Genomic DNA, 230,686 nt, shown 5'->3' on the forward strand with positions numbered 1-230,686 from the left:
GGGCAGGGCCGACAGACCGTCGAACAAGGCCTTGAAATACAGCATGGTGCCGCCCACCAGCAGCGGGCGCGCGCCACGGGCCTGGATGTGCGGGACCAGCGCCATCGTGTCGCGCACGAACTGGGCGGCGGAATAGCTGTCGGTCGGCGGCAGGATGTTGATCAGGTGGTGCGGCACCTCCGCCAGTTCAGCGGCGCTGGGCTTGGCCGTGCCGATGTCCATGCCCTGGTACACCAGCGCGGAATCGACACTGATGATCTCCACCGGTTGCCGACGGGCCAGCGCCAGGGCGGCGGCCGTCTTGCCGCAGCCCGTGGGCCCGGCCAGACACAGGGGCCGCAGGCTCAAAAGCGCTCCCACGGTGCCAGGTAACGCCATTGGCCGGCCGGCAGTTGGCCCAGCGGAATGCGGCCGATGCGCACACGCTTGAGCGCCAGCACCTTCAGGCCCACCATCTCGCACATCCGGCGGATCTGGCGCTTGCGGCCCTCCCGCAGCACAAAGCGCAGCTGGTCCTCATTGGCCCAGCTCACCTTGGCGGGTTTCAGCTCCACGCCGTCCAGCTCCAGGCCGTGATTGAGCAGGGCCAGGCCGCGCGGGTCCAGCTGATGCTGGGCCGGTACGTCGCTCGGGCCCTGTTCCATCGCCACGCGCACCAGGTATTCCTTCTCGACGGTGGAGTCTTCACCGATCAAGTGGCGCGCAATGCGGCCGTCCTGGGTGAGCACCAGCAGGCCGGTGGAGTCGATGTCCAGGCGGCCGGCTGGGGCCAGATTGCGCCCGTGGCCCGGCGCCCAATGGATGCTGGCCGGATCGTCCGACCAATGGGTGTCCGCCTTCACCAGCACCGAGGCGGGTTCATAACCGTCCTCGGCCTGGCCGGAGACATAACCGATGGGCTTGTGCAGCAGGATGGTCACCCGTTGCGACTGCTGTTCACGTGCGGCCGGGTCGATCTCGATCTTCACGTCCGGGCCGACCCGCTGGCCGAGTTCGGCCATCTTGCCGTCCACCGTCACCCAGCCGGCATCGATCCATTCGTCCGCTTCGCGGCGGGAAGCCAGGCCCAGTTCGCTCATGCGCTTGGACAGGCGTTCGCCTTCGGACGGATCAGCCAGACGCTGGGGCGCGGGCTGGCGGGGGCGGGCCTCGTGATCGCCGTCGGCCTCCGCGCCATACCGGTGGCCAGCGGGACGGTCGGCGATGGCGCGCGGGCCATGGGGGCGGTCATCACGCGACGGTTCGCCATAACGGCCGCTGCCGGCTGGGGCCGGGCGTTCGTAGCGGCCATCACGGGCGGGGCCTTGGCCTTCCTGGCGGCTGTAGCGGTCATCGGGACGGCCCGGGCCGCCGTAGCTGGCACGTCCGTCGCCACGCGGGCCACCGCGATAGCCGGTGTCAGGGCCACGGTCCTGGCCTCGGCCCTGGTAGCCCTCCCGGTCGCCACCGGGGCCGCGCCCCTGGTAGCCGCCCTGGTAGCCACCCCCTTGGTAGCCACCCTGATGGCCACCGGAATAGCGGCCCTGATTTCCACTCGGGTTTCCGCCCTGATAGCGGCCTTCATTCCCGCCCTGGTAGCCGGCTTGATTCCCGCGTGGGTAGCCGCCTTGATGGCCACCCTGGTAGCCGCCCTGATCTCTTCCCTGGTCTCTGCCCTGATAGCGTCCCTGCGAACGGTCACCACCATATGGTGGCCGATCGCCACGCGGGCCCTGCCGATCCTGCGATCCGCCCGCAAAGCGGTCCTCGCGCCCATAGCGATCTTCGCGATGGGCACGGCTTTCCTGCGTGTAGCGGCTGCCGTGGTCGTCGCGCTGGTTGTGCAGGCCGCCGAAACCCGGACCCCGAGACGGTGCGCCCTGGCCGGGACCGCGGGGGCCGCGGTCCTGCTCCGGACGCCCACCCCGCGGCCCAGCCTGGCGAGGGTCGCCGCGGCGATCCGCGCCGGGACGTCCGCCACGATCTCCACCCCGTCCGCCGCGGTCATCTCCACGCCCCGGGCCCCGCTGATCAAAGCGCTGGTCGGGTCGTCCGCCTGGCCGGCGCTCGTCCTGCGACTCCTCGGAGCGCCGCTGTTCATAAGCCGCCTGGCGTTCCGCCCGGTCGGCCTGGGCCTGGGCGAGGGTCGGGCGGGGCTTGCCCACACCGCCGCCGCCGCGCACGGGGGCACGGCGGGGGCCGGTGCCGGACGGCTTGTCGCTGGCCGGTTTGTTCTTGTTGAGTTTGATCGTGGCCATGTCGGTACTACGTCAGGAGAAAAGGGGAAAAGGTGTTGCCAGCCCAGGCGCCAAAGCGCACGGGTTCAGCGACCCCGCAAAAACAGTCCGTCCAGATCACGCACGGTGAGCTGGCGCCAGGTGGGGCGACCATGGTTGCACTGATCGGCGCGCTCCGTGCGCTCCATGTCGCGCAAGAGGGCATTCATTTCATCGAGATTGAGCTGGCGGTTCGCCCGCACCGCGCCGTGGCAGGCCATGGTCGCAAGGATCTCATGCTGAGCCCGTTCAATCGCATGGCTGGCATCGAACTGTGCCAACTCTGCCAGCACTCCGCGCGCCAGTTCCACCACATCACCGCCCGCCAGCAGGGCCGGGCGCTCCCGCACCGCCAGCACTTTGGCGGAGAGGGGAGCAATGTCCAGCCCGAGGCGCTGCAAGGTGTCGGCCTGCGCTTCCGCCGTGGCGATTTCCTGTGGGGTGGCGGAGAAGGTGACCGGTATCAGCAAGGGCTGGGCCTCGATGCGGGTCTCGCCAAGGGCCGCCTTGAGCCGTTCATAAACCACCCGCTCATGGGCGGCATGCATGTCCACGATCACCAGACCCTGGGCATTTTCGGCCAGGATGTAGATGCCCTGGATCTGCGCAATGGCCCGGCCAAGCGGCCATTCGCCGGCTTGGGTGGAGGGCAGCGGAGACGCGGGCACACCACTGGCGACGCCAGCGCCCAGGCCACCAGCGGGCGACACGGGCAGGCCGGGCCTGGACGTTGAATACAAGGCTTCGGCTTGTTCCAGTGCCAGTGCGGTCTGGGCGCGCGTGGGGATGGGGGCGCGCCAGGCGTTGCCGACGCCTGCCCCCCACGATTTGCCCGATCCGTGTGCTGCTGAATCCCCCAGGCCGCCCGAAGCCCCGACTGCCCCGGGGGCGGCACCGCTGCCGCCGTCGGCGAGATCATGGGTGCCGTCATGGGCCCCGCCCTCGGTCGCCGGCGCCATGGGCCGCTCCCAGGCGGCCGTACCGCTCCAGGTGGTGGGCACCGTCGGCCCACGAGCGGGGGCGTTGTCGCCCAGTGACGCGTCCGCTGCCGCATCGGTGGTCCGGCTCAGCGCCAGCGCGGCCACCACGGCGCGCCGCACCTGCTGGTGGATTTCCCGGCCATCCCGGAACCGGACTTCGATCTTGGTCGGGTGCACATTCACATCCACCAGCTCCGGGCTGATGTCGATGAACAGCACATAGCTGGGTTGACGCTGGCCATGCAGCACATCGTCAAAAGCGGAACGGATGGCGTGCGCAATCAGCTTGTCCCGCACATAGCGGCCGTTCACATACACATATTGCATGTCCGCCCGGCTGCGGGCGGCCTCGGGCAGGCCGACGCGGCCATGGATGCGCAGGGGCCCGACTTCCGCCCCCACATCGCGGCTCTGGCTGACGAAATCGTCATTGAGCACTTCCGAGACCCGCTGGGCCAGCGACGACGCGCGCCACTGGTCCACCAGCTTGCCCTCATGCCAGACGGTGAACCCCACGTCCGGCCGGGCCAGCGCATGGCGGCGCAGGGCTTCCAGGCAGTGGCCCAGCTCGGTGCCTTCGGATTTCAGGAACTTGCGTCGCGCCGGGGTGTTGAAAAACAGCTCCCGCACCTCGACGCTGGTCCCCCGCGCCCGAGCCGCCGGGCTGAGTTCGCCGCTGCGGGCATCCAGCCGCCAGGCATGCGGCGCGCCATCAAACCGGGACACCAGCGACAGCTCGGCCACCGACGACACGGCCGCCAGCGCCTCCCCACGGAAGCCCATGGTGGCGACCGACTCCAGCTCTTCCAGATTGCGGATCTTGCTGGTGGCATGACGCTTGATGGCCAGCGGCAGCTCCATGTCAGGGATGCCGCAGCCGTCGTCCTCCACCACCAGGCTGCGGATGCCGCCGGCCAGCAGCTTGAGCTGAATCTGGCTGGCACCCGCGTCCAGCGCGTTGTCCACCAGCTCGCGCACGACCGACGCCGGACGCTCCACCACCTCGCCAGCGGCAATCTGGCTGATGAGTTCATCCGGGAGTTCGCAAATCGAGCGTCGCGAGGGGGCAGCAGGTGCGCCGCCGGGCGGCACGGTCGCCGGTGGGGCGAGAGAGGCATCCATAGGGGGGGCATTGTAGAAGAGGGACCCGAACCCGGGGGCAGGCCCAACCGCCACATGGGGGAAGCCCGGCACCGCCATAATGCGCCGCCATGGATGTCCTGCATTTCCTCATCGATTTCGTCCTCCACGTGGACGCGCATCTGGCCGAATTTGTCACCCAGTACGGGGCATGGGTCTATGCGCTGTTGTTCCTGATCGTCTTTGTGGAGACCGGTGTGGTGGTGATGCCCTTTCTGCCGGGGGATTCACTGCTGTTTGTGGTGGGTGCCCTGTGCGGGGCGGGTGTGATGAACCTGCCGCTGGCCATGGGGGTGCTGCTGGTGGCCGCCATCCTGGGGGACCAGTGCAACTACACCATCGGGCGGACCCTGGGGCCCAAGGTCTTCCAGTGGGAGCAGTCCCGCTTCTTCAACAAGCGGGCCTTTGATGCGGCCCATGAGTTCTACGAACGCCATGGCGGCATCACCATCGTGCTGGCCCGCTTCATGCCGTTCATCCGCACCTTTGCCCCCTTTGTGGCCGGCGTGGCGGCCATGAGCCGGGCCCGGTTCACGGCCTACAACGTCGGCGGCGCCGTGCTGTGGGTGGTGGGGCTGACGCTGGCGGGATTTCTCTTCGGCAACATCCCGTTTGTGCAGACGCATCTGAGCAAGATCATCTGGGCCATGATCCTGGTGCCGGGTCTGATCGCGCTGTATGGGGGCTGGAAGGCCTCGCGCAAGCCGGCGCAGGCGTGATGGCGGCGGATCGGCCGGACCTGGCCTGACCGGGACTGACCGCCACTGCCTGCGGGACTACCGGACAGCCGGACAGCCGGACAGCCAGACTGCGGCCAACCGCGCCTGACCGCCCCTCCTTGCGAAGATCTGCACTGCAGCAGTCTTCGGGAAATCCCCAGGCCCAGGCGTGCGAGAACCCGGGGGGTGAGCTTCGGCACGGCCGGTCCGGCCCGCTATTCTGCGGCGCTGGTTTCAACCGTCCTTCACCTGGACCCGAGCCCCCATGCAACTGAGTTCCTTGAGCCAGGCGGTCGCCCTGGCGCTGAGCCTTGCCGCCGGCATCGCTGTCACGCCCACCCTGGCGCAGTCTGCGGTGTCGTCATCGGCCCGCGCATCCGCTTCCAACGCTGGTGCCGCCAGCCTGCTGCTGCGTCAGCCCGCCGTGTCGGCCCGGCAACTCGCGTTTGTCTACGGCGGCGCGCTGTGGGTGGCCAGCCGGGACGGCAGCCAGCCTCGCCAGTTGGCGGCCCGGGTGTCGTCGGAGTTCGCTCCGCATTTCTCGCCAGACGGGCAGTGGATCGCCTACTCCGCCACCTATGACGGCAACACCGATGTGTATGTGGTGGCTGCGGCTGGCGGCCAGCCGCGCCGCTTGACCTGGCATGGCAGCACCGACCAGGTGACCGGTTGGAGCGCGGACGGCAAGCGGGTGCTGTTTGCCTCACCCCGCCAGGTGCTCAACAACCGCAGCAACCAGTTGTATGAAGTCCCGCTGGAGGGCGGTTTCGAGCAGCAGGTGATGAAGGCCGTGGCGTATGAGGGCAGCTGGAGCCCGGATGGCCGGCTGCTCGCCTATCGCCCCTATCGCCAGGCCAACAACGGCACCAGCGGGTGGCGCCAAAGCCGCGGGGGCACCACGCCGCCGATCTGGATCCTCGACCCCAAGGGCAAGACCTGGGAAGAGATTCCCCACGTCAATGCCACCGATTCCAACCCGGTCTGGATGGGCGACGAGATCGTTTTTATCTCGGACCGCAATGACGGTGCGGCCAACCTCTTCGCGTATCACACCAAGACCAAGGCGCTGCGCCAGCTCACCCACGAAACCGTGTGGGATGTGAAAACGGCCGATGGCCGTGATGGGCGCATCGTCTATGAAGTGGGCGGTCGTCTCAAGGAGATCAGCCTTTCGGGCGGCGAACCGGTGACGCTCGACATCCGCCTGAGCGAACCCAGTGCCCAGGCGCGGGTGCAGTGGAAGGATGCGGCCCGCACCATCACCAGCGTGGCCCTGTCGGCCACCGGCAAGCGGGTGCTGGTGAGTGCGCGCGGCGAGGTCTTCACCGTGCCGGTGAAGGACGGGGTGGTGCGTAACCTCACCCAGACCTCGGGCGTGCGTGAGAAGGACGCTTTGTGGAGCCCGGACGGCCAGCAGGTGGCCTACATCTCGGACGAACCCGGTATGCGCCATCAGGTCGTGCTGCGAGATCAACTGGGGGACCAGGCCAACGGCAAGGCCCCGCGCAAGATCCTGCTGCCAGAGACCGGGTACTACCGCCTGCTGGATTGGTCGCCGGACGGGGCCCGTCTGGTGGTGCAGGACAACCACCTCAATCTCTATCAATTGCCGCTGTCCGGCGCGCAGTCCGGCCAGCTCCAGAAGATCGACACCAGCCTGCGTCGTCAGAGCTTCGATGTGGGCTTCTCACCGGATGGCCGCTGGCTGGCCTACACCGTGACCGGGCGCAATCATTTCAGCCAGATCCGCATCCACGACTTCCAGACCGGCCAGCAGCACACGCTGACCGATGGGTTGAGCCATGCGGAACTGCCGGTGTTCTCCAGCAAGGGCGATGTGCTGTATTTCGCCGCCTCGGTGAACTCGGGTCCGGCCCAGGTGGGCCTGGACATGTCCACGCAGGAACGTTCACTGCGCATGGGGCTGTTTGCGGCCGTGCTGCGCGCCGATGGCAAATCGCCGCTGCTGCCCAAGGCGGGGGATGAAGAGGCCAAGGGGCGCGTGGGGGAGGGCGACGACCAGGACAAGGACAAGTCCGTCGACCCCAAGGCCGACCCCAAGGCCGACGACAAGAAGGCTGCGGACAAGAAGGACGCTGACAAGAAGGACAGCAAGGCCAAGCCCGTCCGCATCGACTTTGCCGGCCTGCAGGACCGCATCATCGGCCTGCCGGTGGCGCAGGCCCGTTACGACCATCTGGGCGTTGCGGCGGATGGCGCGCTGTTCTTCATCGAGCGTGACCAGCCGGGCACCAGCATCGAGCCCCCCGGCGCCGAGGGCAAGGAGCGGGGCGAGCTGTTCCGGTTTGACTTCGAAGAAAAGAAGGTCAAGGCCGTCAAGCACGGGCTGCGGGACTACTCGCTGAGCGCCGATGGCAAGAAGATCCTGTTCGACCTGGGTGGGGGCCGCCTGGAGGTGGCGGACGCCCGCGACAAGATCGATGCCAAACCGGTGGACGTGTCCGGCCTGCGTGTGCGCATCGACCCGCGTGCGGAATGGCGCCAGATCTTCGACGAGACCTGGTGGATGGAGAAGGAATTCTTCTACGACCCGAAGCTGCATGGCCTGGACTGGAAGGGCGTTTATCAGCGTTATCTGCCGCTGCTGGCCCATGTGCAGCGCCGTGAAGACCTGAACGACCTGATGGTGGACATGATCGGTGAGCTGCAGGTGGCCCACAACCGGGTGGGCGGCGGTGATGTGCTGACCGAACCCAAGGTGGCCGTCGGCCTGCTGGGGGCGGACTTCAGCTTTGAAGGCGGCCACTACCGCATCAGCAGGATCTTCCAGGGCGACCGCTGGAATCCGTTCCTGAAGGCGCCGCTGGCGGCCCCGGGCCTGAATGTGAAGGAAGGCGACTACCTGCTGGCGGTGAATGGCCGCCCGGTGGATGGTGAGCACAACCTCTTCCAGCAACTCGAAAACACCGTGGGCAAGCCGGTGCAACTGACCATTGCCAGCGATGCCAAGGGCCAGGGCGCACGGCAGGTGCAGGTGGAGCCGATTGCCAGCGAAGTGGCCTTGCGCCAGTGGGCCTGGGTGGATCACAACCGCCGCGAGGTGGACCGTCTCAGCGGCGGCAAGCTGGCCTATGTGTACATGCCGGACACGGCGACCCAGGGCTTTCAGCACTTCAACCGCATGTTCTTCGCTCAGGTGGACAAGCAGGGGCTGGTGATGGATGACCGCCGCAACGGAGGCGGCCAGGCGGCCAACTACGTGACGGAAGTGCTGGGCCGTGCCTATCTGGGCAGCTGGAAGGACCGGGACGGCCTGGTCTATGACACCCCGGGGGGTGCCATTTACGGGCCCAAGGCCATGCTGATCGACCAGGACGCCGGCTCCGGTGGGGATTTCATGCCCTATGCCTTCCGCCGCACGGGGCTGGGTCCGCTGATTGGCAAGCGCACCTGGGGCGGTCTGATCGGCATTGCAGCCAATCCGCCGCTGATCGATGGCGGCAATCTGGTGGTGCCGTTCTTCCGCTTCTTCACGCCGGAAGGGGAGTGGCGCATCGAAAACGAAGGTGTTGCACCGGACATCGATGTGAACCTCGACCCGGTGGCGGTGAATGAGGGTCGCGATGTGCAGCTGGAAGCCGCCGTGGCCAATGTGATGGAGCGGCTCAAGAGCTGGAAGCCGATTCAGCGCACCGAGCCGCCCGCCATGCCGACGAAGCTGGGCGGCTGATTCGATGGATGCCGGGCCGCCGCCCCGTGGGGCGGCGCCTCTGGACGGGTCCTTCGGGGCCCGTCTGCGTTTCAGGCTCTTGGGGATGTCACCGGAATGCCTGGGGGTTCTTGTGAACTTTGCCGCGCCTGGGGACTGTCAAATTTCCCGACAACTGACGATGGAAGTTCGTGATCAACTTCACAAACGAGCGCAAGGGACTGTCGAAGCTTTTTACAGTGACACGGCATCCCTACGGTTAGGGATAAACAAATCAACAACTTAGTGCGGTGGCACACATTTCGCTACTTGGAAAGGGTTTTGATACCTTTGAAAAGACTCTCCCCATGCTGAATCGTTTGATTGCCCGCCTTGCGCTGGTCACCGCCGGGCTGATGGCTGCCGCACTGCCCGCTGCCGCTGCGACTGTGACGTTTGAGGATCTGGGCACCCGGGTTTCGTACGTGAACCCTGTTGCCGATCGCTATGCCAGCCAAGGTCTGGTGTTCAGCTCCAACACCACCTACTGGACCTACGACCACCTGGATACCGGGAGTGGCGCCGGCAACTATTCGCTGGGGTCCTACAACTGGGACAACATCACCGGCTACTTCACCACGGCGGTGAACAGCCTGTCCCTGTGGGTGGGCGACGAAGGCGGCGACATGGACTTCGCGACGCTGAATGTGTATGACAGCGCCAACCGTCTGTTGACGTCGGTGTCTGGCAGCGGCGCAAGCTGGTTCCAACTGAGCGTGAACACGTCTTCCAACATTGCCCGCTTTGAGATCGTGGAGCGCAACCGCGTCGCGATCGACAACCTGACTTTCTCCGCCAACAACGTGCCTGAACCGGGCACCCTGGCGCTGGCCGGCCTGGCCATGGTGGGCGTGGCGCTGGTGCGTCGCCGCCGCACGCAAGCTTGAGATCTGACCACCGACCCGGTGGTTGCAAAAAAGCCGGTGCATGCACCGGCTTTTTCATTTGCGGTCTATCGCGACAGATGCCTGTCTCGTGAGGAGCATGAGACCTGACGCTGAAAGGCGCCATGCTGCGCCCTCAGAGCGACCGATGCCTCGCCGCCAGCGGCGGATTCTTCGCAAAGTACCGGGCGATGCCGGTCGCCAGGGCCTTCACCAGATCGTCCTGATAGTCCGGATTCCGCAGCTTCGACTCTTCTTCCGGGTTGGAGATAAACGCCGTCTCCACCAGGATGGACGGCACATCCGGCGCCTTCAGCACCGCAAATCCGGCCTGTTCCACGCTGCCCTTGTGCAGCTTGCCCACTTTGCCAATCTGCCCCAGCACTTCGCCGCCAAGCTTCAGGCTGTCCTTGATCTGAGCCGTGGTGCTCATGTCCAGCATCGTTTGCAGCACCACCGCGTCTTTCACACCCTTGGTGTTGACGCCGCCCACGATGTCCGCCGCGTTTTCCTTGTTGGCCATCCAACGCGCCGCCGTGGAACTGGCCCCGCTGGTCGACAACGCAAATACCGACGCCCCGCGCGCCTGGGGCGTGATGAAGGCATCCGCATGGATGGACACAAACAAATCGGCCTGCACCCGCCGTGCCTTGCGCACCCGCTCACCGAGCGGCACAAAGAAGTCGGCGTCCCGCGTCATCATCACGCGGATCTTCGGATTGCTGTTGAGCCGGTCACGCAGTTTCAGGCCAATGGCCAGCACCACATCCTTTTCCTTCAAGCCGCTGGGTCCGATGGCGCCCGGGTCTTCCCCGCCGTGGCCCGGGTCGATCGCAATCACGATCAGCCGGTCCAGCTTGGCCTGACTCATCTCCGGCGCCACTTCCTTCAGCGGCGGGGCCGCAGGGGGCGCGGGCGTCGGCACGGTGCCGGCCGGTCGTGAGGCCGGCCGGGCGGGGGCAGGGGCCCTGGCGAACGCCCGTTCCGCTTCAGAGGCCGAGGGCTGCGGGCGGCCGATCTTGTCGATCAACTCCCCCAGCGCATCCTGCACCGACTGGGCCGCCGCCTGTTCCGCCGCTTCCTTCTCGCGGACCAGATCCAGCAGCGGGTCCCGCTCCTGCACCGGGTAGAGGTCCAGGACCAGACGGTTTTTGTAGGCGGCCACCGGCTCGATGGTGAAGACCTGCGGCGCAATCGGCTGCTTCAGGTCAAACACGATGCGCACCACGCGCGGCTGGTTCTGCCCCACTCGCACCGCAGCGATGAACGGATCATCCGGCCGCACCTTGCCCAGCAGCTCGCGCAGGTCCGGGCTCAGTTCCAGGCCGTCGATATCAATCACCAGCCGGTCCGGATGGGCGGCCAGAAAACTCTTGGCGGCCAGTGCCCGATCCGATTCCAGCGTCACCCGGGTGTAGTCATCCGCGGGCCAGACGCGCACCGCGAGGATGGACGCCGCACTGCCGCCACCCGAGCCTGCAGCCGCTCGGGCCGAGGGCAGCGCCGCCGGCCAGACCGGCACACTGAGCACAAGGGCACCCATCTGGCGAAGGGCGCGGCGACGCGGGGCTGAGGTCCGGAGGTCTCCAGTCATGCTTGATCGAGTTGTCGGGTCAGTTCGGCCAGCAGGTCCACGCCGCGGGGCGTGTGGGCGTGGGCGAGGACCTGGCGGCTGTCGTCATCCGCCACGTCCAGGGTGAGGTGAAGGTCGGGGGGCGGCAGCATGCCGGCCGCTTTCTGCGGCCATTCGCTGAGCTTCAGCCCCGGGGCTGCAAAGACGTCGCGGAACCCGGCGTCTTCCCATTCGCGCGGGTCATTGAACCGGTAGAAGTCGAAATGATGCGCGGGCAGACCCTGGAGGCCGGGCGGTCGATAGTCCTCCACCACCGCATAGCTGGGGCTCTTGATGCGGCCCTCCACCCCCAGCGCCCGCAGCAGATGCCGCACCAGGCTGGTCTTGCCGGCGCCCAGGCCGCCTTCGAGTTCGATGCTGACGTCCGTCAGTTGCGGACACCGGGCCAACGCCTGCGCAAATGCCTCGCAGGCGGCCTCATCAGGCCAACGGTATTGGCGGGTTTCTAAAATGCTCAAAACCTATGGAATCCTTGCTGAACGTTCCCGACCGAACGCCCCATCCGCTTGATGCGTTGACGGGTGACATCCGCGCCTGGGCGCTTGAGCTCGGATTCTCACAGATTGGTGTGGCTCACGTCGATCTCACCGACGCCGAGGCCGGACTGCAGGCATGGTTGGATGCCGGCTTCCATGGCGACATGCATTACATGGCCGCCCACGGCATGAAGCGGGCCCGGCCCGCCGAGCTGGTGCCTGGCACGCTGTGTGTGCTGACCGCCCGCATGGACTATCTGCCGGCCAGCCTGCAGCCCGACTGGCAGCAGCGTGAATACCACGCCCTGGCCGACCCCGCGCGGGCGCAGGTCTCGCTCTACGCCCGGGGCCGGGACTATCACAAGGTGCTGCGCCAGCGTCTGCAGCAACTTGCGGACCGCATCCAGGCCGCCGTGGGGCCGCTGGGCCACCGTGTCTTCACCGATTCGGCGCCGGTGCTGGAGGTGGAACTGGCCAGCCGATCCGGCATCGGCTGGCGCGGCAAACACACGCTGACCCTGCACCGGGACGTCGGCTCCATGTTTTTCCTGGGGGAGATCTACCTGGATCTGGCCCTGCCGCCCAGCGAGCCGGTCACGGCCCACTGTGGCCAGTGCCGGGCCTGCCTGGACGCATGCCCCACCGGCGCCATCGTCGCGCCCTACCGTCTGGATGCCCGGCGCTGCATCAGCTACCTGACCATCGAGCAGGACGGCCCCATTCCGGAAGCCTTGCGGCCCGCCATGGGCAACCGCATCTACGGCTGCGACGACTGCCAGCTGGCCTGTCCCTGGAACAAGTTTGCCCGGCGCCAGGCGCTGCCGGACTTCGACTGGCGCGAGCCCCTGGGCCATGCCACGCTCTTGCAGTTGTGGGCCTGGGACGAAGCCACCTTCCTCAAACGCACCGAGGGTTCCGCCATCCGCCGCATCGGCCATGCCCGCTGGCGCCGCAATCTGGCGGTGGCCATGGGCAATGCGCTGCGCCAACCGCTGGATGCCGCACTGCGTGCGTCGCTCCGGCAAGCCTTGTGCGAGGTACAACCGGCAGCTTCACCGTTGCTTGCGCAACACATTGAATGGGCGCTTGGTCAAGATTGCGACCATACGTAATTCCGCTAGCGTTTCATGGCAGCGGCACTCCTTAAGCTCCGGTATCGCATTTCTTCCCCCGACGAGGAGACCATGAACCGTCGCAAGTTGTTCCAACACGGGCTGCTCCTGGGCGGCCTGAGCCTGTGCAGTACGCTGGCCCTGGCCCAGACCTATCCCACCAAGCCGGTCAAGCTGGTGGTTCCGTTCGCCCCTGGTGGCACCACCGACATCATCGCCCGCGTGGTGGCGCAACACATCAATGGTCCGCTGGGGCAGACCATGATCGTGGAGAACAAGGCGGGTGGTGGCGGCATCATCGGTGCCAACGAAACCGCCAAGGCTGCGGCAGATGGTTATTCGCTGGGCGTGGCCACGGTGTCCACCACCGCCGCCAACCCGGCCATCAACCCGAAGGTGCCCTACAACCCGCTGGTGGACTTCACACCCGTCATCAACATTGCGGCCACGCCCAATGTGATCGCGGTGCATCCGTCCTTCCCGGCCAAGGACTACAAGGGCTTCCTGGCCGAGCTCAAGAAGAACCCCGGCAAGTACAGCTATTCCAGCTCCGGGACCGGCGGCATCGGCCATCTGCAGATGGAGCTCTACAAGAGCCTGGCCGGTGTGTTTGTGACCCACATCCCGTATCGCGGTGCCGGCCCGGCCTTGAACGACACGGTGGCCGGCCAGGTGCCGATGATCTTTGACAACCTGCCGTCGGCGCTGCCCTTCATCAAGGATGGCCGCCTGATCGCGATTGCCGTGGCCGCCCCGCAGCGCCTGGCGGTGCTGCCGAATGTGCCCACCTTCAAGGAAGTGGGGCTGGAGCCGGTGAACCGCATGGCGTTCTATGGAATCTATGGCCCGAAGAACCTGCCCAAGGAGGTGGTGGCCAAGATCAATGAGGCGGTCCGCAAGACGGTGGAGAACCCTGAAGTGAAGAAGCGGATCGAAGAGACCGGCTCCATCATCGCGGTCAACACCCCGGAGCAGTTCTCGGCGCAGATCAAGGCGGAATACGACGTCTACAAGAAGGTCGTGGAGACACAGAAGCTGAAGCTGGATTGATGACCCTGGCGCTTCGGAAATAAAAAGGGCGCCGCTCCCAGATGGGGCGGCGCCCTTTGACTTGATGCCGGCACGATTGCGGCCGGATTACGGCACGATTACGGCCCGATTGCGCGGGCCGACTGTGTCAGAGCCTGTGTCAGAGCCTGTGTCAGCGCCCTGATGAGTGCCGGTGAAGGGGCCTCAGAACGGACGGGCGGACAGGCCGCCGATCAGGTTGCCCAGCAGGCCGGAGGCCAAGCCACCGCCAATGCCTTGCTGGCCGCCTTGAGAGGCGCCGCCCAACAGTTGCTGAACAGCGCCGCCGGCCACTTGGCCGACTGCACCTTGGGCGAGGCCACCGATAAGAGCTGGAATCATGAAAGTTCTCCTGGAATGAAATGAATGCCGACAGGGGTGTCGCAGTTCCAGCCGGCATGTCGCCTGATTGCCCCCCCGGAGGCCAGCGGTGATCCGCTGGCGCGGCAGGACTGACCTGTGCTTCCCGAACGCAGGGCGCGCGAAACACTGCGCCGACAGGGAGCACAGGCCGGCTTGGCCGGAACTGCGGCATGCCGACACGGAAACTCCGCGACATGCATCCCCCTAGTGGCCCCTGGCATCGGTTCGGCCTGCCCACTTTTTTGCAGCGATGCCGAGATTCCCCCCCTCATCAAGGTCAGTGTCCTCGCGGGACGCTGGGGATGGCGCCAGATTTCAGATCATGAAACGAATCAGCCGGTATGTAAAAAGCCGCTGTGCTGCACCGCCGCAAAATTTCTCATCATGGAGAAGCGGCTTTCACGATACGGTTTTATAGATTTAAGTTATTGATTTTTAAGGGAATAATTTTGAGTCTTATATAAGACATATCACTCCACGAAGCTCCCGTCGCCGCCTAATCTTGAGTCCAGGCCATCCCCGATTTTTGCTTTTCTCAACTTGGACAGGAGCTTCCCATGACCACTCTGACCCGCGACCAGCAAATTGCCGCCCTCGAAAAAGACTGGGCCGAAAACGCCCGATGGAAGGGCATCCAGCGGGGTTACACCGCTGCGGACGTGGTGCGGCTGCGTGGCTCGCTGCCCATCGAACACACGCTGGCCAAGCGGGGCGCGGAGAAGCTGTGGGGGCTGGTGAATACCGAACCCTTCATCAATGCGCTGGGCGCGTTGACCGGCAACCAGGCCATGCAGCAGGTGAAGGCCGGCCTGAAGGCTATTTATCTGTCGGGCTGGCAGGTGGCGGGTGACGCCAACAGCAATGGCGAGATGTACCCCGACCAGTCGCTCTATTCGGTGGACTCGGTGCCCAAGGTGGTTCGCCGCATCAACAGCACCTTCAAGCGCGCGGATGAAATCCAGTGGAGCGAAGGCAAGAACGACGTCGACTTCTTTGCGCCCATCGTCGCGGATGCCGAAGCGGGCTTTGGTGGCGTGCTGAATGCCTTCGAGCTGATGAAGGCCATGATCGAAGCGGGTGCGGCCGGTGTTCACTTTGAAGACCAGCTGGCAGCGGCCAAGAAGTGCGGCCACATGGGCGGCAAGGTGCTGGTGCCCACCCGCGAAGCGGTGTCCAAGCTGGTGGCGGCCCGGCTGGCGGCGGACACCATGGGCGTGCCCACCGTGCTGCTGGCCCGCACCGATGCGGAAGCCGGTGACCTGGTCACCACCGATGTGGACGACAACGACAAGCCGTTCTGCACCGGCGAGCGCACGGTGGAAGGCTTCTTCCGCACCCGCAACGGCCTGGAGCAGGCCATCAGCCGCGGTCTGGCCTATGCCCCGTATGCCGACATGATCTGGTGCGAAACCGGCAAGCCGGACCTGGCCTTCGCCAAGGCCTTTGCCGAAGCCATCCATGCCAAGTTCCCCGGCAAGCTGCTGGCCTACAACTGCTCCCCCAGCTTCAACTGGAAGAAGAACCTGGACGACGCCACCATTGCCAAGTTCCAGCGCGAACTCGGCGCCATGGGCTACAAGTTCCAGTTCATCACGCTGGCCGGCTTCCACAGCCTGAACTATTCGATGTTCAACCTGGCTTATGGCTACGCTCGCAACAACATGAGCGCCTTCGTGGAACTGCAGGAAGCGGAATTCGCCGCCGCCGAGAAGGGCTTCACCGCCGTGAAGCACCAGCGTGAAGTGGGGACCGGATATTTCGATGCCGTCACCACCACCATCGAAGCACAGGCGTCCACCGCCGCGCTGAAGGGCTCCACCGAAGACGAACAGTTCTTCGACGCCAAGCACGGCTAAGGACGGCAGAGAGAGAACCCCAGACCACTCTGAGGCCTCGCGAGCGGGGCTCAGACGTCGCTGATGGGTGGGGAACGGGTTCTCAGGCACGCGTTTTGCCCCGGATGTGGGCTACCGGACAGAGCGCTGTCCGGCGGCGACGTTTATTCCGGAGTTTTGACGAATGACCGACGTTTCGCCCACGGCCCTGCGGGTGCTCGTCATTGATGACGACCCTGAAGGCGCCCGCACCCTCAGCGAGCTGTTCCGCTGTTATGGATGCGCCACGGCCGTGGCCTATAGCGGCCGGGTGGGGCTGCGGCTGGCGAAACTGTTCAAGCCGGAACTGGTGTTTGTCGACTTCGACATGCCGGACATGAATGGGCTGGAGGTGGTGTCCGAAGCGAAGGTGATTGATGCCGAAGCCGGGCGACGGGCCACCTATGTCTGCCTGACCGGCGGCGGGCCGGAGATCACGCAGGACAAGGCGGATGCCGCAGGGTTCAGCCGCCTGCTCTACAAACCGCTGCGGGTGACCGATCTGCTGGCGGTGCTGTTGACGGCGCGGCCTGGCAATTTCGCGGCCGGGACCGATGTGCCGGCCATTCGCCCGGCCCGCCATCCTTATCCGGACCGGACCCCGCGCCATTGATCACCCGTCGCCTCACATCGATGCCTCCAGCATGCGGCGGTAGTCACTGCTATTGGCCTCGCGTGGGTTGGTCTTGTGGCAGTGGTCGCGTTCGGCGCGCGCGATGAGGGCGTCGTACAAGTCCTTGCTCACGCCCATTTCAGACAGGGTGGTGGGCAGGCCCAGACGGGCCGTCAGCGCCTTGACGGCTGCGGCCAGTTCGTCGGCGGAGGTCCCTTCGGTCAGCCCCATCGCATGAGCCATGCGGGCGATCTTGTCGCCTTGGCGCATGCTGGTGTGCTCACTGTTGAAACGGATCACCGCCGGCAGGAACACCGCATTCAGCGTGCCGTGGTGCAGGGTGGGCATCAGGCCGCCCAGCGCATGGCTCAGGGAATGCACGCAGCCCAGGCCTTTCTGGAAGGCGAGGGCGCCCAGCGTGCTGGCGGCCATCAGGTCCAGGCGAGCCGCCATGTCGTCCCCATGACGGGTGGCCTGTTCCACCTGGCGCCACCCGCGGCGCAGACCTTCCAGTGCCATGCCGTCCGCCGCTGGATTGAAGGCCGCCGACATGAAGGTCTCCATGCAATGCGCCATCGCGTCCATGCCGGTGGCGGCGGTCAGCGCCGGGGGGAGCCGGCGGGTGAGCTCCGGGTCACAAATGGCGGACTTGGGCAACAGCTCCCAGTTGTGAAAGCCCAGCTTGCGACCGTCCTGCACGATGATGATGGCGCCACGCGCCACTTCCGAACCGGTGCCCGCCGTGGTGGGCATTGCAATCAGCGGTGCGGCCCGGTGGGTGATCTGGTCGGCACCACCTTCGATGGTGGCGTATCGGGTCAAGGGGCCTTCATGGGTGGCGGCAATGGCCACGCCCTTGGCCAGGTCGATGCTGGAGCCGCCGCCGACGGCAATCAGCCCGTCGCAGTGCTGTTCCCGGAAGAGGGCGGCCGCTTCCAGCACAGCGGCTTCGGTCGGATTGGGCGGTGTACGGTCAAACACAACGGGCGGGGCCAGCGACCAGTGCGCCAGCACCTGGTCCAGCACACCGGCCGCCCGAACGCCCGCATCGGTGACCACCAGCGGGCGCTGGAGGCCCACCCGCGCGCATTCGGACATCAGCAGGCGGCGGGCGCCAGCTTCCATGTGGATGTGAGTCAGGTATTGAATCAACGCCATCAGGGGTCTCCGGGGGCCAAGGGGGCACAGGCGCGCGTTGGGGGACAATGCGGCACCACTCGCTAGTCCCCTTCTCACTGCCAAAGCAGGCTTGCAGCGTAAGCCCTGGAGTTCCCGTTGAGTAGCACCTTGTTGACACCGCGCATGGCCGCGGTGCTGGAGCGCATCCACCGCGCCAACCGTCCGGCCTTCCACAGCCTCACGCCCAAGCAGGCCCGCATCGCTTACCTGATGGGGGCCGAGATCCTGGACCTTCCTCGGGCCAACCTGCCCCGTATCGAGAACCTGCGCATTCCCGGCCCGGCGGGCGTACTGTCGGCCCGGCTGTATGCCGCCACCGAGCGTGCCGCCGGCGAGCTGCCGGTGCTGCTGTACTTCCATGGGGGTGGTTTTGTGATCGGCAGCCTGGAAACCCACGACAGCCTGTGCCGCCAGCTGGCACTGCGCAGTGGTGCGGCGGTGCTGGCGCTGGACTATCGGCTGGCCCCGGAACATCCGTTCCCGGCAGCGGTGGATGACTGCTGGGCGGCGCTGCGCTGGCTGATGCAGGCGGCACCCTCGCTGGGCCTGGACCCCGCCCGCATCGCCGTGGGCGGTGACAGTGCCGGTGGCACGCTGGCGGCGGTGACGGCGCTGCATGCGCGCGACATCCAGGCCGAGCTGGGCCATGCGCTGGCCTTGCAACTGCTGATCACGCCGGGGGCCACCGCCCATGCGGACACGGATTCCCACCGCCGGTTCGCCCAGGGGCACCTGCTGGAGGCCGACACCATTGCCTGGTTCTTCAATCAATACCTGCCTGAATCTCGGCGGGACGACTGGCGCTTTGCGCCGCTGAATGCGGACGACCATGAAGGGGTGGCCCCAGCCTGTTTCATCCTGGCGGAAGCCGACCCGCTGATCGATGAAGGCGTGGCGTACGCCGATCTGTTGCGTGCCTGCGGCAACGAGGTGCAGCTGGAGCTGTATCGTGGCGTGACGCATGATTTCATCAAAATGGGCCGCAGCATTCCGGAAGCCGAGCAGGCCATGGATGCCTGCGCTCTGGCACTTCAACGCGCCTTCCACCTGGAAAAGGCTTCCACGACATGAACCACGCACCGTCCGTCCCTGCCGTGCCCACCCGCGGGCGCTTCCGTTTCATGGAGCGGCTGCGAGTGCGGTGGTCGGAAATCGACGCCCAGCAGATTGTTTTCAACGGGCACTACCTGACCTATTTCGACACGGCGGTGGGCGGCTACTGGCGGGCGCTGGCGCTGCCGTACGCGCAGACGATGCAGACCCTGGGGGGCGATTTGTTCGTGCGCAAGTCCACCGTGGAATATCTGCAGGCGGCGCATTACGACGAGCTGCTGGATGTGGGTGTGCGCACTGAGCGGGTGGGCACCACCTCACTGACGGTGGCCTGCGCAGTCTTCCGGGGTGACGAATGCCTGGTGCATGGCGAGCTGGTGTATGTATTTGCCGATGCCAGCAGCCGCGAGCCGCAAGCGGTGCCACCGCCGTTGCGGGACCTGCTGCTGAGCTTTGAACGCCATGAGCTGATGACCGTGGCCAAGGTGGGCCACTGGGCTGACCTGGGCGCGGATGCACATCGCATCCGTCAGGCGGTCTTTGTGGAAGAGCAGCGGATTCCGGCCGAGATGGAGTGGGATGCGGCGGATGAGGGCTGCACGCATGCGGTGGCCTACAACCGGCTGGGCCGGCCGCTGGCCACCGGGCGCCTGCTGGAGCATGTGCCGGGTGTGGCCAAGATCGGCCGCATGGCGGTGCTGTCGCCGATGCGCGGCAGCCGGGTGGGCCGTCAGGTGCTGGATGCGTTGATGCAGGCGGGCCGCGAGCGGGGCTACCGCGAAGTGTTGCTGCATGCGCAACTCAGCGCCGAAGGGTTCTATACCCGCGCCGGTTTTCAGCGCCGGGGGCCGGTCTTTGAGGAGGCGGGCATCCAGCACGTGGAGATGGTGCGGGCGCTGTAGGCGCCGCCGACCGCTTGGTCTCGCGAATCACCCAGCGCGATTGCCATCTTCGCGAGTGCGGTGGTCGGCTTCGAGTGCCCTGAAGCGCCCTGGGCTCACGCCTCGCTCCCGCTTGAAGGCGTTGCTGAACGCGGTGTCCGATGCATAACCGACCCGCTCGGCGATGGCCATCAGGCTGGCGTCACCGGTGCGCAGCGCGTCAGCGGCCAACGTCATGCGCCAGCGTGTCAGGTAGTCGAGCGGCGGTAGGCCCACCCGCTCGCGGAACCGTGTGCTGAAGGCCGTGCGCGACATGCCGATGGCCCGCGCGAGATCGTCCACCGTCCAGCGCCGTCCCACATCCCCGTGCATCATGGAGAGTGCCCGGCCTATGGAGGCATCTGCCATTGCCCCCAGCCACCCCGGTGGTTGATGCGCCGAGGCGAGATGCGCGCGCAGGATTTGCACCAGCACCAGGTTGGCCAGGCTGGCGGCGGCAACGTTGGCGCCAGGCGCCGAGGCAACTGTTTCCATTGCCACCAGAGGCAGCAGGGCCGCAAGCGGCGCGTTGAAGGCGCCGCCCGCAGGAATGTGTACCACTGGCGGCAGGAGCCGCAGCAGTGCCTGCGCACCAACATCATCATGGAAGGTGAATCGGCCTGCAGCGACAACGTTGAGTTCGCCAACGTCGCCATAACGCACGATGCCGTCTGTGCCCATGTGGCTTGAAAACACGGCCACGCCGTCCTCCGGCGCAAGGTCCGGATCGCTCGCCACGCAGTAGGGGCGCCCGTCCGTCAGCAGGTAGAAATCGCCCGCCGCCAGCCGGACGGGTGTGCCGCCCTCGACCCAGAGCCAACGAGAGCCCTGCAACACCCCCCCGAACTTCATATGCCGATAGGACGGGAACCGAAGCGCCCAGTGCCCCCGCCCCTCCATGCGAGCCGACAGCACGCTCTGGACCCGCAGAAGCGCCAGCACATCGGACAAGGGATCCATGTTTGAACGATTGATGATGAATTGCGTTGTTTTGATCATAGATCAAATGCGACTGGCGTTTCAGAATGCGATCCGCATGGCGTCTTCGCCATTTTTTAAAGAGCAACATGAACCCTCAGATGCGCTACTCCCAACTCGGTCGGACCGGGCTTTTTGTGTCGCGGTTCTGCCTCGGCGGAATGACTTTCGGAGGCGCCGATACGCCTGCGGGGGCGGCGATTGGACGCCTGTCACAGGAGGAGACCCAGACCATCGTCAGCCAGGCGCTGGATGCCGGCATCAACTTCATTGACACGGCCGACGTCTACGGTGGTGGCGGCTCCGAGACGGTGTTGGGCGAGGCATTGAAGCTGCGGCGAAACGAGGTGGTGCTCGCGACCAAGCTGCACGCACGTGTCGGCCCGGGGCCCAATGACGTCGGGCAATCGCGGCTGCACATCATGACGGCCCTGGAGCAGAGCTTGAGGCGCCTGCAGACCGATCGCATCGACCTCTACCAGATCCACGGCTTTGATCCGATCACGCCGATGGAGGAGGTGTTGCGTGCGCTTGATGACGCGGTGCGCAGCGGCAAGGTGCGCTACGTCGGTTGCTCCAATCTGGCGGCCTGGCAACTGATGAAGGCGATCGGTGTGGCCGAACGAGACCGCCTGACGCGGTTCGCCTCCCTCCAGGCGTATTACTCCTTGGCGGGGCGGGACATCGAACACGAACTGGTGCCCGCCGTCACCGACGCACAGGTCGGCCTGCTGTGCTGGAGCCCGCTGGCGGGCGGACTGCTGTCCGGCAAGTTCGATCGCCAGGGCAGCAGCGACACAACCGCGCGCCGCGCGTTGATCGCCTTTCCACCGGTGGACGAAACCCGGGTGTACGACATCATCGATGCGCTGAAGGTCGTGGCCCTTCGGCACAGCACCACGCCCGCACAGGTCGCGTTGGCTTGGCTGCTTGCGCGTCCGGCGGTGACCAGCGTCATCATCGGCATCAAGCGGCCCGAGCAGTTGGCGGACAACCTGGGTGCGTTAGATCTGGTGTTGGCGGAGGAGGACCACGCCCTGCTGGACGAGGTCAGCCGACCCACCGCCGCCTACCCGGGCTGGATCCAGACCTATAACGCCAGGAGCCGTTACCCGGCTGGACATCCATTCCAAGGGTCGAGTTGGAGCCTCGGCGAACGGCCGCTGTAGGCCTTGACGGGTGTCCTTGCGCTACCACGCAGCAATGAAGCTCAACGGGTGTCGAGCTTGCCACTCAGGCTGAGCGGCGACGTCAATTGCCCGGTGCGGCCGAGCCAGACCTGCGCGGGCCCCATGAGCCAGTCACGCGCTTGAGGTGCCTGCTTGAGCTGCCAGTCCAGAAAGGCCAGGCTGGTTTTCTGGGCGGCGATGAAGGCCAGCTGATCTTCCTGCAGCCGGTGCCAGTCCGGCTGGTCCGGTACCGGCTGCAACATCCGGCTGCCCGGGTTCATGCCGCCACCGGGGCCCCCGCCCATACCGCCACCCATGCCACCGCCTCGGCGACCACGACTGCCGCCATCTCCACCTCCGCCACCGCCCGCACCACTGCCGGCATCGCGGGAACCATCGGCATTCCTGCCGTTGCGGCCCTGGGCACCCGGGGCGGTGTCGTTGCCGGCCAAAGTGGCGTGCGTGATGCCCGGCAGCGACAACAGCCAGGCGTTGTCCTTTGGCATGGATTCAAAGGGCAGGGTGCGCCAGCGCGGCTGTTCCACCAGCCCGAGAACGTCGGTGTCCTGCGGGCCGGTGAGGCCCAGCACCGGCAACAGCACGGCGGCATATCGGTCCGCAGCGCGGGCATCCATCACCTGCGGGCTGATCACCACCACAGCCTTCAGTTGTACGCTGGAGGCTGTCCAGCGGGTGCCATCACCAAGCGATTCCCCCGCCAAGGCCATGGCCGCCTGTGCGCCCAGTTCATAACCCGCCACGGCGGTCCGCGTCCAGTCCAGGGCACTCCACGGGAGTTCACCGCTGCGGCCCCGGCGTTGCGCTTCCGCCAGCACCGCGTCCAGAGTGGCTAGGCGCTGGCGCAGTGGCGGCTGGGCATAGTGCTGCTGACCCAGACGTTTGAATTCCGCCGCCCGGGCGAGATCCGAAGCCCATGCCTGTGCATCCGTTTCCAGCGGCTGCAGCGACACGACGGCATAACCCGCCGAGGCCCAGGTCTGGCGCCACTTCCGCCCCGCGATGTCGGATTCGCCGAGACCCGGCAGGTAGACCACCACCGGCCGGGGCGTGCCAGATGCGGCGGCGGTGCCCAGGGTCAGGGTGACCCGGAACACATCATTCTTGAGCCGCCAGGACTGGGTGATCTCGCTCACGGGCTCGCTGCCCGGGCCATTAGCCGTGCCATTAAGCGATCCGCTTCCCGACCCGCCGACCGGTGAATAGCCCTGCGCCGCAAAGCTCTGCTGCTGCCGCTGCTCGTCCAATCGCGCCTTGGGGGGCCCTCCGCACCCAGCCAGCAGAACACAAGCCCCCACGATGGCGGCCATGGAGGTGGCCATGGAACGCGCCCTTTCCAGCGGCGAGGGCAACGACGGCAACGAGGGCAACGAGGGCAACGAGGGCAGTGATGTGACCAAGGGGAGCGGCATGACAAGCTGAGGCATAGGAAGCAAGGGAGCGCGCGGCACAGGCCGCGACGCTACCCAGTGTCTGTGAACCGGAGGTGTCTGCCTTGTCAATGCCCCGCTGCTGGCACGGGGTTGCCCGCCTCATGCTCCAGCGGCGCATTGAACCGCTGCAGCACATGACGGCTCATGCCCCGGGCCAGTTCTTCTTCCCCATAGAACACGGTGCCCAGCTGTTCCTTGCGCAACAGCGCCGATTCCTCTTCGCCATGGGTACGCAGTACGATTTCGATACCGGGATTGAGCTGCCTCGCAATGTTCGCCATCTGCCGTGCCTTCATCGAATCCGGCAGGGCCACCACCAGCATGGCGGCCTTGGCGATATGGGCCTGGATCAGCACCATCGGGTCGCTCGCATCCCCGCTCACCGCTGCGCGGCCCTGCCTGCGCAAGGCCTCCACGGTCTCCCGGTTCTGCTCGGCCACCACGATGGGGATGTGACGCTCATCCAGCGCCTGCGCAATGCGCCGGCCCACGCGGCCATACCCCACCAGCACCACCTGGCCTTCCAGGAACTCCCGCTCGGTGGACATTGGCAGTTCGGCATAGGGGTCGTCCCGCTGCTCCAGCTTGCGGGCAAAGGCCGAGCGGGCCAATACCCAGCGCTGCACCGGCCCGACCATGGCAAACATCAGCGGGTTCAGGGCGATGGAAATCATGGCGCCCGCCAGCACCAGGTTCATGCCTTCCTTGGGCAGCAGGCCCAGTTGCAGACCCAGGCCCGCCAGGATGAAGCTGAACTCTCCGATCTGCGCCAGGCTGGCCGACACCGTCATGGCGGTGTTGAGCGGATAGCGGAACACCAGCACCAGCGCCGTGGCGGCCAGCGCCTTGCCCACCATGATGACCGCGACGGTGGCCAGCACCTGCCAGGGTTGGTTCACCACCGTCATCGGGTCCACCAGCATGCCCACCGACACAAAGAACAGCACCGAGAACGAATCCCGCAGCGGCAACGATTCTTCGGCGGCCCGATGGCTGTACTCCGACTCCCGCATCACCATGCCGGCGAAGAAAGCGCCCAGCGCAAAGGACACGTGGAACAGTTCGGACGCCCCATAAGCGATGCCGATGGCCACGGCAATCACCATCAGCGTGAACAGCTCCCGCGAGCCGGTGCGCGCCACCTGCCACAGCATCCAGGGCAGCACCCGGCGGCCCACCACCAGCATCAGCACCACAAAGGCGGTGATGTAGGCCAGCGTCTCGGCCAGGGTCTGCCACAGGGGCGTCTGGCCGGCCGTCTCCGTGGCTACCGTGCCGCCGAGCATTGGCGCCAACGGCGGCAGCAGCACCAGGATCAGCACCGTGGCCAGGTCTTCCACCACCAGCCAGCCGATCGCAATGCGGCCGTTGACCGAATCCATGGCGCCTCGGGCTTCCAGCGCCTTGAGCAGCACCACCGTGCTGGCGCAGGAGAGCGCCAGGCCAAACACCAGAGCCCCGCCGAAGCTCCAGCCCCAGCTCATGGCCAGGCCCATGCCCAGCAGGGTCGCGACCGTCATCTGCACCACCGCGCCGGGCAGTGCAATGCGTTTGACGGCCATCAGGTCCTTGAGCGAGAAGTGCAGCCCGACGCCGAACATCAGCAGCATCACGCCGATTTCAGACAGCTGGGAGGCGATGCCGATGTCCGCCACATAGCCGGGCGTGGCCGGGCCGATGGCCACACCGGCCAGCAAATACCCCACCAGGGCCGGCAGGCGCAGACGTTCTGCAATGAAGCCGAGGATGAGCGCCAGGCCGAAGCCGGCTGCCAGGGTGCTGATCAGGGAGACGTTGTGTTCCATCAGGTGCCGCCCACCGGTCCGGCGAGGGCGGCAAAGACCTCGCGGTGGCGGGGCCCCTGGGCGAAGGGGCCCAGGGCGGCGGCAAGCTTGGCTTCCACGCCCACGGCATCCGCCAGCGGGGGCGCATAGATTTCCATCCAGGTCTGGAAGACCGGGTCATGGTCGCGGCGCTTCAGCAGCCGCACCGGCTGGCCGTCGCGAGCGGCCTCGAAGGCGGCCAGGGCGGCGGCTGCCTGGTCCAGATGAACGCGGTAATACACATACAGCTCGGGGCTCCGGGCGTCTTGCGCGCCGGGAGGGCCGTGGTAGGTGACCGCGCTCATTGAGGTTCTCCGACGATGTAGGGAAGGGGTTGATGCGTCAGCAGCGGACCTTCGGCGCTGCCCAGATGCAGGCTGCCGCTCTCCAGCGCGGCCAGCTTGACCTCGGCCAGCAGTACCTCCCGCCCGTCGGAGCGGCCGGTGGCCGCGACCAGCCCGGCAGGTTGCCCCGGATCTTCGCTATGAAAGATCTCCTGGGCGAGTTGCGGCTGTGCGCCTTCCGCCACCAGGAAGGGATGGGTGCGGCGCTTGATGGTGCCGCGGTACTGGCTGCGGGCCACCACTTCCTGGCCGGGATAGCAGCCCTTCTGGAAATTCACGCCCCCGATCAGCTCCAGATTCACCATCTGGGGCACGAACTGCTCCACCGTGGCGCCACGCACCCAGGCCAGACCGGCGCGCACATCCAGGCCGTGCCAGTCGGCCAGGTCCACCTCGGGCAGGGCGGGGGCGGGGGCGCTGGCCGGCTGCAGCAGCAGGAAGCGCGGGCCGATGCCATCATCCGGCAGCCGGGTGACCTGGGCATCGGTGCCGTCGGCCGTCGCCAAACGCCCGACCTGCCAGGTCTGGGCCGGCGCTGCAGCCCCCAGCCAGGTGGCAGCCACGTCGCCGGACAGCCCCCAGGCGGCCCAGTCGCCGCTGGCATCGGTCAGTTTGCATTTCGCACGCAAGACAAACATCGACAACCGTTTCAGCGTGGCCGGCAGCACGTCGGCGGGCAGGGCCATCAGCACGGTCTGGTCGTCCGGCTTGACCGCCAGCAGCGTGGCCAGCAATCGGCCCTTGGCGGAACAGTAACCCGCCAGGCGGGCCTGCTGAAGCGTCTGCAGGGCCAGGTCCTGGGTCAGCTGCGAGTGCAGGAACTTGGCCGCTTCTTCGCCCTGGGCGCGCATCACGCCGAAATCGGTCAGGCGGACGGCGCCCCTCACCGGGGGGGCGGACACGGGGGGGATGGGGTGCGAATTCTGGGTCATGGGACCCATTATCATCAGCCCCGCATTTCATAGAGGGTGTCCGGTCTTGGCGCGCGCAGGAAACAAGTCAAAACAACGGGGAGCACGGCCCGCCCGCAGCTCCGGCGGGCGGGGCCTGGGCGGCTGGCTGGCACGGCTGGTGCTAGCTGCACTGCTGCTGGTGGGCGGTGCTGCCGGGCTGGCCGTCTGGTGGCTGCAGCAGCCGCTGGCGCTGGCCAAACCCAGTGTGGAACTCTCCATCGAGCCGGGCACACCGCCCCTGCAGGTGGCCCAGGCCTGGGTGGGCGCGGGTGTGCAAAGTGATGCCCGACTGCTGTATGAATGGTTCCGCTGGTCCGGCCAGGCCCGCAAGATCCGGGCAGGCAGTTATGAGGTCCATGAGGGCATCACGCCCCGGGAACTGCTGGACAAGATGGTTCGCGGGGACCAGACGCTGGAGCAACTGCGCATCATCGAAGGCTGGAATCTGCGCCAGTTGCGGGCCGCCCTGGCCGCCGCGCCGGCCCTCAAGCAAACCACCGCCACCCTGAGCGAGACCGAGCTGATGGCCGCCATCGGCGCGCCGGGTGTGCGGGCTGAAGGGCGGTTCTTCCCGGACACCTATGCCTACAGCCGCGGCGTGAGCGACATCACCGTGCTCAAGCGTGCTTACGCGCTGATGAGCAAGCGGCTGGAATCCGCCTGGGCCGGCCGCAGTGACGGCCTGCCCTTGCGCAGCCCGGAAGAGGCCCTGGTGCTGGCCTCCATCGTGGAGAAAGAAACCGGTGCCGCCTCCGACCGCGGTCTGGTGGCGGCGGTGTTCATCAACCGGCTGAAGGTGGGCATGCCGCTGCAGACCGACCCGACCGTCATCTACGGGCTGGGGGAGGGCTTTGACGGCAACCTGCGCAAGATCCATCTGCAGACCGATTCCCCCTACAACAGCTACCTGCGCGGCGGCCTGCCGCCGACCCCGATCTCGATGCCGGGCCTGGCCTCGCTGCAGGCGGCGCTGCATCCAACGCCCTCCAAGGCGCTGTACTTCGTGGCGCGGGGCGACGGCACCAGCCAGTTCAGCGACGACCTCGCCGCGCATAATCGCGCGGTCAACAAATACCAGCGCGGCCACTGAGCCTCGCGTCATGGAACCAGAGCGGAAAACACAGCGGTGACCGGCAGATTCATCACCTTCGAAGGCATTGACGGGGCCGGCAAGTCCACCCACATCGAGCGGGTGGCCCAACACCTGCGTGCGCAGGGCGCCAGCCTGGTCCAGACGCGCGAGCCCGGGGGCACGGCGCTGGCCGAATCGCTGCGGGCGCTGTTCCTGCATCAGGACATGGACGGCCTGACCGAAGCGCTGCTGGTGTTTGCCGCGCGGCGGGACCACCTCCAGCGGGTCATCGCCCCGGCCCTGGCCCTCGGCCAGACGGTGCTGTGCGACCGTTTCACCGATGCCAGCTTCGCCTACCAGGGCGGTGGGCGCGGCATGGACTGGCAGGTGCTCAACACCCTGGCCGGCTGGGTGCAGCAGGGGCGCGAACCGGACCTGACCTTCTGGTTTGATGTGGACCCGGCCGTGGCCGCCGAACGGCGTGCCCAGGCCCGCGAGGCCGACCGGCTGGAGCAACTGGACCTGGACTTCTTCACCCGTGTGCGCGCTGCTTATGCCCGCCGCGCCAAGGAGGCGCCGGCCCGGTTTGTCCGGATCGATGCCAGCCTGAGCATTGAAGGCGTGGGCCGGCAGGTGCTGCTGGCGCTGGAAGATCGGGGATGGTGAGCCCTGTGAGCGAAGACACTGGTGACATCGCGGCCCTGGCCCGGGACGGGCAACTGCCGCTGCCCTGGCTGGCGGCACCTCTGCAACAGGCCCTGACCCAGGGCCGCAGCCATGCGCTGCTGCTGCAGGGGCCGGCGGGGGTGGGGCAATTCGACCTGGCCTTGCTGCTGGCCCAGGCCTGGCTGTGCGAGAGCCGCGCAGCGCCGGACCAGCCCGGTTGCGGCCGATGCGCCAGTTGCCATCTGCTGCGGTCCCGCTCGCACCCGGACTTCCAGGTGCTGTTGCCCGAGGCGCTGCGCGAACCGCTGGGCTTTGGCGCCCAGGATGCCGAAGGCAGTGACACCAAGGCCAGCAAGACCAAACCCAGCCGGGAAATCAAGATCGAGGCGGTGCGCCAGGTGCTGTCTTTTTCCCAGGTCAGCGCGGCGCGGGGCAAGGCCAAGGTGGTGGTGGTGTATCCGGCCGAGGCTCTGAACACGGTGGCCGCCAATGCGCTGCTCAAGACGCTGGAAGAGCCACAAGGCCTGCTGCGTTTTGTGCTGGCCAGTGCCGCACCGCAGCAATTGCTCCCCACCATCCGCAGCCGATGCCAGCCCTTGCAGATGGCGCTGCCGGCGCGGGACGCTGCCGTCACCTGGCTGACTGGCCAGGGCGTGGCCTCGCCCGAGGTGCTGCTGGACGCCACCGGTGGCCGGCCACAGGAGGCATTGCTCTGGAGCGAAGAAGGGATTGCCGCCAAGACCTGGCTGGAACTGCCCCGGCGGATTGCCAAGGGCGAAGCCCAGGCGCTGACCGATTGGCCGGTGCCCCGTGCGATTGCGGCCATGCAGCGCCTGGTCCACGACCTGATGCGGATAGCCCACGGTGCCCCGCCCAGCTTCTTCCCGCGGGACGCGTTGCCCAAGTTGCCGGCGGTCCGTACGGCGCTGGACCACTGGGCCCGCACCCTCCAGCAAGCGGCCCGCCATGCCGAACATCCGCTCAACGCCGGGCTCCTGATGGAATCCCTGGTGGCCCAGGGGCAGCAGGCCATGCGGCCGGCGCGCTGAAGGGGCGCGGCAGCTGCGCCTGCGGGGGCGCATCTGTGACCCTTTGTGGCCGTTGTTGCCTTCTGATGCCAATTGCTTGGCGCGCCGCGCAAGCTTCGGGTGGGGAGAAGCCCCGCAGAGCGCTGGACACCGCTAGACTCCCGCCATGAGCGAACTCACCCTCAAGCCCATGAGCGCAGCCACGCCTTCCCCCACGGCTGCCGGTGCCTCCGGCGCCCCCGCTGCCGCCCCGCGGCCCAGCGTGATTCAGCTTGTGTTCAAGGAAAAGGGTGCCCTGTATGCCGCCTACATCCCGATTTTCTCGGAAGGGGGCGTGTTTGTGCCCACCACCCGGGACTACAAGCTGGGCGACGACATCTATCTGCTGATGAGCCTGCCGGAAGATCCGCAGCGTTATCCGGTGGCCGGCAAGGTGGCCTGGATCACCCCCGCCAATGCGCCGGGCGGCCGGACGCAGGGGGTGGGTGTGCGTTTTCCCGGGGATGAAAAAACCCGGGTGATTCGGCTGAAAATCGAGGAAGTGCTGGGGACGGCCATTTCTTCGGCCAAACCGACACAAACCATCTGAGCCTACTCTTGCGGACCACCAGCCGCTGCCCATGAACCGTTGAATCTGCAAGGTTCGACGCCATGGGGCACCGCCTGGACCCCGACCTGCGCGCGGCCCGACCGCGCGCCTTGTTTTCAGCAATGTTCATCGATTCCCACTGCCACCTGAATTTCCCCGAACTCAAGGCCCAGTTGCCGCAGCTGCTGCAGGCCATGGCCCAGGCGCGGGTGGTTCAGGCGGTGTGCATCAGTACCACCATGGACGAATTTGCCGAGGTGAAGGCCCTGGCGGACGCCCATGACGAACTGTTTGCCACCGTCGGTGTGCATCCAGACACCGAAGACATGCGGGAGCCCACCCTGGAGCAACTGGTGGCGGAGGCGGCCCATCCCAAGGTGGTGGCCATCGGTGAGACGGGCTTGGACTATTACCGCCTGAATGGCCGCAGCGTGGAAGACATGCAATGGCAGCGCGAGCGCTTCCGCACCCACATCCGCGCCGCCCGGCAGACGGGCAAGCCGCTGGTCATTCACACCCGCGCCAGCGCGGAAGACACCCTTCGGCTGATGCGGGAGGAGGGCGCCAGCCAGCCTGGTGGGGTGCTGCACTGCTTCACCGAGTCCATGGAAGTGGCCCGGGCCGCCCTGGACCTGGATTTCCACATTTCCTTCTCCGGCATCGTGACCTTCAAGAATGCCGCCGATCTGCGCGACGTGGCCCGCATGGTGCCGCTGGACCGCATGCTGATCGAGACGGACAGCCCCTACCTGGCGCCCGTGCCCTACCGGGGCAAGACCAACCAGCCGGCCTATGTGCCGCATGTGGCGGCGCTGATTGCCGAGCTGCGCGGGCTCTCGGTGGAGGAGCTGGCTGGCCACTGCACCACCAACACCCGGCGCCTGTTCCGGATGCCCCAGGCTGCGTGATTTACAGTCGGTCCCGAATCGGACAACGGACTGTGAAGGGGCAGATATGGCGGCGAAGGTACAAACCCGGAGGGTGCTGGCCACCCTGACAGCCCTGGCGAGTCTGACGGCGCTGGGCAGCACGGTTGCCGTGGCGCAGACCGGCGGCGCACGGGCACCCGCTGGCAGCCCGTCGTCGCCGTCAGCCCCGTCATCAACCTCGCCATCACCCGATAAGCCCGCAGCCTCCCCGCTGCATGAAGCCGCACGTTTTGACCATGCCGGCGCGGTGATGAAGCTGTTGCTGGCCGGCGCCGACCCCAACGCACGGGATGCGCAGCGCAACACGCCCCTGCATGTGGCCATTCGCGAGGAGTCGGAGAACGCCTTCAACGGGCTGCTGAAGTCACCCGCCACCGATGTGAACGCCATCAATCAGGCCGGTGAAACCCCGCTGATGCTGGCGGCCATCAAGGGCCGGCTGCCCTGGGTGAAGACCCTGGTGGAGCGCGGCGCCCATGTGAACGAGGCCGGCTGGTCACCGCTGCACTATGCGGCCTCCGGCCCCAATGAGGCGGTGGTCCGCTGGCTGCTGGAGCAGGGCGCGGCGCTGAATGCCCGCTCACCCAACGGCACCACACCGCTGATGATGGCCGCTGGTTATGGAGGCCTGAGCAGCGTGGAAGTGCTGCTGGCCGCCAATGCCGATGTGCGTTTGAAGAACGATGTCGGCCTGACGGCGGCGGATTTTGCGCGTCGTGCGGGGCAGGATGATCTGGCGAAGAAGCTCGACGAGAGGATCGCCAAGGGCGTGCGCGCGGCGGGGCACCCGGTCGAGCCCTCCCAATCCAAGTAAAGACCGTGATCTTTGTCGCGAGTGCTGTCCCGCAAGGCACTGCCAAAAATGCAAGTGATGGATGTCGTGCCAGCGCAAGCCGCGAAACATAGCGATGCCCGTCGCCATCGCGAGGGTTCGCAACGCAGCATGGGCGCGAAAGACGCGGTTTCATTGCAGGAGCTTGTGGGACAGCACACTAGGAGTTTGTCTGACAGCGGTTATGGTGCGGGGCCGACTATGTCGGAACGAGCCGGGCTCCTACAGTTCACCTCACGCTGAACTGTTTCCACGGAGCCGCACCATGCACACCGCCTTCCAGGATTTCGCCGCCAACCCCTTTGCCATGTTGCTCGATCCGGAGCGCGTGGCTCAGCAGGTGGCCCGTTCCGAACGTTTGCAGCGCCTGCGCAGCCAGGTGTACCGTCCGCTGGACAAGCCGCTGATTGCCCACCGGGGCGGGGCCGACGTGGCCAGTTTCGACGAAGACATCGACGGCGCCGAATTGAGCGATGCCGACCTGCTGCCGCTGGACGGAGCGGACACGGACGAAGGTCTGGCGGCCTGAGCGGCCGCTCGGGTCGTGTGGAGGCTGGCTGCCGCTCGCGTGTGCTGTCGGCCATGAAGGGCGCCGAGGAGGGGCTTGATGCGTTCTGGCTGCGTTCGCTTGTGCTGTCGGCGCTGTCGGTTTTGTCTGACCTCCGCTTCCGATCGCCGACTACACCGGACGCCCGGCACCACGAATAGCATGGAATCAACGATCCCCTTCATGCCAACGCATTGAATCGATTTGGGAGAACTTCATGCCAGCCTCGAACTTCCCCGCAGTGTTCCTGGCCGTGCTGCTGCCGACCGGCGTGGCGGGCGCCGAATCGGCATCGCCCCAGGCGCTGTCCTCTTCGTTGCTGGATGACCGCGTGGAATTGACCGGCCACAGCCTGGCCGACCGGGTGCAGGGCCTGTCGGTTCGACGGGTGAGCGTCACCCAAAGTGCTGCCGAACCGCTGGCCACGGCGCGCTGGTCCAGCGCCACCGGCAGCTGGTATGGGCGTGCTGAGACCGCCCGACAGACGATGGTGTGGGGCCAGCCGTTTGCCAGCAATGGTCTTCGGGTCGGGCTGGGTGTGGAGCAGCGTGGGCCAGCCATTGGCGGTGGCCTGTATCAAAACCCTTATCGCGGCCGGCGCGCTGGCGCCGCTGGCGACTCCGGTGTGCTGCTGGGTGTGGCCATGCCCATGACGGCACGGTCACATGTGTTTGTTCAAACGCCGCTGGTGGAAGGCGAGCCTGCTGCCTATGAGGACCTCAGCCTCAACGGGCGGGAGTCTCAGGGCCGACAAGTGCGGGTGGGCCTGGTGTTCAGCAGCCGCAAGGCGTATGCCGACCTGCGCAAAGGGCTTCGCATGGAGCTGAGCGGGCAGTCGTCCCTGGCGGTCAGGCCGCGCGGCGGCGGCAAGGTGGCGCTGACCTTTCAAAAGATCTTTTGAAACGGCCGTGCGGAAGACAACAAAAAACCGGGCCGGTGCCCGGTTTTTTTGGGTCTGCAACTGAAGCTCGGACAGTCGAAGGATCGACTGCAGCTCGGCTGCAGCTCAACTGGCGCTCGACTGCAGCTCAACTGCAGCTCAACTTCGCCAGATTGGTCCCAGCACCCGCCACCGAGGGCAGCTTTGCCTTCACGCAGCTCGGCGCATCGGGTGTGTAGCTGTAGGGGAGAGTCACCGGGAAAGTGGCCGTGGTGGTCCAGGTGGTGGCATTCACCCAGGGGCTGCTGCTTCCATCCGTCCAGCTGATGCCGTAGGTGCTGAAATCCGCCGGCTGGGTGATGTTGTTGTTGCGCAGTTCCCAGTAGCCGACGGCGGAGCTGTCCCGCGACGTGACCGGGTTCTTGGCATTCTCGAAGTAGTTGGATTCGATCAGCGAATAGCCACCCATACGGACGTTGATGCCGGACGCCGTGATCCCGCTGTAGAGGTTGTTGTAGAGATGGGTGTAGCCACCCCGTTGCAGCGGTAGGCGTGAGCCGACATTGGCGTAGTAGTTGTGATGGAAGGTGACATAGCGGTCACCCAGATCGGTATCACTGCTGCCCATCAGCCCGACCTTGTGATGGTCATGCAGATAGTTGTAGCTGTAGGTGATGTGATGGGCGCCCGCCTTGTTGTCCACCAGGCCGTCGAACTCCAGATCCCCAGCGCCCGAGCACTCCACCAGCGAGCTGAACAGCGTGTTGTGGTCCACCCAGATGTAGCCCGGGTATTTGCCGCTCTGGCCTTCGATGCCGATGGCGTCGATCGACCCTGGCAGCAGGCCGATGGTCATGTTGCGGATGATGATGTTGGTCGACGCGGCCTTGATGGCCAGCCCGAAATTCGCTGCCGAGCCGTTGGCACCCTGGAGGGTGATGTCGCTCTTGTTCTTGATCTCGACGATGTCCCCGGCGGCCTTCTTCCACTGCGTGCAGGGATCGGGGATGGTTGAGAAATCAAAGCTGCCGGTGTAGGTGATGACCAGGCCGCCACTGCCACTGTAGGCATCGATGGCGGCCTGGATTTGCGCGGCGGTACTGGCAGACACCGCCGTTGTGGAGCCGCCGCCGGTCACGGTGCCGGCGAAGCCACCGCTGGTGGTGTCGGTGGTGGTGGGTGTGGAGGGCGCAGGAGCCGGGGAGGCTGCGGGGGTGGGGGCCGGCGAAGGAGCCGGGGTCGGGGACGGTGTAGGGGCCGGCGTCGCGGCAGGTGAGGGTGCCGGTGACGGGGAAGGCGACGGTGTGGTGGTGGTGGTGGTGGTGCCTGAACTGTCTGAGGCCGCCGGTGCGGGGGTGGGGGCGCTCACCGGGGTGCTGGTGCCGGTGCCTGTTGTGCTGACGTCGGTGCTGCTGCTACCACCGCCACCGCAGCCGACGGTGAGCATGGAGGCTGCCAGCGCGGCAGCAAAGTAGCGGAGCTGAGCCAGTTCCACTGGGCCGAGTTCTGAACGTTTCATGGGTATCCGTGTTCGCGTCAAAGCGCAGCCGTCGCCCGCTTGATGGCGGATTCAACGGCTGCTTCCATGCCTTTGCAGACACGTCACAGACCTCACGTGCATGCCGATGCCAAGGCGCCCTCGTCTCTTGGGTGGATCGCCGTTGTGTGGGTGTAGGTACGGTGTCCACGCTCTGTCGTGGCCGATGCATTCACCGGCCGGCGCATGCTAGGAGATGTTCGCTTTACGTAGCCGTAACGTGCGGTAAAGAGTGTGAGGGCTGATGTGAGAACGGGATGTGCCCCCGCTTTTTAGGCCGAGCGAGCGATCGGGCCCAAGAAAAAAGCGCTCCGAGGAGCGCTTGTCATGCAGATGGCTGCACCGGGGGACCGGGACTGTTGTTCGGGTTGTTGTCCGGCCCGCCGGCTCTGCCTGCAGGCGTCCGCTGAAGCTTCAGCATTCGCCCCCCACGGGGGTGTTCACAACGGGGTGAATCAACGCTGGTTGTAGCGAGCCTTGGCGGAGTTCACGCAGACGTCCTTCGCATCACCCGCCAGGGGGCTGCACTTTTCGGAAGCCAGCTTGTAGTCCGCCTTGACACGCGCCTCTTCGGCATCGTCCACGGCCTCGGCGACCTTCTTGTTCATCTTGGTGTCCGCCTTGGCCTTTTCATAGGTGGTCTTGGCTTCACGGTTGCAGACGTCCTTGGCATCGCCGGAACGGTCATCGCATCGTTCCTTGGCCACTTCGTAGCGGGCTTCGTAACGCGCGTCCATCAGCTTGGCTTCATCTTTGCCGTTGCCGGAGTAGTTGTATTCCAGCTGGGCGAGCGCTACCTTCTCGCGGCCCTTGGCTTCTTCGACACAGATGTCCTTGGCATTGCCGGACATCCTGTCGCAGGCTTCCTTGTCTGCCTTGTAGGTCATCTTGATGTCGTCTTTGGCGCCATCGTAGACCGACTTGGAGAAATTGGCGGCCTGGGCCATGCCACAGCACAGGGCGGCGGCGGCAAACAGGGCAGTGAAGGTGGGCTTGTTCATGGTGGTCCTATCCGTGTTGTTGTGAAGCTTTTTGCCGTCGAGTCGGCACCACTGCGTGAGGCCGTGCTCGAAGGTGCAAGGTCATTTGCGCAGCAGACTCATCACGAAGGTCGCGACGGCCATGATCACGAAGACAAAGAAAAGGATCTTCGCAATGCTGGCCGCACCGGCGGCGATACCGCCAAAACCGAACAGTGCAGCAATCAGGGCAATGACGAAGAAGACGACGGCGTAGTGCAGCATCTGGGTTCTCCTGGTGCGGCTCCGTGCCGCAATGGAATTGACTGTAGTGACCCGCCGGTTCGACCCGCGCAGGCCCGGGCCGCGATGTGGCGTAGGAGAGCCAACGCGGGCTTGTAGGAGCAGACCTACCGCCCCGCGCCCTCCGGCGATCCAGCACCTGCACAGACGAAAAAAAGCGCCTTGCGGCGCTTTTGGGGGAGCAGGGAAGGACTCAGGCCCTCGGGCCGGCCTTAGTCTTCATGGCCATGACCATGCTGCACGCCTGCGGCCTCGGCGTCCACCGGCGCTGCCGCATCCTTGCCGTCGAAGAAGAACGGCTTGCGTGCTTTCTGGCGCGGCCAGACTTCATTCATGGTCGGGATGTCGTACAGACGGCCACCCAGCATCACCTTGCTGATGCGGTCGCTCTGACGGATGTCCTTGAGGATGTCGCCCTCCAGCACCACCAGGTCGGCCAGCTTGCCGGCCTCCAGGGAGCCGATGTCCTTCTCCAGGCCGAGGTAGCGGGCCGGATTGAGCGTGGCGCTGCGCAGCGCCTCCAGCGGCGACATGCCACCCAGGCCCAGCATCCACAGTTCCCAGTGAGCGCCCAGCCCTTCACGCTGACCGTGGGCACCAATGTTCACCGGCACGCCGGCGCGTTGCAGTTCGGTCGCGGTCTTGGCCACCTGGATGACGTTGAAGTCTTCCTCCGGCGCGGTTTCGCGACGGACGCTGCGCGGCTCCAGCACGCTCTTGGGCACGAACTTGCTCAGGATGGGATGGCGCCAGACATCGGTGCGTGCATACCAGTAATGCTCACCGTCGAGGCCGCCGTAGGCCACGTTCAGCGTCGGGGTGTAGCCCACCTGGGTCTGCGGCCACAACTGCTTGACGTCTTCATAGACCTTGGGCACGGGGAGCGCATGTTCAATGCCGGTGTGGCCGTCCACCACCATGCTCATGTTCATCTGATAGAGGCTGCCGCCTTCCGGCACCACCATCATGTGGGTCTCACGGGCGGCTTCCAGCACCTGCTGACGCTGGTCGCGACGAGGCTGGTTGTAGCTCTTCACACTGAAGGCGCCCGCTGCCTGCAAGCGCTTCAGATGCGTGGTGGCGTCGTCCAGGCTGTTGATGACGGCGGAGAAGTCCGCCTTGGCCCCGTACAGCACCGTGCCCGTGGAGAAGATGCGCGGTCCCACCACACGGCCGGTGCGTTGCATCTCCGCCTGGGTGAAGATGTCGCTGGTGCGGTTGGAGGGGTCATGCAGCGTCGTCAGGCCGAAGGCCAGCGACGCATAGTTCACCCAGCTCTGCTGGGGGATGATCTCGGTCTCCGCCATCGCGCCGTGCCAGTGAACATCGATCAGGCCGGGGATGATGGTCTTGCCTCGGGCCTCCAGGGTCTGTGTGCCCGCCGGAATGCTCACCTCGGCGCGGCTGCCGATGGCCTTGATGCGGTCGTTTTCCACCAGCACTACGCCGTCTTCAATCACCTGATCGGGCTGGCTGGCCTTCATGGTGATCAGGCGCGCACCCACGATGGCAAAGCGGCCCTGCGGCTTGTCGGCCACCAGGGTCGGGCCGATCTTGCGGCCGTGCTCCTCGGCCTTGAAGCCGGGGCGTGTGGCATCCGCCAGCGAGACGGTGAACAGCTCATTGCCCAGCGCGTAATGCAGCGAGCGGCTGTCGGCCGACCATTGCAGATCGTCCGCCGCATTCACGTCCAGCTTGGTCACCGGCATGGCATCGGCCTTGGGGCCGACCGTCAGCGGCTTGCCGCTGGGGGCCAGTGGGGTGACATAGGTGTGGAAGCGTTCGTTGAAGCCCAGATACTGGCCATCCGGCGACACGGTGAAGGTGGTGGCGAATTCGCTTTTGGTCACCACGGTTTCTTCATGCTCGTCCAGCTTCAGGCGCACCAGTTGATGCAGGGCATCCACCTCGCCGGTCTGCTGGGTGCGGGTGACGTAGAGGGTGTTGCTGTCCGCGCCGAACTGCGGCAGTTCACCGTCCTTGGTGACGCGGCGGGGGTGGCCCTTACCGTCGGCACTGGCGACGTACACGCCAGGCTCCATGCCGTTCCACGGGGATGTGAGGTAGCCGCCGCGGGCCTTGCGGTAGGCCACCGTCTTGCCGTCTGGCGAGAAGACCGGATAGAGATATTTGCCCGGTTCAGGTGTGAGCACCGTCTCGCGGCCGGAGGCCAGGTCCAGCTTGCGGACACGCGCCTGCTCGCCATCGTTCCAGCTCACGTAGACGAGTTCGCGGCCGTCGCGCGAGAAGCTGGGGAAGTATTCAAAGCGCTCCGTCTGCTGCGTCAGGCGACGGGCTTCTCCCACCGGTTCGCCATTGCGCAGTTCGTTCTGGTAGAGATAACCGGCGGCGGAATAAACCACCCGCTTGCCGTCCGGAGCGACGCGCACCCAACGCAGCATGCGGGAATCAAAGCGGTCCGGTGCCACCGCCTGGGCGAACCGGACGGCCGGGCGAATCTCGCGTTCATCCTTCACATGGAAGGGAATCTCCGCCGCCGTTGAGGTGAAGGGGTCAATGCGCCAGAGCTTGCCCTGGGCCCAGGCCACCACCTGCTTGCTGTCCGGGGTCCATGCAATGCCCGGATAAACGCCGTGCACCGACCAGGCTTCCTGGAGGTCCCGCTCCAGGCCGGTCCAGGTGGGCACTTCGCGGCCGGTTTTCAGGTCCTTGAGGAAGAGGGTGGTCTGGCTGCCAGCGTCCGTGCGCAGGCGCCGGATGAAGGCGAGATAACGGCCGTCCGGTGACGGGGTGGGGCGGATGGCGCCACCCGGGCCGGTGACAAAGGCCTCATTGCTGCCGTCCGTCAGGTTCTGGCGATAGATGCGGAAGATCTCGCCATTGCTGTCCTTGTTGTATTCGAAGGAGCGGCCGGGGGTGCTGTCCTGGGAGTAGTAGAAGAACTTGCCATCAGGCGAGATGGCGGGTTCGCCGAGGTCCTTCTGCCAGTTCGGTTTTTCATTGAGCTGCTGGCCTTTGCCGCCGCTTAATGAATACATCCAGATTTCGCCGCTGCCCAGCGAGCGGGTGCCGGTGAAATGTTTGCGAGCCAGCAGATATTTGCCGCTGGGATGCCACACCGGGTTGTTGAGCAGTCGGAAGTCCTCGGTGGTGATCGCGCGGGCCTGGGTGCCGTCGGTGTTCATCACCCAGATGTTGTCGCCACCGCCCGCATCGGAAACGAAGGCGATCTGCTTGCCATCCGGCGAGAAGCGCGGCTGCATCTCCCAGGCCATGGAGTGCGTCAGGGGCTTGGCCTCGCCGCCGCCGATGGGCATCAGGTAGAGGTCGCCCAGCAGGTCGAAGACGACCTGCTGGCCATCGGGACTGACGTCGACCGACATCCAGGTGCCGCTGCGCACATCCAGTTGGGCGGTCCGCTTCTCTCCCGGGGGCGCGTTCACATTCCACTTGGCGGGCGCCGAGGCCGCGCTCGCCGGGGCGGCTGCGGAAGGCGCCGCGGCGGGCGCGTCGGCGGCCAGGGCCGGAGCCGCGTTCAGCGCGATGCTCAGAGCAGCGGCGCATAAAGCAATCACGCCCGCGGAGGCGGGCGTGAGGGGGAAGAAAGGGGCGGGCTTGATCAGCGTCATGGTCAGGCGAGGCGTGGCACCACCTCGGGCTATGAATAACCCTCAGGATACCCAGCAGGTCTGCAAAGGACATGCTGGTTTCCTCGCCCATGACGAATGGCAGTTTGTATAGCGCCCAGGCTTCGTCAGGACCGCGCCATGGCCGCCCCCTTGTTGACGGAAGTGCCCCGGAACACCGCCAAGCGCTGCGCATAGGGGTCCAGCGCATCCTCCGGCTGCTTCAGTTCGAAGCCGGTGACAGTGGCAAAGCGCTCCGGGGAGACCAGGCCTTGGGTGGACAGTTCATCCACCAGTGCGAGCAGCGCTGCACGATGCAGGGTGATGAGATCCGTCGCCCGGTCGTGTTCTGCCTGCAGCATCGCCTCGATGGCGGCATTGCTGGGTTCGACGTCGGTGCACAGGTGGTCGTCACTGTTGGAGGTGACGTCGCATCGGCCGATGCGTGCGCCCATGCCTTGGTGACGGAGCATGCGCGCCGCCGTTTCCGTGGCCTTGCGCAGATCACTCTCAGCACCGCTGGAAGCAAGCTCTGGGCCAAACACCAGATGCTCCGCCGCCCGGCCCGCCAGGCTGGTGCAGATGGAATCCCGCAGATTGCGCTGTGACCAGACCTTGCGGCCGGTGTAGAGGTTGTAGCCGCCCTCAAAGCTGGCCACATGGATCTTCATCTCCTGAGGCGCCCGGCCAAAGAGCAGCGCATGCACCAGCCCGTGCCCCGCCTCATGGACCGCCAGCAATGCGCGGAAGTCGGCATTGGTGCGTTGACGCAGACGATTGATCTCGAAGGGCTCGGAGATGACGTGTGACTGCCCACGCCAATGGGCCAGTAGACGTCGACCATCTGCGGTCAGCCCAACGCCATCTCCAGCGTCCGCCCCTTGCTCCATGGCCCAGAGTGCCGCCTTGGCCAGGCCCGCCCCCAAAATGGCATGAATCGACGAAAACAGCGGCCGGGTCCCTTGCGCCGGGAATACCCCGTTGGCGTAGATCTGCTGATGCACGGTCCGGTCGATCGAGAAGCGCAGCCCGCAACGCGTCTGTGCATCATCAGCATACTGGGTGCAATGCCGCTCAATCAGCCGCTCATAGGCGCGACGGGGGAGCGACGGGTAGATCACATGCTCATTGCCGAGCCGTGCCACCTGCTCCGGTTTGAAACGTTGGTTGAGCGCCTTCTTGATGTCGATGACGCTCAGTTGGCCGGTGAGGGCGTGGAAGATGTCGGCATCGCTGTCGCAGTCGTCCACACTGGTGGCCAGGTCGACAAAGGCTTCGTCCAGATTGCCGCAGACAAACACCAACAGCCGGCTGTAATCGGTTTCCCATCGATGCTGGCCACGCTCGCGAAACGCCCGGAGTCGCTGCTGGATCTCGTCGGGCGACCAGGCCATGATCTCCATCAGCGGGGCGTCCAGCTTCAGATTGCGTTGCAGTTCCCGGGCTTCCCAAGGGCGCAGCTTGAGCCGGAGTTTGACGTCCTCCGGCTCCTCGCGTTCCGCCTGAAACGCCGACTCTGCCAGTGACGATTCGATGTCCGTCAGCAAGGACAGTGAAGGGGGCAGACGACCATCCGACAACAGCGCCCAGACGTCCGGGTAGCGCTCCACCCGCACTTCATTGCGCTTGGTGTCGATGGTCCGAAAACGCTGGAATTCATCCAGCACCAGAATGCCAGGCTCCACCTCGCGCACGCCCGATTCGGCCAGGATGCCGGAGATGCTCTGCGCGCTGCGCCATCCGGCGCCGTTGGAGAAGCCGTCCATCTGGACTTCCACAAAGCGATCGTAAAAGCCCAGCAGTTGCGCCAGGCGTCGCACCAGCTGGGTCTTGCCGGTCCCCGTCAGACCCCAAAGGCAGACGATCACCGGTCGCGTGACGAGGGCTGGCAGCACATACCACGCCCGCACCGAATCAATGACCCGGTCAATGATGGCGTCTATGCCAAACAGTTCAGTTTTCAGCTGAATGGCGACCTGTTGAAGGTGCTGATGTCGTTGCGTCAGGGTCTGACGCCATTCCTGGGAATTACTCATTCCAATCCTCTCTTCGCAGCAGCGCCTGGAGCGCGACGCGATCTGCGCGGCGCTGGGCGCCGCGGCTTTGGATGTGTTGACCGGCACCACGCATGCCACGCTGGCCCATGGCGCGCGCCACGGGGTCTCGTGTTGCCGGGCTCGCTTCGAGCACCAGGCTCATGGGTTGTTTCATGCGGCGCAGGGCCTTGACCCGCCCCTCCTGGAGGGCGCGGGAGCGGAGTTGTGAACTCATTTGATGTCCGAAAAGCAATTGCCCCGGCTTCGTGGGCGCTCTGGCTCCATACCGTCTCCGCCGAACCGGCCTGTCAAGAGGCGTGCGGCAAGGCGCCACTCACTGCCGGCGCACAGGCGCAGAGCGTGAATGAGCCCTGCAGCCATGCGCCTTCAAGGGGCACTGCAGCAGGAGACGAGTGGGTCAGAGGTGCCGAGATCGGCGAGGCAATGCATGCCGCGCGGTCTGAGGCCGTATCTGGAACAGACACGGTTCAGCCGGGGCTGGAGAACCGTGTTCAGTCGATCGTCGTGATGATGAACAGGGAGGACATAGCGGGAATCTCCGTCATGCGGGCGCTGTCGTGGGCGCCTTCAGCAATGGGGGCGAATGATGCGTGCAGTGCGCCTGGCTTGCAAGCATGGCAATGAAGACGTTGCGCCGAGCCAACGGGCCCCGCTGTCCTCCCGGACAGGGGGCCTGTGCAGCGATTCACATCGACGGATCAGGCAATTGATGACGCCGATTGAGGACGTCGATTGATGGCGCCGATTGATGGCGCCGATTCATGGCGCCGACGAATCACGCCGCAGCGCGTGTGGTCACTTGGCGCGCGCCGTCACAATGGCATCCGCCACGTTCTTCGGCGCTTCGGCGTAGTGCTTGAACTCCATCGTGTAGGTGGCGCGGCCTTGAGTGGCGGAACGCAGCGTGGTGGAGTAGCCGAACATCTCGGACAGGGGTACTTCCGCCTTGATGATCTTGCCGCCGCCAATCATGTCGTCCATGCCCTGCACCATGCCTCGGCGGGACGACAGATCGCCCATCACCGTGCCGGCGTAGTCCTCGGGCGTTTCCACTTCCACCGCCATCATCGGCTCCAGAATCACCGGATTGGCGCGGCGGCAGGCTTCCTTGAAGCCGATCGACGCCGCCATCTTGAAGGCGTTTTCGTTGGAGTCCACGTCATGGTAGGAGCCGAAGGTCAAGGTCACCTTCACATCCACCACCGGGTAGCCCGCCAGCACGCCGTTCGGCAGCGTATCGACCACGCCCTTTTCCACGGCGGGGATGTATTCACGGGGGACCACCCCGCCCTTGATGGCATCCACAAACTCGAAGCCCTTGCCGGGCTCCTGCGGTTCCACCGTCAGCACCACGTGCCCATACTGGCCCTTGCCGCCAGACTGCCGCACGAACTTGCCTTCCACGTCCTGCACGGCCTTGCGGATGGTCTCGCGGTAGGCCACTTGCGGCTTGCCGACATTGGCCTCCACGCTGAACTCGCGCTTCATGCGGTCCACGATGATCTCCAGGTGCAGCTCGCCCATGCCGGAGATGATGGTCTGGCCCGACTCTTCATCGGTGCGCACGCGGAAGGAAGGATCCTCCGCCGCCAGACGCCCCAGCGCCAGGCCCATCTTTTCCTGGTCGGCCTTGCTCTTGGGTTCCACCGCCTGCGAAATCACGGGCTCCGGGAAGACCATCTTTTCCAGCGTGATGATGGCTTCAGGGTCACACAGCGTCTCGCCGGTGGTGACGTCCTTCAGGCCCACACAGGCGGCAATGTCGCCGGCCAGAATTTCCTTGATTTCTTCCCGCTGGTTGGCATGCATCTGCAGGATGCGGCCAATGCGTTCCTTCTTGCCACGCGTCGGGTTGTAGACCGAATCGCCGGACTTCAGAATGCCCGAATACACCCGCACGAAGGTGAGCTGCCCCACATAGGGGTCGGTCATCAGCTTGAAGGCGAGGGCGCTGAACTTCTCGTTGTCGTCGGCCTTGCGGCTGACGGGGTTCTCATCGTCATCGGTGCCGGTGACCGGAGGAATGTCCACCGGGGACGGCATGAAGTCGATCACCGCATCCAGCATGCGCTGCACGCCCTTGTTCTTGAAGGCGGTGCCGCACAGCATCGGCTGGATTTCGCCGGCAATGGTGCGCTGGCGGATGGCCCGTTTAATCTCGTCCTCGGTCAACTCGCCGGATTCGAGATATTTGTTCATGATGTTTTCGTCGGCTTCCGCCGCCGCTTCCACCATCTTCTCGCGCCACTCTTCCGCCTGGGCACGCAGCTCGGCGGGGATGTCCTCATAGCTGAATTTCATGCCCTGCGAGGCTTCATCCCACAGGATGGCCTTCATCTTGAGCAGGTCGATCACACCCTTGAACTGGTCTTCCGCCCCGATGGGCAGCACGATGGGCACCGGGTTGGCGCGCAAGCGGTCCACCATCATCTGGCGGACGCGGAAGAAGTCCGCACCAACGCGGTCCATCTTGTTCACAAAGGCCAGACGCGGCACCTTGTACTTGTTGGCCTGGCGCCAGACGGTCTCGGACTGCGGCTGCACGCCGCCCACCGAGTCGTACACCATCACGGCACCATCCAGCACGCGCATGGAGCGTTCCACCTCGATGGTGAAGTCCACGTGCCCCGGGGTGTCGATGATGTTGATGCGGTGCTCGGGCAGGGACAGGTCCATGCCCTTCCAGAAGCAGGTGGTGGCCGCCGACGTGATGGTGATGCCGCGTTCCTGCTCCTGTTCCATCCAGTCCATGGTGGCGGCGCCGTCATGCACCTCGCCGATCTTGTGATTGACCCCGGTGTAGAAGAGGATGCGCTCGGTGGTGGTGGTCTTGCCGGCATCGATGTGGGCCGAAATACCGATATTGCGATAGCGCTCGATAGGGGTCTTGCGAGACATGGCGGACTCCAGGAGGTGAATAAGAGCAAAGCCTGATGAATGTACCCAGAACGTGAAGGCTGTGCCACCGGGCGCCGCAATCTCCCGGGTGAGGCGGGGGTGCCTCTTGAGGGGGGATCGCTGGCGTGGGCCGATCAGGCTGGGGCGGAGCCTGCGCCCGAGTCAGAGCCAGAGGCAGAGGCAGAACCCGGAGCAGAGCCAGAGGCTGCGGACGCAGGAAGCAAATGGGCTTTCAGGACGGCATGGCTGCGCTCATCGGCCAGGGCGGCTGCTCCGGCGTCGAAATGCTTCCCCCCGCGCCTGGCAAAGCCGTGGCGGGTGTTCGGATACTGGTGGAGTTCCAGCCCAAAGACGGGCCGCAGCGCCTGGGACATGGCCACCAGGGTGGACGGGGGAATGAAATCGTCCTGCGCGGCGAGGTGGATCAGCAGCGGGCAGGCAACGGTGTGGACCTCGTCGAGGTGGCGCTCGATGCCCACGCCGTAGTAGACAACGGCGGCGTCCGAGCGGCAGCAGGCCGCCACCCGGTAGCTGAGCAGGCCGCCGAGGCAATAGCCGACACACCCCACCTTGCGCGTCTGGCCGTCCAGCTGTCGCAGCCAGTCCATGACGTGCTGCAGATCGTTCACCCCCAGGTCCACATCAAACGACCGGCCCAGCGCCAGTGCTTCTTCGCGTTCGGTGTTGTCATGCTCGGAAAACAGCGCCCGGGGGCGCTGACGCCAGTACATGTCCGGGCACAGGGCGTGGAAGCCCTGGGCTGCCAGCCGGTCGCAGACCTGCTGCATGTCGGCATTCACGCCCAGCATCTCGTGCAGCACAACAACACCCGGCGCAGTGGCATCGCGGGCGCGTGCCAGGTAGGCGTCGATGACACCCGGCCGTCCATCCGGTTGGGGCAGGGTCTGGTTGAAGCGCCGGGGCGGGTGAAGGGGAGGGAAGGTGCTGCTCATCGGTGATCGACCGAGGCGCGGCCCCGGTCACAGTGCGTGGTGATCGGTCCCATCGCCCTCAATGTCTGAAACGGCCTGCGGGACAGCACACTAAGGCCGCTGCTGCCAATCCGTCCAGGCGACGTAAAGGAATCCGCCGACCAGCCCCCAGTGCTCGAAGAAGCTGTTCATCAGCATGAATCGCTCCTGCCCGGTGGCGTCCCAGTAGCGGTTGGCCATGAAGGTGGCGGCTGCGGTGAACGCCGCCAGTGCCAGCGCACCCAGCCACCGCAACCGCCCGCTGAGGATGAGCGCCGAGGCGCCCAGCTCCAGCGCGATCACCAGACCGGCGAACAACGGTGCCGGCGCCAGCCCGAAGTGCTGCATCTCGCCGATGGCGCCGCCGAAGTCAAACAGCTTCACCAGGCCGCCTTGCAGGTAGGCGGCGCAGAGCAGCAGCAAGGCGACCCAGCGCACCGGCCCGACGGCTGGGGCGCCGTTCAAGCCAGTGCTCGACTCGGCGTTCAACCCGGCACTCGACCCGGCGCTTGACCCGGCGCTCATACGGCCCAGCAGGCGCAGCCGAGGGCGCCCCAGAAGCTCTTCAGATCCGACACCGGGGCATTGCTGGCCCAGGCGCGCGCATGGTCGTGCTGGTGAACGGCGCAGTGGGTGGCGCAGTCGCAGCTGATCGTGCGCTGGATGGCGGCTTGAAGCGGACGGCCCTCCTTGTCGCCCCAACCGGCATACCCTCCGAAGCGGCTGACGGGTGACCAGTCTGGCAGCGGCAGGGGCGGCGAGGTTTCATCGTCCCCGCTGAACTCGCCGGCGCCCCAGACCACCTTGCCGCCGACGACGGTCAGCAAGGCGCTTGTGTCGGCGATGTCGCTTTCGGCGCAGGCAAAGAAGTCCCGATCGGGCACCACCAGATCGGCCAGCATGCCTTCCTGGATACGGCCCTTCTTGCCTTCCTCATTGCTGAACCACGTGACGTTTTCGGTCCACATCCGCAGGGCCTGTTCACGGTCCAGGCAATTGCGCTGCGGCGTGAGCTGCAGGCCGCCGACGGTCTTGCCGGTGATCAGCCAGGACAGCGACACCCACGGGTTGTAGGAGGCCACGCGGGTGGCATCGGTGCCGGCGGAGACCTTCAGGCCCTTGTCCAGCATCTTGCGCACGGGCGGGGTGGCTTCAGCAGCGCCCGCGCCGTAGCGTTCCACGAAGTACTCGCCCTGATAGGCCATCCGATGCTGCACGGCCACACCGCCGCCCAGGGCGGCAATGCGGTCCATGGAGGCTTCGGAAATGGTCTCGGCATGGTCGAAGAACCAGTTCAGGCCTTCCAGCGGAATGTCCTGGTTGACCTTCTCAAACACATCCAGCGCCCGGCTGATGGTTTCGTCGTAGGTGGCGTGCATGCGCCAGGGCCAGCGGTTCTCTGCCAGGATGCGCACCACTTCCTCCAGGTCGCCTTCCATCTGGGGCGGCATGTCCGGGCGCTCCACGCGGAAGTCCTCGAAGTCCGCGGCGGAGAACACCAGCATTTCGCCGGCGCCGTTATGGCGGAAGTAGTCGTCGCCCTGCTTGTATTGGGATTCCCGGGTCCAGCGCAGGAAGTCGTCCTTTTCCTGCTTGGGCTTCTGGGTGAAGAGGTTGTAGGCCAGACGGATGGTCAACAGCTGGTCTTTGGCCAGTTGCTCGATCACCTCGTAGTCGTCGGGATAATTCTGGAAACCGCCGCCTGCATCGATGGCGCCGGTGATGCCCAGTCGGTTCAGTTCCCGCATGAACAGGCGGGTGCTATTGATCTGATAGTTCAGCGGCAGCTTCGGGCCCTTTGCCAGTGTGGCGTAGAGGATGGCGGCATTGGGCTTGGCCAACAACAGGCCGGTGGGGTTGCCTTGGCTGTCGCGAGCGATCTGGCCGCCGGGTGGTTCGGGCGTGTCCTTGGTGTAGCCCACGGCGCGCAGTGCGGCGGCGTTCAACAGGGCGCGGTCATACAGATGCAGGATGAACACTGGCGTATCTGGCGCCACGGCATTGAGTTCATCCAGCGTTGGCAGCCGCTTTTCTGCGAATTGGTGCTCGGTGAACCCGCCCACCACGCGGACCCATTGCGGGGTGGGTGTCACATCGACCTGGCGCTTCAGCATGGCCATCGCGTCGGCGAGAGAGCGCACGCCGTCCCAGCGCAACTCCATATTGAAGTTGAGGCCGCCGCGGATGATGTGCAGGTGGTTATCGATCAGGCCGGGCAGCACACGTTTGCCGCGCACATCGATCACCTTGGTGCGAGGCCCGGCGAAGGCCATCACCTCCTGCTCATGGCCGACCTTGAGGAAGCTGCCGTCCTTGATGGCCACGGCCTGGGCGGTGGGTTGTGCGCGATTGAGCGTGGTGAACAGACCGCGATGCAGGATCAGGTCAGCATGGACGGTAGAAGTTTCAGCCATGACGGGTCTCCGAATGGACATCGGCCGCTGTGGCGGCCGTGGCGGAAGAATGGGTGTTGGTGCGACGGGGGAAGGCGGCCACCTCGGCGCACTTAGGCAATTGGCCAAACATATGGGGCTTCACCTGATGGTGCAGCCATGACACCTCGGTCGACGCTTCGCGGTGGACCAGCTTCTTCACCAGTGGTGGCACCTGCTCACCGATCAAGATGCCGAGCAACCCGACCAGTGCGATCACCGGCGGCGCTGGCGAGCGCACATTAAACAGAGCGTAGATCACGCCCACCAGCAGGCCTACGGCCAGCGACACAAGATAGGGTTTCATTCATCACCTCAACCACGACCACAACCTCAACCCAACGCACCCCTGCGGCTCCCTGCCCAAGGGTGCGACCGGCTCCGCCTTCCGCCTGTCCCGCCTGGTCTGCGCTCCATCCGTTCAGTGCAGCACCAGCGCCCCATTGACGCCGCGAAGCAGCGCACTAGCGCCCCAACATTCCCCGGGCCCCCGGCCCCGGGGCCTTCAAGCGGAGCGCGTGGATCCGGCTCCGCCGGTCCACCGCGCTCGCCCCCCTGGGGGGGCCGACGAAGTCGGTAGGGGGGGGGCTATTCAGCCCTCATGGGCATTGAACATCGACTTCGCGTAAGTGATGCCCAGGCCATAGGCGCCGCCGAACTTCTTGGCGATGCCGGTGGTCAGGTCGTAGGTTTCTGCACGGGCCCAGTCACGCTGCAGTTCCAGCATGTACTGCAGGGCCGTCATCGGACGGGCACCGGCCTGCACCATGCGTTCCACGGCGCGCTCATGCGCTTCGGTGGACACGTCGCCGCAAGCGTCGGTGATGATGTAGACCTCAAACCCCTGCTCGAGCGCGGAGATGGCCGGGCCAACGATGCACACCGACGTCCACAGGCCGGCCAGCACGATGCGCTCGCGACCGATGGCGTTCACCACCTTGATCACGTTGGCGTCTTCCCAGGTGTTCATCGACGTGCGGTCGATCAGTTCCTGGCCGGGGAAGGCGGACGTGATCTCTTCGTACATCGGGCCGGAGAAGCTCTTCTCGGCCACGGTGGTCAGGATGGTCGGCACCTTGAAGCCGGCAGCCGCGTTGGAGATCAGCGCGGCGTTGTTGCGCAGCTCGATGGCATCGATCGACTTGGTGGCGAAGGACATCTGCGACTGGAAGTCGATCAGGATCAGGGTGTGGTCCTTGGGGGAGACGAGTCCGGCGCCGGGGGTGGGGGTGGCGGTGATGGCCATGGTGGGAGTCCTTTCGTGAATCAGTCAACAAGCGGCCAAACCTGATGTTCGACCTCGGGCTGAAGTCTGCGTTGCACTTGCGGCGGCGTGATCTCCAAGATGGGAGGGGGAGACCCCTTCTCGATCGTCGCAATCCGGGCCGCCTTCCCCATATGGGGAGGGGGGTGGTATGTCTGGTGCTAAACAAGGCTTCACAAGTCATCACTCGCCGCCGGGGCGTGAAGCCACGACTATCAAGGTCATGCGATTTGTGAAGGAGCTGACACCATGTTGAATTGGCCGACCCAACGTATCCAGGTCAGCGTGGCCTATGCCGACCCGCTGGTGGCCATCGGGCTGAGTACGGTGCTGTCTCAGCAGGTGGACATTGATGTGGTGGCGGCGGATGGGCGCGCGGCTCCCGGGCCGCACATCGTGGTGGCGGACTATGAGCGCGGGCTCAATCTGGTCGCCAGCCGCTCCACCGGACGTGAGCGCCATGCACCGGCACCCAAGGTGCTGGTGGTCACGGCCAATGACCGAGAACAGGAAGTCCGCTCCGCGCTGGAAGCCGGTGTGGAAGGTTATCTCGAGCTGGGCTGCAATGTGCAGGACCTGGTGTCTGGCGTGCGCCAACTCGCTCGCGGGTCCCGGTATCTGAGCGCCATGGCGGCGCAGCGGATTGCCGCAAGCATGGCCCGGTCCACCTTGACCGAACGCGAACAGCAGGTGCTGGGCCTGGTGGCGCGCGGCAAGAGCAACAAGGGGGTGGCCCTGGCGCTGGACATCTCCGCTGGCACGGTCAAGGCGCACATGAAGGCGATTCTGAGCAAGCTGGATGCCGAAACACGCACCGAAGCCGCCAGCATCGCGATGGAGCGCGGGTTGATCGGGGCAGCGATGCTGGTGTCCTGATCGGAGAATTCGAAAGCCGGGATCGTTAAAGCTGCCAATGTGGGCGTTTATCGCCCATATTCTGGCGCTTGCAGGGCCTTTGACGGGCGCCGGGTGCCGGTCCGAGGCCCCTCCCGCGTGTTTCCATTGGTAAGTGCCGCGCGGAGTGACTTTCGTCCGTTGTGGTGGCGGGCGCGGATCCGTAGCCTGCTGGGTGTCGACCTGACCCCTGGTGCCATGGCTTCCCCTTTCCGCCTGAAAACGTCCCTGCCCGAAGACACATTGCGGGTGCATGCCTGCGTCTCACGGGAATCCCTGAGTGATCTGGGTGACACCACCCTGACCGTCCTGAGCGAACGCAAGGATATTCAGGCGAGCGAGCTGTTGGGGCAGTTGGCCACCTTGACGGTGACGCTGAGTGATGCCGACCCGCGCCATGTGAGCGGTTATGTCACCCGCTTCGCCCGCAACGGTTTCGAGGGCAAGCACTGCGTCTATCAAATGACGCTCAAGCCCTGGCCCTGGTTGATGACGCGCACCTCGGACTGCCGCATCTTCCAGGAAATGACGGTGCCGGACATCGTCAAGATGGTGTTTGACGACCACCCGATGGCGCGCTTCGAGCTCAAGCTGATGCGCCCCTACCGGACCTGGAATTACTGTGTCCAGTACCGGGAGACGGATTTCAATTTTGTCGCCCGTCTGCTGGAGCACGAGGGCATTTACTGGTACATCCAGCACGACGAGACCGGACACAAGCTGGTGCTGTGCGATTCCGCGAGTGCGCACGACGCGGTGCCCAGCTGCGCCAGCCTTCCGTTTTACGGCAGTGGGGGGCAGGTGCCGCCCCAGCTGGAGCATGTGGCGCACTGGTCCAACGTCCAGTGTGTGCAGCCCGGCAAGGTGGTGATCACCGACTACGACTTCCAGCGCCCGTCCACTTCGTTGCAGACCAGCCAGAGCCGCAAGCGCAATTACGACTTGTCGGACGGGGAAATCTTCGACTACCCGGGCGGCTACATCCAGAACGGCGATGGCGCGCAGTATGTGGAAGACCGGCTGGACGAACTGCAGAGCGCTTACGACGTCTACGAAGGCATGACCAATGCGCAGGGCGTGCATACCGGCCACCTGCTGTCGCTCAGCCGCCACCCGAGTGACGACCAGAATGCGCAGTATCTGGTGACCGGCACCACGCTGCACCTGCGCCAGGCCGTCAGCGAAGCCGGCTCCGGCTCGACCGAACTCAGCTGCAACTTCCACTGCATTCCGGCTGCGCAGCAATTCCGCCCTTTGCGTCGCACGCCCAAGCCGATGGTGTCCGGGCCACAGACGGCCATCGTCACCGGGCCGGCCGGCGAAGAAATCCACACCGACAAATTTGGCCGGGTGAAAGTGCAGTTCCACTGGGACCGGCGTGGCCAACGCAATGAACAAAGCTCTTGCTGGGTCAGCGTGGCGCATCCGTGGGCGGGCGCCAACTTTGGCGGGGTGCATATCCCGCGCATTGGCCAGGAGGTGATTGTCGGGTTCCTGGAAGGCGACCCGGACGCTCCCATCATCATCGGAAGAACCTACAACGGCGAAAACCTGCCCCCGTGGGATCTGCCCGCCAATGCCACCCAGAGCGGCTTCCTGACGCGTTCGACCAAAGGCGGCAGTTACGGCAATGCCAACGCCATCCGGTTCGAGGACAAGAAGGGCGAGGAGCAGGTCTGGATCCACGCCGAGAAGAATCAGGACATCGAGGTCGAGAACGACGAGACGCATTGGGTCGGACGCGACCGGACCAAGACGATTGACCGCCACGAAACGACGCTGGTGAAGGGCAACCGCACCGAGACGGTCAACCTGGATGAAACGATCACCGTCCATCAGAATCGCACCGAGCGTGTGGACCTGGACGAGAAGATCTCCATCGGGATGAACCGCACCGAGGATGTGGGCGTTAATGAGACCGTGTCCATTGGCGCGAATCAGAAGATCGACATCGGCGGCATGAAGACCGAGACGATCACGATGGCGTCGATGCAGAACGTCGGTCTGGGGCGGATGGACAACGTCGGCCTGGGCTACAACCTCAATGTCGGTGGCCTCATGGCGACGGTGGTCGGCCTCAACCAGATCACCACCGTAGGTAATGCCATCAGCATCACGGCGGGTGACCGTCTGAGCATCACGGTGGGAGCCAGCAGCCTGCTCATGACCAAGGATGGGCGGATCGAGATCAGCGGCAAGGAAGTGATCATCCGCGGCGACAAGAAAGTGGAAGTGCACGGTGATGATGTCGACACCAACCCGGTCGGTTGAAGACCTGCGCGGTGCCGACCTGCCGCGACTCGTCCTGCGGGACCTGACGGGGCGGACGCATCTGCACTTCGACGCCATGGACCCGGCGCTGCGCCTGATCCACACCGTGGTGCTGAAAGACCGGTATCGACTCGGTGAGCCGGATGAAGCGGGGGTGTCGCCGCTGCTGCTCGATGAGACGCCCGCGCCGCTGAATGATGAAGACTTGCCGCATGACGGCAACCCTGCCTGCACCATCCGGGAGGAGAGTGACCTCGCACCCTTCAAACCGATGTGCGATGTGTTGGTCGTGGGATCTGCTTTCGCCCCGGAGGACACACCGGTGCCGTCTTTTGTGGCGCGCCTGCGGGTGTTTGAGCCGAGAGTGACGAGCGAGGCAACTGGCGCCGATCCGGCCCCTGCGCGCGATGCGTGGAGCCCGTTGGTCGACAAGCATCTGCGCATCCACGGACCTCGCTGGTGGGTGCGCCGCGATGCGCAGGCTCAGGCGCGTGGGGGGCGCTCCTCCGGACCGGATGACTGGATGCTCAGCCCCTCCGAACCGATCGAGCGCTGCGGACTGCGTTATGAATACGGCTTTGGCGGGCAATGCCGCATCGATGTGGGCAGTGCCATGGCGGCAGAGGTGCCGACACGTTACTACCTGCGCCCGGATCAACTGGCGCAGCACCCGGACGGTGCCGCGCCGCCCCCGAACCGACCGCTCGCGCACGAGGCGAGCCGCTTCAATCCGGCGGGGCAGGGGTTCACGCGCGAGTGGTTTTTGAAAGCCAGCAAGGCCGACCGCCTGCCAGCGCATCAGATCGAACCTGCGCTGCAGCCCATTTCGGTGGACGACTTCTGGCATGTGGCAGCCGGACGAGACGCGCTGGAGACGGCGGGCTTTGGCCCGGTGGAGCGTGGATGGGCCCCGCGGGTGGAGTGGATTGGCCGCGAAAAGCCGGATCCCGCGCATGTGGCCGCAGGACTGGCCCTGAATCCTGATTTTGATTTCCGCTACTGGAACTGCGCGCCTGCGGATCAGCAGTGTCGGCTCCTTCGTGGCGGGGAGCGACTGGTGCTGGACAACCTCTGGCCTCGCCACCACCCAGCGGCACGGCGGGTGGCGGGCGGGCATCGCATGACGATGTTCGATCTTCCAGCACGCGGACTGGTGCTGATGGGCATCGACGGCGATGGCGACGTGCGCTGCTTCGATCCGGTCATCGACACGGTGTTGATCGATACGGACAACGGCCACGTCGATCTCTGCTGGCGATGGAGCATCAGCGCCCGCTATGGCCTGGAAGAAGCACGCTTGATGGAGGCCAGGACTCCCGGGCAACGCGCCAGACTGGCGGAGTTGCGGACCGTTTTGGCCCAACCCCTGGAGTAGGTGATGGCAGGCGTCACGCCCGACCTCGACCTGCCGCCCGACCTCATCAAACGCCGATAGCAGCCCGCCGTCGGTTCCTGATCGCTGCTGATTGCCCCCTGAACGTTCCCATGGCCCGCGAAACCGTCACCCGATCCAAACGCTTCTTCTGCGTCAGCCTTCAGCCTGATGTCTGCCTCACTCCTGTGGGCAGCAGCGTGGTGCCGATCCCTTATCCGATCAAGGGTGAATTCAAGGAGGCATCGGCGGCTTCCCCCAATGTCAAACACCAGAGTGACCCGGCGGTCCTGCATGGCCAGACCTTCATCCCGAAGGTGACCGGCGATGCCCGTGGGGTGAAGGGCGGCGTCAAAAGCGGGACGTACGAAGACAAGGCGGAGCCGAAGGACAAGAGCAGCACATCCACCAGCAATGCCAAGGCCTGGGTGCGTGAGGCGGATCTCGTCTGGATGAATGCGCGCAACACGGTGGGGCGCATCTACGAGCGTGGTACGGCTGCGGCCAAACGTCGGCTCAAGGGGGCGGCCCAGGCCTATCGCGAGAGTGGCGCTTCCGAGGCGTTGCACGAGTTCGGCGACGAAGCCATGGAGACCGGGGGCAAGGTCGCTGCGGCCGGCACGGCGACAGCGGTGGTTGGCGGGGGCGTTGCGCTGACGGGCGTGGGAGCACCCGTTGGAGGCGCCATTGCCTCGGCGGGTGGCGCTGTGACTGCGGTGGGTGGCGGTGTGACGGCCGTAGGCGCGGCAACCGGGACAGCCACCGATGTGCTGGATGCCACGGCGGACTGGGTGCTGGACGACAAGGCGCCCAGCCTGGGCGCGCTCGCAGAGCAGGCGGCGGAGCGTGGAGCCAACTGGGCCCTGACACGCCTGCCCGGTGGTGGCCGACTGCTGGCGCGGCTGTTCCCGAAGAAGCATCCGCCAGCCAAGCAGCCCGATCCGAAATCCCAGGGCGGCAAGCACGAAGAAGACAAAGCCGACGGTGGCAAGACTCAGAAGCCCGCGCAAGACAAGCAACAGCCCAAGGAATGCTGTCCGCAAAGTCAGGGGCCCGGCAAGGCGGCGACTCGTAGCCGGCGGCCCATTCACTTCGGCACCGGCGACGAACTGTTGTCCGAGCTGGACGCGGACGTTGATGGATTGATCCCGCTGACCTGGCTGCGGACCTATCGATCCAGCCATGCGGCCTATGACCGGGGTTTGCTGGGCGCGCGTTGGACATCGCCCTACCTGGTGCGCCTGAGTGTGGGTGAGCGGGGTATGGCCTATCACGACGGGACCGGCCGCACGGTGCATTTACCGCCGCTGGCGGCGGGCGGCACGGTGGATGATGCGTTCGAAGCGTTCACCCTCACACGTGTGGGGCCGTGGCGCTTTGAACTGCGCTGGCGTGACGGCAGCGTGGATGTGTTCGAACGTCCCCGTTGCGATGCCCTGGCGCTGGATGTGCTGCCCCTGGGGCTGGATGGATTGAAATTGCGACAGCGGCGGTTGCTGGACGAGCCCGCGCCGCGCATGGAATGGGTGCAGTGCTGCTATCTTGTGGAGCAACGGCGTCCGGATGGCTTGGCGGTGCAATTGGAGTGGCTGCCCGGCTGGGATGCCCGGATGCTGCCGGAACGGTTGGATGACGATTTTCCCGTGCTCCGCATCACCGCGCCTGGGGAAGTTGTGCTGGAGGCGCATGCCGCAGCGACAGGGCCACTGACGGATGCTCAGCGCGCGTGCCACGGTGCGTTGAAGATTGGCCGACTGGTGCGGCGGCTACCGGTGGCCGAAGAGGCCGCTGACGAGGTGGCGGTGACCGATGCGGCGGCGACCGGCTTGGCGGCTAAAGCGAACGATGCGACGCAGCCCCGATGGGCGTGGCAGGTGCTCAGTCGTTATGCCTATGGTCTTGAACATCTCGGAGAGAACCCGCGCGACAGCGCTCTCTCTTCCGCGCCAGATTTGCTCGGGCGCAAGGACGCCATGGGCCATCTCTGGCGCTATTACTACGACACCCACCTGTTGACCCGGTATGTCGACCCCACCGGCGGCGCCTGGGTGGTGCGTTGGCAGGGCGCGGATGTGCTGTTTCAGGGACCGGTCAACACCAACGTGGGCATGCCTGATGGGTCGCAGGAGGTGGTGCCCCAGCACCGAGGCAGTTGGACGGCCCTGACCAGCCATTGGGCAAGAGCCATTTATGCGGCGGCAGAAGACGGCACGGAGCCTGTGTATGTCGACTATGTGGATGCCGATACGACGCAGGTGCGCCAGGCTGACAACAGCATCTGGACCTATCGATTCAACGCCAACAACCTCTGCGTGGACGTGCGCGTGCAAGACGCTGCCGATGCGCCTGCGCGCCGCCTGGGCACACGCCGCTGGAGCACCGCTGGCGACCTGTTGGAAGAGACGGACGCCAACGGTCACACCACTCGTTTCACCTATGACGAGCAAGGCAGCCTGATCAGCACGACCGATGCGTTGGGCGGACGCACGGTGGTTCAATACAACGAGCAGAACCTGCCGGTGCGGACCATCGATGCGATGGGGTATGTGCAGGAGCGCGAGTTCGATGCGCAAGGTCGTTTGGTCACCCAGACCGATGCGCTGGGGCGCGTCAACCGCATGGTCTACAACGCGGTGGGGCAGTTGGTGCAGCGTGTGGATGCTGCGGGGCGCGTCAAGCGGTATGAGTACGACAGCCAAAGCCGTCTGGTGGCACACATCGACTGCTCGGGCTACGAAACGCGTTTCGCCTGGGACCTCCGGGGACGATTGATTTCGCAGACCGACGCAATGGGACAGTCTGTCTATTACGGCTGGGACGAACTGGACCGGCTGGTCTTCATCCGCCGCCCTGGGGCAGGAGAAGAGCGCTTTGTCTACGACGCCTTGGGGCGTCTGTTGACTCAAACGGATGGGGTAGGTCGCCAGACACGTTATGCATATCAGATGCAGGGTCTCCCGGTGGAACGTGTCGACGCAGCGGGTCAGCGCTTGCAGTATCGCTATGACCGGGCGCTGCGGCTGGTGGCCCTGATCAACAGCAAGGGTGAATCATTCCAGCTGGCTTATGACGCCCGGGGGCGACTGGTCCAGGAAATCGGCTTTGACGGACTGGTCAGTCGCTACGACTACGACGCGGCGGGCGAACTGATCGCCAGCCACCGTGGAGCCATCCGCACGGACTACGTTCGCGATGCATTGGGTCGACTGCTGACGCGTGTGACACCTGATGGTCAGGAACGATTCGCCTGGGATCCGCTGAGTCGCATCATTGCCGTGGAGAACGCGGCGGCGCAGTCCCGTCTGGAATGGGACGCGGCGGGGCAACTGGTTGAGGAGCGCCAGCGGATCGAGTTGGCACCGGAGCATGCGCAGCTGGATGCTGCCGGCCAGTGGCCCGACACTGCCGCGAGAGGTGCAATGGCCGTGTCATTCCTCTTGCGGCATGACTACGACGCCCTGGGGCAGCGCATCGCCACACGGCTGCCAAATGGACGTGTGGTGCAGACGCAGCGCTATGGTGCGGGGCACTGGCATGGCATTTTGTGGCAGGGCCAATCGCTGGCTGACGTTGAGAGAGACGTCTTGCACCGGGAGACGCGCCGAAGCCTCGGCGGACTTCGGCGCGGGGGGCTGCGGCGTGAAGTTCGTTATGACGGCGCTTCCCGCTGGTCGCGCAGTGCGTTTGGATTCGCCGAGACGGCGCCGGGCGCGCTTCGCCAACGCGATTATGGTTATGCCAGGGCCGGGGAGGTCGAGCGCATCTCGGACTCGGTGCTGGGCGAGCTTCACTTCACGCGGGACGACATTGGGCAGTTGCTCACCGCAAGCCAGCCGGGTTTGGTGGAGACATTCGCCTTTGATCCTGCCGGCAATCTGACGCCGTTGCCTGGCATCACGCAGGCATTGGGCTGGCACTACGAACACGACGTGGACGGCAATGCAGTCCGAAAACATTGGGTTCAGGACAGTGCTGCGAACGAACCTGCGGTAAGCGCTGCGGGCGACGAACTTCGGTTGCACTACGACGCGCATCAGCGGCTGATCTTGGCCGAACGGATGACGCCACACGGTGTGGTCACCAGCCGCTATGCGTATGACGCGATCGGGCGGCGTGTGCTGAAGCGGGTGCAGGGCGCAGGCGACGAACAGGTCACGGCCTTTGTCTGGAATGGCGACTTGATGGTGCAGGAGGTCGATGCACAGGGCACCGTCAGTTATGTGCATGAGCCCGACAGCTTCACACCGCTGGCCCGCGTGCGCAGCCAGGAATCGATCACGTCATTTGCAACGGCATCGGTCGCGTTTGCGCCTGTGCTTGCCTGGGACCGCCCGGACGCGCCCGATGCGCAGCCGGATGCGCATGTGCGCCTGTATCGGCGGCTTGCGCGATGGCGTCAGGATTGCCTGGATGAACGTACGGCGCAGGCCCGATGGGATGGCATCAGTTGCGCGAACGATGAGGTTCTGTACTACGAGTGCGACCACCTTGGCACGCCGCTGGCGCTGATGGATGCGGTCGGCCGGGTGCGCTGGCGTGCGCGCTACAGGGCATGGGGTCGTCTGGCGCGTTTGGACGTGGATGAAGTTGCCCAACCCTGGCGCTTCCAGGGGCAATATGAGGATGGGGAAACCGGGCTCTACTACAACCGGCACCGTTATTACGATCCTGATGCCGGTCGGTATCTGACGCAGGACCCGATCGGACTGCTCGGAGGATTCAATTCCTATCAGTACGCGCCAGATCCGACCGGCTGGGTGGATCCGCTAGGGCTGACGAAGGGCAAGGGCGGCTGTGATCCGTGCTGTGGGAAGGACCCGTCTGCGGAGGCGCGCGCTTGGCAGGGGGTGAGTCCGAAGAATCCGAACAATATCTACACCGGCGTTGATACCTACGAGAATGTTGTGCTCAAGAAGGGCACGATTCTGTATTCCTTGCACCCGGGTGGTGCGCCTGGATTTGCCGTGCAGAACCACACTCTGTTGAAGGCCAAAGGCAATGTGTCGGATTATTATGATCTGGTGCAGGTGAGCCAAGATCCTGGTAAAGATGCTGCCGGCAATCCACGCACTTTGCGCCAGGGCGTCCGCGCCTACAGGGTGAACGAAGATATTTGCGTTGCCCGTGGCAAGGCATTGGCCAATCCACAGTTTGGCCCTGGCGGTGGCACTCAGTATTACGTCTCTCCAACCGATGTTGGTCGGCTCTCTCCCGGAAAAATCAGACCCATCTAGAGGAAACAGATGAGCGGAAAAAATTCATGGAAACGTGCCAAGGGGACTGGCGGCATGCAGTACGACTACTCCGGCGCGCTGGCATTGTCCGCCGGTGATGCTGCTGCTGCCGCTGGGGACATGGCGCAACAGATTCGAGACCGAGTGTCGCAGGTCGCTTCCGCTGATGACTGGGTTGCGATGGTGTTGCGCCTACCTGATGCGTTAAGACATGTGCTGTTGGATCAGTTGGATCGCGGCAACCTGCTGACGGGAATTGGCCAATCAGGGTGGCCGGCTCCGGAGTCGATCGTGGCTAACTTTCGAGATCGTTTCGGTGTGGAGGTCCAAAAGCTACCTCCAGGGGTCACCCTGCAGGTCATTAATGATCCGCATCAATGGCGGGAAAATATCAGCCAGATCGTAGATGGCCAGGAACATATGTTGATGACGTGAGTCTCAAAATGATGCAAGTCTTTTTCTCCATGTTGACTCTCGAGCGCATCAGTGTGTTCCCACTCCAGGCTTTAAATCGCAAGGTCATTCAGTCCGAAAAAGGCGAGATTTGATGAGATGAATCTAGAAATTGACGTGCTAGATGGCCGAATTTTGGAGGATGGAAAGTTGGTGTGGAAAATCGGCGAACCTGTACCCGTCCCCACGAGTCTCCGGTCTGTTCTCTTTCTGGATTTGGCCGCGCGGCTCGTCATCGCTGAGGGAGAAGGCCCTGGAGGCGTAGCTACAGTGATTTTCGATGAGGAGGAGTTCCCGGACTCCATCCTGACCAGCCGCATGGTGAAGCGCTTTGTGAAAAAGACAGGAATCTTGCCCATCATGGATGGTTTGGCCTTCGCAGAGGCGATATTTCCATGGGGCGCAATTTCATTCAGGGTGGACCCCAGGCAAGGTGATATGTACATCCGAATCAGTGGCCCGAACGCAGGGAGGCGATCTCCATAGCGCTCCCCCTTAACCGGGAGAGGCATCAGCAACTTGTGAGCGTTGCACGACGGTCTCGCCGTGGCTGGGCGCCGTCGCATGTTCAGAGGTGGCCGAGATGGCTTTCCAGACCTTCCGTGTTCAACTCGATCGATGAGAGTGGTGAAACAGTGAACCTGGAAATTGATGTGTTGACCGGCCGCGTGTTGGTGGATGGCAAGGTCGCCTGGACGGCGGGTGAACCTGCCCCTGTGCCGCAGTCTGGTCGCTCGGTGCGCTATCTCGATCTGACCGCCCGATTGGTGATCGGGGAGGCGGAAGGCAAAGGTGTCGTGACCGCTGTGCTTTTCGATGAGGAGGAGTTCCCCGACTCCATCCTGACCAGCCGCATGGTGAATCGTTTTGCGAAGAAGACGGGGGTTCTGCCGGACATGGAGAACAGGCCTGTGGCAGTGGCCCGATTTCCCTGGGGGTTGATTGAGTTCGCCGTCGATCCCAAGCAGGGAGACTTGTCCATCATGGTTCAGGGCGCGAGCGTTTAGGTATGACGCCCATGGGGAGAGCGAAGAATCCTTGGCGGTGCTCGAAGACCTCGACGGGACTCTCTTGTACCTATCAAGGCGGAAACGCCTTGGCCCCGAGCGAAGTCGCTCTAGCGGCTGCGGAAATGGCGCGACAGATTCGTGACCGTCAATCGAACCCGGCCTCATGTGATGACTGGATCGGACTGGTTCTGACTCTGCCGTCTGCATTGCGCGATGTCTTGCTCCATCAATTGGATCGAGGCAACTTGATGACCCACATCGGTCAATCGGGATGGCCGTCGCCCGATTCAATCGTTGCCAACTTCCGGGACCGGTTTGGCGTGGATGACCAGGCGCTCCCACCGGAGGTAGCATTGCAGGTGGTTAACGATCCGCGCCAATGGCTTGAGAACATCAGCCAGATCGTGGATGGGCAGGAACATATGTTGATGGCGTGAGTCTCAAACGACGCCGGTCATGTTCTTGATGTTGGCTCGGGTCCGCATCATTGTCGTCGTACTCAGGCTCTTAATCGCTTTGTCCCAGGCGGCAAACACGTCTCGCTGGCCGCCGACCCCAAGTGCCATTTCCAGAATGTAATGACCGACGACTCTCGAATTGCTTGGACTGCTCGAATCGAGTTGAAATGCAGAAAATGAATCAGATGCATCAGATTCATTGAACACACGAGTTGTTGAGCCAGTTTAATCAGTCACCAGCGTGAATTGTGAGCGTAGTGGATGAGTGAGAAGGCGCATGACTCAGTGTGCTGGTTGGCATGCTCGGGCAGTCCTGTCAGGCATTACAGATGTGCCGTCGGGGCTGGATTCATAGAATGACGTGGCGCCTATGAAAAACGGAGGGGACAACTTGGCCATTCTCGTTGAAACTGCGAGCGGCCGCAGGCTCGTCTTGCTGCCCCAGCACGTATTCGGGCGGGACTGCCGCGCCTCTACCTTGATCAATGATCCTGGCACCTCTCGTCTGCATGCGTCGATTCGTTGGACCGGAAGCACATGGGCGGTGATTGACCACAGCCGCAATGGCACCACGTTGGACGGGCATCGCATTCCGTACAACACTGCAGTCGAGTTGAGGGCCGGCCAGACACTGGTATTCGGAATCCAGGGAGCGGCGGAATGGCAGGTACAGGATCTTGAGCGCCCAGGGCCGATGCTCTTGAGTCTCGAAGGTCAAGAGGGCATTTCTCTGCCTCACTCCACGCTGCTGCTGGAGAACGGCATGGCCTCGATGTCCATCGTCAGCGAGCTCAATGGAATCTGGATTTTCACTTCGGAAGATGGCAGCCGAACGCTGCAGGATGGCGACGAGATTGTGATCAGCGGGCGGCGCTGGTGTTTTTATTCGGGCGCCGGTCAGATCACGGAGAAGGTTTCGTCGTCTGCATCGCCGCTTTGTGTGGCTCATTTCGAGGTCAGCCAGGACGAGGAACATGTGACGCTGCGGCTGAGGCATGGCGATCACGACTTGGACCTGGGGGAACGCACGCATCACTACGTGCTGCTCACACTCGCGCGCCTACGGGCCGATGATGCAAAGCGAGGCTTGGCGCCGTCAGAGCAGGGCTGGGTCTATCAGGATCGGCTCGCCAAGATGCTGGGGCTGGGCTCTGCGCATTTGAACATTCAGATCTTTCGACTGCGCAAGCAACTCGCCCAGGCGCTGGGCCAGGAAGTTGTACCTCCGGCATTGATTCAACGCCGGCGCGGTGAGTTGAGGATAGGAAACGTCACCGCAGAAATCAGATCCAGTCTCTCAAGGCCCCTCACCACTTCTTCAATCTCGCCACGACATCCATCGCTGGTTTGACCAGCTCCGGCAGCGCCGCCCGCAATTCATTCGCCGGGCCGATCTTGTCGAAGTGGCGCGACACCTTGCCCGGCAGAAAGCGAGAGACGCTGGCGTAGAGGTGGCGGTCGCCATGGCGAGCCTGCTGCGTGACGTAAAAGCGCTGCGGTGCCATGACCGCCAGATGATGCTGTGCCCGCGTCATGGCCACATACAGCAGGCGCCGTTCTTCTTCAATCTGCGCCTGAGCCCCCGTGCTCAGGTCGGATGGAATACAGCCATCCACGCAGTTCAGCACATACACCGCGCTCCACTCCTGCCCCTTGGCGGAATGGATGGTGGAGAGGATCAGATAGTCCTCATCCTTGAGCGGCACGCCGGATTCATCACTGCTTGCCTCGGGCGGGTCCAGGGTCAATTCGGTGAGGAAGCTCTCCCGGCTGCTGTAGCCCTGCGCAATGCGCGCCAACTGCTCCAGATCTGCCAGCCGAATGGCGGCGTCTTCATGCAGCCGGTGCAGATGCGGCGTCAGCCAATCAATGGCCCGCTCCAGATCCAGCGGCCATTCCGATTGCTCTCTCAGCCTGAGCATCAACTCGCATAGCGCAGCCCAATCGGCCGCAGCGCCCCGCGGCGGATCGAAGCCTCTCAAGGCCGTGGTCATGTCGGCCGCTCCGTCCAGCGCATCCACCAGCCGCCTCGCGCTGGCCGGACCAAAGCCCGCCAGCAACTGCGACACCCGGAAGCAGGCCAGCCGGTGATAGGGGTTCTGTGCCCAGCGAAGCACGCTCAAGGCGTCCTTCACATGGGTGCTTTCCAAAAATTTCAACCCACCGAACTTCACGAAAGGGATGTTCCGGCGAATCAGCTCCAGCTCCAGTTGCGCGCTGTGTGTCGCGGTGCGGAACAACACGGCCTGTCGCTTCAGTTTGAGCCCTTGCTCGCGGCGCTCCAGCACCCGGTCGGCCACCCAGCGCGCCTGGCGTGCCTCGTCATCCACCGTCACCAATTGCGGCCGTTCACTGGACGCTTTGTCCGACCACAACTGCTTGGCATACCGCTCCTTGGCCTGCGCAATCACGGCATTGGATGCTTCCAGAATGGGCTGGGTGGAGCGGTAGTTGCGCTCCAGGGTGATCACCCGTGCCGGGGGATCGAACCGGGTGGGGAACTCCAGGATGTTGCGCACTTCCGCCGCCCGGAATGAATAGATGGCCTGCGCATCGTCGCCCACCACCGTCAGCCGTCGGCCGTCGGGTTTGAGCCGATGCAGGATCGTGGCCTGCAGGCGGTTGGTGTCCTGGTATTCATCCACCAGCACATGGTCAAAGCGTTCGCCGATCTCCCGCGCCAGCGTGGGCTCCGACATGACTTCTGCCCAATAAAGCAGAAGATCGTCATAGTCCAGCAGCCGTTGGCGCTGCTTCTCGTCCACATAGGTGCGGAAGAGCTGCCGCAGCGCGTCATGGGCCGAGAAACACCAGGGGAAATGCTCCTGCAGCACCTGATCCAGCCGCGCTTCGCTGTTCACCGCGCGGGAATAGATGTTCAAGCAAGTGGCCTTGAGTGGGAACCGGTCGGTGGCGTCGGCCAGGCCCAGCGCCTGGCGCTGCAGGCCCATCAAATCTTCGGCATCCGCCCGGTCCACGATGGTGAACTGCGGGTCCAGGCCGATGCGGGGCGCATATTCACGCAGCAGGCGGGCGCCCACGCTATGAAAGGTCCCCGCCCACGGAAACCTTGGTGCCATCTGCGTGGCACGCAATCCCAGCGCCCGGTGCAGCACTTGGCCGGCTCGTCGTTCCATCTCGCCGGCGGCGCGGCGGGAGAAGGTCAGCAGCAGGATGCGCTGCGGGTCGGCGCCGGCCAGCACCAGCCGGGCCACCCGGGTGGCCAGTGTCTTGGTCTTGCCGGACCCGGCACCGGCGATCACCAGCAGGGCACGGTCGCGTGCATCACCGCTGCCATCCCCCTCCAGACCACTTCCCAGCCAACTTCCCAGCCCGCTTCCCAGCCCGCTTCCCAGCCCATGCTCGACGGCGGCACGTTGGTCGTCATTCAGTTCGTCAAAGACGCTTTCGACCCCAGCAGATGCAGCGAGGGAAGGGCGGCCGCATGCATCCGGTGCTTCCTGGGTCTCCAGGACATGAGAAGGCGGCACGGCCAGGTCGGAAGGGTCACGGGGCGTCATGAGGTCCCCATCATAGGCTGTATGGATGACCAGTGTCAGCCGAGCCACCGCCGATGGCTGCACAGACCTGCGTCATCCGCCCGGGGAACGGCAATTGCCAGCCGTCCGGTGTACGCTGCACTCCATGGAGGCCTCCCCATGCTGCCGATTTTTTTGACCCTGTCCGCCCTGGCCATGCCGGTGATCGCCTGGTTGTCCCAGCAAGGTCGCTTCGGTCCTGACAACAAGACGCTGTCGGACCAATACCCCACCTTGATCGTGGCGGACGGTTATGCCTTTTCCATCTGGGGCGTGATCTTTCTTCTAGACCTGTTGTTGGCATTGTGGACGCTGCGCGGCCAGCGTCATCCAGAGCCAGCCATGGCAGCGGCCCGGCATCGCTGCCTGCTGCTCACCACCGTGGGTTTTGCGCTGACGGCCAGTTGGATGGTGGTGTTTGCCCAGCAGTGGTTCTGGGTGGCCCTGGCGGTGATGTGGGGGGCGCTGGGGTGCCTGCTGTGGGCGCTGATGCTGGTGGCCCATGCCCGGCCGCAGGGCGCTGCAGCATGGCTCACCTTGCTGCCGCTGGGGCTTCATGCGGGTTGGCTGTCCATGGCGGCCTTTCTGAACACCGCGCAAGTGATCGTCGCCGAGCAATTGCTGCCCACCGTGGACCAACTGCCGTGGACCCTGGTGCTATGGGCCCTGGCCGCGCTGCTGCTGCTGGTCGCCATCGCGCGGCTGCATCAGCCGGTCGCCGGCTGGCAGTCGCTGGGCTATGTGTTCGCTGCAGTGTGGGGCCTGGTGGGGGTGTATGTGAAGCAGAGCCGCGCTGAACTTCCAGGCGCGCACACCTCCGCCTGGATTGCCTTGGCGCTCGCGGTGGTGCTGGTCGCCCAGACGGTGTGGCTGCGGATGAGGGCAGGGCGCCCGCCCCGGGCTCAGGAGGACGGGCTGATGTCCTATCGACCGCATTGACGGCCGCATTGACCAGCGATCAGCGGCCAGCCATCACTGGCGGCGCATCACCAGCTTCGTGCCGCCTTGCAACAGCGTGACCGATGCCGCCTTGCCTTCTTCGCCGCTGAAGTCCAGTTGGGCACCGACCTGCGGCACCTCCACCCGGCGCGCTGTCCTGGCCTGTAGTTCGAACGCAGGCTGGCCTGGCGCCTGGCCCATCAGGCGGCCCTTGTCACTGATGAAGATCTTGATGGAGAACTCGGGGGCGCTGTAGGTGCCCACCAGTTCGTCCATCTGCGCAGGCGTCAATGCCACCGACGACGACTCCGGTGGCAGGTCTCCTTGGCGTTCCCAGCGCTCACCTTGCTTCTCGCCGTTGTTGAAGACGGTCACGGCCACCACCTTGCCCTCCGCGCTCCTCTCCAATTGCAGCTCGCTCACCGAGTCGCGAAACACAAAGTGGTCGCCACCCACCGGCACCAGAGGCAGCACGCCACCGCCGGTGCGCTGGCTGTGCAGCACGCCATCCTTCACACGCAGGTTGCGTGTCTGCTTCTCGCCATTACCGTAGAGACCTTCTGCTGCGCGCAACTGCTCTGCAGGCACCGACACCGCCACGGCGTCCGGGAATGGCTCGCCGATCGCAAATGCTGCCAGCTTCTGCGCCACCACCGTGTCGCCGCCGCCCCCGCTGTCGCTGTTGCGCAAGATCACCACGGTGGTCTGGCTCGCCGGCAGGTAATTCAACACCGACGAGAAGCCGTGAATGCCGCCGGTGTGCATCAACATCGTCTGGTCTCGCAGCGTCACGCTGGCAATGCCGAATCCGTACTTGAACGGCTTCGCGGCACCTTCAGGTGTTGTCATGCTGGCGTAGCTGCCTTTGCTGAGCAGCTTGCCGCCGTGCAAGGCCTGATTCCAGCGCCACAAACCTTCCGTATTGGAGATCAATGCGCCGGCCGCATGCGGTTGCGTCATGCTCAACAGACTGGCCGGTGCCACTTCGCCCGCGTTGTTGACGGTGTAGCCGCGGGCCAGCCCCTTGAACAGTTTGTCTCCGGCCTCGTAGGACACGCTGGTGATGCCTGAGGGTTGGAGGAGCAGTTGGTCCGCAGCCTGGTACCAAGGCTGTCCGGAGATCTTCTCCACCACCGCGCCGACCAGCACATAGCCGGAGTTGTTGTAGGCCCACCGCTCGCCGGGTGCGAAATCGACGGGCAGGTTTTTGAACTCATTGATGAGCTCAGCCGTGCTGAGATCCCGCCGCACGGGATTGCCCATGTAGCCCGGGATCCCGGTGTAGCTCTTCACGCCGGACGTGTGATTGAGCAACTGTCGCAGCGTGATCTTGTCGCCGTTGGGATAGTCCGGCAGAAACCGGGACAGAGGATCGTCCAGGGCCGCCTTGCCTTGGTCGATCTGCTTGAGCAGCGACGCTGCGGCGAACTGTTTCGTGACGGAGCCGATGCGCAGCAACTGGTCCGGTTGCATGGCAACACCGAGCTCGATGCTGGCCATGCCCCGAGCTCCCTTGTAAAGCAATTGGTCTCCGCGCGCGACCAGCACGGTGAAGCCAGGGCTGTCAGGACCGTACTTCTGCTGGTCCAGCAGTTTGTTGGCGTAGGCCGCCATGGCGGAAGGCGTGGCCAGTTGGCCCGCGTGGGCTCCATGGACCAGCAGAGACAGGAGCACTGCAACGGGAATCAGGCATTGGCGCATGAGTCAAGGCAAAGGGTTTGAACCGTGCGCAGTATGTGTGGCCACGACCATCACAGCGAACCCTTTGCGACAGACGACAGAAATCCCGGGATGGAATGTTCGCTGATGGTCATTCGGCCATGGCGATCACAGCATTCACAGCCCGCCCGTCGGCGTCTCGCCATGCGCGCCCTTCATTGCCGAGGTGACGCGCGTGGCGCGCGTCACCGCGTTGGTATCAGCGCAGGGCTTCTGCCACGCCCCGCAGCGCGGGCGATTCCTTGGCCTGGATGAGATACACCGGCACCGATTCCATGTAAGCGCGGAACCGGCCCTTGCTCAGGAAGCGCTCATGGAACGCAGACGTCTCCAGACGCTCGATCACCCGTGGCAGCACGCCGCCCCCCAGGTAGACGCCGCCGCGCGCGCCCAGCGTGAGTGCCAGGTTGCCAGCGACCGAGCCGAGGAAGGCAAACATCAGCGCCAGCGTTTCGTCCGCACGGGCGTCGCTGCGATCCAGCGCCTTGGCACTGATCGTGGGGGCATCCAGGCGGGCCGGGACCGGAACGCCGTCCAGCTCGCACAGCGCTTCATACATCCACACCAAACCCAGCCCCGACACCGCACGCTCGGCCGATGCATGGCCAAAGCGCTTCTGCAGCACCGCCACCACCGCCTGCTCGCGCGGCGTGACCGCCGCCAAGGTCACATGGCCGCCTTCGCCCTGCAGCGGGCGATAGCTGCCGTCACCCGCAGGCACCAGCCCTGAGACGCCCAGGCCGGTCCCCGGCCCGATCAGCGCCAGCGCGCCGCCCGCGTCCGGCTGACCGGCACGGATCTGGCGCTTTTCTTCCGGCGCCAGCGTCGGCAGCGCCAAGGCCAGCGCGGTGAAATCGTTGATCACCACCAGCCGCTCCAGGCCGATGGCCTGACGAAGCGCCTCGATGGAGAACGACCAGTGATGGTTCGTCATGTGGACCTGGTCGCCCACGATGGGATTGGCGATGCCGATGGCGCCTTGCGCCGGCCCCTGACCAGCCCCATTCCGGCCCGTGTCAGCCAGATAGGTCTCGATGGCGGTCTGCAGGCTGGGATAGTCCGCACACGCATAGGTGCGGACATCCGTCAGCGCGCCTTGCGGCTGCGCCTGCCAGGCGAATCGGGCATTGGTGCCACCCACGTCGGCCAGAAGACGGCCCTGGGCCGAAGCGCCCTGGGGCGCAGGATCAAGCATCGCACTCATGTGAAGAAGAATCGGGTCAGGAGCAACGGGTGAGGAGCAACGGGTCCGCTCAGGCCAGCCGCTTTTCGCTGCCAGCATCGAACAGATGGGCCGATTCTGCCGCCCATTGCAGGCGCACCGTATCACCCACGTGAAGGTGGGGGTTGCCAGCCACGCGCGACGTGATCTGCCCCAGCGGAGTATCCACCAGCAGATAGGTCTCCGGACCGGTCGGTTCAATCATCACCAGCTTGCCGGGCACGCCGTCATCCGCCAGGCGGATGTGCTCCGGGCGAAGCCCGTACAGGCAACCGCCATTGCCAGCGATCGTGGCATCGATGGTGGCTTGCTGCTGGGCGTTGACCGGCAGCGCCACGCCCTGGGCCCGCAGGCCCTCTTGTTGACGCTCTGCAGTGACGAAGTTCATGGTCGGCGAGCCAATGAACTCGGCCACAAAGCGGTTGGCCGGGCGGGTGTAGATTTCTTCCGGCGTGCCGAACTGCTGCACCAGACCATCACGCATGACGGCGATGCGGTCGCCCAGCGTCATGGCTTCCACCTGGTCGTGGGTCACATAGACGGTGGTGGTGCGGGTGCGTTGATGCAGCAGCTTGATCTCGGCACGCATCTCGATGCGCAGCTTGGCATCCAGGTTGGACAGCGGCTCGTCGAACAGGAACAGCTTCGGATCGCGTGCCAGCGCACGGCCCATGGCCACGCGCTGACGCTGGCCGCCGGAGAGCTGGCCCGGCTTGCGGTCCAGCAGGTGGTCGATCTGCAGCATCTTGGACACGCGCTGCACGGTCTCGTCGCGCTGCGCCTTCGGCACCTTGCGCATCTCCAGACCAAACGCGATGTTCTGCGCCACATTCATGTTGGGGTAGAGCGCATAGCTCTGGAACACCATGGCGATGTCACGGTCCTTGCTGGGCAGGTAGGTGATATCGCGGTCGCCAATGTGGATGGCGCCGGAGGTGGGGTGCTCCAGGCCGGCAATCATCGCCAGCAGGGTGGACTTGCCGCAGCCCGACGGGCCGACCAGGATCAGGAATTCACCGGCATCGATGGAGAGGTCGATGCCCTTGAGAATGTCGGCCGCGCCGTAGCTCTTGCGGACCTGGGAAATGGTGAGCGCACCCATTGCTTATCCTTTCACGGCGCCGGCGGTCAGGCCGCGCACGAAATACTTGCCAGCGACGACGTAGACCACGAGGGTCGGCAGGGCGGCGATCAGCGCCGCGGCCATGTCCACGTTGTATTCCTTGACCGTGCTGGTGGTGTTGGCGAGGTTGTTCAGGCCGACGGTGATCGGCTTGCTGTCGGCGCCGGAGAACACGACGCCGTAGAGGAAGTCATTCCAGATCGAGGTGAACTGCCAGATCAGGGTCACGACCAGGATCGGTGTGGACAGCGGCACCACGATGCGCCAGAAGATCTGCCAGAACGAGGCACCGTCCAGCGTGGCCGCCTTGATCAGCTCGTCCGGCAGGCCGGCGTAGTAGTTGCGGAAGAACAGCGTGGTGGACGGCATGCCCGCCAGCACGTGCACCAGGATCAGGCCCCACACCGAGCTGGCAATGCCCAGCATGCCCAGCACCTGGCTCATCGGCAGCAGCACCACCTGCATCGGCATGAACACACCGAACAGCAGGAAGGCAAACATCACTTCGCTGCCACGGAAGCGCCACTTGGTCAGCACATAGCCGTTGAGCGCCCCCAATGCAGTGGAGATCAGCACGGCGGGCACCACCATGTAGACCGAGTTCATGAAGAAGGGCTTGAGGCCGCCGCAGTCCGTGCCGGTGCAGGCGCTGCCCCAGGCCTTGGACCACGCCTCGAAGCTGGGGCTCATCGGGATGGAGAGCAGCGTGCCGTTGCGCACTTCGTCCATGGTCTTGAACGAAGTGCTGACCATCACATACAGCGGGGTCAGGAAGAAGGCCGCAAAGCCCAGAAGCACCAGCAGCAGCAGCACGCGCTGCCAGCTCAGGCCGCTGGGCCGGCGGGCCGGCACGACGGAGGAGGAAGAAGATGTCATCTCGGGGCTCATGGCGACGCTCATGACTTCGAACGCAGCTCGGAATAGAGATAAGGCACCACGATGGCCGCGATGGTCGCCAGCATCATGGTGGCACTGGCAGCACCCAGGCCGATCTGGCCGCGCGAGAACGCCATGGTGTACATGAAGGTCGCGGGCAGGTCGGTGGCATAACCGGGGCCGCCAGCGGTCAGTGCGATCACCAGGTCGAAGCTCTTGATGGCGATGTGCGCCACCACCATGACGGTGGAGAAGAACACCGGACGAAGCGTCGGAATGATGATGCGCCAGTAGATGCGAGCCAGCGAGGCGCCGTCCACCTGGGCTGCCTTGATGATGGAATCGTCGATGCCGCGCAGGCCGGCCAGGAACAGGGCCATCACAAAGCCCGACGACTGCCAGATGCCGGCAATCACCACGCAGTAAAGGGCATGGTCAGGGTCCACCAGCCAGTCAAACCGGAAGTTCTCGAAACCCCAGGACTGCACCAGGTGCTCGATGCCCAGGCCGGGGTTGAGAATCCACTTCCAGGCCGTCCCGGTGACGATGAAGGACAAGGCCATCGGGTAGAGATAGATGGTGCGCAGGGCGCCTTCAGCACGGATCTTCTGATCCAGCAGGATGGCCAGCAGCAGGCCCAGCACGGTGGTGCCGCCGATGAACAGCACGCCAAACACACCGAGATTGGTCAGGGCCACCCACCACCGATCGTTGTCGAACAGTGCGCGGTATTGGTCCAGACCGACGAATTCATAGTTGGGCAGCAGCCGCGAGGCGGACAGCGACAGATAGCCGTTCCAGGCCATCAGCCCATAAATGAAGAGGAAGGAGAGAAGGAAGGTGGGCGCCACCACCAGCTTGGGAAGCCAGGGGCTGCGCGGTGCACGAGAGGCGGACATGCTGGGCGGCGGGGTACTGCAAGAGGGGCGGGGGGGAAAGCGAACGGGGCAGCCCCTCACGGAGCCGCCCCGAACGCCTTGACTTACTTCGTCTTCGACGCAGACACCAGGCGGGTTTGTGCTTCCTTGGCGGTCATCTTGTCGCTGTTCCAGAACTGGCTCACGACGTCCTTCATCGCGCCTTCGGCAGCGGCCGGAACGGCCATGCCATGGGCGATGGAGGGCACCAGGGTGCCGGACTTGGCATCGGCGGCAAAGTCCACAGCCGACTGCTTGGCGCAGTCGTCGAACTTGGCCATGTTCATGCCGGTGCGGACCGGGATCGAGCCCTTGTTCAGGTTGAACAGTTCCTGGAATTCCGGCGACATGATGGCCGTGGCCAGGTCCTGCTGAGCCTTCTCATTGGCCGCATTCTTCAGCTTGAACATCGCAAAGGAGTCGATGTTGAAGGTGTAGGACTTGGCCGTACCGGGAGCGGCTGTACACAGGAAGTCCTTGCCCGGGGTCTTGCCCGCAGCCACGAACTCGCCCTTGGCCCAGTCACCCATCAGCTGCATGCCGGCTTCGCCCTTGATCACCATGGCGGTGGCCAGGTTCCAGTCGCGGCCCGGAGCGTTCTTGTCGGTGTAGTCCTTGATGCGCTTGAAGGTGGTCAGCACCTTCTCCATCTGCGGGCTCTGCAGGGTGGCGGGGTCCAGCTGGACCAGCGCCTTCTTGTAGAAGTCCACGCCACCGACGCCCAGGGCGACCGATTCGAAGGTGGTGAAGTCCTGCCAGTTCTGGCCACCGTGCGCCACGGGGATGATGCCGGCCTTCTTCAGCGCCTCGGCGGTGACGAAGAACTCGTCCCAGGTGGTGGGCACCTTGGCATTGGCCTTCTTCAGCGCTTCCGGGTTCACCCACAGCCAGTTCACGCGGTGGACGTTCACCGGTGCGGCAATGTAGTGGCCCTTGTACTTCATGATGTTGGCCACCACCGGCGGGATCAGTTCATCCCACTTGCCGGCTGCCGCCACGCCATCGATGTTGGTCAGCACGCCTTCAGCGGCCCATTCCTGCAGGGAAGGGCCCTTGATCTGAGCGGCGGCCGGGGCATTGCCAGACACCACACGCGACTTCAGCACGGTCATGGCGGAGTCTCCGCCGCCGCCGGCCACGGCGAAGTCCTTCCAGGTGTGGCCTTGCTTTTGCAGCTGAGCCTTCAGGGCGGTGGCGGCCTTGGCCTCGCCGCCACTGGTCCACCAGTGCAGCACTTCGACTTCACCGGCGTGGGCCGCACCGGCACCCGCGAGCACGGCCACCAGGGCCGTGGCCTTCGCGAGTTGCTTGAGCTTCATCATTTGCTTTGTCTCCTTGTGAGAGGGAGGTTGTGTTCTACAGCCTGGGATGACAGCGATTCAGATGTAGGGGTTTGTGGCCGATCAGAACCACACTTCGACCTGGGCACCGAAGCTGGTGCCGGAGGTCTTGTCTTCGAAGTTCACGTTGTTGGTGACGTTGCCGGCGGCGCGATTCCACTTGGCGTGGGTCACGTACAGGCGGAACTCAGGGCGGTCCATCAGGGCCGGGCCGACCGACAGCGTGGGGGCGAACGTCAGCTTGGTCAAGCGGGCCGTCTGGCCGCCATCGGGCTTGTACTGGGACACGCCGGCTTCGGTCAGCAGCTTGAAGTTGCGGGTGACGGCGTAGGAGACACGACCACCGACGGAGCCCGACTTGGTCGCGACGCCCTGGTTGTCCTTCTCTTGTGCGTACAGCACCATGGCCATGCCGCCCCAGGCGCCGGTCTGCCAGTTCACCGATTCAACCACGCGGTACTTCTTGGCGGCGGAAGTGTCGGTCAGGTTGCCGAAGTTGGAGTTCAGGCCGGTGGAGCCTTGGGCGTATTGCAGCCAGATCACGTTGTTCAGGCCGGTGCCGAACAGGTTTGCCTGCTCATGCTTGAAGGTCAGGCCCCAGCCGTTGGTGCCGCCAGCAAACTGGGCCTTGGTGACCGTGCCGAACACGCTCAGCTTGCCGCCGTCATTCACGGCTGCGTCGACGTATTCCACGTTGCCGCGGTGGCCGGGGCGCTCGTTGGAATCCTTGTCGGTCTTGTAGTAGGCCACGCCCAGCTTGCCGGGGCCCAGGCCGGTGAAGCCCTTGGCGCCAGCACCCACGCCCACCATTTCGGTGAAGTAGGTGTCTACGATGTGCACGTCGCCACGACGGCCACGTTCCTTGCCGATCCAGAAGGTGGCTTCAGGGGCGATGTCGAAGCCCTTGGCTTCAGCAAACATCTGCGCAACGTCCCAGTCACCCTTGGTGTTGTCGGTGGAGCCGTCGTAGTAGTCGGTCATCAGCGTGACCTTGTATTCCACGCCGTCCTTCTTGAAGCCTTGGGCCAGCTGGAATTCACCGTAGAAATCGCACTCGTTGCCCAGGCGGTACTTCATGCCCTGGGTGCCGCCGTTCAGCGCGTAGCAAGAACGCGAGGTGCCGTTGGAGGTCAGGCCAGGGCCGGCGCGGAAGTAGCCGGTCCAGTCGACGGCCTGGGAAGCGCCAGCGGCCATGAGCAGACCGACGGCCAGGGGAATACGCTTGTACGCGTGAGCATTGCGAATCATGGATGAGTCTCCGTGTAGGGCTTGCCCAACGACGCTCCGGGTGCACGTCGTTAAGCAGGCGTTTATCTTTCTTGCATGCGGGGCGCACTTTAATTTTCCTTTAATGAAACTATATTGGTGCTTACCACTATGGTTTTTGGGCGGTACGCGCCAGGTTTTCCCCCTCCTGGGGCGACTGGCGCGCCAATGCGGGGCGCTTCCATCCACACGCCCTCGCCACCCCGCCATTGCGCGTTCAGCTGGTGTTCAGCTTTCATTCAGGAAACTGGCGCCGGGCCGCTGGCCGGCAGGCGGCGTGCCTGTAGGTTCTTGAAAACTGGAACAAACGGCCCACCCCGGGTGTTGTCGTCTTTGCTGCAGCGCCGCAATCAGCGGGCCGGCAGGGTGATCGGCCAGCGTCATCTCGCTGCAACGTGGGGTCAGTTCTCCACAGTACTGCGTTAAATCAGCCGACGTTGCACGCGCTTTGCACCCAAAACCTGGGCGGCGCCTGGCCTGTGGCTGGCCCCGTCTTGCAACATGGGCCTGGCCCGGCACGGTTGCAAAAACTGACCGACCTTGCCTAAACCGCCATGGCGGCAGGTAATCGGACGGTCACCTGAAGCCCCTGAGGCGCCAGGTTGCGGGCTTCCACGCTTCCCGAGTGACGCTCCACGATTTCCTTCACGATGGACAGGCCCAGGCCGCAGCCATTGCCTTCCTGGGTGCCGCGGAAGAAACGTTCGAAGACCTTGTCCTCAATATCAGGGGCCAGACCGGGGCCGTTGTCCGAGACAGTCAGTAACACCGTGTCCGGCGATTGTGGCGAACGGGCGACATGGACCGTGACGGTGGCGCCACGCCCGGCATAACGAATGGCGTTGTCCACGATGTTCACCAGCGCTTCCCGCAGCAGCAGGTGAATGCCCATGACCTCGATGGCGGCAGAAAATTCCTGCTCTTCTTCAAAGCCCAGATCCACTTCCTGCTGCAGGGCGCGGGGCACCATTTCGGCGGTCACCTCCCGTGCCAGCCGGACCAGGTCCAGCCGGGTCAGCGGCTGGCGGGTGACCGATTCCGGCTCGGTGCGGGCCAGCGCCAGCAGTTGATTGACCAGGTGGGCGCTGCGGGTGGCGCTTTCATGCACCCGCGCCAGCCGGGTGGTGAGCGGGCCGGGGGGCGCCTCCGCCAGGGCCAGCTCGCTCTGGCTCTTCAGGCCCGCCAGCGGCGTGCGCAATTGGTGGGCGGCATCACTGATGAACCGGCGCTGGCCCTGCACGTTATGACGCACCGACTCCAGCAGATCGTTGATGGCCTGCGCCAGGGACCGCAGTTCCTGCGGCGCGGCATCCAGCTCGATGGGCCGCAGGTCATTGGGCTTGCGGCCTTCCACCAGCCGCCGCAGTCGGCTGATGGGCGCCAGGCCCGCACCCACCCCGGCCCACACAATCATGCTCATCAGCACGATCAGCAGCGACAGCGGCAGCATGGTGTCGATCAGCAGCCGCCGGAACAGCAGTTCCCGGTTGGCGCTGGAGCGCGCCACCTGCACCAGCATCATCTGCTGGGCCTTCGGGTCGTCCCCAAACTGCAAATACAGCGCTGCCACCCGCACCGGCGCATGCACCGTGCCACCGTCTGGATCTTCCAGTTCACCGTCGTAAAAGCGGGCATCGCCCAGCGGCGGGCTGGCCGGCGTGGCGGGCGGGCTGGGCAGGTTACGGTTGCCCAGGATGAATTTGCCGGGCGGTGAACTCACCGTATAGAGCAGCTTGTCGTTGGGGTCGGCTTCCAGCACGTCCTGGGCCGCGCGGGGGAAGTCGATCAGCAGGCCGTTGCCCATCGGTTTGACCTGACGGGACAAGGACCGCACCGCCTGCGCCAGCGTGGCGTCCACCGCTTCATTGGCGTAACGCCCGGCCAGCCGGTAACTGAAGAGGGCGCCGGCCAGCCACAGCACCAGCTGGGGCAGCAGCAGCCACAGCAGCAACTGGCGCTTGAGGGAATACATGGCCGGATCCGGCCGCCGGGCCTGGGAGGAGGCCTGCGAGGGAGGCTGCGGGGCGCTCATCCCGGACCTCAGGTCCGTTCCAGTTCCAGCAGATATCCCAGGCCGCGGACCGTCCGGATGGCCACCTGGGCGCCTTCCAGTTTGCGCCGCAGCCGGTGGATGTAGACCTCCACCGCATTGTTCCCCGCGACCGTTTCGGTGCCGCGTTCCCCCGACCAGACCTGGTTGATCTGCTCCTTGGTGATGACCCGCCCCTGGTGCGTCAGCAGCAGGTCCAGCAGGTCGAATTCGCGCGGGCTCAGCTCCAGCATGTCCCCGCGCACCTGGGCGGAGCGGGTGTCCCGCTGCAGGCTCAATTCGCCCAGCTCATGGCCGGCCTTGATGGCGCGGCTGCGGCGCATCAGGGCCCGAAGGCGGGCTTCCAGCTCCGGAAAATCAAAAGGCTTGGTGAGATAGTCGTCCGCGCCGGCATTCAGCCCGGCCACCCGGTCCTCCAGGCTGTCCAGGGCGGTCAGGATCAGCACCGGCAGGGAGGCGTCATGCTGGCGCAACTGGCGGAGCACCTGCAGCCCGTCCACCATCGGCAGGCCCAGGTCCAGCACCACCACATCAAACGCCTGTTTGGCGAGCAGGTACTGCGCCACCGCGCCATTGGGGGCGTGTTCCACCGTAAAGCCGCTGGCGCGCATCTGCTCGCACAGGGCATCCGCCAGGAGGGCATCGTCTTCGGCCAGCAGCAGGTTCATGGGGCTTGGGTTCATGCGGCGCCCCGTCGTGGGGCGGCAGAATGTTAGCGCGCTTACGGCCTTGCATTGTTTTTGCACCGCTTGGAGGCTTTCGGGCGGTATTCGTCGGTCAGGGGCGCAAGCTTCGTTAATCCGTCACACGGCGCCGGCGCACGGGGCTTTTGCCCTGTCGGGCCGGGCGGCATGATGGTGCCATGGTGGGTTCCATGGCAGGTGGGGACCCCCTGCGGACACCGCTGCAGCCCCCTGGCTGCGGGCGTTGCGCTCACCACGGACCTGCTTCTCAGGGACCTTGCCGGCAACGTTCCGGCCCCCTCTGGACTTTTCAAGTGGACTTCAAACAACTGCTCTGGCGGGTGGTCTACACCAAGAACGCCAACCTTCACAGCGGCGCTTTCTGCGCGGGGCCGTGGCATCCGGACAAGGCCCATGTGGAGCGCTGCGCCGAAGTGCTGCGCGCTCGCCAGCTGGACGTGGGCATTCAGAGTAACCAGCAGGCCCAGAAAAACGCCAGTTCCTGGGATGGCGCCCTGGGCTGAGGCGCGCTTGCTTGCCGAGCCTTCGCGGATGGCGCAAAACATCCGCGGGAGTGAGCGCCTTGTGTTGTCAGTCCAGGGTGGTATTTTTTAGTACGCCTTTGGGCCTGGTGATACTCCGTGGCATGTATCTCTGCGCCCGCGCGTCACGCGGACCGCTGCGCTCACGCCTTGTTTCCCTCTCATCCGCGTCTTCTCCCCGGGAACGCCCCAGGTACGCTGGACGCTGTCATGACGCACCCTTAGACTCGCGCCGACTTTCGTGACTCCCTCCTGGCGCGAGGGCCGGTGACGTAGATCGTGCAGCGCCATGCCAGGCTGCGGACAATCCGACAGTGGGCTTCAAAGAGGTTCCCCAACGAGGGCGAGAAGAGGTGACGAGTCGATCTCGCTTTGAAGGTTTCGTGCTGGAGCTGTCCGCGCGGGCGCTGCTCGCCGAAGGGGTACCGGTCCCACTGAGCGGCCGGCAGATCGATTTGCTGATTGCCTTGGTGTCACAGGGCGGCGCGATCGTTTCCAAGAACGATCTGCTCAATCTCGTGTGGCCCGGTCAAGTGGTGGAAGAGAACAATGCCGCTGTGCATGTCTCCGCCCTGCGACGTGTGCTGGGCCGCGAATCGATCGTCACCGTGACGTGCCAGGGCTAGCGGTTTGCCTTGCCGCTGATCGAAGACGCGCCCCCCGGGCCCGACGATGCAGACGCCAGTGCAGCGGCCGCACTGCCACAGGTGCGCCTGCGGGCCTTGCCATCGTTGTCGGTCACCGTGCACGGGCGTGACCATGATCTTCAAACCCTGCTCAGCCGTCTGGTGCGCCACCGGCTGGTGACGGTGGTGGGCGCGCCGGGCATCGGCAAATCCACCTTGGCGCTGGCCTGTGCCCATGAGCGTCGGCACGCCGCGCGCCACGGCGTGGTGTGGGCGGACCTGCACCAGGGCGGGCAGCCGCGCGAGCCATTGGCCGCCGTGGCGGCAGCACTGGGGCTGGACCCGGATCTGGACCTGCAGACCCTGCTGGAAGTCCTGCGCCCGATGTCGCTGCTGCTGGTGCTGGACAACGCGGAGGCATGCGCCAAACAGGCGGCGGACTTCTGCCATGCCGTGATTGAAGGCACCGAAGAGGTGACCTTGATGGTCACCAGCCGCAAGGTGTTGCGGGTGCCGGGCGAGCGCGTGTTGCGTACACCGGCCTTGTCCTCGCCCCCGCCCGGTCGCAGCGTGGACGAAGCGCTGGGCCAAGGTGCGGTGGCGCTGTTCATCGACCAGGTCCGGGCGCAAGGCCTGCCCTTTGCGCTGGGCCTGCACAACCTGGATCAGGTCACGACCCTGTGCCGTCGCCTGGACGGCCATCCGCTGGCATTGCAACTCGCGGCGGGGCGCCTGGCCACCTTCGGCCTGGATCAACTCTGCGAGCGGCTGAACGACCGTTATCGCCTGCTGACGCGTGGCACGCAGGCGGGCCCGCGCCGGCACCAGTCCCTGCGGGCCTGCATGGACGACAGCCATGTCCTGCTGAGTGACGTCGAGCGTCTGGTCCTTCGGCGGCTGGAGCCGTTTGAAGGCGGCTTCACGCTGGAGATGGCCTCTGTGGCGCTGTCGGACCGGCAGTTTGATGCCTGGACGGTGGCAGAAGCGCTGGAAGGTCTGGTGGACCATTCCCTCGTCCAGGTCGACGCGGACGACCGCCCCCGCTACGAGCTGCTGGAAAGCGTACGGGCCTATGGTCTGCTGCAACTGGAGGAATGTGGGGAGGTGCATCTGGCGCGGCACATGCATGCCTACACGGTGTGCCAGCTGTTTGAGCGCGCTGCACGGGCTTTCCAGATGATGCCGGATGAGCGCTGGATGGTGGAATTTGCACCGGAGCTGGGCAATGTGCGTGCAGCGCTGGACTGGTGTGTGGAGCACGCGCCGGTCATGGGCCTGCGCTTGCTGGCCAATGCACGCGCGCTGTTTGAACTGCTGGGGCTGCGGGATGAGGCCGGCTGGCGGCATGCGGCCTTCGAGAACGAGCTGCCGCATGACCTGGCCCCGGAGACGCTGGCGCGCTTTTGCATCGACCATGCCACGCTGATGATGCCGAACGACCCGGCCGGTGCGGGGGTCTGGTTCCGTCGCGGCCTGCGTGCGTCCAGAACCGCAGATGATCCGGCGGTGCGCTACACGGCGCTGTGTCGGCAGGTGCTGGGTGACCGTGAAATCAGCCGTGCGGCCATGCGCCATGCCATGGGGGAAATGATGACCCTCGCGGTGCAGTGTGAAGGTCAGCACGCGGACCGCCTCAAGCTGCTGGGGCTGGCCGCGAGGGCCCATGTGTGGCGCGTGGAAGGGCAGGCGGCGGAGGCGGACAAGGCGCTGTGTGCGTCCCTTCGGCTGGCGCGCGAGATCGGTGCCACCGCCTGGCTGCTGGAGGACCTTCAGCGGTTGACCACCCTGCTGGTCGGCCACGGAAGGTCCTTGCCTTGTGCAGCTGTGCTGGTGCGGGAATGGGAAGCGGGCGGTGTGGATGGGGTGCTGCGTCAGCGCCTGAGAGGATGCCGCGCGGCCGTGCTGCTGGCCGAGGGACGGGTGCGCGAGGCGCGCGCCGTGCTGGAGATGCTGATGGCGCCGGAGGCCTTGCTGCAGGCGGGCCCGGACATCGTTGCGCATCTGTTGCCGGTCCTGGTGTGGCTCGCGTGGTCCGAAGGACGGGATGCGGATGCGGCGCGGCTGATGGGTCATGCAGCGGCCGCCTGGCCGCAGTCACCGCGTGAAGAGCCGCCCGCGCCCTGGGATGCACTGGTGCAGCGGATGCGTCAACGCCTGGACGATCTGCGACTGGCCATCCTGCGCGAAGAAGGGCGCCGCTGGCAGGAGCGTGAGGCGCTGGTGACGGCCCTGGCGCTCCCCACCCTGGCCGAGGACGGTCCGGGGCCGCCAGGGGCGCGAGTGCCCACGCTGGGACGGATCGATGTGGATCAGCGCGTCGTGGGTGGGTGACTGGTGGGTGAGTGGTGGGTGACCACGGGATGAAGCCGAACCAAACGAAGGTTTGCGTGGTGGCGCGACAGCCTGCCGCTGTTCTTGACCGTTCAGGGGCAGGGTCACGGCCCCGTCACAGAGCGGTCACGGGCTCGGTCGAGAGTGGCTCGGCATTGATTGCCGGACCCAGCCATGAAGATCACCACGCTGCCCACTGCTTTGCCCGATATGCCCCCGGAGGCCGAGCACTCGCCACCCGGGGCGTCAGGCGCCATCGCCTTGCGCGACCTGGGCTCCTCGTCCGGGGAATCCGTGCGGACACCGCGTTCTGCCGAAGTGTCCCCGGTGCCGTTTCGTCGGATGCACTCCGACCCGGGGCTGCCTGTACGGCGTGCATCCGATCCCGGTCCAGCGCGACCCACCGCAGCCGCGTTGGCACCAAGACAGTCGTTGGACCGGCTCAGAACGGCCCAGACAACGACGTCGGCTACATCGCAGACAACGGCTCTGACGCGCGAGAGCCAAGCTCCGCAACCCGGTCCCCGTGAGGCCGGCGCACTGAGCTTCTTTGCCATGCAGAACGCCCGCCACGCCGGGCCGGTGGCGGCTGTGCGCACGGTGGTGCAAGGGCTGATCGCTCCGGAGGTGGCGCGTGCGGTGGCCTCTCATCCCGATGTCGCACTGGGGGCGCAAGTGGCGTTGACCACATGGTCCATGGGCCGACGCATCGTCTCGCAGCTCCACAGCGAGCGATATGCGGAACAGGCCAACGCCGGCTTCAGCGGGGATGTGAACCGCCAGGGCAACAGCCTGCCGCGCCGGATCTGGCAAGGCGTGCAATCCCTGGGCATTGCCGGTGGGGACTTTGCAGCGATGGGGCTCACCATCGCCGCCCGCAGCAATCCCGCCCTGATCGGCGTGGCCCAATCAGCGGCTGCGATCCAGGTCATTGCCCATTTGCAGGCGCAGTTCCGCGAGGCATTGCGGCCGGCCACCAACACCGTGCACGTGGGCAACTCGCACGCACCCCAGCCGGCGGATGGCCGCAACCTCCGTCCGTCCGATGTGGGAGGGTCGATGAGCGGCACCTTTGGCGCCGCAGCGGCCCTGATCGACCTGCTGGGTCAGATGGCGATTCAACGCACCTTGGGTGGGGTTCCGGCCTGGCAGGCGTCACGCGGCCTGGCGGCGGGTGCGGGCGCCGTGGCCGGTGTATCTCAACACCTTTCACGGCATTCGCCATGTGGACCGCGATCTGATCGAAATGGCCCGCTCCTATGGGCTGAGCGGCTGGAGCCTCTACCGGAAGGTCATCCTGACCGGGGGCGACCGCGTCCATCCTGGTGGGCCTGCGGTTCTCGCTGGGCTTGATGTGGGTGATGCTGATCGTCGCCGAAACGATTTCCGCGCAGGCCGGGATCGGCTACATGACGATGAATGCGCGGGAGTTCCTCCAGACCGATGTCGTGCTGGTGGGCATCCTGATCTATGCACTGCTGGGCAAGCTGGCGGACCTGCTGGCCCATGGGCTGGAGCGGGCATGGCTGCGGTGGCATCCGGGCTACCAACGATGATGAGCATGACCGATATTGATCTGCTGGTGGAAGTGAATCGGGCGGCCGGCGGGGCGCCGGCGGCGGCCTCGGAGCGCGAAGCACGTGAACGACCGGAGGGACGTGAAGGCGGTCCCGGCCGTGAGAGCCGTGGTGGGGCGTCGCAGACGCCTGCGGCGGTGAGCGCCGATGTGCAGCCAGCATGGCTGCAGCGCGCCGGTCCACAGGGCGGTGACGCGATTCACTTGCGGGGGCTGGGCAAGTCCTTCGGTGAACGCCAGGTGCTGGCCGGCATTGATCTGGACATCCGACCCGGTGAATTTGTGGCGGTGATCGGCCGCAGCGGCTGTGGCAAGAGCACCTTGCTGCGTCTGCTGGCCGGGCTGGACCAGCCCACGGCGGGGGAGCTCGACGCCGGGCCGAAGAAGGACGTGCGTTTCATGTTCCAGGATGCGCGGCTGCTGCCCTGGGCCCGGGTGCAGGACAACGTGGCGCTTGGGCTTGCAGGCCCGGAGGGGCGCGAACGTGCGGCAGCGGCGCTGGCCCAGGTGGGGCTGGGTGAACGCGGCCCGGAGTGGCCGGCGCGCCTGTCTGGCGGACAGCGTCAGCGGGTGGCCCTGGCCCGGGCGCTGGTGCATACACCGCGACTGCTGCTGCTGGACGAGCCTCTGGGCGCACTGGATGCGCTGACCCGCATCGAGATGCAGCGGCTGATCGAGCGACTGTGGCTGCGTCAGGGCTTTACGGCGGTGCTGGTGACCCATGATGTGGCCGAAGCCGTTGCGCTGGCGGACCGGGTATTGCTGATCGAGCATGGCCATTTGGCGCTGGACCTGCGGATTGATCTGCCGCGGCCCCGCGTCCGCGATGCCGCCTTTGCCGCCCTGGAGCAACGTTTGCTCGACCGGGTGCTGCAGGTACCCGATGCGGCCGATGTGACACCGCCCTTCGGATCCGCATCGATCCCCTCCGCGATTGCGGCGCCACAACTGCGCTGGGCGGTCTGAACCCCAGGGGCGGGCGCGCCCCTGGCGCAGGGCGGCTGCGGCCGGTCAGGCAACTCAGGCAACTCAGGCGAATCAGGCGAATCAGGCCATATGGCCAACATCGTCGGCATGCGCCAGGTCCGTGTCGAAGGCCAGACGCGGCCCGGGCGTTTCCACCGGACGGCATGAGCGCCGCCGTGCATCGCGCTCCACCAGCAAGGGCTGAGGCCGCGCGGGCTGGGCCCGCCGCACCTGAAAAATCTCCGCCAGGTTCGCGTCGGGCCGCAGCAATGGTCGCAAGCAGGCCGCAGGGCCGGTCAGCAGCGGTGTGACGCCGGGGCCATGGCCCGACACCGTGGAGTCACCATGCACGATCACCCCGATGGTGACGCGGCTCTCCCGATAGATCGGCCCGCGCCGCACATCCGCGCCCACGATGGCCACCATGTCGCCAAAGCGCAGGCTGGTGAGCTTCCAGCGCTCCCGGCTGGGCCGGTCGGCCAACTGGATGTCGTAGTCGCCGCGCCACGCGGTGTTCTTGCCCAGGCCCGACCCCATCAACCGGGCCGGCACCAGATGGGTCACCGGCACATGCAGCCGGCCCTCCTGTTCCAGCAGGCCCCAACGCCCCAGCAGCGCCGGGTCGCAGTTCATCACTTCGATCCTGGGATGGCGCAACAGGCGCAGGCCCAGGCCGTGCGACCGGATGCCGATGCGATCCCCAATGGCCAGCCGGGCCAGCACGGGTGTGGGGAAGTCCACCATCACATGGTTGACGCCGCCATGCTTGCCGGTGACCAGGCCGCGCTGCCCCCGGCACCGGCCGTTCAGCACCTCGGCGACATTGCCCACGCAGGCATAGGTGATCAGCGCGGTGTTGGGCCCATCACGCGGGCCGATGATTTCGCGGCTGTTGTTGTGCAGGGAGACACCGGGCTCGATGTGGTCCCCGGCCAGGCCCACGCACAGGTCGCCGATGCGGCGGTTCAGCACGATGCCGCCGGTGCCGGGCAGCACACGCGGCACGCCATCATGACCGATGCGGTAGGGCGCGGCTCCCGCCACCGGATGGGCGATCTGCCCCTGCACCGACACGATCACCAGCTCCTGGCTGTTGATGCGGGGGCCGGGCCGGTCCGCGCCGGGGCGCTGCGCGGGGGGCAGGGGGGCTTGGGTGTCACTCCACATCATCGGTCTCCAGGCTGGGCCCATCACAACTCATACCACCACAGCCGGGCATGCTGCCAGGGGTCGGGCGGGTCGCAATCCATCCCGGTCAGCACGGAGACGTCGGCCACGTCGGTGCCGGCAGCCGGGACGTTGGCGGCCACGGCAGCGCCGGAATTCGCGGGTTCCATGTCCAGGCAGACATGCACCGCCGCCAGCGCGGGCAGCCGTTGAGCCAGCGGTGCCAGGCCGGCACGGGCCAGCGCCTCGCGCAGGAACTGTCGTTCGGCGCTGAACAGGGACTCCGGGAAGACGGCCCCGGCGCCTGTATCCGTCACCTCAAGGCCCAACTGCCGGGCCAATGCCACCATCGCCGGTTCTCCATCCTGCGTGGCGCTGCACAGGATCAGCGCGCCCTCCAGCACGGCGGACAGGCTCAGCGCATCCAGCGCCGCCCGATGCAGGTCCAGTCCGCGCCAGGGGGCCTCCATGCCCAGCCCATGCTGCTCCGCGCGCTGCTCCAAGGCAGCCTGCAGCAGTTCGAACTGATCGAACAGGCTCAGGTCCTCCATATCGCGCAACTGGGATTCCGCAATCCGGTCGCCCACCCAGCGCAGCACCCAGGCACTTTCGTCCGTTCGCTCGCGCAGTTGAATCCAGCGGCTCAGGGCTTCGGCGCTGATGGCGCCAGCGCTGTGCGCCGCCCGAGGCGCTTGCGCCAGCGGTGCCCCCGCCGGCCTGGGCGAGCGCCCCATCAACAGCTCGCTGTTGTCCAGCGCCTGCCAGAAGCTGCGGGTGAGCCAGGGCTCGAAAACGGCCACCAGCCGCAGGGCCAGGGTGGGGCCCTGCGCATGGGTGAGCAGCAGCGAAGGTTCCAGCACGCAGGGCAGCCGCCGTTGGTCAACATGCACCGACACATCCGCGCGCCGCATGGGTCACCTCTCTTGTTGCGGTCCATCGGGCCAGGCGCCAGATCTTGCGTTTCAGGCGGCTTGCGGTACCCCCAGCACGCTTTGCAGGGCCGGCGTCACACCGGGGAAGCTGCGGCCCTCCGGTGTCATGCGGTAGGCCGCAATCCAGGCCTCCGCATGGGCACCCATCGGCCGCACCACGTTCTGGAACAGGATGGGGTCCACGGCCGTCTTGAAGTCGTTGTCCGCCACGAACTGCAGCACGCGGCGTCCGCTTTCCGCCATCTTGGCCCGTTGGGAGGGCTCCGCCACACCGCCCAGGTAGCGGTTGGAGACGATCTCCACCACGTCCCACTTGGTGTTGGCATCAAAGGCCTTCTTGATGTCGGGGGCGTCCAGCAGCTTCAGCACCTGGATCAGGTAGTGACCCGTCTCCATCGCCAACGCAAAGATGTTGCCGTAGGTGGAGCGGTCCAGGGCATACCGCAGGTCCAGGCCGATGCGCTGGATGGTGCCCACGCTGCCGAACGGACGCTGGTCGATGAGCTGGCCGCCGCGGATGACCTCACCGATCAGCAGGTCACGGAAGTACTGGCCCACCGCCACCATGAAGCCGACCACCTGGCGGTGGAAGTTGCGGTTCACCACCGCACCGGCCGGCGGCTGCGCGGTGCCGTAGTTGAAGGCGCGGCGGTAGGCAATCATCCGGTCGTTGCGGGTGTAGCGCAGCGGCTTCCACTTCTCCAGCAGGTACAGCCCGCGCGCACCCGGGCCGCGCTGGATGCGCATCTTGCCCAGGCGGAACAGCCGCAGCAACGTCTCCACCACTTCGAAGATCTTCATCCGTTCATGCTGATAGATGAAGTACAGCTCGGCGGCCGCATGCAGTTGACTGGGCACCACCGCATCGTCGAAGTCCGGCGTGACGTAGGGGTAGGCAATCTTGTCGAAACCGACGTTGCCCTGCGGGCCCATGCCCAGCAGGTCGAAGAACCCGCTGTCACTGTCGCCAGCGGATTTGCCCAGCAGCTCACCGAAGCGCTGCTCGAACTGGGTGGAGAGCGCGCCGCGCTCCTCAGGTGGCAGGCCGGCCACCTGCTCCTGCAGGAAGGTTTCCCACAGCCGCTGAATGGTTTCGGTAGTCTGGAAGCTCATCTTGCACTCCTGATGTGGCCGGTTGGGGGCGTTGCCTTCGATGGCGTTGCGTGAGGGGGGGGCGTGGACGGGGTCGGGGCGGACGGCGGCTAACGGCGACCGCTGCGGGGCGCTTTCGCTGCGGCCTTGGCTGCCGGCCTTGACGCCGACTTTGACGCAGACTTCGGCGCCGACCTTGGTGCCGCTGTTGTGGCCAAGGTCCTGTCAGTGCGGCGCGCGGCTTTGGCCTGGGCCGGAGGGGCGAGTACCTCTGGCAGGGCCTGCGCCACCGTGCTGGTGTCCTCCCCATCCGCCCAGGCATGGGTGATGTCCTGTTCCAGGGCCATCAGCTCCCCCAGCCGCTCGCGGCGCGCGGAAGGAGTGATGCCGAACGCATCACCGGCGAGCAGATCCGAGAGCGCCAGAAAGCGCTTCTGCCAGTCTTCGCCCAGGGCTTCGAGCTGTTCCCAGGCCCCCTGGGTGTCGGGGTCCTCGCGCCATTCCATCAAGGACTTGTTCACCTCGTCCGCGCTCAGGTCGGTGTCGAGCAGCGGGTCACGCAGGTCATCCAGCGCCCGCAGCACGGCCATGGCGCGTTCATCCGGGATGCCTGGTTCCGTGGGGGCGCCCGGTTCCTCATCGTCGTCATCCATGTCCAGGTTGTCGATGGCGTGGACGCAGTCCCTGAGCGCCACCACCAACGGACCCTGCTCGGACAAGGCGGTGTGAATGTCCACCGCGCTTTGCCCCACGCTCACCGGCACATGGCCGCGCTGGTCCGCCAGCAGGGTCTTCACCGCGTCGGTCAGGTCGCGGATCTGGGTGGCCAGCGTGGGAGCGTCCTCGTCGCCCACCAGGCGTTCGGCCAGGGTCTGGAAGGTGCCGGTGGCGGCGTCCCGGTCCATCGACGCTTCGCGGATCAGGGTGCGCCGCGGCGTGGTGAGGACGCGGTCCCGCCACAGGTCGAAGCTGGTGGGCTGCAAGGGGGTCAACCGGATGCTGGGCATGGCGGTGCTCCTGGAAGGTATCGGTCAATGGAAGGGCCGGGTCTTGGGGCGCGGGGAGGGGCCTGGCGATGGGGGTCAGGGCTTGAGGGCAATTACCTCCAGCGATTCCTCGTAATGCGGCGGAATGCGCAGTGGCGTCGGCGAGCTGTCGAACGGAATTTCCGCACCGGGGACACCGGCCGTGGCGGCGGACAGGAAGCCGATGGCCCGATCGACCACCAGGCTGAGACAACCGCTGTCCTCGCTGGGTGTGCCCGGATTGTTGAAGATCCGCTCCACCGCCACATAGCCGGTGGTCATCTGGCTGACCACGGAGCGCCATTCCTGGTCGGTCTGCTTGATGAGGGCCAGCTCCTCCTTCAGGATGCGGCCGAAGCTGTAGCCCGAGCCGGAACCGGCCGTCCAATCCTCGTCGCCATGCACCCAGTGGTTGAAGCGGTCCTGCGTGTTGCCGCCTTCCCACCAGGCGCCTTGCAGATAGATGCCGGACGGGCGCGGACGCAGCAGCCCGCGCAGGTTGTCCAGCAGGTCGGTGATGGGCTGCTGCTTGCCGACATTGCGGGGCACGTATTCGCCGAGGTAGGGCGGCCGCGGAATGGAGGGCGACACGGGCGTGGGCCGCCAGGGCCAGTTCTGCACGGCACCGGTCGCCAGCGAGCCCAGGCCCGGCATGGGGTAGGACACGGCTCCGGGGGGCGGCACGGCCAGGGGCTCCGGCAGCACCGCATCCAGCAGCAGGCTGTAGGCGGCGGCACGGGCCTCGGGGACACCGAAGTCCTCGGTGTCGTTGCCCACGCAGTAGTAGTCGATGGCGCGGTCCAGCGAGAAGAGGATGCTGTCCAGCACCGTCTGGGTGAGCACCCGGTGTTCGTCGCAGGCGCACTGGGTGAGGTTGTCCAGCAGACGGGCCAGGGCGCCGCGCAGGTTCACCATCTCCATGAGCCGCAGTTCGGCCTTGCTGATGGTGGCGGACCCATACAGCCCGTAGTTCAGTACGGTCGGCCGCGCCACGCGCAGCAGGCGGAAGCCACCGGCCTGCGCAAAGCCGCCGAGGAACAGCATCATCGCTTCATGCAGGGCGGCCAGCTCGGGTGAACTGCGGGCCACCGGCTGCAGGGTGATCTGCACAAACCGGTAGAGGCGGTTGATCGGCGCCCAGGCGGAGGCGCCGATGGACCGCAGCCCATAAGGCGTGCCGCCACTGGCCAGTTGCACCAGTTGGTCCAGGGTGCGGCTCATTTCCGATTCGCTCATCAGCGAGCGCAGGTCCCCCTGGCCATTGGCCTCGAACTGCTGACTCAGCGTGCGATAGGCGCGGATGCCCCGTGGCCATTGGCCGGGCTGCGTGGACATGCCGCCCGACCCATCCACCAGCCGCAGCGCATTGAGCACCGCATCCCGACGGGCCTGCAGCTCGGCATACGATACCTGCAGCAGGAAACGACCGCCGGAGAAACCGATGTTGGCCATGGATTCGCCCATCAGCACCAGCAGTACCGCGCTGACTTCATCCAGGCTCAGCGCCAGGGAGCGGAAGTCCCGGTTGAGCTCCGGCTCCAGCGCACCGATCAGGCGGGACAGGCGTGCGTATTCGCCCAACTGCCGCCGCATGGCAAAGGCGGTGTCCCGCCGCTGCGGGTCCAGCCCCAACCGGGCGCAGGCCACGCCTTCCTCAATGGAACGCTGAATGATGGACTGCCAGCCTTCCAGCTCCGGGCGGATGTCCTTGCTGTAGGTGGAGCGCAGCAGCTGGGTCAGGTCGGCTTCCACATCGCTGCGGGCCTGATCCAGGTCGATGTCGCTGGCGGTCTGCGTCTGCACGCCGGCGGGCCGCACGATGGGTGTCTGCAGGAAGGGCAGGCCGCGTGATTCACCGTCGATGGCCTGGGCCCGAGGGCTGGCCTGGTAGCGGTCGGCCAGGGCGCGGGCGATCTGCACCGGGTCACTGGGGTCCCCCACCTTCAGCTCGCGCCGCAGCAGGTTGTCGATGGCGTGGCTGCTGGCCTTGGGATCGGAGGATGACGTCAGGGATGTGGGCATGGTTCACCTCGGTGTCGGGATCGTGGGTGGCCGTCAGGCGGCAAGAACGCGGGGATGGGAAGCGGTGGCGGGCGAGGCCAACACGGCACTGGTGTTCTCTCGTCCGATGTCAATCAGTTCGCGGGTGACTCGCTGGGCCAGTTCGGTGGGGACCACCCGGCCGCCCTCCAGGGCATAGTGGGCGGCACTGACCAGGTGACGCGGTGGCAGTCCGGTCGAGCGGCCTTCACGCAGCGAGGCGGCACCGTCGCGGATGGCTTCTTCGTCCTCGCGTCGGAAGGGAATCACATCCACCAGGGCGCGTTGGGCCAGGTTGCGCCGCGTCTGGAAGGCAATCTCGTCCACCACCTCCGGCACCAGGCGCGGCACGCTGCGCACCAGCGCCGGTGGAATGCGGTTCGGACCACCGCTGTTGTAGAGCGTCTGCCAGACACGCAGCAGCCGCGTGGCATCCCGGGCAAAGCCCAGGCGGCGCATCATTTCGGCGAGCAGGTAGACCCGCAGGTAGGCCGTGGGATGGGCCCCCCCGGGGCGGTAGGTCATGGTGCGCGGCGCCGGATGGGCCAGGAAGTCCGCCATGCCCCATGCCGCCGCCGGGCCGCCCAGCAGAATGGCAGCCAGGTCCGCAAAGATCTCCTTGTGCCAGCGGCCGTAGACCGTCGCGAGGAAGGGGTCCCGCAACTGCCCGATCACCCGACGCACCACCGCCTGGCGGTTCTCCTGCCAGATGCCCAGGTCGGCCTGCAGGTTGTGCGCCACTTCATGCAGGAAGACGCTCTGCCAGGGCTGATCCCGGTCCCAGGGAATGCGGATCAGCGGGAACGGATTGGCCTCGCCCAGCAGCCGCGACAGCGCCACACCACGGCGCATGGTGGCCGGCGAATAGCCGTGCTCCATGTAGCACAGCGGCTTGAGCAGGGGCCCATCGAAGATGCGGGGGGCGGCCTCGCGGACGGCGACATAACAGTCCTGCGCGATGGTGTCGTGGGCACTGAGGGCGGGCCCGAAGCTGGTGCCGCGCTGGGCAAAGACTTCATAGAACATGCCGAACAGCCGCCGGGCCCGGTCCAGCTCACGCTCCACCAACGCCATGTCGATCAGCGTGCGCTGCACCGGTTGTTGGCGCCACTGCTGGCGGAGCTGGGAGAAACGCGTGCGGATGCGCTGCTCCACCCGGTTCAGCCGCTGGTTGGCCACCCGGAAATGCTCCGGCGACGGCGCATAGGGCTGGTCCTGCGGACGCAGGCCGACAAACGCGTTGTCGATGCGCGCCAGGCGGCTCATGCGGGCAGCCAGGCCAGCCATCTTGGTCTGCAGGAAGCGGCGGGTGTCCATGGTGGCGTCCGTGGCGCGGGTGGGGAGGGCGTTGGCTTCGCGCGTCAGCGTGTGGTGTCAGCGGCCGATGGAGATCGTCACCGGGCCCCGCAGGATGCGGATGCGGCGGCCCCGGCAGGCCGCACACACATGGCGCATGCTGCCGGGACGTCCGGCGGTGACGGCGGTGGAGATCGGCGCACCCACGGCCACCGCACGGCGCACCACCGGCGTGACGGTGCGGGCGACCACCCGGGCCGCCTGGCCGCGTGGCGTGGCGCGCCGGGCGGCCGGCACCAGCGGACGTGCCAGGCGGCGCACCGCCTGGGGACGACGGGCCACCGTCTGGGTGGCACGGCGGACCACACGCACCGCCTGGCGGGCCGGCAGATGGCGGCCCTGCACCACGCGGCGGGTGGCACGCACGGTACGGGCGACTGCACGAGCGGCCTGTGGGCCCTGGCGGCGCACGGCGGTGCGTACCGCAGTGCTGACGGCCCGCACGGCGGCACGGCGCACCGGGCGGGCGGCCCGTGCCACGCCGGGCAGGGCGCGACGGATCACCATGCCGGCCAGCACCGGAGCGGCGGCGTCGATGCCATCTTCATCCAGGCCATCCACCAGTTCGTCAAAGGCCTCGAATTCATCGGCCCCATCGGCCAGCAGGCGGCCCGCAATGTTGGCAATGCGGCCAATGGCCTGCGCCTGCGGAATCGGAATCATGCTGGCAATCGGGCCCACCACGCGGGCCACCTGGCCCACACCGCGGCCCACTCGACCGGCCACATTCACAGCCCCCCGGGCGAGCCGGGCAATGCGGCGGAAGAACTCGTCACCGTCGCCGGCATCCAGGGCGTCGGCCACAGCTTCTTCCATGGCGTCGCCATCGTCGAAGCTGGCAGTGGGGCTGTCATAAGCGTCGCCCTCGTATTCATCGAAGCCGTCGTCTTCGTCGAATTCATCGGAGGCTTCGAAACCATCCTCTTCATCGAATTCATCGAAGCCATCTCCGCCACCACCACCGCCGCCCAGCAGACGACCGGCGATGCCGCCGATGCCCCCGAGCAGGCGGCCGATGAACTCGTCGTCGCCTTCGTCACCGCCGTCGGCATCGAAGCCGTCGTCGTCGTAACTGTCGTCGTCGTAGCCGTCCATCGCACTGCGTGCAGGGCCTTCGGCGGCATCTGCCATCAGGTCTTCCATCAGGTCGGTTTCAAAGCGGTCCATGGTGAGGCTCCAGGAGAAGTTGGAAACAGAGGTAGGGCGGGCGAGAGCTTGCGACGCCTCACCGGGGCGAGATGGTCACGGTGACCGGGCCATCGATCTTGAAGCTGCGGCGGCCCAGCACGGCCTGGCTGCGGCGGCCGCGCCCAGTTCACGCGGGCGTGCCACCGGCGACGGCGGCCGCACGCTGGCCGGCCGGCTGTGGGTGGCGGGCGGCAGGGCCCGGGGCTGTGCCGCGACGCGCCGGGCGGTGCGCGGCAGCGCCTGGCGCACCCGCTGGGTGGCCTGCTGTGGGGTCGGCGAGGTGCGGGCGGCCGTGCGTCCAGCGGCATGCGTGAGACGGGGCAGTTGACGGATGGCGCGTGGGTCGCGGCTGCGCATCAGCTCTCGCGCTGCGGAGGCCACGCCACGGACCAGCGCCCGGCGCCCGGACTGGCCCAGGTGAGACAGATTGCGGAAGCCCAGCCCGCGGGCGGCGGCACGTGCGGCCATGGCCACCATGCCGGGCAGCGCTTCATCCACGCCGTCTTCATACAGCTCGGCCATGGCATCGAAGTCATCGAATTCGTCACCGCCCCCGCCGATCAGCTGGCTGAGCTGTGCAAGCAGGGCCTGACCGCTGCCTGCCGCCTGGCCAAGACCTTGGACGGTCTGCCCGAAACCGGCCGCCGCACGGCCCACGCCCCCGGCAAGGCCACTGGCGCGCCGTCCGAACTGGGCCGCGCTGCGGGCCCCCGGCTCACGGTGTCAAGGCCGGACGCCAGGCCCGGGGCTCCGAGCAGGCGGGCCAGCCGGGCGGCTGCGCTGGCTGCCGGCGAGATGCGGCTGGCGACGCGCCCGGCCTGCCCGGCGATCTGGCCGACGCGGCGGGCGCCTCGGGCCACAGTGCCGGCGGTGCGTGCGATGCCTTGCACGCCACCGGCGCGCCGCATCAGCATGCCGCCCACCCGGCCCAGGCCGCCCAGCAGGCGCCCGATGAACTCGTCCTCGTCGGCGGCATCCAGGCCATCGGCGACTTCTTCTTCGAAGGCGCTCCAGAGGTCCATGTCGCCGCCGTCGCCATCGGCGTAGTCGCCATAGTCCCCGGCCTCTGCGGCGTCGGCATAGGCATCGCCACTGTCGTAACCATCGGCGCCATCGCTGCCATCGCCATAAGCGAAGGCGTGGGCGCCGCCTTGCGGGGCACCGTCGCCCATGGCGTCCATGCCGTCATCCTCGAAACCGTCGGAGGCTTCGAATCCGTCGCCGAGGTTCCCGTCCTCGAAACCGTCGCCGTGCAACATGGCGTCACCACTGTCGGTGGCCAGGTCACCTTCAAGCGCCAGGTCCTCGGCGCTGTCGAAGGGGTTGAGCATCTTGAACCTCCTGCGGAATGCAATCGCGGCGAAAGCCGCATGGAAGGCACTCTAGGCAGCAGGTCGATGGGTCTCAATCCGCGACTTGGCGGGCGCCCGAAGCAGGGCGTGTTGACGCGGTGGCCGATTGGCGGGAGGGGGAATGTGGGAGGTGGGATGTGGGAGGTGGGATGTGGGAGCGGGAATGTGGGCGTTCGTTGAGGGCCAGCCGTGTACACGTCCGCAAATGAGGGTAGTCACGTGCGGGGGACTGTGCGGGGGACTGTTACACGGCATACCCCCAATCTGAAGATGTACGTTAGCGAGGGTAGGGAATCACAATCGCGCCCCTGATCCCTTCGGGTTGGAGCATCTGCTCATGATGGAACTCGATCTCCCCCCAGCGGCCACGGGTGACCGCTGCAGCACCCTGGAACTGCATGGGCGCCGCTACACGGTGCTGTGCGTCGATGGACTGACGCCTCGCCAGCAGAGCCGCCCCGGCCAGGCCCGACCGCGCCATGTCTATCACGGCGCCGAACTGGTCCATTTTCAGTTGGGCGACCATCGATATGTGCTGGTGCCGGAGGACAGTGCGGGGGACGCTCCCGCATCGTCGGCCGCGATGCCAGACGGCGACGCTGCGGGCGAACGCACCGGTGATCTGCGGCGCCTGCTGACGCATCGCGAACTTCAGATTGTTCAGCTGATCTGCCTTGGGCTGCTCACCAAGCAGGTGGCAGACCGATTGCACCTGAGCGAGTTCACGGTGCGTTCTTATCTCAAGACCATTTATTGCAAGCTGGGTGTGCGTTCGCGCGGTGCGATGGTGTTTGCATATGCCAGCGCTTTTGGGGTGGCGCCGCCTGCGGGATTGGTGGAGGGCGCATGACACCAGCGCAGCATCAATGTGGACCGCGTCGCCCGCGCACCTCCAGCACGAAGTACGCCGCTGCCGCCACGACCAGCGGTGCGAGGTAATACAGCGCGCGATAGGCGATCAAGGCGGCCAGCACGGTGGAGGCGCCCAGCGTGGGGCCGAGCAGGGCGACGAACACGCCCTCCAGCACACCCAGACCCGCAGGCACATGGGCCACCACGCCGGCCACGGCCGCCACCAGCAGCACGGCCAAGGTGGTGCCGTAGGGCACGGCCTGTTGCAGCAGCACATGGACGATCAGTCCGATGGTCAGCCAATTGATGGCCGACACCAGCAACTGCAGGCCCGCCAGACGAATGGAAGGCAACACGATCTCATGGCCGCGCAGCCGGTATTCGCGGCGACGCGCCAGCGCACAGAGGGCGAGGTACGCAGCCGCCAGCAGCCACATCACACCGCCCAGGGCCCGCAGGGCGGCAGCGCTGAGGGGCCAGTCCGGCGGTGGGGAGAGAAATCCCCCAGGAACAGGCCGCCCGCCAAGACGCCATACCCCAGCCAGTTGGTGCTCAGGCTCAGGGCCAGCACCTGGGTCGGCACCGGCTGGCGCAGGCCTTCCCTGGCATACAGACGAAGCCGGATGGCAAAGGCGCCCACCAATGAGCCAAGGTTGAGATTGAAGGCGTAGCTGATGAAGGTGATCAGCATCACGCGCCGACGTGGCACGGCATGGCCTGTCCAGTGCTTGCCGATGAGGTCGTAGGTGCTGTAGGTGAGGTGGCTGAATGCGCACAGGACACCGGCCATCAGCAGCGTGGCCGGGGGCACCTGGCGAAGCGCCTGCCCGACGGCCGGCCAGTCCACCTGCCGGGCCGCCCACACCAACAGCCCCAGCACCACCAGGCCAAAGCCCAGGCCCAGCCACCGGCCCCAGGCCCGGCGGTGGGCCGGGGTCAATCGGCGGATTCCCGGCGCAGCCGCTGGATGCCTCGCTGCCATTGCCACGCCTCGGCTGCGGGATGTTCGGTGGCGCTGACCACCACCGGTGTATCGGCCGCTGGCAGGATGGCCTGTTGCCCGGCGGGCAGCCGCGCGAGCCAGCGCGGGAAATGCCGCATCACATGGAAGACCAGCGCGCCCACACCCAGGCGCCACCACCAGCGATTGGCAGCGGTTTGCGACAGCTCCAGCTTGACGCAGGCGTCGCGCATCAGCGGCGTGAGCTTGTTGCGCAGAGCGGTGTTGAAGTCGGCGTCCTGGATGATGAGGTTGGCCTCCAGGTTCAGCGACAGGCTGAGGGGATCGAGATTGCTGCTGCCCACCGTCGCCCAGACGTCGTCCACCAGGGCCACCTTGCCGTGCATCGGACGTTCGCAATATTCATGGATGTGAACGCCGCTGCGCATCAGCAGGTCATACACCATATGGGCGGCCCAGCGGGCGGCGGGAATGTCGGGCTGGCCTTGCAGGATCAGATGCACCGCCACCCCGCGTTGTGCGGCCCGCTGCATGCTCTTGAGCAGGCGATAACCGGGGAAGAAATACGCGTTGGCGATGATCACCTCGTGCTGGGCGGCGTGCAGGGCCAGGCGGTACATGCGCTCGATGTCATCGCGGTGGCGGTGGTTGTCCCGGGTGACCACCATGCTCTTGGCGGTGCCTGCGACCGGCGGCACCGGAAAGGCGTTGTCCGCGGCATCGGTGCCGCTGCGGTGGGGCCACCAGCGGCGCTTGGGCAGCACGGGGGCCATCAGCTTGCGGGTGGCTCGCCGCAACTGGGCCACGATCGGGCCGTGGATGCGAACGGCATAGTCCTGCTTGGCTTCCGGTCCGAAGTCCAGCAGGTGGTCGGCGGAGAAATTGATGCCTCCGATGAAGCCGGTGGAGCCGTCCACCACCACGATCTTGCGATGCAGGCGTCGGAAGGGCTTGAGGCGGCGAGAGAGTTTGGGGGGTGGGTCGAAGACATGCAGACGGACGCCTGCATCGGTGAGGCTGCCCACGAAATCCTGGGAGAGGGTGGGGGAGCCGAAGCCGTCCACGGTCATGTGGACTTCCACGCCGCGTCGGGCGGCGGCCACCAGCACATCGCGCAGCGCGAGGCCGACCTTGTCCTCGAAGAGGATGAAGGTTTCGATGAGCACTTCGCGCTGGGCGGCCTCGACGGCCGAGAACACCGCAGGGAAGTACGCTTCGCCGTTTTCCAGCAGTTCAAGCCGGTTGCCGACGGTCCACTCGGGCCTTCTGAATCTCATAGGCAAATCTCCGCAGCGAGGGGGGCGTGGTCTGAGAGATGGGACCAGGGGTGGCGCGGCAACACGATGGGGTGCTGCACGGCGGCGCCCCGCACGTAGATGCGATCCAGCGGCAGCAGCGGCCAACGCGAGGGGAAGGTACGGGCGGCGGCGCCATAGGCTTTCACGAAGACTTCCGCGAGGCCGGCGCAGCGGCTGAGCATCTTGTGGGCGCGTTGCCGCCAGTCATTGAAATCGCCGGCCACGACCACGGCTTCGTCCATGGGCAGGCTGTTGATGAGCTGGCACAGCCGTTCCACTTGCCGGTGTCGATGGGATTCGCGCAGGCCCAGGTGAACGCAGATGGCGTGAAGCGGCCGGCCGTCCTGCAGCCGCAGCACGCTATGCAGCAGGCCTCGCGGCTCCGGCCCTTCCACCGAGACATCGTGGTTGACGTGATGGGTGATCGCGAACTTGGACAGCAACGCGTTCCCGTGATGGCCCTGGGGATAAACGGCGTTGCGCCCGTAGGCGAAATCCGACCACAGGCTGTCGGCCAGAAATTCGTAATGGGGAGTCTGGGGCCAGGTGGGCACCCGCGCGGCATGCAGCTCGTGCTCCCCGAGAACTTCCTGAAGAAAGACCACGTCGGCCGACACAGACCGAACGGCCTCACGCAACTCGTGAAGAATGAAGCGGCGGTTGAAAAAACCGAAGCCCTTATGGAGATTGACCGTGAGGACCGTGAATTTCATGGCCTGCACCATGGCAAACCATATGCCCGAGCTGATTGGTCCCAAGAGGGCTCACGGGCAGCATGTGGCGCAGCAGTCCGTGGGTGTTGTTGCTGGAGCAGCCTTCGAGCTTCGGTAACCTAGCCGATGCAGAAAAGGAGCGGGCACGACAGGCAGCCGCAACCATATTGAATTAACAACAGCATAGAGGGAGCTTGTGATGCCTTGCACCTCATGGGCCCTCCTTGGACCGATCACGACGCGCGACCCGTGCTGCACGGCGACAACGCCTTCGTGGAATCGTTGTTCCGCACGGCCAAGTATCGGCCGGAGTTCCCGGAAAAGGGCTTTGCAGGGCTCGGCGGCGTACGCGAATTGGCGCGCAAGTTCGTGCATGGGTACAACCGCGATCACCGCCATAGTGGCATTCGCTACGTGAGTCCGGCGCAGCGGCACGACGGCGTCGATGTTGCAATCCTGGCAGCCCGGTACGATGTGTATGGCAAGGCCCGGCAGCGCAGCCCGGGGCGCAGGTCAGGCGATGCGCGGGACTGGTCGCACGTCACCGTCGTCACGCTCAACCCGGAGCGCGAGTCGCTCGTCACTGCGGCCTCGCGTTCCATGAATACTCGGACGTTGGCCGCATGAGCGACGCGACCACTAGCTTGACGCGCGCCGCCGGTCCGCGGGCAGCTGGCTGCCCGCCCTGGTAGCAGCGCCGCAGGCCGGTATGCGTGCTCTGGGCCTTCGGACGGGCTCCTGGCTACCCACCCCTTGCCCAGGTGTTGTCGTGTCGCTGTTACGCATGTCGGCCTCCGACTCTCTGAGCTCCACGGGGCTGATTCGGACTCGGGTGCCGGGCATCTCGCTTTGCCCCGCCTACAGCTTGGACTCCGTGGACTCGATGACTTGCGTGCTTCGTCCAACAGGCCCGCGAAGGTGAGCGCTTCGAGTGCCGCCTTTGCGTAGTTGTCCACGCATCCTCTGTGGTCATGGTTTAGGCAGCTTCTTCGGGCGCCGACAGACGAGCTCAAACTCGCCCGCCCCTCCACTTCCCACCGCCAGGAACGACCCGCGATCAATCGGCGTTCTTCCTGCCGCCCACGACCGAACACCCCGGAGCTAGACGGCAGGCGCTGGTCAGCACTGACCGAGGGTGGTGGCTTTCATCGACCATGGCGCTGGTATTGCTCGCTCGCTTAAGGCAGCTCTGCAGCGACCTAGGTCAGTCGGCGCCGCACTTCATATGACCGGTCCCGGACGCGCTCCCGCCATCAGGGCGCCGGCCGAGTCAGGCTCCGAACGACCGCTTCGATGGTCGGACCGGCCATTCGATGATGCGCTCCCGCGCTGAAGAAGTCTCCGGGGCTGGTTCGATGTCTCACGAACGTCTCATATCGACTTCTCGCCGCCTTCGCACTTAGCAATACGGGCTGTCGTAGCGCCGACGTTCAACGTTTGCTCAGCAGGCGCGGGTCGGACGCAGCGCAAGGTTGAACTGCATGGCGCTGACGTGCTGGGTTGTCACCCTCACTTGATCCGGACCACGACCTTGCCCTTGGCGCGTCCGAGGGCCAGATAGTCCAGCGCCTCCTTGGCCTGGTCGAAAGGGAACACCTTGTCGATCACGGGCCGGATGCGTTCCGCCTTGAGCAGTTCGCCAATCTCGCCCAGCTGCTGACCATCGGGGCGGACGAACAGGAAGGAGTAGTTGACCCCCTTCTTTTTCGCCAGCTTCATCATCTTCCGGCTCATCAGGCCGAACACGAACTTCAGGAAGAAGTTGAGCTTCCTTGCCTCTGCGAAGGCGGCGTCCAGCGGTCCCGTGAGCGAGACGATCCGACTGCCCGGCTTCAGGATGCCCAGCGATTTCTCGATGGTGTCGCCCTGGACCGACCCCAACACGCCGTCGTAGTCATGCAGGACCTTCTCGAACGCCTGCTTCTTGTAGTCGACGATCTCGTCTGCACCCAGGCCGCGCACGAGCTCGATGCTTCCCGTGCTGACCGTCGTGCCGACCTTGGCACCCATCTGGTGCGCCAGTTGGATGGCAAACGTGCCAATGCCACCCGAGCCTGCCGGAATGAACACCTTCTGGCCGCGGCGCAGGTTCATCCGTTCCTTCAGCGCCTGCCACGAGGTGAGGCTGACCATGGGAATCGAAGCGGCCTGCACGAAGTCCAGGTTGGCCGGCTTCAGCGCAGCGAGGCTCTCTGGCACGGCCGCGAACTCTGCCAACGAGCCCCTGCCCATGTCGAAGATGCTCGCGAAGACCTCGTCACCCGGCTTGAAGCGTGTCACCCTGCTGCCCACCTCGACCACCACACCGGCCAGGTCGCTGCCCAGCACCGCAGGCAGCTTGAAGCTCATGACGGGCTTGAAGGTTCCCGCCGGGACGATGTTGTCGATGGGGTTCAGGCCTGCCGCGTAGACCTGCACCAGCAGTTCGTCGGGCTGGAGCGTGGGGCGGTCGATGTTGGAGAAGCCGATGTCGGGCGACTTGCCGTAGCGCTTGAAGGTGAGTGCTTTCATGGGTGTTTCCGTGTTCTGGCGGGTTGAAGGTTGTTGGTGGTCCAGCGCTGCCAAGTTCGACGCTGGAAGGGGGTGATGGTGTGAAGTGAGGTCTCAGCACTCGGGAATGACCCGGCGCCTCGGCCGGTTTCAGTCCGATGGCTCCGGCGAACTGAGGGCGTGCTCCAGCTGGAGGTGGGCGCGGGTCGCCTGCAGCACCGACTCCGACAGCGCAGGCTCGTCAATCGCACGGGCCAGCACGACGGCACCCACCAGCGTGGCCATGGTGGTCAGCGCCCGCTGATGCGCCTCCGGTTGGCCCAAGTCGTCAGCCTGGCGCGCGACGAGGTCGATCATTTCCTTGATGCGCCTCGTGGCTGCACGGCGTACGACAGGCGCCTGCCGGCGCATCTCCGACCCCAGCGCTGCAATGGGGCAGCCCGCGTCCGGCTCCTCGACATGGGACGGCGCCAGATACGCTGAAAGCAATGCCCGCAGCGCACCGCCTGGAGATTCCGCAGCGGCGATGCGCGAGAAGATGGCCACAGACTCAGCACCCGCGCGGTCGGTCAGTTCGACCAGCATGGCCTCTCTCGAATCAAAGTGCGCATAGAAGCCGCCGTGCGTGAGGCTCGCCTCTTTCATCACACGCGCGATGCTGACGGCGTCGTAGCCTTCGCGCCGAATCGCGCGTGCGCCAGCGTCCATGATGCGTTCATGAGAGGCCTGCTTGGCGCGTGACTTGGAAGTCTTCATGTCCATAGGTACTGCCAAACGTGATGTAGCCGCTCAGGGTCGCGCGCGCAAGCGCTTGGTGCGGAAGGTGCCCCAGCCATTGGCGACGACAGACTTCAGGAACGCAGCCAAGCCACTCTCGTGGGGCCGCGGCGCCCGGCCGTTGCCGATGCGCCGGAGTTGCCGCGTGTACCAGACGATTTCCATGAGCCCCATGCGGTCGATGGCATTGAGCCCGGAGCTGATAGGACGCACTTGCTGCGCGCTGTCGCGCCCCTGCAGCAGGGACGCGGGCGCATCGGGGTCAATGGCCAGCAAGCGTGCCAGGCCGACGACATCCAGTGCGCCGCTGCGCAGCGCCGCATTCATGCCAGCGGCCGTGCGAAAGCCACCGGTGACCATGAGGGGCACCTGGGTCGCGCCGCGCGCCCTCTCCGCGAAGCCCAGGAAGTAGGCTTCACGCGCCGCCGTGGACGCCTTCTTGGTCTCCTGCATGATCCCGCTCATCGCCGGGGCCTCGTAGGTGCCACCGGAGACCTCGATCAAGTCGATACCAGCGTCGGCCAGGACGCGGATGGTGTCGAGCGACTCCTCTTCGGTGAAGCCGCCTCGCTGGAAATCGGCCGAATTCAGTTTGACGCCAACCGGGAAGTCCACGCCAACCTGACGGCGTATAGCCGCGTAGACCGCCAGCACGAAGCGACGGCGCCTCTCAGGCGTTCCGCCCCACTCGTCGCTGCGGCGGTTGTGGTGTGGCGACAGAAACTGGTTGATCAGGTACCCGTGGGCCGCGTGGATTTGTACACCACTGAAGCCCGCCTGCTTGCAAATGGCGGCAGCGCGGCCAAAGCGCTCGATGATGTCCTGAATCTCGGCCGTCGTGGCTTCGCGAGGCGTCTCAAAGAATGCCGCCATGTCCTCGCGGAACGGCACGGCGGACGGGGCAAGGTTGACCGCATTCAAGCCTTTGGGTGACTGCTTGCCCGGATGGTTCAGCTGCGCCCACAGCGCAGAACCTCGCGCAGTTGCCGCCTGTGCCCAACGCTTAAGGACGGGCAGGTCAGACTCGTCTTCGATGACGACATTGCCAGGCTCTCCCAGCGCTCGCCGGTCGACCATCACGTTACCCGTGATGATCAGACCCAGGCCGGTCGAGCCCCAACGGCGGTACAGCGCCACGAGCGCTTCGGTCGGGCGGTTGCCGTAGGTCGCCAGTGCTTCGCTCATGGCGGCCTTGGCCAGCCGGTTGCGAAGCACGCTGCCATTGGGCAAGCGCACGGACTGGTTCAGCAGGTTCGCGTCCATCGGGCACCTCAGAATGCCGTGCGGTTGTAGGGCGAGATGACCTTAGGGGGCTGCAGCAGCGCGCTCAAGCCCTGGAACCACATTACCTCCTGGAAGTCGCCGCTGATGGTCAGGTCCTTGCTGCCCAGGGCGTTCAGGAAGGCGGTTTGCCCGTCTTTGGCCGACAGCACATCAAAGCCTTTGGCGGGGCTGCTGAAGCTGAAGGTGAAGGCTGGGTTCGCTATCAGCCCGGCAGACGAGCGAATGCGACCGCCGTCCAGCACGTAGGTCCGGCCCGCGCCTGATGCAGTCCGGATTTGAAAGACCAGGTGCTTGTAGGCGACGTAGCGCGCCACGTCGGCGTTGCTGCGAATCTTGCGATTGAGAATCTGGGCGAAGGCCCAGAGCAGGAACTTGAACTTCAGCATGGGGAATCCTCGGGGGGACAGGGTGGGCAAGCCAGCAGGTGGTACGTGCTACTCGCTGAGGAACTGGATGGCGTGGCCCAAGAACCGCTGCGGGTACTGGAACTGCGCACCGTGACCGGCGTCGGGGTAGATGAACAACTGGGCGTTCGGCAGGTTGCGCGCCATGTAAAAAGAGTTCACCGTCGCCACCATCACGTCGTGCACGCCGTTGAGGATGAACGTGGGCTGCGTGATGCTCCGTAGGTAGGCGAAGGGATCGTCCTCCTGCAGCCGCGGCAGGTAGTGCATATTGGCTTCGATCTGCGCTCTTGCGACCTCGGGCGACGAGGGCGGGTCCTGCTCCACGCGCTGGTGCCGGCGCTCCCAGAACTCCTGCGCTGCTTGTTGCGCCTGCGGCGAGCGTCCGAAGAACAGGTACTTAAAGTCTTCAAGGCTTGGGACCGGATTGACAGCTGTTTCCAGCACCGGGTGTTCCATCTCGGGGTCGCCCCCGCGCGGACCTGTACCCAGGAGCATCAGCTTGCGCACGAGCGCCGGATGACGCCAAGTCAAGTCCAGCGCCTGGAAGCCCCCGAGAGAGAAGCCGAGCACGTCGATCTGCGACAAGCCCAAGGCCCGCGCGAAGGCGGCTGCATCGTCGGCCATATCCTCAATCCGGGTGCGCGGCACTCCCGTCGAAGACGCGACGCCGCGACCGTTGAAGAGAATCACCTCCCGGGCCGCAGCCAGGCCGTCGGTCATGATCGGGTCCCAATGGTCCATGCCTCCCCGGAAGTGCTGCAGCATTAGCAGCGGCGGCTGTCCCGTGTTGGCGTTGCCCCAGCGCCGATAGGCGAACTTGGCGCCGTCCATGTGAAGGAAACGTGTGGGGGTGGTGAGATGGGTATCGCTCATGAATGCCTCCAAACTCAGCGGGACAGGAAGGACAGCGCCCTGCGCACGAAGTCCTCGTGGTACTGAAAGATGCCGCCGTGGCCGGCATCCGCATAGATCACCAACTGCGCGTTCGGCAAGCGCTTGGCGAGGTCGTAGGAGTTGGGCGTGGGCACCATCCGGTCGTCGTCACCATTGGCCACGAGAACCGGCTGCTTGATGGCGGAGAGGTCCGCAGGGCGCTTTTCGCCCCAGGCCTTCAGTGCCTGCAGCTGGGACACGTAAGCCCACACGGCGATCTCGGCATCACGGTTCTCGCCCCGCTCTTGCAGTCGCTTCAGGAAGGCCTGGCCGGCGGCGATGCCACCCGGCGTCCTCGTGAAGAACAGGTACTGTTTGGGGTCTTGACCGGCGAACGTCGCGCGGATCAAGTCGTAGTTCGCGACCCCGGCGACCGTGCTAATGCCCTCGCCGCCAGCGGGGCCGGTGCCAGCGAGGATCATGCGGCGAACCAGTGCGGGCTCCTTCAGCGCCATCTCCTGGGCAATCATCCCGCCCATCGAGAAGCCGAACAGGTCGACCTGCTTGAAGCCCTTTGCCTTGATGAAGGCGGCGGCATCATCGGCCATCTGCTCGATGGTGTTGGCCGGCCTGCCCGTGGACGCGCCGACGCCGCGGTTGTCGAATGCGATCACATGGTGCTTCGCAGCCAGGCCGTCGACGATGCGTGGGTCCCAGTTGTCGAGCACGGCGGCCAGGTGGGCCAGCAGGATCACGGGCGTGCCGCCGTTGTGCTGCCCGAGCTCGCGGTAGGCATAGCTCACGGGGCCGACAGCCAGGCTTTGCGTCGCAACGCTCTTCCATGTCGGGCCCGTCACCTGACCGCCGGAAGCGACCGTTGGACCGGTCGGGTTCGCGACGTCGGCAAGCGCGGGCGACGTCACGAGGACGCACGACAACGCCAAGGCAGAAAGGGCTGATTTTGGGAATCGTATGGACATGATGGATAAAAGTTCGTGGTGAAAGGGGCTCAGAGCGGATGGCGGCGGCGATCCTGGGTGCCGCTGAGGACAGGGCGGTATCGGTCGGCTGTTGGGTGGGTCCGCGTCGCAGGCGTGGTGGTTGCAGGCAGGAAACTGCCTCCGGGGTGTACGCCTTCGCAGGCTGGGTTCCACATGCCGTGCCGAGCCTCTCTGCGATAGGCGATACCCAGGCTGCCGACGATGAAGCTGTATTGAAGGTGGCTGTCGCCAGAGAGCGACGGCATGGTGAACACGCGGATTCGGTCGGGCCCGACTTCTGCTGCGATGGCGGCGACGACATCGACCAAGAGGCGTGCGCGCAGTGACCAGGAGGAATCACATGCCGCTTCAGATGGGAGCTCGGCAGCTTTGATGTACTGCGCCAACGTCAAGCCTCCGCAGACGTAGAGCTCGACGCCGTCAAACCCTGCATCGACAGCCTGAGCGGCGGCATGGCGGACTTCGTCGCCGAGGCTTTTTGCAGCAGCGGCGGGACACAGGCTGGCATGTGAGCCGACATGCCAAAACTGCACAAACATGCGGTCCCCCCTGCTGCGCAGTGAACCGTTGAACTTGCGCCAGCGTGCGATTTGTTCGGTCGTGTACAGCTCACGCCGCTGGTCATGCCTAGCCAGCACACCCAGCACGGCGTGACAGGTTTTGTGAGCGCTGCGGCTGGAAGGCGGCCACTTGAGCGCGACACCCGCTAACGGCTGCACTTCAAATGCAGGCGCATCGTGGGTCGAGGTCTCAAGCATGGGTCACCACAGGTCGGTCAGCAATGCTTGTATGATGACGATCATCATCTTAAAAGTCAATGCATTAGATGATGATTGCAATCAATAATTGCCAAATGCGTCACTCTCGGTGCAGCCCACGAATGAGCGCGCGGGCGCTGGCAGCGAAGCGTTGGCCTCCGGGCGGCGGCCCTGACCCGGTGCATGTTGATCTGACGGGTCATGCAGCCTCGCCCCGGCTGCAATTAGGTCTACACCGCACATCCCAGGGCGAGGTCTGGCAGAGTGGCGGACCAGCCACCATGCACGGAAACTGGCGGCTGTCGCGCTACTGCGCGAGACCGAACTGCTTGTGCAGCACCTTGTCGAACAGGGAGCGAGGCAAAAAGCGCCGTGCGAAGGCGCCTTGCCGCGCGGACTTGCCCGACGGATAGCGAAGCAATGGCTGGTCCTTGAGCGCCGCCACGACGATGGTCTCGCCGACGCTTTCCGGCGTGTCCGCCACGGCCATGACGCGGTCGTAGGCGGCCGAGTAGCCCGCGCGCAGCGCGTCATAGGCACTCAGCGGCTGGTCCGCGGCAGCCGTGCTGGACTCGAAGGAGGTCTTCGTTGCACCGGGTTCGATCACCGCCACGCGAATGCCGAAGCCACGGACCTCGTGGTCCAGTGATTCCGAGTACCCCTCCAGCGCATGCTTGGTGGCCGAGTAGTAGGCGCTGAATGGCGAAGGGATAAAGCCCAGGCCTGACCCGATGTTGAGGATACGACCTGTTCGCTGCCGACGCATCAGCGGCAACACAGCATTGGTCACGCGTACCACGCCGTGAAAGTTGGTGTCGAAGAGCGCCTTGACCTGGTCGATGGAGCTTTCTTCGGCCGCGCCCGTGATGCCGATGCCCGCGTTGTTCACCAGCAGGTCAATTCGCCCCTCGAGCCGCACAAGTTCCGCGACAGCAGCCTGCACGGAGGCATCGTCGGTCACGTCAAGCGCCAGCAAGGGGTAGGTGCTGCTGGCGCTGCTCCCGCCGCGCCGGCTCGTGCCATAGACGGTAAAGCCGGCGGCGATCAACTGCTTTGCGGCAGCGGCGCCGATGCCTGACGAGGCGCCTGTGACGAGTGCCACGCGTTTTTGCTTGTTCGGGTTGTTCATCGGATGCCTGGAGACGGTGAGAGATGGGGACGGCGAATCGGGGCGACGCGACTCACGGTGCGGTTTGATAGCGCTCAGCCACATGCGCCTGCTGAACGCCCGACAGTAGCTGCAGCCGCGCCATCTCGAGCGCGCGCCAGCGCTCGATGTCGTGCACCGAAGGCAGGGTCACGGTCTCGCGCCGGTCGAAGCCGATCAGGGCCGCATCGACGAGTTCACCGACTTCCATCAGGTCGCTCATGGCGCTGGTGTCGATACCGGCGCGCTCCCAGATTTCCGTCAACGTGCCCGCCGGCAACACCGCTTGCACGTAAACCCCTTTGGGTGCCAATTCCACGCTCAGCCCTTGGGACAGGAACTGCACGAAGGCCTTGGTGGCGCCGTAGATGGACATGCCGAACTCGGGGGCCAGCCCCACCACTGAGCCGATGTTGACGATGGCGCCGCCGCCGGCCTCGGCGAAGCGAGGCGCCACCGCCGCAGCCAGTCGCGTCAGCGACGTGGTGTTCAGCGCGATGAGGCGTTCGATGCTGTTGGCCGACTGCTGCAGGATGCCGCCGGACTGAGCCGCTCCTGCGTTGTTTACCAGCACGCCGATGCGGTTGTCGTCACGTAGCCGGTCCTCGACCACCGCCAGATCGGACGGGTTCGTCAAGTCGGCCTGCAAGACCTCAACTTCAACGCCGCTCTCCGTGCGCAAGCGCTCCGCGAGCGACTCCAGGCGCACCTTGTCCCGCGCCACGATGACGAGGTTGTGGCCGCGCCGCGCAAAGCGTTCTGCGTAAGCGGCACCAATGCCGGTGGATGCGCCGGTGATGAGGACTGAGTGACCGATGGACATGACGTGACCTTCTAAGAAGCTGGTCAGCCATTACGATTACGATCGTAATCTTTGGTCAATACTTTGATTATGAACGACATCAATCTACAATGGGCAGCTGTACAGCAACCCAAGCCCCCTCGAGCCATCATGAAAGTCACCAAGGCACAGGCCCAGGCGAACCGAGCCCACGTTGTCGAGACAGCCTCACAGCTTTTTCGTGAGCGCGGTTACGACGGCGTCGGCGTGGCCGACCTGATGGCAGCTGCTGGGTTCACGCACGGCGGCTTCTACAAGCAGTTCGGCTCCAAGACGGACCTGATCGCGGAAGCAACCGCTTGCGGAATCGGCCAAACCATGGCCTTGGCCAGCAGCGCCGACCCTGCCGAGTTCGTCAGCCAGTACGTCTCAAGAGCGCATCGGGATCACCGTGGCCAGGGCTGCACGATGGCCGCCCTGGGGGGCGATGCCGCGCGGCAACCAGATTCGGTCAGGACCGCCTTCGTCGAAGGCATTGAAGGTCTGGCGACCGGGTTAAGCCAGCACAGTAGCTTCGCCGGCCTCAATCCGGAGCAAGCGCGCGCCAAGGTTCTCGAGATGATGACGCATGCCGTCGGCGCCATCGTCATGTCTCGAGCCTGCCCGGACGATTCGCCCTTGGCTGACGAAATACTGGCCGTCTGCCGGAACGCCATCCTGGGGACTGTCCCTGCGGCTGCGCCGTCGGACGCCTCTCGGCGCCGGTGCAAGGCCAGCTGAGGCATCACCCTGCAGTTCGAGGCCGGAACCGTACGGCAGCTGTAAGCAGGCCCCGCGCCCGGCGTGGCCCCTCAACTGGCTGGCGTGAACCGCCGGATGCGCATGACCAGCACGGCGGCCACGAGGCACACAGCCCCCGCCGCAAAAAGCGCTGGGTTGTAGGTGAGCAGCAGTGTGCGGGTCAGCCCCGCACCGTAGGCCGCTGCGGCTGCGCCGAGCTGATGGGCCGCAAACACCCAGCCGAACACCAGCCCGGCTTTCTCCTTGCCGAAGGCCTGGGCCGTCAGCTTGACCGTGGGCGGCACCGTGGCGATCCAGTCCAGGCCGTAGAACATCGCAAACAGCGACAGGCCATAGAGCGTGAAAGTCGAGAAGGGCAGCCAGAACAGCGACAGCCCGCGCAGCGCGTAGTACCAGAACAGCAGCTTGCGGTTGTCATAGCGATCCGACAGGTAGCCCGATAGCGTCGTGCCGACCAGGTCGAACGCACCCATCATGGCGAGCACCGAAGCCGCCGGTACCGCGGACAGACCGTTGTCGCCGCACAGCGAGATGAAGTGCGTCTGGACCAGGCCGTTCGTGCTGAGCCCGCAGATGAAGAAACTCGCGGCGAGGACCCAGAACGTGCGGTGGCGGGCTGCCTCGGCCAGTGTGGTGAACGGCGCCAGGAAGTTGAGCGGCGCTGCGGCGAGCGGCGCATCCTGCGGCGCGTCTGCTGGCTCGCCGACCGGGCGCAGACCGACGTCGCGCGGTTGATTGCGCACGAACAGCAGCGCCAGGACGGCCACGCCGATGCAGGCCGCCATGATCGGCAGCACTGCGTACCGCCAGCCCAGGTGTTCGATGATCCAGGCCGCCGCAGGCAGGAAGAGCAACTGGCCTGTGGCCGTGCTGGCGGCGAACAGCCCGACGACCAGACCGCGATGGGCCGTGAACCAGCGATTCGCCACCATGGCGCCCAGCACCAAGGCGGTGAGGCCCGTGCCGCAGCCCAGCACCAAACCCCACAGCAGGAAGAGTTGCCACAGCTGCGTGACCTGAGTGGCCAGGCCCATGGCCACGGCGATGAAGCTCGCGGCGGCGACCATGATGCGGCTCAGCCCGAAGCGCGCGATGAACAGTGCGGCGAACGGCCCCAGCAGCCCGAACAAGGCGAAGCGCACGGCGAAGACCGAGGCCAGCTGGTCAGTTGCCCAGCCGAATTCACGGCTCAGGGGCTGCAGCATCGCGCCCGGCAGGCCGAGCGCGGCCGAGGTGGTGAGCATCGCCAGGAAGGTGACCGCGGCCACCACCCACCCGTAGTGAACGCCACGCCGGACCAGGGCGGCGGCAACAGGTTGAGCAAGCATGGTTCGGTCAAAAAGATGTAATTACAATTATTGTAGCTACAATTATCTGATGCTCATACCGAAGTTGGACCTTCCCACCGCTGAGCTCCCTGCGCCCAAAGGCTGCAGCAGCCTCAAGCTGCGCCAGTTGTCGCGCCGGGTCAGCCAACTCTTCGATGCCGAGGTCGGCAGTGCCGGCCTCAAGACGACGCAATACTCACTACTCTCGCACGTCGTGCGACTCGGCCCCGTGCGACCGGGCCAGCTGGCCGCAGCGATGGAGATGGATGCGTCGACGCTCACGCGCAACCTCCAGCCCTTGATCGCTCAAGGGTGGGTGCAAGTCGGTGCCGGGGACGACGGCCGCAGCCGCCTGGTTGAGGTGACGCCTGCGGGCCGTGCCAAGCAGGCCCTGGCGCGCAAAGCGTGGCAGCGGGCGCAGCAGGGATTCAACGAGCGCATGGGTGCTGAACGTGTCGCGCGGCTTCACGCGGCAATCGACGAGTGCCTGGGGCTGCTGCACGAGGCCGTCGACACGATCGAATGAGCCAGCTGATGGAGAGTAAGAGAGTAGGCACCGTTTCCTGGGCGCTCAACTCCCAATCCCCAATCGCGCGCGAAATTCAGGGGTCACCTTCCGGTGCAGCGGTCCCCTGCACCGGACAAGGCCAGGTATAGCGGCGTCAGCTCAGGCCACTGGATGACCATGGGGCCGCGAAGAGGGCGTACTCGGCAACGCACTCACGGCGTCCAGGCGCCCCAGTTGCTCGGCCGACAGCGTGATGGTTGCCGCCGCGAGATAGTCGTTCAACTGGCTGATGGAACGCGGACCAATGATGGGCACGGCGCCATGCGTGCTGGCCCAGGCAATCGCCACCTGACCCGGCGTGACGCCGAGTTGCCCCGCGATCTCGATGACCGCGTCCAGCACTTGCGTCCGCTGCGGCGAGTTCTCCGCCTGGAACACGCGCCCGCCGAAGCCTTCGGCCCGCCCTTTCTCGCCCTGCCGGTACTTGCCGGTAAGCATGCCGCCACCCAGCGGCGACCAGGTGACGACGCCTAGTCCCAGCGCCTGGCTGGCGGGCAAGAGGTCCGCTTCAGGTTCGCGGCGCACCAGGCTGTGCTCGAACTGTGCGGCCACCAAAGGCACGGAATGGGTCAACTCGGCCCAGGTAGCAGCCCTCGACAGTCGCCATGCGGGGAAGTTCGAGAGCCCGGCGTAGAGGATTTTCCCCGCACGCGCTAGGTCCTCGAAGCCGCGAAGAATCTCCTCGGTAGGCGTAACACCGTCTGGGTGGTGCACCCAGTACAGGTCAATGCGGTCCGTCTTCAGGCGCCGAAGACTGGCCTCCGCCGAGGCCACCATGGCCTTGCGGCTGTTGCCCTTTATCAGTCGGTTGGCGTTAGGTGTCGCGCCGAGGGTGAACTTGGTCGCTAGCACGAAGTCTTCACGGCGCCCCTCCAGCAGTGTGCCGAGCAAGGCCTCGGACTGGCCGAACTGGTAGGCGTCGGCGCTGTCGATGAAATTGCCTCCCGCCTCGGCGTAGGCATTGAAGATGGCTGTGGCGACATCGGCATCGGCGCCGTGCCCCCAACCCGTGCCGAAGTTGCCGGTGCCGAGGGCGTACTGAGAGACCTGCAGGCCGGTCTTGCCGAAATTCACATAGTTCATGGAGTGCTCCTGGAGACAGAAGGGACGGTTCGCACGCAAAGATGTCGAACCAAATCAAAACGTTGACAGCTTAAATTATGATCATCATCATTGAAAACTCGTCAGCCCATTGCCCTTCCCACTGCATCCGAAGAAAGCGTGACCATGACCTTCAAGGCACTGCTCAGCACCAAAACCGCTGAAACCATCTCAACCGAGCTCGTTGACTTTTCCGTCGACGAGCTGATGCCAGGCGACGTCACCGTCGCCGTCGACTACTCAACGGTGAACTACAAGGATGCGCTGGCGATCAGCGGCCGCGCGCCGGTCATCCGCAAGTTCCCGCTGATTCCTGGCATCGACTTCGCGGGGGTCGTCGAGACTTCCTCGCATCCCGGCTTTGCGCCAGGCGACCGCGTCGTGGCCAATGGTTGGGGCTTGAGCCAGACCCACCATGGTGGCTTCGCTCAGAAGGCACGAGTCAGCGGAGACTGGCTGGTCAAACTGCCTGACGTGTTCACCACGCGCGACGCCATGGCCATTGGCACTGCCGGCTACACCGCCATGTTGGCCGTGATGGCGCTTGAGCACGCGGGGCTGACACCGGACAAGGGTGAGGTGCTGGTCACCGGCGCAAGTGGCGGTTCAGGCGCCATCACCATCGCCCTGCTGTCCAAGCTGGGCTACCGGGTGGTCGCGTCCACCGGGCGGCTGCAAGAGATGAGCTACCTGCGTGAGCTGGGGGCTGCCGACGTAATCGACCGCCACACCTTATCCGAGGCCGGCGCGCCGCTGGGCAAGGAACGCTGGGCTGGCGCCATCGACTCGGTGGGCAGCCACACGCTGGCTAACGTGCTGGCGCAGACGCAGTACCGCGGCGCCGTCGCGGCGTTTGGCCTGGCTCAGGGCACCGATCTTCCTGCGTCGGTGCTGCCCTTCATCCTGCGCAACGTGACCTTGGCAGGCATCGACTCGGTGAACGCACCGCAGGATGCCCGCCTCGCGGCCTGGTCGCGCCTGGCAACTGATCTGGACCTGAGCAAGCTGGCGCGTGCAACGCAGGTCGTGGGCCTGGGCGACGTGCCGGGCCTCGTCGGGCCAGTGCTGCAGGGCCAGGTACGCGGCCGTACCGTCGTGGACGTGAACGCCTGAGTGCGCAGAAGGTTTGCATGTCTCACACTGAATCGACGGTCTCGTACAGCGACGCACCGACGCAGTTCATCTCGGTGGCAGGCGCCAGATTCGCCTACCGCGAGGTGGGCCAACATGGCGCCGTACCCGTCCTGATGCTGAACCACTGGGGCGCCAACCTCGACAACTTCGACCCCCGTGTGGTCGACGGCCTGGCGCGTCGGCATCGGGTGATTGCCGTCAACTACCGGGGTATCGGTGCGTCCTCCGGCACGGCCCCCCTCACCATCGGCGAGATGGCGTGCGACACCATAGCGCTGATCCACGCCATGGGCCTTGCTAGGGTAGACCTGCTCGGATTCTCACTGGGCGGCTTCGTGGCGCAAGACGTCGCCGTCAGGGAACCCGGCCTGGTGCGCAAGCTCGTGCTCACGGGCACCGGACCGGCAGGCGGGGCGGGCATTGACCGTGTTGGGGCGGTATCCTGGCCGCTCATGCTCAAGGGGCTGCTGACGCTTCGCGACCCTAAGTTCTACCTCTTCTTCACGTCCACCTCGAACGGCCACCAGTCGGCACGCGCGTTCCTCCAACGACTCAAGGAGCGCAAGGCAGCGCGGGACGAGGCCCCAACACCGTGCGCCTTCCTGCGACAGCTTCAGGCCATTAAGGCCTGGGGGCAGCAGGCACCGCAGGAGCTGTCACGCTTGCACATGCCTGTCCTCATCGCAAATGGCGACCACGACATCATGGTGCCCACGACCTTGAGCCATGACATGGCTCGCCGCTTCCCGAATTCGCAACTGGTCATCTACGACGACGCCGGTCACGGCGGCGTGTTTCAGTACCACGACGACTTCGTGTCGAAGGCACTGACATTTTTGGCAGCGTAGACACAAGCAGGAGCGACCGCGGGGCTCGATTTCCTGAGCGCCATGTTCTGACGTGCGGCCCTCAAGGCGAAAGACGCACCGGTGTACATAGCCAAGTTTTCGGCATCCCCGGCGGACCGGTCAGGGTCAGTTTGCGACGATCACGTGGTATCGAGAGCGGTCAGCCCGAAAGCCTGTCATCTTCCGCACGCGCCGAACGTCCGGTCCAGGCAGCGGAGCTGTCAGCCAGGCCGCGACAAGTCGAGTGGCCTCCTCTAGCAACAGCAGTCAACTGGGGCCTCTTAGACGAACGCCCGAGACCAGCCTAATCCGGTCATCACCGGCACTGGAGGTCAGCGAGGCCGGAAGTCGCACTAGACTACTTGTGTGCCGTCAACACCATCGGCTCTGATGAACTCCTGGAGCTCGCTGAGCTGGGCGCTGAACGGCTCAAGGTGGTGGCCTGCTCAGGGTTGTACGCACAGCACCTCCGCAAGAGGCGTGGGCCACTGCTGCAGCAGCTCGACACTGCGCTCGGGCCTGCCGACTCCACACGGCATCAATGCGACCCTGACATAGGAGGCTTCATGACCGCCCCACCGCCCCCGGAAGGCCATGCCACCTGGCTTGATTACGTTGTGGCAACAACAGACTACCGTGCTGCGCTCTTGCAGCACATGTTCGACGACGAGTCCCGGTTTACCCCAGCAGACGTTGAGCGTGCGGTGCGCCGTGAGCTCGCTGAGCTGCGCCAGCTCGCCGGACAAAGCAGCCGCACTGATTCGCAGATGTGACAAAGCCCTCCGAAGCGGGCTTTGGTGAGGTAGTCAGCCTTCTACAGTTTGCCGAGCAAGCTCAACCATTCGCGACATACTGTTGAAGTCGTTGCGGTCGCCTACCCGCGGCTCAATTTCGAGCCATTGAGCTTCTGTCAGCCGGAAGCACTCTTTAACTTTGTTGTCGATGCGTGTGATGACAACTACGCCCTCGCGCACCCGGTGAGCTGATGCATGCCACAGCTTCGTGCCTTGCACTTGCCATCCTGCGTAGTTGAAGCGGATTAGCTTGTTCGAATCTGTGCAGCGACGATTCAAGCCTGCCAGCTCTCGAGCTGTGTAGTTGTTCTGCAGGTATTCGGTGAGCGTCCAGCCACCCCATCTTGAACCCCGGGCCGAAGCATAGGAGCCTTGTATGGATGCCTCCCGGCGATAGGCATTAACCCGCATCGTGCTGTGAAGAAGTCGGCTGCTGCCTTGTATCCGGCCTTGATCGTGGTATGCCGAGTTGCCTCGGCTGGCCCACTGGCCCTGATGTAATCCGCTGACAAGGGCCTCATCTCGTGCACGGACTGCAAGGTCCTTGCTCCTATTCAGGCTTTTCTTGTCTCGGTCTGACCTGTTTCACATCACTTTGCTTCGTGCTGCCTGATCGCCTTCAAAGGCTTGCAATACCCTATCTTCGGGTGGGTCGATGTTGTGAGCTATCGCGTTCAGACCGCTTGCGGCCTGACGCTCTTGTAGCCCCGTTGATAGTCCTGCTGCTTGGCCACGACCGCCCAGACGGTGCGGGCCATCTTGGCCGCCTGCGCCACGATCACCACGTTGGCCGGTCGCCTGGCCTTGATCTGCTCCAGCCACGGCTCTGGCGCCTTGGCATGCATAAGCACCGAGCGGGCGCCGTGGATCAGTAGCGTTCGCAAATAGCTGTCGCCCCGCTTGGAGATGCCCAGCAGCTTGACTTTGCCACCCGTGCCACTCTGTTTGGGCACCAGGCCCAGCCAGGCGCAGAACTCCCGCCCCGACTTGAAGGCCTGCGCTTCGCCCATCGTGGCAATCGCCGCCGTGGCCGTGAGCAGGCCCACACCGGGAATCTTGGCCACGCGCTTCATGTCCTCGTCCACGCGCAGCCGCTGCGCGAGCCGCACTTCGATCGCCTTGATGTCCGTGGCCAGTTGCTTGATCCGCTGCACCTGCTCGCGCAGGCTGTCGGCCACGTACTGTGGGATGTCGGTGACTAGTGCCTCCAGGGCCGCTTCGATCTCGCTGAATAGCGCGTTCTTGCCTCGGGCAAAGGTCGAGCCGAACTCGTACAGCAGACCACGCAGCGCATTGGTCTGCATGACCTTCATCTTCTGCAGCAGTTCCCGTTGCCGGTGCAGCACCAGTGTGGCTTGCTGCTCCAGCGTCTTCATGCCCACAAACTTCGTTCCCGGCTGCTGGACCGCCAGCCAGATCGCTCGCGCGTCGGTCGCATCGGTCTTGTTGCCGGCCACGAACGGCCGCACGGCCTTGGCGTGGATCAGCCGCACTTCGTGACCCTGCGCCTTGAACCTGCGCGCCCAGTGGTGCGCGCTGCCACAGGCCTCGATGCCAATCAGGCACGGCGCCTTTTTGACGAAGTACCCCAGCACCTTGGCGCGCTTGAGCTGGACGTTGACGATCTCGCCGCTGTCCATGTCCACGGTGTGCAGCTGGAACACGCTCTTGGCAATGTCCAGACCCACGACCTGCCGGCCGTCGATCATGCCGATAATTTTTCCAGCACCTATGCCTGTCTTACGATTCATCTTGGACTCTCAATGGTGTTTGTGAAGACCTTGGTCTATCACGCCTTGGGCACTTCGATGCCGTATCCATTCGAGGGTCCACCTTGTCCACGCGACAACGGCCTTCCCACGAACAGCAGCGCTGTTCAGCTCTGCGCTCCGGTCTCATTCCCCTTGGGGAGGGAGGCATCCATTACATCTCGTGTCCACCATAACCCTTGGTGGACACGTGACTACTATTCCTAACAATCAGGCCGTTCCACGCCGGCGGCGGCGTGTGCATAGCGACGAATTCAAGGCGCGCGCGGTGGCCAGTTGCATGCAACCCGGCATGTCGGTGGCGGCCGTGGCGATGGCGCACGGCGTCAACGCCAATCTGCTGCGTCGCTGGGTGCGCGAGGCCGAGATGAAGCCGCCGGCGCGCGACCTCGCCCAGGTTGCTGAACAACCGGTGCAGGCGACTCGGCGCGAGACTCTGTTCGTGCCGGTGAACCTGCCGCCGCCCGCCGCTCCCACTGCGCAAGTCGACATCCGCATTGAGCTGCAGCGCGGCGCGGCGGCCGTCACGGTGACGTGGCCGGTCAGTGCGGCGGCTGAGTGCGCGACCTGGATGCGCGAGCTGCTTCGATGATCCGCATTGATGCCATGTGGCTATCGGCCGAGCCCATCGACATGCGTGCAGGCACCGAGCGGCTGCTCGCTCGCGTGGTCCAGGTGTTCGGCGTCGCCCAGGCCCACCACGGCTACCTCTTCGCCAACGCGCGTGGCACGCGCATCAAGTTGCTCGTGCACGACGGCTTCGGCGTGTGGTGCGCCGCCCGACGGCTGAACGTCGGGCGCTTTGTCTGGGCGGCGGGCTCCACGCCATCCCTGGCGCTCACCGCTGCGCAGTTCGACGCGCTGGTGTTGGGCCTGCCGTGGCAGCGACTGCCCGAGCTCAGCAGCATCACTCGGGCCTGAGCGTGGGCGGCTCGTCCCATGAATCGGTTGACAGTGCATGTGCCGATGGGCCTCATGGGCCAGCCCTGGCACGATGCCACGCATGCTTGGTATGCGTGGTCTTCCCTCCGCCGAACCTCAGGGCCTACCGCCCGAGGTCGTCGCGCTGATCGCCCAACTGCGCCAACAGGTGCAGGAGCAGACGCAGCAGCTCGCCCAGCGTGACCAAGCGCTGGCCGAGCGCGACGCGCAGCTGCAGCGCAAGGACCGCGAGATCGCCTTGCGCGAGGCCAAGATCGAGAAGATCAACTTCGAGCTCGCGCGCCTGAAGCGCTGGACGTACGGGTCCAAGTCCGAGGCCATGAACGCCGACCAGCGGCGCCTGTTCGAGGAGACGCTGGCCGAGGACGAGGCCGCGCTGCAGGCTCAGCTGGAGCGGCTGCGCCGCGAAGCCGAGGCAGCCGCAGCGGCCGCCGGCACCAAGCCCAAGGCGGCGCCGCGCAAGCCCCGTCGCAACGCCTTGCCCGAGCACCTGCGCCGCGTGGAGCATCGCCATGAGCCCGACAGCACCGACTGCCAGGAGCCTGGCTGCGGACGCGCCATGAAGCGCATCGGCGAAGACGTCACCGAGCGGCTGGACATCGTGCCGGCGGAGTTCTTCGTGCATCGCCACATCTACGGCAAGTGGGCATGCCGGCACTGCCAGGTGCTCAAGCAGGCGCCCAGCGTGCCGGAGATCGTCGAGGGCGGCATCGCCGCCAGCGGGTTCCTCGCGCACACCGCCATCAGCCGCTTCGTGGACCACCTGCCGTACTACCGGCAGGAGAGCATCAACGCCCGTTCACGCGTGCACACCCCGCGCTCGACCTTGGCGGCCGGCGCGGGCCAGGTCGGCGCAGCGCTGGAACCGTTGTACGAGCTGCACAAGCACTTCGTCCTGGACTGCCCGGTGCTGCATGCGGACGAGACGTCGGTGGCCCTGCTGGACCCCGGAGCGGGCAAGACCCGCAAGGCCTACATGTGGGCCTACGCGCGAAGTTGGCACGACGCGATGCCGGGTGTCGTCTACGAATTCTGCCGAGGCCGCGGGGCGCAGTACCCCGTGGCATTCCTGGGCGGCGACGACAGGCTCGGCTTGCGACGATGGACCGGGACACTGCTCACCGACCGCTACGGTGCCTACGACACCGTGGTCGACCCGCAGCGTTACCCCGGTCGCATCAGCGCTGCCTGCGCGGCGCATGCACGCCGCAACTTCGAAGAACTGACCAAGGTCGGCACCAGTCCCGTCGGGCTGGATGCGCTGCGGCGCTTCGCTCGCATCTACGAAGTCGAGGGTGAACTCAAGGGCCTCGATGACGAACAACGAAGAGCTCAGCGGCAACGACTGGCCAAGCCGCTGTGGGAGGAGCTACATCATTGGCTGAGTCTGGAGCGGCGCCTCGTTGCCGATGGCGGCGCCACGGCCAAGGCGATCGACTACACGCTCGGGCACTGGGTGGCCCTCACACGCCACCTCGAAGATGGCGCGGTGGCCATCGATAACAACCATCTGGAGCGGCAGATCAAGCCCTGGGCCATGGGCCGCAAGGCATGGCAGTTCGTGGGCAGCGAGCTCGCCGGTCAACGTGCCGCCATCATCATGAGCCTGGTGCAGTCCGCCCGGCTGAACGGGCACGACCCGTGGGCCTACCTGCGCGACGTGTTGGAGCGGCTGCCGACGCTGCCCAACACGAGGCTCGAAGAGCTGCTGCCGCATCGGTGGCAAGCCCAACGCGCGACCTTGAACACCACATCGTGAACAACCTTGAAGCCTTGATCGAGGACGGAGGCGAGGTGACGCTGGGCCGCGAGGACGACCACCCCTTCGTCGCTATAGCGACTGACGAGGACGTCGTCGCCATGCTCGTCCGTCGCGAAGGTGAGACGCTGACGGCGTTACTGCGACGGCTTGATCGTGCCGTGGGGAAATACTTCGAAAGCGGTCAAATCATTGACGAGGTCTACGACCTCTGACCAATGACGTCCGGCGCGTCAAGATGGTCGGACCAGACGCTCACCGCTCTTGAGTCCCGAGCGCTGCAGGCTGTGCATGCACTCCCACTGCGCCGCATTCCACTGGGCAGGGTTCTTTCGCATGCCCCACATCAGCTGCCGCATGGCCTTGGGCCCGGCTTGCTGAAGCGCCCACTGCACAGCCCGCGATTCGTCCTGCAACTCCTGGCGTCGCACCGCGTCCATCGCCTCAATGGCCAGTGCCACCACATGGAAGCGGTCATCGCTGATGGCCGCTTCCGGCAGCGCCAGCGCAGCGCCCTTGGCGTAGGCCGCACTCATGTCCATGCAGATATGCCGCACCTGGGCCGGGTCGCCCCCATGTGCCTTCAAGTCCCCCACGAAATCCACCACACTGTGGTGATCACGCCCCTCGGTGGCAAAGAGCAGCCGCTTGCGCAGCAGGTCGTGCACGACGGTGATGTAGTGATGCCCGCGGCGCAGGCTCGTCTCGTCGATACCCATCACCTCCACACCGGCGAAGGATTCCAACGCCCGAGCTTGCCCGACGTGAAACTCGATACGCCGCCACAACTGTTTGTCTGTGCAACGCAGCAACTTGGCGGCCTGACGCACCGGAAGGTCACGGCACAAAGCCAGGGCCAAGGCCTCAAACGCCGCCGTGAAGCCCGAGCCCGGACGGGCCCAGGGCACCTCCAGTTGCGTGGTCTTGCCGCAGCCCGTGCACGCCGCGCGGGGCACCTCGGCATGCAACCAAGCCTCGAACTGGAAGAAGTCCAGATGGCGCCAAGACCGCCGCAGCCGGTCGTGAACCTTCTGGGCCGCCGCCCCACAGGCGGGACACGCCAGCAGCCCTGCGCCGCAGTGCACCTCGAAATCGATGCGCTTGCGCACCGTATCCAACTGCACGTCCCGCACCTCGCATCGCGCCACCAACCCCAGCGCGCTGGTGAACAGGGCTTCCACTCCGATGCTCAACTCACTCTCCCAATATGGCGCTTCAGTGCGTCCAGATGGCCGCTATTGTCGTGTTGGGTTCCACACGAAACGACGAAGGGCCGGCACCGACGCTCAACTGAGCCGGCTCAAGCGACTGTTTGCTGCGGATGCGGCGGTGATGAAGCAGCTCAATGCGCTTGAGCCGTGCATCGAAAACAGCGCTCAGTGCCGCGCCGACGGTGCGCCACGTTGAACGCACCGCCGATTGCACGGAGTCACCCAGCTAGAGATCATCACGTGTGAGCATCATGGGTCCGACGCTGAGGACCCCGAAGGTCAGGGCGAAGGCCCCGACAAGAATCGCGCCAATCACTTCAAGCATGGACTGCTCCTGACTGCCAGGAATGGCTGAGTTAGCGATGGATCAGCCTTGTTCACCCAAGCTGCAACACGCAGCAAAAGCGCAAGGCCGGGCGATCAATACTAGCCCCGTACCGCTGCGGCCATCAATCGCGTTCCCCTTTGTCCCACCGCGCGATTGGGGGATTCCATGTCCCGAAAACACGGCCCCTCAAACTTGCCGAAAAAGCACCGGATGAGTGCAAAAACACCGGGAAGTACGCCCCTTGTACTCCTCCCGCATGCATCCGGCCGCCACGCAGGCTCGCCTCACGATTTCGCATGGTGAAGCGGTGAAAAAACGCTCTGCTTCCGTCGAAACGATCCCCGCTACAGGGCTGGTCTTTACATATCGAGGCTGGTCTTCCCCACCCGTTGAAGGGAAGATCGATCCATTCCCCTCAAGACCTGGCCCCCAAGGGACGCCAGCAATGAGGCGATGGAGTCACTTCCAGGAGCACTGCATGTCTTGTGATCACGGACACCGCCATTCCATCTTCTGCGTATTGCCCCCTTATCTGCTGGACGAAATCGCCCGCAACGGCACGCCAAGCCAGCGGCAGGCAGCACTGAAGACCAAGTCGATGGACCACACCTTCCGCTCGCTGCGTCTGTCCGGCCTGAGCGGTCGGTCGACCCGCACGCTCACGCCCTCTGCTGCTGCGGTGGCGTCGCCCGTTGCAGCGGTGAAGCGGCGCACCATCTACAGTGCCAACCAGACCGAGGCGTTGCCCGGCACGCTGGTGAGGGCCGAAGGCCAGGCCGCGTCGGGGGACGTGATGGTGGATGAAGCCTACGACGGTCTGGGAGCCACGTTCGACTTCTTTGCCGAGATCTATCAGCGCAATTCCATCGATGACGCCGGGCTGGCCCTGGAGGCCACGGTGCATTTCGGCAAGGACTACAACAACGCCTTCTGGAATTCTGTGCAGATGGTGTTCGGGGACGGCGACGGGGAACTCTTCAACCGGTTCACCATCTCGCTGGATGTCATCGGGCATGAGCTCTCGCACGGCGTGACCGAGGACGAGGCGCAACTGCAGTATTTCAATCAGTCGGGGGCGTTGAACGAATCCATGTCGGATGTGTTTGGGTCCCTGATCAAGCAATACCACCTGAAGCAGACCACCGACCAGGCCGACTGGCTGATTGGGGCGGGGCTGTTCACGTCCAAGGTGAAGGGCGTGGCGCTGCGTTCGATGAAGGCCCCGGGCTCCGCGTTTGACGACCCGGTGCTGGGCAAGGATCCGCAGCCCAGACACATGGACCAGTTCGTGAATACCTTCGAGGACAACGGCGGGGTACACATCAATTCCGGCATTCCCAACCACGCGTTTTATCAGGTGGCGACCCGCATCGGCGGCTTTGCCTGGGAGCATGCCGGCCGCATCTGGTACCAAGCGCTACGGGATGCCAGGGTCAAACCCAACGCCAGCTTCCTGGCGTTTGCGCGCGTGACGCTGGACGTGGCCAACACGCTGTACGGGGCAAAAAGCCCCGAGCGCCAGGCGGTGAAGGACGGCTGGGCAGCGGTAGGGATAGCGCTGTGAAGCGCCTGCGCCTACCATCCGCTGCATGAAGATCTGCTACCAGCGCGACGGCGGCTTGGCGTTGATGCCGGGCCTGCAGCGCCCGATGGAGTTTGATGCCGACGGCCTGGACGATCATCGTCGGCAGGAACTGTCGCGGCTGGTGACGCAGTCTTGTTTTTTCGAACAGCCGGCCCAGGTCGGGCACGTGACGCCCGGGACGGCGGATCACATCTCGGAAATCCTCACCATCGAGATGGCGGGCACGCGCCACCAAGTTCGCATCGTGGGCACACCAGGAGATGAGGCGCTGAGCGCCTTGTTGCGTGTGGTCAGGGACGAAGTGGCGGTGCTGCGCCGGCAGGGGCGCTAAGGCCCCACGGCGTGGCCGTGGCTCACACCAGCCGCTTGAAGGTGATTTCTTCGATCAGCGTTTCACTGCCCATCTGGCGGATGGTCTGTTGCACGACTTCTGCGCGACCTTCGGCAGCGAGATGCTGAATTTCTCGAGCGGCACTGTCAAACACGAGCGGATGCTCCAGACCTGTCCCCGCGTGAGGAAGCTCGACCAGCGCCCCACGTTCCGAATCGAGGAAGACCGACATGGCGATGGAACTCATATGGACCTCTTGTTGGGATGACACCACCCCACTTTATGCTGCATCGCAGCAGGTTCAAGTAGGTCCAGATTGACCCTAATCAACGAACCGTCGTCTTGCGGCCGGTGGCGGCGTCTTCAAAACCGCACCGACACACCCACGGTCCACGACCAATCCGGGGCGGCTTTGCTGATGCCGCGGAACACGGCGGTGTCCAGTTGCAGATCGGGACTGAGTTGCCAGGTGAGGCCGGCGTCCAGCGTCACCACCTTGCCGCCATTGCGGTTGGAAGTGAGTGACTGGCCCGCCACCTCCACAAATGCGCGCCACGACTCCTTCAGCGGGATGCCCAGGGTGGCGGCCAAAATGCCACCGACATAGCGGCGGTTCTCGCTGTTTCGCTCCTGATAGAGGCCAGCCATGATGCCGGCCGAGAGGTCCCGGGGCAGGTCCCATTCCGCCGTGAGGCGCGCAGATGGCCGCCAGCCTTCGCCTTTGAACTCGGACGAGCCCGATGGCGCGTCCACATGGAACAGCCAGGCCATGCCCGGGCTGCTGCCGTCCTCGGCGCCGTCGGCGATATGCCATTTGATGCCCAGCGAACTGTCCGCAAACCCGCTGGCCTTGTCGGTCTGCCCGTCGGCGCTGACTCGGGTGCGTACCGCACCGTCCGTCTCCAGCCGCAGTTCCACATTGTCCCAGGCGCCCCAGCGCAGCAGCGTTGGCGTGGACCAGGCCCGGCTGCGGACGCCGTTGGATTTGTCCCGGTCGAACGCGACGCTGGTTTCGATCTGGAACCGGCCTTTGCCCACCGTGTCGCTGGATTCCACAAAGTCTGGCCGATCGGTGGCGATGCCTTCGTCGGCCCGGCTGATGCCTGGCACTGTCATCAGCCCGGCCGCAGCGAGCGCCATCACCAGCGCGAGCCGGCTCTGCGTCCCGCGCGTGGCATGAGGCGAGGTCGCCAACGGCGAAGAGCGAAGGGCAGTGGAAGACAGCATGAAGTCACCTCGCTGAATGTGAAAGTGATGGGGTGAAAGGGAGGGTGTGAAGGGGGATGGTGTGAAGGGGAGGTTGTGAAGGGGAAGGAACGGGTACACCGTCTGGGACAGGCGGTGCGGACCCGGAGCCACTGGTTCGACTGTAGTGATGACCCGGGCTGGCGAACAGCCTCCCTGTTGTTCCGAGGTGTCAGTGTCCGGATTCACAGGCACTGGCGCCCGAAACCTGGCGCTGGAACTGGCACTGGCGTGGTGGTGGTCTGCCTCATTCATTGGTGACAAATTCCGGACGCCTACTCGGGCGCCCAGAAGTGTGCCAAGGAGATTCGAGCCTCTGGCGCGTATGGTTTGCTCTACCGCTCGGTGCGCAAGAAGGGCGAAGAGTGCGTTGCCGTGTTCCGCCCGAAGGCAAGCCAGATTCCGGTGATCCAAGGCGCCCACGTCACGCGCGTGTGGGACGGAACCAAGATTGAGAGCTGGTTCGAGAAGTCCCAGCTCAAGCCGCTGTAGCCGGCTTATCTCACCACAAGCCGCTGTAGCCGGCTCATCTCACAACACAAGGCCCCGCCCGACGTCATGTCGTGGCGGGGTTTTTTCTGCTTACATCTAAGGCATTGAACCCTTGTAACCCCCTTGATCCAGGGCCGCCTTGTGGGGAAGTTGCGTCTCTCAGCCAGTCTTGAATAGCTCCTGCGATCTGCGTCGATCAAGCATTTCGGCAACGAGCGCAGACTTCGAAACGCACGGTCCGTTAAAGGCTGGGAGCGGACATCAGGAGGCATCGGGGCCGGACGGAAACTGCCCTTCACCAAATCGTGAACTCGGCACCACCGGTTCGTCGGGGCCTCATTCCGGCTTGAAACCTGAGCTCCTCAGGAGTTTGGTGCCCTGAGCGACATCGGCTGCGATGAACTTCTTGAACTGCTCGCTACCTTCCGAGAGTGCTTCGACGCCGATTGCCGCATAGGCGCCATTGCGTCCCAGCTCTGACGACGCTTGCGTAACCGCCGCGCTCAACCTTGCAACCCGGTCTGCTGGCGTTCCTTTCGGGACCCACACGCCGTACCAGGATGCGTATTTGAAATCCTTGAGACCAGCTTCCTGCATCGTCGGTACTTCCGGAGCCAGAGAGCTGCGCTTCTCCGCCGTGATAGCCAGAGGTCTTACCTTGCCGGATTTCGCGAGCGGCACCAGCGACACCATGGAATCGAGCAGGAGGCTCACATGGTTCCCACCCACGTCTACCAGAGCGGGCTGAGTTCCCTTGTACGGAACGTAGGTGAGCTTGAGCCCTGCCTGTTTCGCAAAGAGAAGCGTCGCCAGATGGCTCGGGGCACCGGCTGCAGGGATGGCGGCCATCCACTCGTCAGGTTTGGATTTTGCGGCGCCAATCATTTGACCGAGCGTCCTCGGCGCGAGTGCCGGCGCGATGACAAGCATGAGCGGGGCTTCACCGACTCGTGCGATCGGCACGAAGTCCGTCTGCGGGTCGTATGGAGCTGTCGCCATCACCTCTTTGGCGAGAACGTGAGTGGCTGCTGAGAAGAGCATGGTGTAGCCGTCGGCCGGAGCCACCTGAACGGCCTTGCCTCCGAGGGTTCCACTGGCCCCGGCCTTGTTCTCCACGACGACTGGCGTGCCGAGCTGCTTGCGGAGCTGCTCGGCCAACAGCCGCGCGGCGTTGTCCACGCCGCCACCCGCCGCGAACGGCACGATGATGCGCAGCGTGCTGCCCTTCTCGGGAAAGGGCTGTGCGCCCGCTGCAAGGGGAATCACGGCGCTGGACATCACAGCGATGAGCACTTTGACCAACTTCATGGTGTCTCCTTGTTGTTCTCTATCGGGGCCAAGCAATTGCTCAGGGCGAGATTTCTTCCAGCGCCTTGTCGGTCGTTTCAATCATCTTGATCGAGGCGAAGAGCCCAACGACGGTCGCTCCCGCGAACATCAAGAAGACGCTCGCTACGCCTTGGGCCGTGAGCATCATCCCGACCATCGCTGGCGCTGCGGCGGAGGCTGCCCGCAACCAGGAGGTCGCCAGCCCGGTGCCGATGGCCCGCATGCGGGTCGGATAGATTTCCGGCGTGTAGAGGTACAGCAGCACGGTGGTCGTACCCATCACGGCATAGGCTGCGGAGGCGAAGAGGGCCACCGCCCACACACTGTGCGCGCCATTTGCGACCAGGGCCAGAAGCAGCACGCCGGCGACGATGAAGCTGCCTGTGGCCCAACGACGTCGCCCGACCTTGTCGACCCACATCGCGCAGGCGAAGACGGCGCAGACGCTCAGCACATTCGTCATAGAGGCCAGCCGCAGCGCGTCTTGCAGCGGCAGGTGGTAGACGGTCTTGTAGAGGGTGGGCAGCCAGTTGTTGATGCCGTTGGCGACGAAGTACGACGACGCCCACAGCACCCACACGATGAGCGTGCGAGGCCGATAGAGCGGCGAGAAGAGCTCTTTCCAGCCGGCCTTCTTCGTGGACTTCAGACCTGCGGCCAAGCGGAGCTCACGACTCTGCACCTTCTCTTTCTCGCGATTGACGTCAATCTGCCGATGCGGCGTGGCCGCCTCCAGCGAACTGATGACCCGGTCGGCGTCCTCCCAGCGGCCCTTGGACGCGAGCCAGCGCGGCGATTCGGGCAGGCGGGTCATGAACACCAAGACCAGCAGGCCAGGGATGCCGCCAACCAGGAACAGAAGCTCCCAACCGTAATGGGGGACCACAAACGCTCCCACCTGCGCCGCAGCCATCAGCCCCAACGGGAAGATGAGCTCGTAAAGCACGAAGAAGCGCCCGCGGCCTTTGGACTGCGACATTTCGTTGATGTAGGTGGCGGCAACCGGCACCTCACCGCCCACGCCAATGCCCTGCAGGAAGCGCAGCAGGAACAGCATCTGCACGCTGCCGGCGAACGCGCAGGCGATGCTCATGACGGACATCACCGCGACGGCGGTGGAAACAGCCGGCACGCGCCCCCACTTTTCACCGAGCCAACCGAACAACAAGGCGCCGATGACCTGGCCGATGTAGCCAGCCGCGATGAGCAGGCCAACCTGACCGGGGCTGAGGTGCCAGAGGCCCACGAGCACCGGCAAGACGAACGCCAGGCTGAGCGCGTCGAAGGCATCGAGGAACGTGGCGGTTCCCATAACGACGCGGGTCTTTGTGTGCCACCGGCAGAACGGCACGTTCTCGATGCGGAACAGCAGCTTCGCCGCTTTGAGCGCTGAGGGGGATGGCGTCTCGGTTGGGACGCTCGGCAAAGGCGCCGCTGCAGCTTCGCTCGAGTAACGAGCTCTGCCGGCGCCAGGGTTCATCGCTTCTTCCATGGGGACGGACCTCAGAAGTTATGTCGAATGCCGCTTTCGAAGGCCGACGACTTTTGGCCTCCGAAATAGTTGACCGCAGCGGCGACGCCGCTCACCGCCGGACCGCCTGCAACGGAGAACGAAGCTCCGCCCTTGTTTGCTACGCGGGAGGCATGGGCGTAGACCGCAGTGCGCTTGGACAGATAGTGCACGTAGCCGGCACCAATCAAAGTCGCATCGTTCGCATTCAGGGCGGCGGTCGCCCCCTTCTGGTCGGCGCGAACGAAGGTGAACTTCAGGTCACCAAAACCCAGAGGAACCAACGCGGCAACGAGCGTGTTCGTGGTCTTGTCCGTGCCATAGCGCCACTGGCGTTGACCGACGCTCACTTTCACGACCTTGAAGTCGTAGGACGCGCCCCACACGCGGTCGATGAAGTCGCGGGCGGCATTGGCGTTGCGCGTCGTGACCTGTGCAACGCCAACCATGAGTTGCTCACTGCGCCAGGCCAAGCGGCCGCCATCCGTCTTGGCGGAGCCAGCGCCAGCAGAGCCGCCTTCTCCTGCGCTCACGAGAAGCGAGCCATACACACCTGCGAGCCCGGTCGGCAGGAAGTACTGTGCCGTGTTTGCGATACGAAGCGTCGGGTTGAGCTGGTTCGCATCGGTGCTCACGCCGAAGGCTTGCCCAAGCGCCCGCGACGCGAAGACCGAGCGGAAGCTGTTGGCGCCGGCGATGCCCAGCGTGATGAACGGGTCCAGGTCGGACCAAAGTATGTGGGTCGGCGCCCAGTCACGTCCCAGCCGAATCTCTCCAAAGCGGTCATGAGCGAGACTGACAGTCGCTCGGCGGTCCCAGAACGGGGTGTTCACCGCGCCACTGTCGCTGAGGATGGTGCTGTCGAGATAGACGCCGGCGCTCAAGCCATCGCCGAGGGATTCTCGTGCCTGGACGACGAGTTTGCTGGTGGTGTTGGCACCACTCACCTCGGAGTCGATGCTGCCCAGCCGGGCATTCTTGACGTGGCGAACGCCGACGTCGACGGTGCCTGACAGCGCAACCAAAGTCTGCGCGTAGCACTGTCCGCCGACCATCCCAGCCACGGCCGCCAATGCGGCAACGGGGAATCGGAACATGTCTTGTCTCCTATGCCGGCGTTCCTCGCCGGACGTGTAGGTTGCCGGGTGACCGAAGTGTTCTTCGCGCCACGGGGCGCCGGCGCGCCAAAGATGTCGGTTGTGAGCCACCGACGGCACTGCAAGAGATGGCAAAGCCTCCCCTGCAGTGCTCAGGCTTCTCGCTTACTTGGCCAGACCAGCAGCGCGGAGGGCCGCTGCGATTTCCGTTCCGGCGCCTTCAGCCAGCGGCAGCAGCGGACTGCGGACCGTGGCGTGTTCCAGGATGCCGCGAGCCACCAGGCCGTGCTTCAGCGCGACGGTGCCTTCCATGTGGCTGCCGCGGTGGTAGACGTTCTTGGTCACGGGCAGTAGACGGTCGTGGATGGCACGAGCCTTGGCGTAGTCCTTGGCCTTGCCGGCGGCAATCAGTTCAATCAGCGGTTCAGGGGTCAGGCTGCCGTAGCCGACCAGCGCGCCGTCCACGTCGAACATGGTGTGCAGCAGGTACTCGTCGTGGCAGGTCAGGATTTGGAGGCCCGGCCGTTCCTTGCGGATGACAGGAATCTCGGTGTCCCAGCGCTTCATGTTGCGCACGCCGTTCTTCATCGCGAAGACGCCCGGGAGCGCAGCGATTTCCAGCTGCGTCTTCAGGTTGTATGTGGCCTTGGTGGCATCCGGGTACTGGAACAAGATGAGCGGCAGGCCGCTGGCTTCGTAGATGGCCTTGTAGCGGTCTTGCGGCGCACCGTCCTGGTAGCCGAAGCGCAGCCAACCGTGGGACGGATACACCAGGCCCGCCGAGGCACCGGCCTTGACGGCGCGCTTGGCCTCTTCAGCCGCGACTTGCGTGCCTTCCAGCGTGATGCCGGCAATGATGGGCAGGCGGTCGCCCACGGATTCGCGGAAGGCTTCGATGACGCGCAGTTGCTCATCACGCTCCAGGAAGGTGCCTTCGCCGGCGTGACCCAGGACGGTCAGGCCCTTGACGCCCTCGATGCTGCCAAGCCAGCTGCCGAGGCGCTGGATGGCTGCGTAGTCGACGGCGCCGTCGCGGGTGAAGGGGGTAACGGGTGCGGGCACGAGGCCGCGGAGGTCTGGGGCTTGCATGGATGTCTCCTGATATCGCAGTGCCGAGGGTTGGTGACTAACCTGGCCGTTTTCTCTCTGTGCGCGGCTTCGTGCCGGTTGCGGGATACGGTTCGGTTGGAGGGAATGTAGAAATCCCTCGACCATCCGCCTAGCCACACGTCAGATGAATCAGCCATGCCAGAATTGGCATATCTCATGGAGGCACGCATGAACATCGCGGCAGTACGCCTGTTCCTCGAGGTTGTCGAGGCTGGGAGTCTGAGCAAGGTGGCGGCACATCGGCAGACGGCCCAGTCGCACATCAGTCGACACATCACCGACTTTGAAACCGGCTTTGGCGGACCACTGTTCCGGCGGACCGGGCGCGGGGTTGTCGTCACCGAGCTCGGCGCAAGGGTTGCCGCCAGGCTGCGTCCGTGGCTTCAGGAAACCGAGCAAATGGAACTCGAGCTGAAGTCCGACTCCGGTCGCATCGTTGGGCGGGTGACGCTCGGCCTTATTCCGACCGCTGCCCATCCGCTCACCACCAGGCTGTTCGAGCGATTGCAGCGGGAGCATCCTGGCATCTCGCTTGACCTGGTCGAAGCTCAGGGAACTGAACTCGATGCGCTCTTGGACAGTCGTTCGTTGGACCTCGCGGTGCTGTTCCGATTCAGCAAGCCCGCTGGCCGCGAGGAAAAGCTGCTATCGAGCGTCAGCACCTACTTGGTAAGTGCACCAGGCGACCCGCTCACACGGCAGCCGACCCTTCCATTCTCTCGGTTGAAGGGACTTCGTCTGGTGCTTCCTCGACGGCCAAGTCACTGGCGCAACGCGCTCGATGAGACGGCGCGAGGACTCGGATTCCAGTTGGAGTCTGTGGCGGAAGCCGACTCACTGACGGTTCAGCGGACGCTGGTGGCCAACCAGCCCGGGCTGTACTCCATCCTCGGACCGTACTCCTTCGCGGATGACCTGCGTGCCGGGAGAGTGCAGGCGACCAAGCTCGTGAGACCGGACCTGATGCGCCACGTGACACTGGCTACGCCGCGGCACGGAAAGTTGACGCCGGCCTGCAAGGTCGCAGCGCAGACCATTCAGGCGCTTGTGAAGTCCTGGGGGAACCAGCTCTCGGAGCCTTGAGCCTCCCACAATGTGCAAAGTCCGCTTCCGCTGGAGGCTGTGTGAACACCCTCCTTGGAATGCGCGCACTGCTGCCTGGTGTGGTGAGCCAGAGATTCATTGAATTTCTCTGGTTGTATGCCCCTCAGCCAAGGAGGGCGCGGGGCAGGGGGGAACTCAGACGGGGTCCTGCGGCGCGGGGGCCACCGCATCGCTGGCGGCCTGCCCATGCCAGCGGCGCAAGGTCCGCTGGAAAAACAGGCTGTTGGGCAGTTGCAGGCTGGTGCCGCTGTGTTCGTCGCCGCTCTCCAGCAAGGTGGTGTAGACCAGATTGATTTCCACCACGCGGCCTTTGACACCAGGCTTGTCGCCCGATTCCAGCAGTTCCACCACGTCGCCAATCCGGAACGACCGCGTGATGTAGATGAGCAGGGCGCAGAACAGGTTGGACAGCACGCTCCAGGCCGCAAAGAAGGCCACGGCGCCGACGGTGGCGAACCCGGTGAAGGCGCCCCACAGCACCGCGCCGGACACCCCCAACCGCGCCAGCGCCCACAGCAGCGCGCACCCATACACCACCGCTGCCACGGTGCGCAGAAACAAGGCGGCCACCTTCACCGGCAGCGCATAGGCCTGGATCAGGCGGCGTGTGGCCAGATGCGCAATACGCATCACCAGCCAGGCGCCCGCACCGATGAGGGCGACTTCCGCCAGAGGCACCAGGATGTCCAGCCAGTCGGACGCCCAATCGGGCAGAAAGTCGTGCAGGGTTTGGAACAACTTGTTCATGGAACTACTTCAGAAAGATCAAGCCAAGCTTACAAGCCGGCGGCGTAGTGTCGTTGCTGGCGCATCGATTGCGGTGCGAGGCCGCCTGTCCGAAAGTCACTTGGTTGGGTTCAGTGGGCCTGAGCGCGCACATCGGCACCGAGCGGCTTTGTCCACCCTGGCTTTTGTGCGGAAGCCAACACAAGCCGGCGCGCCGCAGGATCGTCGCCCGAGCAACCCTGCCCTTCTCGCGAGATGGCAGCGCCGCCTGGGTGCTGATGGAAGGCGCCTTGATTCAGGACGATCAATGGCCGACGACCACCACGGGCAGCACGTCGCGCCTGACGCGGTTTGATCGCGCCTCGGGTGTGGCCCATGCGCAGTTTGTGTATCCGATCGACCCGGTGCAGGCGGCGCCGTCCCCGGCCGGCCAGTTCACGGTCAACGGACCCACGGAACTCCGGGCCTTGTCGGCCACCCGCTTCCTGGTGCTGGAGCGCAGCTTCTCGTTGGGGGGGCAATCAGGTGCGGCTCTACGAGATCGATGTCTCAAGTGCGACCAATGTGCTGTCTTCCAGCTCGCTGACCGGTGCGGTGCCGGTGAGCAAGCGGCTGGTGCTGAACTTCGAATCGCTGAAGGCCCCATTGGGTGGCATTGCCAATCTGGAGGGCATCAGCTTCGGGCCGACGCTGGCCAATGGCAAACACAGCCTGGTGGTGGTCGCCGACGACAACTTCCCGACGGCGGATTCAGCGACGGATCGGAACCAGATCCTGGTCTTCGAAGTTCAGCCTTGATGCATGGACGGGGTGACTCAGCGCACCAGGCGGCCGCCGTTGCCCAGCACCGCGAAGTCGACATAACGCGAGGGCGTCTGGCCCTTGCCGAAGGTCAGGCGGTGGCCGCCGACATCGGTCTCGAAACCACGGTCCATGGTCTCGGTGATGTTGGCGGCGGTGGGTGAAGCGGTGCGCTCGATGGCTTTGGTGAGTGCGCGTGCGGCAATGAAGCCTTCCAGCGAACGGGAGGACAGTTCCGTGTCCTTGGAGTTCTGGCGCAGGCGCAGGTATTCACGCACCACTTCGCGGTCCTGACGGTCGTCGGTGGGGAGCACCACGGAGAAGGCAAAGCCGCGAGCGCGGTCCGGGCCGAGCTTGGTCAGCAGGGCCTGCACGTCGATGATGGACATGCCGAAGAGACCGGCACGGCCGCCGGCCGCCTGATAGCGGGAGGTGAATTCGATGGCGGCGGCTGTGGTGGCGGCCAGGAAGATCACGTCCGGTGCCTGCTTGACCATTTCAGCCACCGCGTTGCTCACCTCGGTGGTGTTGCGGGCATAACCCGACTGCGCCACCAGCGTGATGCCATAGGTCTTGGCAGAAGCCTGCGCGCCGGCCAGGGCGTCACGCCCCAGGCCGTCGTCCTGATAAACGACGCCCACCTTGGTGCGGCCCATTTCACCCAGTTGCTTGAACAGGCGCTCCACCTCTTCGCGGTAGCTGGCCTTCACCGGATACATGTTGCGGGCGGTGATGATGCTGGTCGCGCCCGAGACGGCGCCGAACATCGACACCCGGGTCTTCTCCAGCACGCCGTCCTGCTTGAGGGCTTCGAGGTTGGACGTGCCCACGGTGCCGATCATCGCGGCCGGGTTTTCCTGCTCGATCATCTCCTTGACCAGGCGCACGGTTTCTTCCGGCTTCTGCGCGTCGTCACGGAAGACGTATTTGATCTTCTGGCCGCGAATGCCGCCACGGGCGTTCACTTCATCCAGCCACAGCTTGGCGCCCGCGCGCATGGCCTTGCCGGTCACGGCCTGCGGGCCGGTGAAAGGCGCCACCTGACCGATGACGATGTCTGCAAAAGCGGCCGGAGCCGCCACCAGGCAGAGGAGGGCCACCAGACGGCGGGTAATGCGAGGGATGGCAGAGGTCATGGTCGATGCAACTACGAGCGTACAGGTTCGGTGATTGTCATCACTGTGCCTGCTTTCGCGGCATCCGGACGGCAACAGGACGCCAATCCGTGCGAACGAATGCGCAAACGGCCTCAACGGCCACCCCCGCGTTTCGTTCCGACAACGAAAGGTTGCGAGATGTGAGGCGCTCGCCTGGGCTGCTACGTAGTGCTACGTAGTGGCTTCCCGTCATCTCCGCCCCTCTTGGCCAGCCCCTCCGCCATGGTGGGCGCTGCCGTCACCGTAGCGGCGAGCCGATGCGCTCCCATCGCGGCATCCAGTGGCCGGTGATGTCGGCGGACACCAGAATGCGGCGGGCCTGGCCGGTGATGAGATGGCGAGGTACCGGGCCGATGACCCGCGAATCGGCGCTGTTGTCCCGGTTGTCTCCCATCATGAAGTACTCATCGGTCGCCAGCTGCAGCGGCCCGAAATTCCGGCGTGCGGCGACGCCCGGGAGTTGCTGGACCACACGTTGTTGTGCTTGCACTGACTCCAGCTGGCGCAGGGCAGGCAGCTGGAGTCCGGGCGCCACCGTTTCTTCGGTCCAGGCGAGCGGCTGATAGCGGGCCGCTTCGCCGTTGATGATCAGGACGTCATCCCGCAGTTGCACTTGATCCCCAGGCACCGCCACGATGCGCTTGATGAGGCGGGTGCCGTCCACCGGTGAGTGGAACACCACCACGTCGCCGCGCTGCGGGTCCGCCACCCGATGCAGCGATAGATCGGTGAGTGGAAGCTTCCAGTCGTAGGCCACGCGCTCCACGAATACGACATCCCCTTCGAGGATGGTCGGGCGCATGGAGCCGCTGGGCACGGGATTCCAGTCGGCCACGGCTGTTCGCAGGAACAGGAAGCCCGCCATGAAGATCAGGAACCGACGATTGGAGCGCAGCCAGGTTTTCATGAGGGTGTTCGAGGTGGTTGCAGACGGACGGAAGTCTGGGTCCCGGCGGCCGCAGCGGCGAGGGGCGTGCGGCGAATGGCAGCCGGCCTGGATGGATGGCGGGTGGTCCGCCCCGCGTCGAAGCCAAAGCAGGGGACAGCCCGACGTCACCAGTCTCGCGAACTGGCAACCAGTTGTTGTGTCCTCGCTTGCGGCTTCATCCGGTGGCGGATGCCGTGCACCGTCTCAAAAGCGCCATCGCTATCATGAAAGCGCTTTCTCATGCGGTACGCAACTGGTTTCAAGCTGGTGGGCACGGCCCCACAAACCTCCACAGAATCGCGCGGTTTTCGAGAGGAACATCATGTCCAGTCTCCCAAGAACCCTTCTTCGATGGCTGCTGTCCATCGTGACCCTGGTCGGCTTCATGGCGCCCGCCCTGGCCGCCGATTACACGCAGGGCGTGACCAGCAGCGGCAGCAGTGCCGTGATCTGGTTCAAGTCCGCCGTCAACACCACCTGGGTCGATGTGCATTACCAGGTGAATGGCGGCGGCCAGCAGAACCTGCGCATGGGTTACAACGCCGGCAATGCCCGTTATGAAACGCAGGTGAACAACCTGGCCAGCGGCAACACGCTGAGCTATTTCTTCACCTACAACAATGGCAATCCGGCGTATGACACGCCGCGATTCAGCGCCACCATCGGCGGCGGCATGACACCCGCGCCGACCGGCATTGCGTGCTTCTACGAGAGCGCCAACTACCAGGGCGCTTCGTTCTGTGCCGATGCAGACAGCAGCTGGGTGGGTACGGCCTGGAATGACCGCGTGTCTTCAGTGAAGGTGCGCAGCGGCTACAGCGTGCAGTTGTTTGACGACATCAACTATGCCGGCCGCACCGTCACCCTGACGGCCGATGCGCCGAACCTGGGCAACAACAGCAGCTTCAACGACCTTCTGTCGTCCTTCCGCATCCGCCAGAGCGGCAGCACCGATCTGCCCGAAGGCAATGGTGTCATGACCCTGAAGCTGGTGAACGGCACCAATGGCGCCTGGCAGGACCAGCAGGTGTATTGGTCCATCATCGGTTATGACCCGGTGACCAAGGTGCTGTCCTATGTCGACAACACCGGCCGGCTGGTCCCGGCTTCGCTGGCCCACAACGACGGCGCGAATCACCTGACCAAGAACGGCCAGAATTATTCGAACTACTTCTACCGGCTCAATGAAATGCCCTGGGTGTCGATTCCCCGAATCGACTCCGGCCGCATGTTCATCAGCCTGGGCTCGCCCATGTACATCAAGATCAATCAGGCGGCTGATGGTCGGCTGGGTTTTGCGGGCCCGGACATGAACAATCCGAGCGACCCCAATCAGGATGTGAACTTCGAGTGGATCGAGTTCACCGTGGACCAATGGGGCTACCACGGCAACACCACGCGTGTGGACCAGTTTGGCTTCCCGCTGACGACCCGCCTGCTGGGCCGTGACGGCTATGACCGCACGCTGGGCGAGAACGCCACCCGTGCCAAGATCTTTGCGGACTTTGAAGCCCTGGCGCAGCCCGAGTTCCGTGGTCTGGTGCAGCGTCCCTACCGCATCGTGGCGCCGGCCAAGTCGGTGTTCAACCAGGGGAAGGCCTACGGCAACTATTTCGCGGCCTATGTGGACCAGGTCTGGGCCTATTACGCCTCCACCGATCTGGTCTTCACCGCCGAGGCGGGCACCTTCCGCGGCCGTGTGATCGGCAACGACTTTGTGTTCTCCAAGAACGGCGGTGCGCAGAACCTCTACATCCGTGGCAAGCCCACCACCCAGGAAATTCTGGAAGGTTCCGGTCGCCTGGCCTCGGGAAGCTCGGATGAGAAGGTGATGCAGGCGCAGATCACGGCGGCCTTCAACCGGCATCTGCTGATGCGGGTGGATCCGTCGCAATGGAGCAACCCGTCCACCTATTACGGGGCAGGGCCGGCCAACTACTACTCGAAGTTCTGGCACGACCACAGCATCGACGGCCTGGCCTACGGTTTCTGCTATGACGATGTGCGCAGCCAGAGCACGCTGCTGGAGCACCCGACTCCGCGCGGCATGTTCATCACCGTCGGCTGGTGAGTGGCGGCCCGGCTGGGAAGCCGGGCAATATGCCGGGCAACACGCCGCGCTGCGGCTCGGCGCCGTCTCTGCCGGGCCTAGCGGGTCTAGCGGGCTGCAGGTTGCAGACGCGCCACCTCGTCCACCGGGGTGGCGCCGAAATAACGCTTGAATTCGCGGCTGAACTGCGAGGCACTTTCATACCCCACACGGGTGGCGGCCACACCGGCCTTGGCGCCTTCATTCAGCATGATCAGCCGCGCCCGATGCAGCTTGTAGCTCTTGATGTATTGCAGCGGCGAGGTGTTGGTCACCGCCTTGAAGTTGTGGTGGAACGCGCTGACGCTCATGTTCACCATCTTCGCCAGTTGCTCCACACTGAAGGTGTCGGCGTAGTGGGTCTCGATGTGCTTGATCACCTTCGAGATCATGCCGAACTGCGTATGCCGGTTGACCAATGCATGCAGCGCGGCGCCACTGTCACCAAACAGCACGTGATAGAGGATCTCCTGGACGATCAGCTTGCCCAGGAAGCGGGCATCACGCGGCTGCTTCATCGCGTCGAAAAGACGTTCGATGGCGCAAAGCAGTTGGTCGGTGTAAGGAGCACCATTGATGCCGGACGATTCGGACGGCGCGGCCAGCGCATCCACATGCTCATGGCCGACATCCGACAGCACCGATTGCAGCAGCGCTGCATCCACACCGATGGAAATGCCCACAAACGGCGCTGACTTGCTGGCGATGGTCTCGCATTCAAAGGGCAGGGGGACCGTGAGCAGCAGGTAGCGCTGCGCGTCGTACCGGAAGGTCCGGTCCCCGAGATACCCCACCTTGGCGCCCTGCATGACGATGACGATCATCGGCTCATACAGCACCGGCGTGCGTGGATGGCTCTGGTCCGTGTAGAGAATCTTCACGCCGGGGATCGGCGACGGACTGGCAAATGCGCCGGTCGAGAAGCTGATCGCCTGCGCGATGATGCTCCTGCGAACCTGATCATCCAGCATCACGCTCATGGTGAGGGCACCCCTGCGGCGATCAGCGCGCGGCTTCCAGGATGCGCTGGCTGTCTTCCAGCGTGATGTCCTGGTGCTCGCCCAATGCGGTCAGGCCGTGTTCCTTCAGCTTGGCCACCATGGCGGGGATGGTGCTGCCGTCCACGCCGTAGTCGGACAGACGGGTGCGCACGCCCAGCTTCTCGAAGAAGTCGCGGGTGGCCTGGATGGCGGCGTCGATGCGCTGATCGTCGCTGCCCTCACGCAGGTTCCAGACACGCTCCGCATATTGCAGCAGCTTGGCGCGCTTTTGCTCCTTCTTGTAGGCCAGCAGCGAAGGCAGCACGATGGCCAGCGTCTGGGCATGGTCCAGGCCATGCATGGCGGTGATTTCATGGCCCAGCATGTGGGTGGCCCAGTCCTGCGGAACACCCGCGCCGATCAGGCCGTTCAGGGCCTGGGTGGCGCTCCACATCACATTGGCGCGCACGGCATAGTTGGTCGGTTCAGCCAGCGCGCGGGGGCCTTCTTCGATCAGTGTCAGCAGCAGGCCTTCGGAGAAGCGGTCCTGCACCTTGCCGTCCACCGGATAGGTGAGGTATTGCTCCACGGTGTGCACAAATGCGTCCACCACGCCATTGGCCACCTGGCGGGCGGGCAGGCTGTAGGTGACTTCCGGGTCCAGCACCGAGAACACGGGGTAGGTGTGGCGGCTGGAGAAGGCCAGCTTGTCGCCGGTGGCCTGGCGGCTGATGACGGCCCCGCTGTTGGATTCAGAGCCGGTGGCCGGCAGCGTGAGCACGCAGCCCATCGGCACTGCGCTGGTGACCTTGCTGCCGCCGGTGAGCAGGATGTCCCACGGGTCGGTGGCGGCCGCGTAGCGGGCCGCTGCGGCGATGAACTTGGTGCCATCGGCCACCGAGCCGCCGCCGACGGCCAGCAGGAAATCGATCTTCTGGGCCTTCACCACCTGCACGGCCTTCATCAGGGTTTCATAGGTGGGGTTGGGTTCGATGCCGGCGAATTCCACCACCGCGCGGCCTTCCAGGGCCTTCTGCACCTGTTCCAGTACGCCGTTCTTCTTGATGCTGCCGCCACCGTAGGTGATGAGGATGCGGGCATCTGCCGGGATGTCGCGGCCCAGCTTGGCGATCTGGCCCTTGCCGAACAGGATCTTGGTGGGGGTGTTGAGCGTGAAGTTGTTCATTGCATCCGTCCTTGTGGGTTGTGGGGGCTCATCTGATGGGAATGGATTCTTCTCTTGCAGCGGCCCTGCGGCAATGCATGATGCTGCCCTTGTTTTGCCTAATTCTGCTGTGGAGGGGAAAAACAGGCAAATCGTCCGCGGCGCACGCCTGCGGCGACAGGTGCAGGTCATCCAGGTGGCTGGAGCCGCCGCTGTCAAGCGGTGCCTGGGCGCGCATTCTGCCGATTCCTTGCCAAGGGCGCCCTCTGCGCCATGGCCCGGTGGTCCTCCACGGCGCCCGGTGGGAGGGGGTGTGAAGACCAACCTGAGGCAATGAAGATCATGAACACATCCAAGTGGACGGCGCCGCTGCTGATTACGGTGAGTGCGGCCCTGACGATGGGCTTCGCGTCGGACTCCCGGCAGCGTTGGGAAGACGGACGTAATGCGGCCGTGGGGGCCGTTATTGGGTGGATGAAGAGGGCCGCCGTCACGCGGTCCGCTGAACTGCCACGAATGCCCTGACCATGAGCGCGGGGCTCCGCGCTCATCGTCCGCCCATCAAGCCTGCCCATCCAATGCGCGCCGCACCTTCACCCGCAGGTCGTCGGACGTGAACGGCTTGAGCACGATGTCATAACTCTGGCCGCCCCAGCGATCCGGACTGCCGTCGGCAAAGCCGGTCATCAGCAACACCTTGAGGGAGGGCGAGTGCAGCTGAGCATCGTGGGCCAGCAGCACACCGTTCTTGTTGCCCGGCATGATGATGTCGCTCATCAGCAGGCGGATGGAGGGATGTTGCTTCAGAAGCTGCATCGCCTCCTGCGAGCTGTGGGCCATCAGGCATTGATAACCCGCCGCTTCCAGCATCGCGGCGGCGGTCTGGGCCACCTCCGGGCGGTCATCCACCACCAGAATCAGCTCGTCCTGTCCGGTGCGGGGCTGCACGGTGGGCAATTCCCTCGGGGCCGCAGCGTCCGTGACCGCCGGGAAATACAGGCGCACGGTGGTGCCGGCCTTTTCTTCCGAGTAGATGGTGGCCACGCCACCACTTTGTTTGGCGAACCCATACACCATGGACAGGCCCAGGCCCGTGCCCCCACGCTCGGCCTTGGTGGTGAAGAACGGGTCCATCACGCGCGCCAGGATGGGGGCCGGAATGCCTTCGCCTTCATCACTCACGCATACCGACACATAGTCCCCGGGCAGAGCCAACCCGTGGCTGCCGGCGTCCTCGGCAGTGGTGTGCAAGTTGCCGGAACGGATCCAGATCCGTCCCCCCACGGGGCATGGCGTCCCTGGCATTGACCAGCAGGTTCAGCAGTGCGGCTTCGAACTGGGAGGGGTCGATGCGAACGTTGTGGGTGTGGGGGGCCAGGTCCAGCAACAGGCGGACATCTCCCAGGGAGCTGGAGGCCATGTCCGCCGTTCTGGCAATGGCTTCATTCACATTCACCACACGTCCTTGCAATTGCTGCTTGCGGGCAAAGGCCAGCAATTGCTGGGTGAGGGCGCCTGAACGCCCGGCCGCCGCCCGCACATTGGCAATCGAGCGCGACAGCAGAGCATCGTCCGGTGCCACTGATTTCAGGCGCTGCGCGGCCACTTCGGCATTGCCGGTGATGACCTGCAGCAGGTTGTTGAAGTCGTGTGCAATGCCGCCAGTGAGCTGCCCCAAGGCTTCCATCTTCTGCGCTTGCCGCAGGGCGGCTTCGGCGTCGCGACGGCGGCTCACGTCCAGCTGCGAAGAGAAGTAATACAGCAACTCCCCCTTTTCACTGCGAACCGGTGTGAGGAACAGGGCGTTCCAGAAGGTGGATCCGTCTTTTCGGTAATTCAGCAATTCGACCGTCAGCTCCCGTTCCGATCGCAGGGCTTCCCCAATCAAGGCCACGGTATTGGGGTCGGTGTCGGGGCCTTGCAGGAAGCGGCAATTGCGGCCCAGGATCTCTTCCGACGAATAGCCGGTCATTTCCAGGAAGGCATGGTTGGCAAAGACCAGCGGTGTGTCGGGCTGGCGTGGGTCGGCCACCACCATCGGCATGCGTGTCGCCTGCACGGCTGCAAAGAAGATGTCACGTCCCTTTCCACCCGAGGCGAAGCCTTCCGTTTGCACGCGGGCATCGTGGTGGGGCACGTGGGGCGTCTTGTCGCGAGGGTCGGTGTCGGAACTCATCGGCAAAAGTCCTAAGCAAACTGGCCTGATGGTGCCCAAGCGCGTGGCGCTGCTGGGACAGCGAAGCACTTGTTCGTTTGCAGGACATGTCCGACAGGAGATGGCGGCGCCGCCATCGCGGGCGAACTGACCTCAGGGCTAGGACAATTCGTCCACCCCAAGCAGGCCGATGATGGATGACATCGCCCGCTACACTGCGGCGCATGTCCGTGTCACGGCCCTTTCTTGACTGTTGTGCCTGGATCGTCGCTCTGGCGATCTTGATCAGTGTGCTGCTGCCGATGCTGCCGCACCGGGCGCTTGCGCGTGATGCGGCCATGTGGACGGAAGTGTGCTCGGTGGCCGGCGCGCGTTTGGTGCGCGTGGACGTGCCCCAGTCCGACGCCACCGCGCCGGACCCTGGCTCCCGCCAGAAGCCGATGAGCGCCGTGATGGAGCGCTGTCCCTACTGCGCCATGCATGCCACGGTGCCCGCTTTGCCGCCGGCATCGTTGAGCTGGCGAGTGGACACAGCCCTTCGGTTTGAATGGCCCTCGCTGTACCTGACCGCGCCGCGCCCCTTGTTCGCCTGGGCCAGCGCATGGGCTCGGGGCCCACCCGTCAGCGCCTGACCTTCTCCGCAGCTTGACCTTGCCGACGCCATGAGGCTCGGTGTGCGGCTGCTTGCGGACGCCGCTGGGGTTCCGTACGAGCACTCAATGCCATGCCCAAGGACGATCACAGCGGCCACCAGCACTGACAGAGGGCAGGAGAGGCGGTCGCGAGGCCGCCTCCTTCCCGGGCCGTGAGCGCCCGTCGCGGTCGAAGCTGCTCAGCCGCCGAGAGACTTTTTGAAGAAACGAGTCATCGCATCAAACGGGATCTTGTCCATGCGGTCATACAGGTCCACATGGTTGGCGCCCTTCACGATAAGCAGTTCCTTGGGCTGAGCGGCAGCCGCATAGGCGGTTTCCGCAAAGTAGCGGGAATGCGCGTTTTCGCCGTGAACAAACAGGATGGGCCGCGGCGAGATCTCCTTGATGTAACTCAGGATGGGCATGTTCATGAATGACAACGGTGTGGTGATGGTCCAGGCATTGCCGGAGTTGACGGCCCGGGGGTGATAACCGCGGGGCGTCATGTAGTAGTCGGCATAGTCCAGCAGGAACTGCGGTTCACCGCCCTTGAGCTTGTTGTACTGCGGCTGATAGGCGGGTTTGCCGCTGGCAGCGTCCTCCCAGCGCTGCCGGCTGAGCTGCTCCAGCAGTTGGGTGCGTTGCTCGGTGCTCATGCTGTCGTTGTAGCCTTTGGACATCACCCGGGTCATGTCGTACATGGTGCTGGCCACCACTGCCTTGACCCGCTTGTCCACGGCCACCGCATTGAGCGCCATGCCCCCCCAGCCGCAGATCCCGATGACACCCATGCGTTCGCGGTCCACCATCGGCTGCAGCCCGATGAAGTCCACGGCGGCCATGACGTCTTCGGTGTTGATGTCCGGCGAAGCCACATTGCGGGGTTCACCGCCGCTTTCTCCGGTGTAGGAGCCGTCGAACGCCAGGGTGGCGAAGCCGCGTTCGGCCATGGTCTGGGCATACAGGCCGGAGGATTGTTCCTTCACGGCACCAAACGGCCCACCCACCACCAGGGCGGCCAACCGCTGCTGACCACGGTTCTTTGGCAGATACAGGTCGCCTGCAAGCGTGATGCCATATCGGTTGCGGAAGGTGACCTTCTGGTGGTCGACCTGCGGGCTCTTGGGGAAGACCTTGTCCCATTCCTGGGTCAAGGAAAGACTTGCTGAGGGGGCCTGACCGCCCGGAGATGTCCACGGCTCCTGCTGCGAGACGGACCCGGCCGCCAGCACGGGCTGACCGCCAAACAGCGCCGCCACGCTCGCGAGCGCGGTGTGTTGGAGGGCGCGTTTGAGCGAGACGAGCGGCTTGGAGGTGCGGCGCTCGGGAGCGGGGGGTGTGAAGGGCCTCGTCGTGGTGGTGGGCATGGCGGTCATCATGGTCGTCGTGTTCATCGTCGAAAGGGGCAAGGTGGCGTTGCTCATGCGGAGTCCTTGAAGAAGGTGAAGAAGAGAGGGCGGACTAGTGCGAACTAGTGCGAAAAGGCCCTAGGCGCTCGCGGAGGAGGTGTCCTGAGCCCCGGCGCAGATGGCAGCGAGGGCCGCTGCCAGCAGCAGCATCAGCGCGCTGGCCAGGAAGGTGCTGCGGTAGCCGCTGGCATCGAACAGCAACCCGCCCAGCGTGGAGCCCAAGGCAATCGCCAACTGCACCACGGCCACCATCAGCCCACCACCGGCCTCTGCGCTGTCTGGCATGGCGCTGGCGACCCAGCTCCACCAGCCCACCGGCGCCGCCGTGGCCAGCAGGCCCCAGAGCGCCAGCAGTCCCATGACGAAGGCCGCGAAGGGGCCGGCCGGAATGAGGGCCAGTGCGATCAAGGCCATCAGCACCGGGATGGCGGTAAGCGTGCGGTAGAGACCGCGCTGGAGCACCTTGCCGATCAGCGCCGTGCCCACCACGCCGGAGAGGCCGATGGCGAGCAAGGTCAGTGAGAGCGTGGAGACGTTGAGGTGGGTGATGGTTTCAAGGAAGGGGCGCACATAAGTGAACAGCGCAAACTGCCCCATGAAGAAGGCGCTGCAGGCCGCCATGCCCCAGGCGACGGGACGGCGCTTCAGCAGCTGCAGCGCACTGGCGCTGTGTGTGGTACCTGCGGTGGCGGCAGGCGGTGGCAGATCTGGCAGGCTGACCCACAGCCAGGCCAGGGCCACGGCGGCCACGGGAACCAGACAGAAGAAGGCGCCGCGCCAGCCCGCCACGGAGGCAAGATGGCTGCCCAAGGGGGCCGCAATCACTGTGGCCAATGCATTCCCGCCGTTGAAGATGGCCAGCGCGCGGGGCACCTGATGGGCGGGCACCAGCCGCATCGCAGTGGCGGCGGACAGTGACCAGAATCCGCCGATCACGACCCCGATGAAGGCGCGTCCGACCATGTAGAGAAAGAAGCTGGACGCCAGCGCCACCACCGCCCCCGACAGGGCCATCAGTGCGGTCAGCCCCAGCAGCAGCGTCTTGCGATTCATATGCGCGGCCACCGAAGCAACGCACAGACTGGTGAGCACAGCGAAGGCGCCGGAGATGGCAATGCCCTGGCCGGCCATGCCTTCGGTGATCTGCAGGTCTGCCGCCATCGGCGTCAAAAGGCTGACGGGCATGAACTCGGAGGCGATCAATGCAAAGACGCAGAGCGACATGGCATAAACAGCGCCCCAGGCGGGTTGGACGTCGGTGCGGGAGGCCGTGGCGATCACGTGGTGCGCGCTGAGGGCATCGGTGGATGGGGTGGATGGGGTAGCGGGATTCATGGGGCGCTGAAAGGAAGGGGCGCGCCAAGGGCGCCGGCAGAGCCGGCGATCTGGCTGAGAGTCATGGTGAGGTCCGGAATGCGAGCGGCGCCGGATGCGGACAGGGGCGAGCCTGGCCTGCGGCGTGCTGCGCTGTGAACGGGGCAGCGACCGATGCGGGGGCGCTGCAGTGATGACCGTTAGGGTAGGGGGGCGAACGCGGGAAGACTAGGGGGCCGGGCGCGCATGGGCTTATCAACCTGGGTCATGAATGCACGGTAAAACGGAGCCCGAGCCCGAGCCCGAGCCCGAGCCCGAGCCCAAGCCCAAGTGGCGCGCCAGCCTGACGAACCTGCACATCTGCTGTCGGCGGCCAATCACCTACTTATGATCCGGCCATGATCTTGTTGATGCCCCTGCGCCGTTCACGTGTCCTGGCTGGTATTGCGGCGCCAGCATCCGCAGCGGCCTTGCTGGCGCTTGCATCGTTGATGTGGGCGCCATCTGCTGTATCTGCGGCATCCACAGCCACAGCCACAGCCACAGCCGCCACAGCCGCCACAGCCCGGGATGCCACTACGCTGCGCTTTGAGTCGGGCTTCACCGGCCCCGCTCCCGCGAACTGGCCTGTGGATGCGCCCCCAGTGCGCTTCTACATCCTGCCGGGGTCGTCCGCGCCCTCCTGCGGCCTGCTGGTGCCAGACCGCAAGCGTGTTGTGCCACTGGTGGAGACAGACGACGGCCAGGACTTCCCGCAATGCATCGGCATCGCCGCGACGCTCGTGTTCAATCACGGTGCGGAGCGCTACCTGCTCTTGAGAGTGCGCCAGAGAGACACCCGGGAGGACACCAGCCTGACGGACCTGTTGTTCCTCGATCGCGGCGGCATTCCGCAGGCGCTGGATGATCTCAACGATGCAGCGGCCCCGTCCGGCAAACCGCTCGGCCAGGTGGCCAGCTGGCTGCGTGCCCGGTGGCAGCGGCAAGGCGCTCCCACGGCTGCGAGGAAGACCTCAGGCCGTTGAAGCCTGCTGAAGCCAGTAGCGCAGGCGTAGCGCGCGGATCAACCACCCCCGGCGCACATACGCGGCATACAACTCCGGCAGACGCATGGGGCAGGAGCGTTCAAAGGAGGCCTTGAAGCAGGCCACCTTGCTGCCGTATTGATCATCCGGCAGCGCAGCTCGGGCTGTACGCGCGGTGCCGATGAAGTTGCAGGCCGTGAAATGGCTCCAGGCGAAGCGTGCCGCTTCGTCCAGCTGTTGACCCGCCACCAGCGCCGGCAGCGTCAGCAGCGACTCCGCCAGATGCTCAGCCTTGACGAGAGAAGGCGTGGCCAGAATGGAGCCCTCACGCTGGCGGTACGCCACCCACACCTGCGGCTCATACCAGATGGTGTCAGCGCGCAGGGCCAACGGCGCGGCCAGAGATACGTCCTCGAAATAGCGCCCGGCTGGGAAGCGCAACCCGGCCCAGACGCTGCGCTTGGCGATCTTGGACCAGCAGTGCAAATGCCCCGCCTGGAACAGCCCGCGGATGACCAGAGCCGGGTCGGAAAACATCCGGCGTGCCGGCCCTGCAAAGGTGCGGCGGTGGCGTTCACCTCGCAGGCGGTGCTTGAGGCGCGGCCGTTCCCGCCACACCGAGAAGTCACACAGCACGAGCGAAGGCGCCTGGCGCTGAATCACCTCTCGGAGCTGCTGGACCGAACCCGGCACGAGGCAGTCGTCGGAGTCCAGGAACCAGATGTAGTCACCCCGAGCGGCATCCAGCAGTGCATTGCGAACGACGGATATGCCCTGATTCTCGGTATGGAAGATATTGACGATGCGGACGCTGGGGGAAGCGAACTCCTGTTCCAGCGTGCGCATCAGGTCCCCGGACCCGTCGGTTGAGCAGTCGTCCAGCATCAGGATTTCGATACCCTCGTCACATTGCGAGGCGGCGGAGACGAGGCATTCCCGCAGATAGCGGCTGACGTTGTAGACCGGGATCAGGATGGACAGCCAAGGCTGACCAGTGCGCGGCTGAGGCGCCGCAGGGTTCGCACCGACGTCCCCACCGCCGACGGCGCTGCTGGAATACGCCCCCAGAGCGTCCCGCTGCAGGGGACCGGAAGGCCGCGCCTCGCTTGACACCCGCAAAGCTGCGGGGGACACCAGGGAGCGTGAGAGGGGCGCAGCGGTGAACATGGATAACGTACGGAGTTACGCCCATGAGTGTCTTCAAATCCTGTGCATTTTTATCAGTATTTTGTGAGCGCTTTGATAAATGTTGCGCAAGGTGTGACAAGCGCCACCCCTGCATCCCGTTCAAGGGAGAGCCGGGCTGAGCGGGTGCGCATATTCCTTTCTGAGCACCGCAGAACACTTGGTAGAGCAGCTGCTTCTGTCGTGCGAGGTCCTTCGTCACCATCGGCAGGCCCTTCCATCGAGCGTGCAGTTACGTGTGATGCCGCACCGACACGCCGCAGGAATCGGCGCACCCTGAATCGATCAAGGCAGAACGCGTCCCGGCGACGGGAACACCGCGTGAGTGCGCCACCTTCCACCTCCAACATCGGAATCCCCATGACCAAGCGTCAACACGGCAACAAGGAATTGAAGAAGCCGAAGCAGGAGAAGCCCTCCGCAGAGCTGTCTCCCGCGTCCATCGCCTCGCCCGCTGCAACGCCCCCCGCAGCGCCTGCGCGGCGTCCCCGTGTGGGACGCCGGTAGCGGCCTCGGGGGCCTATCAGGAGTTTCCCATGCATGACTCCATCCTCGTCCCCATCGATGGCAGCCCGGCCTCTGAAGCCGGTCTTGCCATTGCCCAGGACATGGCGGAAGCGATGAACGTGCGGATTGTTCTGCTCCATGTCATCGACGCGGAGCCGCTCTTTCTGCAATCTGCGCGAGATTTCGAAGAGCACCGCAGTCGGCTTCGGGACTATGGGAATGATTTGCTGGCGACGGCCGCAGTGGCCGTGCAGGACCGGGGCATTGCCGTGTCCTATCAGCTGAGAGAGACGATCGACTCCAACACCGCCGCCGTCATTACCGCCGAAGCGGTGGCGCAAGCGTGCGGTTTGATCGTGCTGGGCACGCATGGCCGACGCAAGCGGCGCGGACAGGTGCTGCTGGGGCGTGATGCGGAATGGGTGCTGCAAAACAGCACCGTGCCTGTGATGTTCGTCCGAGGGTCAGCGTCCGATTAGGAGGCTGATCCCGACAGGGCGACCTCAGCGGTGCGCCGTCACCTGCATGCGCCCGTGGGCCCCAGGCGACTGGCCGCGCCGTTGGATCAGGATCATCAGGAAGCGGCCTCTTCTTCAAGCTCCGCCAGCAGCGCTTCCTTGCGTTCGCTGAGTTCAGTGCCGAGCGCGTCCAGGTCGAGGTCGGTCTTGCGGACCTGTGGGAACAGCTCCTTCTCTTCTTCCTTGACGTGGTGGGCGATGTACTCGCCCAGCACCTTCACTTTGGCGTCGTAGAGAGCATCGGATGCGGAGCCTTCTGCAATCTGGGCGATCAGTTGCTTGGCGCTGGCATGCTCGACCTCTGCCTCGTCCAGCAGGTCTTCGCCCTCCTGCTCCTCCATGGCGTCACGTGCGGCGGGGTAGAAGATTTCTTCCTCGATGGTGGCGTGAATGGTGAGCTGGGCGCAGATCTCCTGCGCCAGTTGCTGCCGCAGGTCGTCGTCCCCGTCGTGGTCCACCAGCTTCTGATAGTCCTTGAAGAGCGCCTGCACTTCCTTGTGGTCGTCGGTCAGCCACTGGATGGCATCGATGGGCTTGCCGGTGTCCGACGCTGATGCGCTGGCTTTGCGCTCGGCGGCCGCCGTGGAGCTTTTGGTGATGGTGGCAGTCTTTGAAGTCTTGCTGGCGGCCGTTTTTGCGGCGCCCTTGGCAGGGGATGTGGACATGGCGTTTCCTTGGCTGGGTGGCCCAGTGAGGCGCACCTGGCGGGTGATGAAGGGGGAGGGTGAAGGGGACCACGCAAGCGCTCGGGGCGGGCGGTCCAGGAGTCCCGGGAAGCCGGGATCCCTGGGTCCATGCAAGAACGGGGCCGCTGCGGACTGAGGGCGTGTAAAGACGCGACCGCTCGGCATGGCGCCGGGGAGGCCGCTCTACGCGCGATCGCGGACTGGCAGTACGACCGGATCCATCGTTGCTGGAACCACCCGGAGCCACCGGTAATTGCCACCGAAATCAAGGAACCGTAGAGAGAACTTCCCGACTGCGGGGGGCGGCGTAGTACCGCGTGGGGGAGGCGTGGGGGGAGCGTGGTGTGGGCCCACACCCTCGCCGCGACCCCCATCCTGGGTGGGGCTCCATAGGGAAAAGTCGCTCCTGGCAGGGGCGTCTGCGGCGGGGGCGATGCGGGCATGGCGCGTCAGGGGCGTCGTATGCCAGCACGGTGGCGTCGCTTGTCATCACGCCCTCATGGGCATGGCCTCAAGATCATGTCGCTGCGCTACCAACACCCGTTCTGCTGCGCCTTGCGGTACATCCCGAATCAGCGCATGCTCAGTGGCTGCGGAGCCCACCGGCGACTCCTTGGAACAACGAAACCACCATGATCAATCCAGACTTTCAACGAATGATGGCGCGTGCCGCCTTGCAGACGCGTCGTGCGGACTTGGCGGGGGCAACTCGCACCATTCAGCAGGCTTTGTCCGGTGTGACGCACGCAGCTGCCGACGACCAGGACGGCGATGTGATCGATGTCGAGGCCCGTGTGATCAACGACACGCAGGAGGGCATCGAGACGACGGTGAAGACGCGGCCCGGGGAGGCCCCCCGTCCGGGTCCCGCAGCGGATGTGCGTGAGGACGCTCGTGAGGACACTCGTGAGGGCCGGTTTCTGGCTGCCACCTTCACCCGCGCCAGCATCTCGATCAACTACAAGCTGTATGTACCACCGGGTGACGCCGCCGAGCCGCGCCCGCTGCTGCTGATGCTGCACGGTTGCAAGCAGGACCCCGACGACTTTGCTGCCGGCACGCGGATGAATGAAGTGGCGCGCCGCCACGGCTGGCTGGTGCTGTATCCGGAACAGTCGGCCGCCATGAATCCACAGTGCTGCTGGAGTTGGTTCAAGTCCAGCCACCAGCAGCGAGGGCGCGGTGAGCCTGCCTTGTTGGCGGCCTTGACGCGTCATGTGATGGAGACCCATGCCGTGGATGCCCGGCAGGTGCATGTGGCGGGGCTATCCGCCGGCGGCGCGATGGCGACCGTGATGGGGCAGGTCTACCCGGAGTTGTTTGCCGCCGTGGGTGTGCATTCCGGGCTTCCCTTCGCCGTGGCCGCCAACGCCACCGAAGCCTTGGCCCGCATGCGCAGCGGCCCTGGCGCGCGTGAGATCCACCCCGGCGTCAAGCCCGTCCGCGCGGTACCAACCATCGTGTTCCATGGCACGCGCGACATGACGGTGCATCCGCTCAACGGTGAACGTGTGTATGTGGACGCCGTGGCGGGCGTGGCTGGCAGCGAGCGTATTGAAAACGGCCGCGAGGGCGGGCGCCCCTACACCCGCCGCAGCTACTTCGATGCCAACGGGCAGTCGCAGGCCGAGCTGTGGCTGGTGGAAGGGGCCGGGCATGCCTGGTCGGGCGGTGACCAGGCGGGCTCGCATGCCGACTGGCAAGGTCCGGATGCGGCCGGTCAGATGATTTGCTTCTTCTCCGCGCATCCCCTGGCAGCCGATCGCCCGGTGGATCGGTCTCCGGCCTAAGCCAGCCGGTGGAGCGGCATTGCCATCGTGAAAATGCAGCCCACCCCAGGCAGGTCTTGCACCGATAACTCCCCGCCATCCGCTTCCACGCTGCGTTTGGCGATGGACAGCCCCAGGCCCAGACCCCGTTCGTCGTTGAACCCCTGCTGGAACGGCTCGAACAGGCGGTTCGCTGCACCGGCGCCGAGTCCGCCGCAATGGTCTCCCACATCGATCATCGTCCAGTCGCCATCGGTATGGGCATTCAGCGTGATGCTGGTGCCGGGCTGGGTGAACTTGAAGGCGTTCTGCAGCAGGTTCCCCAGCGCGGCGAGCAACAACTCGCGGTTGCCGTGAAGGGCGATGCCTTCATCGACCTCCGAAATCGTCAGCGTGCAACCGGTATCCAAGGCATAGAGCTCCGCCACCAGGCCCGCATCCGCCAAGAAGTCCGCGAGGGAGAACTGTCGAGGGTGCAGCGTCGACCGCGCAGTTTCTCGCACTGACGCCAGAGCTTCATCAATCAATCTGCCGAGCGCATCGAGGCTGCGTTTGAGCACGGCCGCCGTTGAGCCGGAGACCGGCAACTTGCCGGATTCCAGTGCGGAGAACGCCAGGGTCGCGGTGTGCAGATAGTTGCGCAGCTCATGCGCCAGCATGCCCAGCCGTTGGTTTTCTTCCTGCGCCTGGCGCCGCGCCACCTGTTTGTCCCGCTGAGCGGCGAATTCCGACACGGCGTCCGCAATGGCGTTGTCCAGGCAGCGGTTGAGCGTGCGGAACTCCTCCACACTGAAGGGGGCGTCGCGTTCAACGGCGAGGTCAGTGATGGCCTGGCAAAGGTCGCCATAGTCGTGCACCACCTGATCGACCGTATAGCCCAAGCCGAGCAGTTCGTGGCCGTGTTTCGCAGCGGAGAGCCCCATCTCGGACAGCGCTGAAGCATCGCCGCCGGCCGGGCCGGAGATCATCATGCCGCCGGGGCCGTCACCGTCTTCTTCGGCTGCCAGCGTGCGGGCCAACTGGTCCAGGAAGAGCGGAATGCCGTGATTGAGTTGCTCACGCGTGGCGCCACGGGAGGGCCGCAAGGCCACCTTGTCCTTGCAGCGCTGAATCAGTTCGTCGCGATTGTTGAGCAGAAAGCCGCGCATAGGTCCGTCCCACGTGAGGAGTTGAAGGCGTCCGTTTGGGGCTGCCGAGAGGGCACAGCGGCATCACGCCTGTGGGCGGCGCTTCAAGCGAGGAGAAACGGGGGATAGACAAGCCGCGCGAGTCCGTTTAGATCATTGAAGCACGTAATGCCTGTGCCCGCGCGTACGCTGCGCCTTTTCTTTTCAATCGCGTCCTCGTCCTCCATCGTTTGCTTCCCTGGGGCTTTGCGTGCCTAATGAGGCTCCTCAACGTTGGAGCGGTCAATGAAACCCACCCTCAAAGCCCGCCCCAGCCACCGCCTAGCCGATCGCGCGCGAGGCCTTGCGCCTGCCGAACGCGCTGAATTGCAGCGTCAGGGGGCCAAAGCCGCCGCACGCGGCGACGGCTCCGCCGAGAACCCCATGGACGACCGGTCCAATCAGCCCGCCACCACCGGTGAAACCGATGGCCTCTGGCAAGAGCGCAAGAACGCCTGGAACAGTGGCCATGAAGCCCAGATCAAGGTGGACGACAAGACCGGCGAGGGCGGCGAGTTTCGAAGTGCCAAGGATGAACACTGAACGGATCTGACCCGGGCCGCGGGCGTGCGGCCCACACCCGCCACCGAGGTATGCTCCAGGCGGGATCCAAAAAAGGGAGTCGGTGAAGGCGCGGTAACACTTGCGCCCGGTGTCTGGACCAGCATCCAGAGGCCGCCAGAACTCCGCGATGAGAGGAGCAAATGGGTGTGGTCAAGCTGCTTTTGTTGAGCATCTTGCTGGCCATGGGGTGGCCGTGTTGTGGACGGGCGTTGGAACTTCAAGTGACGGTGCACGCCAGCGGCCCGCACGATCTCAGCGAGGCCTATGTCCGTGACCTGATCGCCCTGGCCCTCAGCAAGGCCCTGCCGCCGGGTTCGAAGACCACCATGGTCACCACCGATCCGATGACCAAGACTCGGGCCATTTCCACACTGAAGAACGGGCAGCTGGCCGGATTTGTGCTGAACATCGCTGGACAGGTGGACGATGAAGCGCTCGTCAAGATCAATCTGCCGACGTTTCTTGGCGCCTCGGACTACCGGATCTGTTTTGGACGTGCCGCGCTGCGAGGGGCTCTTGCCGAGGTGAAAACGGTCGATGACCTCAAACCGTTCAGCTTTGCGCATGCCCTGGGCTGGGCCGACACACCGGTGATGCGGGCCAATGGCCTGAAGGTGATCGAAGTTCAGCGCATCGATTCCATTTTCAGGATGATGAGCATTGACCGCGTGGATCTGTTCTGCAGGAATCTCATCGAAGTGCTGTTTGAACTGGATGCCGCGCCTCCGGGCGTGGTGGTGATGGACGGTTTCCTGCTCAAGTACCCGGCGCCGCACTATCTGCATGTCCATGTGCGGGACCGGGCGCTGGCCGACCTTCTCCAGCAAGGCCTGCTGGCCGCTGTCCGCGACGGTTCGGCGCCCAGGCTGCTCAAGCGCTATCTCCTGCCATCCAGCAAACGCTTCGATCTGAAGCATCGCCGGGTTATACCGCTGACGGGTGGGTACGAATATTCCCGGGAATCGCTGCCGAAGCTGGACTTCCTGCCCTGAGTGTCTGGTGCCGGTCGTTTCGCCTCGGATAGACTGGCTTGGGCAGGGTGGCCCCTGCTGACCTCGACCCTAGACGAGCCACAAGAACACTGTGCACTTTTCCAAAAACGCCCGCCGTCGTGCCCTCGCCATCCAACGCGTCAAAGACCGCCTGGACCGAGACTCCTTCCCCCGGATTCAGATGCTGTTGCTGGTGGGGCTCACCGGCGGATTCGGGCTGCTGTCGTCCTTCCTGCTACTGCTGTGCGGCGTGGATTCGATGGCCCTGCGCTACCCGCTGGCGCTGGCCTGTGCGTATCTGTTTTTCCTGTTTCTCATTGGCCTCTGGCTTCGGACCAATTCCCGCGATTACGTGGATGCACCGGACTTGCTGGACCTGGTGCCGACGCCGCGGCGCTCCGATGGCCTGTCCGGCTTTGACAGCGGTGGCGGTGGGGATTTCGGCGGCGGGGGAGCTTCGGCTTCGTTTGATGGCCCCCGCGTTGCCATCGACGACGCGGGCTCGTCGCTGGGGGCGGTCAAGGACACGGTGGGCGCCGCCTCCGACGCCGACGAACTGGCCATCCCGCTGCTGGCCATTGTGCTGGCCATTGGCATTGCATTGGCTTCCCTCTACGTGGTCTACATTGCGCCAGTGCTGTTTGCCGAGGTGATGGTGGACGGTGCGCTGTCGGTGGTGCTGTTCCGTCGATTGAACGGGCAGGGCGCTCAGCACTGGCTGGCCAGTGCCTTTCGTCGCACGGTGTGGGCGTTTGTGGCCACCGCTGTGTTTCTGATGGCGGTTGGTGCGGCCATGGGGGCTTATGCGCCGGGGGCAAAGTCCCTGGGGCAGGTCATGAAGCATGCGGCGGAGCTGCGCGCCCACAAATAAGCGCCGCCTGCTGTCGCCTGTCCGAGGCGCCGTGTCCGTATCCGTATCCGTATCCGTGTGCGTGTCCGTGTGTGGGGGGCAGATCTGGGCATGGGAATGATCCAGATGAATCGCCATCCATTCATCCGAATGAATGCAATGGTGCCAATTGAATGGGAGGGGCGCCTTCCAGGTGTTTTTGATTGGTTGGTTGAGGGGGGATGTTCAATGACATGGGCTGCGTGTGGTCCATCTCAAGGGCATCACCTTTGATGTGCAGGAAGACAAGCGTGTGGCCACCGACGCGTTCGAGATGGCCGTCAGCAGCCCCGACTGACGCGCCTCATCAAGTTGTATGACGCGCTGCCCGACTCAGGGGCTTGTGCCGCGACAGGGCGTGCGCTTCAATCAGCGACGAGTGAAACCGGTTTCCAGCGACAGACACAATACAAGCCGGCCACTCATCGGGATTCAGGCACCGAACGCAAGTCTCGGCAGCAACCGAAGTTCGAGAATGGATGGACACGATGGCAACACCTCCAAAGAAGGCCGCAGCGGCCAAGGATCCCGTGGAAGTCAAGCTGGTCAAGAGCGGCAAGCGCACCGCTGCGACCACCAAACCCGATCTGGAAATCACCACCGGCCTCACCGGTGGCCAGAAGTACCACATCAAGATCAACCAACCGTCCGGCAAATCAGTGCTGGTGGCCGTCCACCTCTGACGGCGCTTCATGGCTGGACACCCCACCGGGCAGCGGTGGAATGGAGAAGCTTTGCCTTGGCTGCATGGTGGCGACCTGGTGGCCCAGCAGCTCAGAGCCGAGGGCATCGACCGGCTGTTTGTGCTGACCGGCGGCCATGTCTCGCCCATCTTTGATGGCGCCTTCTACCAGGACATCGGACTCATTGACTTCCGCCATGAGCAGTCCGCAGCCCATGCGGCGGATGCTTATGCGCGTCTGCGGCGTCGGCCCGCCGTCGCGGTGGTCACCGCCGGCCCCGGCTTCACCTGCGCCCTGACGGGGCTGGCCAACGCGCATTACAGCCAGAGCCCGATGGTGCTGCTGGCGGGGCGAAATCCTCTCGCCACGGACGGCGCCGGCAATCTGCAGGATGCGCCGCAGGTGGAATTGGCCCGCCCGATCACGAAATTCGCCCAGACCGCCTTTGCTGTGGATCGCATCACGGCGGTGATGAGCCAGGCGTTTACTGCGGCCCGAGCCCCGCGCATGGGGCCGGCCATGGTGGATTTCCCCATTGAGACGCTGCTGGCGCGCGTGGCGCCGGAAGACTGCAGCGTGCCGGCCACACCAGTGTCCGCCGCGCATCCGGATCCGGCGGACGTGCGCAGGGTGGCCCGCTGGCTGGCCGAGGCACAGTCCCCCGTGCTGGTCGCAGGCTCCGGGGCCTACATGGCCGGTTGCGGCGAAGCGCTGGCGGCGTTGGCCGACGCAGCACGGCTGCCCGTTTTCATGAACGGCATGGGCCGGGGCCTGTTGCCGGCCCGTCATCCCATGGTCAGGTTTCGTGGACGTGCCCAGGCACTGGCGCAGGCCGACCTGGTGATCTGCCTTGGGGTGGACTTCGACTTCCGCCTGGGTTTTGGCCAGGGCATTGCGGCGCACGGGGGGCGTGTGGTGCAGGTGGATGCCGATGCGTCCCGCCTGGCTCGCAATCGACCCGTGTCATTGGCGGTCTGCGCGGATTGTCGGACCTTCTCGGAGGCACTGCTGGGCCAAACCTCCGCATTCTCGGTGCGCCACGCACTGGCGGTGCAGGCCGAGTTGCCCAAGCCCTGGGAGGGGAGTGGGCGCGACGAACCGATTGACCCGCGCGACATGGTGCGGGTGGTGTCCGACTTTCTTGATCCCGACGCCACTGTCATTGGCGACGGCGGTGACATCGTGGCCCTGTTCGCGGCGTATCACCGCAGTGAGCGTCCCGGCAGCTGGATGGACCCCGGGCCGTTCGGCTGCCTGGGCATTGGCCCGGCCTTTGCCATGGCCGCCCGGCTGGCGCAGCCTGATCGCCAGGTGGCGGTGATTTCCGGCGATGGGGCGTTTGGCTTCAATGCCATGGAGCTGGATTCGGCCGTCCGCCAGAAGCTCCCCTTTGTGGTGGTCATTGGCAATGACCGCGCGTGGGGGGAGATGCGGACCTTCCATGAGGACATGTTTGGCGGGCATGACCCCCGGGCGCAGTACCTCGGTGCCAACGTGCGCTACGACCTGCTGGCCCAATCGCTGGGCGGCCATGGCGAACGCGTGACGCGGCTTCGCGACCTGCAACCCGCGCTGGCGCGCGCATTCCGAAGCGGGGTGCCCGCTGTGGTGGACGTGATCCTGGACCCCGCCTTCCGCCGACCGGCAGAAACCATTTCCGGCAAGCACGTGGCAGCAGCCTACGGCGGTGACCCGCTGGCTTACCGCCGAGGTCCTTCGGCGGTTGAAACCGTCCGACCCCGTTCAGCCCGACACACCTCAAGACCATGACCCCTGCCGACGCTCCATTGAAGGCCCGTTCCGGCCGCGAGTTCATCCTCGGCTTCGAGGAGGTGATGGATGCGCTGATGGAGACATCGGTGCAATGCAACCGTTTCTGGACGGCCATTCGGGAATCGCCCGAGACCGTTCCCCGACCGGTGTATTTCGGAATGTGCCTGGAGAACTTTCATATCCTGGCGCGCGAGCCTCTCTTTGACGGGCCGGTGCTGGCGTTCTCTGGCAACCATGCCGTGAGAACCACACTCAACCGTTTCTATGCCGAGGAGCTGGGGCACGACAAGCTGCTGCTGAGCTCACTGGCGGCGCTGGGGCTGACGGAGGACGAGGTGCGTCACAGCATCCCGCTGCCGACCACCTGGGCGCTGATCGACGGGCTGGCGTACTGGTCGCGTTTCGAGCCGCTGTTCTTTGCCGCGACCCTGGGCATTCTTGAGGGCCGCGAAGTGGCGGAAGATGCATTCGTGGGCGCGGCGCGACGGCGTCAATTGTCCAAGGGGTTTGTCGACCCGATGATGGCCCATGCGCGCATCAATGCGGTCGGCCGGCATGGCGAACTCTCGCGCGAAGTATTTGGGGCCATCGAGGTGGTGACTGCTGCAGAACAGGCGCGCCTGCGGGAGCTGTTGCCGCTGTTTGTGGCCCTCTACGACGATTTCTATACCGGCATCTGGCACCACTATGCCGCCATGGATGACGGTGAGCGACCCCTGCCGGGGTTTCTTCGGCAGCTGGAGGTGCTGGCATGACCGCTGAAACATTTCTGCAGCGTCCACGCCTGCGCGCCGGCGTGGCGATTGATGAGAATCTGCAGGGCTTCACCGTCCGGCTGCGTGGAAGCAGCTGCCAGATCGACAGCAACGAGGCGGCCAGAGCGCCGCTGAGACAGTTGCTGTCGACGCTGGCCCAAGGCGTGGACCCCGCAGAGGTGTGCACGGCCTTCGGGGATTTCAGCGAGAACGCCCATGCCGTCATCGACCAATTGGACCGCTTTGGCTACATCACGGAGGGTGCAGCCTTCGAGGTTCGCACCGACCTGGTGGAAGCGGACACCTTCCTGCGCGCCTTGTATCGCCTTGCGGAGGGAGACCATGGTGACGCGACACCTTCGCCGTCTGCCGCTCAGAGTGCTGGTGATGGCGTGCGGAGTGAAGGATTCACCTGGCAGTTGGCGCAAGGCACGGCGCAACGGGCGCAGTTGGTGCGGTATGCCATTGAATATCTGCATATCGTGCGCCATGGCCCTGGACTGGTGGCGCCGCTGCTGAACTGGGTGGCGGAGCCGGCGCTGCGAGCCGAGGTGTCCGAGTTTCTGCATGAAGAGTGGCGCCACGACCGCCTGCTGGCGCAAAGCCTCGATGCGGTGGGATTGAATGCCGATGCGGTGCGCCCGGCGGCCATGCTGCCGCCGACCTTTGCGTTGCTTGCGCAACTGGGGGTTCGTGCCACGACAGATCCTTTGGCGCTGGCGTCTCTGCTCTACATTTATGAGCGCTCCAACCCCGCGTTTCATGCGCTCTATGCGGACAACTGCCGCCGCGTCGGTCTGCCGGAGGCGTTTCTGGGGCCGGTGCTCCGGCATGCCAGCATGAATGATGCCGGCCGGCACGATGACATCGCAGCACTGCTGGTGCGGCACTTCTGCCCGGTCGGACGCGAGCGGGCGGTCGCGGCGCTCTCCGATGCCTCCGTGGCGATGGAGCACTTGCGCCGGCTGGACTTGGCGCTGGGTCAGATCCCCTCGGAATGATGCGGCGCGAAGCATGACGGCCGGCGTCTTTTCTCGGTACCGCCGGCCTCGGCTGCTCGCAGACCAGGTGCGGCCGACAGGGGATGGCGCAGTGAAGCTTCAGCGCGGACAGCGCAAGCTCACATTGGACGTCGTTGGCCCTCGTGACGCTGCCCTGGCCGACCTTCGAGCGCTTCAGCGCGGACAGTGGCCTGCGCTGAACGACGCGAGAAACGGATCCCCCCTGGCGGTCATCCTGGACGAACTGGACGCCCTGGGGTGGATTGGTGAGGCGGAACCGGTGGCCCAGGACCTGGATCAAGCCTGGCGGACCAGCCTGGACGCTCTGGTCGAACGCGGTCGGCAGGCCCTCAACGGCGTGGACGAGGGCACACGTCGTGCGATGAAACGCAGGCTTCTTGGCGGCATGAGAGATCCGGCAGAGCCCTTGGGCCGCTACGGGCAAGCCTTGGGTGTGGAGGATGTTCTGGTCCGGGCCTTGCGGGTGCAAGGGGAGCGCGAATCCACCTGGCAGGCGTTGGTGATTGCGCGGCTGTTCGGCGCGGCGGGTACACGCTGGCCTGCGCAGGGGGGCGGCTGGATGGAGGATGCCCGTGAGCTGGAGATTGCGGTGGCGAGCCAGGTGTTCTGGTCCTTGAAGGCGGAAACTGCGCCGATGGCGCTCCCGCCGCTGCCGACGATACGGAGCGCCGCACGGGTCTGTGCGTTGGAGGTGATGCGGGACGCCGAACAGATGCTGCGCGACTGGAATGCGTCGGTCCCGGACGCTCCAGTGCTGGCGGCGGGGCAGTCGGCACGCGCAGCGCGCCAGATTGCGCGGGGCATTCATTTGCAGCAGTACTACGTCTCGCTGAAGTATGTGGAAAGCGTGCTGCCCGTGCTGGGCCGCAGTGCAGCGCCGGGGCTTCGAGCCTTGATCTGGCGCTATCTGCAGGAGGAGATGGGGCACGAAGACTATGAGCTGGCGGCTTGCCTGCAACTTGGCCTGCGGGCCTCCCAGGTACGGGCCAACGTGCCCCTGCCTGCATTTGCTGTGTTCCACCGTGTGATGGCGCATGCTGCGACGCTGCATCCGGTGGTGTGGCTCACGTCCCTGCCGCTGGCCGAGGGGCTTCCAGGAGAGCGTAAACCGCTGCCGGCCGTGCTGGCGCGAGCGGGGCTCCGGGACCCGGCTTTTGCCGCCCATGTCGAAGCGGATGTCACCCTGGATCACGCCTGGATGGCGCGGCGGATCGCCGCTCATTTGGGGACCGTGGATGCGGCGACCCGGCGCGCTGCCGCTCAGATGACGGCAACCACCTGGGCACTCACCCGGCTTGGGTGGGAACAGCTCGTTCACCGCTTCAGTGCTGGAAGCGGGGCTGGTGTGGTGACGTCGCCGTGGGATTGGCCGTGCTGAGCCGGCTTGGCCTCGGCCCAGGGGGGCAGGCCCGCACTGGCTCATGCTCCTTGCCGCAGGCTGAACGTCCGCAGGAAGATCACCGGCGCTGACCGGTCCTTGAGGCGATACCCCATCGGAGGTCGATGGGAGTCGCTTCTGATCTGCCCCACTGGTGCCGTAAATCTTCCGGAAATCTTCCGGAAAGTCCGCCGCCAGCATGCGGGTGCGGAAGCTGCCTTTGTCCACGGGGCGACCCAGCCCCCCCTCATCGGTGCGCTGCAACTGCGGCAGGGTGAAAGGCTCTGGCATCAGGAACGCGGGGCGCGACGTGTAGTCCACCTTGCTGCGCAGCCGTTCCACCGCCGCCTGCAGGGTCTGGCCATGGTCAAAGGCGAGTTGCGGGCCCTGCAACAGGTCAGCCACGCTGAACCAGCCGACGTCAGCGGCCTGGGCGCCCTTGGCCTGCAGGCCCGGAGCGAGGCGGTTGCTGAGCGTGTCCAGCCGCATATTGCCCGTTGGGCTCCTTGTCCTCTAGAATGCATTGAGAATTATTCGCAACAAAATCTGATCCCGAGCGCTGCTTGGGTATTCTGCGGAGTCCCCTGTTGCCAACCGCCGAGTTAGCGCTGCGTGAGCAGCTCCATGTCTGGTACAGCGATCACCATGGCTGGCTGCACGCCTGGCTGAGCAAGCGCCTGGGCTGCCCGCAGCAGGCGGCGGATGTGGCGCACAACACCTTTATGCGTGTGCTGATCGCACGCGATGCGCTGTTCGGTGTCCAGCAGCCGCGTGCCTGGCTGACGACGACGGCCAAGCGCTTGATGGTGGACGACATCCGGCATCGGCGCATCGAACAGGCCTATCTGGCGGAGTTGGCCGCGCTTGGCCGCGAGCAGGACGGCTTTCCTTCGCCCGAGCAGATCGTTGCTGCCGTGCAGGCGCTGATGCAGCTCAGTGCGGCGCTGGAGTCGGTCTCCAGCAAGGCCAGGACCGCGTTCGTGCGGCACTATCTTGACGGCGAGACGCATGCCGCCACGGCCGCCGAACTGGGGGTGTCCACGCGTATGGTGCAGAAGTACCTGGCCCAGGTGCTGCTGCAATGCCGCGGCTTGGGCCGCGGCTGAGGCAGTCGGTAGGTGGACCGCAAGGTGCATGACATGCGCGGCGACCTGGCTGTGGCGGAGGAGGCGGCCGAGTGGATCGTGCGCCTGAGCGCCGATGCCGACGAGGAGCGCGAGGCAGCCCGCCGCGGCTTTGATGCCTGGAAGCGCGCCGATCCCCGTCATGCCGCCGTCGCGGCGGACATGGAACACTTTGTCGAACAGACGAGGCGCCTGGCAGGTCCCGCGACCGAGTTGTGCGCCGCCCGTGCGGCGCTGGATGCGGTGCTGCCACCGCAGCGTCGCAGCCGACGAGGGGCGGTATCGATGGCGCTGCTGCTGACGGCGGCAATAGGCGGCGTGGCCTGGCTGTCTGCCGACCTGCCAGCCCCCTGGTTGGCGGATTTGCACACGGCGGTGGGAGAACAGCGCAGCCAGCGTCTGGCCGACGGCACGATGCTGACGCTGTCGAGCGACAGCGCCGTTGACTACCAGTGGGGCGCGGACCTGCGTCGCGTCAGCATGCGTGGCGGCGAGATCTTGCTGGATGTGGCCAAAGACGCCCGTCGGCCACTGGTGGTCGACACGCCCGAGGGCCGTATTCGCGCGCTGGGCACGCGCTTCATCGTGCGGCGCGATGGGGATGCCACGGTGCTGACGATGCTGGAATCGAGCACGGCCGTGAGCCTGAGCGCCACGCCTGGAGGGCCGACCAGGCCAGCCGAGGCCGTTGTGTCCGCCGGCCAGCAGGTGCGCCTGTCCGCTCATGGCCTGGAGCGCCTGTCGACCATCAGCCCAGGCATTGTGGAAGACGCGTTCAAACTCAGGCGGCTGGTCGCCCAGGACCGTCCACTGTCCGAGGTGCTGGACGAACTGGCACGCAATCGTCGCGGCCTGATCCGCTATGACAAGGCGGCGGTACGGGGCCTGCGCGTGACTGCCGTGCTGCCCTTGGACGACACCGATCGCGCCCTGCAACTGCTGGCCGCCAGCTTTCCGCAGCTGCAGGTGCGTGTGCCAACACGCTGGCTGGTGCTGGTGGACGTCCGGCGCTAGTGTGCTGTCCCACAGGTTCCCGCCAATGAAACCGCGTCTTTCGCGTCTTTCGCGTGTTCCGCGCCTTGCTCCGGCACGACATCCATCGATTGCATTTTTGGCAGTGACTTGCGGGACAGCACATTAGGTGCCGGTTTTTTTTCGCCGCAGCGGTTCCGGTTTCGGCGGCTTGTCCGTCAAGGGGAGTGAAAGGCTTCAAGCCTGCGCGCCTGCCTGGCAGGCGCTGCAGGTGATGTCCTGCCCAATCACCCCTAGGAACTCAGCTCATGAATTCGAACTTCCCACGTACCGCCGCTGCGCGCGCTATTCGCCCAAGTCGCAACACTGCCGCGCCTACGCGACCGCTCGCCTTGGCCCTGGTGATCCACCTCGCCTGGGCGGGCGGCATGGCTGGCTTTCTTGCCTCCGGCGCACAGGCTCAGAGCGCGACCGCGCTGGTGCAGGCCCAGGTGCCGGCAGGCCCGCTGGGCGAGGCGCTGAGCCGCTTTGCGCTGCAGGCCGGCGTGTCGCTGGCAGTGGATGCTGACAAGGTCAAGGGCAAGACCAGCGCCGGGCTGACCGCTGCGGTGACGGTGGATGAGGGCTTCCGCCGTCTGCTGCTGGGCAGCGGCTACCGGATTGATCGCAGCGCGGCCGGCTTTGTGTTGGTGGCTGCGCCCGCTGCGCCGGCCGCGCCCCAGACGGCGCAGGCGGCAACGCCACCCGTGCGCGCATCGGCGCCCGGTGTTGAGCCGACACTGACGACCGTGCTGCCCGTCGTGACGGTCACTTCCAACCGCCTGGGCGACATCACCGAGGGCACCGGCTCCTATACCGCCGGTGCCATCGCCACCGCGACCCGACTGGTGCTGACCCCGCGCGAGACACCTCAAGCGATCAGTGTTGTGACCCGCCAGGAGATGAGCGACTTCAACCTGACCTCAATCGATGCGGTGATGGCACACACCCCGGGTGTCAGCATCGTCACCTACGACAGCGAGCGCACCGAGTATTACGCGCGCGGCTTCGCCATCCAGAACTTCCAGTACGACGGCATCCCGATGCAACGGGACTCTTCTTACTCAGCGGGAAACACACTCACCGACATGGTCATCTATGACCGCGTCGAGGTGCTCAAGGGCGCCACCGGCCTGCTCACCGGCAGCGGCGACCCGGGTGCGACGATCAACCTGATTCGCAAGAAACCGACCAAGAAATTTCAGGGTGAAGTGAGCCTGGGCGCTGGCTCCTGGGATAGTTACCGCAGCCAGCTTGATGTCAGCGGTGCGTTGAACTCGGCAGGCAGCTTGCGAGGCCGTGCCGTGGCGGCCTACCAGGACAATCACTCGCAGCTCGACGGCTACGAACGCAAGACCTCAACCTTCTACGCCGTGCTCGAGGCCGATCTCAGCATGTCAACCCTGCTCACCCTCGGCGCCGATTACCAGGACAACACCCCGACCCGCTCGACCTGGGGCGGCATTCCGATCTATGACAGCAACGGCAACTTCAATGAGATGCCGCGCTCCTTTAACAATGGAGCCAATTGGAGCAGTTGGAAGCAATACACGCGCACCGCTTTCGCCACGCTGGAACACAGCTTCGACAATGACTGGCTGCTCAAGGCCCAGTTCAACCATCAGATCAACGGCTACGACGCACCGCTCGGCGCTGCGGCAAGCGGCTACCCCAATCCTGCCGACGGCAGCGGCGTATCCACCTGGGAAGGCAAGTACGTCGGCAAGACGGTGGCGGATGCCCTCGACGTGTATGCCAGCGGACCGTTTGAGCTGCTCGGGCGCAAACACGAACTGGTGCTGGGGGGCAGCCTGTCGGAGCGCACCTGGACCAATCAGGGCTATTGGACCAATGGCACCAGCGTGACTGATTATTTCGGCTGGAACGGCAACCTTGCCGAGCCGGACTGGGACAACCTGCCGGCCAGCAACAAGTACACCAACCGGGAAGTCACCCGTGAGAGTGGGCTCTACGCCACGGCCCGTCTCAATCTGCGCGACGACCTCAAACTGATCGCCGGCAGCCGCGTGCAGAACTACAAAAACGAAACGACCGATAAATCCGGCGTCATCGTTCCCTACCTCGGCAGCATTTATGACCTGAACAAGCAGTATTCCCTCTACGCCAGCTATACCAGCATCTACAAGCCGCAGAGCCTGCAAGATGTCAACGGCAAAACGCTAGATCCGCTCGAAGGTCTCAACTACGAGGTCGGCATCAAGGGCAGCTTCTTCAACAGCCGCCTGAACGCCAGTGCCTCTGTCTTCATGCTGGAGCAGGACAACTATGCCAATCCCACCAGCAGCTTGACCCCCGGTGGCGACACCGCCTATGAATCCATGAATGGTGTGCGCACCAAGGGTTTCGAAATGGAGGTGTCCGGCGAATTGATGCCGCAATGGCAGATCCACGCGGGCTTCAGCCACAAGATTTCCCGCCAGCAAGGGGAAAAGGTTGTGACACTGACCCCGGAAAACCAGTTCACCCTGAGTACCGCCTACAAGCCCAACGTCCTGCCTGGTCTGACCCTTGGTGGTGGTGCGCGCTGGCAAGACAAAACATGGGACAACGTCAGCCATCCAACACTAGGCACCGTCAAACACACCGTCTCCGGCTACTGGTTGTTTGATGCCATGGCCGGCTACCAGATCGACAAGAACCTCTCGGTCAACCTGAATGTCAGCAACCTGCTCGATAAGAAGTACTACACCATCTTCAGCTGGTACAGCACCTACACCTGGGGCGCCGGGCGGGCCTTCAACTTGAACGCCACGTACAAGTTCTGAGCTTGCTCACTCAGCACATCGGACTGTGCGGCTGCTCAGTCCGATGCGCCCGCCGTGGGCCGATCAGTTCCCAACCCGTGTCGGGACACATGCCGGGCCACAGGTTCTATGTCCTGGAAAGCAAGGGCGAGCGGCTGGTGTTCTGGGGCGACCTGCTTCATGTGGCTGAGGTGCAGTTCCCTCGACCGGACATCACGATCCTGTTCGACGTCGATCCAAAGGCCGCTGCGGCAGCACACCAACGTGCCTTTGCTGATGCGGCGAAAAACGGCTATTGGGTGGCGGGCGACCACGTGAGTTTCCCGGGTGTGGGGCATCTGCAGGCGGATGGCAAGGGCTATCGATGGCTGCCCATGCCCTACGTGAACGATTACTACCAGACACGCTGAAGAAAGGCGGCTGCTGCGGGTGCTCCAAACCGCCGGGCTCAAGCGCATGCTGACCCAGCGACTTCTTGCTCATTGAGCGCTCGCCTTGGCACTGCCCGGTTCTGCTGCGCAGGCTCCGCCACCGTTGCCGCAGCGATTCATCCCCAACTTGAGGTATGCCTGGCGCGCCCGTGCCAGAGGAAGGGATCTCGGTCGGAGGGCCCTGGGTCGGGTCTCCCTTTCATTGATGACATGCCGGTTTGTGGGCGTCGCAACCGTGCGTCGAACCCCGCGATACTCCCCAAGCCATTCGAGCCGCGTCACAGCGGCCTACGTTTCAGGGAGTCATCGCATGACACGCTTCTCTCGCGCTCAGCCGCGGATGCGCCTGGCTGCGCCCGCGCTGCTGCTCTCCACCTGCTGCTGCGCCGTGCTTGCCTGGCCGGGCATCGTCGCGGCACAGACCGGGCCGTCCCGGGTGGTGGCGGACCCGCCACGCCTGCAGCTGATCCGCAAGGCTGCGCGCCCATCGGCGGGCCCGCAGTTGGAAGCACTGGCGCTGCCAGCGGCCACGTCCCATGAGGCCTCGCTGGACCTCAACGTGGTCTATACCGACGGCCAGATCTGGAACCCCGCCACGCAGCGTTTTGACAAGGTGAAGCTGCGCAGCTACCAGGGCAAGCAGGTGGACCCGCAAGCGCCCTTTGTCTCGCCCTTGCTGGAGGTCAAGCCGGGGGACACCATCCGCATCCGGCTCAACAACCAGTTGCCGCCCTTCAACAACATGCCGGTGAGTGACCCCGGCGACGCCAACTGCGCAGCACCGCCCAGCGCCAACACCCCGCACTGCTTCAACGGCACCAACCTGCATACCCACGGGCTGTGGGTGAACCCGGCCGGCAATGGGGACAACGTGCTGCTCTCCATCAACCCCGGCATCAGCTTCGAGTACGAGTACAACATCCCCTCCGACCATCCCGCCGGCACGTTTTGGTATCACACCCACCGCCATGGCTCCACTGCCTTGCAAGTGGCCAGCGGCATGGCCGGCGCGCTGATCATCCGAGGCGACCGCCCACCCACCACAACAGCGCCCGGTGACCTGGACACCCTGCTGACCTCCAGCACCAGCGAGTCCGTCAAGGAGCGCGTGCTGGTGCTGCAGCAGATCCAATACGCCTGCCGGGATGCCAATGGCGTCATCAAGCGCAATGCAGACAAGACCTACAAATGCGACCCCACCGACGTCGGCGGCGTCAAGAACTATGACGACTTTACGCCGACCAGTTGGGCCACGTCCGGCCGCTACACCAGCATCAATGGCCAGGTGCTGCCGTGGTTTGACGATGCGCGCGCTGGCCGGCTGGAACGCTGGCGCCTGATCCATGGGGGCATCCGGGACACCGTCCACCTGCAATTGCGCAAGCTCAAGCCGTTCGCGCCGTCGCCGCAGGCCTTGAAGGCTGCGGACCAGTCGGCCTTCGTGGCCGAAAACTGCACGGGCGACCCGGTGCCGCTGTTCGCCGTCGCGGCAGATGGGCTCACCACCGCAGCGGCGACGGCCACCCCCTCCACCGTGCTGCAGCCAGGCTACCGCTGGGACCTGTTGCTCAACTTCCCGGAAGCAGGCACCTACTGCGTGATGGACCTGAGCGTGCAGTCGTCCGCCAGCGTCAGCCAACTGCCTACCTCACGGCAACTGCTCGGGCTGGTGCGCGTGGGCGCCGGCACTGCGGTGGTGCCAAGCCCGTCGGCCTACCTCACCAATCAACTGGTGGCACTGGCCACCACCAACATGCCGGCAGCGACAAGGGACCTTGTGGTGGCAGACCTGCGCAATGGCTTGAAGCTCAACCGGTTTGTGCCGCACGCCACGGTGACAAACGACGAGGTGACCGGCTCCCAGTTCCTGGCTTTCAACATCGTGGTCGGCGCCAGCCCGCCTTTGTTCCAGGTCAACGGGCGCAGCTTTGAGCCGGGGCGGGTGGATCGCATCCTGACCATCGGCAACGTGGACGAATGGGTGCTGCGCTCAGACCTGGCGAGCCATCCCTTCCACATCCATGTGAACCCTTTCCAGATCGTCCGCATCCTGGACCCGAACGGCAAGGACGTGAGCGGGCCGGATGCCGTGGACGATTGGGGCGGCACCGTGGACCCGCAGTACCGCGGGCTCAAGGGCACCTGGAAGGACACGCTGTGGGTGAAAAACGGCGGCAAGGGCGGGCGCTACACCTTGTTTGTGCGGACGAGGTATGAGCGCTACATCGGGGACTTTGTGCTGCATTGCCACATCCTGGACCACGAGGACCAGGGAATGATGCAGCACATACGGATTGCGTTGCCTGGGGCGGATAACCAGGGAGTGGGGCATTCGCATTGAGTGCGATGGGGTGCACCATGGTTTGTATCTGCATCAGGTGGCGGCGGGGGCGAGCGGCTGGCTGGTGGGCGGGGCTGGGCGCGGGGCTGTGCTTGGTCTCGGGCGCGTGGGCGGCTGCGGGTGTGGCGAACCCGGAGTTGTGTCTCACGACGCGGACCGTGTTGGATGCGCAGGCGGCGAGGGTGTGTTTGGTGCCGACGCCGGCAGAGACTGCTGCGGTCAAGGCAGGCCGTACCAGCGCGGTCGTCGCACTGAGCAGCTTCACGGCCACCGCGCCCGCAAGTGGCCGGATGGTGGCGTTCTGGCACACGCCGGAGGGACGGCGCATTGAATTGGGGCAGTTCACGGCGAGGCCGCATCAAGGCCCGCAGCGCGTCAGGCTCTCATTGGCGGCGGTGGCTTCATTGCTGGAAGAGGGGCAGCCGCTTTGCGTGGAAGTGGTGTTTGTGGATGAGGCAGCGCGCGGCGGGGGGAATGCCGTGGTGGCGTTGGAGTGGGGGAGGGGGGCGCGCTAGGCCAATGAATCATAGAAAACGGCTGTGTATGCTCCACATCTGAGGGTAGGCACTTTGGCCGGATCGTCAGCCGCTGCGCTGTTTCTTACCGGCAGAAGCTTCCCCCCCCCCCCACCGCGCCAACCAACTCATGGCTGACTGCACTCAGAAGCCCGCGCAGCGCTGGATTTCTCTATAGTGCCTGAAGCGGGCTACACAGGGTTGCGATGAGAGCGGGACGACGCCCGACAGCGAGTAGTGCAACTTGTGTGTGGGTGAGGGGTGGATCCCAACTTTGCTCGAAGTCGCCGGAGAACGGCAAGGTTCTTCCGTCACAACCGCATGAGTTGCCAAGGACGGGGTTGCCGTTGCGGGACGGGTGTGCCTTCGCTCCAGAGCGTTATGGAAGATGAAGGAAGGGCGTATGCCGTTGTACTTGCTTGACAAAAATGTTGTTGAGGACATCAAGGATGGCCTCGCTGGTAGAAGTGGTCAGGGCGAGAGGTTTGCCCGAGCGATTGACAAGAGCGGCAACACGATCAGTCCAATCCTCGCCATCATGGAGAGTGGGACGGGGCAGCCACCGACTGCTGAGGCCACGCTGGAATCCATGAGGGTCGATTCGCAAGCGGTTGGGCTGTTCTACACGCACGCAAGAACCGACTCGACATACTTCGCGGAAGATGGGCTGACCGCAGTCACTGCACTTGCTCAGCACATGCGTGACAAGACGCAGGCGCTCATGCCGTTGGCCAACGAGCTCCGCGCAGTTCTGTGGCGCACTTTCAGTCTCGAGGATGCTTGGCCCGTCGTGCAGAAGATCGATGACTTGGCGAGACACGCGCAGGTCAGCATCGGCCATCCACTTGTTGCTTGTGCGATCGCATGTCTATATGGCCACGAAGGTGCCCGCGATTTGTTGAAGCCGGCGAAGACTCCCAACGCAGCAGATGCCTACAACCCGGTGGTCGACATCCGACTCATGATGGAAACGGCGTACATCCGAGAATTGTGGAACGAGGCCGGCTCCAAGATGACCGTTCGTCTCTACAGCCAGGATCGCGGATTGAACGAGTTCTCTAAGCAGTTCAATATTTCTGTATCGCGTACTCGCATTCGCTTGAATGTGGGCGAGCAAGAAGTCATGTTCTCCGCGGTGGTCTCAGATGTGTTGCTGCCAAACCTTCAACGTTCGAAGAAGCAGCATAGGAAAGTCATGAGCTTCTTGAAGGAGGTTGCGGACGCGGCTTCCCCAGCAGATTGAATCGGGAGACTTCCGGCAGTTACCCGCGCACGCAGATGGTGGAACTACTGAGGGTCGTCGATCTGGTCAGCTGCCTTGCTGCCGCTGGCCGGGAGCGGAAATCGGGACGGGATGACGCACCCCTGCTTGCGCTGTTCCGGCAGGTGCTGGCTGCAAGCTACTACGGCAGCCATGAGCTAGCCCGAGGCGAATCCCAAGGGGTAATGAAGGGCCGGCTTGATGCTGCGTCGGGATAGAGGTCAGCGGAAAGCTCGAGCTTTATAGGGATTCAGAGAGCTTTATAGTCAACGGACACTAACAAAAGCGCCAACGCCCGCAGCGTTGACTCCGGCAGAATTCGACGGTTTACCGCTTGGCGCGGCGCCGTCCACTTGGCAGATACAAGTCCGCCCGCACCGGCATGTCGGCGTCCTCATGGCTGAGGAACTTCGGATTGAGAGGTAGCATGCCTAGCTCCTTGCCGAGCTGAGCGGGGCTCAGAACTTTCGTATGCAGCGTGCTGATGGGCTCATGCTTGCCTTGCGCCTCAAATTGGCGCATCAGCGTGTAGTCCGTGGTTAGAAGGCAGTACATGCCGTGGACCTCCGCAGTTTTCACATGCCAAGCATCTTGGCTCGACTTCTCGCCGAGTCGGCGTCGAAGCGCGATGTATAGCGGGTCTGTGGACTGCTGCAGTCGCTCGCGCTGCAGCTCTTTCATTCTCGGAGCCTTCATCGATGAGGGGCCGATGGAGATTTGCGGCATGCCATCGACGGACATGATTTCGATTCCATCGAGGACACTGCGTGCGAACAGTGAATAGCCAGCGACCATTCCCGTTGGCTTCACCCACCTCTCGGTTATCAGTTCGCCCGAGGAATGAAGTTTGATAAGTCCATGGCGTGCTAGGTGTGCGAGCCCGACCAGATAGCAAGCGTCCTGGAAATTTCGGTGCTCATGTGGTGGAGCGTCTCTCGGAGGCCGGCGATGGACTGGCACCCGCGCGAGATAGCCGGTATCCACGGTGGTGTTGCCCCACGGTTGGTGCCCGGTGGATACCCACAGTGACTCGTGCAGGACTGCGGCTGCTAGGGCACTCGTGTCGATGAGGACGCGGATAGCCCCAGTCCGCTGCAGCCGGCGCCGTGTTCTAAAGGTGAACAGCTCCAGCAAGAAAATGCCGGTTCGACGCTGAGCTTCCCACTTGAGGATGTGAATCCAAGACTGAACTCTCTGTCGTGGGCTCATGGCGTGCTGTGGTACCCCCCCCCCCGAAATCCGCCGCTCCGAGAGGTAGAGCTATGCGGCCATGGCCAGCCCCTGTTTCAGGGTGATGCAGCCCAAGGCCATGTTCGGGCGCTCAAGGTTGTAGCGCCACATCCAGTGCGTGGCGAACTCCCGGACCTCATCAAGGTCCGACCAATGGTACTGCGACAGCCACTCGTAGCGGACTGTCCAGTTGAAGTGCTTCCCGTAGGCATTCTGTTAAAGCGTAAGCAGTCAATTACCTGCATCTTGAGACGAGGCGCCTGAACTGACAGTCTTCGTCCCCACTTAACCAGTGAAGTGGGGACGTATGTCTGTAGATCTTGAGGCGCTGAAGCGGCGTCTGATGCTGCCTCACAAGCCCGGAGGGCGCTGCGTGTACGACAAGGCGGCCAAGGCGGAGTTTGTCCAGGTGTGCCTGCAGCCGGGCGTGTCGGTGGCCCGTCTGGCACGCGAGTTCGGCGTCAATGCCAACCAGGTCGCACGGTGGATTCGTGATCACGGTCAGCTGCGCAAGCGCGCACCTGTCGAACGCTCCGCGGCGCCGGCCTCGCCCTTCGTCGCGGTGCCGGTGGTCCCAGTCGCTGCCGAGCGCTTCGTGCATGACCTTGACGACCGTTGCGATGTGAGTTTGCAGGCGACACCGCCTAACGGCGTGGCGGTCGAACTTCGAGGCGTCGGACAGCGCCAACTCGCCGATGTGCTGCAGATGCTGGGGAGGTTGACGTGTTCCGTCTCGACGAGCATCTGAAGGTCTACCTGCACCGCGCGCCCGTGGACTTTCGCCTCAACATCAACGGCCTGGCCACGCTGGTACAGCAGGCCCTCGGCCTGGATCGGTTCGCCGCCTCTTCAACGAGGCCGAAGACCTCGGCGCGCAGGCCGAGCCGGCGATTGAAGAGAGCAGCGACAACGACAAGATCGACGTGCCCGGCCACAAGCGGACCAAGCGTGGGCGCAAACCGCTGGACCCGGCGCTGCCGCGCGAGGTGATCCGCCATGAGCTGCCCGAGGACCAGCGCGTGTGCCCGCACGACGGCACGCGCTTGAGCGAGATCGGTGTCGAGGCCAGCGAGCAGCTGGACATCATTCCGCAGCAGGTGCGCGTCATCCGGCACGAGCGCGTCAAGTACGCCTGCCCGTGCTGCGACGGCGGCATGCGGCTGGCGCCGCGCCCCGCGCAGATCATCCCGCGGGGCCTCTTCACCGAGAGTGCACTGGCCTGGATCGCCACCTCCAAGTACCTGGACGGCCTGCCGCTGTACCGCCAGGCGGCACTACTGGGGCGCTTCGGCGGCACCGACATCGCGCGCAACACCGTGGCCGGCAGCATGGTGCGCGCCGGCATCGGCGTACAGCCGGTGATCAACCTGCTGCGCGACCAGCTGTTGGACGCCCCGCTGGTGTTCGGCGACGAGACTGAGCTGCAGGTGCTCAAGGAACCTGGCCGCAGTGCGCAGGCCAAGAGCTATATCTGGGCGCAGATGACCAATGGCAGCGGCCGGGACGGCACTGGGCCACCGATCCGGCTGTTCGCTTACTCCCCGAGTCGCTCGACGAAGACGGCGATGGAGCTGTATGCAGGCATTGGCCCGGGCGCCGTGCTGATGACGGACGGCTACGAGGTCTACGACACCGTGGCCGAGACGCACCGGCTCGTGCACCTGGCGTGCTGGACGCACTGCCGAAGGTACTTCATCGAAGCGCTGCAGGCCTTGCCAAAGGCCCAGCGAGGGCCCGATCAGCTCGCGGCACGCTTCATCGCGCTCATCGGCGAGCTGTACCACGTCGAGGCACAGGCCAAGCGCGACGGCGCCGACACGGATGAGCTCAAGCGCCGGCGCCAGCGGGACAGCGCCCCCGTGTTGGACAAGATCGAGACGCTGCTGCTGGCCAACCTGCACGGTGTGCTGCCCAAGAGCCTGTTGGGGCAGGCGCTGCACTACCTCGCTTCGCAGTGGAGCAAGCTCAAGCGCTACGTCGAGGACGGCCGCTACAGCATCGGTAGAGTAGAGATGTGGCGCGGTGGCAGTAGGTCAAGGCATCGCTGTTTCCGCCCCTTTCGGTTGGCGGTGCCCTATGAGCCCGACCGTAACTCCGTCTCCACATCCCCCTCGTCGAACCGGACGTGCGGATTTCCCGCATCCGGCTCTCTTCCGACGCATCAAGCCTTCGCGTTCGAGCGGCCGCGCTTAATCGGCAGCAGGCATATCAGCCCCAACTTTTGGTAGAGGTACTGGTCGGAGTATTGGCGGTACCCCGTTCCCCGCTTGCCGCTTCGTCTTCGCAGCCAGATCCTCAGACGCCTCGCGGTGTAGTCGTCAACGGACTTGTAAATATCTTTAACAGGCCCTTGATCGAAGTAGTTCGCCCAGCCGCGCAAGATGGGGTTGAGTTCTTCAACCCGGTCCGCCGGCGTCGTGGCGTTCCACCGGTTGGTCGTCTCGTCGTGTATGCGTCCCCGCAGGCGCTTGATCGATTTCTTCGACGGCGCCGTGCCCCAGTAGGGTCGGCCCCGGAACCCGTAGAACTTGCCCACGGTGTAGCCCAGGAAGTCGAATCGCTCGTCGGGCAGCTTGACCAGTCGAGTCTTCGTTTCGTTGACCGTCAGGCCGAGCTTGGACATCAGTCGCCGCATCGTTGCCATCGCCTCCTCCCCCATGCCGTCACGACACAGGATGACGAAGTCGTCGGCATAGTTGACCACCTCGGCTTGCAGCCGCCGCGCGTACCCACCGTGATACCACGCCAGCATGAAGCGACGGAAGTACAGGTTGGCCAGCAACGGCGAGATCACTCCCCCTTGGGGCGTGCCACGGTTTGTGTCGCGCGCGACCGTCGTGCGGATTTCGCCGCCGCCGACCACGCGCTCAACCACCGGCGCGTCAAGCCACTGGCGTATCGTCGCCAGCACCGTCCCATCTGAGACCCGACGTGCGGCGCAGCGCAGCAGGTCTCCATGCGGAATTGTGTTGAAGTAGTCAGCCAGATCGGCGTCTACCACCTCGCGCGCCCCACGATCGGCAATGCCGAAGTGAATGCGGCGAAGCGCCATCTTGGCATCCAGGCCTTCGCGGAAGCCGTACTGCCAGGGGAACAAATCTTCGTTGAAGATCGGTCCAAGAACCAACAGCACCGCCATTTGCGCGACCCGGTCGCGGATGGTTGGAATGCCCAGGGGGAGTTGCCCACCATTTGCCTTGGGGATCCATACACGCAGCAGGGGCGCGCACCGGTACTGCTTGGTGCGCAGCTCCTGCCTCAGTCTTTGCAGCCAGTCTTTCAGCCCTCGGTCTTCGATGATCGAGAAGCTCTCGCCATCCACGCCCGGCGCACCGCGATTGGCGCGGCACCTCCGGTACGCCTCGTGCAAGACATCTTCCCGGCACACCTTGTCCCACAGGCTGTAGAACTTTGCAGCTGCTTCGCTCTTGGCTTTCGCCTGTAACGTGCTCTGCAGGGTTCGAACCGAATCGAGCGGGGTTGCTAGGCTTGCGCCAATCCCCGGGCTCTTCCCGCTTTGCACCTTCGCATCGGAACAGGGGGCCTTCGCTCCACCAGCGTTACCCAGCTTCATCACTACTACACCCCCATCCGCCATCCGCAACGGCCGACTTCCATCCCTCACGAGATCGTCGTTGCCCAGCAGCCAGCCGAGCACCACCACGGACTTCCCTTGTTGCACGGTCGATCGGTTGTCATGCGTGCTGCCACCACTACCCCGGTGGACGCGGTGCCTGCATTTCACGCTCGCTTGGGCACCGCCGTCGGCCTTCCTCGTTGTTATGGCGAGTCGGCATCCACGACGAATTTTCGAGGCCTGCTCAGTGTTCACTCACGTTGCGGCCCGCATGACCTGCTTGCCTCCAAACGAGGCGTTTTCAGGCAGTGCTTCAGTCCATTCGTTACCTCCTGAACCGCTCCCTGTGCTTCCGGCTGGAGCGCGAGTTCGCCGGGTCGGACTTCGGGTTCGGCCAAGGACCTCTCCCGTCACCGACGGATCAACCGTGCCTTAGCAAGGCACACATAACAACCATCTGGAGCGGCAGATCAAGCCCTGGGCCATGGGCCGCAAGGCATGGCAGTTCGTGGGCAGCGAGCTCGCCGGTCAACGTGCCGCCATCATCATGAGCCTGGTGCAGTCCGCGCGGCTGAACGGGCACGACCCGTGGGCCTACCTGCGCGACGTGTTGGAGCGGCTGCCGACTCTGCCCAACACGAGGCTCGAAGAGCTGCTGCCGCATCGGTGGCAAGCCCAAAGCGCAATGCTGAACACCACATCGTGAACAACCTTGAAGCCTTGATCGAGGACGGAGGCGAGGTGACGCTGGGCCGCGAGGACGACCACCCCTTCGTCGCTATAGCGACTGACGAGGACGTCGTCGCCATGCTCGTGCGTCGCGAAGGTGAGACGCTGACGGCGTTACTGCGACGGCTTGATCGTGCCGTGGGGAAATACTTCGAAAGCGGTCAAATCATCGACGAGGTCTACGACCTCTGACCAATGACGTCCGGCGCGTCAAGATGGTCGGACCAGACGCTCACTGAACAGTGGTGTCGCCACGGCGGATCTCCACCGCAACGGTGCTCGGCGCTTGCGTCGACGCTAGTGGCAAGGTGGGCGGCGTCTCCTGCGGCATGGGTAGCTGCACAAACGCCGGCACCACCGCCACAGTGTCGTTGTGTGCACTGCTCGGTGCGCACTCATCGGCCTCTCGAACCCAGCGGCGCAGCATGTTGGCGTTGAGGCCGTTGGCCAGAGCCACCGCCGCCGTCGAGACGCCGGGCTGGCGCGCCAGCTCGATGACTCGCGTCTTGAACTCTTCCGAATGCCGGCGCCAGCTACGCCCAGTCGGTGTCTTCGGTTCCTCTGTGCTCAAGTCTGAAGTGCCCATATGTCCACGAATTTGGTCGTGGACACAAGCATCCAACTCCGGTCACCGGACTTCAAGGTGACTTCGGCGGACGCATACGCGGCCGAATGAGAAGTGGGTGACTGACGTGACCGAATTCAACGTCCGCGGGGCCAAGCTCTACCTGTCACCTGTCATGGATCTCTACAACGGCGAAATCGTGACCTTCGAGATGCAGGAGAGGGCTCTTTGCGCGTTAATTGATGATGGCTCATTCCATGAGCGACCTGATCGTCAAGATGGCTGCTCGCATTGCATGTTTTGCGGTGCTGGAGCCGAAGATGGACCCAAGAGAGTTGAAACAGTGGCTGAGTTCGGTGGCCCGGCTGACGGCGCGGCAGAAGGCTGAATTGCTCAAGGCCTTGGGGCACTTCTCAAAACCTCTCTCACACCTGACACCGGAATCGGTCACCATACAGGCCATGATCAGGCTCTTTGATCGTTAATTAGTGATGCTCTCCAGCCCAATTGCCAAAGCCAACAGTGGCGCGGACTTACGTGGGTTTTTGCTGGCGCGATCCAACGCACGGAACCACCCGAGGTAGCTCTGCAAGTAGTCCGTGGCCACGCCCTTGAATCGCGCAATCCAGCCCTTGAGGCGGCTGTGATATCCGTTGGCGTTCTGAATGTGCCAGGGCCCGCGCACCCGCTCGCCGGCGCTCATGTTGAGCGCCTCATGCTGAAGCTTCAGATCGATGGCGGCCGCCGCCATCGCCGCCGAGCCATCCGTGCACAGGATGGCGTCTGGGTGAAGGGTCGGCCGGAGTGCTTGCGTCAGGCAGTCCTTCGACACTGCGTCCAGCAAGAAGTCTGCCGTCGCACCCGAGCGGTCTCGGGCTACGAGGATAGGGATCAGGTCTTCGCCGCGCTGCGCGCGCGACACCCGCCCGCCGCGCTTGCGCGCCGGGCGGCCCGGGCGCTGGCCCTTGCTGGAGCGCAGGAAAAAGGTCTCATCGGCTTCCACCACGCCTGTGAGTGCTGCCGCCTTCACCGGCTGGGCCAGGCGCAGGAAGCGATGCCGCCAGCGGAACGCCGTGGAGGGCGCCACGTCCAGTGCGTCAGCACTCTGATGCACGCTCAGGCCCTGACACAGCACGTCTTGCTGCTTGAGCCACTTGGCCTTCAGACGCAGTCGGGCCAGCGGGGTGGCAGTCAGGGCATTGAAGCTGCGTCGGCAGGCGCGGCACTTGTAGCGCTGCAGCCCACTGGCGTTGCCGTTGCGCACGATGTGGGTGGCAGCGCAGTGCGGGCAGGCTGGGTGCACATCCAGGCGCGACTCCACCAGCGCGCGGACCTGGACTTCGTCTACGTCAGCCCCCAAGGCCTTGAGCAATTCAGCCTTCTGCCGCGCCGTCAGCCGGGCCACCGAACTCAGCCACTGCTTCAACTCTCTTGGGTCCATCTTCGGCTCCAGCACCGCAAAACATGCGATGCGAGCAGCCATCTTGACGATCAGGTCGCTCATGGAATGAGCCATCATCAATTAACGCGCAAAGAGCCCAGGAGAGGCCTCTGTACTCCCTGGTTGGGAACATGCTCAAGAAGGCGCTCTCCAAGCTGCAGGACTGCAGAGCAGCACCGCTTCTTCACTCTGATCAGGGCTGGCACTATCAGATGCCCGCGTACCGCAAACAACTCAGCGCACATGGGCTGACGCAAAGCATGTCTCGAAAGGGCAATTGCCTGGACAACGCGGCCATGGAGAGCTTCTTCGGCACCCTCAAGTCAGAGTTCTTCTACCTCAACAAGTTCATGGACGTCGCAGAGCTGAAGTCAGGCTTGCGCCGCTATATTCGCTACTACAACCATCAGCGCATCAAACTCAAGCTCAACGGTTTAAGTCCGGTGCAGTTCAGGCTGCGCGCTATGAACGCCTAGCTTCCAGCCGTCCAACTTCTGGGGGTCAGTTCAAAGCCGGGGCGATTCACCACCAATTCTTCTGATTCAGTGGACTAGATGCCGATCCCGCACTGGCTCCATTACGCCGATCACGCACTGGCTCTAATATGGCGATCCGCTCCTGGCTCCTACATGCCGATCACGGATTGGCTCCTATATGACGGTCGGTGACACCCCACAGCACGTCTAAGCGCCTTTCAGCAGCTCTCAGTAGCTTTCAGCGCCTCTTAGCACCTTTGGTATCTCCGGGCCTCTCATGGCCGCTTTCGGTAGGTGGTCAGACCTTCGCCACCCAATACCCGGACTTCCCGCCGAGCTTCTTCAGCACCCGGATCTGTTCCGTGACCATGCCGCGGTCGGCCGCCTTGCACATGTCGTACATGGTGAGCAGCCCGACCTTCACGGCGGTGCGGGGCGGGGCTCCTGCGCTCCCATTTCGCAACTTCTATCAATCTTGGTTGGACAAAATTTGGACGGCTGTTTCGACTGTTTCGGCTATCCGGCGGCAATCCTAGCAGCACGGGAAACCCAAGCAACAAGCTGGAGAGTCAGCCTTCGCGCTGTATCTCTCTGGCGCGAGGGCCTCGCTCTTCTTGGCTGACAACGAATGACACGGGAGTGCCCTCGAAGAGCACAGCTTCCGCGTTGGCATCCGTCCGCAAGAAGAAGACGTCCTTCCCTTTGGCACGGCGAATGAAGCCAAAGCCCTTCATAGGGAGATATGCCTTGACCACACCAAACTCTCGAACTTGCTTGCCTTCATCCATGAATTGCCTTCTCCAAGCTATTTGATGGAGAGATGCCTTGCATCCTCTGCCTGAGATTCTTTGCCATTTCGGGTCTATTTCTGGCAAGAATATTGATGCGATGCATTATCCGATAGTATCGCTCGATATACCCCTGAGACCCTCTTGCGTGGAGGGCAGTCTTGCCAAGCCCTGCAACTAGGGCGCGGGTCTTCCGTATTCCGTTCGTGCCATACTCCGGGAGGACGCTACGAAGCTGCTCTCTGAAAATCGCCGCCTGCGGATGCGAAAGCTGAGCCAGCTTCCCCACTCGTCCAGAAACTTTATCGTGCAACTTGTGATAGTCGGGGCTAGTGCGCTCCATTGCACCTTCGTCGACGCATTTTCGGACAGCTTTTCTGATTTCCATTCGCTCTGTGCGAAGGACTCGTGGTTGACCTCGATTCAACCAGAGGCCGGTGACCATCATTAGTTCATCGGGATTTGATGCGGACGTTAGACGTGTCTTCTTCCTCTTCAATCTCAAGCCTTGCGGCTTCAGCATAGCCCGAACCTGATCGATGACTTTGTCGACTCGCTTCGGTGACAGCCTATCGTTTGAGGAGATAGTGATATCGTCGATTAGTCGAGAATACTTGAGCCCTTGCTCTCGTAGGCTGTTCACCAAGCGAGGTTCATGCTCGAAGAAGATTAGGTTTGCCAAGTAGGTGCTCGTGCACGCACCCTGGGGAACCACGCCATCCTTCGTACAAAGGTCGGCTAAGAGGTTTGCGACTGCTGGTGGTTGCTTGAATACGTTGGATAGTATTTGCAACACCCTGCTGCGGCTTATGCTGGGGAAGAAGTTCTCGATATCCAGAGCTAGGATCGCATCCGCGTGGGAGTGGATCTTGGCATTCCTAACGTAATCCCGATCCTTTATCCCACCCATCAGGTACGGTGGGAACTCAACTCGCTCAAACAGCAAGCGATTGATGCGCTTTTGAATTAGTTTGAGATCGTACTCGGGACCGGATACGGTTCGATCCGAGCCATCCTTCTTTTTGACTAGAAAGTCGGAGTACTTTTTCGAGGCCGAACCTGCTAAGGTGCGCAGATCCTGCACAGAAATGCGAAGCGCGCGCGCCAGAGCCTCCGGATGGGCAATTGGCGATCCAGAGAAGGTGGGTTTCATGTGGTTGGCTAAAATAACAGACACCTAGCTTTAACTGGACAGATACTGTTCAATCAAAGGCTTAATGTGCTCGTAAAGCCAATAAAGGCGATACGCAGTCACCAACTTTCGGCAGGCATCATCGACATTGATTTGCCACCATTCAAGCTGTGGCATCTCAAACTTTTTAGCAGTGCGGACACTGCAGTTTGCTTTGGAACCCGATTTTTTGCGCTTAGGCATTAGATTATCTCCTTTGGTTATGAGCGATGGTTTCCCACGCCCCGTCCAACTTCGGAGATAGACTCAGCAATAACAACCTGCCTAGGTTCTAGGTGTCTGCACGTTCGTTCAACAACGGTGTGCCCTCTTTTTCCCGCTTCCTTCTCGGGGAGCCGAGGAGGCGGAGCGGGCAGGGGTGCGCCGGTCTAGCGTCGTTAGAGTGATCCAACGATGCGTCCCTTTACAGAGACTCAGACTTGCTTTGTCCGGGTCAGCAAACTTTCAAAGAGCGACGATTCAGGCTCTCGCCTGATGTGTTTCTGAGTGTAATAGACGGTGCCGCTATGTTCGCTATCCCACAAAAGGGGGGTAGTTCATTGCGCCAGGCGCATGTCGGCCTTCCTTCATGACCTGGCGCAGCAGGATGCAGCGCTCTCTCAGTGGTTCCAGAAGGCGACTTCACGAAAGGCGCCGTTGGTGGCAGTGCCCAATGACCCGGATGGGCTGGAACCTCTTCTGCAGGTGAACCAGCGCGATATTGGTGGCAATGTCATCGCTGAACTCGGGTTCAGCTTCTCGGCCTGGACAGGGCGAGAGGCAGACATGGTGGCCTCGCTCTCGGCCACATGTGGTGTCTACAGCGCTGTAGTTCGCAACTCTGTTGTTTTGTCCTTCGACCCGGCGGCGTCACCAACGCTTGATCTTGTCCAACAGATCTTGAAAGCTGCCGTCACTGCGTTCGATCCTGAGTGCGGATTTCAGCGATCCCGGACAGTCATTTCAGCGTGATGGCGGACAGCGTTTCAAACTGATCGCGGACAGTTTGGGCGCGCGCAAGTGCCTGGGTTGATGGTAGCTCAGGTGTCCGCGATCAGCCTGAACCGGGCTGGCGTGGACGGCCTTGGGTTGGTCGGTTTGATGCTCATGCCGGGTCCTGTTTCTTGCGCAGCGACTCGCCTTTGAGCGCGATCTTGTGGGCCGAGTGAACGATGCGGTCGAGGATGGCGTCAGCCAGGGTCGGATCGTCCAGCCACTCGTGCCAGCTGGAGACCGGCAACTGGCTGGTGATGAGAGTCGAGCGGCTGCCGACCCGGTCGTCGAGCAGCTCCAGCAGGTCGTTGCGGTCGGCCGCCGTGATCGGCGCAATGGCGAAGTCATCAATGACCAACAAGTCGATGCGCGCCAGTTGCGCCAGGCGCCGGCTGAAGGAACCATCGCCGTGCGCGACCCGGAGTTCCTCCAGCAAGCGAGGCGCCCGTGTGTACAGCACGGCGAATCCCTGGCGAGCCGCCTGCTGAGCCAGTGCGCATGCCAGCCAGGTCTTGCCGCAACCGGTGGCCCCGGTGAGCAGCACGTTGTGGCCGTGGCGCAGCCAGTCGCAGCCCGCCAGTTGGGTGATGAGGCTGCGATCCAGGCCGCGCGAACCGCGCCAGTTGATGTCCTCGATGCAGGCGCTGCTGACCTTGAGTTTGGCGGCCTTGAGCAGCCGGGCCAGGCGTTTGCCGTCGCGCCAGTCAACCTCGCGCTGCACCAACATGGCCAGCCGCTCCTCGAAGGACAACTCGGCCGCCGCCGTGCGTATGGCGTCATCGGCCAGCGCGTTCACCATGCCGTCCAGGCGCAGGCCGCGCAGTTGATCCAGGGTATGTTCGTTGAGCAAGAGCTTCTCCTTCTTCAATGGTAGTAATCGGGGCCGCGCACGTTGTCGTGCAGCGGCAGGGCGGCTTGTGTGGCTGGAGCCGACGCGGCTTGCCGGTCCAGCCCGGTGGTGAGGATCGACTTGATGCTCTGATAGGTCGGTGAGCGGATCGCCATGGCGCGAACGCAGGCCGCTTCCAGCCGCTCATGGCCGAATCGGCGCGCCAAGCTCTGCAGGCCGAGGCAGGATCGGTAGCCCTGCTCGGGGTGCGGCCGGTGCTCCATCTGCCAGCGCACCACGGCGGCAGTGGCCTCGCCGATGCGCTCCCCCAGGCCAGGAGCTTGGCCGGCGTCCATTCCCGGTGGGCGCGGTGCGAAGCGGGCATGTGCTCCGGTGCCGTCGTGTGGGCGCCACGCCGCTCGCTGTAGGCGTGCACGGCCACGCGTTGCTGACGGCTGAGGATCTCCACCGTGGTCGAGGTGACGCGCAACTCGACCTGCTCGCGCACCAGCCGGTGCGGCACGCTGTAGTAATGGCCATCGAGCTCGACGTGGTAGTCGATATTGACGCGGGCGCGTTTGAAGCGGGCGATGGGCATGCGGGCCGCCGGCAGCGGCTTGAGCACAGGTCGGTCCAGGGCCGCGAAGGCGCTGGCCCGGCAGCCGGGCAGCTTCTTGAACGGGCGTTGGTTCAGATCGACCAGCAAGACCCGGATGGCGGCGTTGAGCTCGGCCAGGGTGAAGAAGCGTCGATGCCGCAGCCGCGCCAGAATCCAGCGCTCGACGATCTGCACGCCAACCTCCACCTTGGGCTTGTCGCGGGGGTGAGCGGGCCGAGCCGGCAGCATCGCCACGTCATAGTGGTCGCAGAACTCCTCGACCAGGCGGCCGGGCGTGGTTTCGTACCGGTCCGGCCGGGCAATCAGGGCCCGAGCCTGGTCCGGCACGATCAGCCGGGGCACGCCACCCATGAACTCCAGTGCGTCCATGATGGCACCGACCCAGTCGGCGGCAGTCTGCGTCGGGGTGGCACAGGCAAAGGTGTAGTTCGAGGCGCCGAGCACGGCCACGAAGATCTGGGCGGCACTGATCTCGCCGGTGGCAGCGTCGATCAGCGGCACGGTCTGGCCGGCGTAGTCGATGAACAGACGCTCGCCGGCTGGGTGGACCTGGCGCATCGAGCGCTTGAGGCCGGTCACCCAGGTACGGTACTTCACGCAGAAGCTGGTGTACTTGTAGGCTTGCGAGCCGGCGTCGGCCAGGCTGCGCTGGTACTCCTCCCAGAGCAGTTGCAGGGTGACGCCGGGGCGCTTGAGTTCCCTGGTGGACGAGGGCGAAGTCGGGTTCGAGCTGGGTGCTCGCACGCGGCACGGGCGGGCCGTACAGGCGGGCTTCCAGGGCAGCATCGTCCAAGGTCTGAGCGATGGCCCAATCCACTCTGGCGGCGCGGGCCTTCATGACGATGCTGTTGACGGTCGTCTTGGCGATGCCCAGAACGCGCGAGCACTCGCGCATGCTCAGGCCCGATTCCAGGTGCAGTCGAAGGGTTTGACGTAGTTGGCGCATGTGAATCCTGGGGGTGGGCATGAGGACCGAAAAATCGGTCAGCATGCCAACGGCTCAGGTCACTTGCGCGCGCCCGGGGTGTCCGGGATCAGATTGAAACGCTGTCCGCGTTCAGCCTGAAATGGTGTCCGCCTTCGTCTGAAACGCTGTCCGCGTTCCGCTGAAATGGGTGGCCGCGATGGGCTGAAATACGCACCTGAGGACGCAATAGTGAATTCCACCGAGCGCTTGTCGGCTCACGCCTCACTGCCGGCCTGAGGGGGCCTGCGGCATCCCGCTACAAGCGCGGCTCCGGCTTCACGGCTGATTGATCTGTCTTCTTGGTGTGCGAGGCCCAAAGGCCGCTGGTCGCGGCCCGTCGGCTGACGTGTCGCCTCGATGAGTTCAATGTCCTTCTTGAGCAACTCATTGATGAGCTGCCCAACCGCGACGCCGCGGGCCTTGGCGCAAACTGAGAAGTAAGCCTGCGCAAGCCGCGTCCCATGCGGTCGCTTTGGACAGCAAAACGGCCTATGACTGTGATCCGTGTCGCGTGACACAGTCCCAGTACACAGGCCGTTTGCCACAGTCCCCAGCTATTGCTGCTCCCATAGGAGAACGGACTGAAATTCGGTTGGTGGAGAGGAGGAGGATCGAACTCCCGACCTTCGCATTGCGAACGCGACGCTCTCCCAGCTGAGCTACCCCCCCCCAACATGAAATTCACTATAGCAGCAAAGCCTTGGTTGCTGCCTTGACGAAACCCGGGATTACCACTGACACCGAGGCGCAGAACGCACGCGTCGCTACCAGCGGCAGCCCTTGTCCTTGGCTGTATCCCTCACCAACGGCACCACGGCCAGCAAGCCCTTGTCGGCATAGGCCTTGCGGCATTCTTCCTGGCCGGCACGTTTGAGTTCTTCAGCCAGTTTGTCGCGCGGCTCTGGCGGGGTGGGGACCGCCTGGATGACGCCATAGGCATTGCCTCGTGGCAATGCCGGGCCGCGTTGCGGGCGTGGCGTCAGGTCCAGGCGATTCGGGGCGTTGGGGGGCGTGGAGGCAGGTGTGGCGACATCCTGCCCCACCCTTGACCCAGCATCTGGCGCGCCGATGCTCGGTTGGGAACTGCTGGGGGTCGTGGACCCATCCAGAGAGATCCGATTGGCCGGTGTGGGCGTTGTGCGCGGACTCGATGAAAGGGATGGGGCCGGCCGCGCGGTCGAGGCACTGGGAGGCACTGCTGCAGCGCTTGGCGGCGCCACCGCCGGAGCCGCAGGCGCGGCAGTTGGGGGTGACTGGACTGGCGGCGTCGGGGAAGTTGTCGCGGGCGTCGGGGACGGCGGCATCGCAGCCGGCGGAGGCACCGTTGGCGGGGTGGTTGCAGCAGGCGTTGCCGTCTGCGCGGGTGGAGCGGTGGCCAATGGAGGTGCAGGTGTCGGCGGTGATGCCACCTGTGCCTGCGTTGGCACGGGCACGTTCGTGGCGGGCGGATGGGGCACAGCCGGTGCCACCTGGGGCTGCGTTGGCGCTGGCGTCAGCGTCGGTAGCGGCGCTGGCGCGGTCAATGCCGCAGGTGCGGGCGGCGGCGTGACACTGGGGCGTTCCGTTGCAGGCCTTTCCAGGCGTCGCACGGTGGGGGGGCTTTCAGTCAGTGTGGGCCGCGGTGGTTCCGGCAGCTTCGGTGCGGCGGGCGCTTGCAGTGCTGCCTCCGGCGCAGGCACCGGTTGACGTCGGATCGCCTGCCCCGAAGGCCGCTCGATCCGCCGGACTGTCGTGGAGGTGTCGCCGCTCAACGTGGGGCGAGGCGGCTCCGGCAATTGCAGCGTCGCAGGGCCTTGCAGCGGTCCCTCCGGTTCCACGTGAAGGCGACGGTCTGCCGCCGTGCCCGCCGGTGGCAGGCGCTCAATCCGGCGCAGGGTCGCCGCCGTATCGCTCAGGGTAGGGCGGGGGGGCTCTGGCAACTGAAGGGGGGCGGGTGCTTGCAGCGGCGCATCAGACCGCGCCAGCGGCAGCTTTTGCGCGGCCTCCCGCGACGACGACAGACGCCCCACCGTCGGGGAATTGTCCGCAGGCAGAGACAAGGTGGCCGTCGGCGTGGGAGGTTCAGCAGCCGGGGATGGCGATATCGGTGCCGGTGTGGTCGATGGAGTGGCAGGTGCCGTCGAGGTGGGTGTCTCAGTGCTTGTTGCGGTGGTGGGGTTTCCCTGCGCACGGGGGAGCGGGTTCGCTGCCTGGGGTGCTTGCTCGCGTGTGACCGGAGCAGGCGCTTCGGCCCCTCGCGCGCTTGCCTTCACCTCCGCTCGCGCCCCCGGGTCTTCATCACCCGTCAACCGTTCCCCGGGCGTCTGCCGCCACTGCCCTTGTCTGGCGGCTCCCGGCGCGCTGTCGGCAGGCGGCTGCTCCGTTCGCACGGTGCCCCCATGACGCTGCTCCATCGCCGTCCCGACCGGCCCGCGCTCCGGCACGATGACAGCCGGCTCTCCCGATCCCTGCTCATACCGATCGCCCTGCAGCCGGATGCTGATGGGGCCCCATACGCCTTCGCCAGGCTTTGCCGTGCCCCCTGGGGCATTGCCCACCACCAAAACCACCAGCATATGCAGCAGCACCGCCAGCATGAGGGCGGGTCCCAGATGGTTGGGGGGGCGGGCAGGCGGATATTCCGAGGAGAGAACGGCGGACAAGGTGGCTGCAGCGGTCAGGAGTCGCTCCAGCCGCAGCATAGCCCGGAACATCGCTTGGACTGTGGTCAGGCGCTCTGCATGAGCGCAACTGCGGCTACTCGATTACCCGAGGGTCCGTCAGACGTTGAAGCAAGGAAGGGGCAGAGAACCCGTCCGCCTGATCGCGGACAGTGGGTTGAGGCAATGGGCAGGAGCCCAAGGGGCAGGGGGGCGCCGCCCCGCCGTGCCTCAGGTGTTGGGGGCCTGAGTCAGATCCGCGCGGCGCGCGCCAGTGAAACGCTTGGCCCAATAAGCCTCACGCATGTCTTCCACACGCACGGCACCGCCTGCACGCGGGGAATGGATGAACTTGCCTTCACCCACATAGATGCCCACGTGGGAGAACGTGGCGCGCATGGTGTTGAAGAACACCAGGTCGCCAGGCTTCAGATCTTCCTTCTTGATCGAAATCAGAGAAGACATCTTGGCCTGTTCGTCGGCACGACGCGGCAGCACCAGCCCCACGCTCATCTCGAAGATGTGGCGCGTGAAGCCGCTGCAGTCGAAACCATTGCTCACAGAATTGCCACCGCGGCGGTAGGGGACGCCGAGGAAGTTCATGGCCGACAGCACCAGGTTGGAGGCCCGGTCCCGCACTTCATTCAGCAGGCTGGGATTGCCTGCCAGCGCGGCGTTTTCTGCCTGCGTTTGCGCCTGTGCCTGCGCGACGATGCCGTGTTGCTGCAGGAAGCGCGAGACGGAGTCACTGGAAGACACACCTGCGGCGCCCATCATGGCGGTGGCCGGAAGCGCGGGCGCTGCCGGGGCCATCATGGTGTTTGCGGCGGTGATGCTGGGTGCCATGGCCCCAGACGTTGCCGAGGCATTCTGCGCAGCCGCCACCGAGGCCACTGCCGGTGCAGCGGCCGACAGGCTGCCCACCTGCGCATTCATGGCCGTGCCGGACGAGGAGGTCACACCGGCCGCATGCCCAGCGCCACTGCCTGTGCGCATCAGGCTCTGCCCGTAGGCGCCCATCATCGTGCCCGGAGGCGGGGCCAGGAGGTCCGCCACCTTGGCGTCGGCCTTGTCCGCGCGCTTGAGCTCGGGTTTGTCTTGCTGCCTGTCTTGTGGCTTGTCTTGCTGGGGCTTGGCGTCCAGGTCCGCCTTGGCGACCTTGTCAGCTTTGTCGGCCTTGTCAGCTTTTTCTGCCGCAGCCGCCGTGCCCGGCTTGCTCTTGTCGTTGCCCTGCTTCGAGTGTGCGCTCTTCGTATCGCTCTTCGTATCGCGCTTCGTATTGGCCGCACTTGTTGAAGCGGGCTTGGCGCTCTGCTTGCCGTTCTGCTTGTGCTTGGCTGCGGCGGCGGGTTTTTCACCGTCTGCCGCCTGCGCTGTTTGTTGCGCCCAGCAACTACCGGCCGTCAAGGCGCAAAGCAGGCCCAGTGCGGCCGTGGCGCGCTGGACATTCTTGCGGTGAGGAGCAGAAGAAGTAGGACGGACAGTTCGCATCGTTATTGGGCGCGGAGCTTAAGAAGCGGAGCCGCGCTGGTCAAGCATCGGACCTTGGGGATTGCCCCAGGGCCGCTACCTGGCTTCGGGAAAGTCCTCGACAGGGCGACGAGTCTCCCCTCAGGAAAACCCGCATTGAACCATACAGGTGATGACAAAAGGTGTTTGAAGAAGTTTCCGATCGTGAGTTGGCGTGCGTTTTTCGCGGGTGTAAAGCTTGGGCCGATCTCGAAGCGTCTCGTTCTTGATATGGGGCAAATGCGCAGGCCTGGTTCGTAGCCCGGGTCAGGGTGTCGTCAGACGCCATGCGTGAAATCAACCCATGGCGCCGCTCAGAGCGCCAGATGGAGACAGCCCGATGACCGCGATCGACTACCAGACCTTTTACGACCGCTCACTGAGCGACCCGGATGGATTCTGGACCGAGCAGGCCCAGTTGATCGATTGGGGTCAGCCCTTTGAGCAGGTCTGTGACATCAGCCGACCGCCATTCGTTCGATGGTTTGCAGGCGGCACCACCAATCTCTGCCACAACGCGGTGGACCGCCATGCGGCCACGCGGCCCGACGCCACCGCCTTGATCTGGTCCTCCAGCGAGGTGGACCGTGAAGAGATCTACAGCTTTGCCCAGTTGCATCGTGAGGTGCAGATCATGGCCGCAGTGTTGCAGGCGCAAGGGGTGAAGCAGGGCGATCGTGTGCTGATCTACATGCCGATGATTCCGCAGGCCGCGTTTGCCATGTTGGCCTGTGCACGGCTGGGCGCCATCCATTCGGTGGTGTTTGGCGGCTTTGCCAGCCATGCCTTGGCCAATCGCATTGACGATGCCGAGCCGGTGCTGATCATCAGTGCCGATGCGGGCAGCCGGGGCGGCAAGATCGTGCCCTACAAGCCATTGCTGGATGAGGCCTTGCGGCTCAGCGCCCATCCACCGCGGGCGGTGCTGATGGTGGACCGCGGCCTGAGCCCCTTCGAGCGTCAGGCCGGCCGGGATCTGGATTACGCGCCGCTGCGGGAGGCGCATCTGCAGGCCGAGGTGCCTTGTGTCTGGCTGCAGTCCGAGGCGCCGAGCTACACGCTCTACACCAGCGGCACCACCGGGCGACCCAAAGGCGTCCAGCGGGACACCGGCGGTTATGCGGTGGCCCTGGCTGCCAGCCTGCGTCACATTTTTGATGGACGGCCAGGCGAAACCTTCTTCTCCACCAGCGACATCGGCTGGGTGGTCGGCCACAGCTACATCGTCTACGGGCCGCTGATCGCCGGCATGGCCACGGTGATGTATGAGGGCCTGCCGACGCGGCCGGACGCCGGGGTGTGGTGGCATCTCGTGGAGCGGCATCGCGTGACCGTGATGTTCAGCGCCCCCACCGCAGTGCGGGTGCTGAAGAAGCAGGATCCGTCCTTCCTCACCCGGCATGACCTGAGCAGCCTGCGCCATCTCTTCCTGGCGGGTGAGCCCCTGGATGAACCTACCGCCCGATGGATTTCGGAGGCCATCGGCAAGCCGATCATCGACAACTATTGGCAGACCGAAACCGGCTGGCCGATTTTGACGCTGGCCCGTGGGGTGGCGCCGGCGGAGCCGAAATTCGGGTCGCCCGGGGTGCCGATGTATGGTTATCGTGTGCAGTTGGTGGATGAGCAGACCGGCGACGTGCTGCACGGCGCCCATCAGAAGGGTTTGCTGGTGATCGATGGACCCTTGCCGCCGGGCTGCATGCAGACGGTGTGGCGAGACGATGAGCGCTTTCTGCGCACCTATTGGTCCAGCGTGCCGGGCCGTCAGGTCTATTCCACCTTCGACTGGGCGGTGCGGGACGAGCAGGGCTACTACTTCATCCTGGGGCGCAGCGACGATGTGATCAACGTCGCCGGGCACCGGCTCGGCACCCGCGAAATCGAGGAGTGCATCGCCGGTCATCCCGCCGTGGCGGAAGTGGCGGTGGTGGGCGTGGCCGATGCGCTGAAGGGGCAGGTGGCGCTGGCCTTTGCGGTGTTGCGGGACCCCTCACGCGCAGAGACCCCCGCCCAGGCCCTGGCGCTGGAAGGCGACATCCTGAAGAAGGTGGATGCCGAATTGGGCGCGGTGGCGCGGCCCTCCCGGGTCCGGCTGGTGGCGGCTCTGCCCAAGACCCGTTCCGGCAAGCTGCTGCGCCGCGCGCTGCAGGCGGTGGCCGAGGGCCGCGACACCGGCGATCTCAGCACCATGGAAGACCCGGTCGCGCTGGAGCAGCTCAAGGCGCTGCTGGCGGCAGACCAGTAGAGGGCCGCTCTGAAGGCGGCTCGTGGCTGAGCCGCTCGTGGAGAGGGGGCGACGCGTCCGTGGAGGGATGGCCGACGAAGACGTGGCGTCGCGTGCGCCAATCCTCCCGGATGAAGTGCAAGACGGCGTCTTCATGATGGGCGCCGATGATGCGGTGCGCCGCCTGCTTGACGTCGTCACTGGCGTTGGACACCGCCACCGCATGGTGGGCAGCCCGCAGCATGCTCAGATCGTTGACCTGGTCACCAAACACCACCAGCTCCCGGTCGTGCAATTGGTAGCGCTGGGCCAGGGTGGTGATGGCCTGGTCCTTGCTGGCGCTACGGTCATGCACGTTCAGCCAGGGCCATCCCGGCATGTAGAGGTCTTCGGCCAGATGCGTGGTGACGGCATCACCAAACAGCGCATGGATCTCCGCCTGTAGCGCCGCCAGGGGCTCGGCTTTGTCCACCACCAGCAGCGTGACCAGCGCGTCGCCCAACTGGTCCTGCAGCCGGTCCACCTGGCGAAGGCGTGGGTCCGCATTGCGCTGGCGCTCGGTCACGAACCGTTGCTGCCCCTCGTTGTGGACCTCCTGCCAGAACAATTGATCCCCTTGCGGGCCATGGGTGGCAATGAAGGGCATCAGCCCGTGGCGACGCACCAGGCCGAACAGAGCCTGGCCCATGGCGGGCTCCATGGCGTTGACCAGTTCATGGCGGCCGGTGCGCAGGTCGCTGATGTAGGCCCCATTGGACGACACCACCGGCAGGCGGATCGGCAGACCTTCCAGAATCCGGGCGATGGACACCACATGGCGGGCGCTGGCCACGGTGAAGGCCAGACCTTCATGGAGCAGCTCCATGAGGCCGTCGCGGGTGGAGGGGGAGAGACGGGCTTGCGGGTCCAGCAGGGTGCCGTCCAGGTCGGAAACGTAAAAGCGCATGAGGTGTCGGTCCGGTCGGCGCAGCGAACACCTGCGCCCCAACGGATCGTACGCTGGCGCCCGGGCATCGGATACTTGGCACCATGCCAGTTGTTCCGTCGCCCCCATCTTCCGGCGCCACCGGCGCCACCGGCGCTACCAGTGCCACCAGTGGCACTACGCCGCTGCACCCCACCACCGGCCGGCCCGTGCTGGATGCAGCCACCCATCGCTACCTGCCCTGGGTGGTGGCGCTGGCGTTTTTCATGCAGACGCTGGACACCACCATCCTCAACACCGCGCTGCCCGGCATGGCGAGGGACCTGGGCGAGAACCCGCTGCGCATGCAGTCGGCGGTGGTGGCTTATCTGCTGACGGTGGCCTTGTTGATTCCGGCCTCCGGCTGGTTGGCCGACCGCTTTGGCACCCGCAGCGTGTTCCTCTGGGCCATCGGGCTCTTCAGCTTCGGCTCGTTGATGTGCGCGGTGTCACCCAGCCTGCAGGTGCTGGTGTTGGCCCGGGTGCTGCAGGGCATGGGCGGCGCGCTGCTGGTGCCGGTGGGGCGGCTGGTGGTGTTGAAGTCCTTCCCCAAGGCGGAGTTCCTGAAGGTGATGACCTTCATCACCTTGCCGGGTCTGGTGGGGCCGCTGCTGGGCCCGACGCTGGGCGGTGTGCTGACGCAGTACGCCAGCTGGCACTGGATTTTTCTGATCAACCTGCCGGTGGGGCTGATCGGCGCCATGGCCTGCCGACGCTACATGCCGCAGATCAAGGGCGTCGGGCGGCAGCGTTTCGACTGGAGCGGCTATGCGCTGTTCAGCTTCGGATTGATGCTGCTGTCACTGGCCTTGCAAGGGTTTGGTGAGCATGTGGTCAGCGTGGCCATCTGCCTGGTGATGCTGGTGGCCGGTGTGGCCTGCATGATGGCCTATTGGCTGCATGCCAGCCGCAGCGAAGCACCGCTGTTCACGCCCAGCCTGTTTGCGGTGCCCACCTTCCGCATCGGCCTGCTGGGCAACATCTTCGCGCGGCTGGGAAGCGGAGCCACCCCCTTCCTGACGCCGCTGTTCCTGCAGCTGGGGCTGGGCTTCTCGCCCAGTGAGGCCGGGCTGTCGATGATCCCTTCGGTGCTGGGTGCGATGTTCACCAAGACGCTGGCCATTCGCCTGATCCGTTGGGGCGGCTACCGCCGGGTGCTCATCATCAATACGCTGCTGCTGGGGCTGCTCATCGCCAGCTTCGCCTTGATTCCCCGGGATGTCGGCCATGTCTGGCTGGCCCTCCACCTGGGTGTGTTTGGCATGGTCAACAGCATGCAGTTCACGGCGATGAACACGCTGACGCTGGGGGATCTGGACGAGCGCACGGCCAGCAGCGGCAACAGCCTGCTGGCGGTGGTGATGCAGCTCTCGATGAGCCTGGGCGTGGCCACGTCCAGCGCCTTCCTGCTGCTGTTCTCGCAAGGCGTGCCGCGCTCCGATGGGCCTGGCATGGTGCCGGCTTTCCATGCGACCTATCTGGCGTTGGGCGCCATGGCAGCGATGGCGGCGTTCATCTTCCATCAACTGCGGATGGATGAGGGATCGGCCAAGGACGGTGACGAGTCGCGGTTGAGCGAATCTTGAGCGACTCCTGAGCGACTCCTGAGCACCTGCCAGGGTGTGTCCGGCCGCGACCTTGTTGTGGCTTTGGCGAATCCTCCGTGCGGTCTCTGTGGCTGTTGCGCGAGCGGGTCGACGAAAAACACCGCCTCGCGGCGGTGTTGCTGTCGTGTTGGGGAAGGGGCGAGAGCCCCTATCCTTAGAGCACTTCGGACGCGAAGTCCGCCAGCCGTGAGCGCTCGCCCCGAGCGAGCGTGACATGGCCGCTGTGCGCCCAGCCCTTGAACTTGTCCACGGCGAAGGTGAGGCCGGAGCTGCCTTCGGTGAGGTAGGGCGTGTCGATCTGGGCCAGGTTGCCCAGGCAGACGATCTTCGTGCCCGGGCCCGCCCGCGTGATCAGCGTCTTCATCTGCTTGGGCGTCAGGTTCTGCGCCTCGTCGATGATGACGTACTTGTTCAGGAAGGTGCGGCCTCGCATGAAGTTCAGGCTCTTGATCTTGATCTTGCTGCGGACCAGGTCATTGGTGGCCGCGCGGCCCCATTCACCGGCCGTGCTGTCGCCGCGCGCCAGGACTTCCAGGTTGTCGTCCAGCGCTCCCATCCAGGGCCCCATCTTTTCTTCCTCGGTGCCGGGCAGGAAGCCGATGTCCTCGCCCACCGGCACAGTGACCCGGGTGACGATGATTTCGCTGTAGCGGCGTTCATCCAGCACCTGCGACAGCCCGGCGGCCAGCGTCATCAGTGTCTTGCCGGTGCCGGCCGAGCCGGTGAGGGTGACGAAGTCGCAGTCCGGGTCCATCAGCAGGTTGAGGGCAAAGTTCTGCTCGCGATTGCGCGCCGTCACGCCCCAGACGGCATGCTTCTGGTGGCCGTAGTCCTTCAGCGTGCGCAGCACGGCGGTCTTGCCGGTGATCTCCTGCACCTTGGCGTACAGCGGGGCGGCGCCCGGTGCTTCCAGATAGACCAGCTGGTTGACCAGCAGGGTGGGGACCAGCGGGCCGCTGATGCGGTAGAAGGTGGTGCCGCCCTGGTTCCAGCTCTCCATGGTCTTGCCATGGCGCTCCCAGAAGTCCGGGGGCAACTGCTGCACGCCGGTGTAGAGCAGGTCGGAATCTTCCAGCGTCTTGTCGTTGCGGTAGTCCTCCGCCGGCAGGCCCAGTGCGCGGGCCTTGATGCGCATGTTGATGTCCTTGGACACCAGCACCACTTCCCGGCCGGGTTGCTGCTGCTTCAGGGCCTGGACCACGCCCAGGATCTGGTTGTCCGCCTTGCCTTGCGGCAAACCTTGCGGCAGGGGTGTTTCCACCAGGCTGGTCTGGAAGAACAGTTTGCCGCCGGCTTCCCGGTGGCCGGTCTCGCTCAGCAGCAAGCCCTTGGACATCTCTTCGATGGAGCTGGACTTGAGCGCGGCGGCCAGGGCGTCGAGCTCCCGGCTGACCTGGCGCACGTTGCGGGCGACTTCCGTCATGCCCTTTTTGTGACCGTCCAGCTCCTCCAGCGTGATCATCGGCAGGTAGATGTCGTGTTCCTCAAAGCGGAAGAGCGACATCGGGTCATGCATCAGGACATTGGTGTCCAGCACAAAGAGCTTGGGGTCACCCGCCGGTTTGCGGACACGGGATTTGTTGGGCGCCGTTTTGCGGGCAGGGGCCTGGGCGGCGGCCGGGGCCACCAGCGCCAGAGACGGCGAGTTGCCGCTGCGGGCTTCGGGCTCGGCCCGGTGGCGGGCGGCCGGCGTGATGGGCGCGTGCGAAGCCGCCACCGCCTGGGACACCGGGGTGGGCGGGTCCAGCAGGGGCGGGGCGGACAAGGGCTCGGCCGAGGCGGTGGCAGGCCGGCTTGTGCTGGGCGGGCGTTTGCTGGGTGTGAGCGTGGTGGCGAAGGCGTCGGAATCTAGGCGGCTGGCGCGCTTGGTCGGAGGCTTGGGCAGTGGCATGTGCGAATGAGCGGGGCAAGCGTGAAGAGCCTGGGTCCGAGCGGACCAGGGGTCATGCCCGAGTGGCCGTCGTGGCGGAAAAAGCCGGAGGTATCGGCGGCTTTTTCAGGGTCAGCGTCGTCCAGAAGACAAAAAGCCGCACCGGGGGCGGTGCGGCTCGTCCTTGGGAATGCTGCGATGGGGCACTGGGGCATGCGGTTGATTATGCACAACTCGTGCCCGGTCCCCGGTGACGAGGTTCCCATACAACAGTGACGCAAAAGAAAGCCGGCCGCGGGCAGGGCCCGGAGCCGGCTGGCGCTGATACTCGGACGGTGGCGGACGAGCGTCTGGCGCTGGCGCGAGCAAAAATCAGGCGGCTTTTATCAAGCAGCTTCTTTTTGCAGGGCCTTCACCGCCTGGAGGACTTCGTCCACATGGCCGGCCACCTTGATGCCGCGCCATTCTTCGCGGAGCACGCCTTGGGCGTCGATCAGGAAGGTGGAGCGTTCAATGCCCTTGACCTTCTTGCCGTACATGATCTTGTTCTTCACCACGCCAAACATGTGGCAGAGCTTTTCTTCCGTATCGGCGATCAGCTCGAACGGCAGCTCGAGGTTCTGCTTGAATTTCTCATGCGATGCCATGTTGTCGCGCGAGACACCCAGCACCACCGCGCCGGCCTTCACAAATTCCTTGTGATGGTCGCGGAATTGCATGGCTTCCGTGGTGCAGCCAGGGGTGTTGTCCTTCGGGTAGAAGTACAGCACCACCGCGCGGCCGTGGAATGCCGATGGGGTGAACTTCACGCCCCCGGTGGCAAGAGCTTCAATATCCGGAAGAGGTTTGTTGAGCGCTGGCGTCATGTGGCGTTTTCAGAGAGAAAGGTGCCCGGGCGGGCATAGCCAGCGATTATACGTTGAATGGGTTGTCCATCGCCCATGCCGGCAGTCATCGGTCAACCAGCCGGGGCGCTGTACCGTTCACGCCGCTCAATTTTGAGGCAGAGCTGCGCGAGGAGCCCGTGGACGCCCGGGCGCCAGCCCGCGCGGGGCGGAGCCTCAGGTCTCGATCAGCAGCGCTGCCAGCACGGCCCGGCCTTCGCTGGCCAGCACGTTGTAGGTGCGACAGGCAGCGCCCAGGTCCATGGTTTCCATGCCGATACGGGCGTCAATCAGGGCCCGGTGCAACTGCGGGCGGGCAAACCGGATGCGGCTGCCGCTGCCGAAGATCACCAGTTCCGGTTTCAGGTCCCGGATGCGCTGGAAATGCTCCTCGGTCAGGTCTTCAAAGCGGGTCAGGCGCCAGTCTTCCACCGTGCCCTGCCACGGCACCAGCAGGCTGCTGCGGTGCTCCGTGCCATTGACCCAGACGCTCCGGCCGTCGTGCCGGGAGATGGTGTTGCCGCCCTGCGGCTGGTCGAGTTGAAATTTCATTGAGGCTGATTTTGGCAGTGACGCAGGCCGGATGCCGTCTTCCGTTCCATACCCTGTGTTCAAATCAAGGGCTATTTTCCCGTCTTTCCTCTGGAGAAATCTTGAAGACCGTCACCAAGTCCAGCAAGTTGGCCAATGTCTGCTACGACATCCGGGGACCCGTGCTGGACAAGGCGCGGCAGATGGAGGAGGAAGGGCAGAAAATCATCAAGCTGAATATCGGCAATATCGCTGCCTTCGGCCTGCAACCGCCGGACGAGATCGTCCAGGACATGATTCGCAACCTGCCCGACGCGGCGGGCTATACCGATTCCAAGGGTTTGTTCGCTCCGCGCAAGGCGGTGGTGCATTACTGCCAGGAAAAGGGCATCTCCGGCGTCACGGTGGACGATGTCTACCTGGGCAACGGTGCTTCCGAGCTGATTGTGATGGCGCTCAATGCGCTGCTGGACAATGGTGACGAAGTGCTGCTGCCGGCGCCGGACTATCCGCTCTACACCGCCGCCGTGGCCTTGTCCGGTGGTGAGCCGGTGCACTATGTGTGTGATGAGTCCAACGGGTGGCTTCCGGACCTGGACGATATCCGCGCCAAGATCACGCCCCGCACCAAGGCGATTGTGGTGATTAACCCCAACAATCCCACCGGCGCGCTGTATCCGAAGGAGCTGCTGCAGGCCCTGGTCGAGATTGCCCGCCAGCACCAGCTGATCGTGATGGCCGACGAGATCTACGACAAGACCTTGTATGACGGCGAGGTGCACACCAGCATTGCGTCCCTGTCGGACGACGTGTTGACGCTCACCTTCAACGGCCTGTCCAAGAATTACCGCTCCTGTGGCTACCGTGCCGGCTGGATGGTGGTGTCCGGTGACAAGCGGCATGCCATGGACTACATCACCGGCCTGAACATGCTGGCTTCGATGCGGCTGTGCGCCAACACTCCCGGCCAACTGGCCATCCAGACCGCCCTGGGCGGCTACCAGTCGATCAACGATCTGGTGGCTCCGGGCGGCCGCCTGGCTCGCCAACGCGACCTCGCCTATGAACTGCTCTCGCAGATTCCGGGCGTGAGCGTGGTCAAGCCCAAGGCAGCGTTGTATATGTTCCCCCGCCTGGACCCCAAGATCTATCCGATCGAGGATGACCAGCAGTTCGCCTATGACCTGCTGGCAGAGGAAAAGGTACTGATCGTTCAAGGGACGGGCTTCAACTGGAAGACCCCCGATCACTTCCGACTGGTTTTCCTGCCCAACACGGACGACCTCCGTGAGGCAGTTGGCCGAATCGAGCGGTTCCTGGCGTCTTACCGCAAACGCCACAACCGCTGACACGAGTGACCCATTGAAAGAATCTTGACCATGAATCCGATCAAAGTTGGCCTGCTGGGCATTGGCACCGTCGGGGGCGGCACTTTCCAGGTGCTGCGTCGCAACCAGGAAGACATCCGGGGGCGCGCGGGTCGCGGCATTGAGATCACCATGGTGGCCGACCTGGACGTGGAGCGGGCCCGCAGCATCGTCGGGGATGCCTGCACGGTGGTGTCGGATGCGCGCCAGGTGATTGCCAATCCGGACATCGACATCGTGGTTGAGCTGATTGGCGGCTATGGCGTGGCCCGCAGCCTGGTGCTGGAGGCGATTGCTGCCGGCAAGCATGTGGTGACGGCCAACAAGGCACTGCTGGCGGTGCATGGCAGCGAGATCTTTGCCGCCGCCCGCGACAAGGGCGTGATGGTGGCGTTTGAAGCGGCGGTGGCCGGTGGCATTCCCATCATCAAGGCGCTGCGTGAAGGGCTGACCGCCAACCGCATTGAATGGATTGCCGGCATCATCAACGGCACCACCAATTTCATCCTGTCGGAAATGCGCGGCAAGGGCCTGGACTTCGGCACGGTGCTGAAGGAGGCGCAGCGCCTGGGTTATGCCGAGGCCGACCCGACCTTCGACATTGAAGGCGTGGACGCGGCCCACAAGGCCACCATCATGAGCGCGATTGCCTTCGGCATTCCGGTGCAGTTCGACAGCGCACATGTGGAGGGCATCACGCAGTTGCAGGCCACCGACATCAAATATGCGGAGCAACTGGGCTATCGCATCAAGTTGCTGGGCATTGCGCGGCGTCGTCAGGACGTGGGCGGCATCGAGCTGCGGGTGCATCCCACGCTGATCCCGGCGAACCGGCTGATTGCCAATGTCGAGGGCGCCATGAATGCGGTGCTGGTGCAGGCCGATGCGGTGGGCACCACGCTGTATTACGGCAAGGGCGCGGGCGCGGAACCTACGGCGTCGGCGGTGATTGCCGACCTGGTGGACATCACCCGGCTGGCCACGGCCGACCCGGATCACCGTGTGCCGCACCTGGCCTTCCAGCCGGAGGCGATGAACAACACCCCCATCCTGCCGATGGATCAGGTGCAGACCGCGTTCTACCTGCGCCTGCGGGTGGCGGACCAGGCGGGCGTGCTGTCGCGCATCACCACCATCCTGGCCGAGCATCAGATCAGCATTGATGCGGTGTTGCAGCGTGAATCCGCCGAGGGCGAAAGCCAGACCGACCTGATCATCCTGACGCACGACACGCAGGAAGGCCGCATGACCAAGGCTCTGGCGCAGATGCAGGCCCTGGAGACCGTGCTGGCGCCGATTGTGAAGTTGCGCAAGGAAGAGCTGGCCTGAAATGCCAGAATGCAGCAGCGTTCAAATTGCTGCTGACTGCTCATGAGTGCCCATCCGCTCCAAGTCCTGGTGGACGAATTTTCCAAGGTCCTGGCGAATGATCCTGGGCCCTTGGACCATCACAGCCACCTCTACGTCCACCACCTTCATGGGGCGGGGGCGGAGGATGTGATCGTCCTGCTGGAGCGTGCCATTCGCCGCTCGGACGAAGAAGGGCTCTACTACTTCAGTGGCCAGCGCGGCACTGGCAAGAGCACGGAACTCAAACGCTTGGCCGCGGTGCTGAATGGCACCGACGATACGCGCGCGTACATCGTCGATGCGATGGATTACCTCAGCGACACCCATCCGGTGGATACGGTGACCTTGTTGCTGGTGATCGCCATCGCCTTTGCCGACCGCTTGAGCCAGCCGGATGCGCTGGGGCAGAGGCCCGAGCCTCCTGGCGGGCTCCTCAAGCGCTTCGCGACGTGGCTTCAGTCCGAGGTGGAGATCACAGGCGTGACTGTGGGTGGGGTGCGAGCCGAGTTTCGCAAGCAGCAACAGTCCATTGCCCAGCGTTTGCAGGGGTTCGATTTGTCCCGACGTGAGCGGGTCATGGCCGAATGTTGCGGCTACATCTCCCAGATGGCCGACGAAGTGCGAACTCACTGGCAGCGAAGCAAGGTCGTGCTGATTGTTGATTCGCTGGAGCGTTTGCGGGGCGTGGGCAGCGAAGCCAAGGACATGTTTGCGCGCATCGTGCGCATGTTTGACGGTGACCTGAACCAGCTCCGTGTGCCTGGGGTGCAGATGGTGTATGCCGTCCCTCCCTATCTCCCCTATCTGACCAACGTCAAAGCGTTGGTCCGACTGTTCATGTTGGCCTCGGTTCGGGTGTATGAAGCACCTTCCACCGGCCGCCGGGTGCCTCGGGGCAGCGGCGTTGCTGCGATGCGAGGTGTGGTGGAGCGCCGGTTTTCGGGATGGCGAGAAGTGATCTCGGAGGGGGCGCTGGACCGTCTGATCTTGGCCTCGGGCGGGGATATGCGGCAGTTGCTTCGTCGCTTGCTGATCGACACGCTGGATGCGGCCTACTTCAATCCGGAACGTCTGCCGCTGGCCGCGCACGACGAGATCATCGGCACCGTGATTCGGCGGCATGAGGGTGACTTTGAAAATCTGGTTGTGCGAGATGAATACGCGTTGTTGAAGCGTATCGGCGACGACAACTCGCTCAGCCTGGGCAGGCGGGATGACCTCTCGGTCGTGGCTCATTTCTTTGATGTCCGCGCGGTGCTGAACTACCGCAACGGCGAAGACTGGCTGGACCTCAATCCTCTGCTTTGGCCCTTGATCGACGGATGGACCCCGCCGCCGTCGCCCGTCCATGAGCCCCAATCCACAGCCTGAAGCTGGCAGTCGGCCGGAGGGGCGGTCTGATGCAGGGCCAGTTCAAGAACGGACACTGGGGCCTGACGCAGGGACGGGGCCCGTGAGGGACACGGCAAGGGACTGGGCGGCTGACCCGGGCTTTGACCGCGTCTGGCCGCAGCTTGAGCGCCGTCTTGGTCTGCTGCATTCCTTTGGATGGGTTGTGGTTTTTGTCCGCGACCCGATTCTGGTGTCGCCATTAAGGGCCCGTGTACAGCAATGGCTGGGCAGCCCTGACGCGATGGCGGAGGTGTCGCTCCTTCATCCCGAAGGTTTTTCCGCCAGTGCGTTGGAGCGCACCTTTGAATCTGTGGGGCGTCACGGAGTTCGGCTCTGCTGGCTGGAGGCGCATCGGGGTGATGGCATCCAGCGCTGGGACCAGGAGCGCGTGGAGCTGCTGAGCCGTCTGAACGAAAGACGCGGTTCGCTTGAGGCGACGTTGAAGGGGCCGATGATCCTGCTGCTGCCCGAGGACGGTCTGCGTGAGGCGGCCTCCTTCGCACCGGACCTTTGGCATGTGAGAAGCCTGACGGTGACCTTGGCGCTGGATGGGCTGCGCCCTCAGCACCATGTCCGTGCGTCCGACCTGCATCCATTCATCGTTCACACGATTTTGTATGAGCGGGTGGCCACGCCGCCTACTTCGTCCTGGCTTGAGCGATGGCGAATGGCGATGAGTTCGCGCCACGCTGAAGGGATGGATCTGTCTGATCCTGCGATATTGGATCTGCAGGTGTTTGACGGTGCTGTTCACGTTCGTGAGGCCTTGGCCGCCGGGCAAGTGGCGATGGCGCAGGCGACTGCAGAGGCTCTGGTGCGCTTGGCGAGCGCACGGTCCGCTTCCGGCGACCATGGTCAAAGCATCGGGGCCCTGTGGGAACTGACGTTTGCATATCTGGCTCGAGCGGATGTCCATTTGGTTCGGCGGCAGGCGCCGATGGCCATCGCGGATTACGATTCCGCTGTGGATGTCGCAACCAGCCTCCGGGCGCAGGACCCCAATAACGCCTTGAACCAAGTACTTGGCGCCACGGCGAAGGACGCACAGTGGTTCGCCTTGGCGACATTGGACGATTGGGGTCGCGCTGAAGCTGTGCTTCGAGACTTGCTGGACCAGCGCAGACGCGGCTTCGCGCCGGGCGGCTTCATTGAGTTGATGTCCATTGCCATGACCTTGATGGCATGGGGGCATGTGCGCGCCGTTCGTGGCTCATTGAGCGATGCCTTGTGCGCGTTTGATGAAGCTCATGAGAGCGCGCTCAAGGCATTGGATGATCAGGTGGACACGCATCGAGCTCGCCTGCTGCTGGGTCTTTCGTCGCTAGGGCTGGCCCAGATCCACCTGCTTCAAGGGGATCTTGCTTTGGCTCTGCCCAAGATGGCGGACGCCATTGAGCAAATCCGATCGGCGGCTGCGTTGGGTATTTGGGAGCACGACGCCCAAGCCAACTGGGTCACTTACACACTCTCCACCGCCCGATTCCTCCACCAAGCCCATCTCCGATCCGCCGATGAGGCTGTCCAACTCGCTGTACAGTTGTCAGCCCGGTTGGTTGAACAGGAGCAGCGCTCCCCGCGAGCCTTGCTGCTTCGCTGGCGGTGTTTGACCATGGCGAAGACCGTCTCGCCCACTCCAGAAATCGAGCAGGAGATGTCTGGCCTCAAAATGGAGTGGTCCGCTCGGTTTCCAGAGCTTCCTGCTTCTCCCGATCAGGCGGACTTTTTGTCATCTGGCGTGCCTGTTCCGGCCCTCCCTCATCCCTCTACTGGACTGTCCGATTCGTGAAGTACATCAGCACCCGCGGCGACCACGCCGAACGCCACTTCTGCGACATCCTGCTGGAAGGCCTGGCCCCTGACGGCGGGCTGTACCTGCCGGTGCGTTATCCGCAGGTGGACGTCACCACGCTGGCCCGCTGGCGCGGCTTGTCCTATGCGGACCTGGCGGTGGAGATCCTGTCGCTCTACATCGACGACATCCCCGCCGACGATCTGCAGGCCCTGGTACGCCGCACCTACACCGAAGCGGTCTTCGGCACGCCCCAGATCACGCCGCTGAAGCCGCTGGAAGAGAACCTGGCCCTGGTGGCCCTGTCCAACGGGCCCACGCTGGCCTTCAAGGACATGGCCATGCAGTTGCTGGGGCAGCTGTTTGAGTACGAACTCGGCCGCCGCAGTGAAACCCTCAACATCCTGGGCGCCACGTCCGGCGACACCGGCAGCGCGGCGGAATACGCCATGCGCGGCAAGGCCGGCATCCAGGTGTTCATGCTCAGCCCCCATGGCCGCATGAGCCCCTTCCAGCAGGCCCAGATGTTCAGCCTGCAGGACGCCAACATCCACAACCTCGCGCTGCAGGGGGTGTTCGACGACTGCCAGGACATCGTCAAGGCCGTCTCCAACGACCTGGACTTCAAGCGCCGCTATCGCATTGGCACCGTCAATTCCATCAATTGGGCGCGTCTGCTGGCCCAGGTGGTGTATTATTTTGCCGCCTATTTCCAGGCTACGTCCGGCAATGACCAGCGGGTGAGTGTCACCGTGCCGTCAGGCAACTTCGGCAATGTCTGCGCCGGGCATGTCGCCCGCATGATGGGCCTGCCGATCGAGCGTCTGGTCGTGGCCACCAACGAAAACGACGTGCTGGACGAGTTTTTCCGGACTGGCGTCTATCGTCCGCGTGGCGCCGCCCAGACGCTGGAAACCTCCAGCCCGTCCATGGACATTTCCAAGGCCAGCAACTTTGAGCGTTTTGTGTTCGACCTGCTGGATCGCGACGGCACCCGGGTGCGCCAGCTCTTCGGCGAGCAGCTCTCCACCCAGGGCTTCTTCGCGCTCACCGAGCAGGAACGCGCGCGCATGTCCGAGCGCTTTGGTTTCAGCTCCGGCCGCAGCACCCATGCGGACCGCGTGGCCACCATCCGTCTGTGCCATCAACGCTATGGTCAGGTGATCGACACCCACACCGCCGACGGCCTGAAGGTCGCACTGGAACAGCGTCAGCCCGGGGTGCCGATGCTGGTGCTGGAAACCGCCTTGCCCGCCAAATTCGCCGCCACCATCGAGGAGGCCCTCGGTCTGGTGCCGCCCCGGCCTGCGGCCCTGGCCGATCTGGAAAGCCGGCCCAAGCGGGTGCAGGTGATGCCGGTCTCGGTGGAGCTGGTCAAGCAGTTCATCGCCACCCATGTCTGAGTCTTCGAAGTCAACCGCCGCAACCGGCGCAACCGGCGGATCGTCCGCTGTCACCCCCAGCGCGACCGCCACACCAGTGCGCGCCCCCATGCTGCCGATGGAGCAGGCGCTGGAGCGTCTGCTGGCGCAGGTGCAGCCGTTGGGCATCACCGAGTCCGTCAGCACCCCGCTGGCCCTGGGGCGCATCCTGGCGCAGGATCTGGTGTCCCCGCTGGACGTGCCCCCTTATGACAACAGCGCCATGGACGGCTATGCCGTCCGGATGGCGGCGCTGACCGCTGGATCGGCGAGCGACTCCAATACAGGCACCGGCGAACCGGGCAGTGAGCCGACCGCGCTGCTGCCTGTGGCGCAACGCGTGCCGGCCGGCTCCGTGCCGACGCCGCTGCAGCCCGGCACGGCCGCACGCATCTTCACCGGCGCCACGGTGCCCGAAGGCGCGGACACCATCCTCATGCAGGAACAGTGTGAAGCCGTGGCCGACCCCTCGGGGGGGCTCGGCCAGGTGCGGGTGCCGCTGAACGTTCCGCAGGGGCAGCACATTCGTCGCCGTGGGGAAGACCTGCGCCGCGGCGAGACGGTGCTGACGACTGGGGTGCGTCTGAACGCCGCCGCACTGGGACTGGCGGCCACGGCCGGCGCCGCCGAGTTGACGGTGGCCCGCCGCCCGCGTGTGGCGCTGTTCTCGACCGGCGACGAGCTGGTGTTGCCGGGCCAGCCGCTGGGCCCGGGCCAGATCTACAACTCCAACCGCACCACCTTGCATGCCTTGCTGCTGGCGCTGGGCTGCGAGGTGAGAGACCTGGGCATCGTGCCGGACACGCTGGACGCCACCCGGGCCGCGCTGCGGGATGCCGCCCGTGACAGTGATCTGATCCTCAGCTCCGGCGGTGTATCGGTCGGCGAAGAGGATCATCTCAAGCCCGCGCTGGAGAGGGAAGGGCGGCTCGATCTTTGGCAGATTGCCATCAAGCCGGGCAAGCCGCTGGCATTTGGTGAGGTGCATCACCCGGACGCGCCGCAAGGCCGCACCTGGTACATGGGGCTGCCCGGCAACCCTGTGTCCAGCTTCGTCACCTTCCTGTTGTTTGTCCGTCCGGTGCTGTTGCGCCTGCAAGGCGCCACGCAATGGGCGCCGCGCGGCTATCAGCTGCCGGCCGAGTTCACCTGGACCAAGGCGGACAAGCGTCGCGAATTCCTGCGGGGGCGGGTCACCGACCAAGGTGGTCTCGCCCTGTTTGGCAACCAGAGCTCCGGCGTGATGAGTTCCGCCGCCTGGGCGGATGGGCTGATCGAGTTGCCGCCCGGCGCGACGGTGGCGCCCGGCCAGTTGCTGCGATTCCTGCCGTTCAACGATCTGTTCTGAGCGCCATGACCATCACCGTGCGTTACTTTGCCTCGCTGCGCGAGGCCCTTGGCCCGCAGGAGCAGGTGGCCCATCAGCCGGGTCTGACCTTGGGGGCGCTGCGGGATGCCCTGATCGCCAGCGACGAGGCCCATGCGGCGGCACTGGCCCGTGGGCGTGCCGTGCGCTGCGCGCTGAATCAGGTGATGAGCCGGGAAGATGCCTTGGTGCCCGATGGCGCCGAGGTGGCGTTTTTCCCGCCCGTGACGGGCGGTTGAGCCTTCAGCGCCAGCGCGTGGATCTTCAGCACTGGCTGAGGACACGTCGACCGCCGTAGGTGGAGGAGCGGGTGTGCGCGACATCTCGACCCAGCCGATCCGGCCCCCGTTGCCAGACCGCTCGGACCGCCCGGACGATTTGTCTTCTATGGACATGATGCTTCGCCTGTGGTTGCTCAGACCCACGGTGGCCAACGCGGGAGTGTAGGCGCCGGTGGTGGGCGTATGTCGCCCCGAGGATTGAGGAGTTCACTACGTCCTGTGCGAATCGTGAATGATACCGGTACCAATGTGTACGCAGCCTCTTGATAATGCCGCTTCGCGGGATTGGTATCGCTACCAATGCCGTACTGGCCGCCACACCGCCAGCCCATTTCGGAGCAAGCCGTCATGACATCCAAGTTCACTTCCTCGCGCCGCACCCTGCTGCTGGCGTCCGCTGCCGCCGTGCCCATCGTGGCCATGCCGCTGGGTCAACCCAAAGCCGAAGGGCTGGAAGGGGTGGAGCTGCAGCGTTACCAGCCGGTGTTTTTCACCCCGGCCGAATGGACCTTCGTGATGGCGGCCTGCGACCGCTTCATTCCTGCCGAGGGGCGCGGCCCCGGGGCGCTGGAAACCAACGTGCCGGTGTTCATCGACCAGCAATTGCGCGAAGGTCTGGGCAACGACATCTATCTGCAGGGCCCTCACAAGCCCGATGCCCCCGCCACGCTGGGATTCCAGTTGCCGTACGCGCCGCAGGACACCTACCGCATCGGCATCAAGCTGGCCCAGCAGGCCTGCCAGAAGCAGCATGGCAAGCCGTTTGAGCAGCTGTCCGACAAGGACAAGGACGCCTTCCTGACCGCGCTGCAAAAAAACACCGTGGACTTCGCTGCGCTGGGCGAGCCGACCCTGAAGGCCTCGCAGTTCTTCGGCCAGTTCCTGGGCGACACCAAGAACGGCTATCTGGCCGACCCGAAGTACGGTGGCAACAAGGACATGAAGGCCTGGGTCGCCATTGGTTTCCCCGGCGCCCGCGCGGCCTATACCGAGTGGGTGGACCAGCACAACCGCAAGTACCCGCTGGGACCGGTGAGCCTCAGCGGCAAACGCGCCTGAACGCTCGCCCGCGCAGGCGCCGCAGGCGGCCGCCCGCGCTTTCCGGGCGATGAGCTGACTGGCGTCCCAGCAGCCTTTGCCCACCCACCGTTCTGCCTCTTGCATGCCGGAGTGCCGCCGCACCCGCAGGGAGAGGCGCCCGCCCCGCAGCTCCCTGAGTGGAGGCCGGGGCCACCGCAGGAAACATGTCATGCCAAACATCACCAACGACGAGGTGGATGTCGTCATCGTCGGGCTCGGCTGGGCCGGCTCGATCATGGCCATTGAACTGGCCAAGGAAGGCCTGAAGGTCCGCGCGCTGGAGCGTGGTCCGGATCGTCCGCCGGAAGACTTTGCATACCCGAAGCCGGCCGACCAATACGCCTACAACACGCGCAACAAGGTCTTCGCCACGCCTCGCGAGGCGGCGCTGACGGTGCGCTACACCCGCGAGGAAACGGCGTTGCCCACCCGCAAGTGGGGCGCCTTTGCTCCTGGCACCGGCGTGGGGGGCTCCGGCCTGCACTGGACCGGTGTGCTGATCCGCCCGACGCCGACCGACCTGAAGCTGAAGACCTATGCGGACAAGGCCTACAAGAAGGGCCAGCTGGATGCCGACATGCGCATCAAGGACTTCCCCTTCACCTGGGACGAAATCGAGCCGCACTTCGATTTCTTCGACAAGGTCTGCGGGCTGTCCGGCAACACCGGCAACCTGCGCGGTGAACTGCAGCCCGGTGGCGACCCGTTTGAAGGGCCGCGCTCCAGCCCCTATCCGCTGCCCGCGCTCAAGGACACCCTGAACAATTCGATGTTCAAGGACGTGGCCACCAAACTGGGCTACCACCCGTTCCCCAATCCTTCGGCCAATGTGTCGCAGGCCTGGACCAACCCTTACGGCGCGCAGCTGGCCCCCTGCAACTACTGCGGCTACTGCAGCAAATATCCCTGCCTCAACTATTCGAAGGCATCGCCGCAGACCACCATCCTGGATGTGGTCAAGCGCATGCCCAACTTCGACTACAAGGTCAATGCCAACGTCATCCGCGTCGATCTGCATGCGGACAAGAAGACGGCCAAGGGCGTGACCTACATCGATGAGCATCAGCGGGAGGTGTTCCAGCCCGCCAAGATCGTCATCCTGAGCGGTTTCCAGTTCGCCAACGTGCGCTTGATGCTGCTGTCGGGCATCGGCAAGCCGTATGACCCGATCTCCGAGACCGGCACCATCGGGCGCAACTATGCGTTCCTGTCCAACGGCGGCGCGACGCTGTTCTTCAAGGACAAGCACTTCAATCCGTTCGCGACGGCCGGCGCCACCGGCGAGATGTTCAATGACATCTCCCCGGGCAACTTCGAGGACGGCCCGAAGCTGGGCTTCATCGGCGGCGCCAAGATCCACAGCTCGCAGGCCACCGGCACGCCGATCGGCGCCGCGCTGCCACCCGGTACGCCGCAGTGGGGCAAGGGCTGGAAGGAAGGCATGGTGGACTGGTACGGGCATTCGATGGGCGTGAGCATCACCACCACCTGCATGTCCTATCGCGGCCACTACCTGGACCTGGACCCGAACTACAAGGACCCGTGGGGCCAGCCGCTGCTGCGCATGACCTTCAACTGGCGTGAAAACGAGTTGAAGCTGCAGCGTTATCTGCGCGACATCGTGCTGAAGATCTCCGGTGAACTGAAGCCGGATGCCATCTCGGAAAACTTCCTCAAGATGGATGCCAACTGGGACATCACCAAGTACGTGTCCACCCACAACGTGGGCGGCGCCGTCATGGGGACGTCGCCGCATGACTCGGCGCTCAACCGCTATCTGCAGTCCTGGGATGTGCACAACGTGTTTGTGCCGGGCGGCAATGCCTTCCCGCAGAACTTCCAGGCCAACCCCACGGCGACCATCGGCGCCATCACGCTGTTTGCGGCCGAAGCCATCAAGAAGCACTACCTCAAGAACCCTGGCCCGCTGGTGCAGGCATGAGTGCGAGCAGGACCCTCACCATGAAACTGTTGAAGCCCATCCTCGCCAGCGCCACCGTGGCTGCTGTGGCCCTGTATGCCGCGCATGGCATGGCTGATACGGCGGCTGCGTCGTCTTCAGTGACCTCGACCTCGACGTCGTCGGTCGCTTCCGCGCCTGCGTCGTCCATTGCATCGACGCCCGCGTCGCCCATTGCATCAACGCCTGCGTCGGCTCCAGTCCCAGCGGCATCCGCGCCTTCTGCCGCCGCGCCGTCCACCGCCGCATCCTCGCCCAACGCGCCCTTGATCGCACGGGGTGAATACCTGGCCCGTGCCGGTGATTGCATCGCCTGCCACAGCGCTCCCGGCAAGCCCACCTTTGCCGGCGGCCTGCCCATCAACAGCGGCCACGGCATCATCTACTCCACCAACATCACGCCGGACAAGCAGCATGGCATTGGCAGCTACACCGAGCAGCAGTTTGTCGATGCCGTCCGCAAGGGCGTCAGGGCTGACGGCACGCATCTGTATCCCGCCATGCCCTACACCAGCTATGTGAAGGTGACGGATGAGGACATGCATGCCCTCTACGCCTACTTCATGGAAGGTGTGAAGCCCGTAGCCACCACACCACCGGCCACGAAGATGAGCTTCCCGTTCAACCTGCGTTTCGGCATGGGACTGTGGAACTGGTTCTTTGCTTCCAACGACCCGTTCAAGCCGGTCGAGGGCTGGAATGCACAGGTGACGCGTGGCGCCTACCTGGTGGAAGGGCTGGGCCACTGCGGCAGTTGCCATACGCCGCGGGGCGTGGCCATGAATGAAAAGGCCAGCCACAGCAGCGAGGCCCAGTTCCTGTCCGGTGGTGAGCTCAATGGCTGGGGCGTGCCGTCCCTGCGCGGCCTGCCGCGCTGGACGGACCAGGACATCATCGACTACCTGCAGACGGGGCGCAACCAGACCTCCGCCGTGGCCGGCGAGATGACCGAGGTGGTGCGCCACAGCACCGCCTATCTGCAGGATGACGACCTGCATGCCATCGCCAGTTATCTGAAGGGCCTGACTCCGGTGCCGGACCGCGCGGCCGACGTGAAGCCGCAAGGGGCCAAGGAAACCGCCGCCAAGCTGACCCAGGCGGTGGACCTGACCCTGGGTGAGCGTCTTTACCTGGACAACTGCGCGGCCTGCCACTTTGTGGACGGCAAAGGCGCGAAGCGGGTGTTCCCGGTGCTGGACGGGGCGACGGTGATCAATGCCGACAATCCCAATGCGCTGATCCACGTGATGCTCAAGGGCGCTCGCACACCGTCGACCGAGAAGGCACCGTCGGTGCTGGTGATGCCGGGCTTTGACCATCGCCTGAGCGATAGCGAAGTGGCCACGCTGGCGACCTTCCTGCGTCAGGCCTGGAGCAACCGTGCCGCGCCTGTGTCCGAACGCGAGGTGGCGAAGCTGCGGGAGCGGCTGCAGGAACAGCAACAGGAACAGCAGCATTGATCTGTACTGAGCGGCATTGAATGGCACGCTGGGCAGCACTGCCAAGCACTGCCCAGCACTGCCCAGCACTGCCAAGCACCGCCCAGCAGTGCCAAGCACTGCGCTGCTTTTTGCCGTGAGGCATTGAGTGGCACGCTGGGCAGCACTGCCAGGCACCGCCCATTACCGCGCAGTACCGCCCATTACCGCGCAGCGTGGTGCTGCACTTGTCAGGTCTACGGGAGACCGATGGTGGACCGGCCGATTTGAGGCCGATCCGCGAGGCCTGACGGGGATGGCAAGGGGATGGTAAGGGGATGGCAAGGGGGGATCAGCTCGACGGACCAAGCAACCGCCGCGCCACCGCCTCGCCCTGGGTGAAGGCTTCTTCAAACACTGAGTAGCCCGCCAGATCCGCATGGGCATGGTGCAGCCGCCCCTGCGCCCGTTCCCGGAGCGAGGCCAGGGCAGCGGCCCCGCGCAGGCCCGGCACGGGGATGCTCATTGCATGCCCGTAGCGCATCAGGTCGATGGCCTGCACCCGCTCCGGCAGGTCGGCATGCAAGGGCGCCAGATCGGCCATCACCTGCGCCGCCCAGGTCCGCCAGTCCGGCGTCAGCAGCGAGGCGCGCTGGGCCTGGGGAAGGGCACGGTAAGCGGTGAGCACACAAGGCCCGCGGCGCGGGTCCAGGGACTGGTGATTGGCATTCACATAGCCCAGGTTCTCGCTGGCATACACGACGTTGTCCCAGGCCAGCGGGGTGCCAAGACGCTCAAGCGGCGGTGCGTCCAGCCGCAGGTTGGCGACCAGCCACGGTGCATACCGCATGCGAGGCGCCATGTCCGCCAGGGCGCTGCCGGGCTGCTCCACCACCCGCGCGGCGATGAACAGCGGCAGGGCCAGCACCACCTGGGCCGCTTCCCAGCGCTGAGGACGTCCGGCATCGGCATCCCAGCTCAGCACCTGCACGGCATGACGTTCCTCCCGCACCCGCAGCACCGTGTGGCCGGTATGGAGCGCGTCCTTCAGCGGTTCCGCCAACCGGGCGGACAACCAGCCATTGCCCTGCGGCCAGGTCAGCACGGCTTCCCGTTCTTCCAGGCTCATGAAGCCGTGGCGGCTGCCGAAGTAGTGCAGTCCGGCCCAGGCCGACACCTCCGATGCCGGCGCACCATAGTCATCGCGGCAGCAGTAGTCGAGATACCAGCGCAGCGGGGCGGCGGTCAGGCCGTGTCCGTCCAGCCAGGTGGAGAAGCGCTGGCGATCCAGCGCATCATGGGCCGCCGTCCATCGCTGATGGGTGCTGGGCATGGCAAAGCCGACCTCACGGCGCGCCGCCTCCACCAGCGAAGCAAAACGCTGATATTGCGACTGCAACGCCGGGTTGTCGGCCGGCGGCAGCAGCCCCTCCACCCATTGATCCTGGGCTTCCAGCCACAGCCGCTCCTGCGGGCTGTGACAGAGCTGTTCCTCATCAAACACCCAGCGCCCGGCGACCCGGCGCGCCAGCCCCAGCGCTTCCAGCAGGGCCTGGACCTCCGGCGCTTCGTCACCCGGCACCGGCAGATAGTGGGCACCCAGCGGGCAGGGCAGCCCGCCCATGACATGCGAACGGCTGTTGCCGCCGGGCTGGCGCTCCAGATCCAGCACCGCCACGTCCACCCCCTGCGCACGCAGACGGCGCGCACACGCCAGGCCCGCAATGCCGGCGCCCAGCACCAGCACTTGCGCGCGCCGGGGTGTGGGCGCGGCGCTGCCCCAGGATGGGGGTGCCTCCCGTAGCCGGTGGCCCCGCTGCACATCGGCGCCCACCCAGCCGCCCGGCAGGTCTGCCACCCGGGCGGTGATGCGCTCGGCCAGCGGGCGAGCCTCCTGGCCGCAGGCCGCCAAGGCCGGCAGCAGCCCCAGCGCCAGCAGTTCGCGGCGGCGCAGTTCAGCAGCCCCGGTGCTCAATGCAGCTTGCCCCATTCCCGCTCGAACTCATGCACCAGCACCTGATTGGACAGCCGGTTGACCTCCAGATGGTCGGGGCGGGCCATGTCGGGCGGAAAGTTCATCAGCGACGGCAACCCCTCCAGGTTGATGAACCGCAGGCCTGCCGGCAGGGCGCGCGGCATCACCCAGGGGCGGCGGCTCGCCAGCACGTAACCCCATTCCCCAAAGCTCGGTACATGGGCGTGGTAGGGGGTGGCGGTGAGTCCGGTCGCCTCGACCGTATTGACCACTGTCCAGAAGCTGCGCGGCGCCACCAGCGGGGAGGTGGACTGGATCACCGCAAAGCCGCTGGCATTCAGATGCAGATCGATCAGCTTGTAGAAGCTGGCGGTGTAGAGCTTGCCCAGCGCGAAATTGCTGGGGTCCGGGAAGTCGATGATGATCACGTCATACATCGTGGGATGTTGCTCCAGCCACCCAAACGCATCTGCATTCACGATGCGCAGCTTGGGGTTGAGCAGGGCGTCCTGGTTCAACTGCCGCAGCAGCGGCATGGTGGAGAACATCGACGTCATGTGCGGGTCCAGCTCTACCAGGGTGACCTGCTCCACCGTCGGGTAGCGCAGGATTTCGCGGACGGCCATGCCGTCGCCGCCCCCCAGCACCAGCACATGGCGGGGTGCCCCTTGCGCGGCCATGGCGGGATGCACCAGGGCCTCGTGGTAGCGGTATTCATCACGGGAGTGGAACTGCAGGTTGCCGTTCAGGAAGAGGCGGGTGCCGCCCTGGCCCTGGGTGACCACGATGCGCTGGTAGTCGCTGGTCTCCTTGAAGAGGATGTGCTCGCCGTAGAACCGATCCTCGGCCCAGGTGCTGAGCTGATCGGCCCCGGCCATGCCTGCGCCGAGCACCAGCACCGCCACCCCGCAGGCCACCGCATGGGACCGCCAGGCGCGCAGCCGGCCGCGGAAGATCCACAGTGCCCAGATGGCCACTGCCACATTCAGCAGCCCGAAGAAGAGGCCCGTGCGCACCAGCCCCAGTTGCGGCACCAGCACCAGCGGGAAGGCCAGCGCCACGAGCAGGGCGCCCAGATAGTCGAAGGTGAGCACCTGCGAGACCAGTTCCTTGAGCGCATAACGCTGTCGGAAGTGCCGCTTGAGAATGCGCATGACCAGCGGAATCTCCAGCCCCACCAGCGTGCCCACCACCAGCACCAGCACATACAGCAGCAGCCGGAATCCCATCACCTGGCCGGGCGGCAGCAGGCTGTGTACGGTGAACAGCGCGGCAGGCATCAGCCCGCCGATCACCCCCACCAGCAATTCGAGCCGCAGGAAATGGGCGACGAGTTGGCGGTCGATGTAGCGCGACAGCCACGACCCCAGCCCCATCGCAAACAGATAGCTGCCGATGATGGTGGAGAACTGCAGGATGGAGTCGCCCAGCAGATAGCTGGCGAGGGCGCCGGCCGCCAGCTCATACACCAGGCCGCAGGCGGCAATGACAAACACACTGGCCAGCAGCAGCACCTCGGGCAGCGAGGCGCGGGAGGCGGCGTCTTCGCTGTCGTCCAGGAGGTCATTCTGGCCGTCGTTCCGGCTATCGTTCCGGCTATCGTCTTGGGGAGCGTCCGAAGGGTGAGCGCCAGCAGTGGCCGGAGCAGCAGACGCTACAGGCGTGGCGGGAGAGGCTGGCGAGGCAGGACGGTTGTGGGACATGATGGGGCGCGAGGCTATCACGCCTGTCGGGCCGGTCGCACCTGTCGCACCTGTCGCACCTGTCGCACTCGCCGCGCTCGGCGTAGCCGTCGCACGCTTTAGACGCTTCACACCCGGCGCGCCTCTCACTCTTGTCAGACGCGCCACCCCTGCCAGCGGGTGCAGGGGGCTTGCCCGTCTGACGGTGTTGCGGCGGGCAGGGACGCCTCTACATACCAGCGCTGATGCGCTTTTGCAGTGACTTGTACTGGTCCAGTCGTGGCCCGCCCAGGTCTACGGCCCGCTGGATGGCCAGTGAAGCCTTGTAGCGGTAGCCCTGGTCCAGCATGACCTGGGCCAGGTTGTTCCAGCCGTCGGCAATGTCGGGCCGCACATCGGTCAGGCGCCCGTAGTATTTAGCGGCCGCAGCCTTGTCACCGGCCGTGTAGGCGGTGTTGCCGGCGCCCATCAGCAGCACCGGTTCGCCCGGCCAGCGGGTGAGGGCGGTGGCATAAGCCTGGCGGGCAGCGGCCGGATTCAGACGTTCCAGCGCACTCAGCGCCGCGCCGGTCTGGGCGCCATCCAGTGAGGCCGGGACCTGGTCCAGCGGCAGGGCCGTCATGGCCCAGTAGTCGCCACGGGCCCAGGTGCGCTCGAACACGGGCAGTTCAATTTCCTGCCGGCGCGTCTTGCCGCTGTGCAGCAGCAGCATGCGACGTTCACGGTCGTATCCCACGGCCACGGCGTAGTGCCAGACCGGGTAGACCTCCAGCGACAGGTTCTGGAAGACGATCACCGGATGGCCGGCGGCCAGTTCGGCCAGCAAGGCATCCAGGCGTGGGGGGAGTTGATAGGCGGGCAGCCCCTGGCGGCGGGTGGCCACCAGCATTTCCGTCTGCAGCGACCCCTGGCGGCCCGGCAGGAAGACCTGCGGCTTGAGGGTGTCGACGTTGGCGCGCTTGCCGCTGCTTTGCAGCAGCATCGCCAGCGCGGCGGGGCCGCATTCGTAGTCGTCCTGCGCGATGAAGGGCGTGCGGGCGGACAGGTCCACACGGGCCGGCAGGTGCGCCGGCCATTGGGATTCCAGCGCGCTGAGCTGCGGCGGTGTGCTGGCACAACCGGTCAGCAGCAAAGGGGACACAAAGGCGCCACTCAGGGCGGCCTTCAACAGCAGACGCAGCAGACGACGCATGCGGGGATCTCGGGAGAAGGGCGGCGACCCGGCCGCCGCCCTAGGGGTCACGACTGAGCGACGACTGAGCAACGCCTGAGCGACAACTTAGCGGATCGAACGGGTGAACGGGAACACCTTGGTGAAGCCCAGGATGTCGGTGATGAGCAGGATCACGAAGACGGTGAAGATGATGCCCAGCACATCACCACCGGCCGGGGCCTTGGCAATCCGGCCGTCCAGGGCGCGGATTTCGTCGTCGGACATGGCGTCCACGCGGGCTTGGGCGCTGGCTGCGTCCACGCCTTCGTTCATCATGGCCTGGCGAACGTCGCTACGGGCGAAGAAGGCGTTCACGCGGGCGCGGCTGTCCGCCACGCTGCCGGTGCTCACCGGCTGGACCAGGGCGTCGGTCGGCACGATCTGTGCCGATGCATGCATCGGGACGGCCATGAGCGAGCACGAGACGATCAGCGAAGAAGCAATGACGCGGGTGAAGCGGGAGGTGGGGCGGCTCATAGGAGTGAGGTTGAAGGGAGAGGACGCGATCCTAGAAGGCGCCCTGGCTTTGTTACAAGCTTGCTTACCTTGCGTCACACTCCACGCAACTGGTAGCCAACACGGCATTCATGCGGACGAACGCCAGCCTGGCCCCTGCGGCCGTGGTTCAGCTGAGCTTCACCTTGTGATGCTTGCGGACTGCCCGTTCCGCGACCGGTGGCTCACCGGCCAGCGTGCGGCGGATCAGCGCCGCATCGCGCAACCGCTGGGTGGAACCATCGGTGTCCAGCAGCACCACGGTGAGGAAGCGCGCGCCTTGCTTCAGGCGCATGACCAGGCAACGGCCTGCTTCGTTGGTGAAACCGGTCTTGGACAGGCGGATGTCCCAGCCCTTGCCCCCCACCAGATGGTTGGTGTTGTGCAGTTCGCGGGGGCGGCCGTTCACCGCCACCCGGCTCGCCTTCACGCTGGTGATGCGCTCGATGTCCGGATAGTGCGAGGCCGCCATGGCGATGCGGGCCACTTCCGCTGCGGTGGACTGGTTGGCGGGTGACAGCCCGGTGGGGTCGTTCAGCAGGGTGTGGGTCAGGCCCAGGGCACGGATCTTGGCCTGCATGGCCGATTCAAAGGCCCGACGGCCCCCGGGATAGTGGCGGGCCAGCACCGACGCCGCACGGTTCTCGGAGGCGATCAGGGCCATCTCCAGGGCATCGGCGCGGGTGATGCGCGCGCCCACGGCAATGCGGGAGGCGCTGTGCTTGAGGTGGTCGACATCCTCGTCGTCGATGCGCAGTTCTTCCTGCGGATTCTGGTGGGCATCCAGCACCACCATGGCCGTCATCAGCTTGGTCAGTGATGCGATCGGCACCACCGCGTCCGGCTCCTTGGCGGCCAGCACTTGGCCGGCGTCATCCACCACCACCATGTGGCGGGCGTTGATCGGCAAGCGGTCGAATGCAGGGTCATCGACCGGATTGAATGCGGGATTGTTGGCCAGGGTCGCGGACGCGCGGGCAGTGCTGGCATCGCCCGCGTTGCGGGCTTCCGCCACCACCGTGGGGGGCGGAAGGGTGGCCGGAGACTCCATCGCCGGGGGGATGGACGTGTCCAGCGGGCTGGCGGCTGGGGCCTGTGTAGGCATGCCGACCGGTTGGGAGGGCGAGCGGCTGCCCAGTCCAGGCAGGGCCGGCGGGTAGACATTGGCCGACGGCGAGGCGGCGACATCGGCAGCAGCCAGGACCACCTGCGATGCGCTTGCTGAAGGGGTGGGTGTCTCAGCCGGCGAACCATGCGCGAACAGCGTCACGCCAGCGAGCAGGAGAAGAGCAGCGGCGACCGCTGTCAGGGTCAAGTGTTGACGGGATCGAAAGACAAAAGCAGGCATGGAGGCTAAAGCGGCTTGCGGGCCGCGCGATTGTCCTCGAAGCGCAGGGCGCGATGCCAATTCTTTGTCCATTCGCGTACTTCAGAACGGTCTCCTGACCCACTAAGGTCAGCCAATCCGAGGGCCCCCCAGGTCGCTTCGGTTGGCCTCGCAGCATTAGCCTTTGGCGGCTGCCAAAAAATCTTGGTGAACCCCACCCTTTGGTGTTATCACTTTTATCACTTCAACTACAGTGCATGGACGCCGAGCACGGGTTGCCGGCGCATGGTCATGAAGACGTTGTTCTCTGCCTCTATTCAATTGACGGGCACCGGGGGGCTTTGCACCGCCCTGGGCCGGTGTTCCGACGACCCCTCTTTTCGTGCACTAGCACCTATCGGCTATTTGCTGCTGTCCGCTGGTCTGCTGCTGATGGTTGTTGTGGCCTTGGCCTGTGCGTCCGCCCGCTGGGAAGCTCCTTGTTCCGAGGAGGGTCCTGACTGATTCAGGGCTTGTTTCTCCCTTGATGAAGTCCGCTTGTCCTTGCTGTGGTCGCTGGGGACTGCCTTTGTGTGTCTGCATGCATGGGCAGTTGATCGATTTTCTGCCGCCGACACACTGGCTCCCCCCGCCTGATGGGCAACAAGGACGAGTCAAAGGAGAAGCAGTATGAGCATCGCGGTGGCCATCATCGAAGACGACCCCATGATCTTGAAGCGACTGATCGACGTCATTTCTGCCAGCACGCTGTGTGAAGTGGTGGCGGTTGGAAGGAACCGTTCCGAAGCGGTCACCGCCATCATGGCCGACCGGGCCGATCTCTACGTGGTCGATCTGGGGCTGCCCGATGTGGACGGTGTGGAACTGATCCGGCTGATTGCCGACAAGTGCCGCGAGGCTCGCACGGTGGTGGTGAGCACCTTTGCCGATGGCAAGCACGTCATGCGCAGCCTGCGGGCCGGGGCCTGCGGTTATCTGCTCAAGGACGAGATCCACCCGGCGCTGGTGGACAAGCTGGTCTGTGCCCACAACGGTCAGGCGCCGCTGAGCCCGGCCATCTCCCAGACCATCCTGGAGCGGCTGCGGGCGCTGGAGAACCATGAGCGCCCGCAGGTGGACCGGCAGAAGGTGCTGCAGGAACTCGGCCTGGGCGAGCGGGAATGGGAAGTGCTGCGGCTGCTGGTGGAGGGGCTGCGCATTGTCGAGATTGCGCGGCGGCTGGCCATCTCGCCGCACACGGTCAATCAACATCTTCGCTCCATCTACCGCAAGCTGGGCGTCAATTCCCGGGCTCGTGCAGCCAGCGTGGCCCGGACGCTTGGAGTGATCGATGAATAGCGGCCAGGCGGTGCCGGAGCGCCGCGCCTTGTGGCGCCGCCCCGGCAGTTGGATTGCCCTGGCGCTGCTCTTGCTGCCGGTGGCCTGCACCAGCCTGCTGGTGCAGGACCTCACCGAAGTGGGCGAGGGGCGCCATCTGCAGGTCGTGGACATGGCCTCGGGCCGGGTGATGCAGAACGAGACCGTCGTGAAACTTCCCTCCCGGGTGGACAGCGAGCCCCAGGCCGGTCTGCGACAGATCAGCTTCGAGATTCCGATTGATCACTACATGCAGGCGCCCGAGCTGCCTGCGCCCGGGCAGCGGGTGCCGCCCGGCCGTGCGCTGCTGGTGAGCCAGGCCATTGAAGGCATGGACATCTACCTCAACGGCGTCTGGGTGGCTGGCCTGCCCCGCACCAACCAGGAGGTGCGTTATCGATGGAACCGCCCACTGGTGGTGCCGCTGGCGCGGCGGCTGCTGCGTCCGGGGGGCGCCAACACCGTGGTGATCGAATTCTCCAGCCAGGAGTCCCGCAGCCTGCTCCCTCCGCTCTACATCGGCGGTGTGGCGAGTGCCAACCTGGTGTTTGAGCTGACCGCCTTCATCGGCAGTTCCATGGCCAATGCCTCCAACCTGCTGTGTCTGCTGGCTGGCCTGTTTCTGCTGGGGGCCGGTGTTGTCAGCCGGGAGGATGGCCGGGCGTTCACCCTGGCCGGCGCGTTGACCACCGTCTGGGCGGTGCTGTTCTGGCTGGTGTTGCTGCCCTATGTGCCGGTGGAATGGCTGGCGGTGCGGGACTGGCTGCAATATGCCTGCCTGGGTGCCATCGTGGCGTTGCTGACGCTTTTCGTGTTTGCCTTCATCGGTGAACGCATGCCGGATCGCGCGCGGCGCGCCATGTGGACGGCGGTGCTGGCCGTGCCGCTGATCTTCCCGTTTGGCGGGCCTGGATTGCGAGGCTGGCTGGCGCAGTACTGGCTGCCGCTGCTGATGCTGTTTTATCTCTATGCCACCGTCCGTCTGGCGCGGCATGCAGTGCGCACCCGGCGGCGCTCGGCATTTCTGCTGCTGGCCCTGAGCATCCTGACCCAGGTGTTTGCGCTGCATGATCACAACGTGGTGGCGCAACTGGTGCCGCTGCAGGTGCCCGGGCCTGGATGGAGCCTGTCTCACGTGCTGGCCGCGCCGCTGCTGCTCAGCCATCTCACCATGCCCCTGCTGCTGCTGGTGATGGCGCAGAACCTGCTGGCGCAGCTGGGCTCGTATGTGGAGAGGATCCGAAAGGCCAACGATGTGTTGCAGGACACACTGGCGCAGCGCGAGCGGGAACTGCTGGTCAGCTACCAGCGCCAGAGGGACATGGAAAGCGAATCGGCGGCCCAGTCCGAGCGGGATCGCATCTACCGCGAGCTGCATGATGGCATTGGCTCCAAGCTGGTCACCACCTTGTTCAGCGTGAGAGATCGGGACATCAACCACGGCCAGTTGGAGCACCGCCTGCTCGACGCGTTGAAAGACCTGCGCGAGACCATCTCGGTCACCCAGCCGCAGGAGGAGCGGTCCATCCAGGACGTCCTGTTCACCTACGCCACCAACCTGGACGAGGCGCTCAGCAGCGACACCTTCCACGTCGAGATCGACATCCCCGATGACCGGGATGTGGTGCTGCTGGGCGACGCTGCCCGCAGCCTGCTGCGAATCGTGGAGGAGACGGTGGCCAACACCGTGAAATACGCGGGGGCGACGCGGCTGCGTCTGTCCTTGCGGCTGGATGAGCGCAACCTGCTGCGTCTGGACATCGATGACAACGGGCAGGGCGATGGTCTGGCGGAGGCCATGAAACGATCGGCACCCATGCTGTCGGGCGGGCGAGGGCTGGAGGGCATGCGGACCCGGGCTCGGCAACTGGGGGGACGTTACCGTTTCGTACGCACCCGGCAGGGCGCACACACGCGGTTGAGATTGCCACTGGGGCCAGCGGCTCTGGACCCGCCGCAAGCGCCAACGGGCGTTGGCGGGCTGAGCCCGATGAACCCGATGAACCCGATGAACCCGATGGCCCCGAGGGTTCCGATGCACCCGATCAGCCCGATGGGCCCATGGAGCTCGTTGAGCTCTGAGCGGTCGTCGGAGGCCTTTGTCCCTGTGGACCTGGGTCCTTCCACTGAAACCCGTGATACCTCCTACCGGTCCCAGTCGGCACCGGTTGCATCGTCACTGAGTTGAGCGATCGCCTCGGTGAGGGCTCCTCGCCAATACTGGCTGCCCCTTGGAGAAATGCCTGTTGCGCCATGCCCCGGCGTGGCAGGTGGAGCCTCTCGATGCAGCCGTTTGTTCACTCTCTACATTCCTGCCCACCGGATGCCCGTCACTTTCGTGGCCATGACATCCACTGGATACGTTTTGCCCGCCAGGCCGTGGCGGATGGTGCCGTGGAGCCGATGGGGCACGAGCTCAGCTTCCGCTGGGACGATGACACCCGCCCCCGCGATGAGCCTCCCAGCCCTCTGGGGGTCAGCATGACCCTGAGCCACGCGCTGCTGGATGGAGGGCTGGGGCACCGATCCCCCGGCGCCCTGTTCGTCACGCTGGATGCTGCCGCCTTGCTCAGCACGGTGGCGGACGCCCTGTGCGCCCCGTTGTTTGTCATCCAGTTGCCGCGCCTGCTGGCGGTGGAGCCGGGCATCACCCGTCGCATTGCACAACTGCATGCGCGCGGCTACCGTTTTGCACTGGCGGATCTGGGCGGCGTCGAGGATGAACGCTGGGCCTGGGCCCCGTTTGCGTCCTACGCCAAGCTGCAGGTGGCCCAGCTTCCTTCACCCGCCTGGGCGGGGTGGCTGGCCCGGGCGGGCTGCGCAGACCTGAAGGTGATTGCCGATGGCCTGGCGGAGCCCGCCGACTATCTGCGGCTGCGACGGCTGGGCGTGCATTTCTATCAGGGTCCGCTGATCCATCCGGCGCAGGATGAATCCATTCGCGCGCTGCCCTGCTGTGATGCGCAGGTGCTGCACAAGCTCCATCGACTGGTGGAGCAGGGCGCGTCCCGGGACACCCTGGCCATGGTGGCCGCCACCGACCCCGCGCTGGTCATCCGCCTGCTGATGCTGCAGCGCATTTATGCGAGTGCCGCGCAGTGCTCATCAGCCACCCTGGCCGAGGTGCTGGAGTCACTCCCGTATCGGGTGATGGCCGGCTGGTTCCGCATCCTGCGCGGCAGCTCTTTCGACCCTCACGAGCGGGGGCGGGCCTGGTCGAGTTCGGTGAGAGAGCAGATGTACAACTTCCGTGCGCGTTTGATCGGGGCACGTGCGTGCCGGTCACCGATGGAGCTGGAGGCCCGTGTGTTTGCGCTGTATCGGCGTTTGTGTTCGCGCGAATCCCTGGTGGCGCTGCCACCGCCGGGAAGGGAGGACGCAGAAATCGCCGGCATCAGTGGCGAAGCTCCACCAACCCCAACTTCCTGACCAGCCGATGAAAGTTGCTGCGATCCATGCCCGCCTCACGGGCCGCTGCAGCCATCGACCCGGGGTGCCGGTCCAGCAGGTCGGCCAACCATTGGCGCTGGAAGCTTTCGGTGGCGGACTTCAGGGTGACAGGCGCTTCCGGGGTGGGTGCCCGTGCGTGCGCCAACGAGGGCGCGATGGTGGGCGCGATGGTGGGAAATGCGGTTGGAAATGCGGTGGGAGATGCGGTGGGAGATGCGGTGGGAGATGCGGTGGGTGCCATCGCGGACGACATGACCGGCGGAGTCATGGCCGAAATCAGTCCCAGGTGTTCCGGCTCAATGGCGGTCCAGCGCTGGTGTTTGCGCTGCTCCGCCCAGGCCCGCAGGGCGGCGCGGCTGATCAGGTGCTCCAACTCCCGCACATTGCCTGGCCAATCGTGACGCAGCAGCGCCTCTCGCGATGCGGGCGACAAACGCAGGTTGCGGGCCCCCAGCCGATGCTGGTTTTCTTCCAGGAAACTGCCGGCCAGCGCCAGCACATCGCGGCCCCGCACTCGCAGCGGCGGCACATGCACCGGATACACCGCCAGCCGGTGGTACAGGTCCGCACGGAAACGCCCGGCCGCCACTTCGGCGCGCAGGTCCCGGTTGGTGGCGGCCACCACGCGCACGTCCACCCGCAGCGGGCGGTCGCTGCCCGGGCGCTGGATCTCGCCGCTTTGCAGCGCTCGCAGCAGCTTGGCCTGCACGGACAGCGGCAATTCGCCCACCTCATCCAGCATCAGCGTGCCGCCTGCGGCCAGTTCGAACTTGCCGATGCGGTCCTGCGTGGCCCCGGTGAAAGCACCGCGTCGATGGCCGAACAGTTCGCTGTCGGCCAGTGTTTCGGGCAGGGCGGCACAGTTCACCTGCACCAGCGGCCGCTGCGCCCGTCGCGATCCCTCATGCAGCCGTTGTGCGACCAGTTCTTTGCCCACCCCGGTCTCACCGAGGATGAGCACGGTGAGATCCGATGGCGCCACCGTGTCCACTTCCTGCACCAGTTGTTGCAAGGCGGGGCTGCGACCTTCCAGTCGACGGGTGGGGCGCAGGATGGTGGCGGTTGGCAGATCAGGCAGGGGCGGGCGGGTGGCCGGTTCGGGCGACCCGGTGCGCGAGTGGCCGTCTCCCTGCTGGGGCTCCACCGCGCTGAGGCTGCTTTGCAGCAGGGTCAGTACGGCGTCCAGCCGCGTGTCATCCACCGGGTCAAAGGCGCCGGGCTGGAGTGCATCAAACGTCACCACGCCCCATGGGCGTCCGCCCAGCATCAGGGGCGCGCCCATGCAGTCATGAACAGGGAGCAACTCTTCCGTGGTGATGCCGGCGTGCTCCACCAGTCCGTCGTAAGGGTCCGGCAGCCCGCAGTCAGCGGCAAACCGGTGAAAGCCACGGCTGCGCATCAACGTCGCCAGGCGCGGATGGCCGGCCAGTGGAAAGCGGCGGTGCATGACTTCATCGCTCAGCCCGTACACAGCCACGGGGCGGAGCAGGTCGTTGTCCAGTTTCAGCAGCGCGGCGGCGTCGCAGGGGAGCAGCTGGATGGCGGCTTGAAGCAGGCATGTATAGCTGGAGGCGGATGCCACAGCGAGGGACGGCGATGGTTCCGAAGGCGTAGGGACTGACATGACGTTGGCAGGTTGTTCCGAGTCGGTTCTCAGGCCGTGCTTCGGGATTGTTAAGGCCGAGGGCTTTCTCATGTGCTCCAGAGGTGTCCCAGAGTCGCTCCTGAGGTCATCCTGGGCGCTACATTGCCGCTCCATAGCCCATAGCCCATAGCCCATAGCCCATAGCCCATAGCCCATAGCCCATAGCCCGGAGCCCATAGCCCGGAGCCCGGAGCCCGGAGCCCGGAGCCGCCCCATAGGTGCCCCATAGGTGCCCCATAGGTGCTCCATAGGTGCTCCATAGGTGCCCCAGAGGGGTGTCTCTCAAAGGGTTCTCTTGAATGTAGTCCAAATGACAACACTGTTGTCCTTATGACGCCATCATGGTGGTGGTTATTTGTACAACGATTTATAAAATCCAATAGAAATCAAAGGCTTGTGAAGCGGGCAGTCCCTGGCACAGATGTTGAGTTGTCCATCGGCATCAACCATCCAGGAGCAACGCATGTTTTCCGACGCCACCATTGCCCTCATCAAAGCCACGGTTCCATTGCTCCAGCAGCGCGGCGAGGACATCACCCGGCACTTCTATGCCTCCATGTTTCGGGATCATCCGGAGATGAAGGCCTTCTTTAATGAGGCTCATCAGGCCGAGGGCTCTCAGGCTCGCGCGCTGGCTGGTGCCGTACTCGCGTATGCGGCCCATATCGACCGCCTGGATGCCATTGCTCCGGCGCTGCCACGCATCATCCAGAAGCACGCCGCCCTGGGCGTCCAGCCGGCGCACTATCCCATCGTTGGTGAGGGGCTCCTGCGTGCCATTCGCGAGGTTCTTGGCGAGGTGGCCAGTGACGACATCATGGCGGCCTGGGCTGAAGCCTATGGGGCACTGGCGCAACTGCTGATCGATGCCGAAGAGCAGGTGGTTGCCGGCCATGCCGCCGCCCGCGGTGGCTGGCGTGGCGTTCGGGCGCTACGCCTGGCGCGCAAGGTGAGGGAGAGCGACATCATCACGTCCTTCTATTTCGAGGCCGCGGACGGCGGCCCGCTGATGGACTTCCAGCCCGGGCAATACCTGACGCTGGTGCTGTCCATCGACGGACAGGAGGTGCGGCGCAACTATTCGCTGTCGGATGCGCCCGGCCGTGGGTGGTATCGCATCAGCGTCAAGCGTGAGCCGCAGGGGCGGGTGTCCTCCTGGTTGCATGACCGGCTGTTGGTGGGGGCGCTGGTGCAGGCGCTGCCGCCCTGCGGCGACTTTGTGTTGCAGGCATCTTCCGCCCGCCCGCTGGTGCTGGTGACCGGCGGTGTGGGTATCACCCCGGCCATGAGCATGTTGGAGAGCGTGGCAGCGAGCGGCCGTCCGGTGCGGTTCATTCATGCGGCCCTGCACAGCGGTGTGCATGCCTTCCGGGATCGGGTGGATGCCTTGGCCCAGGCCCACCCCAATGTGCAGGTCACCTATCTGTATGATCAGCCTCGCCCTGAATGCCCGTCGCACCGGGTGGGCCGCGTCAGCACCGATGTACTGGCCGAAGTGTTGCCGCAGGATCGGGATGTGGATCTGTATTTCCTGGGTCCCAAGCCCTTCATGAGGCAGGTGTTTGCCAGCGCCAAGGCCCTGGAAATCCCGCCCGCTCAGGTTCGCTACGAGTTCTTCGGTCCTCTGGAGGAGCTGGCCGCCTGAAGCCGCGGCTCGCTGTACTGGCGTGTGTCCTGGTGTCCTGGGGGTGTGGCCTTCCTGCTATACTCCGCCCGTTTTGTTGCGCAGACCGCCGCCTGCCCTGCTGAAAGTGGGGCAATGAAGAACGGGGGGTCAGCGCCAGAACTACGAGCACGGCACGGGTCGGTTTCACCTGTGTCCGCAAGTCCCTCACGGGGTCCTTTTGGGCTCCTCTCGGAGACCGCGCGCATGGGCCTTTAGCCATGCGCCAGTGTGGCAGGGTCAGCCCGGTCGCTTCGGCGGCAGGTGTGTGGCTTTTTCACGGTGTGGCATCCCGCCGGCGGACCTTCCGAATTCATTCCGGAACAAGGAACGCATCATGGCAATCGCCGATCTGAACAAGGCCGACATCGTCAAGGCCAACGCCCGTAGCGCCAACGACACGGGTTCTCCCGAGGTCCAAGTGGCTCTGCTGACCGCTCGTATCAACGAGCTGACCCCCCACTTCAAGCTGCACGCCAAGGACCACCACGGCCGTCGCGGTCTGCTGAAGATGGTCAACCAGCGCAAGAGCCTGCTGGCCTATCTGAAGAACAAGGACGCTGACCGCTACACCGCCCTGATCCAGAAGCTGGGTCTGCGCAAGTAATCATCGCCTGTGAACGAAGAGCCTGTCTGGATGTATGCCAACAGGCTCTTTGTTGTTTCTGACGTCTCGTGCCAGCTGTGTGGGTGCGAGAGGTCGGAGCTGCAGGTTTTCTGAATGGAGTCGGGCTGACGTGGCGCTGCTGTGTCATTCCAAGGTGCCTGCCGGCTTGTGCCGCAGTCACGTTGGAATGGCATCCCGCCAAACCCAGCTTCACTCCCGGTTGAAGCCGCGCCGTGTGCGGCTGCTTATCACTGAGGAGATGCAATGAGCATGTTCAACAAGGTCGTCAAGAGCTTCCAATGGGGCCAGCATCAGGTGACGATGGAGACCGGCGAAATCGCCCGTCAATCCACCGGCGCCGTGCTGGTCAATATCGACGACACCGTGGTGCTGGCCACCGTGGTGGCTCGTACCGAAGCCAAGGCAGGGCAGGACTTCTTCCCCCTGACCGTCGACTACATCGAGAAGACCTACGCCGCCGGCAAGATCCCCGGCAGCTTCTTCAAGCGTGAAGGCCGTCCCAGCGAGCTGGAAACCCTGACTTCGCGTCTGATCGATCGCCCGATCCGCCCGCTGTTCCCGGAAGGTTTCTTTAATGAAGTGCAGGTGGTGGTGCACACCCTGTCGCTGAATCCGGAAGTGCAGGCCGACATCGCCGCCATGATCGCTACCAGCGCTGCGCTGGCCGTGTCCGGCATCCCGTTTAATGGCCCGATCGGCGCCGCCCGCGTGGGTTATGTGAACGGCGAATACGTGCTGAACCCGGGTAAGACCCAGCTGGCCGAGTCCAAGCTGGACCTGGTGGTGGCCGGTACCGAAGCCGCCGTGCTGATGGTCGAGTCCGAAGCCGACCAACTGACCGAAGACGTCATGCTGGGCGCCGTGGTTTATGGTCATGACCAGGGCAAGATCGCCATCGCCGCCATCAATGAACTGGTGCGTGAAGCTGGCAAGCCGTCCTGGAACTGGACCGCTCCCGCCAAGGACGAGCCGTTCATCGCCAAGGTCACCGCCCTGGCTGAAGAGCCGCTGCGCGCCGCTTATCAGATCCGCTCGAAGCAGGCCCGTACCCAGGCTTGCCGCGAGGCCTATGCCAAGGTGAAGGACGCCCTGGCCGCCGAGAACGTCGAATTCGACGGCGTGGAAGTGGACGGCCTGCTGTTCGAGATCGAGGCGCGCATCGTGCGCAGCCAGATCCTGGCCGGCGAACCGCGTATCGACGGTCGCGACACCCGCACCGTGCGCCCGATCGAGATCCGCAACAGCGTGCTGCCGCGCGCCCACGGCTCGGCGCTGTTCACCCGGGGTGAAACCCAGGCGCTGGTGGCTGCCACGCTGGGCACCGACCGCGACGCGCAAGTCATCGACGCGCTGGCCGGCGAGTACTCCGAGCGCTTCATGCTGCACTACAACATGCCTCCGTTCGCTACCGGCGAAACCGGTCGCGTGGGCAGCCCGAAGCGTCGCGAAATCGGCCACGGCCGACTGGCCAAGCGTGCCCTGGTGGCCGTGCTGCCGACCAAGGAAGACTTCCCGTACTCCATCCGCGTGGTGTCGGAAATCACCGAGTCCAACGGTTCGTCGTCGATGGCTTCGGTCTGCGGCGGCTGCCTGTCGCTGCTGGACGCCGGTGTGCCGCTGAAGGCGCACGTGGCGGGTATCGCCATGGGCCTGATCAAGGATGCCAACCGCTTCGCCGTGCTGACCGACATCCTGGGGGATGAAGATCACCTGGGCGACATGGACTTCAAGGTCGCAGGCACCACCTCGGGCATCACCGCCCTGCAGATGGACATCAAGATCCAGGGCATCACCAAGGAAATCATGCAGGTCGCCCTGGCTCAGGCCAAGGAAGCCCGTCTGCACATCCTGGACAAGATGGTCGGCGCAATGGGCACGGCCAACACCGAGATCTCGCAGTTCGCGCCGCGTCTGTACACCATGAAGATCAATCCGGAGAAGATCCGTGACGTGATCGGCAAGGGTGGCGCCACCATCCGCGCGCTGACCGAAGAAACCGGTACGCAGATCGACATCGCGGAAGACGGCACGATCACCATCGCTTCCACCGATGGCGCCAAGGCGGAAATCGCCAAGAAGCGCATCCAGGAGATCACCGCAGAAGCCGAAGTGGGCAAGGTCTACGAAGGCGCGGTCACCAAGATCCTGGACTTCGGTGCCTTGGTCAACATCCTGCCGGGCAAGGACGGTCTGCTGCACATCAGCCAGATCGCCCATCAGCGCGTCGAGAAGGTGACCGACTTCCTGAGCGAAGGCCAGATCGTCAAGGTCAAGGTGCTGGAGACCGATGAAAAGGGCCGCATCAAGCTGTCGATGAAGGCGCTGCTGGATCGCGATGCTCCCGCGTCCGCTCCGTCGGAAGGCGCTGGCGAGTAAATCGTCATGAAAGCCATCGCCATCACCCAGCCGGGTGGGCCCGAGGTGCTGCAACTGGTCGAGCGTCCTGACCCCGTCGCCGGGGTGGGGGGCTGCCTGATCCGTGTGGCGGCCTACGGCATCAACCGTCCGGATGTGCTGCAACGCAAAGGGGCCTATCCACCCCCGCCCGGGGCGAGTGATCTCCCCGGCCTGGAGGTGGCGGGTGTCATTGAGGCGGGCGACGCTGCCGCGCTGCAGGCCGCTGGCCTGCGCGTCGGTGATGCCGTCTGTGCGCTGGTGGCGGGTGGTGGTTATGCCGAGCTGTGTGTGGCCCCGGTGGCGCAATGCCTGCCGGTGCCAGCGGGCTGGAGCATGGAAGAGGCGGCCAGCCTGCCGGAGACCTTCTTCACGGTGTGGAGCAATGTCTTCGAGCGGGCTCGCTTGCAGCCCGGCGAGACCCTGCTGGTGCATGGCGGCAGCAGCGGTATTGGGGTGACGGCGATTCAGCTGGCCAAGGCGCTGGGCTCGACGGTGCTGGTCACCGTGGGCAGCGAGGACAAGGCGCAAGCCTGTCGTGCGCTCGGTGCCGACCTGGCCATTCAATATCGCGCCCAGGACTTCGTGGCGGAGGCCAAGGCCTTCACCCAAGGCCGTGGCGTCGATGTGATCCTCGACATGGTCGCTGGCGACTATGTGGCGCGCAATGTGGACTGCCTGGCTGATGACGGTCGCGCGGTGATCATTGCCGTGCAAGGCGGCGTCAAGGCGTCGTTCGATGCTGGCCAGGTGCTGCGTCGGCGCCTGACGGTGACCGGTTCCACGCTGCGTCCGCGTTCGCTGGAATTCAAGGCCGGCATTGCCCGTGCCTTGCGTGAACGGGTGTGGCCGCTGCTGGAGCGGCGTGCCATCCGTCCGGTGCTGTACCGGCAACTGCCGGCACAGCAGGCGGCGGCGGCCCATGCCCTGATGGAGTCCGGTGAGCACGTCGGCAAGATCGTGCTGAGTTGGTCCTCGAAGACGGAGAGCAATTGATGCGCAAGAAACTGGTGGTGGGCAACTGGAAGATGCACGGCAATCGTGCGTCCAATGCCGTGCTGCTGGCCGGCCTGAAGGAGGCGGGGCCCTGGAATGCCCAGGTCGCCGTCTGTGTTCCGTTCCCCTACATCACGGAAACCGCGCTGGCCCTCACCGGTCAGTGGGTGTTGTATGGGGCCCAGGATTGCTCCGCGCATGAGCAGGGCGCCTACACCGGTGAAGTGTCGTCCGCGATGCTGGCCGATCTGGGTTGCCGTTATGCCATCGTGGGTCATTCCGAGCGCCGGGCCTATCACCACGAAAGCGATCAGCTGGTGGCCGACAAGGCCAAGGCCGCGCTGGCGCATGGCATCACGCCCATCGTCTGTGTGGGTGAGACGCTGGCCGAGCGCGAGGCGGGTCGCACGGAAGAGGTGGTGAAGCGCCAGCTCGCTGCGGTCATCCACACGCTGACGCATTGCATCGGTGAAATCGTGGTGGCTTACGAGCCGGTCTGGGCCATCGGTACCGGCCTCACGGCCACGCCGGAGCAGGCCCAGCATGTGCACGCCCTGCTGCGTCAGCAGCTCAAGGCGGCCACGCAAAAGGCTGACCAGATGCAGATCCTCTACGGCGGCAGCGTCAAGCCGGACAATGCCGTCCAATTGTTTGCCCAGCCCGATATCGACGGCGGCCTCATCGGAGGTGCCGCGTTGAAGGCTGCTGATTTTGCGGCGATCTGCCGCGCCGCCGGCTGAATCCACCGGCTGAAGGTCCCCAAGGATTCTGGAGAAAGAAGCAAATGCAAGTGTTGATGAACCTGGTGCTGGTGCTGCAGCTGGTGGCTGCCCTGGCGATGATCGGTCTGGTGTTGGTGCAGCATGGCAAGGGTGCCGACATGGGCGCCTCCTTCGGCAGTGGCGCGTCCGGCAGTCTCTTTGGTGCCACGGGAAGTGCCAACTTCCTCTCGCGCAGCACCGCAATCGCCGCTACCATCTTCTTTGTCTGCACACTGGCCCTGGCCTACATGAGCAGCCATCGAGCATCCGGTGTGGACGGTTCTTCCGCCGCCGAGCGTCTGCTGGAGCAGGGCGGTGCCGCCCGCGCCACCGCTGCCTCGGCACCGGTGCCTGCCGCTTCCGCTGCCACTGACGTGGTGCCGGGTGCTGCACTGTCTCCGGTGGCGCCTGCCTCGGCCGCATCGAACTGATCGAAGTGGGCGGCTGGCGTAAGCACCTCGACAAAATTGCTTCAGTTCACTAGTGAGCTTCGGAAAGCGGTATAGAATTCGAGGCTGTCTGAAACGCGAGCCGTCAAGACAAAGTCACCGAAAGGTGACATAAGCCGACGTGGTGAAATTGGTAGACACGCTATCTTGAGGGGGTAGTGGCGAAAGCTGTGCGAGTTCGAGTCTCGCCGTCGGCACCAGAATAAATCGGCCTGCCAAGGTCTTTGAGATCTAGCCCAACAAGCCGGATTTCAAAGAGACCCAAAGCAGGTTGATGTCTTTTGAATCTTCCGAAGTACTTCAGCCGGTGCCCCCGCACTGCTGAGTATTGAAGAAGGTCAAAAGGACAGGCGGGCGCGGTCCGTAGGCGATAGTTTTATCGCTCACGGCGCGCCCGTTGTTTTTGCCGAATGTTTGCCGAGTGTGCTGCTGGCCGAGTTTCTCGGTGGGTGGTGGGGCTCGGTGGCCCGTTGGAAACCTGTTCGGAATGGGGCTGTCTGTCGGGTAATTGCATTGCCTGCAGTCGACTGTCCATCCCGGCATAAACGAAGAGCAAAGTCGTGAGCCTGGAACAATACCTGCCCGTCATCCTTTTCATTCTGGTCGGCGCCGTGGTGGGTATAGCACCCCAGGTTCTCGGCTTTGTGCTCGGCCCCCGTCGTCCTGACGAGGCCAAAAACTCCCCTTATGAATGCGGCTTCGAGGCCTTTGAGAACGCGCGAATGAAATTCGACGTGCGTTATTACCTCGTGGCCATTCTCTTCATTCTGTTCGACCTGGAAATCGCCTTCCTCTTCCCGTGGGCCGTGTCCCTGCGTGAAGTGGGTCCTGCCGGCTTCTGGGCGATGATGGTGTTCCTGGGTATTCTGGTCGTGGGGTTTGCCTACGAGTGGAAAAAGGGCGCCCTCGACTGGGAATGACCGGCTGCTGAGCCACCAACGGTACGCAGGCCCCGTCCGGGTCTGATGTGCGGTGGGGAAGGGCGGCTTGCCCGACTCCATGCTTTCGAAAGATTGGGATTTCGATATGGGTAACGAAGGCTTGATGAAGGAAGGCTTCCTGACCACTTCCATCGACGTGCTGGTGAATTGGTCCAAGACCGGTTCCCTGTGGCCGATGACCTTCGGTCTGGCTTGCTGTGCGGTGGAAATGATGCATGCCGGCGCTGCGCGCTACGACATCGACCGCTTCGGCATGTTGTTCCGCCCCAGCCCCCGTCAGTCCGATCTGATGATCGTGGCCGGCACGCTGTGCAACAAGATGGCGCCGGCCCTGCGCAAGGTCTACGACCAGATGGCCGAGCCGCGCTGGGTGCTGTCCATGGGGTCCTGCGCCAACGGTGGTGGCTACTACCACTACAGCTATTCGGTGGTGCGCGGCTGTGACCGCATCGTGCCGGTGGACGTCTACGTGCCAGGCTGTCCGCCCACCGCCGAGGCGCTGCTCTACGGCATCCTGCAGCTGCAGGCCAAGATCCGCCGCGAAAACACCATCGCGCGCTAAGCATCCCAGCAAGCCAAGCACATGAGCAAACTCGATACCTTGCAGGCGGCGCTCGAGTCCGTCCTGGGTGGCCAGATCGTGGCCCTGAAGCGCGAACTCGGCGAGATCACCATCACCGTGGCCGCCAAGGACTATGCCAACGTGGCCAAGCTGCTGCGGGACCATTCCGAACTGCGCTTTGAACAGCTGATCGACCTGTGTGGCGTGGACTACAGCGCCTACAAGGACGGTGCCTACGAAGGCCCGCGTTTTGCGGCGGTCACCCATCTGCTGTCGATCAACAAGAACTGGCGCCTGCGCCTGAAGGTGTTTGCACCGGACGACGACTTCCCGGTGGTGGCCTCGGTCAATGCCATCTGGAATGCTGCCAACTGGTTCGAGCGCGAAGCCTTCGACCTCTACGGCATCATCTTCGAAGGTCACGAAGACCTGCGCCGCATCCTGACGGACTACGGCTTCATCGGCCATCCGATGCGCAAGGACTTCCCGGTGACGGGCCATGTCGAAATGCGCTACGACCCCGAGCAGAAGCGGGTGATCTACCAGCCGGTGACGATTGAGCCGCGCGAAATCACGCCCCGCGTCATCCGCGAAGACAACTACGGCGGACTTTGATCATGGCCGAAATCAAGAACTACACACTGAACTTCGGGCCCCAGCACCCGGCCGCTCACGGCGTGCTGCGTCTGGTGCTGGAACTGGACGGCGAAGTCATCCAGCGCGCCGACCCGCACATCGGCCTGCTGCACCGCGCCACCGAAAAGCTGGCCGAAACCAAGACCTTCATCCAGTCCTTGCCCTACATGGACCGTCTCGACTACGTGTCGATGATGGCCAACGAACATGCCTATTGCCTGGCCATCGAGAAGATGCTGGGTCTGGAAGTGCCGGAACGTGCGCAGTACATCCGCGTGATGTTCGCCGAGCTGACGCGCATCCTGAACCACCTGCTGTGGTTGGGCGCGCACGGCATCGACTGCGGCGCGATGAACATCCTGATCTACTGCTTCCGCGAGCGTGAAGACATCTTCGACATGTACGAAGCTGTCTCGGGCGCCCGCATGCATGCGGCCTACTTCCGTCCGGGTGGCGTCTACCGCGACCTGCCGGACAGCATGCCGCAGTACAAGGTCAGCAAGATCAAGAACCAGAAGGCCATCGACCGCCTGAACGAGAACCGTCAGGGCTCGCTCCTGGACTTCATCGAAGACTTCTGCAAGCGCTTCCCGGCCAACGTCGACGACTACGAAACCCTGCTCACCGACAACCGGATCTGGAAGCAGCGGACCGTCGGCATCGGTGTGATGTCGCCTGAGCGCGCGCTGAACCTGGGCCTGACCGGCCCGATGCTGCGTGGCTCCGGCATTGCCTGGGACACCCGCAAGACCCAGCCCTACGATGTCTATGCCAAGATGGACTTCGACATCCCGGTGGGGACCAACGGCGACACCTACGACCGTTATCTCGTGCGTGTGGAAGAAATGCGCCAGTCCAACCGCATCGTCCAGCAGTGCGTGAAGTGGCTCAAGGCCAACCCCGGCCCGGTGATCACCGACAACCACAAGGTGGCGCCTCCCTCCCGTGTCGCCATGAAGAGCAGCATGGAAGAGCTGATCCACCACTTCAAGCTGTTCACCGAAGGCTTCCGCGTTCCCGAGGGCGAGGCCTATGCCAGCGTGGAACATCCGAAGGGCGAGTTTGGCATCTACCTGATCAGCGATGGCGCCAACAAGCCTTACCGCCTGAAGATCCGGGCTCCGGGTTATTCGCATCTGGCGGCGCTGGATGAAATGGCGCGTGGCCACATGATCGCTGACGCGGTGGCCGTGATCGGCACGATGGACATCGTGTTCGGTGAAATTGACCGTTGAGTGGTGACGCGATGAGCAGCACTGAAATTGTGAATACCGCAGCCGGCACGGCCTTCGTGCTGAGCGACGCCACCCGGGCCCGCTTTGACCGGGAAGTGGCCAAGTACCCGGCCGAGCAGGCGCAGTCGGCCGTGATGGCCTGCCTGTCCATCGTCCAGCAGGAGCAGGGCTACGTGTCGCGCGAGGCGGAAGACGCCATCGCCGCCTACCTTGGCATGCCGGCGATTGCCGTCTACGAGGTCACGACCTTCTACAACATGTACAACCAGCGCAAGCTGGGCAAGTTCAAGCTGAACGTCTGCACCAACCTGCCGTGCCAGTTGCGTGACGGCCAGAAGGCGCTGGAGCACCTGTGCGGCAAGCTGGGTGTGGCAGAGGGCGGCACCACGGCGGACGGCTTGTTCACCGTGCAGAAGAGCGAGTGCCTGGGGGCCTGCGCCGATGCACCGGTGATGCTGGTCAATGACCGCCAGATGTGCAGCTTCATGAGCCATCAGCGCCTGGACGAACTGGTGGATGCGCTCAAGGCGCACGCCACCAAGAACTGAGGGAACGCGCATGACTATCGATCTCTCCAAGTGGCAATCGACCGGTGCCGAGACCTGCTTCCATGACCGTCACCTCGGCCCGCAGATCTATGCTGAGCTGAATGGCAAGAACTGGTCGATCCAGGACTACCAGGCACGTGGGGGCTATCAGGCCCTTCGCAAGATCCTGGGCCAGGATGGCGGTGAAGGCCTGACCCCGGACCAGGTGATTGCCGAGGTGAAGGCCTCCGGCCTGCGTGGCCGTGGCGGCGCCGGTTTCCCCACTGGCCTGAAGTGGAGCTTCATGCCCCGCCAGTTCCCGGGTGCGAAATACCTCGTCTGCAATTCGGACGAAGGCGAACCGGGTACCTGCAAGGACCGCGACATCCTCATGTTCAACCCGCACATCGTCATCGAAGGCATGGCGATTGCGGCGTATGCCATGGGCATCCGCACCGGCTACAACTACATCCACGGCGAAATCTTCGAGGTGTATGAACGCTTCGAAGCCGCGCTGGAGGAAGCCCGTGCCGCCGGCCTGCTGGGGGACAACATCCTGGGCAGCAGCTTCAGCTTCCAGCTGCATGCGCACCACGGCTTCGGCGCCTACATCTGCGGCGAAGAAACCGCGCTGCTGGAATCGCTGGAAGGCAAGAAGGGCCAGCCGCGCTTCAAGCCGCCGTTCCCGGCCAGCTTCGGTCTGTACGGCAAGCCAACCACCATCAACAACACCGAGACCTTCGCTGCGGTGCCCTGGATCATCCGCAACGGGGGCCAGAAGTACCTGGAAGTGGGCAAGCCCAACAACGGTGGCACCAAGATCTTCTCGGTCTCCGGCGACGTGAACCGTCCCGGCAACTATGAGGTGCCGCTGGGTACCTCGTTCGAGAAGCTGCTGGAGCTCGCCGGTGGCGTGCGCACCGGCCGCAAGCTCAAGGCCGTGATCCCCGGCGGGTCCTCCGCGCCGGTGTTGCCGGCCGACCTCATGATGCAGTGCACGATGGACTATGACTCCATCGCCAAGGCCGGCTCCATGCTGGGCTCGGGCGCCGTCATCGTGATGGACGACTCGCGTTGCATGGTCAACAGCCTGCTGCGCCTGTCCTACTTCTATGCGCATGAATCCTGCGGCCAGTGCACCCCCTGCCGCGAGGGCACCGGCTGGATGCACCGCGTCATCGAACGCATTGCGCATGGCAAGGGCCGCAAGGAAGACATCGACCTGCTGAACTCGGTGGCCGACAACATCCAGGGCCGCACCATCTGCGCCCTGGGCGACGCAGCCGCCATGCCGGTGCGCGCGATGATCAAGCACTTCAAGCATGAGTTCATCGCCATGATCGAGCAGGCCCAGTCCCCCACATCCCAACCACGTCAGACTGCCCCGGCCGGGTCGCTGGCCTGATCCGGAGCCGCTGAGAAGAAGCTATGGTTGAAATCGAACTCGACGGCCGGAAG

198 protein-coding genes, 2 tRNA genes and 11 pseudogenes (2 of these 211 running past the window's edge) are annotated in these 230,686 nt (G+C 64.9%); 108 read left to right on the plus strand and 103 right to left on the minus strand.

Annotation, left to right across the window (positions count from 1 at the left end; genetic code table 11):
• The 3 genes from miaA to mutL form a co-directional block, all read right to left on the minus strand.
• Positions 1-378 carry the beginning of a tRNA (adenosine(37)-N6)-dimethylallyltransferase MiaA gene (gene miaA / locus OU995_RS14860; protein WP_420714730.1) on the minus strand. It extends 606 nt beyond the left edge of the window, so the window shows 378 of its 984 coding nt (coding positions 1-378); the start codon lies at positions 376-378; its stop codon lies beyond the left edge, outside the window.
• Positions 345-2,237 carry a pseudouridine synthase gene (locus tag OU995_RS14865; protein ID WP_267830811.1) on the minus strand — a complete coding sequence of 631 codons (1,893 nt, stop codon included), beginning with the start codon at positions 2,235-2,237 and terminating at the stop codon, positions 345-347. Before OU995_RS14865 ends, miaA begins: the two co-directional genes overlap by 34 nt.
• Positions 2,238-2,302: 65 nt before the next feature.
• A complete protein-coding gene (mutL, locus tag OU995_RS14870; RefSeq protein WP_267830812.1) occupies positions 2,303-4,357 on the minus strand; it encodes a DNA mismatch repair endonuclease MutL in 2,055 nt (684 codons plus the stop codon).
• 89 nt (positions 4,358-4,446) lie between these two features.
• Between mutL and OU995_RS14875 the strand changes: the two genes are divergently transcribed.
• From OU995_RS14875 to OU995_RS14885, 3 genes are all read left to right on the plus strand, one after another.
• Entirely contained in the window at positions 4,447-5,094 is a 648-nt protein-coding gene (locus OU995_RS14875) for a DedA family protein (protein WP_267830813.1), read from the plus strand.
• Positions 5,095-5,359: 265 nt separating this feature from the next.
• Positions 5,360-8,785 (plus strand): S41 family peptidase, encoded by a 3,426-nt coding sequence (locus OU995_RS14880; protein WP_267830814.1) that lies wholly within the window; start codon positions 5,360-5,362, stop codon positions 8,783-8,785.
• Positions 8,786-9,111: 326 nt separating this feature from the next.
• Complete coding sequence (locus OU995_RS14885; RefSeq protein WP_267830815.1) at positions 9,112-9,690, plus strand: PEP-CTERM sorting domain-containing protein; 579 nt, start codon at positions 9,112-9,114, stop codon at positions 9,688-9,690.
• A 133-nt stretch (positions 9,691-9,823) separates the two neighbouring features.
• Here the strand turns inward: OU995_RS14885 and OU995_RS14890 are convergent, their stop codons facing one another.
• Positions 9,824-11,281, minus strand: a complete 1,458-nt coding sequence (locus OU995_RS14890) for an N-acetylmuramoyl-L-alanine amidase (protein ID WP_267830816.1) — start codon at positions 11,279-11,281, stop codon at positions 9,824-9,826.
• Positions 11,278-11,778: a tRNA (adenosine(37)-N6)-threonylcarbamoyltransferase complex ATPase subunit type 1 TsaE gene (tsaE, locus tag OU995_RS14895; protein ID WP_267830817.1), complete on the minus strand. Its 501-nt coding sequence runs from the start codon at positions 11,776-11,778 to the stop codon at positions 11,278-11,280. Before tsaE ends, OU995_RS14890 begins: the two co-directional genes overlap by 4 nt.
• A gap of 5 nt (positions 11,779-11,783) precedes the next feature.
• On the opposite strand from tsaE, the gene queG reads away from it, so the two are divergent.
• Both queG and OU995_RS14905 read left to right on the plus strand, forming a co-directional pair.
• On the plus strand, positions 11,784-12,908 hold the full coding sequence (gene queG / locus OU995_RS14900; protein ID WP_267830818.1) for a tRNA epoxyqueuosine(34) reductase QueG: 1,125 nt from the start codon (positions 11,784-11,786) through the stop codon (positions 12,906-12,908).
• A 72-nt stretch (positions 12,909-12,980) separates the two neighbouring features.
• Positions 12,981-13,958: a tripartite tricarboxylate transporter substrate binding protein BugE gene (locus tag OU995_RS14905; protein WP_267830819.1), complete on the plus strand. Its 978-nt coding sequence runs from the start codon at positions 12,981-12,983 to the stop codon at positions 13,956-13,958.
• A gap of 183 nt (positions 13,959-14,141) precedes the next feature.
• On the opposite strand, the gene OU995_RS14910 is transcribed toward OU995_RS14905, so the two are convergent.
• Positions 14,142-14,318 carry a hypothetical protein gene (locus tag OU995_RS14910; protein WP_267830820.1) on the minus strand — a complete coding sequence of 59 codons (177 nt, stop codon included), beginning with the start codon at positions 14,316-14,318 and terminating at the stop codon, positions 14,142-14,144.
• A gap of 578 nt (positions 14,319-14,896) precedes the next feature.
• On the opposite strand from OU995_RS14910, the gene aceA reads away from it, so the two are divergent.
• Together aceA and OU995_RS14920 are read left to right on the plus strand one after the other, a co-directional pair.
• A complete protein-coding gene (gene aceA / locus OU995_RS14915) occupies positions 14,897-16,195 on the plus strand; it encodes an isocitrate lyase (RefSeq protein ID WP_420714731.1) in 1,299 nt (432 codons plus the stop codon).
• Positions 16,196-16,358: 163 nt separating this feature from the next.
• Complete coding sequence (locus OU995_RS14920; protein ID WP_267830821.1) at positions 16,359-16,826, plus strand: response regulator; 468 nt, start codon at positions 16,359-16,361, stop codon at positions 16,824-16,826.
• A gap of 12 nt (positions 16,827-16,838) precedes the next feature.
• Here the strand turns inward: OU995_RS14920 and OU995_RS14925 are convergent, their stop codons facing one another.
• Positions 16,839-17,984, minus strand: a complete 1,146-nt coding sequence (locus tag OU995_RS14925) for an iron-containing alcohol dehydrogenase (protein WP_267830822.1) — start codon at positions 17,982-17,984, stop codon at positions 16,839-16,841.
• 144 nt (positions 17,985-18,128) lie between these two features.
• Between OU995_RS14925 and OU995_RS14930 the strand changes: the two genes are divergently transcribed.
• Complete coding sequence (locus OU995_RS14930) at positions 18,129-19,076, plus strand: alpha/beta hydrolase (RefSeq protein WP_267836271.1); 948 nt, start codon at positions 18,129-18,131, stop codon at positions 19,074-19,076.
• On the plus strand, positions 19,073-19,960 hold the full coding sequence (locus OU995_RS14935; protein WP_267830823.1) for a YbgC/FadM family acyl-CoA thioesterase: 888 nt from the start codon (positions 19,073-19,075) through the stop codon (positions 19,958-19,960). The genes OU995_RS14930 and OU995_RS14935 overlap by 4 nt, the downstream gene beginning before the upstream one ends.
• Before the next feature lie 27 nt (positions 19,961-19,987).
• Here the strand turns inward: OU995_RS14935 and OU995_RS14940 are convergent, their stop codons facing one another.
• Complete coding sequence (locus OU995_RS14940; protein WP_267830824.1) at positions 19,988-20,938, minus strand: AraC family transcriptional regulator; 951 nt, start codon at positions 20,936-20,938, stop codon at positions 19,988-19,990.
• A 107-nt stretch (positions 20,939-21,045) separates the two neighbouring features.
• On the opposite strand from OU995_RS14940, the gene OU995_RS14945 reads away from it, so the two are divergent.
• Positions 21,046-22,125: an aldo/keto reductase gene (locus OU995_RS14945; RefSeq protein ID WP_267830825.1), complete on the plus strand. Its 1,080-nt coding sequence runs from the start codon at positions 21,046-21,048 to the stop codon at positions 22,123-22,125.
• Positions 22,126-22,166: 41 nt separating this feature from the next.
• Here the strand turns inward: OU995_RS14945 and OU995_RS14950 are convergent, their stop codons facing one another.
• The 4 genes from OU995_RS14950 to OU995_RS14965 all read right to left on the minus strand — a co-directional run bounded on the left by OU995_RS14950 (position 22,167) and on the right by OU995_RS14965 (position 26,675).
• Positions 22,167-23,465 (minus strand): alpha/beta hydrolase family protein, encoded by a 1,299-nt coding sequence (locus OU995_RS14950; RefSeq protein WP_267830826.1) that lies wholly within the window; start codon positions 23,463-23,465, stop codon positions 22,167-22,169.
• Positions 23,466-23,641: 176 nt separating this feature from the next.
• A complete protein-coding gene (gene ybaL, locus OU995_RS14955) occupies positions 23,642-25,381 on the minus strand; it encodes a YbaL family putative K(+) efflux transporter (protein WP_267830827.1) in 1,740 nt (579 codons plus the stop codon).
• Positions 25,381-25,704: a DUF4936 family protein gene (locus tag OU995_RS14960; RefSeq protein WP_267830828.1), complete on the minus strand. Its 324-nt coding sequence runs from the start codon at positions 25,702-25,704 to the stop codon at positions 25,381-25,383. The genes ybaL and OU995_RS14960 overlap by 1 nt, the downstream gene beginning before the upstream one ends.
• Positions 25,701-26,675, minus strand: a complete 975-nt coding sequence (locus tag OU995_RS14965; protein ID WP_267830829.1) for a YgfZ/GcvT domain-containing protein — start codon at positions 26,673-26,675, stop codon at positions 25,701-25,703. The genes OU995_RS14960 and OU995_RS14965 overlap by 4 nt, the downstream gene beginning before the upstream one ends.
• A 115-nt stretch (positions 26,676-26,790) precedes the next feature.
• Between OU995_RS14965 and mltG the strand changes: the two genes are divergently transcribed.
• The 8 genes from mltG (at position 26,791) to OU995_RS15005 (ending at position 33,260) form a co-directional block, all read left to right on the plus strand.
• Positions 26,791-27,786, plus strand: coding sequence for an endolytic transglycosylase MltG (gene mltG / locus OU995_RS14970; RefSeq protein WP_420714884.1), 996 nt, complete (start codon positions 26,791-26,793; stop codon positions 27,784-27,786).
• A gap of 36 nt (positions 27,787-27,822) precedes the next feature.
• Entirely contained in the window at positions 27,823-28,434 is a 612-nt protein-coding gene (tmk, locus tag OU995_RS14975; protein ID WP_267830830.1) for a dTMP kinase, read from the plus strand.
• A 5-nt stretch (positions 28,435-28,439) separates the two neighbouring features.
• Positions 28,440-29,483 carry a DNA polymerase III subunit delta' gene (gene holB, locus OU995_RS14980; RefSeq protein WP_267830831.1) on the plus strand — a complete coding sequence of 348 codons (1,044 nt, stop codon included), beginning with the start codon at positions 28,440-28,442 and terminating at the stop codon, positions 29,481-29,483.
• A 169-nt stretch (positions 29,484-29,652) separates the two neighbouring features.
• Positions 29,653-30,051, plus strand: coding sequence for a PilZ domain-containing protein (locus OU995_RS14985; protein ID WP_267836273.1), 399 nt, complete (start codon positions 29,653-29,655; stop codon positions 30,049-30,051).
• Between the two features lie 122 nt (positions 30,052-30,173).
• A complete protein-coding gene (locus OU995_RS14990; RefSeq protein WP_267836274.1) occupies positions 30,174-30,959 on the plus strand; it encodes a TatD family hydrolase in 786 nt (261 codons plus the stop codon).
• 46 nt (positions 30,960-31,005) lie between these two features.
• Positions 31,006-31,794, plus strand: a complete 789-nt coding sequence (locus OU995_RS14995) for an ankyrin repeat domain-containing protein (protein WP_267830832.1) — start codon at positions 31,006-31,008, stop codon at positions 31,792-31,794.
• Between the two features lie 283 nt (positions 31,795-32,077).
• Positions 32,078-32,341 carry a hypothetical protein gene (locus tag OU995_RS15000; RefSeq protein WP_267830833.1) on the plus strand — a complete coding sequence of 88 codons (264 nt, stop codon included), beginning with the start codon at positions 32,078-32,080 and terminating at the stop codon, positions 32,339-32,341.
• A 235-nt stretch (positions 32,342-32,576) separates the two neighbouring features.
• Positions 32,577-33,260 (plus strand): hypothetical protein, encoded by a 684-nt coding sequence (locus tag OU995_RS15005; protein ID WP_267830834.1) that lies wholly within the window; start codon positions 32,577-32,579, stop codon positions 33,258-33,260.
• 127 nt (positions 33,261-33,387) lie between these two features.
• Here the strand turns inward: OU995_RS15005 and OU995_RS15010 are convergent, their stop codons facing one another.
• The 12 genes from OU995_RS15010 to OU995_RS15065 form a co-directional block, all read right to left on the minus strand.
• Positions 33,388-34,758 (minus strand): pectate lyase family protein, encoded by a 1,371-nt coding sequence (locus OU995_RS15010; RefSeq protein WP_267830835.1) that lies wholly within the window; start codon positions 34,756-34,758, stop codon positions 33,388-33,390.
• A gap of 473 nt (positions 34,759-35,231) precedes the next feature.
• Complete coding sequence (locus OU995_RS15015; protein ID WP_267830836.1) at positions 35,232-35,777, minus strand: hypothetical protein; 546 nt, start codon at positions 35,775-35,777, stop codon at positions 35,232-35,234.
• Between the two features lie 81 nt (positions 35,778-35,858).
• Positions 35,859-36,020: a DUF1328 domain-containing protein gene (locus tag OU995_RS15020; protein WP_083525687.1), complete on the minus strand. Its 162-nt coding sequence runs from the start codon at positions 36,018-36,020 to the stop codon at positions 35,859-35,861.
• Positions 36,021-36,250: 230 nt separating this feature from the next.
• Positions 36,251-39,628 (minus strand): amidohydrolase family protein, encoded by a 3,378-nt coding sequence (locus OU995_RS15025; protein WP_267830837.1) that lies wholly within the window; start codon positions 39,626-39,628, stop codon positions 36,251-36,253.
• Positions 39,629-39,753: 125 nt separating this feature from the next.
• Positions 39,754-41,661 carry an AAA family ATPase gene (locus tag OU995_RS15030; RefSeq protein WP_267830838.1) on the minus strand — a complete coding sequence of 636 codons (1,908 nt, stop codon included), beginning with the start codon at positions 41,659-41,661 and terminating at the stop codon, positions 39,754-39,756.
• On the minus strand, positions 41,654-41,896 hold the full coding sequence (locus tag OU995_RS15035) for a hypothetical protein (protein WP_267830839.1): 243 nt from the start codon (positions 41,894-41,896) through the stop codon (positions 41,654-41,656). Before OU995_RS15035 ends, OU995_RS15030 begins: the two co-directional genes overlap by 8 nt.
• A 581-nt stretch (positions 41,897-42,477) precedes the next feature.
• The gene (gene fusA, locus OU995_RS15040) at positions 42,478-44,580 is read right to left on the minus strand and encodes an elongation factor G (RefSeq protein ID WP_267830840.1); all 2,103 of its coding nucleotides are present in this window, start codon (positions 44,578-44,580) and stop codon (positions 42,478-42,480) included.
• Positions 44,581-44,714: 134 nt separating this feature from the next.
• A complete protein-coding gene (locus tag OU995_RS15045; protein ID WP_267830841.1) occupies positions 44,715-45,533 on the minus strand; it encodes a dienelactone hydrolase family protein in 819 nt (272 codons plus the stop codon).
• Between the two features lie 90 nt (positions 45,534-45,623).
• The gene (locus OU995_RS15050; protein ID WP_267830842.1) at positions 45,624-46,016 is read right to left on the minus strand and encodes a DoxX family protein; all 393 of its coding nucleotides are present in this window, start codon (positions 46,014-46,016) and stop codon (positions 45,624-45,626) included.
• Positions 46,017-46,072: 56 nt separating this feature from the next.
• On the minus strand, positions 46,073-47,965 hold the full coding sequence (locus OU995_RS15055) for an amidohydrolase (RefSeq protein ID WP_267830843.1): 1,893 nt from the start codon (positions 47,963-47,965) through the stop codon (positions 46,073-46,075).
• Entirely contained in the window at positions 47,958-48,290 is a 333-nt protein-coding gene (locus tag OU995_RS15060) for a XapX domain-containing protein (protein ID WP_267830844.1), read from the minus strand. Before OU995_RS15060 ends, OU995_RS15055 begins: the two co-directional genes overlap by 8 nt.
• Before the next feature lie 285 nt (positions 48,291-48,575).
• A complete protein-coding gene (locus OU995_RS15065) occupies positions 48,576-49,229 on the minus strand; it encodes a hydrolase (RefSeq protein ID WP_267830845.1) in 654 nt (217 codons plus the stop codon).
• Between the two features lie 267 nt (positions 49,230-49,496).
• Here OU995_RS15065 and OU995_RS15070 point away from each other — a divergent pair, with 267 nt between their 5' ends.
• The 8 genes from OU995_RS15070 (at position 49,497) to OU995_RS15105 (ending at position 62,290) form a co-directional block, all read left to right on the plus strand.
• Positions 49,497-50,123 carry a response regulator transcription factor gene (locus OU995_RS15070; RefSeq protein WP_267830846.1) on the plus strand — a complete coding sequence of 209 codons (627 nt, stop codon included), beginning with the start codon at positions 49,497-49,499 and terminating at the stop codon, positions 50,121-50,123.
• A gap of 216 nt (positions 50,124-50,339) precedes the next feature.
• Entirely contained in the window at positions 50,340-52,412 is a 2,073-nt protein-coding gene (locus OU995_RS15075; RefSeq protein ID WP_267830847.1) for a type VI secretion system Vgr family protein, read from the plus strand.
• The gene (locus tag OU995_RS15080; protein WP_267830848.1) at positions 52,384-53,787 is read left to right on the plus strand and encodes a DUF2169 family type VI secretion system accessory protein; all 1,404 of its coding nucleotides are present in this window, start codon (positions 52,384-52,386) and stop codon (positions 53,785-53,787) included. Before OU995_RS15075 ends, OU995_RS15080 begins: the two co-directional genes overlap by 29 nt.
• A gap of 110 nt (positions 53,788-53,897) precedes the next feature.
• Complete coding sequence (locus OU995_RS15085) at positions 53,898-59,018, plus strand: RHS repeat-associated core domain-containing protein (RefSeq protein WP_267830849.1); 5,121 nt, start codon at positions 53,898-53,900, stop codon at positions 59,016-59,018.
• Between the two features lie 9 nt (positions 59,019-59,027).
• Positions 59,028-59,453 carry a hypothetical protein gene (locus OU995_RS15090; RefSeq protein ID WP_267830850.1) on the plus strand — a complete coding sequence of 142 codons (426 nt, stop codon included), beginning with the start codon at positions 59,028-59,030 and terminating at the stop codon, positions 59,451-59,453.
• A gap of 620 nt (positions 59,454-60,073) precedes the next feature.
• A complete protein-coding gene (locus OU995_RS15095) occupies positions 60,074-60,478 on the plus strand; it encodes a hypothetical protein (protein WP_267830851.1) in 405 nt (134 codons plus the stop codon).
• Positions 60,479-60,567: 89 nt separating this feature from the next.
• Entirely contained in the window at positions 60,568-60,918 is a 351-nt protein-coding gene (locus tag OU995_RS15100) for a hypothetical protein (RefSeq protein WP_267830852.1), read from the plus strand.
• Between the two features lie 412 nt (positions 60,919-61,330).
• The gene (locus OU995_RS15105) at positions 61,331-62,290 is read left to right on the plus strand and encodes an FHA domain-containing protein (RefSeq protein ID WP_267830853.1); all 960 of its coding nucleotides are present in this window, start codon (positions 61,331-61,333) and stop codon (positions 62,288-62,290) included.
• Here OU995_RS15105 and OU995_RS15110 read toward each other — a convergent pair.
• The gene (locus tag OU995_RS15110; protein ID WP_267830854.1) at positions 62,247-64,460 is read right to left on the minus strand and encodes an ATP-dependent helicase; all 2,214 of its coding nucleotides are present in this window, start codon (positions 64,458-64,460) and stop codon (positions 62,247-62,249) included. The genes OU995_RS15105 and OU995_RS15110 overlap by 44 nt on opposite strands.
• A 138-nt stretch (positions 64,461-64,598) precedes the next feature.
• Between OU995_RS15110 and OU995_RS15115 the strand changes: the two genes are divergently transcribed.
• Positions 64,599-65,417: a hypothetical protein gene (locus OU995_RS15115; RefSeq protein WP_267830855.1), complete on the plus strand. Its 819-nt coding sequence runs from the start codon at positions 64,599-64,601 to the stop codon at positions 65,415-65,417.
• A 33-nt stretch (positions 65,418-65,450) separates the two neighbouring features.
• Here OU995_RS15115 and OU995_RS15120 read toward each other — a convergent pair whose 3' ends face one another.
• From OU995_RS15120 to OU995_RS15160, 9 genes are all read right to left on the minus strand, one after another.
• Positions 65,451-67,091: a serine hydrolase domain-containing protein gene (locus OU995_RS15120; RefSeq protein WP_267830856.1), complete on the minus strand. Its 1,641-nt coding sequence runs from the start codon at positions 67,089-67,091 to the stop codon at positions 65,451-65,453.
• 244 nt (positions 67,092-67,335) lie between these two features.
• Positions 67,336-68,340 (minus strand): glucokinase, encoded by a 1,005-nt coding sequence (locus OU995_RS15125; RefSeq protein ID WP_267830857.1) that lies wholly within the window; start codon positions 68,338-68,340, stop codon positions 67,336-67,338.
• A 49-nt stretch (positions 68,341-68,389) separates the two neighbouring features.
• Positions 68,390-69,460 (minus strand): ABC transporter ATP-binding protein, encoded by a 1,071-nt coding sequence (locus OU995_RS15130; RefSeq protein WP_267830858.1) that lies wholly within the window; start codon positions 69,458-69,460, stop codon positions 68,390-68,392.
• Positions 69,461-69,463: 3 nt separating this feature from the next.
• Positions 69,464-70,357 (minus strand): carbohydrate ABC transporter permease, encoded by an 894-nt coding sequence (locus OU995_RS15135; RefSeq protein WP_267830859.1) that lies wholly within the window; start codon positions 70,355-70,357, stop codon positions 69,464-69,466.
• 20 nt (positions 70,358-70,377) lie between these two features.
• Positions 70,378-71,256 carry a carbohydrate ABC transporter permease gene (locus OU995_RS15140; RefSeq protein WP_267830860.1) on the minus strand — a complete coding sequence of 293 codons (879 nt, stop codon included), beginning with the start codon at positions 71,254-71,256 and terminating at the stop codon, positions 70,378-70,380.
• A gap of 83 nt (positions 71,257-71,339) precedes the next feature.
• Positions 71,340-72,596 (minus strand): ABC transporter substrate-binding protein, encoded by a 1,257-nt coding sequence (locus OU995_RS15145; protein WP_267830861.1) that lies wholly within the window; start codon positions 72,594-72,596, stop codon positions 71,340-71,342.
• Between the two features lie 81 nt (positions 72,597-72,677).
• Complete coding sequence (locus OU995_RS15150; protein ID WP_267830862.1) at positions 72,678-73,862, minus strand: maltoporin; 1,185 nt, start codon at positions 73,860-73,862, stop codon at positions 72,678-72,680.
• Between the two features lie 562 nt (positions 73,863-74,424).
• Positions 74,425-75,912 carry a sensor histidine kinase gene (locus tag OU995_RS15155; protein ID WP_267830863.1) on the minus strand — a complete coding sequence of 496 codons (1,488 nt, stop codon included), beginning with the start codon at positions 75,910-75,912 and terminating at the stop codon, positions 74,425-74,427.
• 8 nt (positions 75,913-75,920) lie between these two features.
• On the minus strand, positions 75,921-76,613 hold the full coding sequence (locus OU995_RS15160) for a response regulator transcription factor (RefSeq protein WP_324288555.1): 693 nt from the start codon (positions 76,611-76,613) through the stop codon (positions 75,921-75,923).
• Positions 76,614-76,927: 314 nt separating this feature from the next.
• Between OU995_RS15160 and OU995_RS15165 the strand changes: the two genes are divergently transcribed.
• From OU995_RS15165 to OU995_RS15185, 5 genes and pseudogenes are all read left to right on the plus strand, one after another.
• Positions 76,928-77,137 (plus strand): hypothetical protein, encoded by a 210-nt coding sequence (locus OU995_RS15165; RefSeq protein WP_267830864.1) that lies wholly within the window; start codon positions 76,928-76,930, stop codon positions 77,135-77,137.
• 401 nt (positions 77,138-77,538) lie between these two features.
• Positions 77,539-77,781: a winged helix-turn-helix domain-containing protein gene (locus OU995_RS15170; protein WP_267830865.1), complete on the plus strand. Its 243-nt coding sequence runs from the start codon at positions 77,539-77,541 to the stop codon at positions 77,779-77,781.
• Between the two features lie 9 nt (positions 77,782-77,790).
• Positions 77,791-80,112 (plus strand): ATP-binding protein, encoded by a 2,322-nt coding sequence (locus tag OU995_RS15175; protein WP_267830866.1) that lies wholly within the window; start codon positions 77,791-77,793, stop codon positions 80,110-80,112.
• A 1,186-nt stretch (positions 80,113-81,298) separates the two neighbouring features.
• A pseudogene (locus tag OU995_RS15180) lies at positions 81,299-81,668 on the plus strand (ABC transporter permease subunit); the annotation flags it as partial.
• Positions 81,669-81,673: 5 nt separating this feature from the next.
• Complete coding sequence (locus OU995_RS15185; RefSeq protein ID WP_267830867.1) at positions 81,674-82,654, plus strand: ATP-binding cassette domain-containing protein; 981 nt, start codon at positions 81,674-81,676, stop codon at positions 82,652-82,654.
• An 81-nt stretch (positions 82,655-82,735) separates the two neighbouring features.
• Here the strand turns inward: OU995_RS15185 and OU995_RS15190 are convergent, their stop codons facing one another.
• From OU995_RS15190 to OU995_RS15230, 9 genes are all read right to left on the minus strand, one after another.
• Complete coding sequence (locus tag OU995_RS15190) at positions 82,736-83,824, minus strand: DUF4438 domain-containing protein (protein ID WP_267830868.1); 1,089 nt, start codon at positions 83,822-83,824, stop codon at positions 82,736-82,738.
• 20 nt (positions 83,825-83,844) lie between these two features.
• On the minus strand, positions 83,845-84,732 hold the full coding sequence (locus tag OU995_RS15195; RefSeq protein ID WP_267830869.1) for a hypothetical protein: 888 nt from the start codon (positions 84,730-84,732) through the stop codon (positions 83,845-83,847).
• A 51-nt stretch (positions 84,733-84,783) separates the two neighbouring features.
• A complete protein-coding gene (locus tag OU995_RS15200) occupies positions 84,784-85,866 on the minus strand; it encodes a hypothetical protein (protein ID WP_267830870.1) in 1,083 nt (360 codons plus the stop codon).
• Between the two features lie 89 nt (positions 85,867-85,955).
• Positions 85,956-86,852 (minus strand): hypothetical protein, encoded by an 897-nt coding sequence (locus tag OU995_RS15205; protein ID WP_267830871.1) that lies wholly within the window; start codon positions 86,850-86,852, stop codon positions 85,956-85,958.
• Positions 86,853-86,927: 75 nt separating this feature from the next.
• On the minus strand, positions 86,928-88,892 hold the full coding sequence (locus OU995_RS15210; protein WP_267830872.1) for a hypothetical protein: 1,965 nt from the start codon (positions 88,890-88,892) through the stop codon (positions 86,928-86,930).
• Positions 88,893-88,925: 33 nt separating this feature from the next.
• Positions 88,926-90,227, minus strand: a complete 1,302-nt coding sequence (locus OU995_RS15215; RefSeq protein WP_267830873.1) for a hypothetical protein — start codon at positions 90,225-90,227, stop codon at positions 88,926-88,928.
• A 57-nt stretch (positions 90,228-90,284) separates the two neighbouring features.
• Positions 90,285-91,433: a hypothetical protein gene (locus tag OU995_RS15220; RefSeq protein WP_267830874.1), complete on the minus strand. Its 1,149-nt coding sequence runs from the start codon at positions 91,431-91,433 to the stop codon at positions 90,285-90,287.
• A gap of 75 nt (positions 91,434-91,508) precedes the next feature.
• Positions 91,509-92,111, minus strand: coding sequence for a hypothetical protein (locus OU995_RS15225; protein WP_267830875.1), 603 nt, complete (start codon positions 92,109-92,111; stop codon positions 91,509-91,511).
• A complete protein-coding gene (locus tag OU995_RS15230; protein WP_267830876.1) occupies positions 92,015-92,785 on the minus strand; it encodes a hypothetical protein in 771 nt (256 codons plus the stop codon). The genes OU995_RS15225 and OU995_RS15230 overlap by 97 nt, the downstream gene beginning before the upstream one ends.
• 358 nt (positions 92,786-93,143) lie before the next feature.
• Between OU995_RS15230 and OU995_RS15235 the strand changes: the two genes are divergently transcribed.
• Complete coding sequence (locus OU995_RS15235; RefSeq protein WP_267830877.1) at positions 93,144-93,656, plus strand: response regulator transcription factor; 513 nt, start codon at positions 93,144-93,146, stop codon at positions 93,654-93,656.
• A 13-nt stretch (positions 93,657-93,669) separates the two neighbouring features.
• Here OU995_RS15235 and OU995_RS15240 read toward each other — a convergent pair whose 3' ends face one another.
• The 4 genes from OU995_RS15240 to OU995_RS15255 are packed head-to-tail and all read right to left on the minus strand — an operon-like array spanning position 93,670 to position 96,630.
• On the minus strand, positions 93,670-94,095 hold the full coding sequence (locus OU995_RS15240; RefSeq protein ID WP_267830878.1) for a hypothetical protein: 426 nt from the start codon (positions 94,093-94,095) through the stop codon (positions 93,670-93,672).
• Positions 94,095-94,598, minus strand: a complete 504-nt coding sequence (locus OU995_RS15245; protein ID WP_267830879.1) for a lysylphosphatidylglycerol synthase transmembrane domain-containing protein — start codon at positions 94,596-94,598, stop codon at positions 94,095-94,097. Before OU995_RS15245 ends, OU995_RS15240 begins: the two co-directional genes overlap by 1 nt.
• Entirely contained in the window at positions 94,595-95,896 is a 1,302-nt protein-coding gene (gene clsB / locus OU995_RS15250) for a cardiolipin synthase ClsB (RefSeq protein WP_267830880.1), read from the minus strand. The genes OU995_RS15245 and clsB overlap by 4 nt, the downstream gene beginning before the upstream one ends.
• Complete coding sequence (locus OU995_RS15255; RefSeq protein ID WP_324288556.1) at positions 95,893-96,630, minus strand: endonuclease/exonuclease/phosphatase family protein; 738 nt, start codon at positions 96,628-96,630, stop codon at positions 95,893-95,895. Before OU995_RS15255 ends, clsB begins: the two co-directional genes overlap by 4 nt.
• 249 nt (positions 96,631-96,879) lie before the next feature.
• Here OU995_RS15255 and OU995_RS15260 point away from each other — a divergent pair, with 249 nt between their 5' ends.
• Positions 96,880-97,257, plus strand: a complete 378-nt coding sequence (locus OU995_RS15260; protein ID WP_267830882.1) for an integrase core domain-containing protein — start codon at positions 96,880-96,882, stop codon at positions 97,255-97,257.
• Between the two features lie 882 nt (positions 97,258-98,139).
• Here the strand turns inward: OU995_RS15260 and OU995_RS15265 are convergent.
• The 9 genes from OU995_RS15265 to OU995_RS15305 all read right to left on the minus strand — a co-directional run bounded on the left by OU995_RS15265 (position 98,140) and on the right by OU995_RS15305 (position 106,190).
• Positions 98,140-99,141: an NADP-dependent oxidoreductase gene (locus OU995_RS15265; protein WP_267830883.1), complete on the minus strand. Its 1,002-nt coding sequence runs from the start codon at positions 99,139-99,141 to the stop codon at positions 98,140-98,142.
• A gap of 129 nt (positions 99,142-99,270) precedes the next feature.
• Positions 99,271-99,876 carry a TetR/AcrR family transcriptional regulator gene (locus tag OU995_RS15270; protein ID WP_267830884.1) on the minus strand — a complete coding sequence of 202 codons (606 nt, stop codon included), beginning with the start codon at positions 99,874-99,876 and terminating at the stop codon, positions 99,271-99,273.
• A gap of 33 nt (positions 99,877-99,909) precedes the next feature.
• Positions 99,910-101,160, minus strand: a complete 1,251-nt coding sequence (locus tag OU995_RS15275) for an NADH:flavin oxidoreductase/NADH oxidase family protein (protein WP_267830885.1) — start codon at positions 101,158-101,160, stop codon at positions 99,910-99,912.
• A gap of 8 nt (positions 101,161-101,168) precedes the next feature.
• Positions 101,169-101,567: a helicase gene (locus OU995_RS15280; protein ID WP_267830886.1), complete on the minus strand. Its 399-nt coding sequence runs from the start codon at positions 101,565-101,567 to the stop codon at positions 101,169-101,171.
• A gap of 48 nt (positions 101,568-101,615) precedes the next feature.
• Positions 101,616-102,461, minus strand: coding sequence for an alpha/beta fold hydrolase (locus tag OU995_RS15285; RefSeq protein WP_267830887.1), 846 nt, complete (start codon positions 102,459-102,461; stop codon positions 101,616-101,618).
• 14 nt (positions 102,462-102,475) lie between these two features.
• Positions 102,476-103,384 carry an alpha/beta fold hydrolase gene (locus tag OU995_RS15290; protein WP_420714732.1) on the minus strand — a complete coding sequence of 303 codons (909 nt, stop codon included), beginning with the start codon at positions 103,382-103,384 and terminating at the stop codon, positions 102,476-102,478.
• A gap of 86 nt (positions 103,385-103,470) precedes the next feature.
• Positions 103,471-104,220, minus strand: a complete 750-nt coding sequence (locus tag OU995_RS15295; protein ID WP_267830889.1) for a hypothetical protein — start codon at positions 104,218-104,220, stop codon at positions 103,471-103,473.
• A 307-nt stretch (positions 104,221-104,527) separates the two neighbouring features.
• On the minus strand, positions 104,528-105,349 hold the full coding sequence (locus OU995_RS15300) for an oxidoreductase (protein ID WP_267830890.1): 822 nt from the start codon (positions 105,347-105,349) through the stop codon (positions 104,528-104,530).
• A gap of 52 nt (positions 105,350-105,401) precedes the next feature.
• Positions 105,402-106,190: an SDR family NAD(P)-dependent oxidoreductase gene (locus OU995_RS15305; protein ID WP_267830891.1), complete on the minus strand. Its 789-nt coding sequence runs from the start codon at positions 106,188-106,190 to the stop codon at positions 105,402-105,404.
• A 129-nt stretch (positions 106,191-106,319) separates the two neighbouring features.
• Here OU995_RS15305 and OU995_RS15310 point away from each other — a divergent pair, with 129 nt between their 5' ends.
• The gene (locus tag OU995_RS15310) at positions 106,320-106,928 is read left to right on the plus strand and encodes a TetR/AcrR family transcriptional regulator (RefSeq protein ID WP_267830892.1); all 609 of its coding nucleotides are present in this window, start codon (positions 106,320-106,322) and stop codon (positions 106,926-106,928) included.
• Between the two features lie 71 nt (positions 106,929-106,999).
• Here the strand turns inward: OU995_RS15310 and OU995_RS15315 are convergent, their stop codons facing one another.
• The gene (locus OU995_RS15315; RefSeq protein WP_267830893.1) at positions 107,000-108,277 is read right to left on the minus strand and encodes an MFS transporter; all 1,278 of its coding nucleotides are present in this window, start codon (positions 108,275-108,277) and stop codon (positions 107,000-107,002) included.
• 49 nt (positions 108,278-108,326) lie between these two features.
• Here OU995_RS15315 and OU995_RS15320 point away from each other — a divergent pair, with 49 nt between their 5' ends.
• Entirely contained in the window at positions 108,327-108,803 is a 477-nt protein-coding gene (locus OU995_RS15320) for a MarR family winged helix-turn-helix transcriptional regulator (RefSeq protein WP_420714885.1), read from the plus strand.
• Positions 108,804-108,944: 141 nt separating this feature from the next.
• On the opposite strand, the gene OU995_RS15325 is transcribed toward OU995_RS15320, so the two are convergent.
• Positions 108,945-109,928 (minus strand): aldo/keto reductase, encoded by a 984-nt coding sequence (locus OU995_RS15325; RefSeq protein WP_267830895.1) that lies wholly within the window; start codon positions 109,926-109,928, stop codon positions 108,945-108,947.
• 144 nt (positions 109,929-110,072) lie between these two features.
• Between OU995_RS15325 and OU995_RS15330 the strand changes: the two genes are divergently transcribed.
• The 3 genes from OU995_RS15330 to OU995_RS15340 all read left to right on the plus strand — a co-directional run bounded on the left by OU995_RS15330 (position 110,073) and on the right by OU995_RS15340 (position 112,701).
• A complete protein-coding gene (locus tag OU995_RS15330; RefSeq protein WP_267830896.1) occupies positions 110,073-111,059 on the plus strand; it encodes an MDR family oxidoreductase in 987 nt (328 codons plus the stop codon).
• A gap of 17 nt (positions 111,060-111,076) precedes the next feature.
• Positions 111,077-111,928, plus strand: a complete 852-nt coding sequence (locus OU995_RS15335) for an alpha/beta fold hydrolase (protein ID WP_267830897.1) — start codon at positions 111,077-111,079, stop codon at positions 111,926-111,928.
• A gap of 566 nt (positions 111,929-112,494) precedes the next feature.
• Complete coding sequence (locus tag OU995_RS15340; RefSeq protein ID WP_267830898.1) at positions 112,495-112,701, plus strand: hypothetical protein; 207 nt, start codon at positions 112,495-112,497, stop codon at positions 112,699-112,701.
• 33 nt (positions 112,702-112,734) lie between these two features.
• Here OU995_RS15340 and OU995_RS15345 read toward each other — a convergent pair whose 3' ends face one another.
• Together OU995_RS15345 and OU995_RS15350 are read right to left on the minus strand one after the other, a co-directional pair.
• Positions 112,735-113,133 carry a hypothetical protein gene (locus OU995_RS15345; RefSeq protein ID WP_267830899.1) on the minus strand — a complete coding sequence of 133 codons (399 nt, stop codon included), beginning with the start codon at positions 113,131-113,133 and terminating at the stop codon, positions 112,735-112,737.
• Positions 113,134-113,396: 263 nt separating this feature from the next.
• A complete protein-coding gene (locus tag OU995_RS15350; RefSeq protein ID WP_267830900.1) occupies positions 113,397-114,431 on the minus strand; it encodes an IS110 family transposase in 1,035 nt (344 codons plus the stop codon).
• 250 nt (positions 114,432-114,681) lie between these two features.
• Here OU995_RS15350 and tnpA (OU995_RS15355) point away from each other — a divergent pair, with 250 nt between their 5' ends.
• The 4 genes from tnpA (OU995_RS15355) to OU995_RS15370 all read left to right on the plus strand — a co-directional run bounded on the left by tnpA (OU995_RS15355) (position 114,682) and on the right by OU995_RS15370 (position 117,407).
• Positions 114,682-115,083, plus strand: coding sequence for an IS66-like element accessory protein TnpA (gene tnpA / locus OU995_RS15355; RefSeq protein WP_267830901.1), 402 nt, complete (start codon positions 114,682-114,684; stop codon positions 115,081-115,083).
• Complete coding sequence (gene tnpB / locus OU995_RS15360; RefSeq protein WP_233393939.1) at positions 115,080-115,412, plus strand: IS66 family insertion sequence element accessory protein TnpB; 333 nt, start codon at positions 115,080-115,082, stop codon at positions 115,410-115,412. Before tnpA (OU995_RS15355) ends, tnpB begins: the two co-directional genes overlap by 4 nt.
• Before the next feature lie 82 nt (positions 115,413-115,494).
• Positions 115,495-117,192: an IS66 family transposase gene (gene tnpC, locus OU995_RS15365; RefSeq protein WP_267830902.1), complete on the plus strand. Its 1,698-nt coding sequence runs from the start codon at positions 115,495-115,497 to the stop codon at positions 117,190-117,192.
• Entirely contained in the window at positions 117,189-117,407 is a 219-nt protein-coding gene (locus OU995_RS15370; protein WP_267830903.1) for a hypothetical protein, read from the plus strand. Before tnpC (OU995_RS15365) ends, OU995_RS15370 begins: the two co-directional genes overlap by 4 nt.
• A 45-nt stretch (positions 117,408-117,452) precedes the next feature.
• On the opposite strand, the pseudogene OU995_RS15375 reads toward OU995_RS15370, so the two are convergent.
• Positions 117,453-118,385, minus strand: a pseudogene (locus tag OU995_RS15375) (ISL3 family transposase); the annotation flags it as partial.
• An 824-nt stretch (positions 118,386-119,209) separates the two neighbouring features.
• On the opposite strand from OU995_RS15375, the gene OU995_RS15380 reads away from it, so the two are divergent.
• The gene (locus OU995_RS15380) at positions 119,210-120,295 is read left to right on the plus strand and encodes a M4 family metallopeptidase (protein ID WP_267830904.1); all 1,086 of its coding nucleotides are present in this window, start codon (positions 119,210-119,212) and stop codon (positions 120,293-120,295) included.
• A 25-nt stretch (positions 120,296-120,320) separates the two neighbouring features.
• Positions 120,321-120,647: a protealysin inhibitor emfourin gene (locus OU995_RS15385; RefSeq protein WP_267830905.1), complete on the plus strand. Its 327-nt coding sequence runs from the start codon at positions 120,321-120,323 to the stop codon at positions 120,645-120,647.
• A gap of 22 nt (positions 120,648-120,669) precedes the next feature.
• On the opposite strand, the gene OU995_RS15390 is transcribed toward OU995_RS15385, so the two are convergent.
• Together OU995_RS15390 and OU995_RS15395 are read right to left on the minus strand one after the other, a co-directional pair.
• Positions 120,670-120,894 (minus strand): hypothetical protein, encoded by a 225-nt coding sequence (locus OU995_RS15390; RefSeq protein WP_267830906.1) that lies wholly within the window; start codon positions 120,892-120,894, stop codon positions 120,670-120,672.
• Positions 120,895-121,010: 116 nt separating this feature from the next.
• Positions 121,011-121,874: a transporter gene (locus OU995_RS15395; protein WP_267830907.1), complete on the minus strand. Its 864-nt coding sequence runs from the start codon at positions 121,872-121,874 to the stop codon at positions 121,011-121,013.
• Between the two features lie 282 nt (positions 121,875-122,156).
• Here OU995_RS15395 and OU995_RS15400 point away from each other — a divergent pair, with 282 nt between their 5' ends.
• Positions 122,157-122,384: an RES family NAD+ phosphorylase gene (locus tag OU995_RS15400; RefSeq protein ID WP_267836276.1), complete on the plus strand. Its 228-nt coding sequence runs from the start codon at positions 122,157-122,159 to the stop codon at positions 122,382-122,384.
• Positions 122,385-122,720: 336 nt separating this feature from the next.
• Here the strand turns inward: OU995_RS15400 and OU995_RS15405 are convergent, their stop codons facing one another.
• The 4 genes from OU995_RS15405 to OU995_RS15420 all read right to left on the minus strand — a co-directional run bounded on the left by OU995_RS15405 (position 122,721) and on the right by OU995_RS15420 (position 127,409).
• Positions 122,721-123,692, minus strand: a complete 972-nt coding sequence (locus tag OU995_RS15405; RefSeq protein ID WP_267830908.1) for a Bug family tripartite tricarboxylate transporter substrate binding protein — start codon at positions 123,690-123,692, stop codon at positions 122,721-122,723.
• 40 nt (positions 123,693-123,732) lie between these two features.
• Positions 123,733-125,205, minus strand: coding sequence for an MFS transporter (locus OU995_RS15410; protein WP_267830909.1), 1,473 nt, complete (start codon positions 125,203-125,205; stop codon positions 123,733-123,735).
• An 11-nt stretch (positions 125,206-125,216) separates the two neighbouring features.
• Positions 125,217-126,320: a porin gene (locus tag OU995_RS15415; RefSeq protein WP_267830910.1), complete on the minus strand. Its 1,104-nt coding sequence runs from the start codon at positions 126,318-126,320 to the stop codon at positions 125,217-125,219.
• A gap of 165 nt (positions 126,321-126,485) precedes the next feature.
• On the minus strand, positions 126,486-127,409 hold the full coding sequence (locus OU995_RS15420; protein ID WP_267830911.1) for a dihydrodipicolinate synthase family protein: 924 nt from the start codon (positions 127,407-127,409) through the stop codon (positions 126,486-126,488).
• A 189-nt stretch (positions 127,410-127,598) separates the two neighbouring features.
• Between OU995_RS15420 and OU995_RS15425 the strand changes: the two genes are divergently transcribed.
• Positions 127,599-128,513 carry a LysR family transcriptional regulator gene (locus OU995_RS15425; protein ID WP_267830912.1) on the plus strand — a complete coding sequence of 305 codons (915 nt, stop codon included), beginning with the start codon at positions 127,599-127,601 and terminating at the stop codon, positions 128,511-128,513.
• 156 nt (positions 128,514-128,669) lie between these two features.
• On the opposite strand, the gene OU995_RS15430 is transcribed toward OU995_RS15425, so the two are convergent.
• A complete protein-coding gene (locus OU995_RS15430; RefSeq protein ID WP_267830913.1) occupies positions 128,670-129,281 on the minus strand; it encodes a mechanosensitive ion channel family protein in 612 nt (203 codons plus the stop codon).
• Positions 129,282-129,538: 257 nt separating this feature from the next.
• Here OU995_RS15430 and OU995_RS15435 point away from each other — a divergent pair.
• Positions 129,539-130,058: pseudogene (locus tag OU995_RS15435) on the plus strand (esterase-like activity of phytase family protein).
• A 17-nt stretch (positions 130,059-130,075) separates the two neighbouring features.
• Here OU995_RS15435 and OU995_RS15440 read toward each other — a convergent pair.
• Together OU995_RS15440 and lepB are read right to left on the minus strand one after the other, a co-directional pair.
• Positions 130,076-131,197: an ABC transporter substrate-binding protein gene (locus tag OU995_RS15440; protein ID WP_267830914.1), complete on the minus strand. Its 1,122-nt coding sequence runs from the start codon at positions 131,195-131,197 to the stop codon at positions 130,076-130,078.
• A 259-nt stretch (positions 131,198-131,456) separates the two neighbouring features.
• Positions 131,457-132,125: a signal peptidase I gene (gene lepB / locus OU995_RS15445; protein ID WP_267830915.1), complete on the minus strand. Its 669-nt coding sequence runs from the start codon at positions 132,123-132,125 to the stop codon at positions 131,457-131,459.
• A 343-nt stretch (positions 132,126-132,468) separates the two neighbouring features.
• Between lepB and OU995_RS15450 the strand changes: the two genes are divergently transcribed.
• Entirely contained in the window at positions 132,469-134,217 is a 1,749-nt protein-coding gene (locus tag OU995_RS15450) for a beta-1,3-glucanase family protein (protein ID WP_267830916.1), read from the plus strand.
• A gap of 86 nt (positions 134,218-134,303) precedes the next feature.
• Here the strand turns inward: OU995_RS15450 and OU995_RS15455 are convergent, their stop codons facing one another.
• Together OU995_RS15455 and yqhD are read right to left on the minus strand one after the other, a co-directional pair.
• Complete coding sequence (locus tag OU995_RS15455; protein WP_267830917.1) at positions 134,304-135,215, minus strand: AraC family transcriptional regulator; 912 nt, start codon at positions 135,213-135,215, stop codon at positions 134,304-134,306.
• A 22-nt stretch (positions 135,216-135,237) separates the two neighbouring features.
• Positions 135,238-136,401, minus strand: a complete 1,164-nt coding sequence (yqhD, locus tag OU995_RS15460; protein WP_267830918.1) for an alcohol dehydrogenase — start codon at positions 136,399-136,401, stop codon at positions 135,238-135,240.
• A 321-nt stretch (positions 136,402-136,722) separates the two neighbouring features.
• Between yqhD and OU995_RS15465 the strand changes: the two genes are divergently transcribed.
• Positions 136,723-136,905: a hypothetical protein gene (locus OU995_RS15465; RefSeq protein WP_267830919.1), complete on the plus strand. Its 183-nt coding sequence runs from the start codon at positions 136,723-136,725 to the stop codon at positions 136,903-136,905.
• A 36-nt stretch (positions 136,906-136,941) separates the two neighbouring features.
• Here the strand turns inward: OU995_RS15465 and OU995_RS15470 are convergent, their stop codons facing one another.
• The gene (locus tag OU995_RS15470) at positions 136,942-137,562 is read right to left on the minus strand and encodes a response regulator (protein WP_267830920.1); all 621 of its coding nucleotides are present in this window, start codon (positions 137,560-137,562) and stop codon (positions 136,942-136,944) included.
• Complete coding sequence (locus OU995_RS15475) at positions 137,555-138,556, minus strand: PAS domain-containing protein (protein ID WP_267830921.1); 1,002 nt, start codon at positions 138,554-138,556, stop codon at positions 137,555-137,557. Before OU995_RS15475 ends, OU995_RS15470 begins: the two co-directional genes overlap by 8 nt.
• A gap of 176 nt (positions 138,557-138,732) precedes the next feature.
• Here OU995_RS15475 and OU995_RS15480 point away from each other — a divergent pair, with 176 nt between their 5' ends.
• Positions 138,733-139,167: a DUF2946 domain-containing protein gene (locus OU995_RS15480; protein ID WP_267830922.1), complete on the plus strand. Its 435-nt coding sequence runs from the start codon at positions 138,733-138,735 to the stop codon at positions 139,165-139,167.
• A gap of 200 nt (positions 139,168-139,367) precedes the next feature.
• Here the strand turns inward: OU995_RS15480 and OU995_RS15485 are convergent, their stop codons facing one another.
• Positions 139,368-140,594 carry an alpha/beta hydrolase gene (locus OU995_RS15485; RefSeq protein ID WP_267830923.1) on the minus strand — a complete coding sequence of 409 codons (1,227 nt, stop codon included), beginning with the start codon at positions 140,592-140,594 and terminating at the stop codon, positions 139,368-139,370.
• 63 nt (positions 140,595-140,657) lie between these two features.
• Positions 140,658-141,914: an MFS transporter gene (locus OU995_RS15490; RefSeq protein WP_420714733.1), complete on the minus strand. Its 1,257-nt coding sequence runs from the start codon at positions 141,912-141,914 to the stop codon at positions 140,658-140,660.
• 377 nt (positions 141,915-142,291) lie between these two features.
• On the opposite strand from OU995_RS15490, the gene OU995_RS15495 reads away from it, so the two are divergent.
• A complete protein-coding gene (locus OU995_RS15495; RefSeq protein ID WP_267830924.1) occupies positions 142,292-142,918 on the plus strand; it encodes a hypothetical protein in 627 nt (208 codons plus the stop codon).
• Here OU995_RS15495 and OU995_RS15500 read toward each other — a convergent pair.
• Complete coding sequence (locus tag OU995_RS15500; protein ID WP_267830925.1) at positions 142,907-144,085, minus strand: glycosyltransferase family 2 protein; 1,179 nt, start codon at positions 144,083-144,085, stop codon at positions 142,907-142,909. The genes OU995_RS15495 and OU995_RS15500 overlap by 12 nt on opposite strands.
• 378 nt (positions 144,086-144,463) lie before the next feature.
• Here OU995_RS15500 and OU995_RS15505 point away from each other — a divergent pair, with 378 nt between their 5' ends.
• Together OU995_RS15505 and OU995_RS15510 are read left to right on the plus strand one after the other, a co-directional pair.
• Positions 144,464-144,610 carry a hypothetical protein gene (locus OU995_RS15505; protein WP_267830926.1) on the plus strand — a complete coding sequence of 49 codons (147 nt, stop codon included), beginning with the start codon at positions 144,464-144,466 and terminating at the stop codon, positions 144,608-144,610.
• A gap of 29 nt (positions 144,611-144,639) precedes the next feature.
• Complete coding sequence (locus tag OU995_RS15510) at positions 144,640-145,089, plus strand: universal stress protein (RefSeq protein ID WP_267830927.1); 450 nt, start codon at positions 144,640-144,642, stop codon at positions 145,087-145,089.
• A gap of 95 nt (positions 145,090-145,184) precedes the next feature.
• Here OU995_RS15510 and OU995_RS15515 read toward each other — a convergent pair whose 3' ends face one another.
• The gene (locus OU995_RS15515; protein WP_267830928.1) at positions 145,185-145,793 is read right to left on the minus strand and encodes a hemerythrin domain-containing protein; all 609 of its coding nucleotides are present in this window, start codon (positions 145,791-145,793) and stop codon (positions 145,185-145,187) included.
• Between the two features lie 653 nt (positions 145,794-146,446).
• Between OU995_RS15515 and OU995_RS15520 the strand changes: the two genes are divergently transcribed.
• The gene (locus OU995_RS15520) at positions 146,447-147,604 is read left to right on the plus strand and encodes an alpha/beta hydrolase family esterase (RefSeq protein ID WP_267830929.1); all 1,158 of its coding nucleotides are present in this window, start codon (positions 146,447-146,449) and stop codon (positions 147,602-147,604) included.
• On the opposite strand, the gene OU995_RS15525 is transcribed toward OU995_RS15520, so the two are convergent.
• On the minus strand, positions 147,601-148,731 hold the full coding sequence (locus tag OU995_RS15525) for a sensor histidine kinase (RefSeq protein ID WP_267830930.1): 1,131 nt from the start codon (positions 148,729-148,731) through the stop codon (positions 147,601-147,603). The two genes, OU995_RS15520 and OU995_RS15525, sit on opposite strands and share 4 nt — an antisense overlap.
• A gap of 264 nt (positions 148,732-148,995) precedes the next feature.
• Between OU995_RS15525 and OU995_RS15530 the strand changes: the two genes are divergently transcribed.
• From OU995_RS15530 to OU995_RS15565, 8 genes are all read left to right on the plus strand, one after another.
• Entirely contained in the window at positions 148,996-149,292 is a 297-nt protein-coding gene (locus OU995_RS15530) for a CrpP-related protein (protein ID WP_267830931.1), read from the plus strand.
• 242 nt (positions 149,293-149,534) lie between these two features.
• Positions 149,535-150,305 carry a hypothetical protein gene (locus OU995_RS15535; RefSeq protein WP_267830932.1) on the plus strand — a complete coding sequence of 257 codons (771 nt, stop codon included), beginning with the start codon at positions 149,535-149,537 and terminating at the stop codon, positions 150,303-150,305.
• Between the two features lie 91 nt (positions 150,306-150,396).
• Entirely contained in the window at positions 150,397-151,176 is a 780-nt protein-coding gene (locus OU995_RS15540; RefSeq protein ID WP_267830933.1) for a hypothetical protein, read from the plus strand.
• A 506-nt stretch (positions 151,177-151,682) separates the two neighbouring features.
• Positions 151,683-151,877 (plus strand): hypothetical protein, encoded by a 195-nt coding sequence (locus OU995_RS15545; protein ID WP_267830934.1) that lies wholly within the window; start codon positions 151,683-151,685, stop codon positions 151,875-151,877.
• 51 nt (positions 151,878-151,928) lie between these two features.
• Complete coding sequence (locus OU995_RS15550) at positions 151,929-153,647, plus strand: thiamine pyrophosphate-binding protein (RefSeq protein WP_267830935.1); 1,719 nt, start codon at positions 151,929-151,931, stop codon at positions 153,645-153,647.
• Entirely contained in the window at positions 153,644-154,405 is a 762-nt protein-coding gene (locus tag OU995_RS15555) for an iron-containing redox enzyme family protein (protein ID WP_267830936.1), read from the plus strand. Before OU995_RS15550 ends, OU995_RS15555 begins: the two co-directional genes overlap by 4 nt.
• On the plus strand, positions 154,402-155,406 hold the full coding sequence (locus OU995_RS15560; RefSeq protein WP_267830937.1) for an iron-containing redox enzyme family protein: 1,005 nt from the start codon (positions 154,402-154,404) through the stop codon (positions 155,404-155,406). The genes OU995_RS15555 and OU995_RS15560 overlap by 4 nt, the downstream gene beginning before the upstream one ends.
• A 91-nt stretch (positions 155,407-155,497) precedes the next feature.
• The gene (locus tag OU995_RS15565; protein ID WP_267830938.1) at positions 155,498-156,805 is read left to right on the plus strand and encodes a hypothetical protein; all 1,308 of its coding nucleotides are present in this window, start codon (positions 155,498-155,500) and stop codon (positions 156,803-156,805) included.
• Positions 156,806-157,033: 228 nt separating this feature from the next.
• Here the strand turns inward: OU995_RS15565 and OU995_RS27585 are convergent.
• Positions 157,034-157,294, minus strand: a pseudogene (locus tag OU995_RS27585) (hypothetical protein); the annotation flags it as partial.
• Positions 157,295-157,392: 98 nt separating this feature from the next.
• On the opposite strand from OU995_RS27585, the gene OU995_RS15570 reads away from it, so the two are divergent.
• From OU995_RS15570 to OU995_RS15600, 7 genes are all read left to right on the plus strand, one after another.
• Positions 157,393-157,911: a sigma-70 family RNA polymerase sigma factor gene (locus tag OU995_RS15570; protein WP_267830939.1), complete on the plus strand. Its 519-nt coding sequence runs from the start codon at positions 157,393-157,395 to the stop codon at positions 157,909-157,911.
• Between the two features lie 33 nt (positions 157,912-157,944).
• Positions 157,945-158,943, plus strand: coding sequence for a FecR family protein (locus OU995_RS15575; protein ID WP_267830940.1), 999 nt, complete (start codon positions 157,945-157,947; stop codon positions 158,941-158,943).
• Between the two features lie 386 nt (positions 158,944-159,329).
• Entirely contained in the window at positions 159,330-161,726 is a 2,397-nt protein-coding gene (locus OU995_RS15580; protein ID WP_267830941.1) for a TonB-dependent siderophore receptor, read from the plus strand.
• A gap of 89 nt (positions 161,727-161,815) precedes the next feature.
• Positions 161,816-162,115: a hypothetical protein gene (locus tag OU995_RS15585; protein WP_267830942.1), complete on the plus strand. Its 300-nt coding sequence runs from the start codon at positions 161,816-161,818 to the stop codon at positions 162,113-162,115.
• A gap of 331 nt (positions 162,116-162,446) precedes the next feature.
• Positions 162,447-164,477, plus strand: a complete 2,031-nt coding sequence (locus OU995_RS15590; protein ID WP_267830943.1) for a multicopper oxidase family protein — start codon at positions 162,447-162,449, stop codon at positions 164,475-164,477.
• A 191-nt stretch (positions 164,478-164,668) separates the two neighbouring features.
• On the plus strand, positions 164,669-164,992 hold the full coding sequence (locus OU995_RS15595; protein WP_267830944.1) for a hypothetical protein: 324 nt from the start codon (positions 164,669-164,671) through the stop codon (positions 164,990-164,992).
• A gap of 403 nt (positions 164,993-165,395) precedes the next feature.
• Positions 165,396-166,235: a hypothetical protein gene (locus OU995_RS15600; RefSeq protein ID WP_267830945.1), complete on the plus strand. Its 840-nt coding sequence runs from the start codon at positions 165,396-165,398 to the stop codon at positions 166,233-166,235.
• Between the two features lie 345 nt (positions 166,236-166,580).
• Here the strand turns inward: OU995_RS15600 and OU995_RS15605 are convergent, their stop codons facing one another.
• Together OU995_RS15605 and OU995_RS15610 are read right to left on the minus strand one after the other, a co-directional pair.
• Positions 166,581-166,994 (minus strand): hypothetical protein, encoded by a 414-nt coding sequence (locus tag OU995_RS15605; protein WP_267830946.1) that lies wholly within the window; start codon positions 166,992-166,994, stop codon positions 166,581-166,583.
• A gap of 519 nt (positions 166,995-167,513) precedes the next feature.
• Positions 167,514-167,687, minus strand: a pseudogene (locus OU995_RS15610) (integrase core domain-containing protein); the annotation flags it as partial.
• A gap of 103 nt (positions 167,688-167,790) precedes the next feature.
• Between OU995_RS15610 and tnpA (OU995_RS15615) the strand changes: the two are divergent.
• Positions 167,791-168,231, plus strand: coding sequence for an IS66-like element accessory protein TnpA (gene tnpA, locus OU995_RS15615; protein ID WP_267830947.1), 441 nt, complete (start codon positions 167,791-167,793; stop codon positions 168,229-168,231).
• A 100-nt stretch (positions 168,232-168,331) separates the two neighbouring features.
• Positions 168,332-169,483: pseudogene (tnpC, locus tag OU995_RS15620) on the plus strand (IS66 family transposase); the annotation flags it as partial.
• Between the two features lie 161 nt (positions 169,484-169,644).
• Here the strand turns inward: tnpC (OU995_RS15620) and ltrA are convergent.
• Entirely contained in the window at positions 169,645-171,165 is a 1,521-nt protein-coding gene (gene ltrA / locus OU995_RS15625; protein ID WP_267830948.1) for a group II intron reverse transcriptase/maturase, read from the minus strand.
• Between the two features lie 343 nt (positions 171,166-171,508).
• Here ltrA and OU995_RS15630 point away from each other — a divergent pair.
• Together OU995_RS15630 and OU995_RS15635 are read left to right on the plus strand one after the other, a co-directional pair.
• A pseudogene (locus OU995_RS15630) lies at positions 171,509-171,766 on the plus strand (transposase domain-containing protein); the annotation flags it as partial.
• Positions 171,763-171,981 carry a hypothetical protein gene (locus tag OU995_RS15635; RefSeq protein ID WP_267830903.1) on the plus strand — a complete coding sequence of 73 codons (219 nt, stop codon included), beginning with the start codon at positions 171,763-171,765 and terminating at the stop codon, positions 171,979-171,981. The pseudogene OU995_RS15630 and the gene OU995_RS15635, both read left to right, overlap by 4 nt.
• A 40-nt stretch (positions 171,982-172,021) precedes the next feature.
• Here the strand turns inward: OU995_RS15635 and OU995_RS15640 are convergent, their stop codons facing one another.
• Positions 172,022-172,360, minus strand: coding sequence for a transposase (locus OU995_RS15640; protein ID WP_267830949.1), 339 nt, complete (start codon positions 172,358-172,360; stop codon positions 172,022-172,024).
• Between the two features lie 94 nt (positions 172,361-172,454).
• On the opposite strand from OU995_RS15640, the pseudogene OU995_RS27480 reads away from it, so the two are divergent.
• Positions 172,455-172,595, plus strand: a pseudogene (locus OU995_RS27480) (DDE-type integrase/transposase/recombinase); the annotation flags it as partial.
• 16 nt (positions 172,596-172,611) lie between these two features.
• Positions 172,612-172,839, plus strand: a complete 228-nt coding sequence (locus OU995_RS15645) for a hypothetical protein (protein ID WP_267830950.1) — start codon at positions 172,612-172,614, stop codon at positions 172,837-172,839.
• Here OU995_RS15645 and OU995_RS15650 read toward each other — a convergent pair.
• The gene (locus tag OU995_RS15650) at positions 172,836-173,795 is read right to left on the minus strand and encodes an IS1595 family transposase (protein WP_267836210.1); all 960 of its coding nucleotides are present in this window, start codon (positions 173,793-173,795) and stop codon (positions 172,836-172,838) included. The genes OU995_RS15645 and OU995_RS15650 overlap by 4 nt on opposite strands.
• An 80-nt stretch (positions 173,796-173,875) precedes the next feature.
• Here OU995_RS15650 and OU995_RS15655 point away from each other — a divergent pair.
• Positions 173,876-174,271: pseudogene (locus tag OU995_RS15655) on the plus strand (IS3 family transposase); the annotation flags it as partial.
• 298 nt (positions 174,272-174,569) lie between these two features.
• Here the strand turns inward: OU995_RS15655 and OU995_RS15660 are convergent.
• From OU995_RS15660 to OU995_RS15670, 3 genes and pseudogenes are all read right to left on the minus strand, one after another.
• A pseudogene (locus OU995_RS15660) lies at positions 174,570-174,701 on the minus strand (cyclic pyranopterin monophosphate synthase MoaC); the annotation flags it as partial.
• Between the two features lie 139 nt (positions 174,702-174,840).
• Positions 174,841-175,059 (minus strand): retron Se72 family effector protein, encoded by a 219-nt coding sequence (locus OU995_RS15665; RefSeq protein ID WP_267830951.1) that lies wholly within the window; start codon positions 175,057-175,059, stop codon positions 174,841-174,843.
• A complete protein-coding gene (locus OU995_RS15670) occupies positions 175,052-176,212 on the minus strand; it encodes a reverse transcriptase family protein (protein ID WP_267830952.1) in 1,161 nt (386 codons plus the stop codon). The genes OU995_RS15665 and OU995_RS15670 overlap by 8 nt, the downstream gene beginning before the upstream one ends.
• A gap of 537 nt (positions 176,213-176,749) precedes the next feature.
• Between OU995_RS15670 and OU995_RS15675 the strand changes: the two genes are divergently transcribed.
• Entirely contained in the window at positions 176,750-177,202 is a 453-nt protein-coding gene (locus tag OU995_RS15675) for an Imm52 family immunity protein (RefSeq protein ID WP_324288563.1), read from the plus strand.
• A gap of 133 nt (positions 177,203-177,335) precedes the next feature.
• Here OU995_RS15675 and istB read toward each other — a convergent pair whose 3' ends face one another.
• The 4 genes and pseudogenes from istB to OU995_RS15695 form a co-directional block, all read right to left on the minus strand.
• Complete coding sequence (istB, locus tag OU995_RS15680; RefSeq protein WP_267830737.1) at positions 177,336-178,073, minus strand: IS21-like element helper ATPase IstB; 738 nt, start codon at positions 178,071-178,073, stop codon at positions 177,336-177,338.
• 14 nt (positions 178,074-178,087) lie between these two features.
• Positions 178,088-179,638, minus strand: a pseudogene (gene istA, locus OU995_RS15685) (IS21 family transposase).
• A 593-nt stretch (positions 179,639-180,231) separates the two neighbouring features.
• Positions 180,232-180,307: transfer RNA gene (locus OU995_RS15690), tRNA-Ala, on the minus strand.
• Between the two features lie 95 nt (positions 180,308-180,402).
• Positions 180,403-180,681, minus strand: coding sequence for a hypothetical protein (locus OU995_RS15695; RefSeq protein ID WP_267830954.1), 279 nt, complete (start codon positions 180,679-180,681; stop codon positions 180,403-180,405).
• Between the two features lie 116 nt (positions 180,682-180,797).
• Here OU995_RS15695 and OU995_RS15700 point away from each other — a divergent pair, with 116 nt between their 5' ends.
• Positions 180,798-181,187 carry a hypothetical protein gene (locus OU995_RS15700; protein WP_267830955.1) on the plus strand — a complete coding sequence of 130 codons (390 nt, stop codon included), beginning with the start codon at positions 180,798-180,800 and terminating at the stop codon, positions 181,185-181,187.
• A gap of 1,321 nt (positions 181,188-182,508) precedes the next feature.
• Here OU995_RS15700 and OU995_RS27485 read toward each other — a convergent pair.
• Positions 182,509-183,768 (minus strand): C40 family peptidase, encoded by a 1,260-nt coding sequence (locus OU995_RS27485; RefSeq protein WP_324288564.1) that lies wholly within the window; start codon positions 183,766-183,768, stop codon positions 182,509-182,511.
• A 358-nt stretch (positions 183,769-184,126) separates the two neighbouring features.
• Between OU995_RS27485 and OU995_RS15710 the strand changes: the two genes are divergently transcribed.
• Positions 184,127-186,034, plus strand: a complete 1,908-nt coding sequence (locus OU995_RS15710) for a propionate--CoA ligase (protein ID WP_267830956.1) — start codon at positions 184,127-184,129, stop codon at positions 186,032-186,034.
• Here OU995_RS15710 and OU995_RS15715 read toward each other — a convergent pair.
• Positions 186,006-186,959 carry an HAD family hydrolase gene (locus OU995_RS15715; RefSeq protein WP_267830957.1) on the minus strand — a complete coding sequence of 318 codons (954 nt, stop codon included), beginning with the start codon at positions 186,957-186,959 and terminating at the stop codon, positions 186,006-186,008. The two genes, OU995_RS15710 and OU995_RS15715, sit on opposite strands and share 29 nt — an antisense overlap.
• 83 nt (positions 186,960-187,042) lie before the next feature.
• Between OU995_RS15715 and mdtD the strand changes: the two genes are divergently transcribed.
• A complete protein-coding gene (gene mdtD, locus OU995_RS15720) occupies positions 187,043-188,563 on the plus strand; it encodes a multidrug transporter subunit MdtD (RefSeq protein WP_267830958.1) in 1,521 nt (506 codons plus the stop codon).
• 175 nt (positions 188,564-188,738) lie between these two features.
• Here the strand turns inward: mdtD and OU995_RS15725 are convergent, their stop codons facing one another.
• From OU995_RS15725 to OU995_RS15735, 3 genes are all read right to left on the minus strand, one after another.
• Positions 188,739-190,475 (minus strand): PhoH family protein, encoded by a 1,737-nt coding sequence (locus tag OU995_RS15725; protein ID WP_267830959.1) that lies wholly within the window; start codon positions 190,473-190,475, stop codon positions 188,739-188,741.
• A gap of 365 nt (positions 190,476-190,840) precedes the next feature.
• Positions 190,841-191,320: a peroxiredoxin gene (locus OU995_RS15730; RefSeq protein ID WP_267830960.1), complete on the minus strand. Its 480-nt coding sequence runs from the start codon at positions 191,318-191,320 to the stop codon at positions 190,841-190,843.
• 195 nt (positions 191,321-191,515) lie between these two features.
• Complete coding sequence (locus OU995_RS15735) at positions 191,516-191,890, minus strand: Mth938-like domain-containing protein (protein WP_267830961.1); 375 nt, start codon at positions 191,888-191,890, stop codon at positions 191,516-191,518.
• 101 nt (positions 191,891-191,991) lie between these two features.
• On the opposite strand from OU995_RS15735, the gene OU995_RS15740 reads away from it, so the two are divergent.
• The 10 genes from OU995_RS15740 (at position 191,992) to OU995_RS15785 (ending at position 205,335) form a co-directional block, all read left to right on the plus strand.
• On the plus strand, positions 191,992-193,218 hold the full coding sequence (locus OU995_RS15740) for a pyridoxal phosphate-dependent aminotransferase (protein WP_267830962.1): 1,227 nt from the start codon (positions 191,992-191,994) through the stop codon (positions 193,216-193,218).
• A 30-nt stretch (positions 193,219-193,248) separates the two neighbouring features.
• Positions 193,249-194,565: a homoserine dehydrogenase gene (locus tag OU995_RS15745; protein ID WP_267830963.1), complete on the plus strand. Its 1,317-nt coding sequence runs from the start codon at positions 193,249-193,251 to the stop codon at positions 194,563-194,565.
• Positions 194,566-194,607: 42 nt separating this feature from the next.
• Positions 194,608-195,957: a hypothetical protein gene (locus OU995_RS15750; RefSeq protein WP_267830964.1), complete on the plus strand. Its 1,350-nt coding sequence runs from the start codon at positions 194,608-194,610 to the stop codon at positions 195,955-195,957.
• 184 nt (positions 195,958-196,141) lie between these two features.
• Positions 196,142-197,764 carry a hypothetical protein gene (locus OU995_RS15755; protein ID WP_267830965.1) on the plus strand — a complete coding sequence of 541 codons (1,623 nt, stop codon included), beginning with the start codon at positions 196,142-196,144 and terminating at the stop codon, positions 197,762-197,764.
• Positions 197,761-199,170, plus strand: coding sequence for a threonine synthase (gene thrC / locus OU995_RS15760; protein WP_267830966.1), 1,410 nt, complete (start codon positions 197,761-197,763; stop codon positions 199,168-199,170). The genes OU995_RS15755 and thrC overlap by 4 nt, the downstream gene beginning before the upstream one ends.
• Positions 199,171-199,258: 88 nt before the next feature.
• Positions 199,259-200,536 carry a gephyrin-like molybdotransferase Glp gene (glp, locus tag OU995_RS15765; RefSeq protein ID WP_267836279.1) on the plus strand — a complete coding sequence of 426 codons (1,278 nt, stop codon included), beginning with the start codon at positions 199,259-199,261 and terminating at the stop codon, positions 200,534-200,536.
• Positions 200,537-200,541: 5 nt separating this feature from the next.
• Positions 200,542-200,793 (plus strand): MoaD/ThiS family protein, encoded by a 252-nt coding sequence (locus OU995_RS15770; RefSeq protein ID WP_267830967.1) that lies wholly within the window; start codon positions 200,542-200,544, stop codon positions 200,791-200,793.
• A 390-nt stretch (positions 200,794-201,183) separates the two neighbouring features.
• Positions 201,184-201,894 (plus strand): gluconate 2-dehydrogenase subunit 3 family protein, encoded by a 711-nt coding sequence (locus tag OU995_RS15775; RefSeq protein ID WP_267830968.1) that lies wholly within the window; start codon positions 201,184-201,186, stop codon positions 201,892-201,894.
• Positions 201,895-202,084: 190 nt separating this feature from the next.
• Positions 202,085-203,857, plus strand: coding sequence for a GMC family oxidoreductase (locus OU995_RS15780; RefSeq protein WP_267830969.1), 1,773 nt, complete (start codon positions 202,085-202,087; stop codon positions 203,855-203,857).
• 20 nt (positions 203,858-203,877) lie between these two features.
• The gene (locus tag OU995_RS15785) at positions 203,878-205,335 is read left to right on the plus strand and encodes a c-type cytochrome (protein WP_267830970.1); all 1,458 of its coding nucleotides are present in this window, start codon (positions 203,878-203,880) and stop codon (positions 205,333-205,335) included.
• Between the two features lie 310 nt (positions 205,336-205,645).
• On the opposite strand, the gene OU995_RS15790 is transcribed toward OU995_RS15785, so the two are convergent.
• The 5 genes from OU995_RS15790 to OU995_RS15810 all read right to left on the minus strand — a co-directional run bounded on the left by OU995_RS15790 (position 205,646) and on the right by OU995_RS15810 (position 211,928).
• Positions 205,646-207,283, minus strand: coding sequence for a flavin monoamine oxidase family protein (locus tag OU995_RS15790; RefSeq protein WP_267830971.1), 1,638 nt, complete (start codon positions 207,281-207,283; stop codon positions 205,646-205,648).
• Positions 207,265-208,971, minus strand: coding sequence for a polyamine aminopropyltransferase (locus OU995_RS15795; RefSeq protein ID WP_267830972.1), 1,707 nt, complete (start codon positions 208,969-208,971; stop codon positions 207,265-207,267). Before OU995_RS15795 ends, OU995_RS15790 begins: the two co-directional genes overlap by 19 nt.
• 208 nt (positions 208,972-209,179) lie before the next feature.
• A complete protein-coding gene (locus tag OU995_RS15800; protein ID WP_267830973.1) occupies positions 209,180-210,142 on the minus strand; it encodes a PA2778 family cysteine peptidase in 963 nt (320 codons plus the stop codon).
• A gap of 87 nt (positions 210,143-210,229) precedes the next feature.
• Complete coding sequence (locus OU995_RS15805) at positions 210,230-210,640, minus strand: PA2779 family protein (RefSeq protein WP_267830974.1); 411 nt, start codon at positions 210,638-210,640, stop codon at positions 210,230-210,232.
• A 148-nt stretch (positions 210,641-210,788) separates the two neighbouring features.
• Complete coding sequence (locus OU995_RS15810; RefSeq protein ID WP_267830975.1) at positions 210,789-211,928, minus strand: serine hydrolase; 1,140 nt, start codon at positions 211,926-211,928, stop codon at positions 210,789-210,791.
• Between the two features lie 726 nt (positions 211,929-212,654).
• On the opposite strand from OU995_RS15810, the gene OU995_RS15815 reads away from it, so the two are divergent.
• The 3 genes from OU995_RS15815 to OU995_RS15825 all read left to right on the plus strand — a co-directional run bounded on the left by OU995_RS15815 (position 212,655) and on the right by OU995_RS15825 (position 216,770).
• Positions 212,655-213,323 (plus strand): response regulator, encoded by a 669-nt coding sequence (locus OU995_RS15815; protein WP_267830976.1) that lies wholly within the window; start codon positions 212,655-212,657, stop codon positions 213,321-213,323.
• Positions 213,316-215,529, plus strand: a complete 2,214-nt coding sequence (locus OU995_RS15820; RefSeq protein WP_267830977.1) for a sensor histidine kinase — start codon at positions 213,316-213,318, stop codon at positions 215,527-215,529. Before OU995_RS15815 ends, OU995_RS15820 begins: the two co-directional genes overlap by 8 nt.
• 95 nt (positions 215,530-215,624) lie before the next feature.
• Positions 215,625-216,770 carry a hypothetical protein gene (locus tag OU995_RS15825; protein ID WP_267830978.1) on the plus strand — a complete coding sequence of 382 codons (1,146 nt, stop codon included), beginning with the start codon at positions 215,625-215,627 and terminating at the stop codon, positions 216,768-216,770.
• Here the strand turns inward: OU995_RS15825 and norR are convergent.
• Positions 216,736-218,373 carry a nitric oxide reductase transcriptional regulator NorR gene (gene norR / locus OU995_RS15830; protein ID WP_267830979.1) on the minus strand — a complete coding sequence of 546 codons (1,638 nt, stop codon included), beginning with the start codon at positions 218,371-218,373 and terminating at the stop codon, positions 216,736-216,738. The genes OU995_RS15825 and norR overlap by 35 nt on opposite strands.
• Positions 218,374-218,899: 526 nt before the next feature.
• On the opposite strand from norR, the gene hmpA reads away from it, so the two are divergent.
• The 14 genes from hmpA to nuoG all read left to right on the plus strand — a co-directional run.
• Positions 218,900-220,081: an NO-inducible flavohemoprotein gene (hmpA, locus tag OU995_RS15835; RefSeq protein WP_267830980.1), complete on the plus strand. Its 1,182-nt coding sequence runs from the start codon at positions 218,900-218,902 to the stop codon at positions 220,079-220,081.
• A 355-nt stretch (positions 220,082-220,436) separates the two neighbouring features.
• On the plus strand, positions 220,437-220,706 hold the full coding sequence (rpsO, locus tag OU995_RS15840; protein WP_058935583.1) for a 30S ribosomal protein S15: 270 nt from the start codon (positions 220,437-220,439) through the stop codon (positions 220,704-220,706).
• A 264-nt stretch (positions 220,707-220,970) separates the two neighbouring features.
• Positions 220,971-223,103 (plus strand): polyribonucleotide nucleotidyltransferase, encoded by a 2,133-nt coding sequence (gene pnp, locus OU995_RS15845; RefSeq protein WP_267830981.1) that lies wholly within the window; start codon positions 220,971-220,973, stop codon positions 223,101-223,103.
• A 6-nt stretch (positions 223,104-223,109) separates the two neighbouring features.
• Positions 223,110-224,117 (plus strand): NAD(P)H-quinone oxidoreductase, encoded by a 1,008-nt coding sequence (locus OU995_RS15850; protein WP_267830982.1) that lies wholly within the window; start codon positions 223,110-223,112, stop codon positions 224,115-224,117.
• A complete protein-coding gene (gene tpiA, locus OU995_RS15855; RefSeq protein WP_267830983.1) occupies positions 224,117-224,857 on the plus strand; it encodes a triose-phosphate isomerase in 741 nt (246 codons plus the stop codon). The genes OU995_RS15850 and tpiA overlap by 1 nt, the downstream gene beginning before the upstream one ends.
• A 44-nt stretch (positions 224,858-224,901) precedes the next feature.
• The gene (secG, locus tag OU995_RS15860; protein ID WP_267830984.1) at positions 224,902-225,309 is read left to right on the plus strand and encodes a preprotein translocase subunit SecG; all 408 of its coding nucleotides are present in this window, start codon (positions 224,902-224,904) and stop codon (positions 225,307-225,309) included.
• A gap of 133 nt (positions 225,310-225,442) precedes the next feature.
• Positions 225,443-225,527: transfer RNA gene (locus OU995_RS15865), tRNA-Leu, on the plus strand.
• 360 nt (positions 225,528-225,887) lie between these two features.
• Entirely contained in the window at positions 225,888-226,247 is a 360-nt protein-coding gene (locus tag OU995_RS15870) for an NADH-quinone oxidoreductase subunit A (protein WP_267830985.1), read from the plus strand.
• 106 nt (positions 226,248-226,353) lie between these two features.
• Positions 226,354-226,830: a NuoB/complex I 20 kDa subunit family protein gene (locus OU995_RS15875; protein WP_058935577.1), complete on the plus strand. Its 477-nt coding sequence runs from the start codon at positions 226,354-226,356 to the stop codon at positions 226,828-226,830.
• Between the two features lie 21 nt (positions 226,831-226,851).
• Positions 226,852-227,445 carry an NADH-quinone oxidoreductase subunit C gene (locus tag OU995_RS15880; RefSeq protein ID WP_267830986.1) on the plus strand — a complete coding sequence of 198 codons (594 nt, stop codon included), beginning with the start codon at positions 226,852-226,854 and terminating at the stop codon, positions 227,443-227,445.
• A 2-nt stretch (positions 227,446-227,447) separates the two neighbouring features.
• Positions 227,448-228,701, plus strand: a complete 1,254-nt coding sequence (locus tag OU995_RS15885; RefSeq protein WP_267830987.1) for an NADH-quinone oxidoreductase subunit D — start codon at positions 227,448-227,450, stop codon at positions 228,699-228,701.
• An 11-nt stretch (positions 228,702-228,712) separates the two neighbouring features.
• The gene (gene nuoE, locus OU995_RS15890) at positions 228,713-229,249 is read left to right on the plus strand and encodes an NADH-quinone oxidoreductase subunit NuoE (RefSeq protein ID WP_267830988.1); all 537 of its coding nucleotides are present in this window, start codon (positions 228,713-228,715) and stop codon (positions 229,247-229,249) included.
• A gap of 10 nt (positions 229,250-229,259) precedes the next feature.
• Positions 229,260-230,633: an NADH-quinone oxidoreductase subunit NuoF gene (nuoF, locus tag OU995_RS15895; protein ID WP_267830989.1), complete on the plus strand. Its 1,374-nt coding sequence runs from the start codon at positions 229,260-229,262 to the stop codon at positions 230,631-230,633.
• Between the two features lie 23 nt (positions 230,634-230,656).
• A protein-coding gene (gene nuoG, locus OU995_RS15900) for an NADH-quinone oxidoreductase subunit NuoG (RefSeq protein WP_267830990.1) crosses the window boundary here: on the plus strand, positions 230,657-230,686 show its beginning. It continues 2,307 nt past the right edge of the window; the window shows 30 of its 2,337 coding nt (coding positions 1-30); its start codon is at positions 230,657-230,659; its stop codon lies off the right edge, out of view.

Source organism: Roseateles sp. SL47 (assembly GCF_026625885.1).
Classification (GTDB): Bacteria; Pseudomonadota; Gammaproteobacteria; order Burkholderiales; family Burkholderiaceae_C; genus Roseateles.

Coding starts and splice junctions, on each gene's coding strand:
- OU995_RS14865 (WP_267830811.1), bottom strand. CDS start 2,237: ATGGCCACGATCAAACTCAACAAGAACAAACCGGCCAGCGACAAGCCG.
- mutL (WP_267830812.1), bottom strand. CDS start 4,357: ATGGATGCCTCTCTCGCCCCACCGGCGACCGTGCCGCCCGGCGGCGCA.
- OU995_RS14875 (WP_267830813.1), top strand. CDS start 4,447: ATGGATGTCCTGCATTTCCTCATCGATTTCGTCCTCCACGTGGACGCG.
- OU995_RS14880 (WP_267830814.1), top strand. CDS start 5,360: ATGCAACTGAGTTCCTTGAGCCAGGCGGTCGCCCTGGCGCTGAGCCTT.
- OU995_RS14885 (WP_267830815.1), top strand. CDS start 9,112: ATGCTGAATCGTTTGATTGCCCGCCTTGCGCTGGTCACCGCCGGGCTG.
- OU995_RS14890 (WP_267830816.1), bottom strand. CDS start 11,281: ATGACTGGAGACCTCCGGACCTCAGCCCCGCGTCGCCGCGCCCTTCGC.
- queG (WP_267830818.1), top strand. CDS start 11,784: ATGGAATCCTTGCTGAACGTTCCCGACCGAACGCCCCATCCGCTTGAT.
- OU995_RS14905 (WP_267830819.1), top strand. CDS start 12,981: ATGAACCGTCGCAAGTTGTTCCAACACGGGCTGCTCCTGGGCGGCCTG.
- OU995_RS14910 (WP_267830820.1), bottom strand. CDS start 14,318: ATGATTCCAGCTCTTATCGGTGGCCTCGCCCAAGGTGCAGTCGGCCAA.
- aceA (WP_420714731.1), top strand. CDS start 14,897: ATGACCACTCTGACCCGCGACCAGCAAATTGCCGCCCTCGAAAAAGAC.
- OU995_RS14920 (WP_267830821.1), top strand. CDS start 16,359: ATGACCGACGTTTCGCCCACGGCCCTGCGGGTGCTCGTCATTGATGAC.
- OU995_RS14925 (WP_267830822.1), bottom strand. CDS start 17,984: ATGGCGTTGATTCAATACCTGACTCACATCCACATGGAAGCTGGCGCC.
- OU995_RS14930 (WP_267836271.1), top strand. CDS start 18,129: ATGGCCGCGGTGCTGGAGCGCATCCACCGCGCCAACCGTCCGGCCTTC.
- OU995_RS14935 (WP_267830823.1), top strand. CDS start 19,073: ATGAACCACGCACCGTCCGTCCCTGCCGTGCCCACCCGCGGGCGCTTC.
- OU995_RS14940 (WP_267830824.1), bottom strand. CDS start 20,938: ATGGATCCCTTGTCCGATGTGCTGGCGCTTCTGCGGGTCCAGAGCGTG.
- OU995_RS14945 (WP_267830825.1), top strand. CDS start 21,046: ATGAACCCTCAGATGCGCTACTCCCAACTCGGTCGGACCGGGCTTTTT.
- OU995_RS14950 (WP_267830826.1), bottom strand. CDS start 23,465: ATGGCCACCTCCATGGCCGCCATCGTGGGGGCTTGTGTTCTGCTGGCT.
- ybaL (WP_267830827.1), bottom strand. CDS start 25,381: ATGGAACACAACGTCTCCCTGATCAGCACCCTGGCAGCCGGCTTCGGC.
- OU995_RS14960 (WP_267830828.1), bottom strand. CDS start 25,704: ATGAGCGCGGTCACCTACCACGGCCCTCCCGGCGCGCAAGACGCCCGG.
- OU995_RS14965 (WP_267830829.1), bottom strand. CDS start 26,675: ATGACCCAGAATTCGCACCCCATCCCCCCCGTGTCCGCCCCCCCGGTG.
- OU995_RS14985 (WP_267836273.1), top strand. CDS start 29,653: ATGAGCGCAGCCACGCCTTCCCCCACGGCTGCCGGTGCCTCCGGCGCC.
- OU995_RS14990 (WP_267836274.1), top strand. CDS start 30,174: ATGTTCATCGATTCCCACTGCCACCTGAATTTCCCCGAACTCAAGGCC.
- OU995_RS14995 (WP_267830832.1), top strand. CDS start 31,006: ATGGCGGCGAAGGTACAAACCCGGAGGGTGCTGGCCACCCTGACAGCC.
- OU995_RS15000 (WP_267830833.1), top strand. CDS start 32,078: ATGCACACCGCCTTCCAGGATTTCGCCGCCAACCCCTTTGCCATGTTG.
- OU995_RS15005 (WP_267830834.1), top strand. CDS start 32,577: ATGCCAGCCTCGAACTTCCCCGCAGTGTTCCTGGCCGTGCTGCTGCCG.
- OU995_RS15010 (WP_267830835.1), bottom strand. CDS start 34,758: ATGAAACGTTCAGAACTCGGCCCAGTGGAACTGGCTCAGCTCCGCTAC.
- OU995_RS15015 (WP_267830836.1), bottom strand. CDS start 35,777: ATGAACAAGCCCACCTTCACTGCCCTGTTTGCCGCCGCCGCCCTGTGC.
- OU995_RS15020 (WP_083525687.1), bottom strand. CDS start 36,020: ATGCTGCACTACGCCGTCGTCTTCTTCGTCATTGCCCTGATTGCTGCA.
- OU995_RS15025 (WP_267830837.1), bottom strand. CDS start 39,628: ATGACGCTGATCAAGCCCGCCCCTTTCTTCCCCCTCACGCCCGCCTCC.
- OU995_RS15030 (WP_267830838.1), bottom strand. CDS start 41,661: ATGAGTAATTCCCAGGAATGGCGTCAGACCCTGACGCAACGACATCAG.
- OU995_RS15035 (WP_267830839.1), bottom strand. CDS start 41,896: ATGAGTTCACAACTCCGCTCCCGCGCCCTCCAGGAGGGGCGGGTCAAG.
- fusA (WP_267830840.1), bottom strand. CDS start 44,580: ATGTCTCGCAAGACCCCTATCGAGCGCTATCGCAATATCGGTATTTCG.
- OU995_RS15045 (WP_267830841.1), bottom strand. CDS start 45,533: ATGAGCAGCACCTTCCCTCCCCTTCACCCGCCCCGGCGCTTCAACCAG.
- OU995_RS15055 (WP_267830843.1), bottom strand. CDS start 47,965: ATGGCTGAAACTTCTACCGTCCATGCTGACCTGATCCTGCATCGCGGT.
- OU995_RS15060 (WP_267830844.1), bottom strand. CDS start 48,290: ATGAAACCCTATCTTGTGTCGCTGGCCGTAGGCCTGCTGGTGGGCGTG.
- OU995_RS15065 (WP_267830845.1), bottom strand. CDS start 49,229: ATGGCCATCACCGCCACCCCCACCCCCGGCGCCGGACTCGTCTCCCCC.
- OU995_RS15070 (WP_267830846.1), top strand. CDS start 49,497: ATGTTGAATTGGCCGACCCAACGTATCCAGGTCAGCGTGGCCTATGCC.
- OU995_RS15075 (WP_267830847.1), top strand. CDS start 50,340: ATGGCTTCCCCTTTCCGCCTGAAAACGTCCCTGCCCGAAGACACATTG.
- OU995_RS15080 (WP_267830848.1), top strand. CDS start 52,384: ATGATGTCGACACCAACCCGGTCGGTTGAAGACCTGCGCGGTGCCGAC.
- OU995_RS15085 (WP_267830849.1), top strand. CDS start 53,898: ATGGCCCGCGAAACCGTCACCCGATCCAAACGCTTCTTCTGCGTCAGC.
- OU995_RS15090 (WP_267830850.1), top strand. CDS start 59,028: ATGAGCGGAAAAAATTCATGGAAACGTGCCAAGGGGACTGGCGGCATG.
- OU995_RS15110 (WP_267830854.1), bottom strand. CDS start 64,460: ATGACGCCCCGTGACCCTTCCGACCTGGCCGTGCCGCCTTCTCATGTC.
- OU995_RS15115 (WP_267830855.1), top strand. CDS start 64,599: ATGCTGCCGATTTTTTTGACCCTGTCCGCCCTGGCCATGCCGGTGATC.
- OU995_RS15125 (WP_267830857.1), bottom strand. CDS start 68,340: ATGAGTGCGATGCTTGATCCTGCGCCCCAGGGCGCTTCGGCCCAGGGC.
- OU995_RS15130 (WP_267830858.1), bottom strand. CDS start 69,460: ATGGGTGCGCTCACCATTTCCCAGGTCCGCAAGAGCTACGGCGCGGCC.
- OU995_RS15135 (WP_267830859.1), bottom strand. CDS start 70,357: ATGACATCTTCTTCCTCCTCCGTCGTGCCGGCCCGCCGGCCCAGCGGC.
- OU995_RS15140 (WP_267830860.1), bottom strand. CDS start 71,256: ATGTCCGCCTCTCGTGCACCGCGCAGCCCCTGGCTTCCCAAGCTGGTG.
- OU995_RS15145 (WP_267830861.1), bottom strand. CDS start 72,596: ATGATGAAGCTCAAGCAACTCGCGAAGGCCACGGCCCTGGTGGCCGTG.
- OU995_RS15150 (WP_267830862.1), bottom strand. CDS start 73,862: ATGATTCGCAATGCTCACGCGTACAAGCGTATTCCCCTGGCCGTCGGT.
- OU995_RS15155 (WP_267830863.1), bottom strand. CDS start 75,912: ATGAGCGCCCCGCAGCCTCCCTCGCAGGCCTCCTCCCAGGCCCGGCGG.
- OU995_RS15160 (WP_324288555.1), bottom strand. CDS start 76,613: ATGAACCCAAGCCCCATGAACCTGCTGCTGGCCGAAGACGATGCCCTC.
- OU995_RS15185 (WP_267830867.1), top strand. CDS start 81,674: ATGACCGATATTGATCTGCTGGTGGAAGTGAATCGGGCGGCCGGCGGG.
- OU995_RS15190 (WP_267830868.1), bottom strand. CDS start 83,824: ATGATGTGGAGTGACACCCAAGCCCCCCTGCCCCCCGCGCAGCGCCCC.
- OU995_RS15195 (WP_267830869.1), bottom strand. CDS start 84,732: ATGCGGCGCGCGGATGTGTCGGTGCATGTTGACCAACGGCGGCTGCCC.
- OU995_RS15200 (WP_267830870.1), bottom strand. CDS start 85,866: ATGAGCTTCCAGACTACCGAAACCATTCAGCGGCTGTGGGAAACCTTC.
- OU995_RS15205 (WP_267830871.1), bottom strand. CDS start 86,852: ATGCCCAGCATCCGGTTGACCCCCTTGCAGCCCACCAGCTTCGACCTG.
- OU995_RS15210 (WP_267830872.1), bottom strand. CDS start 88,892: ATGCCCACATCCCTGACGTCATCCTCCGATCCCAAGGCCAGCAGCCAC.
- OU995_RS15215 (WP_267830873.1), bottom strand. CDS start 90,227: ATGGACACCCGCCGCTTCCTGCAGACCAAGATGGCTGGCCTGGCTGCC.
- OU995_RS15220 (WP_267830874.1), bottom strand. CDS start 91,433: ATGGACCGCTTTGAAACCGACCTGATGGAAGACCTGATGGCAGATGCC.
- OU995_RS15230 (WP_267830876.1), bottom strand. CDS start 92,785: ATGCTCAACCCCTTCGACAGCGCCGAGGACCTGGCGCTTGAAGGTGAC.
- OU995_RS15235 (WP_267830877.1), top strand. CDS start 93,144: ATGATGGAACTCGATCTCCCCCCAGCGGCCACGGGTGACCGCTGCAGC.
- OU995_RS15240 (WP_267830878.1), bottom strand. CDS start 94,095: ATGTGGCTGCTGGCGGCTGCGTACCTCGCCCTCTGTGCGCTGGCGCGT.
- clsB (WP_267830880.1), bottom strand. CDS start 95,896: ATGAGATTCAGAAGGCCCGAGTGGACCGTCGGCAACCGGCTTGAACTG.
- OU995_RS15255 (WP_324288556.1), bottom strand. CDS start 96,630: ATGAAATTCACGGTCCTCACGGTCAATCTCCATAAGGGCTTCGGTTTT.
- OU995_RS15265 (WP_267830883.1), bottom strand. CDS start 99,141: ATGAAAGCACTCACCTTCAAGCGCTACGGCAAGTCGCCCGACATCGGC.
- OU995_RS15270 (WP_267830884.1), bottom strand. CDS start 99,876: ATGAAGACTTCCAAGTCACGCGCCAAGCAGGCCTCTCATGAACGCATC.
- OU995_RS15275 (WP_267830885.1), bottom strand. CDS start 101,160: ATGGACGCGAACCTGCTGAACCAGTCCGTGCGCTTGCCCAATGGCAGC.
- OU995_RS15280 (WP_267830886.1), bottom strand. CDS start 101,567: ATGCTGAAGTTCAAGTTCCTGCTCTGGGCCTTCGCCCAGATTCTCAAT.
- OU995_RS15285 (WP_267830887.1), bottom strand. CDS start 102,461: ATGAGCGATACCCATCTCACCACCCCCACACGTTTCCTTCACATGGAC.
- OU995_RS15295 (WP_267830889.1), bottom strand. CDS start 104,220: ATGCTTGAGACCTCGACCCACGATGCGCCTGCATTTGAAGTGCAGCCG.
- OU995_RS15300 (WP_267830890.1), bottom strand. CDS start 105,349: ATGAACAACCCGAACAAGCAAAAACGCGTGGCACTCGTCACAGGCGCC.
- OU995_RS15305 (WP_267830891.1), bottom strand. CDS start 106,190: ATGTCCATCGGTCACTCAGTCCTCATCACCGGCGCATCCACCGGCATT.
- OU995_RS15310 (WP_267830892.1), top strand. CDS start 106,320: ATGAAAGTCACCAAGGCACAGGCCCAGGCGAACCGAGCCCACGTTGTC.
- OU995_RS15315 (WP_267830893.1), bottom strand. CDS start 108,277: ATGCTTGCTCAACCTGTTGCCGCCGCCCTGGTCCGGCGTGGCGTTCAC.
- OU995_RS15320 (WP_420714885.1), top strand. CDS start 108,327: ATGCTCATACCGAAGTTGGACCTTCCCACCGCTGAGCTCCCTGCGCCC.
- OU995_RS15325 (WP_267830895.1), bottom strand. CDS start 109,928: ATGAACTATGTGAATTTCGGCAAGACCGGCCTGCAGGTCTCTCAGTAC.
- OU995_RS15330 (WP_267830896.1), top strand. CDS start 110,073: ATGACCTTCAAGGCACTGCTCAGCACCAAAACCGCTGAAACCATCTCA.
- OU995_RS15335 (WP_267830897.1), top strand. CDS start 111,077: ATGTCTCACACTGAATCGACGGTCTCGTACAGCGACGCACCGACGCAG.
- OU995_RS15340 (WP_267830898.1), top strand. CDS start 112,495: ATGACCGCCCCACCGCCCCCGGAAGGCCATGCCACCTGGCTTGATTAC.
- OU995_RS15345 (WP_267830899.1), bottom strand. CDS start 113,133: ATGCGGGTTAATGCCTATCGCCGGGAGGCATCCATACAAGGCTCCTAT.
- OU995_RS15350 (WP_267830900.1), bottom strand. CDS start 114,431: ATGATCGACGGCCGGCAGGTCGTGGGTCTGGACATTGCCAAGAGCGTG.
- tnpB (WP_233393939.1), top strand. CDS start 115,080: ATGATCCGCATTGATGCCATGTGGCTATCGGCCGAGCCCATCGACATG.
- tnpC (WP_267830902.1), top strand. CDS start 115,495: ATGCTTGGTATGCGTGGTCTTCCCTCCGCCGAACCTCAGGGCCTACCG.
- OU995_RS15380 (WP_267830904.1), top strand. CDS start 119,210: ATGTCTTGTGATCACGGACACCGCCATTCCATCTTCTGCGTATTGCCC.
- OU995_RS15385 (WP_267830905.1), top strand. CDS start 120,321: ATGAAGATCTGCTACCAGCGCGACGGCGGCTTGGCGTTGATGCCGGGC.
- OU995_RS15390 (WP_267830906.1), bottom strand. CDS start 120,894: ATGAGTTCCATCGCCATGTCGGTCTTCCTCGATTCGGAACGTGGGGCG.
- OU995_RS15395 (WP_267830907.1), bottom strand. CDS start 121,874: ATGCTGTCTTCCACTGCCCTTCGCTCTTCGCCGTTGGCGACCTCGCCT.
- OU995_RS15405 (WP_267830908.1), bottom strand. CDS start 123,692: ATGAAGTTGGTCAAAGTGCTCATCGCTGTGATGTCCAGCGCCGTGATT.
- OU995_RS15410 (WP_267830909.1), bottom strand. CDS start 125,205: ATGGAAGAAGCGATGAACCCTGGCGCCGGCAGAGCTCGTTACTCGAGC.
- OU995_RS15415 (WP_267830910.1), bottom strand. CDS start 126,320: ATGTTCCGATTCCCCGTTGCCGCATTGGCGGCCGTGGCTGGGATGGTC.
- OU995_RS15420 (WP_267830911.1), bottom strand. CDS start 127,409: ATGCAAGCCCCAGACCTCCGCGGCCTCGTGCCCGCACCCGTTACCCCC.
- OU995_RS15425 (WP_267830912.1), top strand. CDS start 127,599: ATGAACATCGCGGCAGTACGCCTGTTCCTCGAGGTTGTCGAGGCTGGG.
- OU995_RS15430 (WP_267830913.1), bottom strand. CDS start 129,281: ATGAACAAGTTGTTCCAAACCCTGCACGACTTTCTGCCCGATTGGGCG.
- OU995_RS15440 (WP_267830914.1), bottom strand. CDS start 131,197: ATGACCTCTGCCATCCCTCGCATTACCCGCCGTCTGGTGGCCCTCCTC.
- lepB (WP_267830915.1), bottom strand. CDS start 132,125: ATGAAAACCTGGCTGCGCTCCAATCGTCGGTTCCTGATCTTCATGGCG.
- OU995_RS15450 (WP_267830916.1), top strand. CDS start 132,469: ATGTCCAGTCTCCCAAGAACCCTTCTTCGATGGCTGCTGTCCATCGTG.
- OU995_RS15455 (WP_267830917.1), bottom strand. CDS start 135,215: ATGAGCGTGATGCTGGATGATCAGGTTCGCAGGAGCATCATCGCGCAG.
- yqhD (WP_267830918.1), bottom strand. CDS start 136,401: ATGAACAACTTCACGCTCAACACCCCCACCAAGATCCTGTTCGGCAAG.
- OU995_RS15465 (WP_267830919.1), top strand. CDS start 136,723: ATGAACACATCCAAGTGGACGGCGCCGCTGCTGATTACGGTGAGTGCG.
- OU995_RS15475 (WP_267830921.1), bottom strand. CDS start 138,556: ATGAGTTCCGACACCGACCCTCGCGACAAGACGCCCCACGTGCCCCAC.
- OU995_RS15480 (WP_267830922.1), top strand. CDS start 138,733: ATGACATCGCCCGCTACACTGCGGCGCATGTCCGTGTCACGGCCCTTT.
- OU995_RS15485 (WP_267830923.1), bottom strand. CDS start 140,594: ATGAGCAACGCCACCTTGCCCCTTTCGACGATGAACACGACGACCATG.
- OU995_RS15490 (WP_420714733.1), bottom strand. CDS start 141,914: ATGAATCCCGCTACCCCATCCACCCCATCCACCGATGCCCTCAGCGCG.
- OU995_RS15495 (WP_267830924.1), top strand. CDS start 142,292: ATGATCTTGTTGATGCCCCTGCGCCGTTCACGTGTCCTGGCTGGTATT.
- OU995_RS15500 (WP_267830925.1), bottom strand. CDS start 144,085: ATGTTCACCGCTGCGCCCCTCTCACGCTCCCTGGTGTCCCCCGCAGCT.
- OU995_RS15505 (WP_267830926.1), top strand. CDS start 144,464: ATGACCAAGCGTCAACACGGCAACAAGGAATTGAAGAAGCCGAAGCAG.
- OU995_RS15510 (WP_267830927.1), top strand. CDS start 144,640: ATGCATGACTCCATCCTCGTCCCCATCGATGGCAGCCCGGCCTCTGAA.
- OU995_RS15515 (WP_267830928.1), bottom strand. CDS start 145,793: ATGTCCACATCCCCTGCCAAGGGCGCCGCAAAAACGGCCGCCAGCAAG.
- OU995_RS15520 (WP_267830929.1), top strand. CDS start 146,447: ATGATCAATCCAGACTTTCAACGAATGATGGCGCGTGCCGCCTTGCAG.
- OU995_RS15525 (WP_267830930.1), bottom strand. CDS start 148,731: ATGCGCGGCTTTCTGCTCAACAATCGCGACGAACTGATTCAGCGCTGC.
- OU995_RS15530 (WP_267830931.1), top strand. CDS start 148,996: ATGAAACCCACCCTCAAAGCCCGCCCCAGCCACCGCCTAGCCGATCGC.
- OU995_RS15545 (WP_267830934.1), top strand. CDS start 151,683: ATGGCAACACCTCCAAAGAAGGCCGCAGCGGCCAAGGATCCCGTGGAA.
- OU995_RS15555 (WP_267830936.1), top strand. CDS start 153,644: ATGACCCCTGCCGACGCTCCATTGAAGGCCCGTTCCGGCCGCGAGTTC.
- OU995_RS15560 (WP_267830937.1), top strand. CDS start 154,402: ATGACCGCTGAAACATTTCTGCAGCGTCCACGCCTGCGCGCCGGCGTG.
- OU995_RS15575 (WP_267830940.1), top strand. CDS start 157,945: ATGCGCGGCGACCTGGCTGTGGCGGAGGAGGCGGCCGAGTGGATCGTG.
- OU995_RS15580 (WP_267830941.1), top strand. CDS start 159,330: ATGGCTGGCTTTCTTGCCTCCGGCGCACAGGCTCAGAGCGCGACCGCG.
- OU995_RS15585 (WP_267830942.1), top strand. CDS start 161,816: ATGCCGGGCCACAGGTTCTATGTCCTGGAAAGCAAGGGCGAGCGGCTG.
- OU995_RS15590 (WP_267830943.1), top strand. CDS start 162,447: ATGACACGCTTCTCTCGCGCTCAGCCGCGGATGCGCCTGGCTGCGCCC.
- OU995_RS15600 (WP_267830945.1), top strand. CDS start 165,396: ATGCCGTTGTACTTGCTTGACAAAAATGTTGTTGAGGACATCAAGGAT.
- OU995_RS15605 (WP_267830946.1), bottom strand. CDS start 166,994: ATGTCCGTCGATGGCATGCCGCAAATCTCCATCGGCCCCTCATCGATG.
- tnpA (WP_267830947.1), top strand. CDS start 167,791: ATGTCTGTAGATCTTGAGGCGCTGAAGCGGCGTCTGATGCTGCCTCAC.
- OU995_RS15645 (WP_267830950.1), top strand. CDS start 172,612: ATGAGCGACCTGATCGTCAAGATGGCTGCTCGCATTGCATGTTTTGCG.
- OU995_RS15650 (WP_267836210.1), bottom strand. CDS start 173,795: ATGGACCCAAGAGAGTTGAAGCAGTGGCTGAGTTCGGTGGCCCGGCTG.
- OU995_RS15665 (WP_267830951.1), bottom strand. CDS start 175,059: ATGGATGAAGGCAAGCAAGTTCGAGAGTTTGGTGTGGTCAAGGCATAT.
- OU995_RS15670 (WP_267830952.1), bottom strand. CDS start 176,212: ATGAAACCCACCTTCTCTGGATCGCCAATTGCCCATCCGGAGGCTCTG.
- OU995_RS15700 (WP_267830955.1), top strand. CDS start 180,798: ATGGGGCCGGCCGCGCGGTCGAGGCACTGGGAGGCACTGCTGCAGCGC.
- OU995_RS27485 (WP_324288564.1), bottom strand. CDS start 183,768: ATGCGAACTGTCCGTCCTACTTCTTCTGCTCCTCACCGCAAGAATGTC.
- OU995_RS15710 (WP_267830956.1), top strand. CDS start 184,127: ATGACCGCGATCGACTACCAGACCTTTTACGACCGCTCACTGAGCGAC.
- OU995_RS15715 (WP_267830957.1), bottom strand. CDS start 186,959: ATGCGCTTTTACGTTTCCGACCTGGACGGCACCCTGCTGGACCCGCAA.
- mdtD (WP_267830958.1), top strand. CDS start 187,043: ATGCCAGTTGTTCCGTCGCCCCCATCTTCCGGCGCCACCGGCGCCACC.
- OU995_RS15725 (WP_267830959.1), bottom strand. CDS start 190,475: ATGCCACTGCCCAAGCCTCCGACCAAGCGCGCCAGCCGCCTAGATTCC.
- OU995_RS15730 (WP_267830960.1), bottom strand. CDS start 191,320: ATGACGCCAGCGCTCAACAAACCTCTTCCGGATATTGAAGCTCTTGCC.
- OU995_RS15735 (WP_267830961.1), bottom strand. CDS start 191,890: ATGAAATTTCAACTCGACCAGCCGCAGGGCGGCAACACCATCTCCCGG.
- OU995_RS15745 (WP_267830963.1), top strand. CDS start 193,249: ATGAATCCGATCAAAGTTGGCCTGCTGGGCATTGGCACCGTCGGGGGC.
- OU995_RS15750 (WP_267830964.1), top strand. CDS start 194,608: ATGAGTGCCCATCCGCTCCAAGTCCTGGTGGACGAATTTTCCAAGGTC.
- glp (WP_267836279.1), top strand. CDS start 199,259: ATGCTGCCGATGGAGCAGGCGCTGGAGCGTCTGCTGGCGCAGGTGCAG.
- OU995_RS15770 (WP_267830967.1), top strand. CDS start 200,542: ATGACCATCACCGTGCGTTACTTTGCCTCGCTGCGCGAGGCCCTTGGC.
- OU995_RS15775 (WP_267830968.1), top strand. CDS start 201,184: ATGACATCCAAGTTCACTTCCTCGCGCCGCACCCTGCTGCTGGCGTCC.
- OU995_RS15780 (WP_267830969.1), top strand. CDS start 202,085: ATGCCAAACATCACCAACGACGAGGTGGATGTCGTCATCGTCGGGCTC.
- OU995_RS15785 (WP_267830970.1), top strand. CDS start 203,878: ATGAAACTGTTGAAGCCCATCCTCGCCAGCGCCACCGTGGCTGCTGTG.
- OU995_RS15790 (WP_267830971.1), bottom strand. CDS start 207,283: ATGGGGCAAGCTGCATTGAGCACCGGGGCTGCTGAACTGCGCCGCCGC.
- OU995_RS15795 (WP_267830972.1), bottom strand. CDS start 208,971: ATGTCCCACAACCGTCCTGCCTCGCCAGCCTCTCCCGCCACGCCTGTA.
- OU995_RS15800 (WP_267830973.1), bottom strand. CDS start 210,142: ATGCGTCGTCTGCTGCGTCTGCTGTTGAAGGCCGCCCTGAGTGGCGCC.
- OU995_RS15805 (WP_267830974.1), bottom strand. CDS start 210,640: ATGAGCCGCCCCACCTCCCGCTTCACCCGCGTCATTGCTTCTTCGCTG.
- OU995_RS15815 (WP_267830976.1), top strand. CDS start 212,655: ATGAGCATCGCGGTGGCCATCATCGAAGACGACCCCATGATCTTGAAG.
- OU995_RS15820 (WP_267830977.1), top strand. CDS start 213,316: ATGAATAGCGGCCAGGCGGTGCCGGAGCGCCGCGCCTTGTGGCGCCGC.
- OU995_RS15825 (WP_267830978.1), top strand. CDS start 215,625: ATGCAGCCGTTTGTTCACTCTCTACATTCCTGCCCACCGGATGCCCGT.
- hmpA (WP_267830980.1), top strand. CDS start 218,900: ATGTTTTCCGACGCCACCATTGCCCTCATCAAAGCCACGGTTCCATTG.
- rpsO (WP_058935583.1), top strand. CDS start 220,437: ATGGCAATCGCCGATCTGAACAAGGCCGACATCGTCAAGGCCAACGCC.
- pnp (WP_267830981.1), top strand. CDS start 220,971: ATGAGCATGTTCAACAAGGTCGTCAAGAGCTTCCAATGGGGCCAGCAT.
- OU995_RS15850 (WP_267830982.1), top strand. CDS start 223,110: ATGAAAGCCATCGCCATCACCCAGCCGGGTGGGCCCGAGGTGCTGCAA.
- tpiA (WP_267830983.1), top strand. CDS start 224,117: ATGCGCAAGAAACTGGTGGTGGGCAACTGGAAGATGCACGGCAATCGT.
- secG (WP_267830984.1), top strand. CDS start 224,902: ATGCAAGTGTTGATGAACCTGGTGCTGGTGCTGCAGCTGGTGGCTGCC.
- OU995_RS15875 (WP_058935577.1), top strand. CDS start 226,354: ATGGGTAACGAAGGCTTGATGAAGGAAGGCTTCCTGACCACTTCCATC.
- OU995_RS15880 (WP_267830986.1), top strand. CDS start 226,852: ATGAGCAAACTCGATACCTTGCAGGCGGCGCTCGAGTCCGTCCTGGGT.
- OU995_RS15885 (WP_267830987.1), top strand. CDS start 227,448: ATGGCCGAAATCAAGAACTACACACTGAACTTCGGGCCCCAGCACCCG.
- nuoE (WP_267830988.1), top strand. CDS start 228,713: ATGAGCAGCACTGAAATTGTGAATACCGCAGCCGGCACGGCCTTCGTG.
- nuoF (WP_267830989.1), top strand. CDS start 229,260: ATGACTATCGATCTCTCCAAGTGGCAATCGACCGGTGCCGAGACCTGC.